Source organism: Paenirhodobacter sp. (assembly GCF_050177655.1).
GTDB lineage: Bacteria > Pseudomonadota > Alphaproteobacteria > Rhodobacterales > Rhodobacteraceae > Rhodobacter.
Map to the genome: position 1 here is coordinate 1 of NZ_JBFXGV010000001.1, position 224672 is coordinate 224672.

Annotated in this window: 211 protein-coding genes, 4 tRNA genes, 1 pseudogene and 2 riboswitches; of the genes and pseudogenes, 100 read left to right on the forward strand and 116 right to left on the reverse strand. The window is 66.4% G+C overall.

Annotated elements, in window-relative coordinates; translation table 11 throughout:
- Together AB7U46_RS00005 and AB7U46_RS00010 are read right to left on the reverse strand one after the other, a co-directional pair.
- A pseudogene (locus AB7U46_RS00005) lies at positions 1-544 on the reverse strand (hypothetical protein); the annotation flags it as partial.
- Between the two features lie 307 nt (positions 545-851).
- Complete coding sequence (locus tag AB7U46_RS00010; RefSeq protein WP_428334869.1) at positions 852-1292, reverse strand: NUDIX hydrolase; 441 nt, start codon at positions 1290-1292, stop codon at positions 852-854.
- Between the two features lie 112 nt (positions 1293-1404).
- On the opposite strand from AB7U46_RS00010, the gene AB7U46_RS00015 reads away from it, so the two are divergent.
- From AB7U46_RS00015 to AB7U46_RS00040, 6 genes are all read left to right on the forward strand, one after another.
- Positions 1405-2418, forward strand: coding sequence for an Hsp33 family molecular chaperone HslO (locus tag AB7U46_RS00015; RefSeq protein ID WP_428334870.1), 1014 nt, complete (start codon positions 1405-1407; stop codon positions 2416-2418).
- A complete protein-coding gene (locus AB7U46_RS00020) occupies positions 2411-3007 on the forward strand; it encodes a CoA pyrophosphatase (RefSeq protein ID WP_428334871.1) in 597 nt (198 codons plus the stop codon). The genes AB7U46_RS00015 and AB7U46_RS00020 overlap by 8 nt, the downstream gene beginning before the upstream one ends.
- Positions 3004-4149, forward strand: coding sequence for a CCA tRNA nucleotidyltransferase (locus tag AB7U46_RS00025; protein WP_428334872.1), 1146 nt, complete (start codon positions 3004-3006; stop codon positions 4147-4149). The genes AB7U46_RS00020 and AB7U46_RS00025 overlap by 4 nt, the downstream gene beginning before the upstream one ends.
- 51 nt (positions 4150-4200) lie before the next feature.
- Positions 4201-6036, forward strand: a complete 1836-nt coding sequence (locus AB7U46_RS00030) for an ABC transporter ATP-binding protein (RefSeq protein WP_428334873.1) — start codon at positions 4201-4203, stop codon at positions 6034-6036.
- A 52-nt stretch (positions 6037-6088) separates the two neighbouring features.
- The gene (locus AB7U46_RS00035) at positions 6089-7312 is read left to right on the forward strand and encodes a class I SAM-dependent RNA methyltransferase (RefSeq protein WP_428334874.1); all 1224 of its coding nucleotides are present in this window, start codon (positions 6089-6091) and stop codon (positions 7310-7312) included.
- A 65-nt stretch (positions 7313-7377) separates the two neighbouring features.
- Positions 7378-7881: a L,D-transpeptidase family protein gene (locus AB7U46_RS00040; RefSeq protein WP_428334875.1), complete on the forward strand. Its 504-nt coding sequence runs from the start codon at positions 7378-7380 to the stop codon at positions 7879-7881.
- Between the two features lie 70 nt (positions 7882-7951).
- Here AB7U46_RS00040 and AB7U46_RS00045 read toward each other — a convergent pair whose 3' ends face one another.
- Positions 7952-8467, reverse strand: a complete 516-nt coding sequence (locus AB7U46_RS00045; protein ID WP_428334876.1) for a CAP domain-containing protein — start codon at positions 8465-8467, stop codon at positions 7952-7954.
- A 167-nt stretch (positions 8468-8634) separates the two neighbouring features.
- Between AB7U46_RS00045 and AB7U46_RS00050 the strand changes: the two genes are divergently transcribed.
- Positions 8635-9243, forward strand: a complete 609-nt coding sequence (locus AB7U46_RS00050) for a L,D-transpeptidase (RefSeq protein ID WP_428334877.1) — start codon at positions 8635-8637, stop codon at positions 9241-9243.
- Positions 9244-9426: 183 nt separating this feature from the next.
- Here AB7U46_RS00050 and hemH read toward each other — a convergent pair whose 3' ends face one another.
- On the reverse strand, positions 9427-10482 hold the full coding sequence (hemH, locus tag AB7U46_RS00055) for a ferrochelatase (protein ID WP_428334878.1): 1056 nt from the start codon (positions 10480-10482) through the stop codon (positions 9427-9429).
- Positions 10483-10584: 102 nt separating this feature from the next.
- Here hemH and otsB point away from each other — a divergent pair, with 102 nt between their 5' ends.
- Both otsB and AB7U46_RS00065 read left to right on the forward strand, forming a co-directional pair.
- Entirely contained in the window at positions 10585-11322 is a 738-nt protein-coding gene (gene otsB, locus AB7U46_RS00060) for a trehalose-phosphatase (protein ID WP_428334879.1), read from the forward strand.
- Between the two features lies 1 nt (position 11323).
- A complete protein-coding gene (locus AB7U46_RS00065; RefSeq protein ID WP_428334880.1) occupies positions 11324-12670 on the forward strand; it encodes an alpha,alpha-trehalose-phosphate synthase (UDP-forming) in 1347 nt (448 codons plus the stop codon).
- A 3-nt stretch (positions 12671-12673) separates the two neighbouring features.
- Here AB7U46_RS00065 and AB7U46_RS00070 read toward each other — a convergent pair whose 3' ends face one another.
- Positions 12674-13510, reverse strand: a complete 837-nt coding sequence (locus AB7U46_RS00070; RefSeq protein ID WP_428334881.1) for a methyltransferase domain-containing protein — start codon at positions 13508-13510, stop codon at positions 12674-12676.
- Positions 13511-13544: 34 nt separating this feature from the next.
- On the opposite strand from AB7U46_RS00070, the gene AB7U46_RS00075 reads away from it, so the two are divergent.
- Genes AB7U46_RS00075 through AB7U46_RS00090 form a run of 4 tightly spaced genes read left to right on the forward strand, consistent with a single transcriptional unit; the run spans position 13545 to position 15863 of the window.
- A complete protein-coding gene (locus AB7U46_RS00075; protein WP_428335075.1) occupies positions 13545-14288 on the forward strand; it encodes a double zinc ribbon domain-containing protein in 744 nt (247 codons plus the stop codon).
- Between the two features lie 34 nt (positions 14289-14322).
- Positions 14323-14580, forward strand: coding sequence for a glutaredoxin 3 (gene grxC, locus AB7U46_RS00080; RefSeq protein WP_428334882.1), 258 nt, complete (start codon positions 14323-14325; stop codon positions 14578-14580).
- A 3-nt stretch (positions 14581-14583) separates the two neighbouring features.
- Positions 14584-15426: a carbon-nitrogen hydrolase family protein gene (locus tag AB7U46_RS00085; RefSeq protein WP_428334883.1), complete on the forward strand. Its 843-nt coding sequence runs from the start codon at positions 14584-14586 to the stop codon at positions 15424-15426.
- Positions 15423-15863 carry a MarR family winged helix-turn-helix transcriptional regulator gene (locus AB7U46_RS00090; protein WP_428334884.1) on the forward strand — a complete coding sequence of 147 codons (441 nt, stop codon included), beginning with the start codon at positions 15423-15425 and terminating at the stop codon, positions 15861-15863. The genes AB7U46_RS00085 and AB7U46_RS00090 overlap by 4 nt, the downstream gene beginning before the upstream one ends.
- A 109-nt stretch (positions 15864-15972) precedes the next feature.
- Here the strand turns inward: AB7U46_RS00090 and AB7U46_RS00095 are convergent, their stop codons facing one another.
- The 3 genes from AB7U46_RS00095 to AB7U46_RS00105 all read right to left on the reverse strand — a co-directional run bounded on the left by AB7U46_RS00095 (position 15973) and on the right by AB7U46_RS00105 (position 18400).
- Positions 15973-17076: a site-specific DNA-methyltransferase gene (locus tag AB7U46_RS00095; RefSeq protein ID WP_428334885.1), complete on the reverse strand. Its 1104-nt coding sequence runs from the start codon at positions 17074-17076 to the stop codon at positions 15973-15975.
- Positions 17077-17195: 119 nt separating this feature from the next.
- Positions 17196-17831, reverse strand: coding sequence for a ribonuclease HII (locus AB7U46_RS00100; RefSeq protein ID WP_428334886.1), 636 nt, complete (start codon positions 17829-17831; stop codon positions 17196-17198).
- 89 nt (positions 17832-17920) lie between these two features.
- Positions 17921-18400: a hypothetical protein gene (locus AB7U46_RS00105; RefSeq protein ID WP_428334887.1), complete on the reverse strand. Its 480-nt coding sequence runs from the start codon at positions 18398-18400 to the stop codon at positions 17921-17923.
- Between the two features lie 171 nt (positions 18401-18571).
- Here AB7U46_RS00105 and AB7U46_RS00110 point away from each other — a divergent pair, with 171 nt between their 5' ends.
- From AB7U46_RS00110 to AB7U46_RS00125, 4 genes are all read left to right on the forward strand, one after another.
- The gene (locus AB7U46_RS00110) at positions 18572-18850 is read left to right on the forward strand and encodes a hypothetical protein (protein WP_428334888.1); all 279 of its coding nucleotides are present in this window, start codon (positions 18572-18574) and stop codon (positions 18848-18850) included.
- Positions 18822-19526 carry a winged helix-turn-helix domain-containing protein gene (locus tag AB7U46_RS00115; protein WP_428334889.1) on the forward strand — a complete coding sequence of 235 codons (705 nt, stop codon included), beginning with the start codon at positions 18822-18824 and terminating at the stop codon, positions 19524-19526. The genes AB7U46_RS00110 and AB7U46_RS00115 overlap by 29 nt, the downstream gene beginning before the upstream one ends.
- 66 nt (positions 19527-19592) lie before the next feature.
- Positions 19593-20687 carry a carboxynorspermidine decarboxylase gene (locus tag AB7U46_RS00120; RefSeq protein WP_428334890.1) on the forward strand — a complete coding sequence of 365 codons (1095 nt, stop codon included), beginning with the start codon at positions 19593-19595 and terminating at the stop codon, positions 20685-20687.
- A gap of 49 nt (positions 20688-20736) precedes the next feature.
- The gene (locus tag AB7U46_RS00125) at positions 20737-21972 is read left to right on the forward strand and encodes a saccharopine dehydrogenase NADP-binding domain-containing protein (protein ID WP_428334891.1); all 1236 of its coding nucleotides are present in this window, start codon (positions 20737-20739) and stop codon (positions 21970-21972) included.
- Between the two features lie 126 nt (positions 21973-22098).
- Here the strand turns inward: AB7U46_RS00125 and lpdA are convergent, their stop codons facing one another.
- The 10 genes from lpdA to AB7U46_RS00175 all read right to left on the reverse strand — a co-directional run bounded on the left by lpdA (position 22099) and on the right by AB7U46_RS00175 (position 35247).
- Positions 22099-23490 carry a dihydrolipoyl dehydrogenase gene (gene lpdA, locus AB7U46_RS00130; RefSeq protein ID WP_428334892.1) on the reverse strand — a complete coding sequence of 464 codons (1392 nt, stop codon included), beginning with the start codon at positions 23488-23490 and terminating at the stop codon, positions 22099-22101.
- A 13-nt stretch (positions 23491-23503) separates the two neighbouring features.
- On the reverse strand, positions 23504-24715 hold the full coding sequence (locus AB7U46_RS00135; protein ID WP_428334893.1) for a dihydrolipoamide acetyltransferase family protein: 1212 nt from the start codon (positions 24713-24715) through the stop codon (positions 23504-23506).
- Positions 24716-24741: 26 nt separating this feature from the next.
- The gene (locus AB7U46_RS00140; RefSeq protein WP_428334894.1) at positions 24742-26931 is read right to left on the reverse strand and encodes an alpha-ketoacid dehydrogenase subunit alpha/beta; all 2190 of its coding nucleotides are present in this window, start codon (positions 26929-26931) and stop codon (positions 24742-24744) included.
- A 50-nt stretch (positions 26932-26981) separates the two neighbouring features.
- The gene (locus AB7U46_RS00145; RefSeq protein WP_428334895.1) at positions 26982-27773 is read right to left on the reverse strand and encodes an SDR family NAD(P)-dependent oxidoreductase; all 792 of its coding nucleotides are present in this window, start codon (positions 27771-27773) and stop codon (positions 26982-26984) included.
- Position 27774: 1 nt separating this feature from the next.
- The gene (locus AB7U46_RS00150) at positions 27775-28320 is read right to left on the reverse strand and encodes a VOC family protein (RefSeq protein WP_428334896.1); all 546 of its coding nucleotides are present in this window, start codon (positions 28318-28320) and stop codon (positions 27775-27777) included.
- Positions 28321-28330: 10 nt separating this feature from the next.
- Positions 28331-29845, reverse strand: a complete 1515-nt coding sequence (locus AB7U46_RS00155) for a sugar ABC transporter ATP-binding protein (protein ID WP_428334897.1) — start codon at positions 29843-29845, stop codon at positions 28331-28333.
- Entirely contained in the window at positions 29842-30966 is a 1125-nt protein-coding gene (locus AB7U46_RS00160; protein ID WP_428334898.1) for an SMP-30/gluconolactonase/LRE family protein, read from the reverse strand. The genes AB7U46_RS00155 and AB7U46_RS00160 overlap by 4 nt, the downstream gene beginning before the upstream one ends.
- A 3-nt stretch (positions 30967-30969) precedes the next feature.
- Positions 30970-33099 (reverse strand): ABC transporter permease, encoded by a 2130-nt coding sequence (locus AB7U46_RS00165; RefSeq protein ID WP_428334899.1) that lies wholly within the window; start codon positions 33097-33099, stop codon positions 30970-30972.
- 101 nt (positions 33100-33200) lie between these two features.
- Positions 33201-34214: a sugar ABC transporter substrate-binding protein gene (locus AB7U46_RS00170; protein ID WP_428334900.1), complete on the reverse strand. Its 1014-nt coding sequence runs from the start codon at positions 34212-34214 to the stop codon at positions 33201-33203.
- Between the two features lie 40 nt (positions 34215-34254).
- Positions 34255-35247 (reverse strand): ABC transporter permease, encoded by a 993-nt coding sequence (locus AB7U46_RS00175; RefSeq protein ID WP_428334901.1) that lies wholly within the window; start codon positions 35245-35247, stop codon positions 34255-34257.
- Positions 35248-35446: 199 nt separating this feature from the next.
- On the opposite strand from AB7U46_RS00175, the gene AB7U46_RS00180 reads away from it, so the two are divergent.
- Both AB7U46_RS00180 and AB7U46_RS00185 read left to right on the forward strand, forming a co-directional pair.
- The gene (locus AB7U46_RS00180; protein ID WP_428334902.1) at positions 35447-36121 is read left to right on the forward strand and encodes a GntR family transcriptional regulator; all 675 of its coding nucleotides are present in this window, start codon (positions 35447-35449) and stop codon (positions 36119-36121) included.
- Position 36122: 1 nt separating this feature from the next.
- Positions 36123-36857, forward strand: coding sequence for an SDR family NAD(P)-dependent oxidoreductase (locus AB7U46_RS00185; protein ID WP_428334903.1), 735 nt, complete (start codon positions 36123-36125; stop codon positions 36855-36857).
- A gap of 17 nt (positions 36858-36874) precedes the next feature.
- Here the strand turns inward: AB7U46_RS00185 and AB7U46_RS00190 are convergent, their stop codons facing one another.
- Genes AB7U46_RS00190 through AB7U46_RS00200 form a run of 3 tightly spaced genes read right to left on the reverse strand, consistent with a single transcriptional unit; the run spans position 36875 to position 42067 of the window.
- Positions 36875-40108 carry an error-prone DNA polymerase gene (locus AB7U46_RS00190; protein WP_428334904.1) on the reverse strand — a complete coding sequence of 1078 codons (3234 nt, stop codon included), beginning with the start codon at positions 40106-40108 and terminating at the stop codon, positions 36875-36877.
- A complete protein-coding gene (locus tag AB7U46_RS00195) occupies positions 40105-41565 on the reverse strand; it encodes a Y-family DNA polymerase (RefSeq protein ID WP_428334905.1) in 1461 nt (486 codons plus the stop codon). Before AB7U46_RS00195 ends, AB7U46_RS00190 begins: the two co-directional genes overlap by 4 nt.
- On the reverse strand, positions 41480-42067 hold the full coding sequence (locus AB7U46_RS00200; protein WP_428334906.1) for an ImuA family protein: 588 nt from the start codon (positions 42065-42067) through the stop codon (positions 41480-41482). Before AB7U46_RS00200 ends, AB7U46_RS00195 begins: the two co-directional genes overlap by 86 nt.
- Positions 42068-42272: 205 nt before the next feature.
- On the opposite strand from AB7U46_RS00200, the gene AB7U46_RS00205 reads away from it, so the two are divergent.
- From AB7U46_RS00205 to AB7U46_RS00230, 6 genes are all read left to right on the forward strand, one after another.
- On the forward strand, positions 42273-45131 hold the full coding sequence (locus AB7U46_RS00205; protein ID WP_428334907.1) for a calcium-binding protein: 2859 nt from the start codon (positions 42273-42275) through the stop codon (positions 45129-45131).
- A gap of 66 nt (positions 45132-45197) precedes the next feature.
- Positions 45198-45761, forward strand: a complete 564-nt coding sequence (gene rfbC / locus AB7U46_RS00210) for a dTDP-4-dehydrorhamnose 3,5-epimerase (protein ID WP_428334908.1) — start codon at positions 45198-45200, stop codon at positions 45759-45761.
- Between the two features lie 76 nt (positions 45762-45837).
- Positions 45838-46884, forward strand: coding sequence for a dTDP-glucose 4,6-dehydratase (gene rfbB, locus AB7U46_RS00215; protein WP_428334909.1), 1047 nt, complete (start codon positions 45838-45840; stop codon positions 46882-46884).
- The gene (gene rfbD / locus AB7U46_RS00220) at positions 46881-47723 is read left to right on the forward strand and encodes a dTDP-4-dehydrorhamnose reductase (protein ID WP_428334910.1); all 843 of its coding nucleotides are present in this window, start codon (positions 46881-46883) and stop codon (positions 47721-47723) included. Before rfbB ends, rfbD begins: the two co-directional genes overlap by 4 nt.
- A 1-nt stretch (position 47724) precedes the next feature.
- Complete coding sequence (gene rfbA / locus AB7U46_RS00225) at positions 47725-48600, forward strand: glucose-1-phosphate thymidylyltransferase RfbA (RefSeq protein ID WP_428334911.1); 876 nt, start codon at positions 47725-47727, stop codon at positions 48598-48600.
- A gap of 5 nt (positions 48601-48605) precedes the next feature.
- Entirely contained in the window at positions 48606-49547 is a 942-nt protein-coding gene (locus AB7U46_RS00230; protein WP_428334912.1) for a glycosyltransferase family 2 protein, read from the forward strand.
- Between the two features lie 6 nt (positions 49548-49553).
- On the opposite strand, the gene AB7U46_RS00235 is transcribed toward AB7U46_RS00230, so the two are convergent.
- The 3 genes from AB7U46_RS00235 to AB7U46_RS00245 all read right to left on the reverse strand — a co-directional run bounded on the left by AB7U46_RS00235 (position 49554) and on the right by AB7U46_RS00245 (position 52591).
- Entirely contained in the window at positions 49554-50669 is a 1116-nt protein-coding gene (locus tag AB7U46_RS00235) for a DUF2793 domain-containing protein (protein ID WP_428334913.1), read from the reverse strand.
- A 108-nt stretch (positions 50670-50777) separates the two neighbouring features.
- Positions 50778-51464 (reverse strand): ABC transporter ATP-binding protein, encoded by a 687-nt coding sequence (locus AB7U46_RS00240; RefSeq protein WP_428334914.1) that lies wholly within the window; start codon positions 51462-51464, stop codon positions 50778-50780.
- Between the two features lie 5 nt (positions 51465-51469).
- Positions 51470-52591, reverse strand: a complete 1122-nt coding sequence (locus AB7U46_RS00245) for a sugar transporter (protein WP_428334915.1) — start codon at positions 52589-52591, stop codon at positions 51470-51472.
- Between the two features lie 222 nt (positions 52592-52813).
- On the opposite strand from AB7U46_RS00245, the gene AB7U46_RS00250 reads away from it, so the two are divergent.
- The 5 genes from AB7U46_RS00250 (at position 52814) to AB7U46_RS00270 (ending at position 58946) form a co-directional block, all read left to right on the forward strand.
- Positions 52814-53620 carry an ABC transporter permease gene (locus AB7U46_RS00250; protein WP_428334916.1) on the forward strand — a complete coding sequence of 269 codons (807 nt, stop codon included), beginning with the start codon at positions 52814-52816 and terminating at the stop codon, positions 53618-53620.
- 342 nt (positions 53621-53962) lie between these two features.
- Entirely contained in the window at positions 53963-55879 is a 1917-nt protein-coding gene (locus AB7U46_RS00255) for a DUF4422 domain-containing protein (protein ID WP_428334917.1), read from the forward strand.
- 10 nt (positions 55880-55889) lie between these two features.
- On the forward strand, positions 55890-57080 hold the full coding sequence (gene glf / locus AB7U46_RS00260; protein WP_428334918.1) for a UDP-galactopyranose mutase: 1191 nt from the start codon (positions 55890-55892) through the stop codon (positions 57078-57080).
- A gap of 11 nt (positions 57081-57091) precedes the next feature.
- On the forward strand, positions 57092-58087 hold the full coding sequence (locus AB7U46_RS00265) for an NAD-dependent epimerase/dehydratase family protein (protein WP_428334919.1): 996 nt from the start codon (positions 57092-57094) through the stop codon (positions 58085-58087).
- 112 nt (positions 58088-58199) lie between these two features.
- A complete protein-coding gene (locus AB7U46_RS00270; protein WP_428334920.1) occupies positions 58200-58946 on the forward strand; it encodes a hypothetical protein in 747 nt (248 codons plus the stop codon).
- Between the two features lie 24 nt (positions 58947-58970).
- Here AB7U46_RS00270 and AB7U46_RS00275 read toward each other — a convergent pair whose 3' ends face one another.
- Together AB7U46_RS00275 and AB7U46_RS00280 are read right to left on the reverse strand one after the other, a co-directional pair.
- Complete coding sequence (locus AB7U46_RS00275; protein WP_428334921.1) at positions 58971-60047, reverse strand: GSCFA domain-containing protein; 1077 nt, start codon at positions 60045-60047, stop codon at positions 58971-58973.
- On the reverse strand, positions 60044-60784 hold the full coding sequence (locus AB7U46_RS00280) for a hypothetical protein (protein WP_428334922.1): 741 nt from the start codon (positions 60782-60784) through the stop codon (positions 60044-60046). Before AB7U46_RS00280 ends, AB7U46_RS00275 begins: the two co-directional genes overlap by 4 nt.
- 341 nt (positions 60785-61125) lie before the next feature.
- On the opposite strand from AB7U46_RS00280, the gene AB7U46_RS00285 reads away from it, so the two are divergent.
- Positions 61126-62163: a hypothetical protein gene (locus AB7U46_RS00285; RefSeq protein ID WP_428334923.1), complete on the forward strand. Its 1038-nt coding sequence runs from the start codon at positions 61126-61128 to the stop codon at positions 62161-62163.
- Between the two features lie 61 nt (positions 62164-62224).
- On the opposite strand, the gene AB7U46_RS00290 is transcribed toward AB7U46_RS00285, so the two are convergent.
- The 10 genes from AB7U46_RS00290 to AB7U46_RS00335 form a co-directional block, all read right to left on the reverse strand.
- Positions 62225-64333, reverse strand: coding sequence for a M10 family metallopeptidase (locus tag AB7U46_RS00290; protein WP_428334924.1), 2109 nt, complete (start codon positions 64331-64333; stop codon positions 62225-62227).
- Between the two features lie 38 nt (positions 64334-64371).
- Positions 64372-64698 carry a hypothetical protein gene (locus tag AB7U46_RS00295; protein WP_428334925.1) on the reverse strand — a complete coding sequence of 109 codons (327 nt, stop codon included), beginning with the start codon at positions 64696-64698 and terminating at the stop codon, positions 64372-64374.
- Between the two features lie 217 nt (positions 64699-64915).
- The gene (mtgA, locus tag AB7U46_RS00300; protein ID WP_428334926.1) at positions 64916-65665 is read right to left on the reverse strand and encodes a monofunctional biosynthetic peptidoglycan transglycosylase; all 750 of its coding nucleotides are present in this window, start codon (positions 65663-65665) and stop codon (positions 64916-64918) included.
- A 16-nt stretch (positions 65666-65681) separates the two neighbouring features.
- Complete coding sequence (locus AB7U46_RS00305; protein ID WP_428334927.1) at positions 65682-66599, reverse strand: Hint domain-containing protein; 918 nt, start codon at positions 66597-66599, stop codon at positions 65682-65684.
- 135 nt (positions 66600-66734) lie between these two features.
- Complete coding sequence (gene gltB, locus AB7U46_RS00310) at positions 66735-71273, reverse strand: glutamate synthase large subunit (RefSeq protein WP_428334928.1); 4539 nt, start codon at positions 71271-71273, stop codon at positions 66735-66737.
- A complete protein-coding gene (locus tag AB7U46_RS00315; RefSeq protein WP_428334929.1) occupies positions 71273-72022 on the reverse strand; it encodes a hypothetical protein in 750 nt (249 codons plus the stop codon). The genes gltB and AB7U46_RS00315 overlap by 1 nt, the downstream gene beginning before the upstream one ends.
- On the reverse strand, positions 72019-72726 hold the full coding sequence (locus AB7U46_RS00320) for a hypothetical protein (RefSeq protein WP_428334930.1): 708 nt from the start codon (positions 72724-72726) through the stop codon (positions 72019-72021). Before AB7U46_RS00320 ends, AB7U46_RS00315 begins: the two co-directional genes overlap by 4 nt.
- A 61-nt stretch (positions 72727-72787) precedes the next feature.
- A complete protein-coding gene (locus AB7U46_RS00325; RefSeq protein WP_428334931.1) occupies positions 72788-74221 on the reverse strand; it encodes an NAD(P)-dependent oxidoreductase in 1434 nt (477 codons plus the stop codon).
- Between the two features lie 220 nt (positions 74222-74441).
- The gene (locus AB7U46_RS00330) at positions 74442-75236 is read right to left on the reverse strand and encodes an undecaprenyl-diphosphate phosphatase (RefSeq protein WP_428334932.1); all 795 of its coding nucleotides are present in this window, start codon (positions 75234-75236) and stop codon (positions 74442-74444) included.
- Positions 75237-75280: 44 nt separating this feature from the next.
- Positions 75281-76264 carry a complex I NDUFA9 subunit family protein gene (locus AB7U46_RS00335; RefSeq protein WP_428334933.1) on the reverse strand — a complete coding sequence of 328 codons (984 nt, stop codon included), beginning with the start codon at positions 76262-76264 and terminating at the stop codon, positions 75281-75283.
- A 159-nt stretch (positions 76265-76423) separates the two neighbouring features.
- On the opposite strand from AB7U46_RS00335, the gene AB7U46_RS00340 reads away from it, so the two are divergent.
- The 9 genes from AB7U46_RS00340 to AB7U46_RS00380 all read left to right on the forward strand — a co-directional run bounded on the left by AB7U46_RS00340 (position 76424) and on the right by AB7U46_RS00380 (position 82417).
- Positions 76424-76508, forward strand: a tRNA-Leu gene (locus tag AB7U46_RS00340).
- Between the two features lie 290 nt (positions 76509-76798).
- Complete coding sequence (locus AB7U46_RS00345; RefSeq protein WP_428334934.1) at positions 76799-77563, forward strand: metallophosphoesterase; 765 nt, start codon at positions 76799-76801, stop codon at positions 77561-77563.
- A gap of 124 nt (positions 77564-77687) precedes the next feature.
- Positions 77688-78302: a ribonuclease D gene (locus AB7U46_RS00350; protein WP_428334935.1), complete on the forward strand. Its 615-nt coding sequence runs from the start codon at positions 77688-77690 to the stop codon at positions 78300-78302.
- On the forward strand, positions 78283-79248 hold the full coding sequence (locus tag AB7U46_RS00355; RefSeq protein WP_428334936.1) for a KpsF/GutQ family sugar-phosphate isomerase: 966 nt from the start codon (positions 78283-78285) through the stop codon (positions 79246-79248). Before AB7U46_RS00350 ends, AB7U46_RS00355 begins: the two co-directional genes overlap by 20 nt.
- Positions 79248-79847: a hypothetical protein gene (locus tag AB7U46_RS00360; RefSeq protein WP_428334937.1), complete on the forward strand. Its 600-nt coding sequence runs from the start codon at positions 79248-79250 to the stop codon at positions 79845-79847. Before AB7U46_RS00355 ends, AB7U46_RS00360 begins: the two co-directional genes overlap by 1 nt.
- A 10-nt stretch (positions 79848-79857) precedes the next feature.
- Positions 79858-80349, forward strand: a complete 492-nt coding sequence (lptA, locus tag AB7U46_RS00365; RefSeq protein ID WP_428334938.1) for a lipopolysaccharide transport periplasmic protein LptA — start codon at positions 79858-79860, stop codon at positions 80347-80349.
- Positions 80346-81122: an LPS export ABC transporter ATP-binding protein gene (gene lptB / locus AB7U46_RS00370; protein ID WP_428334939.1), complete on the forward strand. Its 777-nt coding sequence runs from the start codon at positions 80346-80348 to the stop codon at positions 81120-81122. Before lptA ends, lptB begins: the two co-directional genes overlap by 4 nt.
- Before the next feature lie 227 nt (positions 81123-81349).
- The gene (gene hpf / locus AB7U46_RS00375; RefSeq protein WP_428334940.1) at positions 81350-81919 is read left to right on the forward strand and encodes a ribosome hibernation-promoting factor, HPF/YfiA family; all 570 of its coding nucleotides are present in this window, start codon (positions 81350-81352) and stop codon (positions 81917-81919) included.
- 33 nt (positions 81920-81952) lie between these two features.
- A complete protein-coding gene (locus tag AB7U46_RS00380; protein WP_428334941.1) occupies positions 81953-82417 on the forward strand; it encodes a PTS sugar transporter subunit IIA in 465 nt (154 codons plus the stop codon).
- On the opposite strand, the gene AB7U46_RS00385 is transcribed toward AB7U46_RS00380, so the two are convergent.
- The 8 genes from AB7U46_RS00385 to cysQ form a co-directional block, all read right to left on the reverse strand.
- Complete coding sequence (locus AB7U46_RS00385) at positions 82418-83812, reverse strand: nodulation protein NodH (RefSeq protein ID WP_428334942.1); 1395 nt, start codon at positions 83810-83812, stop codon at positions 82418-82420.
- 4 nt (positions 83813-83816) lie between these two features.
- Positions 83817-85511: a beta-1,6-N-acetylglucosaminyltransferase gene (locus AB7U46_RS00390; protein WP_428334943.1), complete on the reverse strand. Its 1695-nt coding sequence runs from the start codon at positions 85509-85511 to the stop codon at positions 83817-83819.
- A 10-nt stretch (positions 85512-85521) separates the two neighbouring features.
- On the reverse strand, positions 85522-86532 hold the full coding sequence (locus AB7U46_RS00395) for a glycosyltransferase family 2 protein (RefSeq protein WP_428334944.1): 1011 nt from the start codon (positions 86530-86532) through the stop codon (positions 85522-85524).
- Between the two features lie 211 nt (positions 86533-86743).
- Positions 86744-87766, reverse strand: coding sequence for a glycosyltransferase family 2 protein (locus AB7U46_RS00400; protein ID WP_428334945.1), 1023 nt, complete (start codon positions 87764-87766; stop codon positions 86744-86746).
- Between the two features lie 18 nt (positions 87767-87784).
- Positions 87785-88771 (reverse strand): UDP-glucose 4-epimerase GalE, encoded by a 987-nt coding sequence (gene galE, locus AB7U46_RS00405; protein ID WP_428334946.1) that lies wholly within the window; start codon positions 88769-88771, stop codon positions 87785-87787.
- A 4-nt stretch (positions 88772-88775) separates the two neighbouring features.
- The gene (gene galU, locus AB7U46_RS00410) at positions 88776-89669 is read right to left on the reverse strand and encodes a UTP--glucose-1-phosphate uridylyltransferase GalU (protein ID WP_428334947.1); all 894 of its coding nucleotides are present in this window, start codon (positions 89667-89669) and stop codon (positions 88776-88778) included.
- A 212-nt stretch (positions 89670-89881) separates the two neighbouring features.
- Positions 89882-90682, reverse strand: a complete 801-nt coding sequence (locus tag AB7U46_RS00415) for a 3-deoxy-manno-octulosonate cytidylyltransferase (RefSeq protein ID WP_428334948.1) — start codon at positions 90680-90682, stop codon at positions 89882-89884.
- Positions 90682-91479 (reverse strand): 3'(2'),5'-bisphosphate nucleotidase CysQ, encoded by a 798-nt coding sequence (cysQ, locus tag AB7U46_RS00420; protein WP_428334949.1) that lies wholly within the window; start codon positions 91477-91479, stop codon positions 90682-90684. Before cysQ ends, AB7U46_RS00415 begins: the two co-directional genes overlap by 1 nt.
- A 124-nt stretch (positions 91480-91603) precedes the next feature.
- On the opposite strand from cysQ, the gene AB7U46_RS00425 reads away from it, so the two are divergent.
- A complete protein-coding gene (locus AB7U46_RS00425; protein ID WP_428334950.1) occupies positions 91604-92425 on the forward strand; it encodes an ABC transporter permease in 822 nt (273 codons plus the stop codon).
- Between the two features lie 3 nt (positions 92426-92428).
- Here the strand turns inward: AB7U46_RS00425 and AB7U46_RS00430 are convergent, their stop codons facing one another.
- A complete protein-coding gene (locus tag AB7U46_RS00430; protein WP_428334951.1) occupies positions 92429-93460 on the reverse strand; it encodes a LacI family DNA-binding transcriptional regulator in 1032 nt (343 codons plus the stop codon).
- Positions 93461-93723: 263 nt separating this feature from the next.
- On the opposite strand from AB7U46_RS00430, the gene AB7U46_RS00435 reads away from it, so the two are divergent.
- A tRNA-Arg gene (locus AB7U46_RS00435) sits at positions 93724-93800 on the forward strand.
- Positions 93801-93958: 158 nt separating this feature from the next.
- Here the strand turns inward: AB7U46_RS00435 and AB7U46_RS00440 are convergent.
- The 8 genes from AB7U46_RS00440 to leuC form a co-directional block, all read right to left on the reverse strand.
- A tRNA-Pro gene (locus AB7U46_RS00440) sits at positions 93959-94035 on the reverse strand.
- Between the two features lie 65 nt (positions 94036-94100).
- Positions 94101-95078 carry a DMT family transporter gene (locus AB7U46_RS00445; protein ID WP_428334952.1) on the reverse strand — a complete coding sequence of 326 codons (978 nt, stop codon included), beginning with the start codon at positions 95076-95078 and terminating at the stop codon, positions 94101-94103.
- 105 nt (positions 95079-95183) lie between these two features.
- A complete protein-coding gene (leuB, locus tag AB7U46_RS00450) occupies positions 95184-96290 on the reverse strand; it encodes a 3-isopropylmalate dehydrogenase (RefSeq protein WP_428334953.1) in 1107 nt (368 codons plus the stop codon).
- 69 nt (positions 96291-96359) lie between these two features.
- On the reverse strand, positions 96360-97421 hold the full coding sequence (locus tag AB7U46_RS00455) for an endonuclease/exonuclease/phosphatase family protein (RefSeq protein WP_428335076.1): 1062 nt from the start codon (positions 97419-97421) through the stop codon (positions 96360-96362).
- Positions 97418-98254 carry a hypothetical protein gene (locus tag AB7U46_RS00460; RefSeq protein WP_428334954.1) on the reverse strand — a complete coding sequence of 279 codons (837 nt, stop codon included), beginning with the start codon at positions 98252-98254 and terminating at the stop codon, positions 97418-97420. Before AB7U46_RS00460 ends, AB7U46_RS00455 begins: the two co-directional genes overlap by 4 nt.
- A 284-nt stretch (positions 98255-98538) precedes the next feature.
- Positions 98539-99144 carry a 3-isopropylmalate dehydratase small subunit gene (gene leuD / locus AB7U46_RS00465; protein ID WP_428334955.1) on the reverse strand — a complete coding sequence of 202 codons (606 nt, stop codon included), beginning with the start codon at positions 99142-99144 and terminating at the stop codon, positions 98539-98541.
- Between the two features lie 3 nt (positions 99145-99147).
- Positions 99148-99666, reverse strand: a complete 519-nt coding sequence (locus AB7U46_RS00470) for an HdeD family acid-resistance protein (protein ID WP_428334956.1) — start codon at positions 99664-99666, stop codon at positions 99148-99150.
- Between the two features lie 30 nt (positions 99667-99696).
- The gene (leuC, locus tag AB7U46_RS00475; RefSeq protein ID WP_428334957.1) at positions 99697-101103 is read right to left on the reverse strand and encodes a 3-isopropylmalate dehydratase large subunit; all 1407 of its coding nucleotides are present in this window, start codon (positions 101101-101103) and stop codon (positions 99697-99699) included.
- Positions 101104-101530: 427 nt separating this feature from the next.
- On the opposite strand from leuC, the gene rsfS reads away from it, so the two are divergent.
- The 9 genes from rsfS to AB7U46_RS00520 all read left to right on the forward strand — a co-directional run bounded on the left by rsfS (position 101531) and on the right by AB7U46_RS00520 (position 109652).
- A complete protein-coding gene (gene rsfS / locus AB7U46_RS00480; protein ID WP_428334958.1) occupies positions 101531-101893 on the forward strand; it encodes a ribosome silencing factor in 363 nt (120 codons plus the stop codon).
- Positions 101894-101902: 9 nt separating this feature from the next.
- Entirely contained in the window at positions 101903-102370 is a 468-nt protein-coding gene (gene rlmH / locus AB7U46_RS00485; protein ID WP_428334959.1) for a 23S rRNA (pseudouridine(1915)-N(3))-methyltransferase RlmH, read from the forward strand.
- A gap of 55 nt (positions 102371-102425) precedes the next feature.
- Positions 102426-103145: a hypothetical protein gene (locus AB7U46_RS00490; protein ID WP_428334960.1), complete on the forward strand. Its 720-nt coding sequence runs from the start codon at positions 102426-102428 to the stop codon at positions 103143-103145.
- Between the two features lie 69 nt (positions 103146-103214).
- A complete protein-coding gene (gpmI, locus tag AB7U46_RS00495) occupies positions 103215-104738 on the forward strand; it encodes a 2,3-bisphosphoglycerate-independent phosphoglycerate mutase (RefSeq protein WP_428334961.1) in 1524 nt (507 codons plus the stop codon).
- Positions 104735-105868: a murein hydrolase activator EnvC family protein gene (locus tag AB7U46_RS00500; protein ID WP_428334962.1), complete on the forward strand. Its 1134-nt coding sequence runs from the start codon at positions 104735-104737 to the stop codon at positions 105866-105868. The genes gpmI and AB7U46_RS00500 overlap by 4 nt, the downstream gene beginning before the upstream one ends.
- Before the next feature lie 18 nt (positions 105869-105886).
- Positions 105887-107287 (forward strand): S41 family peptidase, encoded by a 1401-nt coding sequence (locus AB7U46_RS00505; protein WP_428334963.1) that lies wholly within the window; start codon positions 105887-105889, stop codon positions 107285-107287.
- A gap of 49 nt (positions 107288-107336) precedes the next feature.
- Positions 107337-107822 (forward strand): RNA pyrophosphohydrolase, encoded by a 486-nt coding sequence (locus tag AB7U46_RS00510; protein ID WP_428334964.1) that lies wholly within the window; start codon positions 107337-107339, stop codon positions 107820-107822.
- An 80-nt stretch (positions 107823-107902) separates the two neighbouring features.
- The gene (locus AB7U46_RS00515; RefSeq protein ID WP_428334965.1) at positions 107903-109000 is read left to right on the forward strand and encodes a GSCFA domain-containing protein; all 1098 of its coding nucleotides are present in this window, start codon (positions 107903-107905) and stop codon (positions 108998-109000) included.
- The gene (locus AB7U46_RS00520) at positions 108990-109652 is read left to right on the forward strand and encodes a hypothetical protein (RefSeq protein WP_428334966.1); all 663 of its coding nucleotides are present in this window, start codon (positions 108990-108992) and stop codon (positions 109650-109652) included. The genes AB7U46_RS00515 and AB7U46_RS00520 overlap by 11 nt, the downstream gene beginning before the upstream one ends.
- Here the strand turns inward: AB7U46_RS00520 and nadC are convergent.
- The 7 genes from nadC to AB7U46_RS00555 form a co-directional block, all read right to left on the reverse strand.
- A complete protein-coding gene (gene nadC / locus AB7U46_RS00525) occupies positions 109649-110494 on the reverse strand; it encodes a carboxylating nicotinate-nucleotide diphosphorylase (protein WP_428334967.1) in 846 nt (281 codons plus the stop codon). The two genes, AB7U46_RS00520 and nadC, sit on opposite strands and share 4 nt — an antisense overlap.
- Positions 110491-112044 carry an L-aspartate oxidase gene (locus AB7U46_RS00530; RefSeq protein WP_428334968.1) on the reverse strand — a complete coding sequence of 518 codons (1554 nt, stop codon included), beginning with the start codon at positions 112042-112044 and terminating at the stop codon, positions 110491-110493. The genes nadC and AB7U46_RS00530 overlap by 4 nt, the downstream gene beginning before the upstream one ends.
- Positions 112041-113093 carry a quinolinate synthase NadA gene (gene nadA / locus AB7U46_RS00535; protein ID WP_428334969.1) on the reverse strand — a complete coding sequence of 351 codons (1053 nt, stop codon included), beginning with the start codon at positions 113091-113093 and terminating at the stop codon, positions 112041-112043. Before nadA ends, AB7U46_RS00530 begins: the two co-directional genes overlap by 4 nt.
- Before the next feature lie 102 nt (positions 113094-113195).
- A complete protein-coding gene (gene dnaQ, locus AB7U46_RS00540) occupies positions 113196-113891 on the reverse strand; it encodes a DNA polymerase III subunit epsilon (RefSeq protein WP_428334970.1) in 696 nt (231 codons plus the stop codon).
- Positions 113884-114480: a dephospho-CoA kinase gene (gene coaE, locus AB7U46_RS00545; protein ID WP_428334971.1), complete on the reverse strand. Its 597-nt coding sequence runs from the start codon at positions 114478-114480 to the stop codon at positions 113884-113886. The genes dnaQ and coaE overlap by 8 nt, the downstream gene beginning before the upstream one ends.
- Positions 114477-115316, reverse strand: a complete 840-nt coding sequence (locus AB7U46_RS00550; RefSeq protein ID WP_428334972.1) for a shikimate dehydrogenase — start codon at positions 115314-115316, stop codon at positions 114477-114479. Before AB7U46_RS00550 ends, coaE begins: the two co-directional genes overlap by 4 nt.
- Positions 115313-115912, reverse strand: a complete 600-nt coding sequence (locus AB7U46_RS00555) for a Maf family protein (protein ID WP_428334973.1) — start codon at positions 115910-115912, stop codon at positions 115313-115315. The genes AB7U46_RS00550 and AB7U46_RS00555 overlap by 4 nt, the downstream gene beginning before the upstream one ends.
- A gap of 395 nt (positions 115913-116307) precedes the next feature.
- Between AB7U46_RS00555 and AB7U46_RS00560 the strand changes: the two genes are divergently transcribed.
- The 7 genes from AB7U46_RS00560 (at position 116308) to AB7U46_RS00590 (ending at position 123699) form a co-directional block, all read left to right on the forward strand.
- Positions 116308-116772 carry a CopD family protein gene (locus AB7U46_RS00560; RefSeq protein WP_428334974.1) on the forward strand — a complete coding sequence of 155 codons (465 nt, stop codon included), beginning with the start codon at positions 116308-116310 and terminating at the stop codon, positions 116770-116772.
- Positions 116773-116906: 134 nt separating this feature from the next.
- Complete coding sequence (gene rho / locus AB7U46_RS00565; protein WP_428334975.1) at positions 116907-118175, forward strand: transcription termination factor Rho; 1269 nt, start codon at positions 116907-116909, stop codon at positions 118173-118175.
- A gap of 18 nt (positions 118176-118193) precedes the next feature.
- Positions 118194-119492 carry a tRNA uridine-5-carboxymethylaminomethyl(34) synthesis GTPase MnmE gene (gene mnmE / locus AB7U46_RS00570; protein ID WP_428334976.1) on the forward strand — a complete coding sequence of 433 codons (1299 nt, stop codon included), beginning with the start codon at positions 118194-118196 and terminating at the stop codon, positions 119490-119492.
- A 12-nt stretch (positions 119493-119504) separates the two neighbouring features.
- Positions 119505-121367, forward strand: a complete 1863-nt coding sequence (gene mnmG, locus AB7U46_RS00575; RefSeq protein WP_428334977.1) for a tRNA uridine-5-carboxymethylaminomethyl(34) synthesis enzyme MnmG — start codon at positions 119505-119507, stop codon at positions 121365-121367.
- A complete protein-coding gene (rsmG, locus tag AB7U46_RS00580) occupies positions 121364-121981 on the forward strand; it encodes a 16S rRNA (guanine(527)-N(7))-methyltransferase RsmG (RefSeq protein WP_428334978.1) in 618 nt (205 codons plus the stop codon). Before mnmG ends, rsmG begins: the two co-directional genes overlap by 4 nt.
- Positions 121974-122789: a ParA family protein gene (locus tag AB7U46_RS00585; protein ID WP_428334979.1), complete on the forward strand. Its 816-nt coding sequence runs from the start codon at positions 121974-121976 to the stop codon at positions 122787-122789. The genes rsmG and AB7U46_RS00585 overlap by 8 nt, the downstream gene beginning before the upstream one ends.
- A gap of 1 nt (position 122790) precedes the next feature.
- Positions 122791-123699: a ParB/RepB/Spo0J family partition protein gene (locus AB7U46_RS00590; RefSeq protein WP_428334980.1), complete on the forward strand. Its 909-nt coding sequence runs from the start codon at positions 122791-122793 to the stop codon at positions 123697-123699.
- Positions 123700-123702: 3 nt separating this feature from the next.
- On the opposite strand, the gene hemW is transcribed toward AB7U46_RS00590, so the two are convergent.
- Genes hemW through rph form a run of 4 tightly spaced genes read right to left on the reverse strand, consistent with a single transcriptional unit; the run spans position 123703 to position 126560 of the window.
- The gene (gene hemW, locus AB7U46_RS00595) at positions 123703-124860 is read right to left on the reverse strand and encodes a radical SAM family heme chaperone HemW (protein WP_428334981.1); all 1158 of its coding nucleotides are present in this window, start codon (positions 124858-124860) and stop codon (positions 123703-123705) included.
- Positions 124857-125240 carry a RidA family protein gene (locus AB7U46_RS00600; protein ID WP_428334982.1) on the reverse strand — a complete coding sequence of 128 codons (384 nt, stop codon included), beginning with the start codon at positions 125238-125240 and terminating at the stop codon, positions 124857-124859. Before AB7U46_RS00600 ends, hemW begins: the two co-directional genes overlap by 4 nt.
- Position 125241: 1 nt before the next feature.
- Entirely contained in the window at positions 125242-125850 is a 609-nt protein-coding gene (rdgB, locus tag AB7U46_RS00605; protein ID WP_428334983.1) for an RdgB/HAM1 family non-canonical purine NTP pyrophosphatase, read from the reverse strand.
- Positions 125847-126560 (reverse strand): ribonuclease PH, encoded by a 714-nt coding sequence (gene rph / locus AB7U46_RS00610; RefSeq protein ID WP_428334984.1) that lies wholly within the window; start codon positions 126558-126560, stop codon positions 125847-125849. The genes rdgB and rph overlap by 4 nt, the downstream gene beginning before the upstream one ends.
- 120 nt (positions 126561-126680) lie before the next feature.
- Here rph and hrcA point away from each other — a divergent pair, with 120 nt between their 5' ends.
- Positions 126681-127742, forward strand: coding sequence for a heat-inducible transcriptional repressor HrcA (gene hrcA / locus AB7U46_RS00615; RefSeq protein ID WP_428334985.1), 1062 nt, complete (start codon positions 126681-126683; stop codon positions 127740-127742).
- A 5-nt stretch (positions 127743-127747) separates the two neighbouring features.
- The gene (locus AB7U46_RS00620; protein ID WP_428334986.1) at positions 127748-128296 is read left to right on the forward strand and encodes a nucleotide exchange factor GrpE; all 549 of its coding nucleotides are present in this window, start codon (positions 127748-127750) and stop codon (positions 128294-128296) included.
- A gap of 53 nt (positions 128297-128349) precedes the next feature.
- On the opposite strand, the gene mutS is transcribed toward AB7U46_RS00620, so the two are convergent.
- A complete protein-coding gene (gene mutS, locus AB7U46_RS00625; RefSeq protein WP_428334987.1) occupies positions 128350-130989 on the reverse strand; it encodes a DNA mismatch repair protein MutS in 2640 nt (879 codons plus the stop codon).
- 105 nt (positions 130990-131094) lie between these two features.
- Here mutS and AB7U46_RS00630 point away from each other — a divergent pair, with 105 nt between their 5' ends.
- The 3 genes from AB7U46_RS00630 to AB7U46_RS00640 all read left to right on the forward strand — a co-directional run bounded on the left by AB7U46_RS00630 (position 131095) and on the right by AB7U46_RS00640 (position 134959).
- Positions 131095-133362 carry an NADP-dependent malic enzyme gene (locus AB7U46_RS00630; RefSeq protein WP_428334988.1) on the forward strand — a complete coding sequence of 756 codons (2268 nt, stop codon included), beginning with the start codon at positions 131095-131097 and terminating at the stop codon, positions 133360-133362.
- A gap of 72 nt (positions 133363-133434) precedes the next feature.
- The gene (locus AB7U46_RS00635) at positions 133435-134376 is read left to right on the forward strand and encodes a ribokinase (RefSeq protein ID WP_428334989.1); all 942 of its coding nucleotides are present in this window, start codon (positions 133435-133437) and stop codon (positions 134374-134376) included.
- On the forward strand, positions 134315-134959 hold the full coding sequence (locus tag AB7U46_RS00640; RefSeq protein WP_428334990.1) for a fumarylacetoacetate hydrolase family protein: 645 nt from the start codon (positions 134315-134317) through the stop codon (positions 134957-134959). Before AB7U46_RS00635 ends, AB7U46_RS00640 begins: the two co-directional genes overlap by 62 nt.
- Here AB7U46_RS00640 and phoB read toward each other — a convergent pair whose 3' ends face one another.
- The 11 genes from phoB to tsaD form a co-directional block, all read right to left on the reverse strand.
- Positions 134960-135652 carry a phosphate regulon transcriptional regulator PhoB gene (gene phoB / locus AB7U46_RS00645; protein ID WP_428334991.1) on the reverse strand — a complete coding sequence of 231 codons (693 nt, stop codon included), beginning with the start codon at positions 135650-135652 and terminating at the stop codon, positions 134960-134962.
- 3 nt (positions 135653-135655) lie between these two features.
- Positions 135656-136366 carry a phosphate signaling complex protein PhoU gene (gene phoU, locus AB7U46_RS00650; protein WP_428334992.1) on the reverse strand — a complete coding sequence of 237 codons (711 nt, stop codon included), beginning with the start codon at positions 136364-136366 and terminating at the stop codon, positions 135656-135658.
- A 13-nt stretch (positions 136367-136379) separates the two neighbouring features.
- Positions 136380-137177 (reverse strand): phosphate ABC transporter ATP-binding protein PstB, encoded by a 798-nt coding sequence (pstB, locus tag AB7U46_RS00655; RefSeq protein ID WP_428334993.1) that lies wholly within the window; start codon positions 137175-137177, stop codon positions 136380-136382.
- Between the two features lie 10 nt (positions 137178-137187).
- Positions 137188-138534, reverse strand: a complete 1347-nt coding sequence (gene pstA / locus AB7U46_RS00660) for a phosphate ABC transporter permease PstA (protein ID WP_428334994.1) — start codon at positions 138532-138534, stop codon at positions 137188-137190.
- The gene (gene pstC, locus AB7U46_RS00665; RefSeq protein ID WP_428334995.1) at positions 138531-139991 is read right to left on the reverse strand and encodes a phosphate ABC transporter permease subunit PstC; all 1461 of its coding nucleotides are present in this window, start codon (positions 139989-139991) and stop codon (positions 138531-138533) included. Before pstC ends, pstA begins: the two co-directional genes overlap by 4 nt.
- A 61-nt stretch (positions 139992-140052) precedes the next feature.
- Positions 140053-141084: a substrate-binding domain-containing protein gene (locus tag AB7U46_RS00670; protein ID WP_428334996.1), complete on the reverse strand. Its 1032-nt coding sequence runs from the start codon at positions 141082-141084 to the stop codon at positions 140053-140055.
- 136 nt (positions 141085-141220) lie between these two features.
- Complete coding sequence (locus AB7U46_RS00675; RefSeq protein ID WP_428334997.1) at positions 141221-141913, reverse strand: CbiX/SirB N-terminal domain-containing protein; 693 nt, start codon at positions 141911-141913, stop codon at positions 141221-141223.
- A 235-nt stretch (positions 141914-142148) separates the two neighbouring features.
- A complete protein-coding gene (locus tag AB7U46_RS00680; protein ID WP_428334998.1) occupies positions 142149-142568 on the reverse strand; it encodes an EVE domain-containing protein in 420 nt (139 codons plus the stop codon).
- Positions 142568-142837, reverse strand: coding sequence for a YciI family protein (locus AB7U46_RS00685; RefSeq protein WP_428334999.1), 270 nt, complete (start codon positions 142835-142837; stop codon positions 142568-142570). The genes AB7U46_RS00680 and AB7U46_RS00685 overlap by 1 nt, the downstream gene beginning before the upstream one ends.
- A gap of 2 nt (positions 142838-142839) precedes the next feature.
- Positions 142840-143796, reverse strand: coding sequence for an NAD(P)H-dependent glycerol-3-phosphate dehydrogenase (locus tag AB7U46_RS00690; protein ID WP_428335000.1), 957 nt, complete (start codon positions 143794-143796; stop codon positions 142840-142842).
- Positions 143793-144887, reverse strand: a complete 1095-nt coding sequence (tsaD, locus tag AB7U46_RS00695) for a tRNA (adenosine(37)-N6)-threonylcarbamoyltransferase complex transferase subunit TsaD (protein WP_428335001.1) — start codon at positions 144885-144887, stop codon at positions 143793-143795. The genes AB7U46_RS00690 and tsaD overlap by 4 nt, the downstream gene beginning before the upstream one ends.
- 71 nt (positions 144888-144958) lie before the next feature.
- On the opposite strand from tsaD, the gene AB7U46_RS00700 reads away from it, so the two are divergent.
- The 4 genes from AB7U46_RS00700 (at position 144959) to AB7U46_RS00715 (ending at position 148665) form a co-directional block, all read left to right on the forward strand.
- Positions 144959-145684 (forward strand): uroporphyrinogen-III synthase, encoded by a 726-nt coding sequence (locus AB7U46_RS00700; protein ID WP_428335002.1) that lies wholly within the window; start codon positions 144959-144961, stop codon positions 145682-145684.
- 78 nt (positions 145685-145762) lie between these two features.
- Entirely contained in the window at positions 145763-147070 is a 1308-nt protein-coding gene (locus AB7U46_RS00705) for a COG4223 family protein (RefSeq protein WP_428335003.1), read from the forward strand.
- A 10-nt stretch (positions 147071-147080) separates the two neighbouring features.
- The gene (locus AB7U46_RS00710) at positions 147081-148547 is read left to right on the forward strand and encodes a heme biosynthesis protein HemY (RefSeq protein WP_428335004.1); all 1467 of its coding nucleotides are present in this window, start codon (positions 147081-147083) and stop codon (positions 148545-148547) included.
- 42 nt (positions 148548-148589) lie between these two features.
- Positions 148590-148665 (forward strand) — tRNA-Thr (locus AB7U46_RS00715).
- Positions 148666-148754: 89 nt separating this feature from the next.
- On the opposite strand, the gene AB7U46_RS00720 is transcribed toward AB7U46_RS00715, so the two are convergent.
- The 3 genes from AB7U46_RS00720 to cobU are packed head-to-tail and all read right to left on the reverse strand — an operon-like array spanning position 148755 to position 151029.
- The gene (locus tag AB7U46_RS00720) at positions 148755-149525 is read right to left on the reverse strand and encodes an adenosylcobinamide-GDP ribazoletransferase (protein WP_428335005.1); all 771 of its coding nucleotides are present in this window, start codon (positions 149523-149525) and stop codon (positions 148755-148757) included.
- Positions 149522-150529, reverse strand: a complete 1008-nt coding sequence (cobT, locus tag AB7U46_RS00725) for a nicotinate-nucleotide--dimethylbenzimidazole phosphoribosyltransferase (protein ID WP_428335006.1) — start codon at positions 150527-150529, stop codon at positions 149522-149524. Before cobT ends, AB7U46_RS00720 begins: the two co-directional genes overlap by 4 nt.
- On the reverse strand, positions 150526-151029 hold the full coding sequence (gene cobU / locus AB7U46_RS00730; protein WP_428335007.1) for a bifunctional adenosylcobinamide kinase/adenosylcobinamide-phosphate guanylyltransferase: 504 nt from the start codon (positions 151027-151029) through the stop codon (positions 150526-150528). The genes cobT and cobU overlap by 4 nt, the downstream gene beginning before the upstream one ends.
- A gap of 88 nt (positions 151030-151117) precedes the next feature.
- On the opposite strand from cobU, the gene AB7U46_RS00735 reads away from it, so the two are divergent.
- From AB7U46_RS00735 to metH, 6 genes are all read left to right on the forward strand, one after another.
- Positions 151118-151693: a histidine phosphatase family protein gene (locus AB7U46_RS00735; protein WP_428335008.1), complete on the forward strand. Its 576-nt coding sequence runs from the start codon at positions 151118-151120 to the stop codon at positions 151691-151693.
- A gap of 233 nt (positions 151694-151926) precedes the next feature.
- The gene (locus AB7U46_RS00740; protein ID WP_428335009.1) at positions 151927-152490 is read left to right on the forward strand and encodes a hypothetical protein; all 564 of its coding nucleotides are present in this window, start codon (positions 151927-151929) and stop codon (positions 152488-152490) included.
- Positions 152487-153434, forward strand: coding sequence for an adenosylcobinamide-phosphate synthase CbiB (gene cbiB, locus AB7U46_RS00745; protein WP_428335010.1), 948 nt, complete (start codon positions 152487-152489; stop codon positions 153432-153434). The genes AB7U46_RS00740 and cbiB overlap by 4 nt, the downstream gene beginning before the upstream one ends.
- On the forward strand, positions 153434-154381 hold the full coding sequence (gene cobD, locus AB7U46_RS00750; protein ID WP_428335011.1) for a threonine-phosphate decarboxylase CobD: 948 nt from the start codon (positions 153434-153436) through the stop codon (positions 154379-154381). The genes cbiB and cobD overlap by 1 nt, the downstream gene beginning before the upstream one ends.
- Before the next feature lie 260 nt (positions 154382-154641).
- Positions 154642-155685, forward strand: a complete 1044-nt coding sequence (locus AB7U46_RS00755; RefSeq protein ID WP_428335012.1) for a homocysteine S-methyltransferase family protein — start codon at positions 154642-154644, stop codon at positions 155683-155685.
- A gap of 9 nt (positions 155686-155694) precedes the next feature.
- Positions 155695-158409, forward strand: coding sequence for a methionine synthase (metH, locus tag AB7U46_RS00760; RefSeq protein ID WP_428335013.1), 2715 nt, complete (start codon positions 155695-155697; stop codon positions 158407-158409).
- 4 nt (positions 158410-158413) lie between these two features.
- Here the strand turns inward: metH and nrdF are convergent, their stop codons facing one another.
- From nrdF to AB7U46_RS00805, 9 genes are all read right to left on the reverse strand, one after another.
- The gene (nrdF, locus tag AB7U46_RS00765; protein ID WP_428335014.1) at positions 158414-159385 is read right to left on the reverse strand and encodes a class 1b ribonucleoside-diphosphate reductase subunit beta; all 972 of its coding nucleotides are present in this window, start codon (positions 159383-159385) and stop codon (positions 158414-158416) included.
- Positions 159386-159417: 32 nt separating this feature from the next.
- The gene (nrdE, locus tag AB7U46_RS00770) at positions 159418-161541 is read right to left on the reverse strand and encodes a class 1b ribonucleoside-diphosphate reductase subunit alpha (protein ID WP_428335015.1); all 2124 of its coding nucleotides are present in this window, start codon (positions 161539-161541) and stop codon (positions 159418-159420) included.
- Positions 161534-161935, reverse strand: coding sequence for a class Ib ribonucleoside-diphosphate reductase assembly flavoprotein NrdI (nrdI, locus tag AB7U46_RS00775; protein WP_428335016.1), 402 nt, complete (start codon positions 161933-161935; stop codon positions 161534-161536). Before nrdI ends, nrdE begins: the two co-directional genes overlap by 8 nt.
- A gap of 4 nt (positions 161936-161939) precedes the next feature.
- On the reverse strand, positions 161940-162161 hold the full coding sequence (gene nrdH, locus AB7U46_RS00780; protein ID WP_428335017.1) for a glutaredoxin-like protein NrdH: 222 nt from the start codon (positions 162159-162161) through the stop codon (positions 161940-161942).
- A gap of 84 nt (positions 162162-162245) precedes the next feature.
- Positions 162246-162435: riboswitch (cobalamin riboswitch) on the reverse strand.
- A 59-nt stretch (positions 162436-162494) separates the two neighbouring features.
- Positions 162495-163175, reverse strand: coding sequence for an adenosylcobinamide amidohydrolase (locus tag AB7U46_RS00785; RefSeq protein ID WP_428335077.1), 681 nt, complete (start codon positions 163173-163175; stop codon positions 162495-162497).
- A 2-nt stretch (positions 163176-163177) separates the two neighbouring features.
- The gene (locus AB7U46_RS00790) at positions 163178-163909 is read right to left on the reverse strand and encodes an ABC transporter ATP-binding protein (RefSeq protein WP_428335018.1); all 732 of its coding nucleotides are present in this window, start codon (positions 163907-163909) and stop codon (positions 163178-163180) included.
- Positions 163906-164892, reverse strand: a complete 987-nt coding sequence (locus AB7U46_RS00795; protein WP_428335019.1) for a FecCD family ABC transporter permease — start codon at positions 164890-164892, stop codon at positions 163906-163908. Before AB7U46_RS00795 ends, AB7U46_RS00790 begins: the two co-directional genes overlap by 4 nt.
- Entirely contained in the window at positions 164889-165722 is an 834-nt protein-coding gene (locus AB7U46_RS00800) for an ABC transporter substrate-binding protein (RefSeq protein ID WP_428335020.1), read from the reverse strand. Before AB7U46_RS00800 ends, AB7U46_RS00795 begins: the two co-directional genes overlap by 4 nt.
- On the reverse strand, positions 165716-167611 hold the full coding sequence (locus tag AB7U46_RS00805) for a TonB-dependent receptor plug domain-containing protein (RefSeq protein ID WP_428335021.1): 1896 nt from the start codon (positions 167609-167611) through the stop codon (positions 165716-165718). Before AB7U46_RS00805 ends, AB7U46_RS00800 begins: the two co-directional genes overlap by 7 nt.
- 115 nt (positions 167612-167726) lie before the next feature.
- A riboswitch (cobalamin riboswitch) is annotated at positions 167727-167932 on the reverse strand.
- 128 nt (positions 167933-168060) lie between these two features.
- Here AB7U46_RS00805 and AB7U46_RS00810 point away from each other — a divergent pair.
- The 13 genes from AB7U46_RS00810 to AB7U46_RS00870 all read left to right on the forward strand — a co-directional run bounded on the left by AB7U46_RS00810 (position 168061) and on the right by AB7U46_RS00870 (position 178302).
- Positions 168061-168723 carry a CerR family C-terminal domain-containing protein gene (locus tag AB7U46_RS00810; protein WP_428335022.1) on the forward strand — a complete coding sequence of 221 codons (663 nt, stop codon included), beginning with the start codon at positions 168061-168063 and terminating at the stop codon, positions 168721-168723.
- Entirely contained in the window at positions 168720-169667 is a 948-nt protein-coding gene (locus AB7U46_RS00815) for an HlyD family secretion protein (RefSeq protein ID WP_428335023.1), read from the forward strand. The genes AB7U46_RS00810 and AB7U46_RS00815 overlap by 4 nt, the downstream gene beginning before the upstream one ends.
- The gene (locus AB7U46_RS00820; protein ID WP_428335024.1) at positions 169664-170584 is read left to right on the forward strand and encodes an ATP-binding cassette domain-containing protein; all 921 of its coding nucleotides are present in this window, start codon (positions 169664-169666) and stop codon (positions 170582-170584) included. Before AB7U46_RS00815 ends, AB7U46_RS00820 begins: the two co-directional genes overlap by 4 nt.
- Complete coding sequence (locus AB7U46_RS00825) at positions 170581-171717, forward strand: ABC transporter permease (protein WP_428335025.1); 1137 nt, start codon at positions 170581-170583, stop codon at positions 171715-171717. Before AB7U46_RS00820 ends, AB7U46_RS00825 begins: the two co-directional genes overlap by 4 nt.
- A 196-nt stretch (positions 171718-171913) precedes the next feature.
- Positions 171914-173323, forward strand: coding sequence for a F0F1 ATP synthase subunit beta (gene atpD, locus AB7U46_RS00830; protein WP_428335026.1), 1410 nt, complete (start codon positions 171914-171916; stop codon positions 173321-173323).
- Entirely contained in the window at positions 173320-173760 is a 441-nt protein-coding gene (locus AB7U46_RS00835; RefSeq protein ID WP_428335027.1) for a F0F1 ATP synthase subunit epsilon, read from the forward strand. Before atpD ends, AB7U46_RS00835 begins: the two co-directional genes overlap by 4 nt.
- The gene (locus AB7U46_RS00840; protein WP_428335028.1) at positions 173757-174050 is read left to right on the forward strand and encodes an AtpZ/AtpI family protein; all 294 of its coding nucleotides are present in this window, start codon (positions 173757-173759) and stop codon (positions 174048-174050) included. Before AB7U46_RS00835 ends, AB7U46_RS00840 begins: the two co-directional genes overlap by 4 nt.
- The gene (locus tag AB7U46_RS00845; RefSeq protein WP_428335029.1) at positions 174047-174316 is read left to right on the forward strand and encodes an ATP synthase subunit I; all 270 of its coding nucleotides are present in this window, start codon (positions 174047-174049) and stop codon (positions 174314-174316) included. Before AB7U46_RS00840 ends, AB7U46_RS00845 begins: the two co-directional genes overlap by 4 nt.
- Positions 174313-174990, forward strand: a complete 678-nt coding sequence (locus AB7U46_RS00850; RefSeq protein ID WP_428335030.1) for a F0F1 ATP synthase subunit A — start codon at positions 174313-174315, stop codon at positions 174988-174990. The genes AB7U46_RS00845 and AB7U46_RS00850 overlap by 4 nt, the downstream gene beginning before the upstream one ends.
- A gap of 4 nt (positions 174991-174994) precedes the next feature.
- On the forward strand, positions 174995-175240 hold the full coding sequence (locus AB7U46_RS00855) for a F0F1 ATP synthase subunit C (protein WP_428335031.1): 246 nt from the start codon (positions 174995-174997) through the stop codon (positions 175238-175240).
- A 1-nt stretch (position 175241) separates the two neighbouring features.
- A complete protein-coding gene (locus tag AB7U46_RS00860) occupies positions 175242-175967 on the forward strand; it encodes an ATPase (RefSeq protein ID WP_428335032.1) in 726 nt (241 codons plus the stop codon).
- Positions 175964-177469, forward strand: a complete 1506-nt coding sequence (locus tag AB7U46_RS00865) for a F0F1 ATP synthase subunit alpha (protein ID WP_428335033.1) — start codon at positions 175964-175966, stop codon at positions 177467-177469. Before AB7U46_RS00860 ends, AB7U46_RS00865 begins: the two co-directional genes overlap by 4 nt.
- The gene (locus AB7U46_RS00870; RefSeq protein WP_428335034.1) at positions 177466-178302 is read left to right on the forward strand and encodes a F0F1 ATP synthase subunit gamma; all 837 of its coding nucleotides are present in this window, start codon (positions 177466-177468) and stop codon (positions 178300-178302) included. The genes AB7U46_RS00865 and AB7U46_RS00870 overlap by 4 nt, the downstream gene beginning before the upstream one ends.
- Before the next feature lie 5 nt (positions 178303-178307).
- On the opposite strand, the gene AB7U46_RS00875 is transcribed toward AB7U46_RS00870, so the two are convergent.
- The gene (locus AB7U46_RS00875; protein WP_428335035.1) at positions 178308-178481 is read right to left on the reverse strand and encodes a DUF1328 domain-containing protein; all 174 of its coding nucleotides are present in this window, start codon (positions 178479-178481) and stop codon (positions 178308-178310) included.
- Positions 178482-178643: 162 nt separating this feature from the next.
- Here AB7U46_RS00875 and AB7U46_RS00880 point away from each other — a divergent pair, with 162 nt between their 5' ends.
- The gene (locus tag AB7U46_RS00880; protein ID WP_428335036.1) at positions 178644-178838 is read left to right on the forward strand and encodes a PLDc N-terminal domain-containing protein; all 195 of its coding nucleotides are present in this window, start codon (positions 178644-178646) and stop codon (positions 178836-178838) included.
- A 75-nt stretch (positions 178839-178913) separates the two neighbouring features.
- Here the strand turns inward: AB7U46_RS00880 and AB7U46_RS00885 are convergent, their stop codons facing one another.
- From AB7U46_RS00885 to AB7U46_RS00895, 3 genes are read right to left on the reverse strand one after another with little or no spacing between them, the layout of a single operon-like run.
- Positions 178914-180692, reverse strand: a complete 1779-nt coding sequence (locus AB7U46_RS00885) for a sensor histidine kinase (protein WP_428335037.1) — start codon at positions 180690-180692, stop codon at positions 178914-178916.
- Positions 180689-181258, reverse strand: a complete 570-nt coding sequence (locus tag AB7U46_RS00890) for an RNA polymerase sigma factor (RefSeq protein WP_428335038.1) — start codon at positions 181256-181258, stop codon at positions 180689-180691. Before AB7U46_RS00890 ends, AB7U46_RS00885 begins: the two co-directional genes overlap by 4 nt.
- The gene (locus AB7U46_RS00895; RefSeq protein WP_428335039.1) at positions 181255-181413 is read right to left on the reverse strand and encodes a NepR family anti-sigma factor; all 159 of its coding nucleotides are present in this window, start codon (positions 181411-181413) and stop codon (positions 181255-181257) included. The genes AB7U46_RS00890 and AB7U46_RS00895 overlap by 4 nt, the downstream gene beginning before the upstream one ends.
- Before the next feature lie 87 nt (positions 181414-181500).
- On the opposite strand from AB7U46_RS00895, the gene AB7U46_RS00900 reads away from it, so the two are divergent.
- Together AB7U46_RS00900 and AB7U46_RS00905 are read left to right on the forward strand one after the other, a co-directional pair.
- Positions 181501-182298 carry a response regulator gene (locus AB7U46_RS00900; protein WP_428335040.1) on the forward strand — a complete coding sequence of 266 codons (798 nt, stop codon included), beginning with the start codon at positions 181501-181503 and terminating at the stop codon, positions 182296-182298.
- 181 nt (positions 182299-182479) lie between these two features.
- Positions 182480-182968, forward strand: coding sequence for a hypothetical protein (locus AB7U46_RS00905; protein WP_428335041.1), 489 nt, complete (start codon positions 182480-182482; stop codon positions 182966-182968).
- Between the two features lie 58 nt (positions 182969-183026).
- Here AB7U46_RS00905 and xylA read toward each other — a convergent pair whose 3' ends face one another.
- The 5 genes from xylA to xylF all read right to left on the reverse strand — a co-directional run bounded on the left by xylA (position 183027) and on the right by xylF (position 188897).
- Positions 183027-184328, reverse strand: coding sequence for a xylose isomerase (xylA, locus tag AB7U46_RS00910; RefSeq protein WP_428335042.1), 1302 nt, complete (start codon positions 184326-184328; stop codon positions 183027-183029).
- The gene (gene xylB, locus AB7U46_RS00915) at positions 184325-185761 is read right to left on the reverse strand and encodes a xylulokinase (RefSeq protein WP_428335043.1); all 1437 of its coding nucleotides are present in this window, start codon (positions 185759-185761) and stop codon (positions 184325-184327) included. The genes xylA and xylB overlap by 4 nt, the downstream gene beginning before the upstream one ends.
- Positions 185761-186522 (reverse strand): ATP-binding cassette domain-containing protein, encoded by a 762-nt coding sequence (locus tag AB7U46_RS00920; protein ID WP_428335044.1) that lies wholly within the window; start codon positions 186520-186522, stop codon positions 185761-185763. The genes xylB and AB7U46_RS00920 overlap by 1 nt, the downstream gene beginning before the upstream one ends.
- Positions 186519-187808: a sugar ABC transporter permease gene (locus AB7U46_RS00925; protein ID WP_428335045.1), complete on the reverse strand. Its 1290-nt coding sequence runs from the start codon at positions 187806-187808 to the stop codon at positions 186519-186521. The genes AB7U46_RS00920 and AB7U46_RS00925 overlap by 4 nt, the downstream gene beginning before the upstream one ends.
- Positions 187809-187877: 69 nt before the next feature.
- Positions 187878-188897 (reverse strand): D-xylose ABC transporter substrate-binding protein, encoded by a 1020-nt coding sequence (gene xylF / locus AB7U46_RS00930; RefSeq protein WP_428335046.1) that lies wholly within the window; start codon positions 188895-188897, stop codon positions 187878-187880.
- Positions 188898-189124: 227 nt separating this feature from the next.
- On the opposite strand from xylF, the gene AB7U46_RS00935 reads away from it, so the two are divergent.
- Together AB7U46_RS00935 and AB7U46_RS00940 are read left to right on the forward strand one after the other, a co-directional pair.
- Positions 189125-190384, forward strand: a complete 1260-nt coding sequence (locus AB7U46_RS00935; RefSeq protein ID WP_428335047.1) for an ROK family protein — start codon at positions 189125-189127, stop codon at positions 190382-190384.
- On the forward strand, positions 190381-191868 hold the full coding sequence (locus tag AB7U46_RS00940; RefSeq protein WP_428335048.1) for a CRTAC1 family protein: 1488 nt from the start codon (positions 190381-190383) through the stop codon (positions 191866-191868). The genes AB7U46_RS00935 and AB7U46_RS00940 overlap by 4 nt, the downstream gene beginning before the upstream one ends.
- Here AB7U46_RS00940 and AB7U46_RS00945 read toward each other — a convergent pair whose 3' ends face one another.
- Together AB7U46_RS00945 and mgrA are read right to left on the reverse strand one after the other, a co-directional pair.
- Positions 191869-193179: a cytochrome-c peroxidase gene (locus AB7U46_RS00945; protein WP_428335049.1), complete on the reverse strand. Its 1311-nt coding sequence runs from the start codon at positions 193177-193179 to the stop codon at positions 191869-191871.
- Between the two features lie 3 nt (positions 193180-193182).
- A complete protein-coding gene (mgrA, locus tag AB7U46_RS00950) occupies positions 193183-194214 on the reverse strand; it encodes an L-glyceraldehyde 3-phosphate reductase (protein ID WP_428335050.1) in 1032 nt (343 codons plus the stop codon).
- 100 nt (positions 194215-194314) lie between these two features.
- Here mgrA and AB7U46_RS00955 point away from each other — a divergent pair, with 100 nt between their 5' ends.
- On the forward strand, positions 194315-195163 hold the full coding sequence (locus AB7U46_RS00955) for a YihY/virulence factor BrkB family protein (protein ID WP_428335078.1): 849 nt from the start codon (positions 194315-194317) through the stop codon (positions 195161-195163).
- A 6-nt stretch (positions 195164-195169) separates the two neighbouring features.
- On the opposite strand, the gene AB7U46_RS00960 is transcribed toward AB7U46_RS00955, so the two are convergent.
- On the reverse strand, positions 195170-196378 hold the full coding sequence (locus AB7U46_RS00960) for an acyl-CoA dehydrogenase (RefSeq protein ID WP_428335051.1): 1209 nt from the start codon (positions 196376-196378) through the stop codon (positions 195170-195172).
- A 90-nt stretch (positions 196379-196468) separates the two neighbouring features.
- Here AB7U46_RS00960 and AB7U46_RS00965 point away from each other — a divergent pair, with 90 nt between their 5' ends.
- A complete protein-coding gene (locus tag AB7U46_RS00965) occupies positions 196469-197359 on the forward strand; it encodes a LysR family transcriptional regulator (RefSeq protein WP_428335052.1) in 891 nt (296 codons plus the stop codon).
- Here the strand turns inward: AB7U46_RS00965 and AB7U46_RS00970 are convergent.
- The 5 genes from AB7U46_RS00970 to AB7U46_RS00990 form a co-directional block, all read right to left on the reverse strand.
- Positions 197353-200883, reverse strand: a complete 3531-nt coding sequence (locus AB7U46_RS00970; protein WP_428335053.1) for a translocation/assembly module TamB domain-containing protein — start codon at positions 200881-200883, stop codon at positions 197353-197355. The genes AB7U46_RS00965 and AB7U46_RS00970 overlap by 7 nt on opposite strands.
- Positions 200883-202673 carry an autotransporter assembly complex protein TamA gene (locus AB7U46_RS00975; RefSeq protein ID WP_428335054.1) on the reverse strand — a complete coding sequence of 597 codons (1791 nt, stop codon included), beginning with the start codon at positions 202671-202673 and terminating at the stop codon, positions 200883-200885. Before AB7U46_RS00975 ends, AB7U46_RS00970 begins: the two co-directional genes overlap by 1 nt.
- Positions 202674-202802: 129 nt before the next feature.
- Complete coding sequence (locus AB7U46_RS00980) at positions 202803-203333, reverse strand: isopentenyl-diphosphate Delta-isomerase (protein ID WP_428335055.1); 531 nt, start codon at positions 203331-203333, stop codon at positions 202803-202805.
- A gap of 123 nt (positions 203334-203456) precedes the next feature.
- Positions 203457-203951, reverse strand: a complete 495-nt coding sequence (gene secB / locus AB7U46_RS00985) for a protein-export chaperone SecB (protein WP_428335056.1) — start codon at positions 203949-203951, stop codon at positions 203457-203459.
- A 74-nt stretch (positions 203952-204025) separates the two neighbouring features.
- Positions 204026-204505 (reverse strand): FxsA family protein, encoded by a 480-nt coding sequence (locus AB7U46_RS00990; RefSeq protein WP_428335057.1) that lies wholly within the window; start codon positions 204503-204505, stop codon positions 204026-204028.
- A 107-nt stretch (positions 204506-204612) separates the two neighbouring features.
- Here AB7U46_RS00990 and AB7U46_RS00995 point away from each other — a divergent pair, with 107 nt between their 5' ends.
- The 3 genes from AB7U46_RS00995 to AB7U46_RS01005 are packed head-to-tail and all read left to right on the forward strand — an operon-like array spanning position 204613 to position 206762.
- Complete coding sequence (locus tag AB7U46_RS00995; RefSeq protein WP_428335058.1) at positions 204613-205272, forward strand: Tim44/TimA family putative adaptor protein; 660 nt, start codon at positions 204613-204615, stop codon at positions 205270-205272.
- A gap of 3 nt (positions 205273-205275) precedes the next feature.
- Positions 205276-206169, forward strand: a complete 894-nt coding sequence (locus tag AB7U46_RS01000) for an MltA domain-containing protein (protein WP_428335059.1) — start codon at positions 205276-205278, stop codon at positions 206167-206169.
- Entirely contained in the window at positions 206166-206762 is a 597-nt protein-coding gene (locus AB7U46_RS01005; RefSeq protein ID WP_428335060.1) for a Smr/MutS family protein, read from the forward strand. The genes AB7U46_RS01000 and AB7U46_RS01005 overlap by 4 nt, the downstream gene beginning before the upstream one ends.
- Here AB7U46_RS01005 and AB7U46_RS01010 read toward each other — a convergent pair.
- The 3 genes from AB7U46_RS01010 to hslV are packed head-to-tail and all read right to left on the reverse strand — an operon-like array spanning position 206759 to position 209764.
- Entirely contained in the window at positions 206759-207850 is a 1092-nt protein-coding gene (locus AB7U46_RS01010) for an alpha/beta hydrolase (RefSeq protein ID WP_428335061.1), read from the reverse strand. The genes AB7U46_RS01005 and AB7U46_RS01010 overlap by 4 nt on opposite strands.
- A gap of 55 nt (positions 207851-207905) precedes the next feature.
- Entirely contained in the window at positions 207906-209210 is a 1305-nt protein-coding gene (hslU, locus tag AB7U46_RS01015) for an ATP-dependent protease ATPase subunit HslU (RefSeq protein WP_428335062.1), read from the reverse strand.
- Complete coding sequence (hslV, locus tag AB7U46_RS01020) at positions 209207-209764, reverse strand: ATP-dependent protease subunit HslV (RefSeq protein ID WP_428335063.1); 558 nt, start codon at positions 209762-209764, stop codon at positions 209207-209209. The genes hslU and hslV overlap by 4 nt, the downstream gene beginning before the upstream one ends.
- Before the next feature lie 86 nt (positions 209765-209850).
- On the opposite strand from hslV, the gene AB7U46_RS01025 reads away from it, so the two are divergent.
- The gene (locus AB7U46_RS01025) at positions 209851-210756 is read left to right on the forward strand and encodes a hypothetical protein (RefSeq protein WP_428335064.1); all 906 of its coding nucleotides are present in this window, start codon (positions 209851-209853) and stop codon (positions 210754-210756) included.
- 41 nt (positions 210757-210797) lie between these two features.
- Here the strand turns inward: AB7U46_RS01025 and trxA are convergent, their stop codons facing one another.
- The 8 genes from trxA to regB form a co-directional block, all read right to left on the reverse strand.
- Positions 210798-211124 carry a thioredoxin gene (gene trxA, locus AB7U46_RS01030; RefSeq protein ID WP_428335065.1) on the reverse strand — a complete coding sequence of 109 codons (327 nt, stop codon included), beginning with the start codon at positions 211122-211124 and terminating at the stop codon, positions 210798-210800.
- 54 nt (positions 211125-211178) lie between these two features.
- Positions 211179-214565, reverse strand: coding sequence for a double-strand break repair helicase AddA (gene addA, locus AB7U46_RS01035; protein ID WP_428335066.1), 3387 nt, complete (start codon positions 214563-214565; stop codon positions 211179-211181).
- Complete coding sequence (addB, locus tag AB7U46_RS01040) at positions 214562-217492, reverse strand: double-strand break repair protein AddB (protein WP_428335067.1); 2931 nt, start codon at positions 217490-217492, stop codon at positions 214562-214564. Before addB ends, addA begins: the two co-directional genes overlap by 4 nt.
- On the reverse strand, positions 217485-218177 hold the full coding sequence (locus AB7U46_RS01045; protein ID WP_428335068.1) for a nucleotidyltransferase family protein: 693 nt from the start codon (positions 218175-218177) through the stop codon (positions 217485-217487). Before AB7U46_RS01045 ends, addB begins: the two co-directional genes overlap by 8 nt.
- The gene (locus AB7U46_RS01050; RefSeq protein ID WP_428335069.1) at positions 218153-219145 is read right to left on the reverse strand and encodes an aminoglycoside phosphotransferase family protein; all 993 of its coding nucleotides are present in this window, start codon (positions 219143-219145) and stop codon (positions 218153-218155) included. Before AB7U46_RS01050 ends, AB7U46_RS01045 begins: the two co-directional genes overlap by 25 nt.
- Complete coding sequence (tsaE, locus tag AB7U46_RS01055; protein WP_428335070.1) at positions 219138-219632, reverse strand: tRNA (adenosine(37)-N6)-threonylcarbamoyltransferase complex ATPase subunit type 1 TsaE; 495 nt, start codon at positions 219630-219632, stop codon at positions 219138-219140. The genes AB7U46_RS01050 and tsaE overlap by 8 nt, the downstream gene beginning before the upstream one ends.
- Before the next feature lie 40 nt (positions 219633-219672).
- Complete coding sequence (locus AB7U46_RS01060; protein WP_428335071.1) at positions 219673-221277, reverse strand: PAS-domain containing protein; 1605 nt, start codon at positions 221275-221277, stop codon at positions 219673-219675.
- A gap of 81 nt (positions 221278-221358) precedes the next feature.
- Positions 221359-222735, reverse strand: coding sequence for a sensor histidine kinase RegB (regB, locus tag AB7U46_RS01065; RefSeq protein WP_428335079.1), 1377 nt, complete (start codon positions 222733-222735; stop codon positions 221359-221361).
- A gap of 137 nt (positions 222736-222872) precedes the next feature.
- Here regB and AB7U46_RS01070 point away from each other — a divergent pair, with 137 nt between their 5' ends.
- From AB7U46_RS01070 to AB7U46_RS01080, 3 genes are all read left to right on the forward strand, one after another.
- Positions 222873-223523 carry an SCO family protein gene (locus AB7U46_RS01070; protein ID WP_428335072.1) on the forward strand — a complete coding sequence of 217 codons (651 nt, stop codon included), beginning with the start codon at positions 222873-222875 and terminating at the stop codon, positions 223521-223523.
- A 78-nt stretch (positions 223524-223601) separates the two neighbouring features.
- Positions 223602-224156 (forward strand): ActR/PrrA/RegA family redox response regulator transcription factor, encoded by a 555-nt coding sequence (locus AB7U46_RS01075; RefSeq protein ID WP_428335073.1) that lies wholly within the window; start codon positions 223602-223604, stop codon positions 224154-224156.
- Between the two features lie 68 nt (positions 224157-224224).
- Positions 224225-224539: an H-NS family nucleoid-associated regulatory protein gene (locus AB7U46_RS01080; protein ID WP_428335074.1), complete on the forward strand. Its 315-nt coding sequence runs from the start codon at positions 224225-224227 to the stop codon at positions 224537-224539.
- Positions 224540-224672 lie beyond the last annotated feature (133 nt).

Consider the following 224672-nt stretch of genomic DNA (forward strand, 5'->3'; position numbering starts at 1 on the left):
CGTCGCCATCGCCACCGGTCACGGTATCGTCGCCGCCACCGCCCGTGGTCGTGTCGTCGCCGTCGCCACCGGTCACGGTATCGTCGCCATCGCCGCCCGTGGTCGTGTCGTCGCCATCGCCACCGGTCACGGTATCGTCGCCATCGCCGCCCGTGGTCGTATCATTGCCGTCGCCCGAGCCGCTGCCCCCAAGACCGAGCAGGCCAAGCCCGGCAACCCCGGCCGCCGCGATGCCAAGACCGCCCATGCCGCCCAGAAGCGCCGGGGCAAAGGCCGCCATGCTCGAGGTGTCGTCGGCCGCCGCCGGCGCGAGAAGCTCTTCGCCATCGAGGAAAGCGAGCTGATCGTTCGGGCTCCATTTCCCGATGACCTCGACATCGCTGTAATCGGCGTAGATCACGCCATCGCTGCCACCGTCGAGCACGACATGGGTCAGCGTTCCATCGGAGGAGATATAGAGATTGGCATGCGCGTCGTAGAACCCGGAAAGGGTGATGGTGCGCCCATCGACAAGCACGATCTCAAGATCGCTGCCTTCACGCATGTATTTGAGAATGCTTGTTTTTCTCAGATTGAGAGAAATGTCGTCGCCCGCTCCGACCTGGATGAAATCACTCGCACCCTCGCCGGAAACAACACCACGCGACACGCCGCCCGCAACATCGCGAACGGCAAAGTCTACCGACTTTACCATATTACTGCTCCGCCTCAAATAATCCCCGGTTCTTTGCGTCCGGAGTTAATACTGCTGGTTCCGAAATAACCGAAAAACCTGCCCAAGGCTAGATGGTTCTTTTACCGCAACGTCAATTTGTGGGGTGGCCCGCAGTATATAGCGGCGGATCTGTGGCCTATTTGCCGCTCAGGATCCGGCTCAGGAAATGCCGGTCCCCCGCATTGGCCAGAAGCGAAAGCGCCGCTTCGGGGCTTGCCCAGACCGCCTCATGCCCGGCCTCGAGCGGCGGGCCGCGGCGCAGCACCGGGCGCGCGACATAGACATGGCAGATCTTCTCCGCCCAGCGGTCGTATTCCGGCATATAGGCAAAGCGGCGATAGGCCCCGATCCGGCGCGCATCGGCGATCTTCCAGCCGGTCTCCTCGAAGGCCTCGCGATAAAGCGCGGTGAGCGGCCCCTCGCCCGGGTCGATGCCACCGCCGGGCAGCTGATATTCGAGCGTCGGAGCCTCCTGATGGGTGAGCAGCACGCGCCCCTCGCGCCAAAGCACCGCATAGGCCCCCGGCCGCGGCCGATACTGCTGCCCCCGCACCACCGCTTCGCCGAACCGTCGCATCCCGTCCCCCTTGCGCAGCGCCTGTGCATCCGCCCCCTTGGGTCTGCGGTTGCCGCGCCTATATAGGCAGGGTATGCCAGCCTCCGGGCTGAAGAAAACCCCCGGGATAGAGATGACCACCCTTTCGCAAATCGCATGGGACGATACCGTCCTTCCGTTTCAGCTCGACCGCTCCGACGTGCGCGGCCGCATCGCGCGGCTCGACGGCGTGCTCGAGGAAGTGCTTGCACAGCACAATTACCCCCCGATCGTCGAGGCGCTGGTCGCCGAGGTGGCGCTGCTCACCGCGATGATCGGGCAGACGATCAAGCTGCGCTGGAAACTGTCGATCCAGGTGCGCGGCAACGGGCCGATCCGGATCCTCGCCACCGATTACTACGCCCCCGCGGCGGAGGGAGAGCCCGCGCGCATCCGCGGCTGGGCCTCCTTCGACCCCGAACGCCTCGACGAAAGCGCCGCCCCGTTCAGCCAGATCGGTGACGGGTATTTCGCGATCCTGATCGACCAGGGCGAGGGGACGCTGCCCTATCAGGGCATCACCCCGCTGGCCGGAGGCGCGCTTTCCGCCTGTGCAGAGACGTATTTCGCGCAATCGGAGCAGCTGCCGACGCGGTTCGAGATCGCCTATGGCCGCTCGATCCTGCCCGGTCAGGGCGAGCGCTGGCGCGCCGGCGGCGTGATGCTGCAGATGATGCCGAAAACCCCCGGCGCCGCGCGCGAGGGCTCGGGCGAGGCCGGTCTGCTGCGCCACAGCGACATCCTCGCCGGCGAGGAGGACGAGAACTGGGTGCGGGCAAATGTGCTCCTCGACACCGTCGAGGATATGGAGCTGATCGGCCCCGGCGTCGAGCTGACCAACCTGCTCGTGCGGCTTTTCCACGAGGAAGCGCCGCGCGTCTTCGATCCGCAGAGGGTCGAGTTCGGCTGCACCTGTTCGGAGGAACGTGTGCGCTCGAGCCTCGCGATCTATTCGGCGAAGGACATCGGCCATATGACCACCGAGGATGGCAAGGTCACCGCCGATTGCCAGTTCTGCGGCGCGCATTACGAGTTCGATCCCGCCTCGCTCGGCTTCGAGGCGACGATCGAACCCGACGGCACGCCGAAAGAGGCCGGCGATGCCTGACCCTTTCGCCCCGGTTCTGGCCGCTCTGGCGCGACCGGGGCGGCCCTCGTCGGATTACGACCTCAACCCCGGCTTTGCGCTGCCCCCCGGGCGGGTGCTGCGCCCGGCCGGGGTGCTCGTCGCGCTCGAGGAAACCGAGGCGGGGCTGCGGCTTTATCTCACGAAGCGCGCCTCGCACTTGCGCAACCACCCCGGGCAGATCGCCCTGCCCGGCGGCAAGGTCGACCCGGAGGACGCAAGCCCCGTCGCCGCCGCCCTGCGCGAGGCGCAGGAGGAAATCGCGCTGCCGCCCGAAAAAGTCGAGATTCTGGGCGTGTTAGAGCCGCATGAGACGGTGACGAGCTTTCTTGTCACCCCGGTTCTCGCGCGTGTCACCCGCCCCTTTGCCCCCCGCGCCGAGGCCGGCGAAGTGGGCGAGATCTTCACCGTGCCCTTCGCCCATCTCGCCGATCCCGCGAATTACCGGATCGAGCGGCGGCGCTGGCGCGGCAGCTGGCGCAGCTTCTATGTCGCGCCCTATGGCCCCTATTACATCTGGGGCGCCACGGCGCGTATCCTGCGCGCGCTGAGCGACCGGATGGCGGGATGAAACTGCAAGGCGCATGGATCGAGGCGGCGCATGTCCAGAAGGTTCTGGCCATGCTGGAGGCGGGCGGCCATCAGGCCCTGCTCGTCGGTGGCTGCGTGCGCAATTCGGCTCTGCACCAGCCGGTTTCCGACATCGACATCGCAACCGATGCCCTGCCGGAGCGTGTGATCGCACTGGCCGAGGCCGCGGGGTTCAAGCCGGTGCCCACCGGGATCGCGCATGGCACAGTGACCGTGGTCGCCGATCATGTCGGGCACGAGATCACCACCTTTCGCCGTGACGTCGAGACGCATGGGCGGCATGCGACGGTCGCCTTCTCGACCGATGTGACCGAGGATGCCGCGCGGCGCGATTTCACGATGAACGCGCTTTATGCGCGCGCCGACGGCACGGTGATCGACCCGCTCGGCAGCGGGCTGGCCGATCTGGCCGCGCGGCATCTGCGCTTTGTCGGCGATCCGGAAAAGCGCATTGCCGAGGATTATCTCCGCATCCTGCGGTTCTTCCGTTTCACCGCCTGGTATGGCGATCCGGAACGCGGAATCGACGCGGATGGGTTGGCCGCCTGCAGCGCCCTTTCCGCTGGAATAGAGACGCTTTCGCGTGAAAGGATCGGGCACGAAATGCTCCGCCTGCTCGCCGCGCCAGATCCCGCCCCCGCCGTGGCGGCGATGGCCGCGGCCGGGATTCTGGCCCTGGTCCTGCCCGGGGCGGAGGCGCGTAGCTTGGCGCCCCTCGTGCATCTCGAGGCCGGGCGCACCCCCGACCCGATCCGCCGTTTGGCGGCTTTGGGCGGGGAGGACGTCGCCGAGCGCCTGCGGCTGTCGAAGGCGGAGGCGAAACGCCTCGGGCGTTTGCGCGAGGCCGCGACCGAGGATCTTTCGCCCGAGGTTCTCGGCTATCGCTACGGGGCGCGCGACGGGGAGGATGCACTCCTCCTCCGCGCCGCACTGATCGGTGAAGAAATCACTGAAAACCGCTGGAACAGGGTCGAATTCGGCGCAGCCCAGCGCTTTCCGATCCACGCGAGCGACCTGATGCCACGCTATTCCGGTGCCGCCCTCGGCGCGCGCCTTGCCGAGCTCGAGGCGCGCTGGATCGCCTCCGGCTTCACCCTCGACCGGGACGCGCTGCTCGGCTGAGGCTTCCCCTTTCCCTCGCGCCGCCTATATCCTGCGCAAGGAGATTTCACGATGATCGACGCCTTCCGCCCCGCCGACGGCCCGCCCCCGCAACGCCTCGGCGCCTTTTTCCTGTGGTGCCTGCGCGGCGCCTGGCCCGCCCTCTGGCTCGCAGGCGTGCTTTCCGCCCTCGCCGGAACGATGGAGGTCGTCTCCGCCTGGCTGCTCGGCAAGGTCGTCGATGCCACGCTTTCCGCCACACCAGAGACTATTTTCAGCGAAAACATGCTGCTGATCGCGGGCTTCGCAAGCTTCTATCTGATCCTGCGGCCGGGGATCTTTGGCCTCTCTTCCGCCGCCTCGAACCTGTTGATCAACCCGAACGTGATGCCGCTCGTGCTTTCGCGGCTGCATCGCTGGACGATGGGCCAGGCGGTGACCTTCTTCGACAATGATTTCGCCGGGCGCATCGCACAAAAGCAGATGCAGACGGCGCGGGCCGTCACCGACACCGCCTCCGAAGTCGTCAATACCGCGATGTTCGCGCTCGCCTCGATCGTCGGCTCGATCGCGCTGCTGATCGGGATCGACCTTTGGGGCGCGGTCGGGCTGACGCTCTGGATGTTGGCCTATTTCTGGTTGATCAGAGCCTTTTTGCCCCACGTCCGCGCGCGATCAGAGGCGCGGGCCGCAGCGCGCGCCATGGTCACCGGGCAGGTCGTGGACACGATCACCAACATCAAGACGGTGAAGCTTTTCGCCCATGCCGAACACGAGGATCGCGCCGCGCTCGGCGCGATGAGCACATTTCGTGAGCGCGCCCTCGATTTCGGCGTGACCTCGACCTGGTATCGCTCGGCGCAGATGGTCTTTTCCGGCCTGCTTCCGGTGATGCTCGTCGGCGGCACCATCCTGATGTGGCGCGCGGGCCACGCCACCGCCGGCGACATCACCGCCTCGGGCGCGATCGCGATCCGCATCGCGCAGATGTCGGGCTGGGTCAGCATGGCACTGATGGGGATCTGGGGTTCGGTCGGCGAGGTCGAGGACGGGATGAAGACGCTCACCCCCATGCATGCGCTGACCGATGCGCTGGATGCGATCACACTCGGCCGGGTGAAGGGGGAGATCGGTTTCGACCATGTCTCCTTCGCCTATGGGCGGCAAAGCGGCGGCATCGACGACATCACCCTGACCATCGCGCCGGGCGAGCGGATCGGCATCGTCGGCGCCTCTGGCGCGGGGAAATCGACCCTCGTCGCGCTGCTTTTAAGACTCTATGACACCGAAAAAGGTGCGGTTCTGATCGACGGCACCGATCTGCGCGCGGTCACCCAAGAGAGCCTGCGCCGGCAGATCGGCATGGTCACGCAGGAGACCGCGATGTTCAACCGCTCCGCACGGGAGAACATTCTCTATGGCCGCCCCGATGCGACCGAGGCGGAGATGATCGCCGCCGCCAAGGCCGCCGAAGCGCATGACTTCATCCTCACGCTGCAGGATCACAAGGGCAACAAGGGCTACGAGGCGACGCTGGGCGAGCGTGGGGTGAAACTTTCCGGCGGGCAACGGCAGCGCATCGCGCTCGCCCGGGCCTTCCTCAAGAACGCGCCGATCCTCGTGCTCGACGAGGCGACCTCCGCACTCGACAGCGAGGTCGAGGCGCAGATCCAGGAGGCGCTCCTGCGGGTGATGGAGGGCAAGACCGTGCTGGCGATCGCGCACCGGCTGAGCACGATCGCCGAGATGGACCGGATCGTCGTGCTCGATCAGGGGCGGATCGTCGAACAGGGAACGCATGCGCAACTTCTGGCGCAACAGGGTCTTTATGCGCGCTATTGGAGCCGGCAATCGGGGGGCTTCCTCGGCACCGAGGAAGAGGCGGAAAGCGGGGCGGCGGCGCAATAGGCTTGGCGCCTGGCCAACCACTTGCTAAGCCGCCCTGAAAAGGAGCCGCGCCATGACGCTGACGATCGAACGCCTCTCACTGCATGCCGACGGGGTCGCCCACGGGCCGGAAGGCACCGTGCATGTCGCCATGGCGCTGCCCGGAGAGGCGGTCGAAGGCGAGATCATCGACGGCCGCATCGCCGCACCGAAGATCGTCACCCCCTCGCCCGACCGGGTGAAACCGCCCTGCCCGCATTACCGCGCCTGCGGTGGCTGCCTGTTGCAGCATGGCTCGGATGATTTCGTCGCGCGCTGGAAGGCGGAGGTGGTGACCAACGCCCTCGCCCAGCGCGGCATCACCACCCCCGTGTCCCGTGTCGAGACCTCGCCCGAACGCGCGCGCCGCCGCGCCACGCTTTCGGGACGGCGCACTAAGAAAGGGGCGCTGGTCGGCTTTCACGCCCGCGCTTCCGACACCGTGGTGGAAGTGCCCGACTGCCGCATTCTGCGCCCCGAGCTTCTCGCCACCGTGCCGGCACTCGAAGAGGCGACGGCACTGGGCGCCTCGCGCAAGGGGGAGATCGCCTTCGCGCTGACGCTTTCGGAGGCCGGGGTCGAGGTCGCCGCGAAGGGCGGAAAAGACACTGATCCGGCCCTTTTCGAGGCGCTTTCCGATCTTGCCCGCCGCCATGACCTCGCGCGGCTGAGCTGGAACGGCGAGATGATCGCCGCGCGCCGCCCCGCAACCCAGGCCTTCGGCGCCGCCCGCGTCACCCCGCCGCCCGGCGCCTTCCTGCAGGCGACGGCGGAGGGCGAGGCGGCGCTCGTGTCCTTCGTGCGTGCCGCGGTGGGCGAGGCCGCCCGCGTCGTCGATCTTTTTGCCGGTTGCGGCACCTTCGCCCTGCCGCTTGCGGCAAAGGCCGAGGTTCATGCCGTCGAGGGCGAGGCGGCGATGCTTGCCGCGCTCGACCAGGGCTGGCGCAACGCGCAGGGGCTCAAGCGCGTCACCCACGAGACGCGCGACCTCTTCCGCCGCCCGCTCCTGCCCGACGAGATCGACCGCTTCGACGCGGTGGTGATCGACCCGCCCCGCGCCGGCGCCGAGGCGCAGATCGCCGAGATCGCCGCCTCGAAAGCGCGGCTCGTCGCCCATGTCTCCTGCAACCCGGTCAGCTTCGCGCGCGACGCCAAGGTGCTGATCGACGCCGGTTTCACCCTCGAGGAGCTGATCGTCGTCGATCAGTTCCGCTGGTCCGCGCATGTCGAGCTTGCAGCGCGCTTCACGCGGCGCTAGGGGGCTTCGCGCGACCAACGATTTCTGGTAGGATCGCGCAAAAAGGCAGTGAACACAGGCAAATCATGCAGCGGCGCTCTCTCATCATGGGGCTTTCGACGCTGTCGCTTCTGGCGGCATGCGGCGACTCGGGCAAGTTCAAGAGTTATTCCGGCGAGCCCGTCTCCCAGGTCCACGTCTACAAGAAGAAACGGCGGATGTACCTCGTCTCCGTCGATGGCAAGATCTTGAAGGAATACAAGATCGCGCTTGGCGGCAACCCGATCGGCAAGAAGCAGTTCGAGGGCGACGGCAAGACGCCCGAGGGGCTTTATTTCATCGACCGCCGCAATCCGAACTCGGCCTATCACCTCTCGCTCGGCATCTCCTATCCGAACCCCAGCGACACGGTTTTTGCCGAATCGCAGGGCAAGCGCCCGGGCGGCGACATCTTCATCCATGGCCGCGCCGGCAAGGACAAGGGCCGCGGCAAGGATTGGACCGCCGGCTGTATCGCGGTGCGCGACGAGGAGATCGAGGTTATCTATGCGATGGTGGCGACAGGCACCCCGGTCTTCATCTACCCCTGACCCGACACCATCGGGAAAGGCAAAGGGCCCCGACGGGGCCCTTTTTGATGCGCTCTGGGTGGAGACCGGCTCAGAACTTGCCGGTGACCATCGTCCACCAGATCTTGCCCGAGGGTTCCTGATACCAGGAGAAGCCCATCTCGGTAGCCCCCGGGTTCAGGATCACGTCGCGCGTATCCGACAGCGCCATCCAGGCGGAGAGCGTCTCGGTCTCGGTCTCGTAGGTCTCGGAGATGTTCTCGCCCAGCACTTCGCCGGTGAAGCCGGAACGTTTCGCGCGGTCGAGCGGCGAGGAACCGTCCGAGCCCCAGTGCCAGGGCCGGTTCTGCGCCGCCATGTCGCGCGAATGCGCCTCGGCCGCCGCGGTCAGCTGCGGGTTGAGCTGCACCGGCGAGGTGCCCCGCGCGGCGCGCAGCGAATTCATCGCCTCGAGCACCCGCGTCGGGATCTCGGCGGTGTCCCGCTTGGTGATCTTGTAGAGCTGCGGCAGCGGCTGACCATCGGGGCCAAGCTGCGGCTCATGCGTGGAGCTGCAGGCGGCCAGGGTCAGGGCAGCAAGCAGCGTCAACACTTTGGAACTGGTCATTTCTGTCCCCCGGAATATCGGGGCGAGCCTTACACGCATGCGTCAAGGCGCGCAAACCCACAGTTACGTGAAAACCCGTGATGACGACGGTTTGATTTGCACCTGCGGCAAAGGCGCAATATTGAGAAGGGTCAGAGACCCGGCTCCGGCCGGAACGGAGACGTGACATGACGGATGCCCGAAAGACCTTCGATCGCCGCAGTTTCCTGAGCGCGGCCACGCTTGCCGGCGCCTCCCTTGCGGCGCCCGCCGTCTTTGCCCAGACGCCCGACGCGGGGCTCGAGACTTTCGAGGAAACCGCGAACACCAATATGCACCGCAATATCTCGAGCTTCCGCGAGCTCGACTGGCGGCCCTATTTCTCGAACACGAAGAACGGCGCGATCCTCGTCGACACCGTGTCGCGCTGCCTGCATTTCTGGTCGGAGGACCAGTCGATCTACAAGCTCTACCCGACCTCGGTTCCGGTCTCGGACGAGCTCACCCGCCGCGGCCGCACCGAGGTGATCCGCAAGGTCAAGGGGCCGACCTGGTCGCCCACGCCCTCGATGAAGAAACGCAACCCCGACTGGCCCGATTTCGTGCCTGCGGGGCCGGACAATCCGCTCGGCACGCGCGCGCTCTACCTCAGCTGGCAATATTACCGGATCCACGGCACCCACGACACGCGCAAGATCGGGCGCAAGTCGTCGAATGGCTGCATCGGCCTGTACAACCAGCATATCGAGCAACTTTTCGATCTGGCGAAGATCGGCACGCAGGTCGTGCTGATCTGACCGGATGCGGTGCGTAGAAATCCGGGGGCCTTCGGGCCCCTTTTCGTTGCCGGGGGCTCTGCCCCCGCTCCTGCGGAGCTCCCCCGGGATATTTTGGCTCTATAGAAACCCGTTTCTACAGAGCGGAAAATATCCTCGGGGGTGAGGCGCGGCCGCGCCGAGGGGGCGGAAGCCCCCTGCCCGTCAGGCAAGCCAGCCGGCGAAGTTTTCCTGCACCAGATCCATCAGCGCGGCGATGTGCAGATCGTCGTCGTTCAGGCAGGGGATATAGGTGAAGCTCTCGCCGCCCGCGTGCTCGAAGGCCTCGCGGATCTCGCCGTTGATCTCTTCCAGCGTCTCGATGCAATCGGCCGAGAAGGCGGGCGAGATCACCGCGATATTCTTCTTGCCGGCCTTCGCCAGTTCGGCGACATGCTCGACGGTATAGGGCTTGAGCCATTCCTCGCGGCCGAAGACCGACTGGAAGGTGGTGTCGATGTCGCCCTTCTGCCAGCCAAGCCGCTCCATCAGCAGGCGCGAGGTCTTCTGGCACTGGCAATGGTAGGGGTCGCCCTCCATCAGGTAGCGTTTCGGCATGCCGTGATAGGAGGCGACGAGCACGTCGGGGCGGCGATTCAAGGTGGAATAGACCCTTTCCACCGAGCTCGCGAGCGCCTCGACATAGCTCGGACGATCGAAATATTCGGGTGCGATCCGGGCCGCGGGCTGGCGCTTCTGCTTCATCAGCGCGCGGAAGAAGGCGTCGTTCGCGGTGGCCGAGGTGGCCCCGGCATATTGCGGATAAAGCGGCAGGAAGAGGATGCGCTCGCAGCCCGCCTTCACCATCCGGTCCACCACCACCTCGGTCGAGGGGTTGCCGTAGCGCATGCAGAACTCGACCATCACCTCCTCGCCGTAGCGCGCGGCGACGGCGTCGCGCAGCTTCGCCACCTGCTGCTTGGTGATCGTCATCAGCGGGCTTTCGTTCGCCTCGGTGTTCCAGATCGTGCGGTAATTGGCGCCCGAGGTGAAGGGCCGCTTCGTCAGGATGATCAGCTGCAGCAGCGGCTGCCATTTCCAGGACGGGATATCGATCACCCGCTTGTCGGAGAGGAACTCGCCCAGATAGCGCCGCATCGACCAGTAATCGGTGGCGTCCGGCGTGCCGAGATTGGCGACGAGCAGCCCGGTCTTGCGCGGCGGCAGGCGCGGGTGATCGGCGGGAGCATGTGCGAGGCGGGTATCGGCTTCGGGGGTCATCGAGTGTCCTGTCGCATCTGAAATCCCCTCCGACTTATCGCGTTTTGGCCCCGGGTCAATGAGGGCGTTGCAATCGCGACCCGATGCCCTACCCTTTGGGCCATGACCGAAGAGACACGCTTCGCGCTCAGCGCCCCGCCCGCTCTCGACCAGTCCAGCGCCGCCCTTTTCCTCGACTTCGACGGCACGCTGGTCGATATCGCGCCACGTCCCGATGCGGTCGAGGTCGCGCCCGGTCTCGGTGCCGCCCTGAGCGGGCTCCGCCACAGTCTCGACAGTGCGCTCGCCCTCGTCTCCGGGCGCTCCCTTGCGATGCTCGAACGGTTCCTGCCCGATTTCGACGGTCTGATGATCGGCAGCCACGGCGCCGAGGCGCGCGGCATGGCGCCGATGATCGCCGCCGCACCCGAGGGGCTTGCCATGCTGCAGGCCATGCTTGCGCAATTTGCGCAGGAACAGGGTCTTTTTTACGAAGAGAAGACCCTCGGCGGCGCGCTGCATTTCCGCGCCCGCCCGGAGGCCGCGCCCACCGCCGAGGCCTTCGTCACCGAGCTTGCCATGCGGCTGCCCGGTTTCACCGTGCAACCCGCGAAGATGTGTTTCGAGCTGAAACCGGAGGGCGCCTCGAAGGATCGCGCACTCGCGCGGATCGTGCAGCTTCCGGCCTTCGCCGGGCGGTTGCCCGTCTATCTCGGCGATGACAGTACCGATGAACCGGCGCTTGCCTGGGCCGCGGCGCAGGGCGGCTTCGGCGTGAAGATCGGGGCGGGCCCCTCGGCCGCGCGGCATCGCCTGGCCGATCCGGTCGCGGTGCGGCGCTGGCTTGGGCTGGAGCGATAGGATGGGGCGTCTGATCTGTCTTTCGAACCGCATCCCCGCCGGGCCAACCCCCTCGGGCGGGCTTGTCGTGGCGCTCGGCGCCGCGCTGGAAGAGCGCGGCGGTCTCTGGATCGGCACCTCGGGCGAGATCGTCGAGGCCCCGGACAACCGCCTGCGCGAGATCGAGGGCGGGCCGTTCCGCCGCCTCTGCTTCGATCTCAGCCCCGAGGAACAGGCGAATTACTACCACGGATTCGCCAATTCTGTGCTCTGGCCGCTGTTTCACGGGCGAACCGATCTGCTCGACATCCGCGGCGAGTATCTGGCGAGCTACAAGGAGGTGAACCGGCGCATCGCGAAGATGCTGGTCGAGGTGATCGCCCCCGACGACCGGATCTGGGTGCATGATTTCCACCTCCTGCCGCTCGCCCATGACCTGCGCCAGCTTGGCGTGCAGAACCGGATGGGGTTCTTCCTGCACACGCCCTTTCCGACGCCGCTCGCGCTGCAGGCGCTGCCGAACGGAGCCGAGCTTTGCCAATGGCTTGCGGCCTATGAGCTGGTGGGGCTGCAGGCCGAGCGCGACGTGAAGAACTGCACCGATGCGATGGTCGAGATCGGCGGCGCGGCGGAGCTTTCGGGCGGTTTCGTGCATCTCGCACCGCATCAGCCGCGCATCGCCGCCTTTCCGATCGCGATCGACGTGGCGGAGTTCGCCCGCATCGCCGCGGTCGAGGTCGAGGCGCTTCCGGCCGGCATCCGCAAACCTGACCGGCGGCTGATGATCGGCGTCGACCGGCTCGATTATACCAAGGGCGTGCCGCAGCGCCTTCGGGCCTTCGGCGAGTTTCTCGGGCGGCACGAAGACTGGCATCGCCATGTCTCGCTGATCCAGATTTCCCCGCCGACGCGCGAGGGGGTGTCCGCCTATGACGACATCCGGCAGGAGACGGAGCATCTCTCGGGCCAGATCAACGGCACCTATGCCGACATCATGTGGACGCCGATCCGCTTCATCAACCGCCCCGTCCCGCGCGAGACGCTCGCCGGCCTTTATCGCGCGGCCGATGTCGCGCTGGTGACGCCGCTGATGGACGGGATGAACCTCGTGGCGAAGGAATTCGTCGCGGCGCAGGATCCCGAGGATCCCGGCGTGCTGATCCTGAGCCAGTTCGCCGGCGCGGCCGAGCAGCTTGCCGATGCGCTGATCGTCAACCCGCATGATGTCGAGCAGATGGCGACGGTGATGATGACCGCGCTCGCGATGCCGCGGGCCGAACGCCAGCGACGGCATCGGGCGATGATGGAAACGCTGCGCCGTCGCGACGTGCACTGGTGGTCACGCGGCTTTCTCACCGCGCTTGGATAGACCCTATTCCTGCACCTTTTGCCCCGCAGAACATTCGCAGGTGCCCAGCGCCTCGGCGAGCGAATGCGTCGCGGAACCGGGGCGAAGGGGTTTCTGCTGGCTCTCGTGCGGCTTCCATCCGGTAAGCCAGACCATGTCGAAAGTCGCCCGCACCCGCCCGTCGGGTTCGGAGAAATTCTCCGCATAGCGCGCCACCGCCTCGGCGAGCACTGCGCGGCGGGTGAAATGACGCGCGCGCGCGGAAAGCGCATTGCCCTCCCCCATCGCGCGCAGATCGGCGAGCAGGCGCAGCGGATCGGCATAGGTCACCTTGCGACTCACCACATCGGCCACCGGCAGCGCGAGCCCCGCGCGCTGCAACAGCGCACCGAGATCACGGATCTCGCCCATCGGCAGCACCCGCGGGCTGAGCCCGCCGGTCACCGCGATCTCCGCCTCGGCGAGCACCGCGCGCAGCTCGGCGAGCGTCTGGCCGCCGAACATCACCGCCACGAAAAGCCCGTCGGGGCGCAGCGCGCGCGCCGCCTGCACGATCTGGCCCACCGGGTCATTCGCCCAATGCAGGCACATCGCATGGACGACGAGATCATGCGCCCCCTCCTCGAGATCGAGGAGATCGTCATCCGCCACCACCCTGGCCCCGGGCAGGACCGGCAGCCACGGATCGGGAAAATTCGTCACGAGGGCGGGGTTCGTAAACCTTCTGTTAACCTCGTTCAGTCTTTCCTCGAGTTCGATCGCCGCATCCTCGTGCAGGAACAGGGCGGGTTCGGTGGCTTTTGCGCGGCTCCGATGGCGGAGCAGCGCGTCTCGGTCGGTCAGGCGGGGTGGAGTGCTCATGATGGGGCTGGACCTTACGGCGCTTCGCGGGGCGATGCTAGCGGGGATCCGCAGCTCGACCGCCGGCCTCGTGCAGACCGTCTTCCCGCCGCGCTGCATCGCCTGCGGCGAGGCGGTGAGCAGCGATTTCGGCCTTTGCGGCGCCTGCTGGCGCGACACCCAGTTCATCGCCGGGCTCGCCTGCGAATGTTGCGGCGCACCGCTGCCGGGCGATGGCGCGGGGGAGGGCGCCCAGCGCTGCGACGACTGCCTTGCGCAACCGCGCAACTGGTCGCGCGGGCGGGCGACCTTCGTCTATGGCGGGGCCGGGCGGCAGATGGTGCTCGCGCTCAAACATGGCGACCGGCTCGATCTCGTCGGGCCGATGGGGCAATGGCTCGCGCAGACCGCCGCGCCCCTGCTCGAACCGGGGATGGTGATCGCGCCGATCCCGTTGCACCGGCTGCGCCTGATCAAGCGCAAGTTCAACCAGTCCGCGCTGCTCTCGCAGCAGGTGGCGAAACGCGCCGGGCTCGCGCATATCCCCGACCTCTTCGAGCGCCCTCGCGCGACGCCGAGCCAGGAGGGCCGCTCGCGCGAGGAGCGCTTTGCCAATCTCGAGGGGGCGATCCGCATCACCCCGCGCCGGGCGGAGGCGCTCCGGGGGCGTGATCTGCTGATCGTCGACGACGTGATGACCTCGGGGGCGACCTTCGCCGCGGCGACGGAGGCGGCGCTGGCCGCCGGGGCGCGCCGCGTCAATGTGCTTGCGCTGGCGCGCGTTGCGAAAGGTGCCTAAATCCCTGTAAAGTCGCCGGACGAAAGGGATCACCATGAAACGCGTCGAGATCTATACCACCCGCACCTGCCCCTATTGCATCGCCGCGAAGGCGCTGCTGTCCCGCAAGGGCGTTGCCTTCGAGGAAACCGACGTCGGTGCCGACCCGGCGCAGCGGCAGGCGATGATGGCGCGCGCGAACGGGCGCCGCACCGTGCCGCAGATCTTCATCGACGGGGTCGGCGTCGGCGGCTGCGACGATATCCACGCGCTCGACGCGGCGGGCAAGCTTGACGCGATGTTGGCTGACTGACCGATGAAAACGGCTCTGGTTCAGCTCAATGTCAGCGACGATCCGGCCCGCAACCTGCCGGTGACCGAGGCCTTCATCCGCGAGGCGGCGGGCGCGGGGGCGGGCTTCGTGCTCACCCCCGAATGCACCAATCTGCTGTCCTCGGACCGGGGCTGGCAGAACGAGGTTCTCTGCCTCGAGGAAGACGATCCGACGCTGGCCGAGCTGCGCGCGCTGACCGACGAGCTTGGCATCTGGCTGCTGATCGGCTCGCTCGGGCTGAAGACGGGCGACGCCGACGGCCGCTTTGCCAACCGTTCCTTCCTGATCGGGCCGAAGGGGCAGATCGTCGCGCGGTATGACAAGATCCACATGTTCGACGTCGACGTGTCGGAGACCGAGAAATACCGCGAATCGGAGGGCTATCGCCCCGGCGCGCGGGCGGTCGTCGCCGACGCCGGTTTCGCGAAGATCGGCATGGCGGTCTGCTACGATCTGCGCTTTCCGCATCTGTTCCGGCGTCTGGCGCAGGGCGGCGCGCAGATCCTGACGCTGCCCGCGGCCTTCAACGACACCACCGGCGCCGCGCATTGGGAAAGCCTGATCCGCGCCCGCGCGATCGAGAACACGAGCTTCGTGCTCGCCCCGGCGCAATGCGGCGCGCATGCCGCGCATGGCGGGCGGCCGCGGCGGACCTGGGGGCACAGCCTCGCCGTTGCGCCCTGGGGCGAGGTGCTTGCCGACGGCGGCTCCGACCCCGGGGTGACGCTCGTCGAGATCGACCTTGCGCGCGTGGCGAAGGCCCGTGCGCGGGTGCCCTCGCTCTTGCATGACCGGGAGTTCACGGGCCCCGGGGAGGCGGAATGAACGACGGGTCCGACGCCATCGCCGCCGCGCTTTTCGCCGAGGTCTTCATGGCCGATCAGCTTGCGCGCAACGTGGTGAGCCGGGCGCTGCCGAAGGGGATGGAGATCTCGCATTTCTCCGTCCTCAACCACCTCGCGCATTTCGGCGAGGAGCGCACCCCGGCGCAGCTTGCCGCGACCTTCCACGTCACCCGCGGCGCGATGACAAACACGCTCTCGAAGCTGGAATGGGCGGGGCATATCCATATCCGCCCCGACTGGGACGACGCGCGGCGCAAATTCGTCTCGATCTCGCCGGCGGGGCGGCAGGCGCGCGATGCGGCGCTGGCGGGCTTCATGCCGGTGATCGCCGATATCGTGCGCACGATCGGGCCGGAAAAGGTGCGCACGGCCCTGCCGATCCTGCGCGAATTACGCGCGCTTCTCGAAACGAGCTGAGCCCCTCACGTCTCCACCAAGGCGAACGGAAAAGACCCCGCCGAGCGAACGGCGGGGCAAGGTCGTGCCCGGGGCGGACCCAGGCACCGGCGGTAACCGTGTTATCGGATCAGTTCATCTCGGCGCGGATCTGCTGGCGCAGGAGGTCGATCGGCACGAGTTTCCCCTCGCGCTTGAAATGCCAGTAGGTCCAGCCGTTGCAGCTCGGCGCGCCTTCGAGATGGGCGCCCACCTGGTGGATCGAGCCCTTCACGTCATTGCCGACGAGCGTGCCATCGGCGCGCACCTTGGCCTTGAAGCGGTTGCCGATGGAGTAAAGCTCCTCGCCCGGGCGCAGCATGCCGCGTTCGACCAGCTGGCCGAAGGGCACGCGCGGCTCGGCGCGTTTCGAGGTGGTCGTCTCGAGCGCTTCCTTGTCGAACTTGCGCACCTTCTCGAGGCGCTTGCGCGCGGCGAGGCGATAGGTCTCCTCGCGCTCGATGCCGATGTAGTCGCGGCCGAGCATCTTGGCCACCGCACCCGTGGTGCCGGTGCCGAAGAACGGGTCGAGCACGACATCGCCCGGGTTCGTCGTGCCAAGGATGATGCGGTGAAGCAGCGCCTCGGGCTTTTGCGTCGGATGCGCCTTTTCGCCGGCGTCGTCCTTCAGCCGCTCATTGCCGGTGCAGATCGGCAGCACCCAGTCGGAGCGCATCTGCACGCCCTCGTTCAGCGCCTTCAGTGCCTCATAGTTGAAGGTGTATTTCGCCCCCTCCCCCTTCGAGGCCCAGATCAGCGTCTCATGCGCGTTGGTCAGCCGCTTGCCGCGGAAGTTCGGCATCGGGTTCGACTTGCGCCAGACCACGTCGTTGAGGATCCAGTAACCCTGGTTCTGCAGCTCGGCGCCGAGGCGGAAGACGTTGTGATAGGAACCGATCACCCAGATCGCGCCATTCGGCTTGAGGATCCGGCGCGCGGCGGCAAGCCAGTCGCGGGTGAACTGGTCGTAATGGTCGAAGGAGCCGAACTGGTCCCACGCGTCGTCGACGGCATCGACCTTGGAATTGTCGGGGCGGTGCAGATCCCCGCGCAGCTGCAGGTTATAGGGCGGGTCGGCAAAGATCAGATCGACGCTTGCCTCCGGCAAGGCGTTCATCACTTCGATGCAGTCGCCTGCAAGTATCTGGTTGAGCGGCAAGGCCGGCTGCGGCCCCCGCGTCGTGGTCTTTGTCATCACTGCCTCGTTCTGCCCGGTTCTGCCCGCTGAGGGGTGCCCGATTGCTGCCGGCTTGTGCCGATCTCGTGAGGTCAAACATGAGTCAAAGGCGATTCGCCGTCAAATTCTTTTTTGAATCAAGCACTTACAGATTTGTCTTGGCACAAGATATTGTGCACGGGCTTGAATGAACGCCTATGAACGGGGGTCACACCAAGATTTAGGAGCGCCTCCAGATGATCCCTTGTCGGGTATCCGGCGTTCTTCTCCCAGCCATAGCCGGGGTATTGTTGCGCCAAATCCACCATCAGCGCATCGCGCGCCTCTTTCGCCAGGATCGAGGCCGCCGCGATCGAGACGGAACGCCCGTCGCCCTTCACCAGCGCCTCCGCCGAAAGGCCGAGATCGCGCGGCAGGCGGTTGCCATCGACAAGCACATGATCGGGCGCAAGCCGCAGCCCGGCCACGGCACGGCACATCGCAAGATGGCTGGCCCGCAGGATATTCAGCGCGTCGATCTCCTCGACCGTGGCATGGGCGACGCACCAGTCGGCGCAGGCCATGATCTCGGCGGCCAGTTCGGCGCGCCGCTTCGCGCTGAGCTTTTTCGAATCGTTCAGCCCGGCGGGGATGCGCGCGGGGTCGAGCACCACTGCCGCCGCCGTGACCGGGCCACAGAGCGGACCGCGGCCGACCTCATCGGTGCCGGCCACGCGCAAAAGGCCGCGCGCCTGCGCCGCCAGCTCGAAGGAATAATCAGGGGACTGTGTCATCCCTTTTCTCTGCCCGCTCCGGCCCCCTGCCGCAATGAAAAAGGGCGGGATTGCCCCCGCCCTTCCCTGCCCGTTCGGGCCTGCCCCCTTCAATAGCGGCTGATCCGATAGCCCCGGTCCTCGAGGCAGTTGCGGCCATAGACGCGCTCGCGCCGACCGTAGTCGGTGATCAGGTCGAAGGCGCAGGCGCGCGGCAGATCGGCGCGGCGCATCTCGCGCTCGGCGCAGCTGGCGGAGACAACCTGCCGACGCCCGTTCGCGGTGCGCACGTCGATCAGGCAGCGGTTCGGCACCTCGAGGCGCGAGTCGCGGCGCCAGTCGTCGCGATGGTCATCGTGGCGCCAGGGATCGCGCGGCGGCACCGGAGTGATCGTCTGCACCTTCTTCTTGCTGTTCTCCTTGTCGAGTTCATGGAGCAGCACGGCGGCGGCACCGATGCCGAGAATCCAGCCGAGCGTCTGATCGTTGCTGCGCGCGGCGGCCGGGGTCGCCCCCAGCGTGAGGCTGCCCAGCGCGAGGGCGGCCGCGGTGGTGGCGGCGGTGAGGCGGGTACGGAGCGAGCCGGTCATGGCGGTTTCCTTTGCTGAGGCGGTGGGCGGGGCCCGATGCATTTCGATGAGGCCACCCTCGCCCCGGCCCCTTCCGCCACGCAATAACAGCCCCCTGTTATCCGATAGCAGGCCCCGCAACTCCTTTTGGCTATTGCATAACATCGCGCGCCCGCGCAGCCTCGGGGCATGATGAAACATGCGCTCCTCGCCCTTGCCCTTCTGGCCGCCGCCCCGGCGCAGGCCCAGTGTTTCGCCGATTACAAGGCGAAGCAGGACAACCCGCTGCGCCTGCATTATGGCGTCGCGCAGATCCCCGACAATGCCTGCACGAAACAGGCGGCTGCCCGCGCATTGGCCCCACGCCTTGCACGCGGTGGCTGGACGCTTCTGAACATCGTCTCCATTTTCGGGCCCGAAGGACTCGACAAAAGGAAAGCCAGTGCCGGACAATTCTTCCTCCGTTACTGAGGGGCTGCGGGCGGGATCGCGCGCGGCGCTCTGGGGCGTTGTCGCGATCACGGCGATCCTCGGGCTGGCGGCGGCGCTTCTGTTCCTGGCGCTGCCCGATGCCGGGGCGTTCAACGACCGGGTCGAGCAGATCTTCGTGCAGAACGACGCACTGACCGATCCGACGCAGCTGCGCCTGCTCGAAGTGCTCGGCCAGTCGGGTACCGCCTTTGCCGAGGTGCTCTCCTCCTATCGGATCATCATCTTCATCCTGCTCGTCTTTGCCACTGCGCTGATGGTGGCGGCGCTGGTGCTTTTGCTCACCGTCGTCGGGCTCAACCGGCGAATGACCGAAATCGTCCGCTCCGGCATCGAGGTGCAAAGCCTGCGGATCCTGCGCGGCGAGAATGCTGTGATGCTGAACGACATGGCCTTCTCCCTCACCCCCGCCGCGATCGAGACGCTCGCCGTGCTGGCCGAGGCGCGGATGGATGACGAGATCCTCACCGGTGCGCAGATCGAGGCGGTGATCTCGGGCAAGGCGGAGGCCGATTGCGACGAGGCCGCCGGCGCCACCCGCATCAAGCGGTTGCGCGATGCGCTTGGCAATGCGCTCGTCTCCGAACTCCTCGTCAGGAATATTTCACGCAAGGGTTACACTCTGGCGGTAGCGAAGGACGCGCTGCGCGTGGACTGAGTTTCCCTTGCGATCAAGGGGCGGGGGGCCTATATCGCGGCTTCACTTTGCCGCTTGGGGGGGCACATGATCCCGACACCCTTCTACCTGATCGACGAAGCGCGTCTCCTCGAGAACATGCGCAAGATCGCCGCCCTGCGCGAGGCCTCCGGGGCGAAGGCGCTTCTGGCGCTGAAATGCTTCGCAACCTGGTCCGCCTTCGACATCATGCGCCCGTATATGGACGGCACGACCTCGTCCTCGCTCTTCGAGCTGCGGCTCGGGCGCGAGAAGTTCGGCAAGGAGACCCACGCCTATTCCGTCGCCTGGTCGGATCGCGAGATCGACGAGGCCTGCGGCTATGCCGACAAGATCATCTTCAACACCGTGGGCCAGCTCACCCGCTTCGAGGCACAATCGGCGGGCATCAAGCGCGGCGTGCGGCTGAACCCGCGGTTCTCGACCTCCGGCTTCGACCTCGCCGACCCGGCGCGGCCGTTCTCGCGGCTGGGCGAATGGGATGTGACCAAACTCCTTGGCATCGCCGATCTGATCTCCGGCGTGATGATCCATTACAATTGCGAGAACCGCGATTTCGATCTCTTCGACATGCAGCTCGGCCGGATCGAGGCGGAATTCGCGCCGCTTCTGGAAAAGCTCGATTGGGTCAGCCTTGGCGGTGGCATCCACTTCACCGGCGCGGAGTACCCGATCGAGGAACTGGCCGCGCGGCTCAAGGCGTTTTCCGAGCGTTTCGGCGTGCAGGTCTATCTCGAACCCGGCGAGGCCTCGATCACCCAATCGACCACGCTCGAGGTTTCTGTTCTCGATCTTCTGGAAAACGAGAAACAGATCGCCATCGTCGACAGCTCGATCGAGGCGCATATGCTCGACCTTCTGATTTATCGGGAATCTGCGAAACTCCCGCAGGACGGCGATTTTCCCTATCAGATCGCGGGGAAAAGCTGCCTTGCCGGCGACATCTTCGGCGAGGCGCGCTTTCCCGCGCCGCTGCAGATCGGCGACCGCATTTCCGTGCGCGACGCCGCCGGCTACACGATGGTCAAGAAGAACTGGTTCAACGGCGTCAATATGCCCTCGATCGCGATCCGCCGCGCCGATGGCACGGTCGAGCTGATCCGCGAATTCACCTATGAGGATTACGCCTCCTCATTGTCCTGAGGGGCCGAGACGCCCCCCTTCCCCTTGCTCGTGAAAGGAGCCAGCTGAAGTGAAAAAGAACGTGCTCATCATCGGTGCCGGCGGTGTGGCGCAAGTGGTCGCCCACAAATGCGCGCAGTCGAACGACATCCTGGGTGACCTGCACATCGCCTCGCGCACGAAGGCGAAATGCGACGCGATCATTGCCTCGGTCCACGCGAAGGGCGCGATGAAAGTGCCGGGCACGTTCGAGGGACATGCCGTCGACGCGATGGACAGCACTGCCGTCGCCGCGCTGATCCGCAAGACCGGCGTCGAGATCGTCATCAACGTCGGCTCCTCCTTCGTCAACATGACGGTGATGGATGCCTGCATCGAGACGGGTGTCGCCTATATCGACACCGCGATCCACGAAGACCCGGCGAAGATCTGCGAGACGCCGCCGTGGTATGGCAATTACGAGTGGAAGAAGCGCGATCTCTGCGCCGAGAAGGGCGTGACCGCGATCCTCGGCGCCGGCTTCGACCCGGGCGTGGTGAACGCCTATGTGCGTTTCGCCGCCGACGAATATCTCGACACCGTCACCGCGATCGACATCGTCGACATCAACGCGGGCTCGCATGGCCGCTATTTCGCGACGAACTTCGACCCGGAGATCAACTTCCGCGAATTCACCGGCACGGTCTATTCCTGGCAGGGCGGCAAATGGCAGGAAAACGCCATGTTCGAGGTGGGCAAGGAATGGGATCTGCCCGTCGTGGGCAAGCAGAAGGCCTACCTTTCGGGTCATGACGAGGTGCATTCGCTCTCGGCCAATTATCCGCAGGCCGACGTGCGCTTCTGGATGGGCTTCGGCGATCACTACATCAACGTCTTCACCGTGCTGAAGAACCTCGGCTTGCTGTCGGAACAGCCGGTGAAAACCGCCGAGGGGCTCGAGGTCGTGCCGCTGAAACTGGTGAAGGCGGTGCTGCCCGATCCCGCGAGCCTTGCCCCGACCTACACCGGCAAGACCTGCATCGGCGATTACGTCAAGGGGCTGAAGGACGGCCAGGAGGTCGAGGTCTTCGTCTACAACGTCGCCGATCACAAGGAGGCCTATGAGGAGGTCGGTTCGCAGGGCATCTCCTACACCGCGGGCGTGCCGGCGGTGGCCGCAGCGATGATGGTGGCCGAGGGCACCTGGGACGTGCGCCGGATGGCCAATGTCGAGGAGCTGCCCGCCCGCCCCTTCCTCGAGCGTCTGGGCAAGATCGGCCTGCCGAGCCGCGTGATCGGCCCCGACGGCATCGACCGCGCGATCTGACCGCAAGCGCCCCGAAAGACCCGCTTCGGCGGGTCTTTTCCTGTGGCTGCATGCCTGTCAACGAAGTCATACCCCCGGAATCGAGCGCCCTTTTCCCGCTTACGGCAGCATGAACAGATGCTGCGGTCACATATGGATGGCCCGCCCGTAAGCGTCGAGCACCGCCTCGTGCATCATCTCGCTCAGCGTCGGATGCGGGAAGACAGTCTGCATCAGGTCTTCCTCGGTCGTCTCGAGCTGGCGCCCGACGACATAGCCCTGAATGAGCTCGGTCACCTCGGCGCCGACCATATGCGCGCCCAAAAGCTCGCCGGTCTTCGCGTCGAACACCGTCTTCACCAGCCCCTCGGGCTCGCCCAAGGCAATCGCCTTGCCATTGCCGATGAAGGGGAAGCGACCGACCTTGACGTCATAGCCCGCCTCCTTCGCCTTCGCCTCGGTCATCCCCACCGAGGCGACCTGCGGATGGCAATAGGTGCAGCCGGCGATCGAGCCCGGCTTGATCGGATGGGCGTGCTTGCCCGCGATCAGCTCGGCCACCATCACCCCCTCGTGCGACGCCTTATGCGCGAGCCAGGGCGCGCCGGCGATGTCGCCGATCGCGTAAAGCCCCGCCACCCCGGTGCGGCAGAATGCGTCGACCACCACATGGGTGCGGTCGATCTTCACGCCAAGCGCCTCGAGGCCCAGCCCCTCGACATTGCCGACGATGCCGACGGCCGAGATCACCGTGTCGAATTCCGCGGTGGTGGTGCCCTTGGCATCCTCGAGATGCGCGACGACCTTGCCCGGCTTGCGGTCAAGTTTCTTCACCGTGGTCTTTTCGAGGATCTTCATCCCCTGCTTCACGAAGGCCTTCTTGGCGAAGGCGGAGATCTCCGCATCCTCGACCGGCAGCACCCGATCCATCACCTCGACGACCGTCGTCTCGGCGCCGAGCGTGTTGAAGAAGCTCGCAAATTCGATGCCGATCGCACCCGAGCCGATCACGAGGAGTTTCTTCGGCATGCGCTTCGGCACCAGCGCGTGCTTGTAGCTCCAGACGAGATCGCCGTCCGCCTCGAGCCCCGGAAGCGTGCGCGCCCGCGCGCCGGTGGCGAGGACGATCGCCTTCGCAGTAAGCTCCTCGCTGCCCTTTTCGGTCTTCACCGAGACGAGGCCGGGTTTCGGCAGCGTGGCCTCGCCCATCACCACGGTGACCTTGTTCTTCTTCAAAAGATGGGCGACGCCGCCGGACAGCTGCTTCGCCACCCCGCGCGAACGCGCCACGACCGCGTCGAGGTCATAGCCGAGGCCCTCGGCCTTCAGCCCGAATTCCTTCGCGCGATGCATCAGGTGGAAGACCTCGGCCGAGCGCAGGAGCGCCTTGGTCGGGATGCAGCCCCAGTTCAGGCAGATGCCCCCCAGATGCTCGCGTTCGACGACGGCGACCTTCAGCCCCAGCTGCGCGCCCCGGATCGCGGCGACATAGCCCCCGGGCCCCGCGCCGATCACGATCATGTCGAAGCTTTGAGACATCCTATGCCCTCCCTCAGAGCAGCAGGCCGAGCGGCTGCTCGATCCCCACCTTGATCGCGGCGAGCAGTTCGGCGCCAAGCGCGCCGTCGACCGAGCGGTGATCGACCGAAAGGGTCAGGCTCATCACCTCGGCCAGCACGATCTGCTCACCCCGCCCGACCGGGCGGCGCTCCGCCGCGCCGACCGCGAGGATGCAGCTTTGCGGCGGGTTGATGATCGCGGAGAAGCTCTTCACCCCATACATGCCGAGATTGGAGACCGAGAAGCCGCCGCCCTGATATTCCTCGGGTTTCAGCCGCCCCGCACGGGCCCGGGCGGCGAGTGCGCGCATCTCGCCCGACAGCGTGCCGAGGCTCATCCGGTCGGCGCCGCGCAGGATCGGCGTCATCAGCCCGCCTTCGGTCGCGACCGCGACCGAGATGTCGACGTCATGAAGCTGCAGGATCTCCGCGCCATTCCAGATCACATTCGCCGCAGGCACTGCGCGCAGGGCCAGCGCGGCCGCCTTGACGATCAGGTCGTTGACCGAGATCCGCGTATCGGCGGCGCGCCCCTCGTTGAGCTGCGCGCGCAGGGCCAGCAGCGCGTCGATCTCGCAATCGGACGAAAGATAGAAATGCGGGATCCGCTGTTTCGCCTCGACGAGGCGGCGCGCGATGGTGCGGCGCATGGTCGAGACCGGCAGCACCTCATGCGCGCCGATCCCCGCGGGGATGTCCTGCACCCCCGCCGGAGCGACGGGCGACGGCGCCACCGCGGGGGAGGCGGCGCGCAGCCGTTCGACGTCGATCTTCACGATACGCCCCTTCGGGCCGCTGCCCTGCGCCCCGGCAAGGTCCAGCCCCGCCTGTGCCGCCATCCGCCGTGCAAGCGGCGAGGCCGGGTGACGCCGCTCGCCCGGCAGGTCCGGCACGGGCGGGTGCGGGGCGGGCGCCTGCTCGGCCGATGCCGGGGCTGCGGGCGGAGCGGCCTCGGGCAGCGCCTCACCCTCGGCCAGAAGGAGCGCCAGCACAGCACCCACATCGGCCCGCTGGCCCGTGGCGACGTTCAGCCGCCCGACGACCCCCGCCTCCGCGGCCTCGAGTTCCATCGTCGCCTTGTCGGTCTCGACTTCCGCCAGCACCTGACCCGGCTCCACCCGGTCCCCCGGATGCACCAGCCATTTCGCGATCACCGCATCTTCCATCCCCGCCGAAAGCGAAGGCAGCACAATCTCGGTCGTCATTCTCTGTCTCCCCGGTTCACCGCGCGTCACTGCGCCAGCGGCAGGCCCTGACCCGCCATCGCCGCCGCGATCCCCGCCGCGACATCTGCCGGGCGCGCGCAGGCCGCCGTCTCGAGCGCCTTCGAGATCGAGGGCGAGGCCTCGCCCCCGGTCACCCGCAGCACCGGCTGGTCGAGCCAGTCGAACAGCCGGCGTTGCACCTCGTCGGCGAGCATCCCGCCATAGGAGGTGCCGAGCGCACCTTGCTCGACGATCAGCACGTTGTTGGTCTTGCGCACCGAGGCCTCGATCGTCTCCCAGTCGAGACCGGCCCGGTCGAGCGAGCGCAGATCCACGATCTCGGCATCGACGCCGAGCTCCTCGACGACCGCGCGGGTCTTTTCCACCATCGCCAGATAGGTGAGGATCGTCAGCTTCGTGCCCGGGCGCACCACTTTCGCCCGGCCGAGCGGAATGCAGTAATCCAGATCGCCGACCGGGGCCGGGCCTTTGGAATTGTAAAGATCGACATGTTCGATCACCAGCACCGGGTCGTCGCACATCAGCGCGGAATTCATCAGCCCGACATAGTCATAAGGCGTCGAGGGGGCGACGATGCGCCAGCCGGGCGCGGTGGCGAAGATCCCCGCCGGGTCCATCGAATGCTGTGAGCCATAGCCCGTACCCATCGCCACCTTGGTGCGCAGCACGAGCGGCATCGGGCTTTCGCCGCCGAACATGTGGCGGAACTTGCCGATCTGGTTGAAGACCTGATCCGCCGCGACCCACATGAAATCGGGATACATGAACTCGATCACCGGGCGCACCCGGCCGTCGGCCGCCATCCCGGCCGCGACGCCGGTGAAGGCGTTCTCCGAGATCGGCGTGCCGAGGCAGCGGTCGGGATAGGCCTGCGACAGCCCCCGGGTCGCGCCATTGGTGCCGCCCTTCAGCCGGTGCACGTCCTCGCCCATCACCACGATACGCTCATCCGTGGCCATCCGGCGTTCCATAACATCCGCGACGAGGTCGATGAATTTCGCGCCCTGGGCGATCTCGCCGGGGAAGGCCTGCTGCTCGAGGTAGCGCGCCCCCGCCATCTCCGACAGATCGCCGCGCAGCCCGTAGTCGCGGAAGCTTTCCTCCGGCCAGAGCGCGGGGATGATCCGCCTGCGCCCCTCGGCGGTCTCGATCAGCTCGGCCGCGACCTCCTCCATCAGCGCCACCGACCGCTCACGCAGCCCGGCGATGCCCGCGTCGCCGAGGATCTGCCGCCCGGCGAGCAGCCGGCCCAGCGCCTCGATCGGGTCGCGAGCGCGCCATTCGGCCTCCTCCTCCTTCGTGCGATAGCCGAAGGCGGAGCCGGGCAACGCGCCATTCTGGTGAAAATAGCGGTAGAGATCGGCCTCGATGATCACCGGCCCCTCGCCCGCGCGCAGGATCCGGTTCGCCTCCTGCGCGGCCAGATAGACCGCGAGCGCATCCATCCCGTCGACCTTGAGCGCGGGAATGCCGAAGGCGAGGCCACGCGCCGAAAGCCGCGTCTCGGCGGTGACCTCCTCGACATGGGTCGAGACGGCATAGCGGTTGTTCTCGATGAAGAAGCAGATCGGCAGTTTCCAGGCGGCGGCGAGGTTCATCGTCTCGAGAACCGAGCCGATATTCGTCGCGCCGTCGCCGAAATAGCTGTAGACGACCGCCCCGCGGCCCGCGCGCCGATGCGCCCAGGCCGCGCCCGCCGCCATCGGCACGCCGCCGCCGACGATCGCATTGGTGCCGAGATTGCCCGCCTCCGCCCAGCGCAGGTGCATCGAACCGCCGCGCCCCTTGCAAAAGCCCTGCGCGAGACCGAGGATCTCGGCGAGGGTCTTCTTCGCGAGATCGCGGATCTGCGGCTCGAAGGGCTGTTCCGGGTCGATCCCCGTCTGCGCGACATGGGCGAGCGCCTTGGCGAGGAACTGGTGATGCGCCCGGTGCGAGCCGTTCACCTCGTCGCCCGGCCGCATCGCGAGGGCCGAGCCGACCGCCCCGCCCTCCTGCCCGATCGCGGAATGCGCCGGGCCATGCACGAGCCCCTGCGCCGCGAGATCGAGCACCTTTTCCTCGAAGGCGCGGATCAGCGCCATCTGGGCAAGCATCGTGCGTCCGGTCTTCGGATCGAGGGCGGCGGCATCCTGCGCGGTGACGCGCAATTCGCGCCAGGGGGCGGCGGGGCTGAGGTCGATGAAGTCAGGCATGATGTCCTCGGAAAACGATCGGGGGCAAACGAACGGGCCGCTGGCGCGGCTCAGAGATAGCCGTAGGCCGACCAGCCGCCGTCGGCGACGAGGGTCTGGCCGGTGATATAGGCGGCGGCGTCGGAGGCGAGGAACAGCGCAGCGGCCGCCATCTCCCCGGGCGTGCCGAGACGTCCGGCGGGCACCCGCGCGCGCAGCGCCTCGAGATCGAGCCGCCCCTCGGCCGCCATCCGGCCGGTCAGCGCGGTCTCGACATAGCCCGGGCCGATCGCGTTCACCCGGATCCCCTGCGCCGCCCATTCGATCGCGAGCACCTTGGTCAGCGCCACCACCCCGGCCTTGGCGGCGCAATAGGCGGCCCGCTCGGGCGCGGCGACCACGCCATACATCGAGGCGGTGTTGACGATCACCCCGCCGCCCTGCTCCGCCATGATCCGCCCCGCGGCCTGCGCCACGAGGAAGACCCCGGTCAGGTTGACGTCGATCGCCCGGCGCCAGAGCGCGGGGGCAAGATCGAGCGAGGGATGGTTCGCCCCGATGCCGGCGTTGTTCATCACGATGTCGAGCCGCCCGGTGAGCGCGCGGGCCGCGGCACAGGCGCGGGCCACGTCGACCTCGTCGGCGACGGAGCCGGCGCAGGCGGCAGCGCGCACGCCATGCGCCGCGGAAAGCTCCTCTGCCAGCGCGCGGCTGCCGGCATCGTCGAGATCGAACAGCACGAGATCGGCACCGGCGCGGGCGAGGGCCTCGGCCATCGCGCGGCCAAGGCCGCTTGCGGCGCCGGTCACGAGCGCGGTGCGTCCGCGGAAGTCCTGGGTCGGAAGATCGGAAGCTCTGGTCATGTCATGCCTCGGGATGGGCCGGATGCCACAGATGGCGCGCGGCGGTTTTTTCGTAGGCCTTGCCGCCCGGGAAGCTGACGAGTTCGCACTGCATTCCCCAGGGGGTCAGGAAATAGATCCAGCTTTGTCCGCCGCTCGGCCCCTCGGTGCGGAAGACCGGCGTGCCGCAGATCGTGACGCCGCTGTCGCGCAGATGCGCGAGGGCCGCGTCGAAATCGTCGACGTAGAAGGCGAGGTGATGGCCGCCGATGTCGCTGTTGCGCGGGGGGCGGGTCACCTGATCGGGGGCCTCGTACTGGAACACCTCGAAATTGCTGCCATGGCCACAGCGCAGCAGCGCGAGCCGGCGCATCACCGTGCGCGGATCGACGTTCAGCTGCACCGCCATCCAGTCGTCGTCGGAGCGGAAGGGGCCAAGCTCGTAGATCTTCTCGCAGCCGATCACCCGGCAGAAGAAATCCACCGCCTGATCGAGGTCGGGCACGGTGAAGCCGATGTGATCGGTGCCGCGCAGCCCGGGCATGCCGGAGGGAACGGGTCTCGTCATCACCGCCCCCTCAGTGGATCGCCGCGAAGAGGATCTTGTCCTCCGTCGCCTCGGCCGCGGACATTTCCTCGACGATGCGCCCCGCGCGGGCGACGAGGATGCGGTCGGACACCGCGAGGATCTCGGGCAGGTAGGAGGAGATCACCACCACCGCCTTTCCCTCGGCCGCCAGCTCGCGGATCGCCGCGTGGATCTGCGGGATCGCGCCGACGTCGACACCGCGCGTCGGCTCGTCGAAGAAGATGATCGAGGGCTCCTGCACCAGCGCCTTGGCGACCACGACCTTCTGCTGATTGCCACCGGAATATTCGATGATCTTCAGGCTGCGGCGCAGTGCGGCGATGTTGAGCTTCTTCACCCAGAGATCGGCGACGCGCTTGCGCTCGGCGCGCGAGAACAGGAAGCTGAAACCCCCGGGCCGCGTCAGCTTGCCGAGATAGATGTTGTCGTCGACATTCATCGTCTCGAAGAAACCGTTCAGCTTGCGGTCCTCGGTGATGTAGACGATGCCGTCGCGGATCGCCTGGCGCGGCACGTCGTAGCGCACCGGCCTGCCGCGCAGATAGACCATGCCGCCGCGCAGGAAGTTGCGCTTGAGCGCGCCCGAGACGATCTTCGCCGCCTCGGTCCGGCCCGAGCCGACGAGCCCCGCGATCCCCACAACCTCGCCCGCGAAGGCCGAGAAGGACATGTTCTTCACGATCGAGCCCATCGTCACATTCTCGACCGAAAGCACCTTTTCGCGCCGGTGCCCCGGGGCGTGATGGGCGATGCGCGCCTCGGCCGCGGCGACCTCGCGCCCGACCATCAGCTTCACCACCCCCTCGCGGTCGAGCTCCTGCGCCGGGCAGGTGCGGATCAGCTTGCCGTCGCGCAACACGGTGATCCGGTCGGCCAGCTGCAGCGCCTCCTCGAGCGCGTGGCTGATGAAGACGATCCCCACCCCGCTCTCGCGCAGCCGCCGCATCAGGTGGAAGAGATACTGGATCTCCTCCGGGGTGAGGCTCGCGGTCGGCTCGTCGAAGATGATGACGCGGGCATCGTGCAGCACGGCGCGCGCGATCTCGACCATCTGCCGTTTCGCGGTGCCGAGCTGTTCGATCAGCGCCAGCGGATCGACGTCGAAGTTGAGCGATTGCAACGCCTGCTGCGCGGCGATGTTGATGCCACGGTAACGGGTGAAGAGCTTCTCCATGCCGAGCTGCATGTTCTGCGCCACGGTCATCGAGGGCACGAGGCTCGTCTCCTGATAGACCATCGCCACCCCGGCGGCGAGCGCATCGCCCGGTGCGGTGAAGTCCACCGGCTTGCCGTCGATCAGGTAGCTGCCCGAGCTGAGCTGAACCGCCCCCGACAGGATCTTCGACAATGTCGACTTGCCCGCGCCGTTCTCGCCGAGCAGGGCGTGGATCTCGCCCGGACGGACGTCGAAATCGACACCGTCGAGCGCATGCACCCCGCCATAGACCTTGGTCGCGCCACGCAGCGCGACGATCGCCTGTTCCGTCCGGTTCTCCTCGGTCATGCGGCGTCCTCCCTCAGCCAGGTTTCGGTTTGCGGCAGCTCGACGATCACGCCCTCGCCCTTCGAGAGCGCGAAGACGCGGCCGCCGGCGCTGCGCAGCGCGGTGATGCCGTGGAACGGCCCGCCGACACGGCTGTGCCAGCTCGCCACCCCTTCGCCCTGCGCGTCGAACAGCGCGGCGAGCCCGTAGGAGCGCGGCGGCGCCCAGGCCTTCTCGATGCCGAGCTTCTTGATGCCGCCAAGCTGCGTCGGCGCCAGATGCGCCATGCGCGAATTCAGCGCCGGACCGATCCAGAGATCGCGCGGCACCTCCGCCATCATCCGCTCGCAAAAGGCGCGTTCGGAGAGGACGAATTCCGTGAGCTCCGTGCGCAGCGCGAAGAAGCTCATCCAGAAGCCCGCGCCCTGCGCCACGATGCGCCCCGGGTAGCCGGTGAAATTGCGCGTGAGGAGCCGCCGCGTGCCGCGCGCGAGATCGAGCGACCAGAGCCGGTGCGTCCAGGCCTCGCTGAACCACAGCTGCCCGCCGTCGGCGCTGACGCAGACCCCCGCGGGCCAGGCGAGACCGGTGACCAGCTCCTCGCCCGTGCCGGTCGCCGGATCAAGCGCGACGATCCGGCCCGAGGGCGCACCCGCCTGCATCAGATCGGTCTTCCAGTCGCTCACGGTGTTCGTCTGCGAGGCGTCGGCGGCATAGAGGCGCCCGTCCGGCCCGGTGGCGAGCGCGGTGACGGCGTGCAGCGGCCGCCCGGCGACCTGCGCCGCCTGCCAGAGCACCCGGCCCGCGGCATCGAGCGCGAGCACCCCGCGCCCCTCGAGCGCGACGAACACCCCGCCTCCCTGGCGCGGGGCCATCGCCCCGGCCGCCGCCTCGGTCGCGGCGAAGAGGCTGCGCTCCCCCTGCGCGAGCCTCACCAGCCCTTCGGGCCCCGAGACGAGGAACCCGGGCGCGCCCTCGGCCGCGAGGACGAGGAAGTCATCCGCCCCCTCCAGCACCGGGCTCACCGGCTGCGCCTGTTCCAGCAGGCGGTTGGGCGAGAACGGACCGTCGAGCACCGGCACCGCATGCGGATCGCGGTTGGGATGAAACAGACGGTCGATGATTTCAGCGATCAGAGACATGGCTTATCCTTTCCGCCCGCTGCGGGCGTCCGTGCCCCAATAGGAGTTCCAGCCGGTCCAGCCCTCGTCGACGCCGTTCAGACGGATCCGGCCGATGCGGTTGTTCTCGAGCCCGCCGATGTAGAGCCAGCCCTTGTGCTCGCGCATCGAGGTGATCGTCGGATGCGCCTCGCTCTTCGGATCCCAGAGCGATTCCAGCACCGCACCGCTGTCGGCGAACTTGATCACCGCGCCATAGTTCAGCCCCGGGATCAGCCATTCGTCGCGCGGGATGCGCTTGACCATGCGGATGCGGAACCCGGGCGAGGCCATCGCGAGATCGTAGACCGGCGAGCGCAGACCGACGAAGGCGAGCCAGTAATTGCCGTCCGAGGAGCGGTTGATGTTGTCGGGGTAGCCCGGCAGATTGTCGATCACCACCTCGGTCCGGCCGGTCTTCGGCCCCGCGATCCAGTAGCGGAAGACCTTGCACAGCCAGGTCGAGCAGAACAGGATCGACTGGCCGTCATGCGCCACGCAGACGCCGTTCGGGAAGGCAATGTCCTTCAGGATCGTGCGCGTGGTGCCGGTGGCCGGATCGTGGCAGATCAGCCGCCCGTTGCCGCGCCCCTCGAACCCGTCGAGCGCCCAGTTCTGCAGGTCGTAGCGGATCGTCGCCTCGGAGAAGTAGATCTTCCCGTCGGGCGCGATGTCGAGGTCGTCGGCGAGCGAGAGCCGCGAGTCGTCCTTGATCGAGAGCCAGCTGCGGTTCGTCTCGTCGGTGACCTTGTAGACCCGGCGCTCGGGGGTGACGCCATAGACCCCCATGCCGGCGACGCAGACGATCAGGTTCTCGTCGCGGTCGAAGGCCATGCCGAGCGGGCGCCCGCCGATCCGGGCGAACTCCTCGCGGGTGCCGAAATCCGGCCCCGAGAAGCGGATGATCGAGCCGTTGCGGGTCACCGCGTAAAGCCGGTCCTGACGGTCGAGGATCACGTCCTCGGGCCCCTCGATCTGGTTCAGGCCGATGGTCTCGACCTCCTGCAGCCGGTCGTTCGCGGCGAAGGGGGTGCCGCTGTCGGCGGCGATCGAGGGCGCGGGGGTGAAATCGACCCAGGTCGGGCTGACATAGACCTTCTGGGTGATCTTGGCCTTGTTCTTGGCCCATTTCACGTTGAAGCCCATCGCGACGAGCAGCACCAGACCGACGGTGGCCGAGGTCAGGCTGCCATGCACGCCCGATTGCACCAGCCCGTTCACGGTGAGGAAGATCGCGATCGCGCCCATCGCGGCCCGCGCGATCGAGCCGCGCCCGCCGTTGAGGCTGATGCCGCCGAGCACCACCGCGGCGAGGGCGGTGATCTCCCATCCCTGGCCGACGCCGGTGCCGACGCTGTTCTGCCGCGCGGCATAGATCACCCCGGCGAAGGACGAGAGCAGGCCCGACATCAGATAGGCGGAGAAGATCGCGCGGCGCACCGGGATGCCGGCATGGCGCGCGGCCTTGCGGCTCGAGCCGACGGCCATCAGATGCAGGCCCGGGCGGATCCGCGAGAGGTAGAAATGCAGCGCCACGCCGATGACGAGCAGGCTGATCGCGGCGAAGGGCAGGCCGAGGATCTTGCCGCCACCCATCATCGTCCAGAGCGGATCCTCGATCATGATCGAGGACAGCTCGACCGTGTAGCCATTGATGAGCTTGTCATAAAGCGCGCGCAGGATGATCAGCATGACCATCGTGGTCAGGAAGGGTCGGGTGCGCAGATAGGCGATCAGCAACCCGTTCACCGTGCCCGCGAATGCGCCGAAGGCCAGGGTGCCGAGGATCGCGGCGGGGATCGGCCATTCCAGCACGCCGGCCAGATAGATCGCAACGAAATTCGCCACCGCGAAAGTCGCCCCGACGGAGAGGTCGATGCCCCCGGACAGGATCGCGAGCGCCATCGCGAAGGTGACGAGCGCGATCGGTGCGAAATCGCGCAGCAGGTATTGCAGGCTGATCCAGCTCAGCTGCGAGGGCAGCGCCAGCGCGAAGGCGCCGATCACCATCAGCATCAGGACGAAGGGGACGAAGGCCTCCATCCAGCGCTTCTCGAGCAGCTCGCCGATGAGGATCTGCGGGGAATATCTGTACCAGAGTCGAGCGACGGACATGTTGGCCTCGGACAATCGGGGAGTGGGGCTCCCGGCGGGGTGCCGGGAGCGTCGTTTCGGTCTTTGCGGGGGGATGCGGGCTCAGGCCCGCGGGGGGGCGATCACTTCGTCGGGTCGTCGTAGCAGAACTTGGCGTCCTGCGGCCCGTTCACCCAATACTGGTTCGAGAAGTAGAAGAGGTTCTTCGAACCGGGGGCGTCGCCGCTTTGCAGCAGGCCGAGCACCGCGTTCACGATCGCCTGCCCCTGGATGTCGGCGCGATAGGAGAGCGCGCGGGAGAACAGCCCCTGTTCGACCAGGTTGCAGTCGCCGCGCTGCCCGTCGGAGGAGGCATAGACCCGGATCTTGCCCTCCATGCCGGCGTTTTTCACCGCCTGCGCGGCGCCCGCCGTCATCGGCCCCCAGAAGCCGTAGACCGCACAGAGATCGGGGTTCTGCTGGATCGCGGTGGTCGCCAGCTGATTGGCCTTGTTCGCGTCCCAGCTCGCCGGCTGCGACATCACCACCTTGATCGAGGGATCGGTGGAAAATACCTCCATCGCGCCCTTGAGCTGATCGACGGAGCCGGCCGCCGTGGCCTCGCCCTGGATCATCGCGACCTTGCCGGAGCCCTGGCCGCCACCACAGTCATGCACGATCTCGGTGGCGATCTGGCGGCCGATGTCGACCCAGTCGACGCCGACATAGGCGTCGCCCACCGTGTTCGAGGCCATGTTGACCTGCACCACGTAGATCCCCTGCTCCATCGCGCGCTTGAGCTCGGAGGCGAGCGCGGTGGTGGAGTTGTTCTGCACGATCAGCACATCGGGCTTTTCGTTGATCAGCGCCGTGACCGCCTGCAGCGCGACGTCGTTGTTGAAGTTCGGGTCGCGCATGGCGAACTCGATGCCGTAGCGCGCGAACTGATCCTTCATCACCGCGGTCCATTCGGATTCGAGCACGCCCATCCAGACCGGCACCCAGGCGACCTTCTTGCCCTTGATCTTCTCGTCGAAGCCCATCCGCCATTTCTCGCGGATGTTCGGCTTGCCCTCGGCGCCCGCCGGGGCGGCCGCGATCACCGCCGCGGCCAGTGCCATCCCGAGCGCGAGGCCCTTCGTCAGTTTCGATCTCATGGTTTCCTCCTCCGTTTCCGAGACCCCCTCCTCCCGGGGGTCATTCACCCTGTTTCGCGGTCTCGTCGTCCTTGCGATGCAGGAAGCTGTCGATCACGATCGCCGCGAGCAACACGACGCCCTTGCAGATGTCCTGCGTCTGGGTGTCGAGATTGAGAATGGTCATGCCGTTGAGCAGCACCCCGATCAGCAGCGCTCCGACCAGCACGCTGCCGACCGAACCGCGCCCGCCGACGAGGCTGATCCCGCCAAGCACCACGACCAGGATCACGTCGAAGATCAGCGTGCTGTCGACGACCTGCAAATGCATCAGACTGGTCGAGCCGAGCATGACGAGCCCGCCGACATAGCCGATCGCCCCCGAGACCGCATATTCGAGCATGGTCAGCGGCCGCACCGAGATCCCGGTCATCCGCGCCGCATCGGCATTGTCGCCATGCGCATAGATGAAGCGCCCGACGGTGGTATGCGACAGGAACAGATGTACGAGGAGCGCCAGCACGGCAAAGACGATCAGCGGCACCGGCAGCCCCCAGGACAGGTTTTCGCCAAGCTTGCCGACGAAGGTCTCGCCATCGTTGAGATAGACGAGCAGCTGCGGCATCACCAGGGCGCGGGTGACGCCCACGACGAGCAGCCCCGAGGCGAGCGTGGCGAACAGCGCGGGGATCTCGACATAGGCGATCATGAAGCCGTTCAGCGCCCCGATCGCGAGCGCCAGGGCAAGCCCCGCGACAAGCGCGGCCACCAGCGGCACGCCGGAGTTGAGCATCACCGCAGTGATCCCCGCCGTCGAGGCCATGATCGCGATCTGCGACAGGTCGACGCCGCGCGCGATCACCACGATCCCCATGCCGAGCGACAGGATGCCGAGGATCGAGATGCTGCGGGCGAGCGCGAAGATATTGCCAAGCGTCAGAAACGTCGGCAGCAGCACGGCGAAGATCGCGGTCGCAATCAGAATGGCGACAAGAACGATCTGTTCCTGACTGGGCGCAGCAAAACGCCGCGCCGCGGATACGGTCCGAGTCATATGTCCTCCCTCGATCCTGCGCCACCCCTCCCGGCAGCTGGATTGGATACACTATTGGCGCGCGCAAAACATATATGTCAACATTAAATGCAAAGTTCCGCGATTTTACCTCGCAAATCCGCGCAAAAGCCTTATCATTGGATACAATTGCATTTCACCTACACATTGATGTAGACAAATTCGAAAGAGGAGGAGCCGAATGTCGACATCGGGCAAAGAGCAGGACAGCGCCACGCTCAGCGCGGCGATCATGGCGGATCTGCGCAGCGCGATTCTGTCGGGCGTCTATGCCCCGGGCACGCGGATCCGGCAGGAGGAACTGGCCGAGCGCTTCGGCACCAGCCGGATCCCGGTGCGCGAGGCGCTGAAGGATCTGGAGACGCAGGGGCTCATCACGCTCGTGCCCAACAGCGGCGCCTGGATCGCGCGGATCGACCCGGCGGAATGCAACGAGATCTACAAGATCCGCGAGCGGATCGAGCCGCTCGCGCTTGGCGAAAGTATCCCGCACCTGTCGGAAGAACAGATCGACCGGCTCGCCGCCCTCGTCGACGCGATCGACGCCACGCGCGAGGTCGAGGATTTCCTCCGCCTCGACCGCGAGTTCCACCTCGAGAGCTACGCCGGCGCACAGATGCCGACGCTGCTCGCGATGATCGAGCGGTTCTGGAACACGACCCAGCACTATCGCCGCGCCTATACCCGGCTGATCGGTGGCGAGGGGCAATGGGTGATCCATTACGAGCACCGGCTGATCCTCGAGGCGATCCGCCGGCGCGATGCCGAGGAAGGCGAGCAGATGCTGCGCAGCCATATCCGCCGCACGCGCCTGCAGATCCAGGACTCGCGCGGGACAGACATCAGGGAGGACTGAGATGACCGACGGATTCGAGGGCAAGACCCTCGTCATCACCGGCGCGACCGGCGCCATCGCCTCGGCCGTCGCGCTGCAGGCCGCGGCGCAGGGGGCAAAGCTCGTGCTGGGCGACATCGGTGCGGAGGCGCTCGACGCGCTTTGCGCGCAGATCGGCGCCGGGCGTTGCGCGACGCTCGCCGGGGACGTGCGCGACCCGGAGAATGCCGCGGCGCTGGTGGCGCTGGCCCGCACGCGCTTTGGCGGCATCGACGCGCTGATCCCGGCGGCAGGCATCTACCGCGACCGCGCCTTTGCCGAGATGAGCGCGCAGGACTGGCGCGAGACGATGGAGATCAATCTCGACGCGATCTTCCATCTCATCCACACCGCCCTGCCCGCGCTGAACCCGGGCGCGGCGATCGTGAACCTGACCTCGATCGCGGCCCATCGCGGCAGCCCGCGCCATGCGCATTACGCGGCGACGAAGGGCGCGCTGCTCAGCCTGACGCGCTCCCTCGCGCAGGAGCTCGCCCCGCAGGTCCGGGTCAACGCCGTCTCCCCCGGCATCATCGAAACGCAGATGACGCGCGATCTGCTCGCCGAACGCGGCGCGGCGCTGCGGGCGGCCACCCCGCTCGCGCGATTCGGAACCGCCGAGGAGGTCGCCCAAGCGATCCTGTTCCTGGCGGGGCCGGCCGCGAGCTTCATCACCGGCGAGGTCATCCATGTGAACGGCGGCCTTTACATGGATTGACGGCGGGCCGGCAGGTCTCAGTGGAAATCCCGGCTGGGGAACAGGCGTTTTGCCTGTTCGCGCGGATGGCGCGCGCGGGGCGGTGCTCGCGGCGGGCGGGGCGCGTCGTCGGCCTGGGGCCGCGTGACGCCGATCGCCTCGTCAAGCGGGTGCCCAAGCTCCGAAAGCCGATGCGAGAGATCCTCGATCCGCTCGGCGATCAGATGCACGACGAGACCCTCGCGCTCGAGCCGCCCGGTGACGCGCAGCAGCCGCCCGCCCATCACTGCACGACGGAACTGCGCATAGACCTTTGGCCAGACGACGATGTTCGAAACGCCGGTCTCGTCCTCGAGGGTCAGGAAGATGACGCCCGAGGCGGTGCCCGGCCGCTGACGGGTGATCACGAGGCCGCAGACGGCGCAGCGCCCGGGCGGCGCCTCGGTCAGCTGCTGATGCGGCGTGAGCCCGGCGATCAGCGGCCGCAGAAGCTCCATCGGATGGGCGCGCAGCGTCAGCCGCAAGGCGACGTAATCCTCGACCACCTCCTCGCCGAGATGCATCGGCGGCAGGGCCACGCGCGGCTCGCGTAGCCCCTCGCCGTCGAGCGGATCGGAGAAGAGCGGCAGCGGCGCGGGCGCCCGGATCGCGCGCACCGCCCAGAGCGCATCGCGCCGCGTCAGCCCCTGACCGGCGAAGGCATCCGCCTCGGCGAGGCGTTCAAGCGCGGGCGGCTGCACCCCGGCGCGCAGCCAGAGGCTTTCCGGATCGGGGTAGCCATTGCCGCGCGCCGCAGCGATCCAGCCCGCCTCCTCGGCGCGAAAGCCGCGGATCTGGCGAAAGCCGAGGCGCAGCGCCAGCCGCCCGTCGGCGCGGCGTTCGAGCGTATTGTCCCATTGCGAATGGTTCACGCAGACCGGCCGCACCTCGACGCCATGCTCGCGCGCGTCGCGCACGATCTGCGCGGGGGCATAAAACCCCATCGGCTGGCTGTTCAGCAGCGCGCAGGCGAAGACCGCCGGATGGTGGCATTTCAGCCAGGAGGAGACATAGGTCAGCATCGCGAAAGCCGCCGCATGGCTTTCGGGAAAGCCGTAATCGGCAAAGCCCTCGATCTGCGAAAAACAGGCCTCAGCCACTTCGCTCGGATAGCCGTTCGTCAGCATCCCGGCGATGAACCGCGCGCGATGCGCGCCGATCGTGCCCATCCGCCGGAAGGAGGCGAGCGAGCGGCGCAGCTGGTCGGCCTCCTCCGCCGAATAGCCCGCACCGACGACGGCGATCTGCATCGCCTGTTCCTGAAAGAGCGGCACGCCGAGCGTCTTCGCCGTCACCGCGGCAAGGGCGGGGCCGAAGGGCTCGGGCGCCTCGAGCCCCTGGCGGCGGCGGATATAGGGTTTCACCATTCCGCCCTGAATCGGCCCGGGGCGCACGATCGCCACCTCGATCACCAGATCGTAGAAGGTGGCGGGCTTCATCCGCGGCAGGAAGTTCATCTGCGCCCGGCTTTCCACCTGGAACACGCCGACCGCATCGGCACGCTGCAGCATCGCATAGGTCGCCGGGTCTTCCTGCGGCACGGTGTCGAGGCGGTGGCGGATGCCTTCATGCGCGGCGAGCAGATCGAAGCTCTTGCGCAGGCAGGTCAGCATGCCGAGGCTGAGGATGTCGACCTTGAGGATGCCCAGCGCGTCGATGTCGTCCTTGTCCCATTCGATGCAGGTGCGCCCCTCCATCGCGGCATTCTCGATCGGGCAAAGCGCATCGAGCCGGCCGCGGGTGATGATGAAACCGCCGACATGCTGGCTCAGGTGGCGCGGGAAACCGATGATCTCGCGGATGAGCTGAATCGTCAGCGCAAGGCGGCGGTCGTCGGGGTTCAGGCCAAGCTCGCGGATCCGCGCGGGATCGGCGCCACCGTTCGACATCCCCCAGATCTGGCCCGAGAGCGCGGCGGTGAGATCGGCCGAAAGCCCCATCACCTTGCCCACCTCGCGGATCGCGGCGCGGGAGCGGAAATGGATCACCGTGGCGCAGAGGCCCGCGCGGTGGCGACCGTAGCGCGCGTAGATCCACTGGATCACCTCCTCGCGCCGCTCATGCTCGAAATCGACGTCGATATCGGGCGGCTCGCCGCGGTGGCGCGAGATGAAGCGCTCGAACACCATGCCGATCATGTCGGGGGAGACATCGGTGATGCCGAGCAGGTAGCACAGGATCGAATTCGCCGCCGAGCCACGGCCCTGGCACAGGATGCCGCGGGCGCGGGCCTCGGCGACGATGTCGTGGACGGTGAGGAAATAGGCGGGGAATTTCAGCTCCCGCACGAGGGCGAGCTCCTTTTCGAGCAGCGCATGCACCCGCGGCGTGGCACCCCCGGGGTAGCGCCGCGCAAGCCCCGCGCGGGCAAGGCGTTCGAGCCGCGCGTCGGGGCTTTCGCCGTCGCTGATCTCGTCGGGGTATTCATAGCTGAGCTCGCAAAGATCGAAACTGCAGCGCGCCGCGATCTCGAGCGTGCGGCGGATCGCGGCGGGGTGGCGGCGGAACAGCCGCGCCATGTCGGGCGCGCCCTTCAGCCGGCGCTCCGCATTGGGCAGGGCGCGGGTGCCGATCGCGTCGATCGTGATCCCCTCGCGCAGGCAGGTGAGCACATCGGCCAGCGGCCGGCGCGCGGCGCGATGCATCAGCACCTCGCCCACCGCCACCATCGGCGTCGAGGCGCGCAGCGCGAGCGCGGCGCAGGTGTCGAACCAGGCCTGATCCGAGCCGTCGTAACGCGGCGCGGCGCCAAGGAAGACATGGCCGGGAAAGCGCCGCGCGAGCCGCTGCAGCGGCGGCGCGAGATCGGCCCCTGGCGGACCGGGCGGCGGCAGCGCGATCAGGATCATCCCCGCGGCCCCCGCCTCGAGATCGGCGAGATCGAGATCGCATTCGGCCTTGCCCGCGCGCCGCTTGCCCAGCGTGAGCAGCTGCGCGAGGCGATGATAGGCGGCGCGATCGCAGGGCAGCGCGAGCCAGTCGAGCGGGCTGTCGCGCAGCACGAGCCGCGCCCCCACGATCAGCCGCGGCAAGGGGGCCTCGGGCGCCTCGGCGCGCAGCGTCTTCAGCGCCGACCAGGCCCGCACCACCCCGGCCAGCGAATTGCGGTCGGTGATCGCGATCGCGGCAAGGCCAAGCTCGGCCGCGCGCGCCACCAGCTCCTCGGGATGCGAGGCGCCGGTGAGGAAGGTGAAATTCGAGGTCACGCAAAGCTCGGCATAGGCGGGGGTCATGCGAATTCCCCCTGCACGAACCAGCCGGGGTTCTGCGGGGTGAAGAAGAGCCAGAGCCGCCGCCCCTCGCGCGTTTCGATCTTCCAGTAATCGCGCAGCCCCCTGCGCCAGGCCTCGTCCGCCATCCACCATTCCGGCGCGATCCGCTCGGGCCCGGTGGCGCGCCCGGTGACAAAGCTCATCCGCCGCCAGCGGAAACGCGCGGGCGGCTCGGAGCCGGTGGCCATGATCGGTTCGGGCGGAAACAGCCGGATCGGGCGCGGCCGCGGCGTGCTCCAGCCGGTTTCGGGGCGGCTGTGGGCAGCGGGGGCGATCAGGAAGCCCTGCTCGGGGATGTGGCTGTCGGCGGGCAGGAAGCGCTGGATGTTCTCGAGCCCGATCCGCGTGCCGATCCGGGTGACGAGATCGGCGATCCGGTCGGGGCTTGCCGCGCTGCGGGGGGCGCCGATCTGCGCCACCGGCAGCGGTTCGACCTGCGTGGCCTCGAGGCGGATCTGGTCGATGCCGAAGCCCGCATCCACCTCCGCCACGCCGCGCGCGAAAAGCGGCAGGATGCGCGCCGGATCGCGCATCGGCGCGGCGAGGCGCAGCTCGACCTCCCGGCTTTCCTGATCGACCCGGCGCAGGGTAAGCGCGAGGCGCCGCGCGCCCATCTCCTGCGCCTTGAGCCGGGCGCAGAGCGGAGCGAGCAGCCGCTCGAGCGCCGCCATGACATCGGCCACCAGCCCGATCGGCTCGGGCAGGGTCATGCGGGTGGCGAAATGCGGCGGCTCGGCCTTGGGGGTGATCGGCTCGGGGCAGCGCCCGAGTGCCTGATCGAGCCGGCTCAGCAGTTCGGGGCCGAACCGGCGGGCAAGGGGCGCGCGGGCGGCACCGGTCAGATCGCCGATGCGGCGCAGACCGAGGCGTTGCAGCCCGGTCACCGTCTCGGCGGGCAGGCGCAGCGCCGCCACCGGCAGCGCGGCAAGATCCGATTCACTGCCGCCGAAATGCGCCAGCGCCCAGGCCGCCCCCCGCGTCGCTGCCACGCCGAGGTGACAGCCGATCCGCATCTGCGCCAGCCGGTCGCGCATGTCGGCCAGCATCCCCGCCTCACCGCCCAGAAGATGGGTGGCCCCGGTGACGTCGAGCACCAGACCGTCATCGCCCTCGATCCCGACCCAGGGGCAATAGCGCCCGGCCCAGCGCCGCAGCCCGGCCAGAAAGCGGGCGTCGAGATCGGGGCGCGCGGGGGCGGTCAGCAGATCGGGGCAGAAGCCGCGGGCATCGGCGAGCCGCATGCCCCGGTGCAGCCCGGCGCGTTCCGCCGCGAGGTTCAGGCAGGCGAGCGTCTCCGCCGTGCCAAGCCGCTGCGCGAGGGCAAAGGGCCCCTCAACCGGGCGCGTGCGGAGAACCCGGTCGCTCGCCAACCGGGGAAACCACATGCAGACGATGCGCCTCCGGTTCCCATCGAACATGCCAGGCTCCAAGAGTTCCTGATTTGTTCTTGATACTTTCCCAGTGCATCAGAGTCGAGTCCTCCCGCCCGGCATCGAGGAGCGGGCGCGCGCGCCAGCGGGTCTCGGCGGCGTTCGACCCCATCCCCTCGGGGATGATGCAGAGCCCCGTCGCACCGCCGGCCTGGGCCGCGAGCTGCAGGCGCCGCCCCTCGCGCAGATCGAGCGGCCGGGTGATCTCGAGCACCACGAAGGGAAGGGCGCCATCCTTCAGTGCCTCCTCGGCGGTGGCGAGACTGTCGGTCTGGGTCGCCGTCTGGGCAAGCAACAGGGTGGAAGGGTCGAGGAAGGGCAGAAACCCCAGGGGGTTCAGCACCTCCGCCTGCCAGCCCTCCCGCACCCAGAGCAGGGGGCCGCCGGAGAGCGCCGCGGCAATCGCCGCGAAGGCCGTCGCGGCGGGGCCGCAGACCTCGTGCACGCGACCGGCGCGCAGCGGGAAGGAGGGCAGAGAGCGAAACGACATGGCCAAGATTTACGGCAATCCCTGGCGGTTTCAAACCGCCCAGATCGTTCCGCCAAGGGCCGGCCGTTTCCGCCCCGGACCGCGCCGCTTGCCTGCACCGCTTGAACTAAATTGCGGATAAACTCCTCATTTCGTCCAGAATCCAAGCGCGATTGCGCCCCCCGCCCCCCGCAGCCTCCTCCGCGGGAAAAGCGGGGTTCAGGACATGCAGATCGATTTCGTTTCCCGATTCGATTCGGGATTTGCACTCCTCGATACGGACATTCGGCAACTCGAGATCGTGACCACGGCGCGAGGAACCTATCTTTATTCGTCGACCGGCAACAACGGGGGCCTCGTCTCCTGGCGGCTGAGCGCGAGCGACGCCGACCCCTCGGTGGTGGATACCACCTATTACACCTCCGCGATGCGGCTGATGGGGGGGCTGCCGCTCGACTTCGTCACCGTCTCGGGCGAGGAGCGGCTGGTGGTCGGCACCAATCTCGCCGGCAATCTGCTCAGCTACAGCCTGTCCTCGACGCAGGCGATCGGTGCGCTGCGCGCCACCTCGCTCGACAGTGCCGTCGCCTCCGGGCCGCAGATGGGCTGCGCCACGATCGACCGGGCGAGCGGCGATCTCGTCTATGTCGCCGATGCCGCGACCGGCTCGATCAATGCCTATCGCGTGCTTTCGGACGGCACCTTCGACCATATCGGCACGACCGCGAGCCCGACCGGAACCGTCGGCTGCGATCCGATCCTGCTCGAACCGGTCACCGTGAACGGCACCCAGTATCTGCTGCGTGCCGATGGCGAGACCCAGGGCGTGACGATCTATTCCGTCACCACCGCCGGCACGCTGCGCGAGGTCACCTCGGTCGGCGCCGACAACGGGCTGGGCGTCAACACCCCCACCGCGCTGAGCACCGTCACCGCCTATGGCGAGACCTTCGTGCTGCTCGGAGCGGCGGAAAGCGGGACGATTTCGGTCCTGCGGATCACCGACAGTGGCGCGCTGGTCCCGACCGACCATCTGCTCGACTCGCTCGACACCCGTTTCGACGGCGTCACCGCGATCGAGACGCTGGTGGTCGACGACCGCGTCTTCATCATCGCGGGCGGGGCGGATGACGGGCTGACGCTGTTCACCCTGCTGCCAGACGGGCGACTCGTCTTCATGCAGACCCTGCCGCAGGAACTCGGCTACGGGCTCGAGAACATCGAGGCGATCACCGCCGAGGTGGTCGGCGACGAGATCCAGATCTATGTCGCCTCGGGGGCCGAGGCCGGCATCTCGCGGCTTTCGATCGACCTCACGCAGCAGGGGCTTACCGTCAATGGCGCCAGCCGCGGCAGCACGGCGATCAATGGCAGCGCGCTCGACGATTTGCTGATCTCGAATTCCACCGGATCGGACACGCTTTACGGCGGCGATGGCAACGACATCCTCGTCTCCGGCCCGGGCACGACCTGGCTGCATGGCGGCCGGGGCGACGACATCTTCGTGATGCGCCCCGAAAGCGGGCGGCAGGTGATCATGGATTTCAGTTCGGGCGACCGGATCGACCTGAGCGGCCTGCCGATGCTGCGTTCGACCGCGCAACTGACCGCGACGCCGACCGCGACCGGCATCCTGATCAGCTATCTCGGCTACGAGATCGAGGTCGTCTCGAAGAACGGTCGCCCGCTCACCCTCGACGATGTCTGGAGCGGCCTCGACCTCGGCTCCCCCGACCGGGTGATGATCCTGAGCAGCTTTCCCGGCGATATCATCACCGGCACGAGCAATTCCGAACGGATCGACGGCACGCTCGGAGGCGACACGATCACCGGCTCGGATGGCAACGATACGCTGGTAGGGGCCGAATCGAACGACTACCTCGATGGCGGCGCTCACGATGACAGGCTGTTCGGGGGGGTCGGCGACGACACGCTGATCGGGCGCACCGGGAACGACTATCTCAACGGCGGCGACGGGCGCGACGTGCTCAAGAGCGGCAATGGCAATGATTCGCTTTATGGCGGGGCCGACAACGACATCCTCGTCGGAGGCGCGGGCGACGACTACCTCGACGGCGGCACCGGCAATGACCGCCTCGATGGCGGCACCGGGCGGGACACGCTCTATGGCGGAGCCGACAACGATACGCTCGAGGGCGGGGCCGACGACGATGTGCTGAACGGCGGCGGTGGCAATGACTGGATGAACGGCTCCTGGGGCAATGACACGATCACCGACGCGGCCGGCGACGACACGCTGATGGGCGGGCTGGGCGACGACGTGCTCACCGATACCGGCGGCAACAACCTGATGAACGGCGGCGCGGGGGCCGATACGCTCACCGGGGGGGCGGGCAACGACACGCTCACCGGGGGCGCCGACAGCCGGACGAGCGGCGATCTCGCCGATCTGCTGATCGGAGGCGACGGCAATGATCGCCTCTGGGGGGGATATGGCAACGACACGCTGCGGGGCGGCACCGGCGACGACACGATCGTCGGCGGCACCGGCAATGACGTGATCGACGCCAGCACCGGCAATGACGTCGTCCTCGGCGGCACCGGGGCGGACCAGATCACGCTTGGCGCGGGGAACGATCTGGTCAGCGGCGGGCGCGACGGCGACGTGATCTCGGGCGGGCTCGGGGCGGACACGATCCGGGGCGATGCCGGCAACGATACGCTCACCGGCGACGGCGGCAACGATCTGATCATCGGCGGCACCGGGGCCGACCGGATCGACGGCGGGGACGGCAATGACACGATCTACGGTTCGGCGGAGAACGACACGCTGACCGGGGGCGCCGGCAACGACCGTTTCTATCACAACGGCGATGCGGCGACCGGCACCGACTGGGTCACCGATTACACCGCGAGCGAGGATGAGCTCGTCTTCAACATGCGCGGGGCGAATGTGAACGATCTCGCCGTCGAATGGCACGAGACCGACGGCTCCTCCGCCAGCGCCGAGGCCTATGTCGTCTACGAGCCGACGGGGCAGGTGCTCTGGGTGCTCGTCGATGCCGAACCGCAGGAGCACATCTGGGTTTCGATCGGCGGGTATGATTACGACCTGCTGTCCTGAACGGGTGACAGGGGCGGCGGCGCTTGCTATGAAACGACAAGGAATTTCAAGGCGAAAGGTCTTGTCGTGCTGGTCGAGGATACACCGCTTCCGGGCGTGAAACTGATTACCCCGCGCCGCTTCGGCGACAGCCGCGGTTTCTTCTGCGAGAGCTACAGCGTGAAGGCGATGGCGGAGCAGGGCATCGACATCCGCTTCGTGCAGGACAATCACTCCCTCTCGACCACACCGGGCACGATCCGGGGGCTGCACTTCCAGAAGCCGCCCCATGCGCAGGCGAAACTCGTGCGCTGCGGGCGCGGCAGCCTCTTCGACGTGGCCGTCGACATCCGCCGCGGCAGCCCGACCTGGGGCAAGTGGTTCGGCGCCGAGCTGAGCTTCGAGAACGGGCGCCAGATGCTGGTCCCCGCGGGCTTCGCGCATGGTTTCGTCACCCGCAGCCCCGACACCGAGATCGTCTACAAATGCTCGGACTATTATTTCCCCGAGACCGAGGGGGCGATCGCCTGGAACGACCCCGATCTCGGCATCGACTGGAGGCTTGGCGATCTCGCCCCGATGCTCTCGGCGAAGGACGCCGTCGCCGGGTCTTTCGCCGATTTCGAGAGCCCCTTCACCTGGCAGGGCTGAGCCCGGCGATTAGGGTGTTTACGTTTCGTCGCCCCGCCGCTAAGCCTTTTGCGACCCGACAGACAGGATGTTTGGCATGAAAATAGTGGTGACAGGCGGTGCGGGCTTCATCGGCTCGGCGGTGGTGCGGCTGGCGATCTCGCGCGGCCACGAAGTGGTCAATCTCGATGCGCTGACCTATGCCGCCTGCCTCGACAACGTCGCCTCGGTGGCGCAAAGCCCGCTCTATCATTTCGAACAGGCGGATATCCGCGATCCCGCCGCGCTCGCCGCGGTCTTCGCGAAGCACCGCCCCGATGCGGTGATGCATCTCGCCGCCGAAAGCCATGTCGACCGCTCGATCGACGGGCCCGGCGTGTTCGTCGAGACCAATGTGATGGGCACCTACAACATGTTGCAGGCGGCGCGCAGCTACTGGGAGGCCGAAGGCCGGCCAGAGAGCTTCCGCTTCCATCACATCTCGACCGACGAGGTCTTCGGCTCGCTGCCGAACGATCCCGCGATCAAGTTCACAGAAGACACGCCCTACGATCCGCGCTCGCCCTATTCGGCGTCGAAGGCCTCGTCCGACCACCTTGTGCGCGCCTGGCACGAGACCTATGGCCTGCCGGTGGTGCTGACGAATTGCTCGAACAATTACGGGCCGTTCCACTTCCCGGAAAAGCTGATCCCGGTGATCATCCTCAACGCGCTCGCGGGCAAGCCGCTGCCGATCTACGGCGACGGCTCGAATATCCGCGACTGGCTCTATGTCGAGGATCACGCCGATGCGCTGCTCCTCGTCGTGGAAAAGGGCGCGGTGGGGCGCAGCTACAACATCGGCGGCGAGAACGAACGCACCAACCTCGAACTGGTGAAGACGCTCTGCGCGATCCTCGACGTGAAACAGCCGAAGGCCGCGGGCAGCTATGCCGACCAGATCACCTTCGTCACCGACCGTCCCGGCCATGACGCGCGCTATGCGATCGACCCGACGCGGATCCGCACCGAGCTTGGCTGGCGGCCGAGCGTGACGGTCGAGGAAGGGCTCGAGAAGACCGTGCAATGGTATCTCGACAACGAACCGTGGTGGCGCGCGTTGCAAAACCGCGAGGGTGTGGGGCAACGGCTGGGCAAGGCATGAAGGTTCTGGTCTTCGGCAAGTCCGGCCAGACCGCGACGGAACTGCGGCGACAGGCCGAGGTGACCGCGCTGGGCCGCGACGAGGCCGATCTGACGGAGCCGGATGCCTGCGCGGCACTGGTGCGCGCCTGCGACGCCGATGTCGTCATCAATGCCGCGGCCTATACCGCGGTGGATCAGGCGGAAAACGACGAGGTCACCGCCGATCTCGTCAATGGCATCGCCCCCGCGGCGATCGCCCGGGCGGCCGCCGATCGCGGCATCCCCTTCGTGCATATCTCCACCGATTACGTGTTTTCCGGCGCGGGCGCGGCGCCCTGGCGCGTCGAGGATCCGATCGGCCCGCTCAACGCCTATGGCCGGTCCAAGCTGCGCGGCGAGCAGGGCGTGATCGCGGCCGGCGGGCGTTCGGCGATCCTGCGCACCTCCTGGATGTTCTCCGCCCATGGCAAGAACTTCGTGAAGACGATGCTGCGGCTCTCGCAGATGCGCGACAAGATCGAGGTGGTCGAGGATCAGATCGGCGGGCCGACCCCGGCGGCCGATCTTGCCGCGGCGCTTTTGCAGGTGGGCGCGGCACTCGCCGATGGCCATGCCGGGGGGATCTATCACTTCTGCGGGCAGCCCGCAGTGAGCTGGGCCGATTTCGCGCGCGAGATCTTTGCCCAGGCCGGGCGCAGGGTCACCGTGACGGGGATCCCGACCTCGGCCTATCCGACGCCCGCGCGCCGGCCGCTTAACAGTCGCATGGACTGTTCGGCGCTGATGCGCGATTTTGGAATCGCGGCGCCCGACTGGAAATCGGGCTTGGCGAAAGTATTGCAAGAATTGGACGTGTGACATGACCAAGCGCAAGGGAATCATTCTCGCGGGCGGCTCGGGGACGCGGCTCTATCCGATCACGCTCGGCGTGTCGAAGCAGCTGCTCCCGGTCTACGACAAGCCGATGATCTATTACCCGCTCTCGGTGCTGATGCTGGCGGGCATCCGCGAGATCGCGGTGATCACCACGCCGGCGGATCAGGCGCAGTTCAAGCGCACCCTCGGCGATGGCAGCCAATGGGGGCTGAGCCTGACCTTCATCGAGCAGCCCTCGCCCGATGGTCTTGCCCAGGCCTATCTGCTGGCCGAGGAATTCCTCGACGGGGCGCCCTCGGCGATGGTGCTGGGCGACAACATCTTCTTCGGCCACGCGCTGTCGCGGCTGCTCGCCGATGCCAATGCGCAGGAGGCGGGGGGCACCGTCTTCGGTTATCGCGTCGCCGATCCGGAGCGCTATGGCGTGGTGGATTTCGACGACGAGGGCCGCGTGCGCTCGATCATCGAGAAGCCGCCGGTGCCGCCGTCGAACTACGCGGTGACCGGGCTCTATTTCCTCGACGGCACCGCGCCCGAGCGCGCGAAACGGGTGAAGCCCTCCGCGCGCGGGGAGCTTGAGATCGTCACCCTGCTCGAGATGTATCTCGTCGAGGGGCTGCTGAAGGTGCAGCAGATGGGCCGCGGCTATGCCTGGCTCGACACCGGCACCCATGGCAGCCTGCTCGACGCCGGCAATTTCGTGCGCACACTGGAGAAGCGGCAGGGCATGCAGACGGGCAGCCCCGACGAGATCGCCTATCAGAACGGCTGGATCGACGCGGCGGCGCTGCGCTCGCGCGCGAGCCTGTTCGGAAAGAACGATTACGGCGACTACCTGCTGCGGCTGATCGAAGACTGACGGCAATGCAGGACAAGGCCGAGGGGCCGGCATCGGTCACCGTGCTGATGGCGAGCTATAACGGGGCGGCGGCGCTGGCCCCGCAGCTTGAAAGCTTTGCGGCCCAGACCCTGCCGCCGACCCGGGTGCTGATCAGCGACGACGGCTCGCGCGATGCGACCCGGGCGATGGTGGCGGAATTCGCCGCGGCGCATCCCGATCTTGGCGTGGAGTTGCTCGAGGGGCCCTGTCGGGGGGCTGCGCGCAATTTCCTGCATCTGCTCGCCCAGCCGGTGGAGACCGATTTCGTCGCGCTCTCGGATCAGGACGACATCTGGCTGCCGGAAAAGCTTGCCGAGGCGGTGCGCCAGCTGCGCGCCCTGCCCGGGGCGGAGCCGGCGCTTTACTGCGGGCGAACCTGGGAGGTGGGCGAAGACCTTGGCAAGCGGCGGCTGTCGCGTGGCGCGCCGAAACCGGCGAGCTTCCGCCACGCGCTGGTGCAGAACATCGCCGGCGGCAATACGATGGTGTTCAACCGCGCCGCCGCCGAAGAGCTTCGGCTTGCGGCGCTGAACACCGAAGATGTCGTGGTGCATGATTGGTGGGCCTACCAGATCATGACAGGCCTTGGCGCGCGCGTCATTTTCGACGACGTGCCGCACATGCTTTACCGTCAGCACGCCGGCAATCTGATCGGCGCGAACCGCGGTGTTGCCGCGACCCTGCGCCGGGCGCGGATGGTTGCCTCGGGGCGGTTCCGGGAATGGTGCGACATCAACATCGCCGCCCTGCACCAAAGCGAGCGCCTGCTCACGCCAGAGGCGCGGCAGCTGCTCGACGCCTTCGAGGCGCTGCGCAAGGCGCCACCCCTTGAGCGGCTGCGCCGGATCCGCAACCTCGGCCTTTATCGGCAGGGGCTGCGCGGCCAGATCTCGCTTTATCTCGCCGCGCTGCTCGGTCGTCTCTGAGCCAGCTCAGAACCAGCGCCCGATCGCCGTCACGCCGATGCCGAAATCATCCGCAGTGCCGTCATCGCCCAGCCGCACCACATGGATCTGCGCCGCGGCGGTGGCGCTGATCGCACCGGTGCAGGCGGCGGCGCGGCGGCGCGCGGCGGCGAGCGACGCGGGCGGGATCGCACTGGCCTGCACCACGGGCGCCACAGAAAAGGCGGCGGGGAAGGTCCAGCCCAGATCGGCGCTGCGATAGGGATCGGCCCAGGTGCCGCTGCCCGAGGCGGTGATCGACCCGCCCGAAAGCACCGCGAAACAGATCTGCGTGCCATCGGCGAGGCGGATATATTCGCCATTCGCCGTGGTGCCGCGCTCGATCACCGCGCCCTGCGGCACGCCGCCACTCTGCGCGACCGTGCCCAGAAGATTGCCCGGCCCATAGCCGTAATCCGCCCGCATCAGACGGCCGGCGGTGGTGTCCGTGGCGCTTTGCTGCACCGCCGCCCCGGCGGGGATGCCGGTCGCGCCATCGAAGGAGAGCGCCTCCGTCCAGCTCGACCCATCTGCGCTCACCTTGATCGCGAAGCGGTCATTGCCCGCGGTGCCCATCTCCGCCCGCCCGAACCAGGAGGTCTGGAACAGCAGGCTCGCGGTGTCGTAGACGGTCGATTTGTTGATCTTCAGCTGATGCCCGCCGCCATCGTGGCTGAGCAGCGTCGCATCGGCAAAGACGGTAAGCCGGTTCGTCGCGTCCGCCGTCGCGTTGATGCCGACACCGGCGAGATTGTCGAGCGCGAGCGGCGGCACGATCCAGTCGCTGCCATCGAACCGCACCGAGGTCTCCTCCGCGATCACCCAGGCCTGCCAGCCCTGCCGCGGCACCGCGAAGGTCCAGGCGCTCGCCTGCCACATCGCGACCTCGCCGTCATGCCCCTGCCATTCCGAGGTGCCCCCCGCGGCGACGATGTAGCGATCGCCATCGACCGGCGCGGACGGCGGCGCGGTGAGCGTGCGGTCGAGCACGGCAAGCTGCACGACGGTGTCGAGCAGGTTCAGCGCCTCGTTATGGGTGACGTGTTTCTGGGCTTGCGAGGGCAGGATATAGGGCAGCCCCAGAAGCGGGGTTTGATCGGCCATGACAGGTCTCCGCGGGTCATCAATTTGCGCCAGAATTCCCGCGGCGGGGTGAAGATACCGCAAGCCGGGCGCACGCTGCCCCCGGCCTTTGCGCAACGGCGCCCGGGATCATTCGTCGGAGAGGATCGCGTCGGGCTGCTTGCCGCGCATCGCGTCGCGGTAATGCTCGATCGCCTTCTCGACCTGCGGATAGTAGTAGAACTGCCCGTCGGCAATGAACACGCCCGAGGTGCAGAGCCGCTGCAACTCGCGCATGTTGTGCGAGACGATCACCGCCCCCGCCTTGGTCAGCCGCTCGCGCAGAAGCGCCTGGCTCTTGCCTTTGAAGGCGGCGTCGCCCACCGCCATGATCTCGTCGATCAGATAGGTGTCGAAGGGCACCGCCATCGAGGTGGCAAAGGCCAGACGCGAGCGCATGCCGGAGGAATAGGTCCGCGTCGGCAGGTAGAAATGTTGCCCGAGCTCGGAGAAATCGCGCACGAAGCGGATCGCCTCGTCGGTGTCGACACCATAGATCCGCGCGACGAAGCGGACGTTCTGCGCGCCCGAAAGCTCGGGGTGGAAACTGCCGGCAAAACCCACCGGCCAGGAGATCGTGCCGGTCGACACGATTTCCCCGCGATCGGGCAGCACCGTTCCCGCGATCATCCGCAGCAGCGTCGACTTGCCCGCGCCGTTGCCGCCGAGCAGCGCGACGGATTCCCCGGTGGGAAAGGTGAAGTCGACGTTCTTCACCACCGTCTTCGTCACGCCGTTCAGACGGAAGCTCTTGCTCAGGTTCCGCAGCTGGATCATCGCGATCAGCGCCGGTCGCGCAGGCTGTAATAGACCAGCACACCGATCGACCAGAACAGCAGCAGGAAGAGCGCGGAGACGAGCACGAGGATCGCACGTTGCGGGTAAAGCGCCGCCTCGGGCAGGCTCGGGGGTTCGTAGGTCGCGAGATAGCGGCTCTGGCGCTGCGCCTCGGCATTGGCGGTGTCGAGCGAGGCCATCGCCGCCAGATAGGCCTTGTTCGCATATTCGACATCGACGCTGAGCCGTTCGAACTCGCCCATCAGCGTGGGATAGTCGACATCGCCCTGCACCCCGTCCTCGGAGCCGCCACCGATGCCGAATTTCGCGCGTTCCTGCTCGATCAGGGTCTGGATCACGTCGATCCGCCGCCGGCCCTGGGTGATGCGCGGGTCATCGCTCTTCGAGGTCTCGAGCGCCGTGTTCAGGTCGATATAGGCACTGGCGAGCTGCGCCTCGAGCGAGCTCAAAAGCCCCATCTGCCCCGCGATATCGGCCGAGGGGTCGACGATGCGCGATGTCGAGCGGAACTTCGTCAGCGCCTCGCGCGCGGCCTTCAGCCGGGTCAGCGCGATGTCGAGCTCTTCCTTCGCGTAGCGCGTGGCGTCGCTGCGCGCGGTGGTCGAGAGATCGTTGATCATCGCCGTCGATTCATCGACGATCGCCTGCGCGATCGCCTGCGAATCCTCGGGCGAGAAGGCGCGCACCTGCACCCCCATCAGCCCCGAACCCGGCGCGTAGGAGATCTTCACCATCCGCTTCCAGTAATCGACGAGATCCTCGATCGTGCCGCTGGAATGATAGGCGAAGACCGGGTCGAAGGTCGGGCGCGAGAACATCTTCGCCAGATCGAGGCGGTGGTTCACCCGCTCCACCATCGGCTGGCTCTGGATGAATTCGTAAAGCACATCGGTGTCCGAGGCGCGCGACTGCGTCAGCAGCGAAAGCCCGCCGAGCAGTTCGCTCGAGGCGCTCATCTCCTCCGATCGCACGGTGAAGCCCATGTTCGAGGCATATTGGTCCGAGGCGATCACGTAGAGATAGAAGGCGGCGCAAAGCACCGGCGCCACCACCATCACGAGGAAGCTGACGAAGATCGCCCGATGCCGCAAGCGTGGCCGCGCCATGCCCGGCGCGTGCATCGTCTTGACGGCGCTTTCCCATGCGGCGGTCGCATTCTCACGGACGCGTGCCCTGACCCGCTTTTCGATTCCGATGCGCTTGTTTATGGCGCTTCTCCCCGGATGCTCGACCAAGTGAAGGGACCAATGCGGATTTATCTCTCGCTTTGCAAGTGAAAACACCGTAATCACGCCAGTCTAGAACCTGCAGCCAAAGCCGGTCGAGCGATGACGGAAACCTCCATTCCCCTGCCCCAGCGCAAACGCCGCCTGCCGATGGCGCGTGCCGTCTTCGCGCTGATGCTGCGGGAAATGTCGACGACCTACGGTCGCTCCCCGGGGGGCTACTTCTGGGCGATCGCCGAACCGGTGGCCGCGATCGGCCTGCTTTCCGTGGCCTTCAGCATGTTCATGCGCCACCCGCAGCTCGGCACCAGCTTCGTGCTGTTCTACGCCTCCGGCTTCCTGCCGCTGGCCGCCTATCAGGCGATCGCGGCCAATGTCGGCAACGCGATCCGCTTCTCGCGCCCGCTGCTCGCCTATCCGACGGTGACCTATGTCGACGCGATCGTCGCCCGCCTCATGCTGACGGTGATCACCCAGGTGGTGATCTTCGTCATCGTGGTCACCGGCGCGATGGTGATCGACGGGGTGCATGTCAATATCGACTACATCGCGCTTCTGCGCGCGCTTGGCATGATCATGGCGCTCGGCACGGCGATGGGGCTGCTCAACTGCTACCTGATGAGCATGTTCCCGATCTGGCAATATATCTGGTCGGTGCTGAACCGCCCGATGTTCCTCGTCTCGGGGGTGCTCTATCTCGTCGACAACCTGCCCGAGCAGGGCCGCAACCTCGCGCTGATGATCCCGCCGACGCATTTCATCATGATGACCCGGGTCGGTTTCTACGACACCTATGGCGGCGCCTATGTGTCGGAGGCCTATGTCTACGGCTTCTCGCTCATCTTCGGTGCGCTCGGCATGCTTTTGCTGCATCGCTACCACCGCAAGATCCTGAGCGAGCCGAACTGATCGCCCCGCTGCCCCCGGCATGAGCGGCGGCTTGCCGTAACCGGCATGCCGTCGGGTAAATGCACTTGCAGAAAAAGCCTCCCCTTTGTATTACGATTTTGCGAGAACGACGTTTACGCGTTAGGGCAAAGTCGGTTCTGCCTGCAGGCGGTGCCGTGTAAGATTTGCGAGTGGCGTCCCGTATTCAGAACCGGTCCAGATGGATGCTCCGTACGCAGACTGTTCTCAGATGACATGCCGATCCCCAGAAGATAGCCGTCCGTCGGCCCCTGCACATGTTTCCGCGGGCGCGATCTGCGCGCCCTTATTCCAGACCTCAGTTGCGGCCATGGACCTCCTCCTATGATTACCATCTACGTGAATTATTTCGCTCCGGCGAAGATCTTCGAAAGCGACGTACTCAAACCGATCCAGGTCGGAGCCGCGGCTTCGAAGACCGATCTCGGGATCCTGCGCGACGACGAGGGCGACAACATCTCCCTGCGTAACCCCGCCTATTGCGAGATGACCGGGATCTACTGGGCCTGGAAGAACGACCACGACTCCGACGTTCTCGGCTTCCTGCATTATCGCCGCTACTTCGACTTCGCGCCGAACACGCCGCGGCAGGTCGACCGCCACGGGCTGATCAACCATCCCGCGCTCGACACCGATCTGATCGACAATTTCGGCCTGACCCCCGAGGCGATCGAACGGGCGATGCAGGGCTATGACATGCTGCTGCCGATCCCCTTCAACGTGCAGAGCGCCGGCCCCGCCTCGGTGCGCGCGCATTACCAGACCGCGCCGCATCACCATATCGAGGATCTCGAACTCGCCGGCCGGATCGTCGCCGAGCTCTCGCCTGAATACGCCCCGCATTTCGAGGCGATGATGTCGGGCCACATGCTCTATCCGAACAACATGTTCCTCTTCACCCGCCCGGTGTTCGAGGAATATTGCGCCTGGCTGTTCCCGATCCTCGAGCGGCTCGACGCCGAGATCGACGTCTCGAACTACACTTGGCAGGAGGCGCGCGCCGTCGGCTACATCGCCGAGCGGCTGTTCACCGTCTTCGTGCTCGGCCAGAAGGCGATGAAGCCCGATCTGAAGATCAAGGAGCTGAACCTCGTCTTCGTCGTCAACACCGCCCCCGATCCCGCGGAGCCGGAGCTGCCGCAGACCGACAAGCCGGTGCTCACCGTCGTCGCCTCCTGCGATGCCGCCTATGTGCCGCATCTGGGCGCGCTGATCGGCTCCGTCTTCGAGACCACCTCGCCCGAGTATTTCGTCGATTTCATCGTGCTCGACGGTGGCATCGCGCCGGGGCAACGCCGGCTGCTGCAAAAGCTGCTGCATGCACGCCCCGATGCGGCGCTCTCCTTCATCGACATGCGCTTCAAGCATCTCAACCTGCCGGTGCACAGCTATTTCTCGCGGGCAACCTTCTTCCGGCTGAGCCTGCCCGACCTGCTGGAAAAGCGCGACCGCATCCTCTTCCTCGACACCGACATGGTGGTGGTGGACGACGTCAGCCCGCTGATCGAGCTCGATCTCGACGGTGCGCTGGTCGCGGCGGCGCCCGACATGGTGATGCGGGCCTTCGCGAAGATGGGCGTGCCCTCGATCCGCGAATCCGGCTCGCTGCCCTCCGCTGACTACGTCGCGAATTACCTTGGGATGAAGACGCCCGAGGGCAAGCCCGCGGTTTCCGAGTATTTCCAGGCCGGCACGCTGGTGATGGACCTCAAGGCGCTGCGCGAGACCGGCCTGCTGCGCGCCGCGATCAAGGATCTCGCGACCAAGACCTACTGGTTCCTCGATCAGGACATCCTGAACAAGTATCTCTTCGGCAAGACGAAATTCATTCCCGGCCGCTGGAACGTGCTGTGGATGGACGATCGCCACGCCGGCGAGCTCGCACCCGAGGATCATCAGATCTACGCCCAGACCTTCGAGAACCCGGCGATCGTGCATTACGCCGGTATCGGCAAGCCCTGGCGCAACACGCTCAACCCGCTGTCGCATTACTACTGGGAGGCGCTGCGCACGACCCCGTGGTACGAGACCATCCTCTTCGGCTTCCTCGATCAGCGCTATCACGGCCTGGTGGCGGCTGCCGCCCATGCCCAGCTCCCCGCGGCACAGCCGGCCGCGACGCCGTCGATGCCGCGCCGCGCGCTTGCGAAGACCGGCTCCGCCGTCTGGCGCGCGCTGCCGCATTCGGTGAAGGCGAAGATCTGGCCCTTTGCCGACCGGCTGAAGCGGGCGATCGGCTGAGGAGGAAAAGATGACCGAGATCCAGGTGACCCCCGATCAGAGCGGCGAGCCCCGCGGCCGTGTCCTCGGCATCGGCGCCGGCCTGACCTGTGCCGTGATCGGCCGCCAGCTCGCGGAGGCGGGCTATCAGGTCGACATCGTCGAAAGCCGCCCCTATGTCGCCGGCAACTGCTATACCGAGGTGGATGCGCAGACCGGGATCACCCTGCACAAGCACGGCCCCCACATCTTCCACACCGACAACGAGCGGGTCTGGGCCTATGTCAACGATTACGCCGACTTCCGCCCCTATATCACCCAGCTGAAGGCCACCACCGGCGGGCGCGTCTTCTCGCTGCCGATCAACCTGCTGACGATCAACCAGTTCTTCGGCAAGACCTTCTCCCCCGCCGAAGCCGAGGCCTTCATCACCGAACGCGCCGACAAGACGATCACCGAGGTCCGCAGCTTCCAGGACCAGGCGCTGCGCTTCCTCGGCCAGGAGCTCTACGAGGCCTTCTTCAAGGGCTATCCGATCAAGCAATGGGGCATGCACCCGAGCGAGCTGCCCGCCTCGGTGCTCAAGCGGCTGCCGGTGCGCTTCAACTACAACGACAACTACTTCAACCACCGCCACCAGGGCATCCCCGCCGAGGGCTACACGGTGATGGTCGCGCGCATCCTCGACCACCCGCGGATCTCCGTCACCCTCGGGCGCAAGATGACGCAGGCCGATTGCGCGGGCTATGACCACGTCTTCTGCTCGGGCCCGATCGACGCCTGGTTCGGCTATGAACTTGGGCAACTCGGCTATCGGACGCTCGATTTCGAGGCAAGCCATCACAAGGGCGATTTCCAGGGTTGCGCCGTGATGAGCTACCCCGACGAGAGCGTGCCCTTCACCCGGATCACCGAGCACAAGCACTTCGCCCCCTGGGAAAGCCATGAAAACACGGTGATCTATCACGAGTTCAGCCGTTTTTGCGGCAAGGACGACACGCCCTATTACCCGATCCGCCTCGTGAACGAGACGACGATGCTCAAACGCTACGTCGAGTATGCCCAAAGCCAAAGTAACATAAGTTTTGTTGGCAGACTCGGCTCCTACAAATATATGGATATGGACGTGACAATCGCGGAGGCGCTCGATGCAGCGGAAGCCTTCCTCGCGTTGCGCGAGAAGGGCCAGCCGATCCCCGCGTTCTTTGCCGCACCAATCTGACGGACGGACGCATGCTGGAGACTGACGTGAACGAGACGAGCTTGTCACCCTGCCTTGTGATTGGCGCATCCGGGTTCATCGGTCGCAACCTCGTGCTCAAGCTGGCCGAGAGCGGCATCGCCGTGCGTGCGCTGACCCGCTCGGGCGAGATCAAGGTCGAACACCCGCTGGTCGAATGGGTCAAGGGCGACATGCTCGACATCGGCACGCTCGACCGGGTGCTCGAGAATGTCGGCTCGGTGGTGCAGCTCGGCACCACGACGAAACCGGCCTCCTCCAACGCCAATATCCCCTTCGACATCTCCTCGAACCTGATCGGCAACATCCGCCTGCTCGAGAAGCTGGCCGCGCGCAAGGGCGTGAAATTCGTCTTCATCTCCTCGGGCGGCACCGTCTATGGCGACCCGGTCTATGTGCCGATCAAGGAGACCCACCCGACCGAGCCGAAATCCTCCTACGGGATCACCAAGCTCGCGATCGAGAAATACATCGCGATGTTCTCGCGGCTCTACGACATCGACTCGACGATCCTGCGGGTGTCGAACCCCTTCGGCGAGTATCAGTCCTATTCCGACGGTCAGGGCGTGGTCGCCACCTTCCTCTGGCGCGCGCTCAACGACATGCCGATCGAGATCTGGGGCGACGGCTCGGCGGTGCGCGATTATCTCTATGTCGGCGACGTCTGCGAGGCGATCCTCGCGGCGCTGCGCTATCGTGGCAAGGAACCGGTGTTCAACATCGGCTACGGCAAGGGGCTGAGCGTGATCGAGATCCTCAAGGGGATCGAGGAGACGATCGGTTTTTCCGCCGATGTGCGCTTCCTTCCCGGTCGCCCGACCGACGTGCGCGTCAGCGTGCTCGACAGCTCGCTCGCCCAGCGGGAACTCGGCTGGAGCGCGAAGACCTCGCTTTACGAGGGGCTGCAGCGCACGGCGCAGTGGATGTCCACGCTGCTCGGCCGCGAACTGGCCCAGCGCGCCGAGGAGAAGCGCAAGAAGAGCAGCTGAATGCCCCTCGCCACGGCCCGGCGCAGAGGCCGACAGGCCCAATCCCCCTCCCGGATTTCATTTGGAACTTTCCAAGAAATTCGATAGGGGTCGGAAAACCAAGAGAATGATCATGTTTACCGAAGCAAACGAACGTCTCCTCCGCCTTGCCGATCGCGGCCCCGCGGCCAACGACCATTACAAGCTCATTCACCTGCATATTCCGAAGACGGCAGGCGTGTCCTTCCTCGCGCTGTTCAAGCGCTGCTTCGAGGATCCGCTGCATCTGCCGTGGAACGCCGGCGGCCCGACCTGGAAGAAGACGATCCAGGGGGGGCGCACCCCGCGCTTCACCACCGGTCACATCCGCTTCCGCGAGATCTTCTTCGGCCCGATCGTCTCGACGAAACCGCTGCTGATCATGTCGATCGTGCGCGATCCGCTCGCCCGGGCGATCTCCGATTACAACTACATGCGGTCGAGCCGTCATCCGCTGAACGCGGAATTCTACGCCTCGGCCCCGGATGTCGACACCTACATCCGCCAGCGCACCGAGCAGCGCAACCTGCAGGCGCAGTGGCTCTGTGGCTTCAACAACGACATCGAGGCGGTGAAGGGCGCGGTCTCGCGGCATTTCGTCGGCCTCGCGCCGCTCGATCGCATCGACCCCTACGTGCTGCAACTGCAGCGCGCCTTCGTCGATCGCGAGCCGGCGGAGCTTGAACGGCGCAACGAGTTGCAGGAGATCCTGCATGGCGAGAAGGTCTCGCCCTCGGATGTCTCGCCCGATGTGCTCAAGGCGTTCCAGGCGGCCAATGATCTCGACCAGATGATCTATGACCAGTCGATGGAATGCTGGGACAAGGTCTTCGGGGGCTGATCCAGCCCCCGACCCCGGTCATTCTCAGCTCTCGTTGTTGATCGCCGCCTCGTCGCAGAGCACGTCGATCTTGCGCTGCATTTCCTGCATGTGCCGACGCGCCTCGTTCACCGGCCGCTTCGGCCGCGGAACCGGAGCGACCTCGCTGTCGGTGAAGTGCTTCTTGAACAGCGTCATCACATGGGTCACGCCGCGCTCGGTGATCTCGCGGCGGTCGGGCGCATAGTAGCGGCCGCGCGCATGCGGGCTGGTGATGATCTCGTAGGAGGGGAAATAGGCGCAATCCTTCAGCGTCTTCGTCGCCTTCTCCGCCGCGATCCGCAGCACCGCTTTCGACCAGGTGGTCGAAACCAGCACATGGCGCGGCTCGTAGGTCGCATTGAGCGGCACCGGCGACACCGTCAGGATGATCTTCACCTTCGGGTTCTTCGCGCGGATGAAGCTCAGCGCGGCATGCAGATCGGCATAGGTCTCCGCCTCGTCGAAATTGACGAATTGCACCGTCTCCGGATCATAGGTGCCGCCCGCGACGCCCGGCGCGATCGGATAGACCGCACCATCGCGGCGATCCGCCCAGCCTTCGGTGAGGCCGAGGGTGAAGACGAAGATGTCCATCTGTTCGATCGCACGGCGCACGGCGCGCAGATGCTGCTCGCGATCCACCTCGAGCTCCGCCGCGCTCAGATAGCCGCCGGGCTGGATCTGCGGGCGGAACGGATCGACGACCCCGGTTCCGCGCGGCGCACGCCAAGACTGCACCATCGGCGTGAACTGGCCATAGGCGCGTTGCAACAGCTGCAGCAGCTGGCGCGCGGTGTAGACATTGCCATAGCGCGCCGAGAACATGCCATAGTTGAGCTTGCGCGCAACCGCGGGGCGGATGATCGGATGGGCCCGCTCCGTGATGAAATGGTTGAAGCCCGATTTCGACATGTGCCGCGCAACATGCTGTGCGAAGCAGCTCCCCGCCGTCACGATCTTGTCGCTCTGCTGGATCTTGAACGGAACGTCGGAGACCGGATCGAGCAGCGCGGGATCCTCGATCCCCGGATCTTTCTTCCAGAACTGTCTGTCCGGCAGACCAGCATAGGGATGTTTCATTTGGCCTCTCCCATCGCAAGCATGTCCTGAGCTTCCATCGTCAGCGCCTTCAGCATGATTGCACCGTATGCGGCATTCGCGTGCGTCGGATCCAGCCCGTAGAATCGCTCGGCGAGGAAGCCCTCTTGATCCAGAGCCTCCGCGACCGGCTCAACGAAGGTCGCCTTGCACCGCGCCGCAATATTCCTGAGCGCCAAGGTCTGGGCACGATATAGTTGCATCCGCAATGCTTTCGGCGCCGGGCCGAGGTGAATGCGCGAGGAAAACAACTCTGGATGTGCGACAATATGCTCCCAGCTCGAAATCGGCGGCGGCGCGTTCAGATACAGCCGTCGTGCCGCGGGGAATGCTGCAAAAACCGCCTCGATATGAGATGGGCTACTCAGCATTTCGAAATTCTCGACCATCGCTCCGAACGGAATGAACGCGCGCTTCCCCTCAAGCGGAGGGATGGCGCCCACCTCCGCATCGCCGAGAGAGAACGGCTTCGGGCTTTCGACAATCCCGAAAATATTGTGCTGATTTCCCTTGATGCACAGGCAGACCACATCCGGCGCCTTCATCGGAGTATTTGCCTCGACAAAGGAAACAACATCGGAATCGGAGGCGTCCTCCCGCTTGTTGACCTGTTTGAGGTTAACAAAGCCGACATTCTCGAAGCCGGGGGTCTTGGCCGCGGCAATCAAACATTCAATGTGACTGTTTCCGATGATGAGAATGGATGGGGTCGAGGGCATGATCGGCTCGTTTCTCTAGGTCTTTGGCATGGGGCACGCCGCAGCCAATGGAAACTGGCTACGAACATTGGCCCCTTTATAGAACGGAATGGACTTACACAGTCGTACACTTGCCCTGACTATTGCCTTCGCATTCTGTCATTGCAAGCGCAGAAATCACTGCCCGTTTCCGCCTCGGCATCGCCCCTCCGACCACCTGTTTCCGTCACAATATCCAGGAGGCCCGGGGATACCCTTTGCGTCACTCCAAGGCATATCGTAGATTGGACGCGCAAAAACAGAGAGCTCGGTCGTCGTCGCCGGCTCTGGAGAGGCGCAATATGAAACCTGTAGCAGAGCGCATGATCGTTCACGTCGGCATGCACAAGTCGGGAACGTCGGCGGTACAGGATTCGCTCGCGGCGAATCTGAAAGACCCGAACTTCAAGTATTTGGCCTTCGAAAAGCCAAATAATTCCAATACGATACGCCATATATTCTGGAACGCGGGCCTGCAGGACGAAAACGCGAAGCAACGGCTCATCGCAGAACGCCAGCGGCGCCGGTCCTTTGTGGCAATGACGCGCTCGCTCAATGCTCTGGGGCGGGCGGTGCCGATCGTTTCCGCGGAAATCATCGGCATTCTTCCGCGGGTCGCTTCCGACAAGCTCTTCGACATGCTCGAGATCTATCGGCGGAACATCCAGATCGTCGCCTATCTGCGCAATATGCCCGATTATGTGGACAGCGCTTTTCAGGAGAAGCTCAAGTCCAGTCTCGTCACCCTGGACAAGCCCACGATCGATGTCCGATACAAGCGTCGCTTCGTACATTTCGAGCGACGCTTCTCGCGTCGCAACGTGCTGTTGAAGCCGTTCAGCCGCAGCGCACTGCACAACGGGTGTGTCGTACAGGACTTTTGTAAAACGTTCGAGATCGACTTCGACCCGGCTGGGGTTGTGCGTTCGAACGAACGCCTGAGCCTCCCGGCGGTCAGACTGCTTTACGCCTACCGGCAGGTGAACCCCGCTGCGCGAAACGGTGACCGCGGGCTTTTTGACAAGCTCTCGACACTGCCGGGAAGCAAGTTCCAGCTAAGCGACGAGATGACACGTTCAGTGGTGATCTGCGAAGAAGAAGATCTTGCCTATGCACAGGATCGCATCGGCCTGGACATGCGTCTGCGCGATTCCTCGCCGGCCGACGAGCTGATTCGATCGGCCGACGATCTGCGCAATCTGAAGCCGGAAGAGCTTGAATGGCTCGCCGCAAATTCCGCGACGCGGCTGTCGGCCCTTAAAGCTGGCGTCGAGCCCATTGCCGCGGCACTGGACAAGCTGAGGGTTCAGTCCCTTACCGCATCAGCGGATGAAGAGGACTTCGCCGACACCCCTGCCTGACAGGAAGATGTCGGCAGCGCCTTCCGCCCCGTGCTCGCGGGGCGGAAGAGGTTCATCTCGACTACAGGGCAAGATCGTAGGTCGTGGATCCGACATTCAGATAAAGATGGTCTTGATCCGCAGCATCCAGAACGCACCAGAGAACATCCCCGGTCGCCCCGTTGACGATGTTTGCATCCAGCACACCGGCATCACCGCCGTTGTTCACCCATTCGACCTGAATATCGTTGATGTTTCCCGTCCGCAGGATCAGGACGTCGTGCTGCGCGCCAGAATAGTCCGTGATCCAATCCGTTCCATCGCTCGCAAGGCCGGAATGAACAAAGCGATCCGCGCCGCTCCCTCCTGTGAGACTGTCGTTGCCGCTTTGCCCATAGATGATGTCATTCCCGGCGCCGCCGTTGATGACATCGGTGTTGGTCCCCCCATAAAGCCGGTCGTTTCCGCTGTCGCCAAAGATTCTGTCTTTGCCGAGCCCACCGTAGATCGTGTCATTGTCGTTGCCGCCACGGATCACATCGTTGCCATAGCCGCCAACGATTGAATCGGAGCCGTCCTCGCCGCTGATCCGGTCGCTGCGATCACCGCTCGTCGCATCGTCGCCGCCGCCGATCATCACGTCGTCGCCGGCGCCGCCGGTCATCGTGTCCGAGCCCGCGCCGCCGTCGAACCTGTTCGAACCGTCGACATCGCTCAGCACATCGCTGCCATTGCCGCCGCGCAGGCTGTCATCGCCATTGCCGCCCACCAGCGTGTCGTCGCCGTTGCCGCCGAGCAATGTGTCACTGCCGTTGCCACCGGCGATGTAGTCGTTGCCCGAACCCGCATTGAGAAGGTTGCGCGCGCCGTTGCCGATGATCCGGTCGTCGCCGCTTCCGGTGATGCCGTTCTCGATCACCGTGCCGCGCGCGATGCCGAGATTGCCGATCAGCCCGTCGATGTCCGAATATCGGGTCGGGTTGAGGTTGAGCACCTGGTTCGCGCTCGAGAAGCTCACGTCGATCGTGTCGCGCCCGCCGCTGTCGTAGATCGTCAGCGCGACGTCATTGCTGCCGATGTCGGAATTCGTCGTCCCGGTGGCGATCGCCGCATAGACCTCGGACATGTAGCCGCTGACGTTGGAATTGCCGAAATAGGTGGTGTTGCCGGCATTGCCGTCCGAGGCGCCATACATCGACTGGATCGCGATGATATCCGCCATCATCGGCGTCACGTCGAAGGCCTCGGAGGCGATGATCGAGGTGTTATCCGTCTGGCTGAAATAGGACATGATCGAGACCTGCCAGCTGTCGTTGGAGAAGGTCTCGTCCACGCCATAGGTGGCGCTGCCGTTGTAATCGCCCTGATGCCCGAGGCCGAGCGCATGGCCGATCTCGTGCACGTAGCTCTGGAAGGAATAGCTGTCGATCGTGGTGCCGTAGCTGTTCAGCCAGTCGAGACCGATATTCACGCTCGAGCTGGTGATGAAGCCGCCGGAATAGCTCGAGGTCGAATAGGCGCCGGTGTCGGCGTCGTCGAATTCGATCATCGCCGTGCCGGTGGTCTCGACGAAGACGACATCGGCGACCGAGGCCCAGGCATCGAGCGCCCAGCGCGCGAGCTGTTGCCCCGCAGCCGTCAGATTGTGGATGTCGACGGTGATGACATTCGAGCTCGAAGTGTCGAACCGACGTGCGGTGGAGCCATTGTCCTGCCAGTACCCATTGACGAGGTAATCGGCGAGCGTATCGAGCGAGGCCGGCGCATCCGGCGCCGCCGCTTCCGTCACGCTGACCAGATAGCTGCCGGTACTCGAACCATAGGCCGAAGCGCCGATGTAGTAATACCCGCTCTCCGAGACGGTGATGGTGATCTGCGATTCGAGACCGTCGCCGCCGTCGTCATTGTAGGCGATCTGGTTGCCCGAGCTGTTGTAGAGATGGAGATAGGGGTCGCTGAGCGTGCCGACGCCGCTCGGGCTGCCCTGCTCGTCGATGACATAGCTGTGCCCGGCCTGGAGATAGACCCGCACCCAATCCTCGTCCCCCGTCGATCCGATCGTGCCCGAGAACGTGTCTCCGACACTCATGCGATAGGAGGTGGAGGTGCTCGCCGGTGCATCCGTGGTTTCGGTCAGGGCGGCATAGACGGTCGTCGTCTCCGCTTCGGAATAAGTAGGGATTCCAGTCATCGCTGAACCTCTCCAATCAGGAAAACATCAAATTTCATTCAGATCTCCGGCGCCGTGCGCTCCCAGAGCTGGCCGAGGAAGCGCGCGACCATCGCATCGTTCAATGTCCTGTCCATGACATCCATCGACAGGCTCTCACCGGTCTGCCAGCCGGCTCCGGGGCGGTGCCATTCGAGATGCGCCGAGATCCCGTCTGCGCGCAGGCTGTCCAGATGCAGCCGCAGCGCCGACACCGCCGCCGAGGGTGCTTCGGTCGCGGGCCGCGCGACGATCTGCAGGCCGGGCGCCTGCTCCGCCAGCACATCCTGAAGCTGCGCGCAGATCCGGGCGCTTTGCGGCGTTTCCGGCAGGCAGGACAGCCACACGGAGGGCTGTGCCTGGGCCGGGCCGCTGCAGGCGGCTGCAATGATCAATGGCGCAATCCCCTTCAACTTCACCGATCCGGTCCTCTGGCGGGCTCCTCACATTGTCGTGTAAATTCCCCGCTGCGTCCAGCCCAAGCGGCGACGCGGCGGTCATCCGCCGCACCGGCGACTCGCTTGTGCCATGCGATTGGTACGAGAATGCGGCGGTCGCGGCGGACTATTCGAAGCAGGCCGCGCGCCCGTCGACGCGGATCGTTTCGGCCCCGTCCGCAATCGCCGTGGCACGGCGCGACACGAAGGCCGAGGGTTTCGAGGCCGAGCGCCCCTTCGGGTCGGGCAGCACCGCGGCGAGCAGCGCCGCCTGCCGCGGCGACAGCTTGTCGGGCGTGGTGCGGAAATAGCGGAAGGCGGCGGCGTTCACGCCGAACACCCCCTCGTCGAATTCCGCCACGTTGAGATAGATCTCGAGGATCCGCCGTTTCGTCCAGAGCGCCTCGACCGCCGGGGTCAGCGCCGCCTCCATCGCCTTGCGCAGCCAGCTTCGCCCCTGCCAGAGGAAGACGTTCTTCACCACCTGCTGGGTGATCGTCGAGGCGCCGCGCTCGCCGCCGGCATCCATCGCCTGGCGGATCGCCTTCATGTCGAACCCCCAGTGGCGGCAGAAATTCGCATCCTCCGCCGCGACGACCGAGCGCATCATCACCGGGGAGATATCCTCGATCGCGGTCCATTCCTGATCGACGCCGCCGAGCCTGCGCCCCTCGGAAAAGATCGTCCAGGTGGTGGGCGGATTGAGGAAATCATAGACCACGATGAGCGCGAGATAGGCCGCGATCACGCCAAGCGCGATCCGCGCCAGCCATCGCCCGACCAGCGCAAAGGGCCAGCGCATCGCGCCGATCAGCGCGTCGCCTGCCCGGGGTTTCTTCGTGGTCTTCTTGCGTGCCGCCATGCCGGTATAAGTCATGCGCGGGCCCCGATGGTCAAGCCGCGACGCAGGACAACTCGGCGCCGCGCGCGACTTTTCGGGCGGTCTGCCAGCGCTGCGGGCAATTGCCGGGGCCAAGCGCGCGGCTCACCGCGGCGATCTCGGCGGCTAGGCGCCGATCCCCCTCGAGAATGGTGTCGCCGGGAAAGAAGCTCTCGCTCGCGGCGCCCTCCGCCGTCAGCAGGTGATGCGCGTCGAGCATCAGGTGATGATAGCTCACCGTCGCGCAGGGCATCAGCCGGATCGTCGTGCCATTCACCAGATGTTTCGCGGCCACCAGCACCTCCGAAGCGCCGCAATGCAGTTCCGCCTGCCAGCCGGTGACCAGCATCCGGTGCTGCTGCGAGACCAGAAGCGCGCGCCGGTTGCCGACCGCCCCGGGCGCAAAACGCACCGGAGCCCCCGCGCCGGTTCCGGCCACACTCCGGCTTCCGACCCAGAGGATCGGCCGCGCGCCGGCGTCCTGCGTCACCACCTCGTCGCCCGGGCGCAGCCACTCCACCGGCCGCTCGCCCGCGGGCGTGAGGATCCGCGTGCCGGCGACGAAACAGGGCGGGCCCAGGCTGCTCACCGGCGTCTGCGTCGCCGAGGTGACATAGCTCGAACTCACGAAGCTCGCGTTATGCAGGATCGAGCCGTCGGTCGGGGTGAACACGGCGCGCCCGTCGGCGAGGTAGAAGGTCACGCCGGTGATCGTATGGGTGACGCCGTTCAGCCCGGTCACGGTGATCGTGTCGTTCACCCAGACCTGGTTGATCTTCTGCCCGTCGATGCGATCGCGCGCGCCGGTGCTGAGCCAGTCGTCATTGTTGCGATCGGTGATCTCGAGCTGCACCGGATCGAGCAACGTCCCGGCGGCCGGCGGGTTCGCCGGATCCATCACATAGAACTGGTCGATATAGGTCGTCGCCATCCCGATCCCCTCGATTGTTTCCAACCTCGCGGGGAAATCAGGTCAAAACCGGGCCATTTCATGCCCAAACATGGGTAAATGACGTAGGGGCAGGATCTTGCGACCCTGCCCCCCTGTTTCATTCGGATGCCGCGCTCACTCGGCGGGCATCGCCTGCGCCTCGTCGCTGAGCGGATGCGGCAGATGCACCAGCATCTCCTTCGGGCACACCTGCAGGAAGTTGGCGCGTTCCGCCTCCCAGTTCTGCAGGATGTCCTCCGCCTTGCGCGAACCGGTTTCCTTCACATGGCGCTCGATCAGACCCTTGAGCTGCGCTTCCCAATGCGGGTGGCTCACCGCACAGGTCACCAGGCTTTCGAGGTTCATGTAATCCTCGGCCACCGCTTCCGGGTCGTAGAGATAGGCCATGCCGCCGGTCATGCCCGCGCCAAAGTTCGCGCCGATCCGGCCAAGGATCACCGCGACGCCGCCGGTCATGTATTCGCAACCGTTCGAGCCGCAGCCCTCGACCACGACCTTCGCGCCGGAGTTGCGCACCGCGAAGCGCTCGCCCGCACGACCCGCCGCGAAGAGATAGCCATCGGTCGCGCCGTAAAGCACGGTGTTGCCGACGATCGTGTTCTCCGAGGCGATGAGCGGCGAGGACATCGGCGGGCGCACCACGATCGTGCCACCCGAGAGCCCCTTGCCCACATAGTCGTTGGCGTCGCCCGCGACCTCGAGCTTCAGCCCCGGGGCCGCGAAGGCGCCGAGCGACTGCCCGCAGGAGCCGGTGAGCCGCACCGTCAGATGATCGGGCTGCAGCGCGTTGCGCATGCCGAAGTTCTTGACGATATGGCTCGACGCCCGCGTGCCGATCGTGCGCAGCGTGTTGCGCACCGCGTAGCTGAGCTGCATCTTCTCGCCGTCCTCGAAGAAGCGGTGCCCGTCCTTGATGATCTCGGCGTCGAGCGTATCGGGGACGTAGTTGCGCGGCTTCGAGCGGTCGTAGACGATCTTGTCCCAGCCATCGACGGTGATGAGCAGCGGGTTCAGGTCGAGGTCATCGAGATGCGCCGAGCCGCGGCTGACCTGGGTCAGCAGATCGGCCCGACCGATGATCTCATCCATCGAGCGCGCGCCGATCGAGGCGAGGATCTCGCGAACTTCCTGCGCGTAGAAGGTGATCAGGTTCACCACCTTGTCCGCCGAGCCGTGGAACTTCGCACGCAGCACCGGATCCTGCGTGCAGACGCCCACCGGGCAGGTGTTCGACTGGCACTGACGCACCATGATGCAGCCCATCGCGATCAGCGCCGCGGTGCCGATGCCGTATTCCTCGGCCCCCATCATCGCCGCCATCACGATGTCGCGGCCGGTGCGCAGACCGCCGTCGGTGCGCAGCGTGACGCGGTCACGCAGCTTGTTCATCGCCAGAACCTGATGCGCCTCGGTCAGGCCCATCTCCCACGGCAGACCGGCATATTTGATCGAGGTCGCGGGCGAAGCGCCCGTGCCGCCGTTGTGGCCCGAGATCAGGATCACGTCGGCCTTCGCCTTCGCCACACCTGCGGCAATCGTGCCGACGCCCGAGGACGCCACCAGCTTCACGGTGATCTTCGCGCGCGGGTTGATCTGCTTGAGGTCGTAGATCAGCTGCGCGAGGTCTTCGATCGAGTAGATGTCGTGATGCGGCGGCGGCGAGATCAGCGTCACGCCCTTGGTCGAGTGCCGCAGACGCGCGATCAGCTCGGTCACCTTCATCCCGGGCAGCTGACCGCCCTCGCCGGGCTTGGCGCCCTGCGCGACCTTGATCTCCAGCTCCTCGCAGTGGTTGAGGTATTCGGCGGTCACACCGAAACGCCCCGAAGCCACCTGCTTGATCTTCGCCGAGGGGTTGTCGCCGTTGGGCTCCGGCACGAAATGCGCCGGATCCTCGCCGCCCTCGCCGCTGTCGGATTTGGCGCCGATGCGGTTCATCGCGACGTTCAGCGTCTTGTGCGCCTCCGGCCCGAGCGCGCCGAGCGACATGCCGGGGGTGACGAAGCGCTTGCGGATCGAGGTGATCGATTCGACCTCCTCGATCGGCACCGGCTTGCCGAGCGACTTGATGTCCAAGAGGTCGCGGATGTGGATCGGCGGATTGGCCCGCATCAGCTGCGAATACTGCTTCCACAGGTCATAGCTCGCCCGGTCGCAGGCCGATTGCAGCAGGTGCATCGTCTGCGCTTCCCAGGCGTGTTTCTCGCCGGTGCGGCGCGCCTTGTAGAAGCCACCGATCGGCAGAACGTCCTGCCCACCCAGCCAGCCCTTGGCATGCACCTGCTCCAGCTTGTGCTGGATGCCGTGCAGGCCGATGCCGGAGATGCGCGAATGCATGCCGGGGAAATATTCCGCCACCATCGCGCGGCTCAGACCGACCGCCTCGAAGTTCAGACCGCCGCGATAGGAGGAGATGATCGAGATCCCCATCTTCGCCATGATCTTGAGCAGACCGGCGTCGATCGCATCGCGATAGCGGCGCATGTTGTCGACGAGCGAGCCGGTAAGCAACCCGCGCTCGATCCGGTCGGCGATGCTGTCCTGGGCGAGATAGGGGTTCACCGTCGTCGCGCCGGCGCCGATCAGCACCGCGAAATAATGGCTGTCGATGCACTCGGCCGAGCGCACGTTGACCGAGGTGAAGGTGCGCAGCCCCTTCTTCGTCAGCCAGCTGTGCACCGCGCTGGTCGCCAGGATCATCGGCATCGCGACCTTCTCGGCGCCCTGCTTCTCATCCGTCAGCACGAGGTGCAGCGCGCCCGAACGCACCGCATCCTCCGCCTCGGCGCGGATCCGTTCCAGCCCCTCGCGCAGCGCCTCGGGCGAGGCCCCGGCCGGGAAGGTGCAGTCGATCAGGGCCACCGAGGCGCCGAAGACCTTCAGCATCTCCTCATATTCCGCATTCGCGATGAACGGGCTTTCGAGGATCAGGATCTCGGTCTGCGAGCTGTCCTCGTCGAGCACGTTCTTGAGGTTGCCGAACCGCGTTTTCAGCGACATCACCCGGCTTTCGCGCAAGGAGTCGATCGGCGGGTTGGTCACCTGGGAGAAGTTCTGCCGGAAGAAATGGCTCAGCGGACGATACTGCTTGGACAGAACCGCGGGCGGCGTGTCGTCGCCCATCGAGGCAATCGCTTCCTTGCCGTCCTCGGCCATCGGCGCCAGGATCTGCTCGAGCTCCTCGACCGAATAGCCCGCAGCGATCTGCCGCTTGCGCAGCTCGGCGCCCGCGAAGAGGTTCTTCTCCGGCACGTCGCGCATGATCGCGTTGAGGTCGACGACCTTCTCCACCCAGTCGCCGAAGGGCTGGCTGTTGGCGAGGCGATCCTTGATCTCCTTGTCGTGGTAGAGCTTGCCCTCGCGCATGTCGACGGCGATCATCTGCCCCGGCCCAAGCGCGCCCTTCTCGCGCACGTTCATCTCGTCGACCGGGACCATGCCGGCCTCCGAGCCCGCGATCAGCATGCCATCGGCGGTGACGACATAGCGCATCGGGCGCAGGCCGTTGCGGTCGAGACCGCCGCAGACCCATTTGCCATCGGTCATGGCCAGCGCCGCCGGGCCGTCCCAGGGCTCCATCACCGAGTTGCAATAGGCATACATGTCCTGCCACTTCTTCGGCATGTCGGTCGTCGCCTTCGACCAGGCCTCGGGCACCAGCATCGTCTTCGTCATCGGCGCCGAACGGCCGCCGCGGACCATCACCTCGAACACCGCGTCAAGCGCGCCCGAGTCGGAGGCGCCCGCCGGGATGATCGGCTTGATGTCTTCCGCCGCCTCGCCGAAGGCGGTCGAGGCCATGCGGATCTCGTGCGACTTCATCCAGTTGACGTTGCCCTTGAGCGTGTTGATCTCGCCGTTGTGGGCGAGCATGCGGAAGGGCTGCGCCAGCCACCACTGCGGGAAGGTGTTGGTGGAATAGCGCTGGTGATAGATCGCGAAGGCCGAGGCGAAGCGCTCGTCCTTCAGGTCGGGATAGAATTCGGCGACCTGCTCGGCGAGCATCATCCCCTTGTAGATGATCGAGCGGCAGCTGAGCGAGCAGATGTAGAGCCCGGAGATCTGCGCCGCGATCGCCGCCTTCTCGATGCGGCGGCGGATGACGTAAAGCTCGCGCTCGAAGGTCTCGTCGTCAATGTCCTTCTCGCAGCGGATCAGGATCTGCTCGATCTCGGGGCGCGTCGCATTGGCCTTTTCGCCCAGCACCTCGGTGTTCACCGGGACATGGCGCCAGCCGTAGATGTAATGGCCCATCCGCAGCACTTCGCTCTCGACGATCGTGCGGCAGCGCTCCTGCGCGCCAAAGTCCGTGCGCGGCAGGAAGACCTGACCCACGGCGATCAGCTTGCCGTGGTCGGGCTCGTGACCGGTGCGGCGCACCTGGTCGTAAAAGAAGGGCACCGGGATCTGCACATGGATGCCCGCGCCGTCGCCGGTCTTGCCGTCGGCATCGACCGCGCCGCGGTGCCAGATCGCCTTCAGCGCCTCGATCCCGTTCTCGACGACCCGGCGCGAGGCCTTGCCATCGAGCGAGACCACGAGGCCGACGCCGCAGGAGGCCTTTTCGTCATCCGCCTTGTAGAGCGAATGCTCCTCCATCCACTTGCGCTTGGCTTCCTCGGCGGCAACCCAGGCTTCGTCGTATTTCGTCATCACAGTGCCTCCTCGGAGAGTGGGATGGTGTGCATTCGGTCGTATTTCCGGCGGCTGATGCCGTCTGCGGCGCGGACGGCACGTCGCGCGCGAAGAGTTCTGCCCAGGATGGACATCGTCACGATCGGGGCGAGAAGCCCGGCCTCGTGCAGACCGCGGGCAAGGGTGTGGCCGTGCCGCGGAAAGATGTAATGCCAGTAGCCCGCATCGTCGGGGAAGCGCCGCGCATGCGCGAGCTCATCGTCGCTGCCACCGTGCAGGATCGTGACCTCGCTGTCAGTGTCACGCAGGTCGGGCACTTCGGGAAAGGGCCAGTCGGTGATCCGCTTGCGGAAATACATCCAGCGGTCTTCCTCGGGCACGACACCGGGTTTCACCGAGAACTGCGGCGCGATCGCGACGACATGGTCGATCGGCATCAGCGCCGCGAGGATCAGCGCCGCGGTCCCGCCCATCGAATTGCCGATGGCGCAGATTTCCTCGGCGCCGATCTCCTGCGCGGTGGCCTTCGCCGCCTCGACGACGAAATCGGCGATGCCGGGCCCGTTCATCCAGCTGCGGCTCTCGTCGGAGACATAGAGGACGTTGTTCTCGCCGTTCCAATGCGCGATGCGGGCGAATTCCACCGGCGGCACCTGCCGGCGATTGGTGCCGACCCCGGCCAGCGAGATCACGAGCCGCTTCGAGCGCCCGGGCGAAAAGCTCAGGTGCAGCGGCGGATCGCAGGTGATGTCGCGCACGTCGATCATCGCGCGCCCTCTTCGAGCTGCGTCATCATCATGTCGCAGTCGTATTGCGGCCGGGTGGCGGCAAAGCCCTTCCCGCCCGGGAAGGAAAAGGTCACCGGCCCCTGCGCGGAGGAGGAGCTGTCGCCATAGGCGTTCTCGTATTCCTCGGTATCGGCGAAGAACACGCGCTGGGTGCGGCTGATATACTGCATCCCCTTGCGGGTGCCGATGTAATTGCCCTCGCCATCCTCGATCCGCATCTCGAAGGCACAGCGTTCGAGCGCGACGCCGTCGATCGTCACCGCCTCGCCGGTGAGCTGGTCATGGCCGATGAAGCGGCGCACCGTGCCCATGTTCGAGCGGGTGACGAAGTCGTAATCGTCGCGTCCGGTGGCAAGCAGATCGCTGAAGGAGGCGTTGTCGACCGAACCGGCGGCGTCGAGCGTGTCGATCTCGCCGTCGCTCAGGCTGACGCTTTCGACCCAGCGCGTCTCGCGGTCGACGCGGCTGAGGAAATATTCCCCCGAACCATCGGCGAGCGAGACCCACTGATCGCCGGCGGGATCCCCGGCGCAGGTGTAGTAGTTCGCCACCTGACATTCGTGCATCTGCACGGTCAGGTTCAGCGTGCAACCCGAAGGCGGGGCGAATACCGGCTCGGCATGCGCGGAGAGGGCAGCGCAGAGCCCCCCGATCGTCACGAAACCTGCCAGATGCCCGCGCATCGCCTGATGTCCCTGATTGCTGGAAGCCGGGCGGGGCGGCGCGCGCCCCGTCCGAACCGTCTTATTCCGCCGCGACGCGCGCGGCCCCGTCGAGATATTTGAGGATCTCGGCCCCTGCCTCGCGGCCGTCGCGGATCGCCCAGACGACGAGCGAGGCGCCGCGCACGATGTCGCCCACGGCATAGACGCCGGGCAGCGAGGTCGCATGGGTGCCGAAATCGGCCTTCACCGTGCCCCAGCGCGTGGTCTCGAGCGCGTCGACGCCCCAGAGCTTCGGCAGATCCTCGGGCTCGAAGCCGAGCGCCTTGATCACCAGATCGGCCTCTTCGTCATAGAGACCGCCCTCGATCGGCTCGGGCGACTGACGGCCCGAGGCATCCGGCGCGCCAAGCTTCATGCGCTGCACCGTCACCTTCGCCACCGGATTGCCGGCAAAGCCCTTCGGCGCCGCCATCCAGACGAATTCGACGCCCTCTTCCTCGGCGTTCTTCACCTCGCGCTGCGAGCCCGGCATGTTCGCCCGGTCGCGGCGGTAGAGGCACTTGACCGAGGCCGCGCCCTGGCGGATCGCGGTGCGCACGCAGTCCATCGCGGTATCGCCGCCGCCGATCACGACGACGCGCTTGCCTTCGGCGTTCAGCGTGCCGTCCTCGAATTCCGGCACGTCGTCGCCGAAGCTCTTCTTGTTCGAGGCGGTGAGATAGTCGATCGAGCGCACGATGCCCGCCGCATCCGCGCCCGGATCGGTCAGCTCGCGCGTCTTGTAGACGCCGGTCGCGATCAGCACCGCGTCATGCTTGCCGCGGATCGCGTCGAAAGTGATGTCGGTGCCGACGTTGCAGTTCAGCACGAAATCGACGCCGCCCTCCTCGAGCTGCTTCACGCGGCTCATCACGATGTCTTTTTCCAGCTTGAAGCCCGGGATGCCATAGGTCAGCAGCCCGCCGGCACGGTCGTGGCGCTCGTAGACCGTGACCTTCACGCCCGCGCGGCGCAGCGCATCGGCCGCGGCAAGGCCGCCGGGGCCGGCGCCGATGATCGCGACGCTTTCCGTCCGCTCCTGGGCGGGTTTCACCGGCTTCACCCAGCCCATGTCCCAGGCGGTGTCGGTGATGTATTTCTCGATCGCGCCGATGGTGACGGTGCCGTGACCCGACTGCTCGATCACGCAGTTCCCCTCGCAGAGACGGTCCTGCGGGCAGATCCGGCCGCAGATCTCGGGGAAGGTGTTCGTCGCCTGGCTGATCTCATAGGCCTCCTGCAGGCGGCCCTCCGCGGTCAGGCGCAGCCAGTCGGGGATGTTGTTGTGCAGCGGGCAATGCGCGTGGCAGTAGGGCACGCCGCATTGCGAGCAGCGGCTCGCCTGTTCGGCGGCCTTGGTCTCGGCGAATTCGCGGTAGATCTCGTGGAAATCCTGCGCGCGCACGGTTGCGTCACGCTTCTCGGGCATCTCCTTCGCCGTGTGGACGAATTTGAGCATGCGTTGCTGAGCCATGGCTGCGCCTCCCAATGGGCAAGATCCGGGTGCGCCTGATTACAACGCCCCGTGAAAAATTAAAAGTCAGTATTGCTGACCAAAAAGGCGGAAAAATAGGCCGAGTGCCGCGCTGATCACGGTAAATTCCCCGAAAAAGCGTCAGCATCTGTTACCTATACCCCGCCAGATCCGGATCAGAGGCGATCTCGCCCTGAAAACGCGGGGTGATTCGTCTGCCTCAGTTCACGATTCCGGCCTGTGCAAGGGCAAGCAGAAAGGCCCCGAAAACGATGCGATAAACGGCAAATGCCGTGAAACGATGCGTTCGGATGAAACCGAGGAGCCATTTGACCGCAACGAAGGCAGTCGCCATCGAGACCACGAAGGCAATGGCGAGCGCGGTCCAGTCCTCGCCCCCGGTGCCGTCCTTGACCTGCTTGAGCAATTCGTAGCCGCTCGCCGCATACATCGTCGGAATCCCGACGAGAAAGGCGAATTCGGTTGCAGCCGCGCGATTCGACGTGCCCAGCAGCATCGCCGCGAAGATCGTCGCGCCGGAACGCGAGGTGCCCGGGAAGATCCCGGCGACGATCTGCGCGAGGCCGACGGCGATCGCGACGCGCAGCGTGATCGTGGCGCTGTCGGGCAGCCGCGCGGCCAGCGCCTCCGCCCCGATGATCCAGAAGCCGCCGATCACCAGCGCCCAGGCGATCGGAGTGACCGTTTCGGGCAGCTCGAAGCCAAGCTTCTTCACGATGAGGCCGAGCACCGCGGTGATGCCGAAGGCGATCGCCAGCTTGATCAGATAGTCGCGATTCTCCGCCTCACGCCAGCCGAGCGCCAGATCCACCAGCCGGCGCCAGTAGATCAGCGTCACGGCGAGGATCGCGCCGGCCTGGATCACGATGTTGTAGGTGTCCGACCGCGCACCGAGCCAGTGCTCGGCAAGCAGCAGGTGCCCGGTGCTGGAGATCGGAAGGAACTCGGTGATCCCCTCGATCACACCGAGGAGCACGTCGTTGAGATAGGACAATCCGTTCTCTCCCCGCAGGGCCGGGCCGCCCCGGCCGGATCAGATCAGATTTTGCGCAGGTTCTTCGCCGAGGCCTGCATCGTCTCGTACTGGCCATGCACGCGGAAGCGCCAGAGATAGTCCGGCAGCACCGCGCCCATCGGCGTCGGGGTGATGCCGAGATCGGCGAAACCCTTCGCATCCGGCGCAACGACATTGTCCTTCGCCAGCATCTTCACCTGATCCCAGGTCAGGATCTTGTTCGCGATCAGGCCACCCGAGAGGAATTGCACGATATCGCCGGCAAGACCGACGAGCAGCGCGGCAAAGCGCGGCAGGCTGACGACGAGACGCCGGCGCCCGATCACCTCGAGCATGCGGCCCATCAGCCCCTTGAAGCTGTCGACATCGGGGCCGCCGAGCTCGTAGACGCCCTGCGCCTCGCCCAGAACACCCTTCACCGCGGCGGCGGCGACGTCATCGACATAGACCGGCTGGAACAGCGTCTTGCCGCCCGAGATCGGCAGCACCCAGCTCAGCTTCGCCATGCCGGCGAACTTGTTGAAGAAGTGGTCCTCGGTGCCGAACAGGATCGAGGGGCGCAGGATCATCGCCTTCGGGAAGGCCTTGAGCACCGCACGCTCGCCCAGCCCCTTGGTGCGGGCATAGGCGCTGTCGCTTTCCGGGTCGGCGCCGATCGCCGAGAGATGGACGAGGGTCTCGACCCCTTCGGCGGCGGCGAGCTTGGCGATCCGGGCCGCGCCCTCGACCTGCACCGCGTCGAAAGTGTTCTTCGACTGTTCGAGCAGGATGCCGACGCAGTTCACCACCGCATCCGCGCCCTTCATCGCCGCACGCACCGAGGCGTCGTCACGGATGTTGCACAGCACCGGTTCGACCTGGCCGACGGCGCCATAGGGCTTGGTGAAGAGAGCCTCGTTCGGGCGCCGCACGGCGATCCGCACGCGCCAGCCTTCCTTCGCCATCCGCCGGGCGATGTAGCGCCCCACGAATCCCGAACCGCCATAGATCGTGACCAGCTTCGACATCGGCTTCGGCTCCTCGCAGCAAAAAGTCGCACCCTGATTAGCGCCGTAAGCGCTTCGGAACAAGGGGCTAGCGCATTTCGGAGGCCGGCGTGAAGATTTTCTCGCAACCCCCGTTGACAGCCCCCGCGCCCCCCTATACATCGCCCCCCACGACACCGTGCCCAGGTGGCGGAATTGGTAGACGCGCACGGTTCAGGTCCGTGTGCCGCAAGGCGTGGAGGTTCGAGTCCTCTTCTGGGCACCATCGCTTCGCGAAAGGCCGCGCAACGCAAGTTGCGCGGCCTTCGTCTTTTTTTTGCCGATGGATCCGCGCCGGGCCAGGCGCATCTGCGCGCGCGGCCCTTGCCGATGACAAAAATGCGCCAGATGATGCATAATGCGGCAAATACCCCGACCGATTGCGCGGCGCGGCCCCGGGAAACCTTTCGGAGCGCGCGCCACGGGATGGCGGCAGAGGCTTTTGCCATGCCACATTGAACCGGCCGCGCCCCTTCGCATGTCGTGATCGGGCCGAGACGAGCGGACAAGGATGCCATGTTGCGATTGAAACTGCTCCAGAGGGGGCGCTCCACCTCCGCCCCTCCCGCGCCCGAGCGGGCCTTTCCGCCCCCCGCGCCGGAACAGCCCCTGGCGGTGATCGGCGACGTGCATGGCATGGCGGAGCCCTTCGTGCGATTGCTCGACCGGCTTGCACAGGAGGCGCCGGGGGCGCGGGTGATCTGTGTCGGCGACCTGATCGACCGCGGCGAACACAGCGCCGAGGTGCTGGCGGCGGTGCGGGAGCGCGAGATCGAGGTGATCCTCGGCAATCACGAGGAGATGCTTTTGCGTTTTCTCGAGGCGCCCGAGCGCGAGGGGACGCGCTGGCTGCGCAATGGCGGGCTGCAGACGCTGGCGAGCTTCGGCATCGGCGGGGTGACGCCATCGGCCGCGCCGGAGCGGCTGGTGGCGGCGCGCGACGCGCTGCGTGCGGCGCTCGGCTCCGAGGGGGAGACCTGGCTGCGCGGGCTGCCGCGGCTGATCGTGTCGGGCAATGTCGCGGTGAGCCATGCCGGGGCCGATCCCTGGCGCCCGATCTCGCAGCAGGTGCCCGCGGCGCTGAGCTGGGGCCATGCCGATTTCGGCCAGCGTGCCCGCACCGACGGGCTCTGGGTCGTGCATGGCCATGTCGTCGTGCCCACCCCCCGCATCCAGAACGGCGTGATCTCGATCGACACCGGCGCCTATGCCGGCGGCCCGCTTTCCGCCGCGCTCATCGCCGGGGGCGAGACCCGGTTTCTGGACATTCCGGGCAGATGATCCCCGCGCCGGGGGCACCGGGCCGCGCCGATCCGCCGGCGCCCGGTGCCTGTGCGTCAAGGGGCGTGGCAATGGCCGGACAAACCGCCTATATCTCCGGCGAAACCTGACGAAAGGGCGCGCCGTGGCCATCCATCTGCATCAGAACGATCTTCCCGAGGGGCTCGATCTTGGCCCGGTCGTGGCGATCGACACCGAAACCATGGGGCTCGATCCGCGGCGCGACCGGCTTTGCCTCGTGCAGCTTTCCTCGGGCGATGGCTCGGCGCATCTGGTGAAGATCGCCAAGGGTCAGACCGAGGCGCCGCGGCTTTGCGCGATGCTCGCTGACCCGAAGGTCGAAAAGCTGTTCCATTTCGCCCGCTTCGACATTGCCGCGCTGTACAACGCTTTCGGCGTGACCACGGCGCCGGTGTTCTGCACCAAGATCGCCTCGAAGATGGTGCGGACCTTCACCGATCGCCACGGGCTGAAATACCTGCTGCAGGAGCTGGTCGGCGTCGACGTCTCGAAGCAGCAGCAGACCTCCGACTGGGGCGCCGCGGAACTGACGCCGGCGCAGCTCGATTATGCCGCCTCCGACGTGCTTTACCTTCATGCGCTGAAGGCGGAACTGGTGAAACGCCTTGCGCGCGAGGATCGCACCGAGCTGGCACAGGCCTGTTTCGATTTCCTGCCGGCGCGGGCGAAGCTCGACCTGATGGGGTGGGAGGAGCCGAATGACATCTTCCACCACTGAGGCGAAGACCTACGTCGAGACCGCCCGCCGGGTCATCACGATCGAGGCGGAGGGACTCGCGGCGCTGGCCGCGGGCCTTGACGCGAGTTTCGCGCAGGCGGTCGAGGCGATCCTTGGCGCTCGCGGCCGCGTCATCGTCTCGGGCATGGGCAAGTCGGGCCATATCGCGCGCAAGATCGCGGCGACACTCGCCTCGACCGGGACGCCCGCGCAATTCGTCCACCCCGCCGAGGCGAGCCACGGCGATCTTGGCATGGTCACCCGTGACGACGTGGCGCTGGTGCTCTCGAATTCCGGCGAGACGCCCGAACTTGCCGATCTCATCGCGCATACCCGCCGCTTTCGCATTCCGCTGATCGGCGTCGCCTCGCGGCCCGAGTCGACGCTTCTGCGGCAGGCGGATGTGGCGCTGGTGCTGCCGCAGGCAGCGGAGGCCTGCGGTTCGGGCGTGGTGCCCACCACCTCGACGACGATGACGCTCGCGCTGGGCGATGCGCTCGCCGTCGCGCTGATGGAACATCGTCAGTTCACCCCCGAGATGTTCCGCACCTTCCACCCGGGCGGCAAGCTCGGCGCGAAGCTCTCGAAGGTCTCCGACCTGATGCACACCGACATGCCGCTCGTGCGCGAGGACACGCCGATGCCCGAGGCGCTGCTCGAGATCTCGCGCAAGGGCTTTGGCGTCGTCGGCGTGACCGATGCGGCGGGCAACCTGACCGGCATCGTCACCGACGGCGACCTGCGGCGCCACATGGACGGGCTGCTCTCGCACAGCGCCGCCGAGGTGATGACGCGCAACCCGCGCACGATCGCGCCCGGCGTGCTGGCCGAGGCCGCCGTCGCCGTGATGAACGAGCGCAAGATCACCTGCCTCTTTGCGGTCGAGGGGGCGAAGCCGGTCGGCATCCTCCATATCCACGACTGCCTGCGCGCCGGGGTGGTCTGATGAGCTATGACAACCGCCATTCGCTGCTGGTGGCCTGGGCGAAGATCGCCCTGCCGCTGGCCGCGCTGGCGCTGTTGTCGACGCTCTTCCTGTTCTCGGGCCGGACCGACCCGACGCAGGCCAGCCTTTATGCCAAGGTCGATGTCGCCACGATGGCGCGCGAACAGCGCCTGACCGCGCCGGAATATTCCGGCGTGACCGATGACGGCTCCTCGCTCACCGTGCGGGCGAAGACGGCGAAACCGGGCACGGACGGGTTGCAGGGCGCGAGCGCCGAGGACGTGATCGGCAAGCTCGAGGCGAAATCGGGGCTCGTCGTCGACATGACGGCGAAGGCCGGCGTGCTCGACCCGACCTCGGGGCTGATCCGGCTGAGCGACGGTGTCGCGCTGCAAACCTCGACCGGCTATCGGATGAAGACCGCCAAGATCGACATGACCACCGATCGCGCGAAGATCACCGCGCCCGGGCAGGTCGATGGCGACGGCCCCTTCGGCACGATCACATCGGGCAGCATGGAGCTCAGCCGCCCTGCCCCCGATGCCGCCTATGATCTGGTTTTCAACGGCGGCGTGAAGCTGATATATCAGCCGCAATGATGAGGAAGTGATGCGCCCGACCCTTGCCGCCCTTGCGATCTGCCTGAGCCTTGCGCCGCTTGCCTCCGTGGCGCAGCAGCAGGTGGCTTTCGGCGGGCTGAAAACCGACACGAAGCTGCCCGTCGAGGTCACCTCCGACAGTCTTTCGGTGAACCAGACCGACGGCACCGCGACCTTCACCGGCAATGTGCTGATCGTGCAGGGCGAGATGCGGCTCAAGGCGGCGCAGGTCGATGTCGCCTATGGCAAGACCGACAAGTCGAAGATCGACACGCTGCACGCAAGCGGGGGGGTGACCCTCGTTTCCGCCACCGAGGCGGCCGAGTCGAAGGTCGCCGATTACGACGTCACCGCGGGCAAGGTGGTGATGACCGGCGACGTGCTGCTCACCCAGGGCAAGAACGTGATGGCCGGGCAGAAGCTCACCGTCGATCTGGCGAGCGGCACCGGCCAGATGGATGGCCGCGTGCGCACCGTGCTGCAGCCGGAGACGCAGAAATGACCGACATCGACCCGGATGTGGCGCTTGGCCTTTCCCCGGCCGGCGCGGGCGGTGGTCTGCGCGTCACCAACCTGCGCAAGAGCTATCGCAAGCGCCTCGTGCTGCGCGACGTCTCGCTGCATCTCGAACGCGGCGAGGTGGTGGCGCTTCTCGGTCCGAACGGTTCGGGCAAGACCACCTGTTTCTACGCGATCGCCGGGCTGATCTCCCCCGACTCGGGCGAGGTCTCGATCGAGGGGCATGATGCGACCGGCCTGCCGATGTATCGCCGCGCGCGTCTCGGCATCGGTTATCTGCCGCAGGAGGCCTCGATCTTCCGCGGCCTCACGGTCGAGCAGAACATCATGGCGGTGCTCGAGATCGCGGTGGTGGAGCCGCATCGCCGGCGCGAACGACTCGAGGAGCTGCTCGGCGATTTCTCGATCGCGCATCTGCGTCAGGCGCCCGCGCTCGCGCTTTCGGGTGGCGAACGGCGGCGCGTCGAAATCGCCCGCTGCCTGGCCGCCGATCCGAAATATCTCTTGCTCGACGAACCCTTTGCGGGCGTCGACCCGATCGCCGTGGGCGAGATCCGCACCCTCGTCGCGCATCTGAAAGAACGCGGCATCGGCGTGCTGATCACCGACCACAACGTGCGCGAGACGCTGGAGATCGTCGATCGCGCCTATATCCTGCACGACGGCAGGGTGCTGATGTCGGGCCGCACCGAGGAGGTCGTGCGCGACGAGAATGTCCGCCGGGTCTATCTCGGCGAGAACTTCCGCATCCAGTGATCCTCTGCACTGCAGCGAAGTTGACCCGTTGACACCCCGGCCGATCCGTTCCCAAATAGACAAAATGCGTGCACACCGCCCCCTAGCCAGAGTGCCAGCGCCGCTTCGTTTTCGGCCCCTCTGCGGCCGTGTGTCCACGCAAGTTTCCCGGCTTGCCCAAGAGTTTAACCAGCCCGAAACCCGGATGTGTCATGCCGGGTGCGGGACACTGAAGTGAAGGAGAAACCATGCGTTACCAGATCAGCGGCAAACAGCTCGACGTTGGGGAAGCGCTGCAGTCCCATGTGAAGGCCGAGCTCGGCGAGGTCGTGGACAAATACATGCAACGCCCGACCGACGCGACCGTCGTGTTTTCCCGCAATGCGCATGAATACCTCTGCGAGGCGACGGTGCATCTGTCGACCGGCCTGACCGCTTCGGCGACCGGCCATGCGACCGAGGTCTATGCCGCCTTCGATTCGTGCCGCGAGAAGATGGACAAGCAGCTGCGCCGCCACAAGCGCCGCCTGAAGGACCACCACTCGGGCCGTTCGCAACCGGTTGAATTCGACGCCGCGGATCTGTATGTGCTCGCCTCGGATGAAGAGGAAGCCGAGGGCGACAGCCTCGCGCCCGTCATCGTTGCCGAGATGGAGACCCGCGTCCCCACGATCTCGGTCGGCGAAGCGGTGATGCAGATGGAGCTGGCCTCGAAGCCGCTGCTCGTCTTCCGCAACGAGAAACACGGCGGGGTCAACGTCGTCTATCGCCGCGACGATGGTCATGTCGGCTGGATCGACCCGCGCCACAGCAAGTGAGAGCGTTCCATGGCGGGCGCGGAAAAAGGACAGATGGATCTTTCCTCCCTGCTCAAGCCGGGCGCCGTGAAGGTGCTGGCCAATGTCACGAGCAAGAAGCGCCTGTTTCAGGATCTCGCTGAAATCGCGCATTCAGCCTACGGGCTGGATGCAACCCAGACCGTCGACGCGCTGCAGGAGCGCGAGACGCTCGGCCCGACCGGTGTCGGCCATGGCGTCGCGCTGCCGCATGCGCGTCTGCACGGGCTGAAATCGGTGGTGGGGGTGTTCCTGCGCCTCGAGAAGCCGCTCGATTTCGATGCGGTCGACCGGCTGCCCGTCGATCTGATCTTCGCGCTTTTCGCGCCGAAGGATTCCGGGGTCGAGCATCTCAAGGCGCTGGCGCTCGTGTCGCGCACGCTGCGCAACCCCGAGATCTGCACCAAGCTGCGCGCCAATACCGATCCGGCGGCGCTGCATGCGGTGCTGACCGTGGGACAGGGCGTTCAGGCGGCCTGATCAGGCCGTCTTCCATTTCGCAAAACCGAACTGCATGTAGTCGCGCGCGTAGGTTTCCTGCGCCGCGCTCTCAAGCTCGGGCACCCAGATCTCGGCCAGTTTCACCGGCGCGGTATCGCCATCGGTCACCGGGAAGGCCGGGGCGGTGACACCCGCCATCGCGGCAAGGCAGGCGAGATCCTCGGCCATCCGATCCTCGCGCACGAGCAGGTCGGGCACCGCGAATTGCGCGAATCCCTGCAAGGTCACCGACTGGCTCGCCCAGATCTGCATCACCGGCAGGCTCGTCTGCGCGTTGAGATTGCTCTTCAGCCAATGCAGGAAGGCGGCAAGCCCCTCGGCCCAGGCGCCCGCCGGCAGGCTCTTGCCCTCGGCCGGGATCGGCAGCTTGTAGCTGCGCCGCAGCACCTCGCGCGTCTCCGCCATGTTCGCCCAGCCAAGCACCGCCGCAAAGGCGAGATGCGCGCGCAGAAGCGGGTGGCGCAGCACGGTGAAACTGCGGTGACCGGGGCGCTTGCGCTTCCACTGGCGCAGGGTCTTTTGCGAGAAATTCTCCTCGAGCGGGCCGATCTGCGCCAGCCACTCACGGATCGGCGCATCGGGGGCCGGCCGCATCGGCATGTAAAGCAGCCCCGCGTCGCAGCCGACGAAACCGGGCACGTTCGGCCCCCGCCGCGGCTCGAAATTCGGCGTTTTCGACAGGTTGAACCGGTCCATCCGCGCGAGCGAGGCTTCCATCGCCGGGAAATTCCCGACCTTCTCCTCGAGCGCCTCGGGGTTCTGCACCACGAGGCTCGAGGGCAGCGCCGCAAGCTCCGCCCCGGCGCCAAGCCATTTCGCCAGCCCGTTCAGCACGGAGAGATCCTGCGCATCCTCGTAGTCGATGTAGAAGGCGCTCTGCCCCGAGACCTGCAGCGCATGCATCAGCGTGATCTGAAAATCCTGCAGCGTGGCGAGATGATCCTCGAACTCGGCGGCATCGAAAAGCGCCACCGCCTCCTTGCGATGTTTCGCGTCGCCCAGCTTCCACTGCCCGGTCGCCCGCGCGATCTGCAGGCTGACATAGCTCTCGATCGGATTGCGAGTGAGCACGATCTTCGCGCAGGCCGGATCGCCGAGCATCGCCTCGAGCACGCGCGGATCATGATCGTGGAAATAGCGGCAGCCGTTCAGCCCCGGCGCCGCCTTGATCTTGCGCCAGAGCTTGAGCGGATCGGCGTCGCGCGCCTCCCGCGTGATGCCGAGCAGTTCCGTCTTCTTCGGATAGCCGATCAGCGCGGGGTTGAAGGCCTCGCCGTGGCAATGCACCCCGGGCAGCTCGTTCAAGGCCGCCTCGAGCAGGTTGGACCCGGTGCGCATCTCGGCGAAGACAACGAAACTGTCAAACTTGGGCATCAAATCACTTCACGAGATAGGGGCGGCCACGGCGCGGCGATTGCGAGGGGCCGTCGCCCCCCATCGGGAAATCTCCCATCAACCGGGGCTTCATGCCCTGGTTCTTGAGGTTCTGCAGGAACTGGCCGAAGCCGGTAAGGTCGACGAGCTGCGGCGCCTCGGTCAGGCGGCGGGTGGCGCGGGGGCTGATCTCGTCGATGATCGTCTGCAGCGGCTCCATCGGGTTCTCGATGAATTCCGCCATGTTCCAGATCCGCACCCGCGCCTTCACATACATCGAGCGCAGAATGTTGATGTGGTCGATCTCGATCTGCTGCAGCCGCGCCGCCTCGCTCCGGATCTCGCCGAAATTGCGGTTCGAGCGGAACAGAGGCACCGCCCAGGCGCCGGTGATGACCGAGATCTGCGCATGCGGATCGGTGGCGGTGAACCAGTTCACGGCCTGGGTGTCGCGCGGGCTGAACATGAAGCATTGCCGCTCGCCCCGCGCGTTCCAGATCACATTGGTCAGGAAGCCCCGGGGGTTGTAGTCGCGCAGCGTCGCATTGTCGATCAGGCAGCCGTTGAACATCGTCTCGCCGCCGGAGAACTCCGCGCGGTCGGGCGCGAAGAGATGCCCGTGCACCCGCGCGCCGACGTGCTTCGCAAGCCATCCCTCGAAATTCTCGAAAAGATCGGAGAAGCCCTGGAAGATCGAATAGGGGGCGGAGGTCTTGCCGTTCTCGTGATCCTGCCGGGGAAAGCGGCTCTGCATGTAGAGGCCGGGGCGCCCCTTGGTGCGCCGCTCCACCGCCTTGGAAAACAGCCGGTCGATCTTGGCCGGGTTCGGTTCGGCCATGCTTTCGGGCGGCCGGTTCGAGAGGAAGGTCGCATAAAGACGATCCGCCTTCGGCCAGATCTTGCGCGCGACGAAACAGTCGGAACGGCGCAAAAGCTGGAGGTGGTCGTCGTAGAAGATATGCGGCTTGCCCTGGTAGTCGAATTTCGACAGCGTCAGCGAGCGGCTCTCGATATTGGCGGAATAGAGCCGGGCGAGCGACTGGAAATAGCTCTCGTCCGGGATCCAGACCTTGGAGAAATAGCGGTCATGCGCGACCCGCTCCGGGTCTTGCAGGATCGCGCTCAGCGTCTGGCGCGTGAGGCACCACCACTGGCTGCCCAGATGCGGCACGATGCCGTCGGGGATCCGGCGGCGGAACTTGATGCGGCGCTGGAATTCGACGTAGCGGTCGAAGAGGCGGCGCTGCTTCTTCCAGGAGAAGGGGAAGCGCAGGGTGAAGCGCTCCATGTCGATGCCGCCCACCGTCCAGCCGACCTCGGCGGTGGTGACGCTCTCGATGAAATCGGTCTGCGGTCGCGCGTCGAGGTAATCGACAAGCTCGCGCAGGGGCCGCAGCGGCAGGCAGGAGCCGGAGGCGAGATAGACATGCCGCACCTCGGCATGGCGCGCGAGCATCTGCTCCGCCCCGGCCTGCGCCGCGGAGACGAGCGACCAGGTGCCCCATTCGCATTTGAAGCGCTTCGAGAAGGAGACATTGCCGAGATCGGCGAGGCTGCGCCCGAGCGCGGTGAAATCCGCGTCGGAGACCCGGGCGTCGACATGGATCACCACCGGCGCATCATTCTCCGCCCAGTAGCGCGCGACCTGCGCGGCCCGGTGCAGCGCCGTGTGGCACATCATGATGAAGCCGACGGTCACTTCCGCGCCCTCATGCCCAGTTCCCCTTCGACATCAGCCCGAGGATCTCGAGCTGACGCCAGTTGATGTATTTCTCCGACCATTTTGTCCACAGATCGGGCTCGGAACTCAAGCGCTCCCGATAGGCGCGATACTCGCGTGAACCGGCGTAATGCTCCTTGCGCTCCATCTCCTCGGCGACCTTGTGCGTCAGCGGCGAGAGGAACTTCGCATGCAGAAGGCAGCCCGAGGCCTTCTCCCCTCCCCATTCGTCATAGACCATGTTCAGCCCCCGCGGCAGGAGCATATGGGTCGAGGAGGTATAGACGAGGCCGCGCTCCCATTTCACCAGCGGGATCTTGTTGAGCGAGGGGGCATCCTTCGGATGGTCGGCAAAGAACATCCGCGCGCGCGGCCCGCCCTGGATCCAGAGATTGTTCATCGCCCGGTTCTTGCGCAGCATGTAATTGCCGCTGTCGAACCAGCTGGCGATCTCGAACGGGTTCTGTCCCTCGCGGTAAGGCACGGCGTCGATCGGCCCCTTCGGATACATGTCGAGCAGCATCGCCGGAAAGGAGCGGATGTCGTAGGTGTCGAGCCAGTCGGTCAGCGCGTCGATCGGGCGGGTGTCGCAGAACGGGTAGACGAAGAACTCGTCGGGGTCGACCGTCAGCGTCCAGTGCCCGGTGCCGTAGATCCGCAGAAGATGGTTCAGCCAGTCCATCCCGAAGGCGGAGGCCTTGTAGGAGCCCGTCGTCGTCCAGACCGAGCAATCCGGCTGCCCGGCGAGATAATCACGCGCGCCGTCGGTGCTGTCGTTGTCGACGAAGAGGAAATGCTTCACCCCGAGGTCGCGGTAGTAGCGCAGGAAATAGGGCAGACGGATGCGCTCGTTGCGCTGGGTGCAGAAGAGAAGCACGTCGCCGCGCCCGATCTTCGCGGTGCGATCGGCCACGACATGCAGCTGCCGGCGCTTGCGAAAGCCGCGCCATTGGCGCAAACGCCGCTCCCTGCGCAGTTTTATGGCCTGCCTCAGCCCCACTCCTGGCCTCTCCTCCGCGCGTCCGCGCCCTGCGTTCCGGTTTGACCGATTTTGCTTGAGACAGGGTTAATTGTCCCATGCAAAGAAACCGGAAAACGGAACGCTGCCTGCCTGCCCTGGCGAAAACGTGACACGATATGATTTTCCGGTCAGAATAGGCATATCACCGCGACAGGTAAATATTTGTATCTCACTGAGATACAATCTTCTTTCATATCCAGCCCCCGCGCGACATCAGCCCCCGCGCCTCGAGCGCGCGCCAGCCCTCGTAGCGGGTGGAGTGCGGGGTCCAGAAATCGGGCGCGGCGATCAGATCGTCGTAATAGGCGTCGAAATTCTCCGGCCGGCCGAAATGTTCGCGCCGCTGCTTCTCTTCGGCGGATTTCCCGACCACCTCGGGCAGGAATTTCGTGTGCAGGAGCAGGCCGGAGATCTTTTCCCCGCCGAGCCGGTCATAGGCCTCGTTGAGGCGGCGCGGCAGCAGCGCATGGGTCGAGTTGAGGTAGATCCAGCGCCGGTTCCAATGCACCAGCGGCAGTTTCGACAGCGTCGGCGCATGCCGCGGCCGGTCGGCAAAGGACATCCGCGCCCGCGGCCCGCCCTGAATCCAGAGCGCGCGCGTCTGATCCTGCCGTGCGATCGTGTAATTGCCGGCGTCATACCAGCCGAGCACCTCGGTCGGATCCTGCCCGGGCAGGTAACGCTGCGCGTCGATCGGCCCCTTCGGATAAAGCTCGAGCATCATCGCGGGAAACACCCGGATCCCGCTGCGGTCGAGCCATTCTGTGAGCGCCGGCAGCGGCCGCGTGTCGTGATAGGGATAGATCAGCAGCTCGTCGGCATCGACGGTCAGGCACCAGTGCCCATGTCCATAGCGGAACAGCAGCCAGCTCACCCAATCGACGCCGAAACGCGAGAGACGATAGCTTTTGCCCGTGCTCCAGAGCGAGACATCGGGCTGGGCCGCAAGCAGCTCGACGGTGCCGTCGTCGCTGCCATTGTCCACGATCAGGAAATGATTGATCCCCATCGCCCGGTAATGCGTGAAGAACCAGGGCAGGCGCGCCGCCTCGTTGCGCATGGTGGCGAAGACGAGCAGGCTGTCGCGACGGATCGCCGCGGTGCGGTCGGCGACACTGCGCAAATGCCGGCGGCGATGGATCGCACGCAACAGCAGGTAGCGGCGCTTGTGCCGCAACCGATAGGCTTCCCAGAGATCGGAAAAAGACGCCATCACACCCCCGTCAGGGGGCTATTTTTCATAATGTCCGCTCTGATGCCAGCGCCACGCGTCGGCGATCATCGTGGTGAGGTCGGTGCGCTTCGGTGCCCAGCCAAGTTCGCGCAGCGCCTTGGTCGAGCCGGAGACGAGTTTTGCGGCATCGCCGGGGCGGCGATCGCCCTCGACGATCGGCACCTCGCGATTGGTCACCGCCCGCGATTGCGCGATCACCTCGCGCACCGAGAAGCCGGTGCCGGAGCCGAGGCAGAACACCTCCGAGGGCTTGCCCGCCTCGAGCCATTGCAACCCGAGAAGATGCGCGTCGACCAGATCGGAGACATGGACATAGTCGCGGATGCAGGTGCCGTCGGGCGTCGGGTAATCCGAGCCGAAAACGGTGAGCGCCGGGCGCCGCCCGTCGATCGCGTCGAGCATCAGCGGGATCAGATGCGTCTCGGGGCGGTGGAATTCGCCCACCTCCGCCTCCGGGTCGCAGCCCGCCACGTTGAAATAGCGGAAGATCACCGAGCGCAGCCCGTGGCTCGCGCCAAAGTCGCGCAGCATGTCCTCGATCGCGCGTTTCGAGCCGCCATAGGCGTTGATCGGCATCTGCCGCGTGCCCTCGTCGAGCACGACCCCGTCCTGATCGCCATAGGTGGCGCAGGTCGAGGAGAAGACGAAATCGAGGCAACCGGCCGCGCAGGCCGCCTCGATCAGGGTGAGCGAGGAGAGCACATTCGCGCGCCAGTATTTCCCCGGATCCTTCATCGACTCGCCGACGAGGCTGAGCGCGGCGAAATGCATCACCGCGACCGGCTTCCACTTGGCGAAAACGGCGTCGAGCCGCGCGCGATCGGAAAGCTCGCCCTCCTCGAGGGGGCCGAACTTCACCGCATCGCGCCAGCCGGTGACGAAGCTGTCATAGGTGACCGGAACATAACCCGCGGCACGCAGCGCCTTGCAGGCGTGCGAGCCGATATAGCCGGCGCCGCCGGTAACCAGAACATGCTTCGTCATGGACTCACTCGGCCGCGGTGCGCATCGCCATGAGGTCGTTCAGATAGTCGCCGAACTCCTCGCGCAGATCGTCGCGCGCAAGGCCGAAGGCCACCGTCGCCTGCAGGAAGCCCGCCTTCGAGCCGCAATCGTAGCGCTGACCACGGAAGCGGAAACCATAGACGGGATTGCCCTTCTCGATCTCCTCGGCGATCGCGTCGGTCAGCTGGATCTCGCCGCCGGCGCCCTCTTTCTTCTTGTTGAGGTTCTGCATGATCTGCGGGGTCAGGATGTAGCGCCCGATCACCGCGAGGTTCGAAGGCGCCTCTTCCGCCTTCGGCTTCTCGACCATGCCCTTCACGCGGACCATCGAGCCCATGTCCTCGGCGATGTCGAGGATACCGTAGGAGGATGTGCGCTCCTGCGGCACTTCCATCGCGGCGACGACGTTGCCGCCGGTCTCGTTATAGGCGTCCATCATCTGCGCAAGGCAGGGCTTTTCGGCGGCGATCACGTCATCGGTGAGAATCACCGCGAAGGGCTCGTTGGCGACCAGCTTGCGCGCGCACCAGACCGCGTGGCCAAGGCCGAGCGGGCGGTTCTGCCGGACATAGGCGATCGCGCCCGAATCCATGTTGGTGGTCTTGAGCATCTCGAGCAGCTCGGTCTTGCCCTTCTTGCGCAGCGAGGCCTCGAGCTCGGGGGCATCGTCAAAATAATCCTCGAGCGCGGACTTGCCGCGCGAGGTGACGAAGATGAATTCCTTGATCCCGGCGGCGCGCGCCTCGTCGATCGCGTATTGGATCAGGGGCTTGTCGACGAGCGTCAGGATTTCCTTCGGGATCGACTTCGTTGCGGGGAGGAAGCGGGTTCCGAGGCCTGCGACCGGAAAGATCGCCTTCGTAACCTTGCGTTTCATGAAGCACCTATCTTTTTGAGCGGTTCCGCTCGAATGCGTTGCGGCCATTCTGGCCCTATTCCGGCCGCTGCTCAAGCATCGCAGCATGGTAAGGTAAAAGTTAAGGGGAAACCGGCGGTTATTGTCTCACTTTGCCTGCCGCCGGGTCAGTCCGCGGGAAAGCGGGCCGGGACGACGCATATCGCGGTTGCGCCCCCGGGCCCGCAGCCGGATCAGGCGATTCCCATTTCCGCCATCATCGCCTCGATCTTCGGCACGTCGGAGGGGTTGTTCAGCTCCCAGAACTGCCGCCCCCGCGCCTCCACCTCGGTGCAGAGCACGGCGCGCCCGTTCTCGAGGAAGCGCAGCTGTTCGAGCCCCTCGAGCGTTTCGAGCGGTCCGACCGTCCATCCGGGATAGGCCATCAGCGTCTCGGGCCGATAGGCATAGACGCCGACATGGTGGAAGACCGGCGTCGGCTCGGTCGCGCCATAGGCCTTGCCGGTATAGGGGATCACTTCCTTCGAGAAATAGAGCGCCCGGTTGCCGGCGCCGAAGACGGCGGTGGTGCCACCGACGCGATCGTTGCGGCGATCCTCGATCAGCCCGGCGAGCATCGCCCCCTCGCAGCGCAGCACCGGGGTGGCGAGTTCGGCCCAGGGGTTGGCGATCAGCCCCTTCACCAAGTCTTCGACGAACCAGGCGGGGGTGAGCGGCGCATCACCCTGCAGGTTGACGACGATGTCATAGCCGCCGCCGAGATTGGCGAGCGCCTCGGCGCAGCGCTCGGTGCCGTTGGCGCAGGAGGTCGAGGTCATCACCACCTCGGCGCCGAAGCTCTCCGCCTCGGTGCGGATTCGGTCATCATCGGTGGCGACGACGACGCGGGAGGCGCCCTCGACCGCCATCGCCGCCTCCCAGCTGCGGCGGATCAGGGTCTTCGCCGCGCCCGTCGCGCCGGTCAGCGCGACGAGCGGTTTCGCCGGATAACGCGTCGAAGCGTAACGCGCCGGGATCACGATCAGGGTCGACATCATTTCACCAGGAGCACGCCCGGCGCATAGGCGATGAAGAAGGGATTGGCGAAACCTTCCTTGCCATAGGTGAAGGGCGCGTGATCCTCGAATCGCACCATCTGCCCGCCGGCGCCGCGCAGCACCGCGTCGCCCGCGGCCGTGTCCCATTCCATCGTGCGCCCGAGCCGCGGGTAGAGATCGGCCTCGCCGGTGGCGACGAGACAGAATTTCAGCGAGGAACCCGCCGAGGTCATGTCCTTCACGGCATATTGAGCGATGTAATCGTCGGTCGCCTGATCGCGGTGCGATTTCGAAGCGACGACCATCAGCCCGCGGTTGTCCGGCATCGACACCGAAAGCGGCTTCTGTTCGCCGATCGCTTCCTTGTGGAAATCAGGGCCGATCTCCTCGACCGAGCGGCCATCGGCAAGGGTGTAGAACAGCCGCCCCTTCGCCGGCGCATAGACGACGCCGCGCAGCGGAACGCCATCCTCGACATAGGCGATATTGACCGTGAAATCGCCGCGGCGCTTGACGAATTCCTTCGTACCATCAAGGGGATCGACAATCAGGAAGGTGCTGACATGCTGATCGTGGCTTGCCGCCTGCTCCTCGGTCACCAGCGCCATCGCCGGGAAGGCCTCGGCGAGGCCCGCGGAGATCAGCGCATCGGCGGCCTCGTCGGCCTCGGTCACCGGGGAGCTGTCGGACTTGGTCTTCACCTCGAAATCGGGCGAATTGTAGATTTCCATGATCCGGTCGCCCGCCTCGAGGGCCAGACGTCGCATCACGCTCACGAGACGGTCAAAATCCATTTTCCACTCCATTCGGCCGTTTTACGGCCAGATTGCCATGTTCTACCCCTCACCTTATGATGCCCCGTCAAGGGAACGGCAAGTTTTCCGCGGTAAAAGGTATCGAGGCCAGCACGGCAGGATCATGTTCAGAACCGAACGCAGCAAAAGCAAGATCGGATCCACCTTCAGCATGCTGGAGCTGATCTACCACGCGACGGTGCGCCATATCCGCAAGTCGCAGGGCAACGCGATCCTCGGCCTGCTGCGCAACATGATGCAGACGATGCTGCTCGTCTTCACCTTCTACATCATGTACGGCGTGCTCGGCCTGCGCGGCAGCCAGGTGCGCGGCGACTTCATGCTCTACATCATGTCGGGGATCTTCCTCTACATGACCCATACCAAGGCGATGGGCGCCGTCTTCGGCTCCGAGGGCTCGACCTCGCAGATGATGAAACACGCGCCGATGACCACCGCGGTCTCGATCGCTTCCTCGGCGCTGAGCGTGCTCTATATCCAGCTTCTGTCGATGACGGTGGTGCTTTACATCTACCACGCCGCCTTCACCCCGATCGAGATCTATGACTGGGTGGGCGCGCTGGCGATGGTGCTTCTGACCTGGTTCGTCGGCGTCGCGCTGGGGATGGTCTTCCTTGCGGCGAAGCCCTGGAACCCCTCGGTCGTCGGCATCATCCAGCAGGTCTATTCCCGCGCGAACATGATCGCCTCGGGCAAGATGTTCCTTGCGAACAACCTGACCCACAAGATGTTGGTGCTGTTCAACTGGAACCCGCTGTTCCACACCATCGACCAGGCGCGCGGCTACACCTTCATCAATTACAATCCGCACAATTCGAACTGGGAATACCCGCTCACGCTCGGCCTCATCTTCCTGGCGATCGGGCTGATGGGCGAATTCTACACGCGGCAATATGCCTCGCTCAGCTGGGGCGCGCGGCGCTAGGGCTCAGCGGCGGCGGATCGTGTCGCCGAGCTGAAGCACCGGTTCGAGTTCGATCACCTCGCCCCCGATCATGCCGCCATGCGGGCGCCCGGCGATGATTTCGGCGGCCTTGCGCCCGATCTCGCGCCGGCAGGCATCCATCGTCGCAAGCTTGCGCGGGAGGCCGTCGAGCAGATCGACCCCGTTGAACCCGGCAAGGCCAAGTTTCTCGGGCACGTCATAGCCATGATCGAGGCACCAAAGCAGCCCGCCCGCCCCGATCATGTCATTGGAATAATAGAGAAAGTCGATATCCGGGCTGCGCGAGAGGATCTCGGCGGTCATCTCCCGCCCCTTCAGCAGCGCCGAACCGCCGGAGTAGAATTCGGTATCGGCAAGATCAAGCCCCGCCGCGGCAAGCCCCTCGCGGAACCCCTCGAGCCGTTTGCGCGCGCGGTGATCCTCCGGCATCTTCGTGCCGAGAAAGCCGATGCGACGGTATCCAGCGGCGACGATCGCCTCGGCCATGTAGCGCCCCGCCCGGCGATGCGAAATGCCGACGACGGAATCGACGCCCTCGCCATCCACATCCATGATCTCGACGACCGGCACGCCGGCGTTCTCCAGCATCGCCCGCGCCGTCGGCGTGTGTTCGAGCCCGGCCAGGATCACGCCGGAAGGGCGCCAGGAGAGCATCTCGTAAAGCACGGCCTCTTCCTTCGCCGCGGAATAGTCCGTCACCCCCACGACCGGTTGCAGCCCGGTATCCTCGAGTTCGGCCGAGATCCCGGTCAGCACCTCGGGAAAGACGAGGTTCGAAAGCGAGGGGATGATCACGCCGACGAGGTTGACGCGTTGCGAGGCGAGCGCGCCGGCGATCTTGTTGGGCACATAGCCAAGCTGCCGCGCCGCCGCGAGCACCTTCGCGCGGGTCGCCTCGGAGACATCGCCCCGGTTGCGCAACACCCGGCTGACCGTCATCTCCGACACGCCCGACGCTTCGGAGACATCGCGCAGGGTCAGGGGGCGGCGGGGATCGGCGGGGGGGCGGGCCAAGGGGCGTCCTTTCGATGGGGATACCCTTTGCTTAACGCCAAACATTTCTCTTGCGCAAGCATTTCACTCGTGTCATGTTAGCGATAACGGAGGCGGCCCAGACACCGAAAAAACCGCCCCCGCACATACCGGATCGCGTGTAGACTCCGATCGCGAACCCGGACCCGAAAGGGGGAGCGGTGGGCCAATACGCTCCCCCTTTTCCTTTGCGCTTTCCGGTGCAGCTTGCTTTCGCGTGAAATTCTCCGCAAAAGGAGGCGCGTGGCCCCGTGGCTCAACTGGATAGAGCAGCCCCCTCCTAAGGGGCAGGTTACAGGTTCAAATCCTGTCGGGGTCACCAAAAAATTCTCTTCATCACCCGCCTCCGAAAGGCCGTTCTGACGAGAACGTGTCGCTGATGCGCGCGCAAAGCCCCGAGGCGAGTTCAACGCCCGGTTCAGCATGGCTCCGGTTCGGAGCAGGCCTTGCATTTTACTTGCTGAATTTTCGGGAAGATATTGGTCGGAGCGAGAGGATTCGAACCTCCGACCCCCTGCTCCCGAAGCAGGTGCGCTACCAGGCTGCGCTACGCTCCGACCGTGAGGGGCGAATTAGCCAACCGGCGCGGCATTTGCAAGGGGGATTCCGAGAAATCTCGCACTCAGCGCGAAGTGCTGCGTCCGGTCAGGTTCAGCGCGCGCTGCAAAAGCGAGGAACGGGGGGTCGAAACCATCTCCACGCGCCCGCGCGTCTCGAGCACCGGCGTATTCTGCGAGGCGTTCGCCGTCGCCTCCCGGAACAGGATGTAGATGCCCGAGGCGATCACCACCGCCGCGCCGATCAGCGTCAGCGCATCGGGGCGCTCGTCAAACAGCACCCAGCCGAAGAGCACCGCCCAGAGGATCTGCGAATATTGCATCGGCGCGACGATCGCCGCCTCGCCCGCGCGATAGGAGAGGATCGAGAGGAAGGCGGCGGTGAGGCCGAACAGCGCCACGATCGCCATGAAGCCGAGATCGACAAGCTGCAGCGGCACCCAGACCAGCGGCAGTGCCGCCCCCATCGCCAGCACATTGCCCAGCAGCGGCGAGAGCAGCAGCACGACGGACCGCTCGTCACTGCCGATCTTGCGCACGCTGATCGCGGCGAAAGCGCCAAGCAGCGCCGAGACGAGCGCGGCGACATGGCCGAGCGTCAGTTCCGCCTGCCCCGGACGCACCACGATCAGCACGCCGATCAGCCCGATCACCACCGCCGCCCAACGATGCCAGCCGACCCTCTCGCCCAGAACCGGGATCGAGAGCACGGTGATGAAGAGCGGCGTCGCAAAAAGAATCGGATAGACCTGCGCCAGCGGCAGATGACCGAAGGCATAGAAGGCGGTGACGCCGTTGATCACCGTGGCCACCGCGCGCCCCGTCACCCACCAGGGGTGGATCGGGCGCAGATGCCCCTCGCGCTTGTCGTTGAGCAGGATCACCGACAGCAGCGGAAAGCTAAGCAGCGCGGCGAAGAACACGATCTGGATCGCCGAATATTGCGCACCTAGGTGTTTCACCACCGCGTCATGCGTGGCGTAGATCGCCATCGCGAGGAGCGCATAGATCGCGCCTTTCACATTCGACTTGCCAGCGCTCATCACCGCCTCCGTTATCGCTGACATAAAGGGCGGCCCGGGCGGCAGGCAAGTGCAAAGCAAAGCGGCGCGAGGTCTCCCCCGCGCCGCCCGTTTCGTGTCGTCAGATCAGAGGCTCGCGTCGAGCGCGGCGATGATCTTGTCGCCCATCTCCGAGGTCGAGACCGCGGTGCCCCCCTCGGGGCCCATCAGGTCGGCGGTGCGCACGCCGTCGGCCAGCACCTTCTCGACCGCCTTCTCGAGGCGCGTCGCCTCCTCGCCCTGATCGAAGCTGTAGCGCAGCGCCATGGCGAAGCTCAGCACGCAGGCGATCGGGTTCGCCTTGCCCTGGCCCGCGATGTCGGGGGCCGAGCCGTGCACGGGCTCGTACATCGCCTTCGGGCGGCCATTCGCCATCGGCGCGCCGAGGCTCGCGGAGGGCAGCATGCCGAGCGAACCGGTCAGCATCGCGGCGCAATCCGAGAGGATGTCGCCGAAGAGGTTGTCGGTGAGGATCACGTCGAACTGCTTCGGCCGGCGGACGAGCTGCATCGCGCAGTTGTCGGCATACATGTGGCTCAGCTCGATCTCCGGGTATTCGGCGGCGTGGATCGCGGTGACGACCTCGCGCCAGAGGATGCCCGATTCCATCACGTTGGCCTTCTCGACCGAGCAGACGCGGCCGTCACGCTTCTTCGCAAGCTCGAAGGCGGCACGCGCGACGCGGGCGATCTCGCTTTCGGTGTAGCGCTGGGTGTTGATGCCCACACGCTCGCCGTTTTCCTCGATGATGCCGCGGGGCTGGCCGAAGTAGACGCCCGAGGTCAGCTCACGCACGATCATGATGTCGAGCCCGGCGACGATGTCCTTCTTGAGCGAGGAGAAATCGGCGAGCGCGTCGAAGCACTGCGCGGGGCGCAGGTTCGCGAAGAGGTCCATCTCCTTGCGCAGACGCAGCAGGCCGCGCTCCGGCTTCACCGAGAAGTCGAGCACGTCGTATTTCGGCCCGCCCACGGCGCCAAGCATGACGGCGTCAACCTCTTGCGCCTTGGCCATGGTTTCGTCCGAAAGCGGCACGCCATGCACATCATAGGCAGCACCGCCGACGAGATCCTCGGTCACGTCGAAGGCAAGACCACGCTTGTCGCCATACCAGGTGATGATCTTTTTCACCTCGGTCATGACTTCGGGGCCGATGCCGTCGCCGGCGAGGATCAGAAGGGAAGGGTTGGCCATGGCAATCTCCAACAAAAGAAGGGTCGGGAGCGGCCTAGCCGAGGGGGGCCGCGGGGTCAAGCGCGGCGCTCAGGGCGCGTCGATATCGACCCAGACGAGGCGATGCCGCGAGGCCTTCGCCGCCGTCGCGGCAAGCGGATCGCCGGGCGCCGGCCAGAGCACCCCCGCCCCGGTCACGCGCAGATCGGCGGAGGGCAGAACGTAGTCGAGCCGCAATCCGCCGGTCTTGCTTTTCGCTCCGAAATCTATCGTGTCGAGGGAAGAATCGCCGCCCTGCTCCGCCCGTTTCACCTGCGCCCCGCCATCCGAGCGCGGCGCCGGATCCTGCAGCCGCGGATCGGCGAGCAAGGCCGCGATCGCCGCGTGCCGGCCGGCGCCGCCCTGCGGATCGAGCTCGGCGTCGCCAAGGAGGACGAAGGGCGCCTGCGCCGGTTTCTCCGGCAGCAGCCCGTCGAGATAGCGTTGCCAGAAGGCGATCTCGTCATGGTTGCGGCGTCCGTTCCGATCCTCCGGCCCATCGAAGAGCGGTGGCGTCGCGGCGAAGGCGAAAAGATGCAGCGCCGCGCCCGAGGGGAGTTGCAGCGGCACGTCCCAATGCCCGGTTGTCGAGAGGCGCTGCACCGCGACCGCCTCGGGCGACATCGCCGCGCCACCGATCAGCGTGCCGGGCAGATCCGCCCAGTGCAGCGCGGAAAAGTCGCGCGCCTGATCGGAGAGGATCGGCAGCCGCGAGAGGATCGCCATGCCGCCGTCGCCCAGAAACCGACCGTAGCCCTGCGCATCGCGCGGGCTGCCCGCGGTGCCGTCGCCATCGAGATCGAGGCCGCTGTCGAGCCCGCTGTTCGGCCGCGGCGCGTAATGGAACGGATAATCGAGCCCCGCCTGCGCCAGCCGCGCGGAAAGGCTGGCGAGCGCCCTGCCCTCGTAATCCCAGTCGAACCCGGTGAGCAAAAGCACATCGGGCCGCGCCGCGGCAATCACCGCGACGACGGCCGCAATCTGCGGATCGTCGCCCTTTTCGAGGTCGCGATAAAGAAGCCCCGGCCCGTCGCGCGAAAGCTCCGCGCCATAGGTCGCGATGCGCAGCGGTTCGGCCGCGGCCGGAAGCGCCAGAAGCGCCGCCGCGATCAGGCCGGCAAGAGGTGATCTTCGGCCGCGTCGGAAGAGGCGCGGCGCTTCGCCTCGATCATGCTCGCGATCCGCCCCATCGCGATGCCGCGCATGAAGAGGCTCGCCGGAAGGAAGGCCCATGCCGTCACCGTCCAGATCAGGGTTTGCGGCGAGCTGAGCGTCACCGGCGAGAAGCTCGCCGAGATCGCCTTGATCACCGCGGGGATGAGGAAGGGCAGAAGGAAGCCCAGCGCGATGTTGAACCAGGCATCCCGCCGCAGCCGCTCGACCACGTCGCCGCCGGCGGTGGGGTCGAAGGTCGGCAGGTTGACCCAGACGTTGAAGCTGCCGTGCCGCGTCGGCCAGCCGGCGGCGCGGATCGCCACCACGAAATAGCCCAGCGTCACCAGCGAGGTCATATAGGCGATGCCGCCCGCGGTGCGCACGATCTCGACCTGCGCGGGTGTCGCCGTCTCGGGCAGCATCAGCACCAGCAGCCGCACCGGGCTGTAGGGGATGTCGATCGAGCGCGCCATCGCCGCGCCGATCACGTCGACGAAACGCGCGAGCGTCGAGCCGTCGGTGCGCGCCAGAACCACGATCGAAAGCATCGTCACGGTGACGAGCAGCGAGGCATAGCGGATGCGGTTGAACGGCGGCGCGTCGCGGAACTCGACGAGGCCGGGATAGACGGAGGCATATTCGAAGAAGGTCAGCGCCGCGGCGAAAAGCCCGATCAGCGCCACGATCTGCCCGGTATCCGCGGAGACCGTCGGAAGAATCAACGACGGCATGGCGATGACGAAAGCCACCAGAATGGCCCGCACCAACGCGCCTGCATAACGTGCAATCACGGTCCTGCCCCTCGCCTCGGTCGCCCCCGATACATTGCCGAGAGCCTGTGCCGAACTGATTTTCTCGCCGATTGTGGCGAACTGCCTCATTGTTGCCATGATTTTGCCCACTTCCACCCGGTCTGGCAATCCGTGCTTAAGGGTTCGTTTCCCAAAGCGGCGAATTGAAGGTGGAACTGGTGCGCAATTGCATCAATCCGAAGGCGAAAAAAGGGCCGCCTCGAAGGCGGCCCTTTATCTTGTGTTTCAATGGGTTGGTCACCACAAGGGCAACGCTCCCGGCATCACACCCAGGGGCGCGACTGCGCGGCCTGCGCCTCGAACGTGTCGATCGCGGCGACCTTTTCCAGCGTCAGGCCGATGTCGTCGAGACCGTTCAGCAGGCAGTGCTTCTTGAAGGCATCGACCTCGAAGGGGATCTTCACGCCATCCGAGGTGGTGATCTCCTGCGCCTCGAGATCGACGGTCATGCGCGCATTGGCACCCTTTTCCGCGTCCTTCATCAGCAGGTCGACCTGCTCCTGCGGCAGCACGATCGGCAGCATGCCGTTCTTGAAGCAGTTGTTGAAGAAGATGTCGGCGAAGGAGGTCGAGACGATCGCCTTGATGCCGAAATCGGCGAGCGCCCAGGGGGCGTGCTCACGCGAGGAGCCACAACCGAAGTTGTCGCCCGCGACGAGGATCGAGGCCTCGCGATACTGCGGCTTGTTCAGCACGAACTCGGGGTTTTCCGAGCCGTCGAGATTGTAACGCATCTCGTCGAAGGCGTGCACGCCAAGGCCGGTGCGCTTGATCGTCTTCAGGAAGCCTTTCGGGATGATCATGTCGGTGTCGATATTGACCAGCGGCATGGGCGCCGCGATCCCGGTGAGTTTTTCGAATTTCTGCATGGGTCACATATCCGATTTCTTGAGGGCAAGGCCCAGGGCAATGAGGGTGGAGCCGATCACGACAAGCTCGATCGCGAGCAGCGTTCCAAGCAGGATCAGGCTCGATTCCGGCACGTTGAACAGGATGTAGAGGCCAAGCGCCGCCGTGATCACGCCCGAGAGCAGCATCATCCAGAAGGTGCGCGTGCCGCTGAAGGCAAGCGCCACCATGGCACGACCGGCCCCGGAAACGAGGAAAATCGCGCCGAGGACGATGGTGAGCGAGACGAGGCCCTTGAGCGGGTTCGCAAGCATCCAGACGCCGACGACGAGTTGCAGCAGCGCGAAGAGCATCAGCCAGCCGCGCGCCGGAATCGTCGTGTCGGAGAACCCGGCCCAGAGGCCGAGCACCCCGCTGAGAAGGAACATCCAGCCCACGAAGACCGCCACGGCGAGCGAGGCGGGCAGCGGGAACAGGATCGCGATCAGCCCGCCCAGAAGGGCGAGGCCGCCGGAGACGAAGAGAGCCGTGGTGCCTTTCATCCTAACCTCCTTGGGGCGTCCGGCCCCGGATCACATCAGTTCGCGCACGTCGGTCAGGTGACCGGTGAGCGCCGCCGCCGCCGCCATCGCCGGGGAGACGAGGTGGGTGCGGCCATTGCGGCCCTGACGGCCCTCGAAGTTGCGGTTCGAGGTCGAGGCGCAGCGCTCGCCCGGGCTCAGCTGATCGGGGTTCATCGCGAGGCACATCGAGCAGCCGGCCAGCCGCCACTCGAAACCGGCGTCGATGAAGATCTGCGCGAGACCCTCTTCCTCCGCCTGCAGGCGCACGAGGCCCGAACCAGGAACGACCATGGCGCGCATGCCGTCCTTGATCTTCTTGCCCTTCACGATCGCGGCCGCGGCGCGCAGATCCTCGATCCGGCCATTGGTGCACGACCCGATGAAGACGGTGTCGATCTTGATGTCGGTGAGGTTCATGCCCGGGGTGAGGCCCATGTAGTCGAGCGAACGCTTCGCCGCCTCGACCTTGCCGCCGGTGAAATCCTCCGGCGCCGGAACCTTGCCCGAGATCGGCAGCACGTCCTCGGGCGAGGTGCCCCAGGTCACGACCGGCTCGATCTCTTCGCCCTTCAGCGTGACGACCTTGTCGAAATGCGCGCCCTCGTCGGTGAAGAGCGTCTTCCACCAATTCAGCGCCGCTTCCCATTGCGCGCCCTTCGGCGCATGGGGACGGCCCATGACATAGGCGAAGGTCTTCTCGTCCGGCGCGATCAGGCCGGCGCGGGCGCCGCCCTCGATCGCCATGTTGCAGACGGTCATGCGGCCTTCCATCGAGAGATCGCGGATCGCCTCGCCGCAATATTCGATCACATAGCCGGTGCCGCCCGCGGTGCCGGTGGCGCCGATCACCGCAAGGGTGATGTCCTTGGCGGTGACACCCGGGCGCAGCTTGCCGGTGATCTCCACCTTCATGTTCTTCGATTTCTTCTGGATCAGCGTCTGGGTGGCGAGCACATGCTCGACCTCCGAGGTGCCGATGCCATGGGCGAGCGCACCGAAGGCGCCATGGGTCGCGGTGTGGCTGTCACCGCAGACGACGGTCATGCCCGGCAGCGTCCAGCCCTGTTCCGGGCCGACGATATGCACGATGCCCTGACGGATGTCGGTCACCGGGTAGTAGTTGATGCCGAAATCCTTCGCATTCTTGTCGAGCGCCTCGACCTGAATGCGGGATTCCTCGTTGTCGATATGCGTTTCACGGCCCTCGGTGGTGGGCACGTTGTGATCCGGCACGGCGATGGTCTTTTCCGGGGCGCGCACCGGGCGGCCCGCCATGCGCAGGCCCTCGAAGGCCTGAGGCGAGGTGACCTCGTGCACGAGGTGGCGGTCGATATAGAGCAGGCAGGTGCCGTCGGCGTCTTCGGAGACGACATGGGCGTCCCAGATCTTGTCGTAGAGGGTCTTCGGAGCGGACATGGCTCTCACTTTCTGGCTTCGAATGGCTGAATGGGATCGCGCGGCGCGGGGCCGCGAAGACAGGGGCATCGCCCCCGCGCCGAGCTCAAAGTCGGGCGAGGATCGAGCGGCTTTCGCCGTAGAAGCGCTCGCGGAGGCGGGCGCGATCGTCCATGTCGAAAATACGGATCATGGCGCGCGATATAGGCCATCGGCCCGAGTCCCGCAAGGAAATCCGCGGCCCGCGGGGCGGTCTCGGGTTGACATTCCCGCGCCATTAAGCGAGCCGGCGGGAAATCGCGCCCTCTCGGTTGAGATTTCACGGGCGCGATGTTACGTTTTTGATATGCCCTGCGCCGGGGCCATTCGGCGCGTGGACCCTCCGGAGGACAATGTCCTGTCTCATCTCTCACCCGCGTCCGTCGCTTCGGACGCAAAGGCGGCCCTGATGACGAGCCCTCTCGCAAGTGCCGAAACGACGAGCGACCAGGTTCTGGCGCGCGTCATCGCCTCCCTCGAAGACGACAAGGCCGAAGATATCGTCACGATCGACCTGCGCGGTCGCTCGTCGATCGCGGATTACATGGTGATCTGCTCGGGCCGGTCGTCGCGTCAGGTCGGCGCCATCGCCGAAAAGCTGACCGAGCGGATGAAGGAAGAATTCGGCCGGATCTGCAAGATCGAAGGCAAGGAGCAGGGCGACTGGGTGCTGATCGACGCCACCGACGTCATCGTCCATGTCTTCCGCCCCGAAGTGCGCGAATTCTACCAGCTCGAGAAGATGTGGATGCCCTCGGGCACGCGCGTCTGATCCCTCGCGATGAAGGTCACGATCTGCGCCGTGGGGCGGCTGCGCAAAAGCCCCGAGCTTGCGCTGATCGAGGACTATCTCGATCGCTTCACCAAGGCGGGGCGGGCGATCGGCCTTGGCCCGGCCTCGGTGATCGAGGTCGAGGACAAGAAGAACCTTGGCATGGAGGCGGAGGCCGCGCTGATCGAGCGCGCGCTGCCTGCCGGTGCCGTGGTCGTCACGCTCGATGAGCGCGGAGACCTAGTGAGTTCCCCCGAATTCGCGACGCGGCTGGGCAACTGGCGTGATGCGGCGCGCGATGTCGCCTTCGTGATCGGCGGGGCGGATGGCATCGCGCCCGGGCTGCGCGCGAAGGCGGACTGGTCGCTCAGCTTCGGGCGAATGGTCTGGCCGCATATGCTGGTGCGGGTGATGCTTTCGGAACAGCTTTACCGTGCCGGGCAAATCCTTGCCGGGACGCCCTATCACCGCGTCTGAGCCGGTTGCAGCCTCAGCTTGCGGCGCTATGCTGCCCCCAACGCAGGAGGCGGCGATGCAGACACTCGAAGAGATGGCGATTTCTCCGGCGGCGATCTCGACCCGCGGGATGATGCTGCTTGGCTATCAGCGCACACATTTCATCAGCGCCTCGTCGCGCACGGCCTGGGAGGCGGGCGATCCCGCCCCGCTCGAGACCGAGGTCGGCGTGCGCGGCAGCGAGATCTTTCGCCTCACCCTCGACGAGGTCTGGAAGGAATATCTGCCGATCCGCACCGCGTTGATCGCCGCCGGGCGCCAGCCGAAAAGCGTGATCGACATCGGCTGCGGGCAGGCGTTGAACGACGTGCTCCTGGTGAAGGATTTCGCGCCGAAGGTGACGCTGATCGACATCGAGGAGACCTTCGCGCAATACCACAGCTGGAACGGCTTTGGGTCTGGCTATGCCTCGCTGAACGATGCGGCGGCCTTCCTGCGCGACAATGGCGCGACCGACGTCACCCCGATCAATCCGCGCCGCGATCCGGCCGCGATCGAGGGGCTCAGCGCCGATCTCGTCACCAGCCTGATCTCCTGCGGGTTCCATTACCCGATCGGCGATTACCTCGAGATCTTCCTCGCCACGCTCGAGGCCGGGGGGGCGGTGATCCTCGACATCCGCAAGCGCTATTTCAAGAAGCCCGACGAGGCCCTGCGCATCCTCATGCAGCGCAGCCGGCGGATCGAGCTCGAAAGCCTCGAACCCAAGGCGATGCGCCTGATGTTTACCGCCTGAGAGCGTCACCATGGTTGCCGTTTCGCCGATGCGGGCTTAAGTATCGGGCGTATTCCAAAGGAGGCCGCCATGTCCCGTCCGAAGCCTGTCGTTCTGTGCATTCTCGATGGTTGGGGCGAGCGGCCCGAGCGTGAGGGCAACGCGCCGCTTCTGGCGAACACGCCCAACCTCGACAAGGTCTGGACCGGCTGCCCGAAATCGACGCTGATCACCTATGGCCCCGATGTCGGCCTGCCGACCGGGCAGATGGGCAACTCGGAAGTCGGCCACACCAATATCGGCGCCGGGCGCGTGGTGGCGATGGATCTGGGCCAGATCGACCTCGCGATCGAGGATGGCAGCTTCTTCAAGAACGAGGCGATCCTCGCCTTCATCGACAAGGTGAAGGCGGCCGGGGGCCGGGCGCATCTGATGGGCGTGATCTCGGATGGTGGCGTGCATGGGCATATCGAGCATGTCCTTGCCGCCTGCAAGATGATCGCCGGGGCAGGGGTGCCGGTCGTCGTGCATGCGATCACCGACGGGCGTGACGTGGCGCCCGACAGCGCCGCGCACTTCATCGACGACTTCGTCGCGCGTCTGCCGGCGGGCTGCACGATTGGCACGGTGATCGGCCGCTATTGGGCGATGGACCGCGACAACCGCTGGGAGCGCGTCGGCCTTGCCTATGAGGCGATGGTGGAGGCGAAGGGTCTGAGCGCCGCGACGCCGGCCGAGGCGGTGGCGCAGAGCTACGCCAAGAAGGAGATGGACGAATTCATCAAGCCGACCGTGATCGGCGATTATGCCGGCACGGCGGATGGCGACGGCTTCTTCTGCCTCAATTTCCGCGCTGACCGGGCGCGCGAGATCCTGCGCGCGCTGGGCGAGCCCGGTTTCGCCGAGATCGACGTCTCGAAGCGGCCGAGCTGGTCGGCGATGCTCGGCATGGTCGAGTATTCGACCGGCCACAACGCCTATATGACCACCGCCTATCCGAAGCGCGACCTCGTCAACACGCTGGGCGAATGGGTTTCGAAACAAGGGCTTACGCAGTTTCACTGCGCCGAGACCGAGAAATATCCGCATGTGACCTTCTTCCTCAACGGCGGCAAGGAAGCGCCCTGGGCGGGCGAGGATCGCTTCATGCCGAAATCGCCCAAGGTCGCAACCTATGACCTGCAGCCCGAAATGAGCGCGCCGGAGGTGACCGCCCATTTCGTCGATGCGATCGAGAAGGGCTATGACCTGATCGTGGTGAACTACGCCAACCCCGACATGGTCGGCCATACCGGGAGCCTGCCCGCCGCGATCGCCGCCTGCGAGGAGATCGACCGCGACATGGGCAAGGTGATCGCCGCGCTGAAGGCCGCCGGTGGCGCGATGATCGTCACCGCCGACCACGGCAACTGCGAGACGATGATCGACCCGGTCACCGGCAAACCGCATACCGCGCATACCACGAACCCGGTGCCTGTCGCCCTTGTCGGCGGGCCCGAGGGGGTGACGCTGCGCGATGGCGGGCGGCTCGCCGATCTTGCGCCGACGCTGCTTGACCTGATGCAGTTGCCGGTGCCGCCCGAAATGACCGGCAAGACGCTGATCGTCCGTTGATGCGGGCTGCGATCGTCGCGCTGATGCTTGGCGCCGGGGCGGCTTCGGCCAGCCCCGCGACCGATGTCGCGCTGAAGGCGGCCGACGATCTGCGCAGCTCGATCGCGGCGCTCGATGCGGCGAAGACGAAGGCGGATCGCGTCGCGGCGCTCACCGCGACGATTTCAGCCTATGAAAAGGGGCTGGGTGCGCTGCGCGACGGGCTGCGCCGCGCGGCGATCCGCGAACGCGAGATCGAGGCGGGGTTCGACGCGAAGCGCGAGGATATCGGCCGGCTGCTCGGCGTGATGAGCACGATGGAGCGCTCCGAGGGGCCGCTTTTGCTGCTGCATCCGGCGGGGCCGCTGGGCTCGGCGCGGTCGGGCATGGTGCTTGGCGCGGTGACGCCCGCGCTGCAGGCTCAGGCGGAGACGATGCGTGGCGATCTTGAGGAGATCAAGGCGCTGCGCGCGGTGCAGGGCAATGCCGAGCAGGTGCTCGAAAGCGGGCTCGCCTCGGTGCAGGAGGCGCGCACCGCGCTGAGCCAGGCGGTTGCCGACCGCACCAACCTGCCGAAACGCTATCTCGAGGAGCCGGAGGATCTGCGCAAGCTGGTCGAAAGCGCCGACACGCTCGAGGGGTTCGCCACCGGGCTTGCCGATCTCGACAGCGACATCGGCGCGCCGATGGAGGATTTCGCCGGGGCGAAGGGCACGTTGCCGATGCCGGTGCTTGGCACCCTGCTGCGCAAGTTCAACGAGGCGGATGCCGCGGGGATCCGCCGCCCCGGCCTGGTGATCGCGACGGCGCCCGCCGCGCTTGTCACCGCGCCCTGGCCGGCGACGGTGCGCTATCGCGGGCCGCTGCTCGACTACGGAAATGTGATGATCCTCGAGCCGGCGGAAGGCTATCTTCTGGTTCTGGCCGGGCTTGGCACCGTCTATGGTGAAACCGGCGACGTGCTCGCCGCCGGGGCGCCCGTCGGGCTGATGGGCGGAACCGAGCCGGGCGCGCAGGAATTCGGGGCGGATTTCGTTCAGGCGGCGCAGAAGGGCGGTAGCGCCGGGCGGACGGAGACGCTTTATATGGAACTGAGGAAGGGCAAGCAGCCCGTGGACCCCGCCGCGTGGTTCACCCAGACGAAAAACTGACAGGATCAAGGGTCGAGAATGAAAAAGTTCGTCATGGCCGCGTTGGGCGGCACTGTCGCCGGGGCGTTGATTTCGGCGCAGGTCGCTCCGCTCCTGGCGCAGGAGACCACGAAGTCGAGCTCGGTCTACGAGCAGCTCGACCTGTTCGGGGACATCTTCGAACGGATCCGCTCGGATTACGTCGAACCGGTCGACGACAAGAAGCTGATCGAGGCCGCGATCAACGGCATGCTCAGCTCGCTCGATCCGCATTCGAGCTACCTGCCGCCGGACGATTACGCCGACATGAAGGTGCAGACGCGCGGCTCCTTCGGCGGGCTCGGCATCGAGGTCACGCAGGAGAACGGCGCGGTCAAGGTCGTCTCCCCGATGGATGGCACGCCGGCCGCCGCCGCCGGGATCCAGACCGGTGACTTCATCACCGCGGTCGATGGCGAGAGCCTGATGGGCCTCTCGCTCGACCAGGCGGTCGACAAGATGCGCGGCCCGGTCGGCAGCGAGATCACCGTGACGATCGTGCGCGACGGGCAGCAGGAGCCCTTCGACGTGACGATGACGCGCGACACGATCAAGCTTACCGCGGTGAAGGGCCGGCTCGAGGGCAAGACCGTCGTGCTGCGGATCACCACCTTCAACGACCAGACCTTCCCCAACCTGCAGGACAGCCTGAAGAAGGCGGTCGCCGACGCCGGCGGCATGGACAAGGTCGACGGCATCGTGATCGACCTGCGCAACAACCCGGGCGGGTTGCTGACCCAGGCGATCGCGGTCTCGGACGCCTTCCTCGACAAGGGCGAGATCGTCTCGACCCGCGGTCGCAAACCCGAGGACAGCGAGCGGTTCAACGCGACGCCGGGCGATCTTGCCGATGGCAAGCCGATCGTCGTGCTGATCAATGGCGGCTCGGCCTCGGCCTCGGAGATCGTGACCGGTGCGCTGCAGGATCATCATCGCGCGATCGTCGTCGGCACCAAGAGTTTCGGCAAGGGCTCGGTGCAGACGGTGATGCCGATCAAGGGCGAGGGCGCGATGCGCCTGACCACGGCGCGTTACTACACGCCCTCGGGCCGCTCGATCCAGTCGCTCGGCATCGCCCCCGACATCGTCGTGCCGCAGCCCGCGGCGCAGCCGGAAAACCCCGATGCGCAGGCCGAGGATCAGCAGAAGACCCGGTCGGAGGCCGATCTGCGCGGCGTGCTTTCGAACGACTCGATGACCGAGGACGAAAAGAAGCAGGCCGAGGAAGAACGCGCCAAGGCGGAAGAGGCGGCGAAGCTGCGGCTCGAGGATTACCAGCTCGCCTATGCGATCGACATTCTCAAGGGGCTGTCGGTGATGGGTGCGGATGTGGGCGCGACCGAGCATGCCGAGGCCGCGGCGCCAGCGGACAAACCCACCGAGGCGAAGCCGGCGAATTGAGATCGGGGGCCTTCGGGCCCCCTTTTCCGGCCCAAACGGGACAAGAAAGATGAAGAAAAAAGAGATCGAAACGCTGCCCTATCGCCGCAACGTCGGCGTCGTGCTGATCAATGCCGAGGGGCAGATCTTTGCCGGGCAGCGGATCGACAACCCCGGCCCCGCCTGGCAGATGCCGCAGGGGGGCATCGACAAGGGCGAGAAGCCGAAGGAAGCCGCGCTGCGCGAGCTTGGCGAGGAAACCGGCATCCGGCCGGATCTTGTCGAGAAGATCGCGAAGACCGAGGATTGGGTCACCTATGACCTGCCCGAGGAGCTGCTCGGCAAGATCTGGGGCGGCAAATATCGCGGGCAGAAGCAGAAATGGTTCCTGTTCCGCTTTCTCGGGCAGGATGGCGACGTCAACATCGCCACCGAACACCCCGAGTTCTCGGTCTGGCAATGGATGGGCCACGAGGAGCTGCTCGCGCAGATCGTGCCCTTCAAGCGCGCCGTCTACGAAGAGGTTTTCACCGCTTTCCGCGAATATCTGCGTTGATCTTCCCCGGATTTGCGACTTGACTGGAGCCGGCGCCGCGAGGGGCCGGTTTTCTGTTTGCAGCAAGGCGTGGCATTTCGATGACGCAGAAGAAATCGGGGGATAACCCCTATCGCCACATTCCGCCCCGGGGCTTCTGGCGCACGGCCGTGGCCGAACCGGGCCTCTTCGGAATGTCCGAGCTCTGGAATTCGGTCTGGACGCTGCCCTCGGATGCGGTCTTTGCCACCTTCGGCTCGTGTTTCGCACAGCATATCAGCCGCGCGCTGCTGGCCCGGGGCAAGAACTGGCTGAACGCCGAGCCCGCCCCCGGCCGCACCCCCGCCGAGATCGCCAAGACCTTCAACTACGGCATCTTCTCGGCGCGCACCGGCAATATCTACACCGCGGCGCAACTCCTGCTCTGGGCGCGGCTCGCGGCGGAGACGATGCCCGCCGAGGAGATCGAGCTCTGGACCGACGGGGCAGGGCGTGTGCATGACATGCTGCGCCCGAAGATCGAACCCGAGGGCTTCGTCTCGGAGGCGGAGGCGCGCGCCTCGCTCGCCTCGACCGCCCGGGCCTTCCGGCGCTGCATCACCGAAGCGGATGTCTTCGTCTTCACGCTGGGGCTCACCGAGGGCTGGATCAACACCCGGACGGGGCAGAGCTATTCGATCTGCCCGGGCACCGGGGTCGGCACTTTCGACGCCGAGGTGCATGCGTTCAAGAATTACACCTATCCCGAGATCCTGCGCGATCTCGAGCTTGCGCTCGAGCTGATGTGGGGGCTGAACCCCGAGCTGAAGGTGCTGCTTACGGTTTCGCCGGTGCCGCTCGTTGCGACCGCCTCGGGGGATCATGTGCTCTCGGCGACGCAATATTCGAAATCGGTGCTGCGTGCGGTGGCGGGCGATGCCGCGCATCGCCATGCGGCGGTGGATTACTTCCCCTCCTATGAGATCATTGCGGCCCCGCCGACGCGCGCCGCCTTCTTCGAGCCGAACATGCGCGGCATCGCGCCTTCGGGCGTCGATTTCGTGATGGGGCATTTCTTCGGCGGGCTCGATCTTTCCGGCCCGGCGCGGGGGCGCGTGGCCGAGAGCGAGGCGGAGAAGGCCGCCGAGAGCGACGCACGTGCCGCGCGGGAAGAGCTCGTCTGTGAGGAAATGATCCTGGAGCGGTTCAATGAAGCCTGATCTGCTGCTTCTCGGCGACAGCCACACGATCGCCCTGGAAGAGGGGGCGCGCAGCCTCGGCCTTGATGCCGCGGCGCTCCGCTATGGCGGAAATGTCTGGCACGAGGGGAAATTCGGCTGGAATGACAACGGGTTCTTCCCGAAAGGGTCGAACCTCGGGCGGCGCGTGCTTGGGCAGATGCAGGAGCGGCTGGGGGTGAAGAACGTCTTCTCCGTCGGCGCGCCGGTGCTGACGACGGTCGGCTTTCACCTCGGCCGGCTGACGCGGCCCTTCAACTGGTTCGATCATGCCGTGATGGGGCCCGGAGATCCGGCGCCGACAAGCGGGCTGCTTGCCTCCGATGCGCTGGCCGAGGCCTATGTCGCCCATTTCCGGGGCGCGCATATCCGCGTGCTCAAGCGCCTCTCGCGCGAGGCGAAGCTGATCGTCGTGCCGCCGCCGGCGATCTCGGAGGAGCCGAACTTCCGGCAACTGCGCGCCATCGTGATCCGGCTGATGCAGCGCGCGGGGCTCGAGGTGTTCGACGCGGCCGAGGCGCTGCACGGCGCCGGCCCGGTTCCCGCGCATCTGATCGAGGCCGATGGCCAGCACATGACCGCCGAATATGGCGCCATGGTGATCGAGCGGCTGCGCGACGAGAAGCGGATCTAGAAGTCGAGACCGAGGTCGAGCGTGCTGGCCGAATGCGTCAGCGCGCCGACCGAGATGTAATCGACGCCGGTCGCCGCCACCTCGGCGATCCGCGCAAGGCGCATATTGCCCGAAGCCTCGAGCACGACGCGCCCGGCGGTGATCTCGACCGCGCGGGTCAGCGTGGGCGTGTCCATGTTGTCGAGCAGGATCACGTCGGCCCCGCCGATCGCGAGCGCCTCCTCGAGCTGGGCGAGGCTGTCGACCTCGAGCTCGACACGCATCATGTGGCTGCGCGCGGCCTTTGCCGCCTCAAGCACGGGGCGGATGCCGCCCGCCGCGGCGATGTGGTTATCCTTGATCAGGATCGCGTCCGAAAGCCCGTAGCGGTGGTTCGAGCCGCCGCCATGCGCGACAGCCGCCTTTTCCACCATGCGCAGGCCTGGCGTCGTCTTGCGGGTGCAGGTGATGCGCGCCTTCGTGCCCGCCGTCTCGGCGACGAAGGCCGCGGTGAGCGTGGCGATGCCGCTCAGCCGGCCTGCGAAATTGAGCGCGACGCGCTCGCCCATCAGGATCGCGGCGGCGTCGCCCTCGATCTCCATCAGGGTCTGACCGGGGGTGATCGGGCTGCCATCGGGGACATGGGTCGTCACCTTCAACGCCGGATCGACGAGGCGAAAGGCGAGGGCGGCGATCTGCATCCCCGAAACGACGCCCGGTTCGCGGGCGTTGAGCCGCGCGGCGTAGCGGGTGCCGGCGGGGATCACCGCGCGGGTGGTGGCGTCGCCCATCGGCGCGAGATCTTCGGTCAGCGCGGCGCGCACGAGCGGTTCGAGCAGGAAGTCGGGCAGGGCGGACGTCATTTTTCCTCCAGCGCCGCGGCGCGGATTGCGCGCGCCTCGGTCAGCGTCATGCGGGTGCGTTTGGCCTTTTCAGGGTCCGGTTTCGGGAAATCGGAGCGGAAATGACCGCCGCGGCTTTCGTGGCGGGCGAATGCGCCGGCGGCGATCAGCGTCGCGGTGGCGAGCATGTTTCGCAGGAGTTCACTTTCCGCCCCGGCCTCAAGCGCGGCGATCACACCAAGCGCCGTTTTCAGCCCCTCGGCATCGCGTACGACGCCGACCCCATCGGTCATCGCGCGACGCAGCTTTGCGACGGCTGCCTCGTCGACGATCTCGCCGCCTTCGGGGAAGTCGATCGAGATCGGGTCCGCCGCGGTGATCGGGCCGAGCGTCTCGCCGATGCCGATCGCACAGATCCGGGCGAAGACGAGGGCCTCGAGCAACCCGTTCGAGGCAAGGCGGTTCGCGCCGTGCAGGCCGGTCGAAGAGGCCTCGCCGCAGACCCAGAGCCGGCCGAGCGAGGCGCGACCGCGGTCGTCCACCGCGATGCCGCCCATGTGGTAATGCGCGGCGGCGGCAACCGGGATCGGCTGTGAAACAGGGTCTATTCCCGCGCGTTTGCAGGCATCGGCCACCGCGGGAAAACGTGTGATCACATCGGCGCCAAGACAGGCGCGGGTGTCGAGCATCGGGTTCCGCCCGGCCTGCCGTTCGAGGTAAACCGCACGCGCCACGATATCGCGCGGCGCAAGTTCGGCATCCTTGTGGATCGGAAGCATGAAGCGCTCACCGGCCGCATTGATCAGCACCGCGCCTTCGCCACGCAGGGCCTCGGTCGCGAGCGGGGCAGGGTCTTCGCCCGAGGCGATCGCGGTCGGATGGAACTGCACGAATTCCGGATCGGCGATCACTGCGCCCGCGCGCGCCGCCATGCCGATCACCTGGCCGCGGATGCGCGGCGGGTTGGTGGTGACGGCAAAGAGCCCGCCGGAGCCGCCGCCCGCCAGCAGAACCGCCGGCGCACGGATCAGCAGGCGCCCCGAGGGGGTCGTCGCGCGTTCGATCCAGACGCCGGTGACGGTGCCGTCCTCGACCTCGAGACCGGAAGCGAGCACGCCTTCGGCGACCTGAACCGAGGGCGTGCGGCGAATTTCGGCGATCAGCGTCTGCATGATCTCGTGGCCGGCCTGATCGCCCTTCACCCGCACGACGCGGGCCATCGAATGCGCCGCCTCGCGCGACATCACATAGCCGCCCTCGGCATTGCGGTCGAAGGGCGTGCCGAGCTCGGTGAGGTCGAGGATATGGTTGCGCGCCTCGGAGGTCACGAGCTGCGCGATATGCGGATCGACCGTGCCGGCGCCGGCAATCTCGGTGTCATGCGCATGCGATTCCGGCGTGTCGGGCGCGCCCATCGCGGCGGCGACACCGCCCTGCGCCCAGGCGGAGGAGGCGCCCTCGCCAAGCACTTCGGGCGAGATCACCAGAACGGGACGCGGCGCCAGTTTCAGCGCGGCATAAAGCGCGCCGAGCCCGGCGCCGACGATGACGATACGCGAGGTTTCGATCACTTCGAGATCTTCCGCGAGAGGTCGATCATCCGTTCGACCGCGACCCGCGCCTTGGCGGCGATCGCGGGATCGACGAAGACTTCCTCGCTGCCGGTATGAAGCGACCAGAGGATTTTCTCGAGAGTGATCTTCTTCATGTAGGGGCACATATTGCAGGGGCCCACAAAATCTACCCCGGGCAGCGCATCGGCGATGTTCGAAGCCATCGAGCATTCGGTGACCAGCATCGCGTGTTCCGGATGCTCGCGCGTGACATAGTCGATGATGCCGGAGGTCGAGCCGGAGAAATCCGCCTCCGCCACGACATCGGGCGGACATTCGGGGTGCGCGATGATCCGGGTGTCGGGATGGAGCGCGCGAAACTCGCGCAGATCCCGGGCAGTGTATTGCTCGTGCACGATGCAGGAGCCGGCCCACCAGACGACCTTCTTCTGCGGCACCTGGTTCGCGACATTCTGCGCGAGATACTGGTCCGGCGTCATGATGATCGTATCCTCGGGCAGCGCCGCGACGATCTGCGCGGCGTTCGAGGAGGTGCAGCAGATGTCGGACGCGGCCTTCACCTCGGCCGTGGTGTTGACGTAGCTCACCACCGGCGCACCCGGATATTTCGCCCGCATCTCGGCGATCCCCGCGGCGGTGATCGACTCGGCGAGCGAACAGCCCGCCTCGACATCTGGGATCAACACGCGCTTCGCGGGGTTCAGGATCTTCGAGGTCTCCGCCATAAAATGCACGCCGCATTGCACGATGGTTTCTGCCTCGACCTTCGTCGCCTCGATCGCGAGCTGAAGGCTGTCGCCCACGACATCGGCGACCCCGTGATAAATCTCGGGGGTCATATAGTTATGCGCGAGGATCACCGCGTTCTTTTCCCGCTTCAGCCGGTTGATCGCGCGGATATAGGGCGCGTAACGGGCGAAATCGGGCAGCGGCACGACGCGATCCATGCGGGCATGGATGTCGCGCATCTCTTCGGCGAGCGTCAGCGAAGGCGCGAGGTCATAGGCCTCCGCCAGGGTGGCGCGCATCGCGGCAAAGTCCAGCATGGGTCCCTCCCCCAAAACCGAGAACGGGATGCATGTAAGGGCAATGTGCGCAGGGTTAAATGGGAAAATCGTCGCGCATGACACAAATATGGCAGGCGTGACCTAGCGGGAGCGATTCCAGATCGCGTTCTCGCCAAGCTTTTTCACGAAGGCGGCGTGGGCCTCGGCCTCGTCTTCGGTCAGACGCGAGGGGAGCGGAACCGGGCGCGGACGTGGGCGCCAATCGTCGGCGATTTGCGCGGTTTTGGCCGGAACAGGGTCGATTGTCAGGCCGAAAACCGGCTGCCGGCCGCCGATCAGCTCGAGATAGACCTCGGCCAGGATCTCGCTGTCGAGGAGTGCCCCGTGCAGCGTGCGCGAGGAATTGTCGATGTTGAAACGGCGGCAGAGCGCATCGAGCGAGGCAGGTGAGCCCGGGAACTTGCGGCGCGCCATCATCAGCGTGTCGATCGCGCGGTCGTTGGCGATCAGCGGCTTTTGCACCCAGCCAAGCTCGGCATTGAGGAATTTCATGTCGAAGGCGGCGTTGTGGATCACCAGCTTCGAATCCGCGCCGATGAAATCGATGAACTCCTGCGCGATCGCGGCGAAGACCGGCTTGTCCTTCAGGAAATCGTCGCCAAGGCCGTGAACCTCGAAGGCCTCGGTCGGCATCGAGCGTTCGGGGTTGATGTATTGGTGATAGGTGCGGCCGGTGGGGACGTGGTTGAAAAGCTCGACCGCACCGATCTCGACGATGCGGTCGCCTTCGAAGGGTTCGAAGCCGGTGGTTTCGGTGTCGAGGACGATCTCACGCATGGCGGCTCCTGATTTCCGCGATCAGGTTTCGCACGGCGGTGCGGGTGTCTTCAAGCGTGTGGGTTTCGATGACGTGATGGGCGCGGGCGCGTTTATGCGCGTCGGGCAACTGACGTTCGAGGATCAGATCGAGCTGTGCCTCGGTCATCTGGCCGCGGGCGAGGACGCGTTCGCGCTGGATATGCGGGGGAACGGAGACGACAAGGACGGCATCGCAGATCGCGTCGGCGCCTGTCTCGAAAAGGAGCGGAATGTCGAGCAGGATCAGATCGGCGTCGGAATGTGCGGCGATGAAGGCCTCGCGCGAGGCGGTGGTGAGCGGATGAACGATGGATTCAAGGCGCGACAGAGCCGATTTGTCGGCGTTAAGGATTTCGCGCAGGCGGGCGCGATCCACCGCGCCCGCGACGACGGCGCCTGGAAAAGCGGCGTCGATCGGGGCCACGGCGGCCCCTCCCGGCGCGTAGAGCGCATGCACCGTCGCATCGGCATCCCAGATCGGAACGCCTTCCTCGGCGAACATCTTCGCCGTGGTCGATTTCCCCATGCCGATCGAACCGGTCAGCCCGAGAAGGAACGGTTTCGTCATGCCGAGAGCACCACATCGCGCAATTCGGGCGTGACCTCCGGGCGTTGACCGAACCAGCGCTCGAACCCGGGCACGGCCTGATGCAGCAGCATGCCGAGCCCATCGACCGTGGTGCAGCCCATCGCCGCCGCCTCCTCAAGCAGGCGCGTGCGCAACGGGGTATAGACGCAATCGGTTACCACTGCCGCGGGTGTCAGCGCGTCGAGCGGCACGCGGAATTCCGCCTTGCCCTGCATGCCGAGGGAGGAAGTGTTCACCACCGTCAGCGCATCTTCGAGCATGTTGCCGGCCTGCACCCAGTCGTAGACGACGACGCGCGCGCCGAATTCGGAGCGCAGCACCTCGGCGCGGGCGCGGGTGCGGTTGGAGATGCGGATCTCGGGGCAACCGACTTCGAGGAGCGAGGCGACGATCGCACGCGCGGCACCGCCGGCGCCGATCACCGCGGCCGGGCCGGCGGTCGGCTGCCAGTTGGGGGCGCCTTCGCGCAGGTTCGCGATGAAGCCGTAACCGTCGGTATTGTCGGCGTGGATCTTGCCATCGGCGCGAAAGATCAGCGTGTTCGCCGCGCCGATCAGCGCCGCGCGATCGGAGATCACATCGGCGATGGCCAGCACCTTTTCCTTGTGCGGGATGGTGATGTTGCAGCCGACGAAACCGGCCTTGGGCAGGGTGCGCAGAACGGTTTCGAGATCGTCCTCGGCGACGTCCATCGGGATGTAATGGCCGCGGATACCGTAATGGCGCAGCCAGTAGCCGTGCAGCGCGGGAGAACGCGAATGCGCGATGGGGGAGCCGATCACACCGGCAAGCGGGATACGGGGGTGATCACTCATGTCGTCAACTCTCCACGCACATGCAACCAGTTCAGGAATTCGATGAGCGGCAGGCCCAGGACCGCAAAGTAATCGCCTTCGACGGCGGAGAAAAGCCGCACGCCTTCCTCCTCGAGCTTGTAGCAGCCGACGGCGTGGCGAATGCTGTCCCAGTTGCGCGCGACGTAATCGGCGATGAAGGGCTCGGAGAGCGGATGCATCGTGAGGCGGACCTCGGCGATGTGGCGCCAGAGCGGAGTGCCGTCGCGCAGCACGACGAGGGCGGAGAGCAGCCGGTGGGTTCGGCCCGACAGCGCGCGCAGGTGATCGGCGGCGTCTTCCGGGGTTTCGGGCTTGGCGAGGATGCGACCGCCGAGGTCGAGGATCTGGTCGGCGCCGAGCACCATCTTGCCCGGATGGCGCGCGGAAAGCTTTGCCGCCTTCATCTCGGCGAGCGTGTCGGCGATGTCGCGGGGCTTCGCCCCCTCGGCCTCGAGCGCAGTGCGGATCATCTCCTCGTCGATCCGGGCGGGCTCGGCGGTCACCTGCAGCCCGGCGGAGCGCAGCAGCTGCGCACGGATTTCGGAGGAGGAGGCGAGGATCAGATCGGGGGGCATGTGGATAACCGCAGGGAGAAGCCCTTGGGCAAGGCTGTGGGGAAAAGTGCTCGGCCGAGTCCTCCCCAATTCGTTCAGGGTTTGTCAAGGAATGACGGCAGGACTCCCACAGCTGGAAAACCGATCACAGCGGATGTGAGCGACTCCGGATCTCCCCCGGTTCGCGGATTTCGTCCGGCTCTTTGTCCACAGATGTCAATTTTATAAAGGATTGCTCAAGAAGGAAAATTTTCCGTTTTCCACGATTTTCTTCAGAGCGGGGTCAGGCCCGATCCTGACTGGGAAGAACCGGTTGAAAAGCCGGTAATCCCCAGTATCCACAGCCCAATCATAATCATCATCTTTTCTTTTCTTTATTTATTTTATTAAGAAGAGGGGCCGAAACGGAGGCTCCCATGACCGATCTGCTTATCGACTACTACCTCTGGATCAAGGCGATGCATGTGATGTCGGTGCTCGCCTGGATGGCGGGGCTGTTCTATCTGCCGCGGCTTTACGTCTACCATGTCGAAGGGCTGAAGAAGCAGGGCGTCGTGCCCGGGTCGGAGATGGATCTGCTGTTCCGGCATCAGGAGCGGCTCCTGATGAAGGCGATCATGCAGCCGGCGATGATCTCGAGCTGGCTTTTCGGGCTGATGCTGGTGTTCACCCCGGGGATCGTCGACTGGGAGATGACCTGGAGCTGGGCGAAGGCGGCGGCGGTGATCGGGATGACCGGCTATCATTTCTACCTCGAGGTGGCGCGTAAGCGCTTTGCCGCGGAAGAGAACCGGCTCACCGGGCGGCAATGGCGAATGCTGAACGAATTGCCGACGCTCTTCATGATCGTGATCGTGATCTCGGTGATCGTGAAATACTGACGCCAGATTGACTCGTTCGCTCTGAAGACCTATTTCGGAGGCAGCCCCGGCCGTCCGGCCGACAGGTTCTGCTTTGACATGAGATGATACTGCGCTGCCCGGGACCGGGTAGGCGCCCTTTGCGGATGGATGCGATGACCGAACGTTTGAACCTTGCCGATCTGAAGGCGAAGAGCCCGAAGGATCTTCTGGCGATGGCCGAGGATTGGGAGATCGAGAACGCCTCGACCATGCGCAAGGGCGAGATGATGTTCTCCATCCTCAAGGAGAATGCCGAGGAAGGCGTCGAGATCGGCGGCGATGGCGTGCTCGAGGTGCTGCAGGACGGGTTCGGCTTCCTGCGCTCGCCCGAGGCGAACTATCTGCCGGGCCCGGACGATATCTACGTTTCGCCCGACATGATCCGGCAATACAGCCTGCGCACCGGTGACACGGTCGAGGGGATCATCCGCGCGCCGGGCGAGAACGAGCGGTATTTCGCGCTGACCTCGGTCGAGAAGATCAACTTCGAGGATCCCGACAAGGCGCGCCACAAGGTCAGCTTCGACAACCTCACGCCGCTTTACCCGGACGAGCGGCTGAAGATGGAGATCGAGGATCCGACGATCAAGGATCGTTCGGCCCGGATCATCGACCTCGTCGCGCCGATCGGGAAGGGGCAACGTTCGCTGATCGTGGCGCCGCCGCGCACGGGTAAGACGGTGCTTTTGCAGAACATCGCGCATTCGATCGAGGTCAATCACCCGGAGTGCTACCTGATCGTTCTGCTGATCGACGAACGCCCGGAGGAAGTGACGGACATGCAGCGCTCGGTGAAGGGGGAGGTGATTTCCTCGACCTTCGACGAACCGGCGACGCGGCACGTTGCGGTGGCGGAAATGGTGATCGAGAAGGCGAAGCGCCTGGTCGAGCACAAGCGGGACGTGGTGATCCTGCTCGACTCGATCACCCGTCTGGGTCGCGCCTATAACACCGTGGTGCCGAGCTCGGGCAAGGTGCTGACCGGCGGTGTCGATGCGAATGCGTTGCAGCGGCCGAAGCGCTTCTTCGGTGCGGCGCGCAATATCGAGGAGGGCGGCTCGCTGACGATCATCGCGACCGCGCTGATCGACACCGGCTCGCGCATGGACGAGGTGATCTTCGAAGAGTTCAAGGGCACCGGCAACTCGGAAATCGTGCTCGACCGCAAGGTCGCGGACAAGCGCGTCTTCCCGGCGATGGACATCCTCAAGTCGGGCACCCGCAAGGAAGACCTGCTCACCGATCAGAAGGATCTGCAGAAGACCTATCTGCTGCGCCGCATCCTGAACCCGATGGGCACGACGGATGCGATCGAGTTCCTGATCTCGAAGCTGAAGCAAACCAAGACCAACTCGGAATTCTTCGATTCGATGAACGGCTGAGGCCGGGAAGGTTCGACGATGGAGACGATCTTTGCGCTGGCCTCCGCGCGCGGTCGCGCGGGGGTTTCCGTGATCCGTGTGTCCGGACCGCAAGCGAAGAACGCGGCGCTGGTCCTTTGCGGGAGCTTGCCGAAGGCGCGGCAGGCCGGGGTTCGACGTATCACCTGGCGGGGGGATGTGATCGACGACGCGCTGGTGCTGTCCTTCGATGCCGGGGCGAGTTTTACCGGCGAGGATGTCGTCGAATTTCAGGTGCATGGGTCGGTCGCGGTCGTGAAGGCGGTGCTTGCGGCGCTGGCAGAACAGCCCGGCTTGCGTGTGGCGGAGGCGGGGGAATTCACCCGGCGGGCGCTGGAGAACGGGCGGCTCGATCTTTCCGAGGTCGAAGGTCTTGGCGATCTGATCGAGGCGGAAACCGAGCTGCAACGGCAGCGCGCGATGGCGCAGATGTCGGGAGGGTTGCGGCGGCTTGCAGACGATCTGCGCGCAAAGCTTGTCCGGGCGGCGGCACTGATCGAGGCGACGATCGATTTTGCGGATGAAGATGTGCCGGTGGATGTGACGCCGGAGGTGCTTGATCTGATCGGTGCGGTTCTGCCGGAGCTGCAGGCGCAGGTTGATGGTTTTGGCGTTGCGGAACGGTTGCGTGACGGGTTCGAGGTTGTGATCGTCGGGCGGCCGAACGCCGGGAAGTCGACCTTGCTCAATGCGCTTGCCGGGCGTGAGGCGGCGATCACCTCGACCATCGCGGGGACGACGCGCGATCTGATCGAAGTGCGGATGGATTTAGCCGGGTTGCCGGTGACAGTCGTCGATACTGCAGGTCTGCGGGAGGCTGGCGACGAGATCGAGCGGATCGGCATTGCGAAGGCGATCGAGCGGGCGCGAATGGCGGATCTTTGTGTGGCCTTGCTGGATGGCGCCGATCCGCTTCCGCTCTTGGCTGAGGTGGAGATCGACATCGCGGTCCAGGCGAAGGCCGATGAGGTGGCGGGGCCGATTCCAGCGGGCCGGATCGCCATTTCCGGAAAGACGGGGCAGGGTATTGCCGCACTGATCGAAGAGATCGGCAGGCGGCTTGAACGGAAGATAATGGGCGCGTCGGCGATCAATCGAATGCGTCATCTCGAGGCCGTGAGCCGTGCTATTATGGCTTTGGAATCGGCGCGAATTGAGGTATTGGGCAGCCCCGATCGGATGGAACTGGTGGCTGAACGGCTGCGCGAAGCTATTCGGGCACTCGAGTCGCTCGTCGGGCGCGTGGATGTCGAGCATCTTCTCGGCGAGATCTTTGCGAATTTCTGCATCGGCAAGTGAGGAGTGTTTCACGTGAAACATCTTGACGTCATTGTTGTCGGAGGTGGGCATGCCGGTACGGAGGCCGCCCATGCCGCAGCCCGCATGGGCGCGCAGACGGCATTGGTGACCCTGCGTCGCGATGCGATCGGGGTCATGTCGTGCAATCCGGCGATCGGTGGGCTGGGCAAGGGTCATCTCGTGCGCGAGGTCGATGCGCTGGATGGGGTGATGGGGAAGGCAGCAGACCGCGCCGGGATCCAGTTTCGACTGTTGAACCGACGGAAGGGGCCGGCAGTTCAAGGGCCGCGGGCGCAGGCCGATCGCAAGCTCTACCGGCAGGCGATGGCGGAATTTACCGACGCGCAGGAAAATTTGGAAGTTGTCGAGGGCGAGGCCGCGGATCTGATCGTAGAGGCTGGACGTGTTTGCGGAGTTCGTCTTGCCGACGGTGCGGAGCTTCGTGCCTCCGCGGTCGTGCTGACCACGGGGACTTTCCTGAACGGGGTGATCCATATCGGGGATCGAAAGCGCCCCGGTGGCCGAATCGGCGATCAGCCGTCCATCGCGCTTGCATCGCGCCTCAAGGATCTTGCCCTTCCGCTTGGTCGGTTGAAAACGGGGACGCCGCCGCGGCTCGACGGGAAGACGATCAACTGGGACATTCTCGAAACGCAGCCGGGTGACGATGACCCGGTGATGTTCAGCTTCCTGAACAAGGTGCCTGCCGTGCGCCAGGTCGCTTGCGGGATTACCCATACCAATGCGCGGACGCATGAGGTGATCCGTAAAAATCTGGGTCGATCCGCGATGTATGGCGGGCATATCGAGGGGGTTGGCCCAAGATATTGCCCGTCGATCGAAGACAAGATCGTGCGATTTGCGGACAAGGATTCGCATCAGGTGTTCCTGGAGCCCGAGGGGCTCGACGATGATACCGTTTACCCGAACGGCATTTCGACCTCGCTGCCGGAAGACGTTCAGGAGGATTATGTCCGCTCGATCCGGGGCCTTGAGGACGTTCGAATTCTGCAACCCGGCTACGCGATCGAATACGATTTCGTCGATCCGCGAGCCCTCAAAGCGACGCTCGAACTGAGGGCACAACCCGGGCTTTTTCTGGCGGGGCAGATCAACGGTACCACCGGGTATGAAGAGGCTGCGGCCCAAGGTCTGGTCGCGGGGCTGAATGCTGCGCTTTTGGCATTTGAGCGCGAGGAAATCGTCTTCAGTCGAACCAGCAGCTATATCGGCGTGATGATCGACGATCTGGTGACGCGCGGTGTTGCGGAGCCCTATCGCATGTTCACCTCGCGCGCCGAGTTCCGCCTTTCGCTGCGGGCTGACAATGCCGACCAGCGCCTGACCGGCCTGGGGGTTCATCTTGGTTGCGTGGGGTCCGTGCGTCGGGAGGCGTTTGAACGGAAGCTCGAAGCGTTGAACTCCGGCCGGACATTGATGTCCCGCCTCACGCTCACACCCTCCCAGGCCGCCGGTCACGGTTTGCGCGTTAATCAGGATGGATCGAAGCGCAATGCTTTCGAACTTTTGTCCTTTCCCGATATTTCTTTCAAACAGCTTTCCGAAGCACTTCCGGAGCTTGAAACGCTTTCGACAGAAATAGCGGAACAACTCTCGCGTGACGCGCTTTACGCGAATTATATCGCGCGCCAGGATCAGGATGTCGCGGCGATGAAGCGCGATGAACATTGGGAGATACCGGAGGGGTTTGATTATGGCGCTCTTCCGGGGCTCTCCACTGAACTCAAGATAAAGTTGACGCGGGTGCAACCGCGGACCCTGGCGCAGGCAGGGCGGGTCGACGGAGTTACGCCCGCGGCGTTGACCCTGATCCTTGCACGCCTTCGCCGCGTGGATGCGGAGCGCCGGGCATGACCGGGGATGATCGCCTCCGCCAAAGTGTTTCACGTGAAACATTGGAGCGCCTTGAAGTTTACGAAGCGCTCCTGATCAAATGGAACGCGGCGATCAATCTCGTTTCGCCTCAGACGCTCTCCCAGGTCTGGTCGCGGCACTTTCTCGATTCGGCGCAGATCTTTGATCTGTCATCGCCGAATACGCGGCATTGGGCTGATCTTGGAAGTGGCGGCGGATTTCCCGGGATGGTCGTTGCGATCCTGTCAAAGGAACACCGCACCGATATGCAGATCTCTCTTGTCGAAAGCGATCAGCGGAAATCTGCCTTTCTCGGAACCGTGGCGCGCACGCTCGATTTGCCCGTGCAGATCCATCCGAAGCGCATCGAGCAGCTTGCGCCGCTTCAGGCCGATGTCCTCAGTGCCCGCGCGCTGGCATCGCTTACCCAGCTTTTAGCATTTTCCGAGCGCCACCTTTCGCCAGAGGGAACCGCAGTTTTTCCGAAGGGGATCCGTTGGCGGGAGGAGCTTGCAGAAGCGCAAAAGACGTGGTCGTTTGGCTATGACGCGGTTCCAAGCCGGACCGACGCCGATGCCGTCATTCTGAAAATCGAGGGGCTGAAACGTGTCTGATCCGACGCGGCCAAAAGGGCCGAGAATCATTGCCGTCGCGAACCAGAAGGGCGGTGTGGGCAAAACGACGACCGCGATCAACCTGGCGGCAGCTCTGGCTGAACAGGGGCAACGCATTCTCCTTGTCGATCTCGATCCGCAGGGAAACGCCTCGACCGGCCTTGGCGTCGAACTCGAGGATCGCAAGTTCTCGACCTATGATCTTCTGCTCGACGATGCGCCGCTGGGCGCGGTCATTCAGCCAAGCACGATCCAGGGGCTCTGGATCTGTCCGGCGACGACCGATCTTTCCTCGGCGGACATGGAGCTCGTTTCCACCGAAAAGCGCAGCTTCCTGCTGCATGACGCGCTGCGCCAGATCGACATCGACGCCTATGAATTTGATTACGTCCTGATCGACTGCCCGCCGTCGCTCAGCCTTCTCACCGTCAATGCGATGGTCGCGGCGCAATCGGTTCTGGTGCCGTTGCAGGCCGAGTTTTTCGCGCTGGAAGGGCTTTCGCAGCTGATGCTCACGATTCGCGAGGTGCGGCAAAGCGCCAATCGCGATCTGCGGATCGAGGGCGTGGTTCTGACCATGTACGACGTGCGCAATAACCTGTCGCAGCAGGTCGAGGCAGATGCACGCGCAACATTGGGAGAGCTCGTGTTCCGAACGATGATCCCGCGCAACGTCCGGATTTCCGAGGCCCCATCCTATGCGCTTCCGGTGCTGAGCTACGACACTGGCTCGCGCGGGGCGGAGGCCTATCGCGCGCTTGCGAAGGAGATGCTCCTGCGGCATGCAGCGGCGAAACAGGGGGCATGAGATGAGCGAGAAAAAACAACCCGAGCGTCGTGGTCTGGGCCGCGGGCTTTCCGCGCTGATGGCCGATGTGCATCTTGGCGAGCCCGAGGCGAACGATCTGCCGCGCCGCGCCGAAAGCATCGTGCCGATCGAGAGGATCTCGCCGAACCCGGATCAGCCGCGCCGCGCTTTCGATCCCGATGCGCTTGAAGAGCTGGCAGCCTCGATCCGCGAGAAAGGCGTGATCCAGCCGCTGATCGTGCGGCGCCATCCGACGCTTGCGGATCACTATGAAATCGTTGCGGGCGAACGTCGCTGGCGCGCCGCGCAGATTGCTCAGTTGCACGAGCTGCCGATCATCCTGCGCGAATTCAGTGACACCGAAGTGCTCGAGGTCGCGATCATCGAGAATATCCAGCGCGCCGACTTGAACCCTCTGGAAGAGGCGCTTGGATATCGTCAGCTGATGGATCGCTTCGGGCATACCCAGGAAAAGGTTGCCGAAGCGCTGTCGAAGAGCCGCAGCTATATCGCCAATTTGCTGCGGCTGCTTCAGCTTCCGGACGAGGTTCAGGGGATGCTGCGCGATGGTCGACTGACCGCGGGTCACGCACGTGCGATGATCACCGCGCCTGATCCGGTGAAACTCGCGCGCGAAACCGTGGCGAAGGGGCTTTCGGTTCGCGAGGTGGAGCGTCTTGCCAAGGATGAAACCTCGCCGAAACCCGTGAGCGCCGAACGCGCGGCTAAATCGCGCTCGAGCGGCGAGAAAGACGCCGATACGCGGGCGCTCGAGGGCGATCTGTCGGCGACGCTCGGCATGAAGGTGTCGATCGACCACAAGGGGCACGACGGTGGCCAGGTTTCGATCAGCTATCGCGATCTCGATCAGCTTGACCGGATCTGCCAGCTGCTCAGCGCAATGCAGTGAGCCCTAGGGCATAAGTTCCCTGATCACGCCATTCAGTACCGCGCGACCCTCCCGGGTGGCGCGGATTCGACCCTGTTCCTGCTGAATCAGGCCAAGCTCCTCGAGCTGCATCAGCTTTTCGGCGGGAAAGTCACCGCCGGAGATCCGCCGATATCGCTCACGCTCGATCCCCTCTGAAAGCCGCAGACCGAAAAGCAGAAATTCGATCGTTTGTTCATCGCGGGGCAGGGCCTCGCGGGGCAATTCGCCCGAGCCCTTGCGTTCCACCATGTCCAGCCAGAGCGCCGGGGCCTTGGGCGTATCGGTTGCATGGCGTTGCCCGCCAAGCGTCAGGCGACCATGTGCCCCAGGGCCGATCCCCGCGTAATCCCCGTAACGCCAATAGATCAGGTTGTGGCGGCTTTCGGCCCCTTCGGCGGCGTGATTCGACACTTCATAGGCCGGAAGTCCGGCTTCCTCGCAGATTTCCTGCGTCATCAGATACATGTCTGCCGAGAGATCATCGTCCGGAAGCCCGCGCAGCATACCGGCCGCCGCGCGTTTGCCAAAGGCGGTGCCATCCTCGATTGTCAGCTGATAGAGCGAGAAATGATCCACCGCCATCGCCAGCGCTTCGCGGAGTTCGCTGCGCCAGGCCTCGAGCGGCTGATCCTGCCGCGCATAGATCAGATCGAAGCTCACCCGTTGAAAATGCCGCCGGGCGATGTCGAAGGCCGCACGCCCCTCGGCGACGCTGTGCATCCGGCCAAGGCGTTTCAGATCCGCGTCGTTCAGCGCCTGCATTCCCATCGAGACCCGGTTCACGCCGGCCTCCGAATAGGCTCTGAACCGCCCGGATTCGATACTCGTCGGGTTCGCCTCGAGCGTGATCTCGACGTCATTCGCCAGTCGCCAGGAGCTGCGGACCTTGTCCAGAATCGACTGAACGAGTTCCGGATCCATCAGAGAGGGGGTTCCGCCACCGAAGAAGACCGAGTTCAGAACACGGTCGCCAGTCTCCCCCGCGAGCCGTTCGATCTCGCTCAAATAGGCTCTATTCCAGCGGTTTTGATCGATTTCTGCCGCGACATGGCTGTTGAAATCGCAATAGGGGCATTTGGCGGCACAGAAGGGCCAATGCAGGTAAAGGCCGAACCCGCCGTGCCGCCAGTCATCGCTCATCCCTTGAAGGCCGTGACTTCGATCTCGATCTTCATCGCCGGATTGACCAGATCGGCGATGATCATCATCGCGGCCGGACGGATCTCTCCGAAGGTCTCGGACAGGGCAGGGATGATCGCTTCGACGCAGGAGGCATCCTGGATGACATAATTCGCGCGCACGACATCCTTCAAACCGAAGCCTGCGTCCTCGAGAACGCCCTTGATCGTCGCAAGTGCGTTGCGTGCCTGGCTCAGCACGTCGTCGGGGAAGGCCTTGGTCTCCGGATCGGCGCCGGTCGTGCCGGCGACGAAACACCAGTCGCCCTGGACGACAGCCCGCGAATAGCCGAGCTTCGGCTCATAGGGCGATCCGCCCGAGATATTCCTGCGTTCGCTCATCTCAATCCTCGAAACATGTGACGAATTTGCGGAAGGCATCGGCGCGATGGCTGATCCGGTTCTTCTCCTCCGGGTCCATCTCGCCAAAGGTGATGTCATAGCCCTCGGGCTGGAACATCGGGTCGTAGCCGTGGCCATGCAGGCCGCGCATCGGCCAGACGAGCTGCCCCTCGACCTTGCCCTCGAAGACCTCGTCGTGCCCGTCGGGCCAGGCGAGAACCAGGGTCGAGCGGAACCGGGCGGTTCGCGGCAGGGGCGCGGAGATCTTCTCGCAGGCGTCCCAGGTCTTCGTCATCGCCAGCACGAAGTCGCGCCCGTTCGGCGTTTCCGCCCAATCGGCGGTATAGACCCCGGGCGCCCCACCGAGCGCGTCGACCTCGATGCCGCTGTCATCAGCCAGCGCGGGCAGGCCGGTCGCCTTCACCGCGGCATGCGCCTTGATCCGCGCATTGCCGACGAAGGTCGTCTCGGTCTCCTCGGGTTCGGGCAGGCCGAAGTCGGCATTGCTGACGACCTCGATCCCATAGGGGGCCAGCATCGCGCGGATCTCGGCCAGCTTGCCCAGATTATGCGTCGCGACCAGAAGTTTCTTTTCGGAAAACTTCCTCATGCCACCGCGGCCTTTTGCGCGGCGACCAGCTGGGCGACGCCGGCCTCGGCGAGGTCGAGCAGCTCGGTCATCTGCGCGCGCGAGAAGGTCGCGCCCTCGGCCGACATCTGCACTTCGACGAGTTTCCCGCCGCCGGTCATGATGAAATTGCCGTCGACGCCGGCCTCGCTGTCCTCGGCATAGTCGAGGTCGCAGACCGGCTGCCCCGCATAGATCCCGCAGGAGATCGCGGCGACGTGGTCGACGAGCGGATCGGAGCTGATCAGACCCGATTTCAGCAGTTTGTTGACGGCAAGGCGCAGCGCGACCCAGCCGCCGGTGATCGAGGCGCAGCGCGTGCCGCCATCGGCCTGGATCACGTCGCAATCGACGACGATCTGGCGTTCGCCCAGTGCCGAACGATCGACGCCGGCGCGCAGGCTGCGCCCGATCAGGCGCTGGATCTCCTGCGTGCGGCCCGACTGCTTGCCCGCCGCCGCCTCGCGCCGGTTGCGCGAATTGGTGGCGCGCGGCAGCATGCCATATTCTGCCGTCACCCAGCCGAGGCCCGTGCCCTTGAGGAAAGAGGGCGCCCGATCCTCGATCGTCGCGGTACAAAGCACATGGGTGTCACCGACCTTGATCAGGCAGGAGCCTTCGGCATGTTTCGTGACGCCGGTTTCGATGGAAATTGCACGGCATTCGCTCAGAGTCCGGCCGGAGGGGCGCATGATTTGTCCTTTCCCAGGGATTTGCCCCATTTGAGGCGCGCCGCGTTGCGATGCAACCCCGAACGCGCGATTGACGCGCGCGCCGGGGCGGCTTTAATGCGCTGAGGGATGAACGAGGCGATGACCAGTCAGACGAAGATGCTCAGTGAGCTCAACGAGCGCTCGCGCGAGGTTTTCCGGCGCGTGGTCGAGGGCTATCTCGAAAGCGGCGATCCGGTCGGCTCGCGCACGCTGACCCGGCAGATGAGCGAGAAGCTTTCGGCGGCGACGATCCGCAACGTGATGCAGGATCTCGAATATATGGGCCTGCTCGGCAGCCCGCATGTCTCCGCAGGCCGTGTGCCGACGCAGCTTGGCCTGCGGATGTTCGTCGACGGGTTCATGGAGGTGGGGGAGCTCGACGCGACCGACCGCCGCGCGCTCGAGGCGACGTTCGGCGCGAACGAGCCCGATGTCGGCTCGCTGCTCGACCGGGTCGGCGCGGCGCTCTCGGGGCTGACGCATGGGGCGAGCCTTGTGCTTGCGCCGAAGAAAGAGGCGCCGATCCGGCATATCGAATTCATTTCGCTGGCCCCGGACCGGGCGCTCGTCGTGCTGGTCTTTGCCGATGGGCAGGTTGAGAACCGGGTTTTCACGCCGCCGCCGGGACAGACGCCCTCCTCGATGCGGGAGGCGGCGAATTTCCTCAATGCCCTGGCCGAGGGGCGCACGCTCAGCGAATTGCGCCGCGAGATCGCTGTGGAGATCTCGGCGCGGCGGCAGGAACTTGACGGGCTCGCCGCGGCGCTGGTCGAAAGCGGCCTCGCGCAATGGGCCGATCACGGCGAACCGAACGAGCGGCTGATCGTACGCGGCCGCGCCAATCTCCTGGGGGAGCAGGCCGATCTCGACCGCATCCGCGACCTCTTCGACGATCTCGAACGCAAGCGCGACATCGCCGAATTCCTCGATCTGGCCGAGGACGGCGATGGTGTGCGCATTTTTATCGGCTCCGAGAACAAGCTTTTTTCACTTTCGGGTTCCTCTTTGGTCGTCTCTCCCTATATGAACGCGGATCGCAAGATCATCGGTGCGGTCGGGGTCATCGGCCCCACGCGGCTCAATTACGGACGCATCGTGCCGATCGTGGACTATACGGCGCAACTGGTCGGGCGCGTGCTCTCCGGCCGGGGCAAAGGGTGAAACGCATGACCGAGAAAAAAGACGAGATGCTGGAAGATCAGGATCAGCTGAGCGATCCGCTGACCGAGGCGCTGAATGGCGATTTCGGTGAGCTGGAGGCGCTGCGGGCCGAGCGCGACGAGTACAAGGACCGTTTCATGCGCGCCCTGGCCGATGCCGAGAATGCGCGCAAACGGGCCGATCGCGACCGGCGCGAGGCCGAGAATTACGGTGGCTCGAAGCTCGCCCGCGACATGCTGCCGGTTTATGACGCGCTGCAACGCGCGCTCGAGACCGTCTCGGAAGAGCTGCGCGCGCAGGCCGGCCCGCTGATCGACGGTGTCGAGCTGACCCAGCGTGAGCTGCTCAACGTGTTTTCGCGCCATGGGATCGTTTCGGTGAAGCCCGCGGTGGGCGACAAGTTCGATCCGCAGCAGCACGAGGCGATGTTCGAGGCGCCGGTGCCGGGCACCAGCGCGGGCGACATCATCCAGGTGATGAGCGAGGGCTTCCTGCTGCACGACCGGCTTTTGCGCCCGGCGAAGGTCGGCGTCAGCTCGATGCCGAAGGCCTGAGGCGGCCGGGGGCTTTGCCCCCGGACCCCCAGAGTATTTTCGCCAGGAAAAGATCAGTCCCTGAGCAGGGCGCGCAATTCGTAAAGCGCGTCCATCGCCTGTTTCGGCGTCATCTCGTCGGGCTGGATCGTCTTCAGCCGCTCCTCGACCACGGATGCCGCCTTGGGCGCGGGGGGCGGCGGCGCGGCGACCGAGAAGAGCGGTAGATCGTCGATCACCATCTGTTTCTTCCCGCCCCCCTCGCGCTCGCCCTTTTCCAGCGCGTCGAGCACCACGCGCGCCCGCGCGACGACGCTGTCGGGCAGGCCGGCGAGGCGCGCGACCTGCACGCCGTAGCTGCGATCGGCAGCGCCGCGATGCACCTCATGCAGGAATATCACCTCGCCATCCCATTCCTTGACCGCGACGGTGGCATTCTCGACCCCGTCGAGCTTTGCCGAGAGCGCGGTCATCTCGTGGTAATGGGTGGCGAAAAGCGCGCGGCAGCGGTTCACGCCGTGCAGATGCTCCATCACCGCCCAGGCGATCGAGAGCCCGTCATAGGTCGCGGTGCCGCGGCCGATCTCGTCGAGGATGACGAGGGCGCGATCGTCGGCCTGATTGAGGATGGCGGCAGTCTCGACCATCTCGACCATGAAGGTCGAGCGCCCGCGCGCAAGGTCATCGGCGGCGCCGACGCGGGAGAAAAGCTGGCTCACGAGGCCAATATGGGCGCGCCGTGCGGGTACGAAGCTGCCGGCCTGCGCGAGAAGGGCGATCAACGCATTCTGCCGCAGGAAGGTCGATTTACCCGCCATGTTCGGGCCGGTGAGCAGCCAGATCGCCGGGGTGTGATCCTCGGTCAGCTGGCAGTCATTCGCGATGAAAGGCTCGCCCGCACGTTTCAGCGAGGCCTCGACGACCGGATGGCGCCCGCCCTCGATCTCGAAGGCGTGGCTTGCGTCCACCGTGGGTTCGACCCAGTCCTCGCCCGCGGCGAGATCGGCGAAGGCGGTGGAAAGGTCGATCTCGGCCAGCGCGCGGGAGGCTTCGCCAATCGGGCCGGCGTGGGAAAGAATGGCCGATTTCAGGCTGTCATAGAGCCGCTTTTCGATCTCGAGCGCGAGGTTCCCGGCGTTCAGGATCCGGGTTTCCAGCTCGCTCAGCTCGAGCGTGGTGAACCGCACCTGGTTCGCCGTGGTCTGGCGATGGATGAAGCGTTCGTTGAGGGGCGGCGAGAGCATCTTTTCCGCATGGGTCGCCGTCGTCTCGATGAAATAGCCGAGCACGTTGTTGTGCTTGATCTTCAGCGAGGAGATCCCGGTCTCCTCGATATATCCCGCCTGCATCCGCGCGATCACGCCGCGGCCTTCGTCGCGCAGCTGGCGGGTCTGGTCGAGTTCGGCCTCATAACCGGTCGCAATGAAACCGCCGTCGCGGGCCAGAAGCGGTGGTTCCGCCACCAAGGCGGCATCGAGCAGCGTGACGAGATCGTCGTGACCGACCAGCGCGGCGGCGGCTTCCGCCAGAAGCGTCGGCGCCTCGACTTCGGCAAGGCGTGCAGAGATCCGGTTCGCCTGTTCGAGCCCGTTGCGAATGGCCGCCATGTCACGCGGGCCACCGCGATCGAGGGAGAGGCGGCTCAGCGCGCGGTCCATGTCGGGGCAACGGCGCAGATCGGCGCGCAGATCCTCTGAAAATCGACCCTGTTCCAGCAGAAAACGCACGGCGTCATGACGCGCGTGGATTTGGTGCAGGTCGCGCGAGGGCGCCGATATCCGGCGTTCGAGCAGGCGCGCGCCGGCGGCGGTGACGGTGCGGTCGATCACCTGCAAGAGCGATCCCTCGCGTCCGCCCGAAAGCGCTTGCGTCAGTTCGAGGTTGCGGCGCGTGGCGGCGTCGATCTGCATCAGGCTGCCGGCCTCCTCGCGCAGCGGGCGGCGCAGGAGCGGCAGTTTCCCGTGCTGGGTGAGGTCGAGGTAATCGACGATCGCCCCCATCGCCGAGATTTCGGCGCGTCCGAAGGCGCCGAAGGATTCGAGCGAGCCGACGGCGTAGAGATCACACAGCCGCTTCTCCGCCCCCTGGCTGTCAAAGCTCGACCGCGCGAGCGGCGTCATGGATGCGCGCAAATCAGAGACTATTTCGGCGCAATCCGCTTCTTTCGCCTCGCTCACCAGCACCTCGCGCGGGGCGAGGCGGGCGAGCTCGGGGCCAAGGCGCGTCAGCGGACAGGGCATCACCCGGAACTCGCCGGTCGAGATATCGACCCAGGCGAGCGCACCCTCGTCGCGCACCTCCGCCCAGGCGGCGAGGAAATTGTGGCGCCGCGCCTCGAGCAGGCTTTCCTCGGTCAGCGTGCCGGGGGTGACGAGGCGCACGACGTCGCGCTTCACCACCGATTTCGCGCCGCGTTTCTTCGCTTCGGCGGGGTCTTCGAGCTGCTCGGCGATGGCGACGCGGAACCCCTTGCGGATCAGCGTCAGCAGATAGCCTTCGGCGGCGTGGATCGGCACGCCGCACATCGGGATCTCCTCGCCCAGATGCAGCCCACGTTTCGTCAGCGCGATGTCGAGCGCCGCCGAGGCCGCGACGGCATCGTCGAAGAACATCTCGTAGAAATCGCCCATGCGATAGAAGAGCAGCGCCCCGGGGTTCGCCTCCTTGATCGCGAGATATTGCGCCATCATCGGCGTGACTGTCGGCTCGGCCATGGTTTCCCCCGTTTGCACGGACCCTACAAAAGGCGGAATCCGGGTGCAAATCCATTGAGACGTGCCCGACAGGGCGCTATGAGGAAGCGCGACCGGAGGAGCACCATGTCAACCAAGAACCGCATCACGCCCGAAGAGGCGCTGGCCTATCATCTCGACCCGACGCCCGGGAAATACGAGATCGTCGCCTCGAAGCCGATGACGACCCAGCGCGATCTCAGCCTCGCCTACAGCCCCGGCGTCGCGGTTCCGGTCGAGGCGATCGCCGAGCGGCCCGAGACCGCCTATGACTACACGGTCAAGGGCAACATGGTTGCGGTGATCTCGAACGGCACGGCGATCCTTGGCATGGGTAACCTCGGCGCGCTCGCCTCGAAGCCGGTGATGGAAGGCAAGGCGGTGCTCTTCAAGCGCTTCGCCGACGTCAACGCGATCGACATCGAGCTCGACACCGAAGACCCGGACGAGATCATCAAGGCGGTCAGCCTGATGGGCCCGACCTTCGGCGGCATCAACCTCGAGGACATCAAGGCGCCCGAGTGTTTCATCATCGAGCAGCGGCTGAAGGAGATCATGGACATCCCGGTGTTCCATGACGACCAGCACGGCACCGCGGTGATCTGCGCGGCGGGTCTGATGAACGCGCTCGAGCTCAGCGGCAAAAAGATCGAGGAGTGCCGCATCGTCCTCAACGGCGCGGGGGCGGCGGGGATCGCCTGTCTCGAACTGATCAAGGCGATGGGCGCGCGGCAGGAAAACTGCCTGATGTGCGACACCAAGGGCGTGATCTATCAGGGCCGCACCGAGGGCATGAACCAGTGGAAATCGGCGCATGCGGTGCCGACCGAGGCGCGCACGCTCGACGATGCGATGCGCGGCGCCGACGTTTTCCTCGGCGTTTCGGCGAAGGGGGCGGTGACGCCCGAGATGGTCTCCTCGATGGCCGACAATCCCGTCATCTTCGCGATGGCGAACCCCGATCCGGAGATCACCCCGGAAGAGGCCCATGCCGTGCGCCCCGATGCGATCGTGGCGACCGGGCGTTCGGATTACCCGAACCAGGTCAACAACGTGCTGGGCTTCCCCTATCTCTTCCGCGGCGCGCTCGACATCCATGCGCGCGCGATCAACGACGAGATGAAGATCGCCTGCGCGAAGGCGCTTGCCGCGCTCGCGCGCGAGGACGTGCCGGATGAGGTGGCGATGGCCTATGGCCGCAAGCTCAGCTTCGGGCGCGACTACATCATCCCGACGCCCTTCGATCCGCGGCTGATCCATGTGATCCCGCCGGCGGTGGCGAAGGCGGGCATGGATACCGGCGTTGCCCGCCGCCCGATCATCGACATGGAGGGCTATGCCCAAAGCCTGCGGGCGCGGATGGATCCGACCGCCTCGATCCTGCAAAGCATCCACGCCCGGGCGCGTCAGGCGCAGGCGACGATGATCTTTGCCGAGGGCGACGATCCGCGCGTTCTGCGTGCTGCGGTGGCCTATCAGCGCGGCGGCATGGGACAGGCGATCGTCGTCGGCCGCGAGCAGGAGGTGCGCGAAAAGCTCGAGGCGGCCGGGCTTGGCGATGCCTATCGTGAGCTGCGTGTGGTGAATTCGAGCAATTGCAAATGCATCGAGGATTACAAGGATTTCCTCTACAAGCGGCTGCAGCGTCAGGGCATCGACCGCGAGGATGCGCATAAGCTCGCCACCCGTGACCGTCACGTCTTTGCGGCGCTGATGCTGGTGCATGGTCATGGTGACGGCATGGTCACCGGTGCCACGCGGAAATCGGCGCATGTGCTCGACATGATCAGCAAGGTGATCGACGCCAAGGCCTCGGATGGGGCCGTCGGCATCACCGCCGTGCTGAACAAGGGGCGCGTCGTGCTGATCGGCGATACGCTGGTGCATGAATGGCCCGACGAGCATGACCTCGCCGATATCGCCGTCGCAGGGGCGCAGGTCGCCCGCGGCCTCGGGCTCGAGCCGCGCGTCGCCTTCTGCTCTTTCTCGACCTTCGGCTATCCGGTTTCCGAACGCGCGACGAAGATGCATATCGCGCCGCAGGTGCTCGATGGTCGCGGCGTCGATTTCGAATACGATGGCGAGATGACCGTCGACGTCGCGCTGAACCGCGAGCAGATGAGGAACTATCCGTTCTGCCGCCTCACCGGCCCGGCCAACATCCTTGTCGTGCCCGCGCGGCATTCGGCCTCGATCTCGGTCAAGCTGATGCAGGAAATGGCGGGGGCGACGGTGATCGGCCCGATCCTCACCGGCACGCGCCATCCGGTGCAGATCTGCTCGAACCGCGCCACGGTGAACGACATCCTGCATATGGCCGCGATCGCCGCCTGCAAGATGGGTCAGATCCGCTGACGCGCGACTGAGCGTCAGGGCTTCACGCGCCCGTGACCCCGTGGCATCGTGCCCGGGATCACGGGGGGAACCATGACGATCTTCAATCTCGGCTCGATCAACGCCGATCTCTTCTATCGCGTGCCGCATTTGCCGGCGCCGGGGGAAACCCTTGCCGCCACCGCCCATGGCCGCGGCCTTGGCGGCAAGGGGGCGAACCAGTCGGTGGCGGCGGCCCATGCCGGGGCGCAGGTGTGCCATATCGGTGCGGTGGGCGAAGACGGCGCCTGGATGCGGGCGGAGCTCGAGGCGCTGGGGGTCGATTGCCGCCATGTGTTGCGCCATGATGGCGCCTCGGGTCATGCGGTGATCGCGGTGGCCGAGGATGGCGAGAATTCGATCCTCCTCTTTGCCGGGGCCAACCGCGAAATCACCCCGGCGCAGGTCGCCGCGGCGCTGGCGACGGCGCGGGCGGGGGACTGGCTCCTGCTGCAAAACGAGACCTCGGCGCAGCTCGAGGCGGCGCGAATTGCGCAGGAACAGGGTCTTTTCGTCGTCTATTCCGCCGCGCCATTCGAGGCCGAGGCGGTGATTGACCTGCTGCCGCATCTGCATGCGCTGATCATGAACGAGATCGAGGCGACGCAGCTTTGCTCGGCGCTCGGCTGCACGCTGGCCGACCTGCCGATGGCGCATGCGATCGTCACGCAGGGCGCGCGCGGCGCGGTCTGGCACGATCTGCGCGCCGGCAACGAATATCGCGTTGCGGCGGTGCCGGTGACCGCGATCGACACCACCGCAGCTGGGGACAGTTTTACGGGTTATCTTGTTGCCGGATTGGCGGAAGGCATGCAGCCTGACGAGGCGATGCGACTCGCGGCGGCGGCTGCCGCGCTCAAGGTCACGCGGGCGGGAACGGCGGAGGCGATCCCGACTCGTGACGAAGTCGACGCGTTTCTGAAGGGGAGGACCGATGAAGCATTACGCCTTTCCGCCCGTCCCGCAGGTCTCGGCGGAGATCTCGGGGAGCGATGAATTCTTTCCGGTGCGGCGCATTTTCTGCGTCGGCTGCAATTACGCCGATCCGGAGGTGGAGGGGGGCGAGCTGCCCTTCTATTTCACCAAATCCGCGGCGGCGCTGATCCCCTCGCGCCAGCGCATCGCCTTTCCTTCGGGCACCGGGGATTTCCGCCACGAGGTCGAACTGGTCGTGGCGCTGGGCGAATATGCCTCGATCTTCGGCTATGCCTGCGGCCTCGACATGGCGCGGCGCGACCTGCATGTCGCCGCCCGCGGCGGGATCCAGGCCTGGGATCTCGGCAAGGATTTCGACAATTCCGCCGTGATCGGCCCGATTTCGCGTGATTTCACGCCCGGGTCACAGGCGATCTCGCTCACCGTCAATGGCGATCCGCGGCAATGTGCCTCGCTCTCCGCGATGGCCTGGAAGGTGCCGCAGATCATCTCCCATCTCGCCACGCTCTACCGGCTGGAGGCGGGGGATCTGATCTTCACCGGCACCCCCGCCGGCACCGGCCCGGTGCATCCGGGCGATGTGATCAAGGGCGAGATCGAAGATCTCGCCCCGGTCTGGCTCACGATCGAGCCGCGGGATTGATCAGCCGAGCGAGTAACCGGTGCCGCGCACGGTGCGCACCGGATCGGTGCCGCCGTTCACCATCAACGCCTTGCGCAGCCGCCCGACATGCACGTCGATCGTGCGGGTGTCGACGTAGATGTCGCGGCCCCAGACCCGATCGAGCAGTTGATCGCGCGTCCAGACCCGGCCGGGTTTCTCCATCAGCGTGGAGAGCAGGCGGAACTCGGTCGGGCCGAGCTTCAGCGGCTGACCGTCGCGGAACACCCGGTGTTCGGCGGCATCGAGGATGATGTCCTCGAAATTCAGCCGCTCCCCCATCGAGGCAGGGCGGGTGCGGCGCAGCTGCGTGCGCAGCCGTGCCATCAGCTCGACCACGGAATAGGGTTTCACGACGTAATCGTCCGCGCCGGTCTCGAGGCCACGGACGCGGTCCGATTCCTCGGAACGCGCCGAAAGCATGATGATCGGGATCGTCCGCGTTTCGGCATTGGCCTTCACGCGGCGGCAGATCTCGATGCCGGAGACATTCGGCAGCATCCAGTCGAGGACGATCAGATCGGGGCGCTCCTCCTTCAGCATGAGAAGCGCCTCGTCACCGTTCACGGCCATGACGACGCGAAAGCCCTCCGCCTCGAGATTGTACTGGAGGACTTCGCGCTGGGCCGATTCATCCTCGACCACCAGCACGCAGGGCTGTTGGGCGGGGCTCATCTATCACGCCTCCGATTCGTCGAAAGCGGTGACGCTCTCGCTTTTCGGGCGAATGTCGTCGGGCATTTCGCCGGTGACGAGGTAGATCACCTGCTCGGAGATCGCGGTGGCGAGGTCGCCCATCCGCTCGATGTTCTTGGCGATGAAATGCAGGTGCATGCAGGGGGTGATGTTGCGCGGATCCTCGAGCATGTAGGTCAGGAATTCGCGGAACAGCGCGTTGTACATCTGGTCCACTTCGATGTCGCGGGCGCGCACGTCGGCGGCCAGCTTCTCGTCGCGCTGGATGTAGCTGTCGATCGCGTCCTTCAGCATCGTCTCGGTGGTCTGCGCCATGCGCCGGATCGCGCCGGTCGAGCCGTTGATCGCGGGCATCGCCATCAGCACCTTGGAGCGCTTGGCGATGTTCTTCGAATAATCGCCGACGCGCTCGAGACTGCCGGCGATCTTGATCACCGAAAGCGCGACGCGCAGATCCGAGGCCGCCGGAGCGCGCAGCGCGATCAGCCGCGCCGCTTCCTCGTTGATCTGCTCCTCGAGCTTGTCGACGGCCTTGTCGCGCTTGCGCACTTCCTCGGCCAGCTCCTCGTCGCGGGTTTCGAGCGCGAGCGCCGCATCGAGCAGCTGCGCCTCGACCAGACCGCCCATCTTCACGACCATCGCCTGAACCGCCTCGAGATCGCGGTCGAAGGCGCTGACAATATGTTGGCTCATTGAATTTCCTCCGTCAGCCGATGCGGCCGGTGATGTAGCTTTCGGTCCGGGGATCGTTCGGATTGGTGAAGATCTGCCCGGTTTCGCCGTATTCCACCAGGTTGCCGAGGTGGAAGAAGGCGGTGCGCTGGCTGACGCGCGCGGCCTGCTGCATCGAGTGGGTCACGATGACGACCGAGAAATTCTCGCGCAGCTCGTCGATCAGCTCCTCGACCTGGGCCGTGGCGATCGGGTCGAGGGCGGAGCAGGGCTCGTCCATCAGGAGCACCTCGGGCGAGGTGGCGACGGCGCGCGCGATGCACAGGCGCTGCTGCTGGCCGCCCGAAAGCCCGGTGCCGGGCGCGTCGAGACGGTCCTTGACCTCGTTCCAGAGCGCGGCCTTGCGCAGCGAGCTTTCGACGATCTCGTCGAGCTCGGCCTTGTTCTTCACCAGGCCGTGGATCTTCGGCCCGTAGGAGACGTTGTCATAGATCGATTTCGGGAAGGGGTTCGGCTTCTGGAACACCATGCCGACACGGGCGCGCAGCTGCACCGGGTCGACCTTCTTGTCGTAGATGTCCTCGCCGTCGAGCAGGATGTCGCCCTCGACCCGGCAGATCGGGATCGTGTCGTTCATCCGGTTGAGGCAGCGCAGGAAGGTCGACTTGCCACAGCCCGAGGGGCCGATGAAAGCGGTCACGGTCTTGTCGAGGATGTCGACATCGACATCCTTGATGGCATGAGTGGCGCCGTAATAGACCTGCACCTTGCGTGCGGCGATCTTGATTTCGGTCGAAGTCACGGCTCTCTCCGTCAGTCGCATATCGTTCATGGTCGTTTCCTTACCAGCGGCGCTCGAAGCGGCGGCGCAAGATGATCGCGAGGATGTTCATCACCAGCAGGAAGACGAGCAGCACGATGATGGCACCGGAGGCGCGTTCGATGAAGGCGGGATCCGCCCGTTGCGTAAAATTGTAGACCTGCACCGGCAGCGCCGAGGCGGGATCGAGGAAGCCCTCCGGCGGGGCGGCGGGGTAGTCGCGCACGAAGGCGACCATGCCGATCAGCAGCAGCGGCGCGGTTTCGCCGAGCGCCTGGGCCAGGCCGATGATCGTGCCGGTCAGGATGCCGGGCATCGCGAGCGGCAGGACGTGGTGGAAGATCGTCTGCGTCTTCGAGGCCCCGATGCCGAGCGCCGCATCCTTGATCGAGGGCGGCACCGCCTTCAGCGCGGCGCGGGTGGCGATGATGATCGTCGGCAGCGTCATCAGCGTCAGCACCAGACCACCGACGAGCGGCGAACTCTGCGGCAGGCCGGCGAAGTTGATGAAGACGGCCAGGCCGAGGATACCGAAGACGATCGAGGGCACCGCCGCGAGGTTGGCGATATTCACCTCGATCAGGTCGGTGAACCAGTTCTTCGCCGCGAATTCCTCGAGATAGATCGAGGCGGCGACGCCGATCGGCAGCGAGAGCACGAGCACCACCAGCATCATATAGGCCGAACCGATGATCGCGACGCCGAGGCCCGCGGCCTCCGGGCGCAGCTCCGAGGCATCGGGCGCGGTGATGAAGCCCCAGTTGAAGCGCAAGCCGATCAGCCCGGCGTCGCGCATCGCCTGCGCGAGCTGGAGCTGCTCGGGCGAGACGTTGCTGTCGAGCTTGGCGCTCTCCATCGTCACGCGGCCCTTGAAGAAACCGTCGATACGGCCGTTCGCCAGCGCCTCGAAAGAGATCGTCCGGCCGATTATCTCGGGGTTCGCAAGCACGGCATTGCGCAGCTGCGCGGCTGCTTCCTTCGAGATCAGCCCGTTGATTTCCTTGGACTTCATGCCCTCGGGCATCAGGCCCTTCTCGGTCAGTTCGGCTTCCAGCGCATCGCTGAGGAACTTGTTGTAGGTGATCGTCGTCAGCTTCGCGAGATCGGCGGGGTTGCGGTTGCCCGTCGGGTCGAGCACGGCGGCATCGAGCGGCACCTGCATCGTCAGGAAGGTCTGGCGGAAGGCGCTGAGGCCGGAGCCGAGCACCGAGCTCAGCAGCACGACGAGCGCCAGCACACCGAAGGAGACCGCGGCGATGCCATAGAGGCGGAAGCGCTTCTCGGCGGCGTTGCGCCGTTTCGTGCGCGGGTCGGTCTTGTAGAGCGACGGGCGGCTTGCGGCGGGGATGTTCGTGGCCTCGGCGGTCATTCGTATTGCTCCCGATATTTGCGCACGATGTAGAGCGCGAGGACGTTCAGGCCGAGCGTGAAGACGAAGAGCGTCAGGCCGAGGGCGAAGGCGACGAGCGTCTCGGGCGAGGCGAATTCGGTGTCACCGGTGAGCTGGCTGACGATCTTGACGGTGACGGTGGTCATCGCCTCGAAGGGGTTGAGCGACATCTTCGCCGCGGCGCCGGCGCCGAGCACCACGATCATCGTTTCACCGATCGCGCGCGAGGCGGCGAGCAGGATCGCACCGACGATGCCGGGCAGAGCGGCGGGCAGGATCACCTGTTTCACCGTTTCCGACTGCGTCGCGCCCAGGCCATAGGAGCCATCGCGCATCGCCTGCGGCACCGCGTTGATGATGTCGTCGGAGAGCGAGGAGACGAAGGGGATCAGCATGATGCCCATCACCAGGCCCGCGGTCATCACCGAGCTCGAGGAGGAACCGAGGCCGAGCGGCTGCGCGAAGTAATCGCGCAGGACCGGGCCGATCGTGATCAGTGCGAAGAGACCGTAGACGATGGTCGGGATGCCGGCGAGCACCTCGAGCAGCGGCTTCGCCACCGCGCGGACCTTCTTCGAGGCGTATTCCGCGAGGAAGATCGCGGCGAAGGTGCCGACCGGAACGGCGACGAGCAGCGCGATGAAGGAGATGTAGAGCGTGCCCCAGATCAGCGGCCAGATGCCGAGTTCCGAGCCGCCGCCGAACTTCGGGCTCCAGGTCAGGTTGAAGAAGAAATCCTTCGCCGGGTAGAGGCGGAAGAAGTGGATCGTCTCGAAGACGAGCGAAAGCACGATGCCGACGGTGGTCAGGATCGCAACGAGCGAGGCGCCGATCAGCAGCACGCGCACGAAGCTTTCGGACACGTTGCGGGCGCGGAACTCGGGGCGGATCCGCGAGAGCGCATAGCCAAAGCCGGCCAGCGCCAGCGCCAGCACTGCGATGGTCATGCCGAGACGCCCGTCGAGGGCGAGCTTGCGGTAGCTCTTGGCGGCCTCGAAGACGCTCGGCTTCACGTCGGAGCCGAGCGCGACACCGACCTCGCCGAGCCGCGAGCGGATGTTCGAGAAGTCGGCGCGCATCGTGGTGATCTCACCCTCGGTGAGCTTGCCCTGCGCAAGCACGAGGTCGAGACCGCCGGCGATGCGGCGCACGTCGGTCATCACCAGGCCGACGGAACTGCCCTGGGGGATGTCGTCGGCGGTGATCATCGCGCCCACGCGCGCCTCGATCACGAGCGGCTGGACGAGCAGCCAGATCGCGAGAAGCACGAGCGCGGGAACGGCGGTGAAGAGGAAGACGGTCTGTCCGTAATAGCCGGGCAAGGAATGCAATTTCCGGATATCTCCGCCGGCCTTCACGAGCGCGAGGCGCCGTCCGACGAGATAGCCAACGACCGCGAGGGCGATCACGATCAGGGAAAGAAGGCCGATGCTCATGGGATCATCCGAAGCAAAAGGATGGTGGCGCCCGAAGGCGCCACCGTAGATCAGAGACGGATCAGTTCAGCGGGCCCATCGCCACGTCGTTCTTCACCATTTCCTGGGTCTTCGCCAGTTCCGGGTCCGACACGAGGCCGTAGGCCGCGAGCGGGCCGTTCGGGCCGGCCATCTCGTCGGAGACGAAGAAGTCGATGTATTCCTGCAGGCCCGGGACGACGCCGATATGCGCCTTCTTCACGTAGAAGAAGAGCGGGCGCGACACCGGGTAGGTGCCGTTCGCGACGGTCTCGGTCGAGGGAACGATGCCGTCCATCGTGGCGACGCGCAGCTTGTCGGTGTTGTTCTCGTAGAACGACAGGCCGAAGACGCCGAAGGCGTTCTTGTTGGCGTCGAGGCGCGAGAGGGTCTCGGTGTAGTCGCCGTCGATGTCGACCGAAACGCCGTCGGTGCGCAGGTTGAGGCACTCTTTCGAGCCGTCTTCGCCCTTGGCGGCGACGAAGGCTTCTTCGGCGCCGGTGGCCTTGCAGCCGGCTTCGATGACCTTGGTGTCGAACACTTCACGGGTGCCGTGCTTGGTGCCCGGGATGAAGGTCAGGATCGCCTGATCCGGGAAGTTCGGGTTCACGTCGTGCCAGGTCTTGTTCGGGTTGGCGACGAGCTTGCCGTCCTTCATCACCTCGGCGGCGATCGCGTTGTACCAGTCGGCGGGGGTGAAGGCGAATTCCGGGCCGTTCACGTCCGAGGCGAAGACGATGCCGTCATAGCCGAAGCGGACTTCCATGATCTCGTCGACGCCGTTCGCCTTGCAGGTGTCGATGTCCGACTGCTTGATGCGCGAGGACGAGTTCGCGATGTCGATGGTGTTTTCGCCCACGCCTTCGCAGAGCTTCTTGCGGCCGGCACCCGAGCCGCCGCCTTCCACGACCGGGGTCGGGAAGTCGAAGTTTTCGCCGAAGGCTTCGGCGACGATGGTGGCGTAGGGCAGCACGGTCGAGGAGCCGGCCGACTGGATCTGGTCGCGGGCGAGCGCGCCCGAAGCCGAAGCGGCGACGATGGCCAGAGCCGAGACGCTGAGTTTGACGGTGTTCATGGAGCACTCCTGAAAGTTCACATGCGGGGCCGGTCGCGGCCTCGGGCTCGTCCTAGGGGCTGCCCGTGACGCTTATGCAAATGTTGTGTGACAGTTGCGTGACAAACCCTGTCATGCGCGGAGGGGGCGATCGCGCTCAGACCTCGGCTCGCTGCAGCGCGCGGGCGATCATCTGCGGCACCTGTGCATGTTCGCCGATCGCCGGAAGCAGAAGCCCCCGGAACCCGGCTTTCGCCAGCGCTTCGGGAATGTCGCCGACGACATGGCCGGCGCGCAGGGCGAAGAAGGGCAGGCATAGCGCCTGCGGGCTTTGCGCGGCGACCTCTTCGAGGAATGGGGGCTCCTCGATCAGGCCGACGCGAATCGTCGCAAAGGGAGTGATCCGGCGGAGTCGTTCGGCCATCGCATGGGCCGAGTCCTTTGAACGATGCGCGCGGCGCGAGCCATGTGCCGCCAGCAGAAGATCAATGGAATCAGGCTCTATTCCTGCGGATTTCGCCGCTGTGGTAGTCACATCGGCGATCAGCGCCGGCAGATCCGGATCGGTTCCGAAAGGCGAAAGGATCGGCGCCGCGACCCCCAGCGCCGCAAGACGCCGCGGAAGTTCCTCGCGGGTGAACCAGCCCTCCGCCATGAAGAACGGATAGATCGTCGGTGCCCGCAGCCCGGTCAGTGCGGCCTCGAGAGAGCCGGGCTTTGCCAGCGTTGCCCCCCTTAGCAGGCAATCGGGCGCGTATGCGCTCACACGTTCGGCCAGCGCCTTGAGCCAGGCATCAGGGGCCTCCGGGTCCGAGGGCGCGCCATGCGCGACGAGAACGAATTCCTTCATGGTCTCATGCGGCTCCGTGCATTCGGTGTGACATGGTTAATGGAAACTTCCATCAACCCATTGAAGTTACGTCATATTGTCCAGAAACACAGGTTGAAGGGAATCACCTGTTCCGCTAGACAGAACTTACCGGCCAGGATGGTCAGGACCCGTTAGACAGTTTCACGTGTGGTGCGTAGGGGAGCACGTGGGGTGAGGAGGGTCCTGGTAGGGGTGCCGGGGCCCTCCTTTTTATTCACGGATCGACGCCGCCAAGTTCGCAAAGGAGCTTCCATTCCTCTTCGGTCACCGGTTGTACCGACAGCCGCATGCTCGTCACCAGCGACATGTTTTCAAGCCGCGGATCGGCCTTCACCTCGGCCAGCGTCACAGGGCGGACAAAGGGCCGCACCGCGCGAATGTCGACGCAATCCCAGCGCGGATCTTCGGTCGTCGAATCATGATGCGCCTCGGCGCAGACCTCGGCGATGCCGACGATCTCCTTGCCGATGTTGGAATGGTAGAAAAAGCCGCGGTCACCGACCTTCATCGCGCGCATGTTGTTGCGCGCGAGGTAGTTGCGCACCCCGTCCCATTCCTCGCCCGCCTCGCCCTTGGCGACCAGCATGTCCCAGGAGAACTTGTTCGGTTCCGACTTGAACAGCCATTTCGCCATCAGCCGATGACCTTCTTCCATTCGCTGACCGAGGCGCTCTCGAACAGACCGGCCTTGGCATAGGGGTCGCTCGCGGCCCAATCCTGCGCGGCGGCAAGGCTGTCGGCCTCGACGATCACCAGCGAGCCGACCATCTGCCCCTCTTCGAGGAAGGGGCCGGCCATCTTCACGATACCGGTCTTCTCGATATAGGCGAGGTGCTCGGCCCGGGTGTCGAGGCGCGTCTGCAACGCACCGGGCTTGTCGCGGCAGATGATGGCGTAAAGCATGGTCATTCCTCCTTGAGCGGGCGGGACATCAGCATTTGGACGGCCTCGCCGATGGTGACTTTCTGCGCGACGAGCGCGGCGATCATGTCGGTGACGGGCATCTCAATTCCGTGCTTTTTCGCCAGAACAGAGACTGCTTTCGCGGTGGCGACCCCCTCGACCGTGGTGTTCGGATCGAAGTCCTCCGCGCGGCCGAGGGCCTGGCCATAGCGGAAGTTGCGCGATTGCGCCGAGGTGCAGGTGAGCACCAGGTCGCCGAAACCGGACAGGCCCGAAAGCGTCTCCGCCCGCGCGCCGAGGCACAGCGCGAGGCGACTCATCTCGGCGAAACCGCGGGTCATCAGCGCGGCGCGGGCCGAATCGCCCAGACCGGCGCCGATCACCACGCCGGCGGCGATGGCGATCACATTCTTCAGCGCGCCGCCAAGTTCGGCCCCGGTAAGGTCGGAGGTGCGATAGAGCCGCAGTACGGGGGTGGAAAGCTGCTCTTGCAGTACTTCGGCCTCTTCGGCGACGGCGAGCGTCAGCGCCGTGGGCAGGCCGCGGGCGATATCGGCGGCAAAGCTTGGCCCGGTGAGCACGGCGGGGCGTGCCTGCGGGCAGGTTTCCGTGATCAGCGCCACGGCTCCGCGCCCGGTCGCGAGATCGACCCCCTTCGAGCAGGAAACAAGCGTCTTGCCTTCGAAGAGGCGCGCGTGATCCCGCAGGAAAGCGCCGAGCTGCTGCATCGGCACCGCGAGAAGCAGCGTCTCACACCCGGAAATATCGGCGATTTCCGCCGTGACAGAGACGTTTTCCGGTAGCGTCACCCCAGGCAGACGCCGCTCGTTGCGCCGCGTCTGCTGCATCTCCGCGGCCTGCGTCGGGTCGCGCGCCCAAAGCGTGACTGCCCCGTTGCGCGCCAATGCGACGGCCAGGGCGGTGCCGAAGGCGCCTGCGCCGAGTATGCCGATGGTCATGCCTTCGCCCCCTTCTTGCCGGAGCCGAGCATGCCGGGCGCCGTCTGGTCAAGCGGCCAGCGCGGGCGGGCGGTCAGGTCCATCCCGTCGCGCGCCCCGGTGCGGAACCGCTCGATCCCGGCGAAGGCGATCATCGCGGCGTTGTCGGTACAAAGGCGCAGCGGCGGGGCCGTGAACTCGGCGCCGAATTCAGCGGCAACCGTCTCCAACCTTGCCCGAATGGCCTTGTTCGCCGCGACGCCACCGGCCACCGCAAAGGCAGGCTTCACCGGGTTCAGGGCGAGATAGTCTCGCAGCGCACGTCGCGATTTCTCCGCCAGAACGTCGGTGACGGCCGCCTGAAACCCGGCGCAGAGATCGCGGCGCGCCTGACGCCGCAACCCGCCATGGGCGGTGACCTCGGCATCGCGGGCGCGCAGCAGCGCCGTCTTCAGCCCGGAAAAGGACATGTCACAGCCCGGACGGTCGAGCAGCGGGCGCGGAAAGGCGAAGGCCTTCGGATCACCGCTGGCGGCCTCGGTCTCGACCGCGGGGCCGCCCGGCTGCGGCAGGCCAAGCAGCTTTGCCGTCTTGTCGAAGGCCTCGCCCGGGGCATCGTCGATCGTACCGCCAAGCCGGGTGAATTTCTCCGGCCCGTGCACGAGCAGGAACTGGCAGTGTCCGCCGGAAACGAGCAGCAGCAGATAGGGGAAATCGAGCCCGTCGGTCAGCCGCGGCGTCAGCGCATGGCCGGCAAGGTGGTTCACCCCGATCAGCGGCAGCCCGGCGCCGGCGGCGATGCCCTTGGCGCACATCACGCCCGACATCACCCCGCCGATCAGCCCGGGGCCGGCGGTCACCGCGACGCCATCGAGCGCCTCGAGCCCGATCCCGGCCTCCGCCAGCGCCGTCTCGACGCAGAGATCCAGCCGCTCGGCATGGGCGCGCGCCGCGATCTCGGGCACCACGCCGCCATAGGCCGCATGCAGCGCGACCTGGCCTGCGACGGTGGAGGAAAGGATCTCCGCCCTCGCATCCGAGACGCGCACCACCGCGGCGGCGGTGTCGTCGCAGCTCGATTCGAGTCCGAGGAAGAGGAGCGGTCTGGTCATGGGCTTCGGTTGCGCGATCATCCCTTCGCAGGTAACACCGGGGGGAAGCTCGCACAATCCCGGGACACGCCGTGATCCGCCTGCCCGAAGACCGCCCCACCCTTCTGCTGACGCGCCCGCGCGCCGGATCGGAACGGTTTGCGCAGCAGTTTCGCGCGCGTTTCGGGGCGGATTGGCCGGTTCTCGTCGCGCCGTTGCTTGAAATCGTGCCGACCGGGGCCGCGCTGCCGGAGGCGGAAAACCTGATCTTCACCTCGGAACAGGCCGTGGCGCCGGTGGCCGCCATATCCGCGCCGAGGGGGCGGCGCGCCTATTGCGTCGGCGCCCGCACGGGCGAGGCGGCGTGTGCGGCGGGGTTTGCAGTGATCGAGGGGCCAGGCGACGGGGCCGCGCTGGCAGAGCTGATCCGCGCGGCGCCGCCCGGGGGAAAGCTCTTGCATGCGCGCGGTGCGGAGGTAGCGTTTTCGATGGCCGAAGCGCTTAATTCCGCCGGAATAGAGACGATCGAGGCCGTGGTCTATCGGCAGGATCCGCAGCCGCCCGGCGCCGAACTTCGGGCGGCATTGGCGGCGGAGGCGCCGCTGCTCGTGCCGGTGTTTTCACCGCGCAGCGGGCGGCTTCTGGCCGAGGCGGCCCGGGGGGCGCGTGCGCCGCTCTGGCTCGCGCCGCTTTCCCCCGCGATCGCGCAAAGTTGTGCAACCCTGCCGATCGAACGGTGCGAGGTTGCCCCGAGGCCGGATGCCGAGGCGCTGCTCGAGGCCTTGCAGCGACTGATCGGCGCGGGTGAGGCGGGTTGAGCGCAGGGGGTTGCCTCACTAGACTGGGGCAAAGCGTTCGAGGCGCGCGGGATTTCGCGCGGAATTGGAGGAGAGACCGTGGAAGAAACGAAAGCCCGCAATTCAGCGTCGGACGATGCCCTCGAGCCCCGGGTGGAAGAGACCCCGACCGATGAGGCCACGGCGGAGGAACAGGCGTCCCCCGCTGCGGAAACCGACGAGCTGGTTCAACCGGAGCCGGAAGAGGCCGAGTCGCTTACGACGGAGACCACCCCGGTGACTTCGCTGCTCGGGGCGGAGGAAATCTCCGAACCCGCCGAGGAGGCCCCTGAGGCGGAGGCGGAAAAACCAGCCGATGAAAAACCGGCGGCTGCGCCGGCTCCCGCGCCGCGTCGGGGTGGTTTTGTCCCGCTTGTCCTTGGTGGGGTGATCGCGGCCGCGCTGGGGGCGGGGGCGACGATTTACGCGCTGCCGAACCTGCCGCCGCAGCTCGCGGCTTTGCTGCCGCTGCCGCAGGCGAGCGTCCCGGATACCGAGGCGAAGCTCACCGATCAGGCGGCGAAGATCGACGCGCTGACCAAGGAATTGGCGGTGCTGAAATCGGCGACGCCGCCCGCGCCGGATCTTTCCGGCGTGCAGACGGCGCTTGATGAGGCCAGCGCAGCGTCTCGGGCGCTCGGCGACCGGATCACTGCGCTCGAGGGGCGGATCACTGCGCTCGAGAACCGGCCGGTGGGCGGCGGGGATCTCGGCGGGGATGCGGCCGCGCTGCAGGGGCAGATCGACGCGCTGAAGGGTGAGCTTGCAAAGGTTGGCCCCGCGGCGGCCTCGCAGGAGGAGATCACGGCGGCCGCGGCCGAGGCGAAGGCGAAGATCGACGCCGCCGAGGCGCAGGCCGCCGAGTTGCGCGCGCAATCCGAGGCGGCGGCGCGGCGCGCGATGGCGCAGGCGGCGGTGGCGCGAATCGGGGCTGCCTTCGACGCCGGGGCGCCGCTCGCGCCGGCTCTGGCCGATGCCGAGGCGGCGGGGCTTGCCCTGCCCGAGGTGCTCAAGGGCGATGTTCCGGGCCTTGCCACGCTGCAGGCGAATTTCCCCGATGCGGCGCGGGCGGCGCTTGCCGCGGCGCGCAAGGCGACGGCGGGGGACAAGCTTACCGACCGGATCGGCGCCTTCCTGATGGCGCAGACCGGGGCGCGCTCGCTCGAGCCGCGTGAGGGCAGCGACCCGGATGCGGTGCTGTCGCGCGCGCAGGCGGCGGTGGATGCCGGCGATCTGTCGAAGGCGGTGACCGAGATCGGCACCCTGCCCGAGGCCGGTCAGGCCCCGCTCGCCGATTGGGTGGCGCAGGCAAAGGCCCGGCTGACGGCGGCGCAGGCCGTCGTCGACCTGGCGCAATCGGTGAAGTGAGGAGGTCACGATGGTCTGGTCTTTCGTGAAGATCGCGGTTTTCCTCGTGGTGGTGGCGGCGCTGACGCTTGGCGCGGCGCATCTGGCCGACAGCGCGGAGGGGATCCGCATCATCGCGCTCGGCAAGGAGTTCACCCTTGGCCCGCTGCAGGCGGTGATCGTCGCGATCCTCGGCTTCCTCGCGGTCTGGCTGGTGATCCGGGTGGTCGGGTTCCTCGTCGCGCTGCTGCGCTTCCTCAATGGCGACGAGACGGCGATCAGCCGCTATTTCGACCGCAACCGCGAGCGCAAGGGCTATGAGGCGCTGGGCGAGGGGATGCTGGCCATCGCCTCCGGCGAGGGGCGGCTCGCGATGTCGAAGGCGGCGCGTGCCGAGCGTTTCCTCGACCGGCCCGACCTGACCAACCTGCTGACTGCGCAGGCGGCCGAGGTCTCGGGCGACACGCGCAAGGCGACGGTGGTCTACAAGCGGCTTCTGGGCGACGATCGCACGCGTTTCGTCGGGATCCGCGGGCTGTTGCGGCAGAAGCTTGCCGAGGGCGACACCGAGACCGCGCTGAAGCTTGCGGAAAAGGCCTATGCGCTGAAGCCGAAACATGGCGAGGTGCAGGACACGCTGCTGAAGCTGCAGGAGGAAAAGGGCGACTGGAAGGGCGCGCGCGAGGTGCTTCAGGCAAAGCTGCGCCAGGGGTTGCTTCCGAAGGACGTGCACAAGCGTCGCGATGCGGTGCTCGCGCTGCAGGAGGCGAAGGACGTGCTCGACGAGGGCGCCAGCATCGAGGCGCGCGAGGCGGCGATCGCGGCGAACAAGGCCTCGCCCGACCTTATCCCCGCCGCGGTGATGGCGGCGCGTGCCTATATCGCCAAGGGCAGCCCGAAGAATGCCGCGCGTGTGGTGCAGAAGGCCTGGGAGGCGCAGCCGCATCCCGATCTGGCGGCCGCCTATGCCGAGATCGTCCCCGACGAGGCGCCTGCCGATCGGCTCAAGCGCTTTGGCAAGCTGCTGACCTTGCGCCCCGATCACGAGGAGACGAAACTCCTGCGCGCCGAGCTCAACATCGCGGCGGAGGATTTCCCCGAGGCGCGTCGCGCGCTTGGCGATCTCGTGGAGACGCATCCGACCTCGCGTGTGCTGACGCTGATGGCGGCGGTGGAACGGGGCGAAGGGGCCGACGACGCCGTGGTGCGCGGCTGGCTGGCGCGGGCGCTGAGCGCGCCGCGGGGGCCGCAATGGTGCTGTGACAAATGTCAGAACATCCAGGCGGACTGGACGCCGGTTTGCGACAATTGCGGCGGGTTCGACACGCTGAGCTGGCGCGAGCCGGCGCAGAACGCGACGCCGCTGCCGCATGGGGCGGAGATGCTGCCGCTGATCGTGGGCAAGCCCGAGGCGGCCCCGGAGCCGGTGGCCGATGCCGAGGTGCTGGATGCCGTCGAAGGGGATGCGGAGGCGGCGAAGCCGGAGAGTGAAAAATAGGGCTACACATCCCGGCGCGGGCATGCTAGTTGCGCCTCCGTTGCCGGTGTAGCTCAGCTGGTAGAGCACGTCATTCGTAATGATGGGGTCGGGGGTTCGAGTCCCTTCACCGGCACCAGTGAAAACTGGAAAGACGCAAAAGGCCGCCCTTCGGGGCGGCCTTTCGTGTTCCGGGTTCCGGCTAACCGTTTTGCTGCATTCGGAAATTCAGCGCGCGATCGTGGCGCAGATCACCAGCCAGCCGCCGATTTCGGCGAGCTGCTGCCCGGCGCCGAGCACATCGCCGGTCTGTCCGCCGAGACGGCGGAGCGCGAGCAGGCCGAGGCCGAGGGTGAGCAGGGCCTGCAGAGCGAGGATGCCGATCGCGGTGCTGCCCTGCAGCGGGATCAGCACGGCGAGGGCGAGCAGCAGCGCGACGAAAAGCCCGCCCGGCGTGACGCCGCTCGCGCGTCGGCCCATGCCGTCACTGCGCGCCGGGGGCAGGGTGGCAAGCAGGAGCGCGGGCGCCAGCCGCGAGCTCGCACCAAGCGCCACGAGCGCGGCGGTGGCCGCACCCGCGCCGGCGCCTGAGGCAAGGCTCAGCGCCTGCCAGCGCAAACCGACGCCAAGCAGCAGCGCCAGCACCCCATAGGAGCCGATGCGCGAATCGCGCATGATCTCGAGCCGCCGCGCCCTGTCGCGCCCGCCCCAGAGCCCGTCGGCGAGATCGGCAAGCCCGTCCTCGTGCAGCGCGCCGCTCGCCATGATCTGCGCGACAAGCGCCAGCCCCGCGGCGAGCGGCAGCGGAAGGCCAAGCGCGAGCCCGGCGGAAAGCACGCCCCCGGCGATCAGGCCGAGCAGCGCCCCCGCCAGCGGAAAGGCCCAGATCGCCGCGGCGATGCCCGGGGCGGGCTCGGGCAGGCGCCCGGCCGGCAGCCGCGACAGCAGCATCAGCGCGAGCTGCGCCTCGGCCAGCCGGTGGCGCAGCCGCGCGATCATGCGTCGCTCACGCCCGCCTCGGCGAAGGTCGCCATGCCGTTGTGGCAAGCGAGCGCCGAGCGCAGGATGCCAAGCGCGACCGCGGCGCCCGAACCCTCGCCAAGCCGCATGTCGAATTCGAGCACGGCGCGCTTGCCGAGTGCCGAGATCAGCCGGCGATGGCCGGGCTCGGCCGAGGCATGGCCGACCAGGCAATGGTCGAGAAGCCGCGGATCGGCGGCGTAAAGCGGCGCGGCACTCGCGGTGCAGATGAACCCGTCGAGGATCACGGGCGTGCGCTGGGCGCGCGCGGCCAGCACCGCGCCACAGATCGCCGCCTGCTCGCGCCCGCCGAGCGCGGCGAGCACCTGCATCGGGTCAAGCCCCGCATGCCGCGCGAGACCCTTGTCGATCGCCGCGATCTTGCGCCGGATCCCGGCGTCGTCCGAGCCGGTGCCAGGCCCGACCCAATCGGCCGGCGTCGCACCGAAAAGCGCCGCCGCCAGCGCCGCGGCGATCGTCGAATTGCCGATCCCCATCTCGCCGAGGATCAGCACATCGGCCGCGGGATCCACCGCCGCGGCGCCCGCGTTCATCGCGGCGAGCGTCTCTGCCTCACTCATCGCCGGGGCTTCGGTGAAATCGGCGGTCGGGCGGTCGAGGTCGAGCGCGATCACCTTCAGATCGGCACCGTTCACCCGGCAGAGCTGGTTGATCGCTGCGCCGCCATGTTCGAAATTCGCCACCATCTGCGCGGTGACTTCCTGCGGATAGGGGTTCACCCCCTGCGCGCAGACGCCGTGATTGCCGGCAAAAACCAGCGCCTGGGCGGTGCCGATCTCGGGCCGGGCGGTGCCGCGCCAGCCCGCCATGAAGAGCGCGAGCTCTTCGAGCCGGCCGAGCGACCCCGGCGGCTTCGTCAGGCTGTCTTCGCGCGCCTGCGCTTCGGCAAGGGCGGCCTCATCGCGCGCGGGAAGCTGATCGGCCAGCGTGGCGATCTCGGCAAGGGATTGGAATTTCATCATTTCACCTTCATCGGCAGGCCCGCGACGGTGAAGATCACCTCATCCGCCGCCGCGGCGACCCATTGGTTGAGAAAACCCGCGGCATCGCGGAACTCGCGGGAGAGGCGGTTGTCGGGCACGATGCCGAGCCCCACCTCGTTGGAGACGAAGACCACCGGCGCGGTAAGCGCGGGCAGGGCGGCGATCATCTCGCGCGCGGCTGCCTCCCAGTCGTGCCCGCCCAGCATCAGGTTGGTGAGCCAGAGCGTGAGGCAATCGACGAGCCGCGGCGCATCATCGGTGGCGCAAAGCGCCGCGCGCAGGGCGAGCGGCTCGGCGTGGGTGCGCCATTCGGGGCCGCGACGCGCGCGGTGAAGGGCGATGCGCGCCTCCATCTCGGCGTCGAAGGCCTGGGCGGTGGCGATGTAATGCGCCGGGCTGCCAAGTTCGAGCGTGCGCGCCTCGGCCAGCGTGCTCTTGCCCGAGCGTGCGCCGCCGGTGATCAAAAGGATGCGTGCCATCTGCTTCGCGCCGCCCGTGTTCCTGCCCCTTGTCCCCCGCGCGCAGACAAAGCAGAAATGGCGCGGCTGCGGAAGGAGAAATGCGACGATGCTGCGGGAGGGGGCGACGGAACTGCTGCTGATCCGACATGCGCCGGCGGTGCATGGCGGGCGGCTTGCGGGGCGGCGCGATGTCGCGGCGGATCTGCCCGGGGAGGCGGAGCTTGCGGCGCTGCGGGCGGCTTGCGGGGCGGTTTCCGTGGTGGCGAGCCCGGCGCTGCGCTGCCGCCAGACCGCGCAGGCGCTCTGGCCCGGGGCGGAGGTTGCCGCTGACGATCGTCTCTGGGAGCAGGATTTCGGCGCCTGGGAAGGGGTGCCTTTCGCCGATCTGCCCGATCTTGGTGCGCTGGAGCCCGAGGCGCTTGCAGCCGAACGCCCGCCCGGGGGCGAGAGCTTTGCCGATCTTTGCGCCCGCGCGGCGCCCGCGCTGGCGGAGATCGGCGCACAGGGCGGGCGTGTTGCCGTGGTGGCCCACGCCGGCACCGTGCGCGCCGCGCTCGCGCTGGCGCTTGGCTCGGTGCCCGCAGCGCTGGCCTTTCAGGTTGCGCCGCTCTCGCTCACCCATCTCGTTGCCTTGCCCGGGGGGCAGTGGTCGATTGCCGGCGTGAACCGGGTCTTCGCATGAGGGCGGCGCTGCATGTGCCTGGCCATTTCGGAGAGTGGCTGCAGGGGCGGATCGGGTCGGAGGGGCCGATTGCCCTGGTCTCGCTGCCGGCTCCCGGTCTGGGGGTGACAGCCTCGATGCGCCCCGGAGGGCCACGGCTGGCACTGTCGGGCGCGGGGCTCTCGCCGTCCCGTGCGAGGCGTTTTCTGCTGGAATCGGGTCTGACTCTGACCGGTCGCGTTCACCTCCGTTCGATGGTGGACCCAGGTCTCGGCACCGGGGTTTCGACGGCGGCACTGGTCGCGCTTGCGCGGCTTGCGAGTTGGGCAGGGCCGCCCGAAGCGCTCGCCCGCGCCTGCATCGCGGTCGAAGGCGCCTCCGATCCGCTGATGTTCCCGTCGCCCGAGCGGTTGCTCTGGGCCTCGCGCCGGGGTGCCGCGCTTGCGGAATTGCCCCCGCTGCCGCGCTACGATCTGCTTGGCGGGTTTTGCGGCGGACCAAGCCGGACCGATCCGCGCGACGCGGATTTCGCCGATATCTCCGATCTCGTCGTCGCGTGGCGCCGGGCGCCGGATCTCGCGACCTGTGCGGCGCTCGCTTCGGAAAGTGCGGCGCGTTGCTCCGCGCGCCGCGGCCCTGCCGAGGAGACGGCGCCGGATCTCGCGCAGGAACTTGGTGCGCTCGGCTGGATCCGGGCGCATACCGGGGCGGCGCGGGGGCTGATCTTTGCCCCCGGAACGATCCCTGCGGGGGCGGCCGCGGCGGTGCGCGCGGCGGGTTGGCGCGGGTTGCGCCGCATCACGGGAGGGGAACGATGAATTTTGCCGCGATGATGCTGGTCGCGATGGCGATCGACCTCGCCATCGGCTGGCCGGCGCCGCTGTTTCGCGGGATCGGCCATCCGGTGACCTGGCTCGGCGCGCTGATCGCGCGGCTCGATGCCAGCTGGAACCGCGAGGGCCCGAACCGGCGCCTGTTGGGCCTGGCCGCGGCGGGGGTGGTGATCGCTGCGGCGGCGGGGATCGGTGGGCTGGTGCAGATCTTCCTGCCGGCGAACTGGATCGGCATCCTGATCGGCGGGTTCCTCGCCTGGCCGCTTGTCGCGCTGCGTTCGATGCACGATCACGTCGCCGCGGTGGCGCGCCCGCTCCTGGCCGGGGATCTTGCCGGGGCGCGGCAGGCGGTGTCGATGATCGTCGGGCGCGATCCGGAGCAGCTCGATCAGGCCGGGGTGGCGCGGGCCGCGCTCGAGAGCCTCGCCGAGAACAGCTCCGACGGCATCGTCGCGCCGCTCTTCTGGGGGACGGTCGCCGGCCTGCCCGGGATTGCCGCCTACAAGGCGATCAACACGCTCGATTCGATGATCGGTCATCGCACGCCGCGGCACGAGGCATTCGGCTGGGCCTCGGCGCGGATCGACGATGTCGTCAACCTGATCCCGGCGCGGCTGACCGGGGTGCTTTTCGGTCTGGCGGCGGGGCGGGGTGCGGGGCGCGCGCTCGACGTGATGGAGCGGGACGCGCGGCATCATCGTTCGCCCAATGCCGGCTGGCCGGAGGCGGCGCTGGCCGGGGCGCTGGGCGTACGGCTTTCGGGGCCGCGGATCTATGGTGATCGCATCGCCGAGGAGCCTTGGCTCAACGCCGACGCCCCCGATCCGCTGCCGCAGGATCTCGCGCGCGGGCTCGGGCTTTATCGGCGGGCGATGGTGCTGGGGGCGGTGCTGATCCTGGCGGTGGCTTTCGCGATCTGGAGGTTCTGATGCGCGATCATGGCGGCAATATCGACACGGCGAAGGAGCGGTTCGGGGGCAGCGACTGGATCGACCTGTCGACGGGGATCAACCGCGCGCCCTATCCGCTCCCCGATCTGCCGCCCGAGGTCTGGACGCAGCTGCCCACCGCCTCGGCCAAGGCGGCGCTGCTTGCGGCGGCCGGCGAGGCCTTTGCGACCGCGGCGCCGGGGGTGGCACTGGCCGGGGCGCAGGCGGCGATCCAGCTCGTGCCGCATCTTCTCCCGCGGGGGCGGGCGCGGGTGCTCGCGCCGACCTACAACGAGCACGGGGCAAGCCTGCGCGCCGCCGGCTGGGCGGTTGAGGAGGTCGCCACGCTCGAGGCCCTCGCCGGGGCGGATCTGGCGGTGGTGGTCAACCCGAACAACCCCGACGGGCAGCGCCACGCGCCTGCGGCGCTGCGGGCGCTGGCGGATCGCGTCGGGCTGCTCGTCGTCGACGAGAGTTTCGGCGATGCCGATCCCGAACTTTCGCTGTTGCGCGATCCGGGGCCAGCGCTGGTGCTGCGTTCCTTTGGCAAGTTCTGGGGGCTTGCCGGGCTGCGCCTCGGCTTTGCCTTTGGCCCCGAGGCGCTGATCGCGCGGCTGGCGGAGATGGCCGGCCCCTGGCCTGTCTCGGGCGCGGCGATCGAGATCGGGCGCCGCGCGCTGGTCGACCGCGCCTGGCATGCGGCGACGGTGGCGCGGCTTGCCGAGGATGTCACGCGGCTCGATGCGCTGGCGGCGGTGGCGGGCTGGCGCCTTGTCGGCGGCACCGCGCTGTTTCGCAGCTACGAGACGCCCGACGCGATCGCGGCGCAGGAGCGCCTTGCAGGGCACCGGATCTGGAGCCGGATCTTCCCCTGGTCTCCGGGCTGGATCCGCCTTGGCCTGCCCGCGCCCGCGGAATGGGCGCGGCTGGAGGCGGCGCTCGGCTGAACAGCGTCGCGCCCGGGGTGGCTGCGGGAGCCTCCGGCGGAGGTATTTCATGCAAGATGAAAGGGGCCGGTCGTGCCAGGACTTCGACGGCTCTCATCTTGCCGAAAATACCTCGGGGGGGCCGCAGGCCGGGGGCAGCGCCCCCTCCACGCTGCAATCCGCATGCGAACATGAATCATTCTCATGATCATCATGTTCATTATGCGTTTGAACTCATCGCCCCGCGCGCCTAGCTAAGCCCCGAACAGCGGAGAAACGCGATGCAAAGCCTCATCCTGCCGAAAACCCCGGCCTATCACGCGCTCGAAGCGCTCGTGCGCGAGCGGATCCTGATCCTCGACGGGGCGATGGGCACGCAGATCCAGGCGCTGGGCCTTGGCGAGGACGATTATTCCGGTTGCGCGCATGGCGCCTGTGCCTGCGCGCATCATTCCGATCACCCGCAGAAGGGCAACAACGATCTGCTCGTGCTGACCCAGCCGCAGGCGATCGAGGAGATCCATTTCCGCTATGCGATGGCGGGCGCCGATATCGTCGAGACGAACACGTTTTCGGGCACCACCATTGCGCAGGCCGATTACGGGATGGAGCAGGCGGTTTTCGACATCAACGCCGAAGGGGCGCGGATCGCGCGGCGCGCGATGGACCGGGCTGAGGCGACCGACGGGCGGCGCCGGTTCGTCGCCGGTGCGGTCGGGCCGACGAACCGCACCGCCTCGCTCAGCCCCGACGTGAACGATCCGGGCTATCGCGCCGTCACCTTCGACGATCTGCGCCGCGCCTATGGCACGCAGATCCGCGGGCTCATTGCCGGGGGCGCCGATCTGATCCTGATCGAGACGATCTTCGACACGCTCAACGCCAAGGCCGCGATCTTTGCCGCGAACGAGGCCTTCGCCGAACATGGCGCGCGGCTGCCGGTGATGATTTCGGGCACGATCACCGATGCCTCGGGGCGCACGCTTTCGGGGCAGACGCCCTCGGCCTTCTGGATCTCGGTCAAACATGCGCAGCCCTTCACCGTGGGGCTCAATTGCGCGCTGGGCGCCAAGGCGATGCGCCCGCATATCGCCGAGCTGGCCGCGATCGCCGATTGCGCGATCTGCGCCTATCCGAACGCGGGGCTGCCGAATGCCTTCGGCCAGTATGACGAGGGGCCCGAGGACACCGCCGCCCAGGTCGCCGAATTCGCGCGCGAGGGCCTCGTCAACATCGTCGGCGGCTGCTGCGGCACCACGCCCGATCATATCCGCGCCATCGCCGAGGCGGTGCGCCCCTTCGCGCCGCGCGCTTTCGGCGCCTGAGGAGCCAAGATGACCGATCACCTGCTGCGGCTTTCGGGCCTCGAACCTTTCACCCTCACCGCCGACATCCCCTTCGTGAACGTGGGCGAGCGCACGAACGTCACGGGCTCGGCCCGGTTTCGCAAGCTGATCACCAATCGCGACTATACGGCTGCGCTGGAAGTGGCGCGCGATCAGGTCGAGAACGGCGCCCAGATCATCGACATCAACATGGACGAGGGGCTGATCGACAGTAAGGCGGTGATGGTCGAGTTCCTGAACCTGCTCGCCGCCGAGCCCGACATCGCGCGCGTGCCGGTGATGATCGACAGCTCGAAATGGGAGGTGATCGAGGCCGGTCTGCAATGTGTGCAGGGCAAGCCGGTGGTGAACTCGATCTCGCTCAAGGAAGGGGAAGAGGCCTTCCGCCATCACGCGGGGCTGTGCCTCGCCTATGGCGCCGCGGTGGTGGTGATGGCCTTCGACGAGGCCGGGCAGGCGGACACCTATGAGCGCAAGACCTCGATCTGCGCGCGCGCCTATCGCATCCTCACCGAAGAGATCGGCTTTCCGCCCGAGGACATCATCTTCGACCCGAATATCTTCGCCGTGGCGACGGGGATCGAGGAGCACGACAATTACGGCGTCGACTTCATCGAGGCGACGCGCTGGATCCGCCAGAACCTGCCCTATGCACATGTCTCGGGTGGCGTCTCGAACCTCTCCTTCAGCTTCCGCGGCAACGAGCCGGTGCGCGAGGCGATGCATGCCGTCTTCCTCTACCACGCGATCGCGGCGGGGATGGACATGGGCATCGTCAACGCCGGTCAGCTGGCCGTCTACGACCAGATCGACCCCGAACTGCGCGAGGCCTGTGAGGATGTGGTGCTGAACCGCACCCCGAAACAGGGTGGTAGTGCGACCGAGCGGCTTCTGGCGATCGCCGAGCGGTTCCGCGGCGGCGCGCGCGAGGAAAAGGCACGCGATCTGAGCTGGCGCGAATGGCCGGTGGAAAAGCGGCTCGAACATGCGCTGGTGAACGGCATCACCGAATTCATCGAGGCCGATACCGAGGAGGCGCGCCTTGCCGCCACCCAGCCGCTCGACGTGATCGAGGGGCCGCTGATGGCCGGGATGAACGTCGTCGGTGATCTTTTCGGCGCCGGCAAGATGTTCCTGCCGCAGGTGGTGAAATCGGCGCGCGTGATGAAACAGGCGGTCGCCGTGCTCTTGCCCTATATGGAGGCGGCAAAGGCCGGGGGCCGCAATTCCGCGGGCAAGGTGCTGATGGCGACGGTGAAGGGCGATGTGCATGACATCGGCAAGAACATCGTCGGCGTCGTGCTCGCCTGCAACAATTACGAGATCATCGACCTCGGCGTGATGGTGCCGCCGCAGAAGATCCTCGAGGTGGCGCAGGCGGAAAAGGTCGATGCGATCGGGCTTTCGGGCCTGATCACGCCGAGCCTCGACGAAATGGTGCATCTGGCCTCGGAGATGGAGCGGGCGGGGTTCGACATTCCGCTCTTGATCGGTGGCGCGACCACCTCGCGCGTGCACACCGCAGTGAAGATCGCGCCGCGCTATGACCGGGGCGCCGCCGTCTATGTCACCGACGCGAGCCGCGCGGTGGGCGTGGTGAGCCAGCTTCTGAGCCCCGCGCATCGCGCCGATTACGCCGCAGGCATCCGCGCCGAATATGCCGATCTCGCCGCGCGCCATGCGCGGGACGAGGCGGCGAAGGTGCGCCTGCCGCTCGCGCAGGCCCGCGCCAATCCGCTCAAGCTCGACTGGGCGAATTACGCCGTTCCCGCGCCGAAGTTCCTCGGGCCGAAGGTGATCGAGGACTGGGATCTCGCCGAGATCGCGCGCTACATCGACTGGACGCCTTTCTTCCAGACCTGGGAGCTGAAAGGGGTCTATCCGCGCATTCTCGACGACGCGAAACAGGGCGAGGCGGCGCGCAGCCTTTTCGCCGACGCGCAGGCGATGCTCGCGCAGATCATCGCCGGGCGCTGGTTCACCCCGCGCGCGGTGGTGGGCTTCTGGCCCGCCGCGGCCGTGGGCGACGACATCCGCCTTTACACCGGCGAGGACCGCGCCGAGACCCGCGCCACGCTGCACACGCTGCGCCAGCAGACCGGCAAGCGCCCGGGCCGCCCGAATGTGGCGCTGTCCGATTTCGTCGCACCCGAGGGCGGGCCGCACGATTATGTCGGCGGTTTCGTCGTGACCTCCGGCCCCGAGGAGCAGGCGCTGGCCGCCGCTTTCGAGGCGAAGCACGACAATTATTCCGCGATCATGGTCAAGGCGCTCTCCGATCGTTTCGCCGAGGCGATGGCCGAGATGCTGCACGAGCGCGTGCGGCGCGAGTATTGGGGTTATGCGGCCGACGAAACCTTCGCGCCGGCGGAGCTGATCGCCGAACCCTATCGCGGCATTCGCCCGGCGCCGGGCTACCCGGCGCAGCCCGATCACACCGAGAAGGTGACGCTTTTCGATCTGCTCGATGCCGAGGTGGCGACCGGGGTCAAGCTTACCGAAAGCATGGCGATGTGGCCGGGCTCTTCGGTTTCCGGCCTCTATATCGGGCATCCCGACGCCTATTATTTCGGGGTCGCCAAGGTCGAGCGCGATCAGGCCGAGGATTACGCCGCGCGCAAGGGCATGGCCCTGGCCGAGGTCGAGCACTGGCTCGCGCCGGTGCTCAACTACATCCCGCGCCCGGAGGCAGGGGCGGCCTGAGCGCTCAGAAATCCCAGTCCTCGTCCTCGGTCGCGACCGCCTTGCCGATGACATAGCTCGACCCCGAGCCGGAAAAGAAATCGTGGTTCTCGCTGTCGGGCGACAGCGCGGCGAGGATCGCGGGGTTCACCTCGCAGGCCGCGGGGGGGAAGAGCGCCTCGTAACCGAGGTTCTGCAGCGCCTTGTTGGCGTTGTAATGCAGGAAGGCCTTCACGTCCTCGGTCAGGCCGAGCCCGTCGTAAAGCTCGGCGGTATAGCGCGCCTCGATCTCGTAAAGATCGAAGGCGAGGGCAAAGGTGAAATCCTTCAGCGCCTGCCGCCCGGCTTCGTCGAGCCGCTCCAGCCCGCGCTGATATTTGTAGCCGATGTAATAGCCGTGCACCGCCTCGTCGCGGATGATCAGACGGATGAGGTCGGCGGTATTGGTCAGCTTCGCCCGGCTCGACCAGTACATCGGCAGATAAAAGCCCGAGTAGAACAGGAAGCTTTCGAGAAAGACCGAGGCGACCTTGCGCTTCAGCGGGTCTTCGCCGGCGCGGTATTTCTCCAGGATCACCCGAGCCTTCGCCTGCAGATGCGGGTTTTCCTCCGACCAGCGGAAGGCGGCGTCGACCTCCTTCGTCGAGCACAGCGTCGAGAAGATCGAGGAATAGGAGCGGGCATGCACCGCCTCCATGAAGGCGATATTGGTCAGCACCGCCTCCTCATGCGGGGTGATCGCATCGGCCAGCATCGCCGGCGCGCCCAGCGTGTTCTGGATCGTGTCGAGCAGCGTCAGCCCGGTGAAGACGCGGATCGTCAGTTCGCGCTCCTCTGGGCGCAGCGTCGCCCAGCTTTGCACGTCATTCGATAGCGGCACCTTCTCCGGCAGCCAGAAATTCACCGTCAGCCGGTTCCAGACCTCGAGATCCTTCTCGTCCTCGACGCGGTTCCAGTTGATCGCCCGCGGCACCGTGATGCCTGCCTGATCCTTCATTCTCTCAGCCTTTCTGTGGCAAAATCCGGTGCTTAGAGCGTGCAGCTCACACAGCCCTGCACCTCTGTCCCCTCGAGCGCGCTCTGGCGCAGCCGGACGTAATAGATCGTCTTGATCCCCGCCTTCCAGGCCCGGATCTGCGCGCGGTTGATGTCGCGCGTCGTCGCCTCGGCCGGGAAGAAGAGCGTGAGCGAAAGCCCCTGATCGACGTGTTCGGTCGCCGCGGCATAGGTGTCGATCACCGCCTCGGGGCCGATCTCATAGGCGTCGCGATAGAATTCGAGGTTCTCGTTCGTCATGAAGGGCGCGGGGTAATAGACGCGGCCGATCTTGCCCTCCTTGCGCACCTCGATCTTCGCAACGATCGGATGGATCGAGGAGGTCGAATTGTTGATGTAGCTGATCGAGCCGGTGGGCGGCACCGCCTGCAGGTTGCGGTTGTAAAGCCCGTGGCGCATCACATCGGCCCGCAGCGCGGCCCAGTCCTCGCGCGTGGGCAAGGTCAGATGCGCGAAAAGCCGCGCCACCTCGGGCCGCGTGGGCAGCCAGTCGCGGGTGAGGTATTTCCCGAAAAAGCTGCCATCGGAATATTTCGAATTTTCGAAATTATGGAAAGCAGTGTTTTTCTCCTGTGCCAGAAGGCAGGAGGCGCGCAGCGCGTGATAGGCGACGGCGGCGAAATAGACCGAGGTGAACTCGATCCCCTCAGGGCTGCCGTAATGGATCCGCTCGCGCGCGAGAAAGCCGTGCAGGTTCATCTGGCCAAGGCCCACCGCATGGCTTTCGTCATTGCCGCGCCGGACCGAGGGCACCGCCGCGATCGCCGACATCTCGCTCACCGCGGTGAGCGCGCGGATCGCCGCCTCGACCGTCGCGCCCAGATCGCCGCCATCCATCGCGGCCGCGATGTTGAGCGAGCCGAGATTGCAGGAGATATCGGTGCCGAGGTGGTCGTAGCTCAGATCCTCGTGGAAGGTGGAGGCCTCGTTCACCTGCAGGATCTCGCTGCAGAGGTTCGACATCGCGATCCGCCCGGCGATCGGATTGGCGCGGTTCACCGTGTCCTCGAAGAGGATATAGGGGTAACCGCTTTCGAACTGGATCTCGGCGAGGGTCTGGAAGAAGTCGCGCGCGTTGATCTTGCGCTTGCGGATGCGCTTGTCGTCGACCATCTCGGCGTATTTCTCGGTGACCGAGATTTCCGAGAAGGCCATGCCATAGACGCGCTCCACGTCATGGGGGGAGAAGAGATACATCTCCTCGTTGCGCTTCGCGAGTTCGAAGGTGATGTCGGGGATCACCACGCCGAGGCTGAGCGTCTTGATCCGGATCTTTTCGTCGGCATTCTCGCGCTTGGTGTCGAGAAAGCGCAGGATGTCGGGGTGATGCGCGTTGAGATAGACCGCCCCCGCGCCCTGCCGCGCGCCGAGCTGGTTGGCGTAGCTGAAACTGTCCTCGAGCAGTTTCATCACCGGAATGACGCCCGAAGACTGGTTCTCGATGCCCTTGATCGGTGCGCCGGCCTCGCGGATGTTGGTCAGCATCAAGGCCACGCCGCCGCCGCGTTTGGACAGCTGCAGCGCCGAATTGATGCCGCGCCCGATGCTTTCCATCGTGTCCTCGAGCCGCAGCAGGAAGCAGGAGATCAGCTCCCCCCGCGCGCGCTTGCCGGCATTGAGGAAGGTGGGCGTCGCCGGCTGGAACCGGCCGGAGATGATCTCCTCCAAGAAGCGCAGCGCGAGCTCCTCGTCGCCGCGCGCAAGCGTCAGCGCGACCATCACCACCCGGTCTTCGTAGCGTTCGAGATAGCGCTGCCCGTCGCGCGTCTTCAGCGTGTAGGAGGTGTAATATTTGAACGCGCCAAGGAAGGTCGGGAAGCGGAACTTCTTCGCATAGGCCTCGGCCCAGATCCGGCGCTGGAAGTTTTTCGAATACTGATCAAGGACTTCGGCCTCGTAGTAGCCTTCCTCCACGAGGTAATCGAGCTTCTCGTCGAGCGAGTGGAAGAACACCGTGTTCTGGTTCACATGGCTGAGGAAATATTGCCGCGCGGCGCTGCGGTCGGCCTCGAAGCGGATCTGCCCGGCGCCGTCGTAAAGGTTCAGCATCGCGTTGAGCGCGTGGTAGTCGAGATCGGGTTTCACGGCGTCAAGCATGGCGGCTCCAGAAGGTTTCCAGCCCGGCGCGAATGCGGGCGATGTCGGTTTCGGTGCCGGCCAGCTCGAAGCGATAGAGCAGCGGCACGGCGCATTTCTCGGCCAGCAGGTCGCCGGCGCAGGCGAAGAGCCGGCCGAAATTGCGGTTGCCCGAGGCGATGACGCCGCGCAGGAGTGCGCGACGCCGGGGGTCGTTGAGAAAGCGGATCACCGGGCGCGCGACGGCGCCGTGGCCGCGCCCGTCGGCATAGCTCGGGCAGATCAGCACGAAGGGGGCCTCGGGCTCGGGCATCGGCGCGTCCTCGATGGGGATGCGCCGCGCCGGCAGGCCAAGCCGCGCGACGAAACGCGCGGTATTGCCCGAGGCCGAGGAGTAATAGAAAAGCCCGCCCATCGGCTCAGGCGAGCCGGCCGATCATGTCGGGACGGAACCCCGCCCAGTGCAGCTCGCCCGCCACAACCACCGGCGCCTGGCGATAGCCCATGGCGGTGACCGCCTCGAGCGCGGCGGCATCTTCGGTCAGGTCGACGAGGTCAAAGGCGAGGCCGCGGGCCTCGAGCGCGCGGGTGGTGGCGGTGCATTGCACGCAGGCCGGCTTGGAATAGACGGTGATGGTCATGGCGTTCCTGTCTTTCATGCGGGAACGCGCGCGGCGACGGCAAAGCCATGGCCTGAACACACGCCCCCGAACCCTCCGTTCGTGGTCATCGTCGTGCGTCCGGCAGGTCTCCTGGCTCGCGGGTCGTCGCCTTTGACCGGCCTTCCCGGGCCGGGGCCCAGTGGCGTGATCGGTCTGGCTCGCCGCTTACAGTTGCGGGGGCAGCGCCGGATTTGAACCGGCTTCCCTCTTGGCCTTCGACCGGGATCGAAGGAACCGAAGCACATGCATATTGCGTCTGATGTTAATGGTTAGTCAATATATGGTGTCGTCTTGCGCGAAATTTTCTCGCGCTCAGGGCGAGAGCCCGCCGTTGCGGGCGATCCAGTCGCTTGCGCCCTCGCGCACCGCGGCATGGACGGCGGCGCCCACTGCCTCGCCAAGTGCCGTGTGCAGGCCGGCGAAGACCTCGCGCCCGGGTGGGGCGGCCAGTGCAAGGCAATCGGTACCGGTGCCGGTGACGCGCCCGCCGGGAAGATCGAGCCCGGCCTCCATCACCGCGGCGGTGCGCGCCTGCGCCGCGATCGTCAACGCTTCGATCTGCGCGACCCGGCTCAGCCCCCAGCGCGGGCCGGGGCCCGCAACCTGCACGGCAATGTTGATCGTGCCGTAGCCGGGGGTATCCTCCGGCACGGCGCGGAAATGGCGTTGCCCGACCCGCTCGGCATTGCCGAGCCCGACCGTTGCCAGCGCGGCGGCGCGGATCCCCTCGACCTCGCGCTCGATGCGGACGAAGCGGCGGATGTCATGCGAGGTCAGCATCGTCACCGCGTCGGAAAGTCCGCGTTCGGCGAGCGTCCCGGCGATCCAGCGCCGCACGTCGAGCTCGGGCGTGAGATCGGCGTTGCGCACCTCGCGCCAGACGATGCGGCGGGTGGTGACGAAGCCCGCGCGCCAGGGCGCAAAGCTCAGCACCCGCTGCGGGCCGCCGAGATCGGCGACGAGCCAGGGCTGCGCGAGGTCGGGGGCGAGCAGCGTCAAACGATGCCTCCGAGCGGCTGCACCACGAGCCCGTCGGCGGTTTCGAGTGCGAAGGCGCGGATGCCGAAGACCTCGGCGAGGAGTTCCGGGGTCAGCACCGCGCGGGGCGTGCCGTCGGCGACGATGCGTCCGCGCGAGAGCACCACGAGGCGCGAGCAATGCCGCGCCGCAAGGCCGAGGTCGTGCAGCGAGGTGACCACCGCGCGCCCCTCGACCGCGAGGCTTTCGAAGACGCGCATGCAGGCGATCTGATGCGCAGGGTCGAGCCCGGCGGTCGGCTCGTCGGCAAGCAAAAGCGGCGTGTCCTGCGCGAGCGCGCGCGCAATCAGCACGCGGGCCTGCTCGCCGCCGGAAAGCGCCGTGGCCGGGCGCGCGGCGAAACGCGCGACATCCATCCGCGCCATTGCCGCAGCGACCTGCGGCGCGGCCTCGTCGCCGTTTTGCGCGAGCGCGACGAGATGCGCGACGCTGACGCCCCAGGCGATCTCGCGCGATTGCGGCAGCCAGGCGGCGGCGCGTGCGCGCGCGGCGGGCGGCAGCGCGGCGAGCGAGCTGTGCCCCGTGGCCGGGATCAGCCCGAGCGCGGCGCGCAAAAGCGTCGATTTGCCGGCGCCATTCGGCCCGATCAGCCCGACGCATTCCCCCGGCGCGACGTTGAGCGTGGCGTTTTCAAGAACGGTTTGCGTGCCGCGGCGAACGGTGAGGGCGTCGATCTCGAGAAGCGTCATGGTTGCCCCCGCAGGCGCCAGATCAGGTGCAGGAAGACCGGCGCGCCGATTAGCGCCATGACGACGCCGAGCTTGAGGTCGCGGTCGGGCAGGATCAGCCGCACCGCGACATCGGCGGCAAGCACCAGCGCCGCGCCACCGAGCGCCGAGGCGGGCAAAAGCCGCGCCGGGCGTGCCCCGACTGCGCGGCGCAGCAGATGCGGCACCACGAGGCCGACGAAGCCCACCGATCCGGCCACCGCCGTCGCCGCGCCGACCGCCGCCGCGACGCCGCCCACCACCTGCAGCCGCAGCCGCGGCAGGCTTACCCCCATCGAGGCGGCCGCGTCCTCGCCGAGCGTCAGCGCCTCGAGCCCACGGCCGGTGCGGGAAAGCACGAGCCAGCCGAGCGCCATCACCGGCGCCGCCATCACGACATGGGTGAAGGAGCGATCGGCGAGCGAGCCCATCATCCAGAACACGATCTCGTTGGCGGCAAAGGGGTTCGGCGCGAGATTGAGCACAAGCGCGGTGAGCGCCGAGGCAAGCGCCGAGAGCGCGATGCCCGCGAGGATCAGCCCGAGCGTGCCGCCGCCGGTTCCCGCCAGCAGCAGGATCAGCGCGACGCCCAGCGCCGCGCCGAGCAGCGCCGCGGCGGGCAGGGCAAGGGTGAAAAGCGCGGCAAAGCCGGTCTGGATCGCGATCACCGCGCCGAGCGCGGCGGAGGCGGAAACGCCGATCACCCCGGGCTCCGCCATCGGGTTGCGCAGCAGCCCCTGCAGCGCGGCGCCCGAAAGCCCAAGGCTCGCCCCCACCATCGCGCCAAGGAGCGCGCGCGGCAGGCGGATCTCGCGCATCACCAGCGGCAGCGGCCCCTCGCCGCCGAAGACCAGGGCGCGCAGGCTGGTGATCGGGTCGACATTTGCGACACCGGTGAGCAGCGAGGCGAAGAATAGCGCCAGCACGAGCAGCGCCAGCAAGGCCAGAAGGCGCGGATAGCTCATGGTTTCGCCTCGATCGCGTGGCGCTGCGCCGTCAGCCGCTCGATCGCGCCGACCACCGAGGGCAGGCCGCAGACCCAGTCGCGATCCTGCATCACCGCGTGATCGCCCTCGAGCGCGAGGAAGGCGGGATGATGCAGCACCTCCTCGGCGCGGGCGGGGCCGGGGTAGTCCTGACCCGAAATCACCAGATCCGGGTCGGACATCACCAGCGCCTCGAGCGGCAGGATGCCGCCATAGGGCAGGCCGAAGCGCTGCGCGAGATTGTCGAAACCGGCGCGCGCGATGATCGCGCCCGAAAGGCTGCGATCGCCGGTGGTATAGCCGTTCACCGCATAGGTCGCGGCGGTCGGGCGCTGCCCCGGCGGCGGTTCGAGCGCGGCCAGCGCGCTGTCGAAGCGCTGGGCAAGCGCCAGCGCCGCGCTTTCGCGGCCAAGCACCTCGCCCATGCGCAGGATATTCGCGCGCACATCGTCGAGCGATTCCCCGGGGCCGAATTCGACCACAGGCACGCCGAGACGACGCAGCATCGAAACCGTCACCCGCGCGGTATATTGCCCGGCGAGCACGAGATCGGGATGCAGCAGATAGACTTCCTCGGCGCGCCCGCCGTTGGACTGATAGGCCTTCGCCGCCTCCGCCATCACCGAGGCGCTCGGATCGGTGGCGAATTCGGTGACCGAGACGAGCTGCCCCGGCGCGGCCAGCATCATCGCAAGCTGATCGGTGCAGAGATTGATCGAAACCACGCGCCCGGGTGCCTCGGCCAAGGCCGGGACACCGAGGCCGCCCGCCAGAAGGCAGGCGGCAAGCAGGGCGCGCGGGCTTACCACCGCGTGTTCACCCCGACATAGAGGGTCCGACGCTGGCCGTAATAGCCCCAGGCCTCGGAATATTTTTCGTCGAAGAGGTTCACGACGCGGCCGGTGATCTCGACGTTGTCGGTCACCGCATAGCGCGCCGAGAGGTTCACCGTGGTGAATTCGGGCAGTTCCTTGGTGGCGTAGCTACCGAACCATTGCTGATCGTAGCTGCCCTGGACATAGCGTAGATCGGCGCTGACCGAGCCGCGCCCGCCGAAAGTGTCCGCCGTCGCCTGCAGGCCGAGCTCATTGCGCGGGCGGCGGGTGAGGGTGCTGCCGTTCGGGCCATGGGCGTCGGTGTAGGTGTAGCTCGCCTTCAGGTTCAGCCAGTCGTTCGCCTGCCATGCACCGCTCAGCTCGACCCCCTTGCGGGTGCTGGTGCCGGGCAGGTTGACCGAGGTGCTGCCGGCGGAGCTGATCATGTCCTTCACGTCGGCCTGGAACAGGGTCAGCCCGAGCGTGCCGCGCCCCTGGGCGAGGTCGTAATCGGCGCCGAGCTCGTAGCTCAGGCTGCGTTCGGGTTTCAGGTTCGGGTTGCCGGAATAGACGCCGGGGGTATAGCCGAACTGCTCGTACATCGTCGGGTAGACCGTGGCCTTGCCGACCGAGCCACGCAGCCGCCAGGCCGCCCCCGGCGCACGCCAGGCGGCCGAGAGGTTCCAGGAGGTCGGATCCTGGAAGACGTCGATCACGTCGTGGCGGATGCCCGCCTGCAGGTCGAGCCCGTTGTCGAAATGGCCCTGATAGTCGAGCGCGATCGAGCGGGTGTTGCGCGAGTCCTTGCCGCTCGACCAGGCGTCGGTGACGTCGAAGGTCTCGCGCTCGGCGCCGAGCTGGAGGTTCAGCTTCTGATTGGCTGTGCGCGCGTCACTGCCGTCGAGCGCGATGCTCGCGGTATATTTGAACGTGCGGCGGGTGGAGCCGTAGTCGGAATTGCCCCACGCCGGGCTGCGGTAGAAGGTGTCCTGATTGCTGCCCGAGATCTCGAACCGGTTCAGCAGCCGCCCGCCCAGCGCATCCGCCTCGAGCCAGAGCGAGCCATAGGTCTCGTCGCGGCTGGCGCTGTCGCCCGCGTTGACGAGGTAATCCTCGGGCCGCGTCGCCGCGCCGTTGGTGCTGAAATAGCTGTAGTCCTGCCAGATCCGGCGCAGGGTGAAGCCGGTCTTCACCGTGTCGCTGATCGCGTAATCGCCGTTGAGCGAGGCGGTATCGACGTCATTGTGCTGGATGTCGCCCTTGACCGAACCGTCGTTGTCGTTGTCGCGCCGGTTGTCGAGCGCGAAGGAAAGCTGGCCGCGCGCGAAGCGCTGGCGCAGGTAGACATTCGCGTCATGGCTGTCGTTGCCGCCGAACTCGAAGCCGCCGCCATAGGAGGTGCCCTCCTTCTCGGCGCGCTTGGTGGTGATCGCGATCACGCCGGCCATCGCCGAGGTGCCGTAAAGCACCGATTGCGGGCCGCGCAGCACTTCGATGCTTTCGATGTCGGCGACGGTGAGCCCGCCGAAGGAATAGGAGCCGTTCGTCGTTCCGTTCGCCTCGACGCCGTCGATCAGCACCTTGGTGTGGTTCGCCTCGCCGCCGCGGATATAGACGGCGGCGGCGGTGCCACCGGTGGCCGCGACCGAGACGCCGGGCAGGGCGCGCAGGGCGTTCTGCACCGTGGTGATGCCGCGCTCTTCGATGTCGCGGGCGGTGACGATGCTGTAGGCGCGGGTGAAATCACTGGTCGCAATGCCGGTGAGGCCGCCCCAGACGACGATCTCGTCGAGGCTGGTCGTGTCCTGCGCGAGCGTGGCGACAGGAACGGACAGGATTGCTGCGGTGAGCAGCAGGTGGCGCAGGGCGCGGGTGGATCGCATGGTTCACTCCCCTTCGCGGGCGGGGCCCGCATGACAAACAGGCCCGGGAGGAACTCCGCGGACCGAGACTGTCACCACTGCGGTTGACGCCGCTTCCTCGCGCCCCTCGCGCGCGGAAAGGGTGATCGTCCGAGCAGGTCTCCTGGCTCGCGGGTCTTTGCTTGGCCGGCCTTCCCGGGCTGTGCCCAGTGGCATCGTCGGCGTCGCTCACCGCTTACAGTTGCGGGGGCAGCCACGGCTTCGGCAGCTCCGGCGGAGCGGTCGTTCCGTGTTCCCTTTCAATCCGACCCTGAGGCCGGAACTCGAACGCTCCGGTGAAAGATCAAATCGGCCTGTGAGTCAAGCCCGCTGCGCCGCGGCACGCCTGCCGGGTGCCAGGCTGTGACTTTGCCGCGCGCCTCCGCAGCCTCACCCATTGATTTAATCAATCGTTTGATTATACTGCCGCCATGAGCGAACGACTCCCAGACCAGATCAAGCCTGCCGAGGGCACCGCGCGCGCGCTGATCGAGGCGGCGATCGAGATCTTCGGCAATGCCGGCTATGCCGCCGCCTCCACCCGCGAGATCGCCGCGAAGGCGGGGACCAATGTCGCCTCGATCGCCTATCATTTCGGCGGCAAGGAGGGGCTGCGCCTCGCCTGCGCGCGGGAATTCGCGGCGCGGATGCAGAGTGTGGTGATGGCAATGCCCGCCGAGGATCCGCCCACACCCGAAGCGGCGCACATCGCGATCCGGGCGCTTGTCTCCCATGTCGCGCCGCAGATGATCGGCAATCCGCAGATGCGGGCGATGATTTCCTTCGTGCTGCGCGAGGTGGCGGAGAACGGCCCGGGCGCGCAGGTGATCTACGACATCCTGATCCATCCGATGCACCGCCGCTTTTGCCGGCTCTGGGGTATCGCGACCGGACAGGCGCCGGAAAGCGCGGCGGTGCGGCTCACCGTCTTCACCGCGATCGGACAGATCCTTTATTTCCGCATCGGCGCGCCGATCGTGAGCCGCCGGATGGGCTGGGAGGCGATCGGGCCCGAGGAGGTCGCACAGATCACCGAAGTGCTGTTGCGCAATATCGAGGCGGTCCTCGCCGTGACGAAAGGAGAGGAAGGATGATCCTCTGTTCCCTGCCGCTGATCGCCTCGCTGCTGCCGGCCTGTGCCGCGCCTGCGCCGCTCGCCACCGGCTATGTCGAGGGGGATTACGTTCTGATCGCCCCGGTAAGTACCGCGCAGATCGACGAAACGCTGGTCACCCGCGGGGAGCGGGTGAAGGCGGGGCAGCTGCTCTCGCAACTCGAGAAGCGCGATGCGCAGATCGCGGTGGATCAGGCACGGGCGGCGGTGATGCAGGCCGAAAGCCAGCTCGAGAACCTGCGCGAGGGCAAGCGGCCGGAGGAGATCCGGGTGATCGAGGCGACGCTCGCCTCGGCGAAGGCGCAGCTTGCGGAATACGAGCGCAACTCCGCGCGCACCGAGGCGCTGGCCGCGAAGGGCACGGCGACGGTGGCGCAGCGCGAGGATGCGCAGACTGCGGTTTCGGTGGCGAAGGCGAATGTCGCCGAGATCGAGGCCAATCTGGTGGTGGCGAAGCTGCCCGCGCGCGCGGCCGAGATCGCCGCGGCGGAGGCGGCGGTGCATGCCGGGCAATCCGATCTCGACAAGGCGCAATGGGTGCTCGACGAACGCAGCCTGAGCGCCCCGGCGGCGGGGGTGATCTCCGACATCATCCGCCTGCCGGGCGAGATCGCAGGCCCCTCGGCGCCGGTGCTCTCGATGCTGCCAGACGATGCGGTGAAGCTGCGGCTATACGTCCCCGAGCGCGATCTGGCGCGGATCGCGGCGGGCACGATGCTTTCGGTGCATTGCGACGGCTGCGCGGGCGATCTGCGCGCCGAGGTGACCTATATCGCCGATGGCCCCGAATTCACCCCGCCGGTGATCTATTCGCTGCAGAACCGCCAGAAGCTTGTCTATCTGATCGAGGCGAAGCCGGCGCCGGGATCGGGGCTGAAACCGGGGCAGATCGTCGATGTCGATCTCGCCGGTAGCGGGAAATGAGCGCAGAGCCCGCCATCACCGTCACCGATCTCGTCAAGCGCTTCGGCGACAAGACGGTGGTCGACCATGTCTCGCTTGCGGTGCAACGCGGCGAGATCGTCGGCTTTCTCGGGCCGAACGGATCGGGCAAGACGACGACGATCCGGATGATGTGCGGGCTGCTCACCCCCGACGGGGGCGACGGGCGCGTGCTTGGCCATGACATCCTCACCGATCAGCGCGCGATCAAGCGCGAGGTCGGCTACATGACGCAGCGCTTCTCCTTCTATGAGGATCTCACGATCGAGGAGAACCTCGCCTTCGTCGCCGGGATCTACGGGCTTGGGAAACAGGCGGTGCGCGACACGCTCGCCGATCTTGGCCTCACCTCGCGGCGCGGCCAGCTTGCCGGCGCGCTCTCGGGTGGCTGGAAGCAGCGCCTGGCGCTCGCCGCCTGTATCATGCATCGGCCGGCGCTCCTGATGCTCGACGAACCCACCGCCGGCGTCGACCCGAAGGCGCGCCGCGATTTCTGGGACGAGATCCATCAGCGCGCTTCCGAGGGGCTCACCGTGCTCGTCTCGACCCATTACATGGACGAGGCCGAGCGTTGCCACCGGATCAACTACATCTCCTATGGACGGCTGATCGCGCAGGGCACGGTGGCGGAGGTGATCCGGGATGCCGCGCTGACGACCGTGGTGCTCGAAGGGGCGCAGATCGCGCAGGCACAGAGACTGTTGCAGGGCGCCGAGGGGGTCGATCAGGTGGCGGCCTATGGCAATACGCTGCATGTGATCGGGCGCGACGGCACCGCCCTGCGGCGCGCGGCGGAGGCGGTTGCCGCGCAGACCGGCTGCGCGCTGGAACCGGCCGAGACCAGCCTCGAGGATGTCTTCATCCAGCTCATGGGCGCATCGCAGGACAACATGCAATGAACCGGATCCTCTCGCCGCGCCGTCTCTTCACGATCATCCGCAAGGAATCGATCCAGATGCGGCGCGACCGCGTCACCTTCGCGATGATGCTCGGCGTGCCCTTGATGCTGCTGATGCTCTTCGGTTTCGCGATCAACAACGATCCGAAGGGCCTGCCCGCCGCGCTCGTCGCCCCGGTCGAGGATCGCTACACCCGCGCCATCGTCTCGGCGCTCGAACTTACCGGCTATTACCGCTTCGCCTATCCGCACGCCTCCGCCGATCAGGCCGAGGCGCTGATCGCGCGCGGCGAGGTGAGCTTCGTCGTCACCGTGCCCTCCGATTTCGGCAAGCGGGTGGCGCGCGGCGATCATCCGCAGATCCTGATCGAGGCGGACGCGACCGATCCGGCGGTGGCCTCGGGGGCGATCGGCACGCTCGGCACCGTCGCGGCGCAGGCGCTTTTGCGCGAGACCGGCAGCGAGGCGGCGGCGGCGCAGGCTGCGGCAAGCCAGCTCGATGTCGTCGTGCACAAGCGCTACAACCCCGAGGGGATCACGCAATACAATATCGTGCCCGGGCTTTTGGGCGTGATCCTGCAGATGACGATGGTGATGATGACGGCGATCGCGCTCACGCGCGAGAGCGAACGGGGCACGATGGAGAACCTGCTCTCGATGCCGGTGACGCCGCTCGAGGTGATGCTGGGCAAGGTGCTGCCCTTCTTCGTCGTGGGCGCGGTGCAGGTGCTGGTGGTGCTGGTTGCGGCGCGCACGATCTTTGGCGTGCCCTTCGTCGGCAATCTGGTGCTGCTGCTGGCCGGGGTGTTCATCTTCGTGATGGCGCTCGTCAATCTCGGCTATGTCTTCTCGACGCTCGCGCGCACGCAGATGCAGGCGATGCAGCTGACCTTCTTTTTCTTCCTGCCCTCGATCCTGCTGTCGGGTTTCATGTTCCCCTTCCGCGGCATGCCGGTCTGGGCGCAATGGGTGGGCGAGGCGCTGCCGCTCACCCATTTCCTGCGGATGATCCGGGCGGTGATGCTCAAGGGCGCCGATCTCGCCGCAGTGGCGCAGCCGATCGCCGCGCTGCTCGGCTTTGCGATTTTCTTCGCGCTTCTCGCACTCAGCCGCTTCCGCCAGACCCTCGACTGAGCGCGGCTTTGCGGCGCCCTTCGCCCGCGGCCTGACTCCGCGGAATTCATCCAGTGCGTGCATCGTGATATGCATGCGGGCGAATTTCGGCGTAAATTCAAGGCGAATCATTCCGTTGCAGCGATAGTGACCGGGAAAGCCGCGTGAAACCGATGTCAGAAAACCCCCTCCGCACCGCCCTTTCGGAGCCGCTCACATGAGCGGCGTGGCGCGGGTGGTGGCGGTGCGCGGGCCGGTGCTCGACCTTCGGGTCGAGGGCGATCTGCCCGCGATCAACGATGTCTTCGAGGTGTCCGGCCCCACGGGCAAGGTGATCTGCGAGGTGCAGGCACATCTCGACGCGAGCCATGTGCGGGGCATCGCGCTGCAGGCGACGCAGGGGATCGCGCGCGGCGCCGAGGTGCTTCTGACGGGCGGGCCCCTGCGGGTGCCGGTGGGGGAGGCGGTGCTCGGCCGGCTGATGAACGTGCTTGGCCAGACCGGCGACAACGGCCCGGCGCTGCCCGCCGATGCGCCGACGAGCCCGATCCACCGCTCCGCGCCTTCGCTCGCCTCGCAGACGGCGCAGACGAAGGTGTTCTCGACCGGGATCAAGGTGCTCGACCTGCTCGCGCCGCTTGCCCAGGGCGGCAAGTCGGCGATGTTCGGCGGCGCCGGCGTCGGCAAGACGGTGCTGGTGATGGAGCTGATCCGGGCGATGGTCTCGGGCTATGACGGCATTTCGGTTTTTGCCGGCGTGGGCGAGCGTTCGCGCGAGGGGCATGAGATGCTGGGCGAGATGCGGGATTCCGGCGTGCTCGACCAGACCGTTCTCGTCTATGGGCAGATGAACGAACCGCCGGGCGCGCGCTGGCGCGTGCCGCTCACCGCGCTCAGCATCGCGGAGCATTTCCGCGACGAGGAGGCGAAAAACGTCCTTCTGCTGATCGACAACGTCTTCCGCTTCGTGCAGGCGGGATCGGAGGTTTCGGGGCTGCTCGGCCGGATGCCCTCGCGCGTCGGCTATCAGCCGACGCTGGAGACGGAAGTGGCCGATCTGCAGGAGCGGATCGCCTCGGTCGGCAAGGCTTCGGTCACCGCGATCGAGGCGGTCTATGTGCCCGCCGACGATTTCACCGACCCGGCCGTCGCCGCGATCTCGGCCCATGTCGACAGCACCGTGGTGCTTTCGCGGCAGCTGGCCTCGGAGGGGATCTACCCCGCGATCGACCCGATCTCGACGACCTCGGTGCTGCTCGACCCCGCCGTGGTGGGCGAGGAGCACGCCCGCATCGCCGGGCAGCTGCGCGAGGTGATCGAGCATTACCAGGAATTGCGCGACGTGATCGCGCTCCTCGGCGTCGAGGAGCTGGGCCGCGAGGAGCGCCTCCTCGTCGGGCGTGCGCGGCGGTTGCAGCGCTTTCTCACCCAGCCTTTCTTCGTCGCCTCCGCCTATACCGGGATGGAGGGGCGCTCGGTGCCGATCGCCGAGACGCTTTCCGGCTGCAAGGCGATCCTTGCCGGCGAATGCGACGATTGGGACGAGGGCTCGCTCTACATGATCGGCACGCTCGAGGAGGCCCGCGCCAAGGAAACGGCGCGCAAGGCCGCGGGGAAGGCGGCATGAGCGCGCTGCATCTGATCGTGACGACGCCGCTCGACCTCGTGCTCGATGTGGCCGATGTCGCCTCGCTGCGGGCGGAGGACGAGAGCGGCGGTTTCGGCGTGCTGCCGGGCCATGCCGACCTGCTCACTGTGCTGCGCCCCTCGGTGCTGCGCTGGCGGCGGGAGGATGGTGTCTGGCATTATGTCGCGCTGCGCGGCGGGGTGCTGACGGTGCAGGGCGAAATGGTGCGCGTGGCCTGCCGCGAGGCGGTCACCGGCGACGATCTCGCCGGGCTCGACAAGCTTGCGCAGGAGACATTCGCCGCGAAGGAGGATGCCGCGCGCCGGGCGCGGGGGGAGCAGATGCGGCTCCATACCGCCGCGATCCGCACGCTGATGCAGCGCCTCGGCCAGGCGCCGGGGCATGACTTCGAGGCGGTCGCGGAGGCGCTGCAATGATCGGGCGCGACGACAGGGATGCGGAAGATCCGAAGCTCGTCACCGCCGTGCGCGAGGCACGCGACCGTGCCGAGGCCGGGCGGCGTGACCCGGAGCCCTCGCTTGCGAAGCGTTTCGGCCAGATCGGGGTGCTCGGCTGGATCATCGTGCTGCCGACGCTTGCGGGCGTCGCGCTCGGCGGCTGGGTCGACGGGGCGCTCGGCTCGGGCATCACCGTCACCGCGGCGCTCACCATGCTCGGCGCGGCGCTGGGCCTCTGGCTCGCCTTCCGCTGGATGCATGCGCAATGATCGGGGCAGGGCAAATCGCGCTTGCGGCGCTCGGGCTTGTGGCGGGAACGGGCGCCGGATGGCTGCATTTCCGCTCGCTCAGGGTCGTTTCGGAGAAACTGATGCGCGGCGAATTCTCGGCAATTGCGCTGCAATTGGCGCGGTTCGCCGGGCTTGGCGCTTTGCTGGTTCTGGCTGCGCTGGGCGGTGGGCCGGTGCTGATCGCCACCGCGATCGGCGTGATGATCGGGCGGCATCTCGTCCTCAGACGGGCGGAGGCGAAATGATCGACAGCCCTCTCACCGGCAAGACGGCCTTCCTGCTTGGTCCGCTCCCCGTCGATCAGGCGGTGGTGACGACCTGGGGTATCATGGCGGTGCTCGGCCTCGGGTCGTTTCTGCTCACGCGCAGGCTCTCGCTCACCCCGGGCAAGGTGCAATCGGTGCTCGAGCTGATCGTCGGCACGATCGACGCGCAGATCACATCGACGATTCCGGGCGAGCCGGCGCGGTTCCGCCCGCTGATCGGCATGCTCGCGATCTACATCCTCACCGCGAACTGGTCCTCGCTGATCCCCGGGGTCGAACCACCCACCGCGCGGCTCGAGACCGACGCGGCGCTCGCGCTGATCGTCTTCGTCGCGACGATCGGCTACGGGCTGCGCGCGCAGGGTCTGGGCGGTTACCTCGCGAGTTTCGCGAAACCGACCTGGGTGATGATCCCGCTCAACCTCGTCGAGCAGGTGACGCGGTCGTTCTCGCTGATGGTGCGTCTGTTCGGCAATGTGATGAGCGGCGTCTTCGTGATCGGCATCGTGCTGAGCCTCGCTGGTCTTCTGGTGCCGATCCCGCTGATGGCGCTCGACCTGCTCACCGGCGCCGTGCAAGCCTATATTTTCGCGATCCTCGCGCTTGTCTTCATCGCCTCGGCGGTCGAGGGCGAGGGCGGAGCAAAGGAGTAAGACCATGGACTATATCCAGATTGCCTCGATCCTCGGCGCGGCGATCGCCGTCTCCTTCGGGGCGCTTGGCCCGGGGCTTGGCGAAGGGCGCGCCGTCGCCGCCGCGATGGATGCGATCGCGCGTCAGCCAGAGGCCGCGGGCACGATTTCGCGCACGCTCTTCGTCGGCCTCGCGATGATCGAGACGATGGCGATCTATTGTCTCGTGATCGCGCTGCTGCTCCTTTTCGCCAATCCGTTCGTCCATTGAAATGAGCTTCGACTGGGTCACATTCGGGTTCCAGCTCGTCAACGTCCTCGTTCTGCTGGCGATCCTGAACCATTTCCTGTTCCGCCCGGTGGCCGCGATCATCGCGAAACGGCAGGCGGAAACGGCGGCGGCGCTGACGCGGGCCGAGGCGGCGCGTGGCGAGGCGGAGGCGGCGGAGAAAGCCGCCGAGGAAGCCAAGGCCGCGACGGAGGCCGCGCGCCACGACGTGCTCGCCAAGGCAAAGGAGGAGGCCGAGGCGCAGCGCAGGGTGCTGGTCGATGCGGCGCGGGCCGAGGCGGCGAAGCTTGCCGAGGAGGCAAAGGGACAGGCGCAATCAGTGGTGAGTGCGGCGCAGGCGCAGACCCTGATGCGCGCGCGAGATCTGGGCGAAACCATTGCGCGCCGCGCGCTCGCCGAATTGCCCGATCCGCCCGATGCCGCGGGCTATGCCGCGCGTCTGAAACAGGTGATCGCGGCGATGGCGGAGGATCAGCGTCAGGCGCTGCTTTCGGGGGCGGGGCTGCGGCTGATCGCGCCGAAACCACTCGCTGACACCGAGCGCAAGGCGGTGTTTTCGACCCTGTCCCTGCCTGAAACCGCGATCGAGCTGGATCCCACGCTGATCGCCGGGCTTGAGATGCGCTCAGACACCGGCCTCGTGCATAACTCGCTCGCGCATGATCTCGACCGGATTGCGCAGGCGCTGAAGACGGAGGCGGGGGCATGAGCGACAGCGATCTCGACACGCTGAAGGCGCGCGTCGCGGGGGCCACGCTTGGCCCCGAGGCCGAGGAAATCGGCACCGTCACCCATATCGCCGACGGGCTCGCCGATGTCGCCGGCCTGCCCGATGCGGAACTCGGCGAGATCCTGACCTTCGCCAGTGGTGCCCGCGGCTTCGTGCTCAGCCTTGCGGTCGACAGCGTGCAGACCGCGTTCCTCGACAGCATGGAGGGGGTCGAGGCCGGCTCGATCGTGCGCCGCACCGGGCAGCTGCTTTCGGTGCCGGTGGGCAAAGGGTTGCTCGGTCGCGTGGTCGATCCGCTCGGCCGCCCGCTCGACGGGCTCGGCCCGATCACGCCCGAGGCGATCTATGAGACCGAGCGCCCCGCCCCCGAGATCATCGAACGCGATTACGTCGCCGAACCGGTCGAGACCGGTCTCCTCGTCGTCGACGCGCTTTTCGCGGTGGGCCGCGGGCAGCGCGAGCTGATCATCGGCGAGCGGCAGACCGGCAAGACCTCGATCGCCGTCGATGCGATCGTGAACCAGAAGCGGAGCGACATCATCTCGGTCTATGTCGCGATCGGTCAGCGCACCACCGCCGTGCGCCGGGTGATTGAGGCGGTGCGCGCCAAGGGCGCCTTCGAACGCACGATCTTCGTCGTCGCCCCCGCGACGGCCGAGCCCGGGCTGCGCTGGCTAGCGCCCTTTGCCGCGACCTCGATGGCGGAATATGTGCGCGACACCGGCGGTCATGCGCTGATCGTCTATGACGACCTGACGAAACATGCTGCGGTGCATCGTGAACTCGCACTGCTTTCGCGGCAGCCGCCGGGGCGCGAGGCCTATCCGGGCGATATTTTCTACCTGCATTCGCGGCTGCTCGAACGTTCGGCGAAACTGTCGAAGGCGAAGGGATCGGGTTCGCTCACCGCGCTGCCGATCGCCGAGATCGAGGCGGGGAACCTCTCGGCCTATATTCCGACCAACCTGATCTCGATCGCGGACGGGCAGATCGTGACCTCCGCCGCGCTGTTCGCCGGCAATCAGCGGCCGGCGGTCGACATCGGCCTCTCGGTGAGCCGGGTCGGCGGCAAGGCGCAATGGGGGGCGCTGAAGGCGGTTTCGGGGCGGATCAGGCTCGATTACGCGCAATATCTCGAGATGAAGATGTTCTCGCGCTTCGGCGGTTTCGGTGACGCGGCGATGAAGGCGCGGCTTGCGCGGGGCGAGCGGATCGGCGCGCTGTTGAACCAGCCGCGGTTCGAGCCGCTCTCGACGCCGGCGCAGGTTGCGTTGCTGGCTGCGCTCGATGCCGGGCTGCTCGACGCCGTGGCGATTGCGGATCTGGCGGCGCTGAAAGCCGCGCTCGAACCGCTGATCGCGGCGGAGCCGAAGCTTGCCGATTTCCGCGCGATGCCGGCGAAGCTCGACGATGACACGCGCGCGGCGCTGATCGCCTGTGCCCGCAGTGCGATCGCCAGGATCCAGGGCAGCACGCCGTGACCCGGCCGGAGGACATCCGCGATCGGATGACCAATGTGCGCCAGATCGGCAGCATCATCTCGACGCTGCGCGCGATCGCGGCGGCGCATCAGAACGAGGCGAAGGGGCATTTGGCGGCGATCCGCGCGCAGGAGGAGGCGGTGGCCGAGGCGCTGGGCGCGGCGTTGCGCCTCGGCGGGGCGATGCCCACGGCGGACCCGGTGGCGCAGGCGATCACCCTGGTGATCGGGGCCGCGCAGGGGTTTTCGGGATCCTTCGGCGAGCGCATGGCGGAGGCGGCCCAGGGCGCCGCGGCGCGGGGCGATACGCTGATCGTGGTCGGCAGCCGCACGATCGGGGCGCTCGAGGACCAAGGCGTGACGCTTGCCGTGCGCGAGGAGATGGCGCCGCATGCGCCCGAGGTGCCACAGCTTGCGATCCGGCTTTCCGACGCGCTGTTCGCCGAGCTTGCGAAACGGCCCGGGGCGGCGGTGCGGATGATCTATGCCGACCCCGAGAACATTGCCGCCGGGCCGATCCTGCGCAGCCTTTTTCCGCTGGATCAGAGCCGTTTTTCGACGAAACCGCGGGTTGCGCCGCTGACCACGCTTTCGCCGGCGGGGCTTACCGCGGCGCTGATCGAGGAATATGTCTTCACCGAAATCTGCGAGGGGCTGATGCTTGGCTTTGCAGCGGAAAACGCCGCCCGTGCCGAGGCGATGGCCCGGGCACAGACGGCGGTGAAGCAGATCTCCGGAGACCTGAAGCAGGAGTTCCAGCGGGCGCGGCAGGAGCAGATGACCACCGAGATCATCGAGCTTGCGAGCGCCGCAGAGGTCTCCGGCGAAGTCTGAGGGGATCAGAGCGGCGACTTGCCGCGCAGCGCGCGCATCAGCATCGACAGCACGAAGAGCGCGAGGAAGATCACGAAGAGAACCTGCGCGATCCCCGAGGCCGTGCCCGCGATTCCGCCGAAGCCAAGCGCCGCGGCGACGAGCGCGATGATCAGGAAGGTAAGCGACCAGCCAAGCATGGGGGACTCCTTTCGTTGACCCGGTGGCAGAGGCCGGACCTCTCGTCCGACGGGAAATCAACGCGGGGGGCGGGACGGGGTTCCCGGGATTATTTCCGGGGTCGGAGGGAACCGGATGTCCCCGCGCGCGTTGATTGCATGTAACGCCGAAGGAGGGCGATCATGGTTGCGATGAGCATGTTTCATCTGTCGGGTTTCGGGGGGCTTCTGCTCCTGATTCTCGATCTCTGGGCGCTGGTCTCGATCCTGAACTCCGCGCGCGACACCGGCACCAAGGTGCTTTGGGTGTTGCTCGTCCTCCTGCTGCCGCTGCTCGGCTTCCTGCTCTGGCTGATCGCCGGCCCCCGCTCGCGCTGACCCTTCTCTTTTTCATCGAAGAGTGACTGCCCCCGCCCCAAGGCGGGGGCCTTTTCCTGCCGTAACAGTCTCTGATCAGCCCTCTTCGGACGGCTCTTCGGGCGCGGAGCGACGCTCCTCCGCCTCGGCGAGGGGGCGCAGCGCGAAATCGACGGTCAGCAGATATTCCCCCGGCACCTGCGCAATCGCGAGCTTGCCGCCGAGCTGCTGCACGAAAGCCTGAAGCAGCTGCGTTCCAAGCCCGGTGCCCTCGCCCGTCTCCTCCGCCGATGTCTCGGGCGCATGGGTGGCCATGGAATTGCTAACCGAGAGCTGCGCCGCGGTGGGGCCTGTCGCGCGGATCGCGATCGCGAGCTGCGGCGGGCCACTGTCGGCCGAGGCATATTTCATCGCGTTCGTCATCGCCTCGGTCAGCAGAAGCGCGAGCGGCACCGCCTGATCCGGAGTGAGGTGGATGTCGTCGACATGGCTGTCGACTGCGATCCGCCGCCCCGGGCCCGTGGCGATGCGGGTGATCTCGCGCACGATCTCGGGGATCAGCTCGTTGGCGCGGATGTCGGTGAGGCCCGAGGTCTGATAAAGGCCGCGGTGGATCGTCGCGAGGCTGATCACGCGCTCCTGCAGGTTGCGCATCAGGCCGCGGGCCTCGGGTGTGCGGGCCTTGCGCTGCTGCATGTTGATGATCGAGGCGATCAGCTGGAGATTGTTCTTCACCCGGTGATGCACCTCGCGCAGCAGCACCTCCTTGTGGTGGATCTCATCTTCGAGCTTGGCCTCGTCATGCAGGATGGTGCCGGTCATACGCTCGAAACTCTCGGCAAGATCGCGGATCTCGCGCGGGGCATCGGCGAAGTCGAGCTCGGTCACATGCCGGCTGCCGGAGGCGAAACTCGTCAGCGCGCGCGAAAGTCGCTTGATATGCCCGATCACCAGTTTCTGCGTCGCGAAATAGGCGACGAAAAGCGAGGCGATCCACATCAGGGAGGGGAAGAGCAGCGGCGGGATCTGGGAAAAGGGGCCGAAGGCGACGACATCGCGCGCGGGCCAGCTGCCAAGCGCGTAAAGCTGATCGGGGACCAGCTCCACGACGGAATAGACCCTTTTCCGCCCCAGGTTCGAGACCGCGGTGAAAGCGGCCGATCTGGTCCCTGCAAGGGCCTTGAGCGCGCGATCCACCGGCAGCCGGTCCTTCGCCGTCTCCATCCCCTCGGAAGAGGTGAGGATATTGCCGTCACCGTCGAAGGTGAGGATGACGAGGGGCTCCTCCTCCTCCGGGCCTTCGCCATCCTCCGCCGCGGCGAGTTCCTTGTGCGGGAGCGAAAGCGAGATCAACCCGACCCTGACCCCCTGCGCATCCCGCACAGGATAGGAGATGCCGAGGATCGAGGTGTGGGAAACGGGGCCCGCGGGATTGACGATGAAACTCGGCGCGTCGGTCTCGGCGATGCGTTCGAAAAGCGGGTTGCCCGAGAAATCATAGACTGTTCCGGTCGAGGAGCACTCCATCCGCCCCGAAAGCGGAATGAAGGCAGCGAGCGAAAGATGCGGATCGGCCTTGGCGACCTTGCGCATATAGGCGCGACAGGTGGCGGTGTTGTCGAGCGCCGGCACGATGGTCTCGGCGATCAGGCGGGCCTCGGACTGCGCCTGCTGGATCAGCCGCGTCTCGCCCGCGACGGCACGCATCGTCTCGCCCATCAGGGCGGCTTCGGAGCGGGCATGAGCCTCGCGCAGCATCGAGAGCGATTGCAGCATCGCGATCAGGAGGAGCGGCAGCAAGGCCATCGCAAGCAGGATCGCGAGCCGCACGCCGAGCCGGTCGAACAGCCGTTTCCGAATGCGCCCACGGCTCATGCGGCGGCGTTCCCCGCGCCGGCGATCACCGCAAGCGATTGCGCATCGGCCTCGCAGAGGATGTCCTCGCCCGCCTCGAGGCCGAGCAGCTCGGCCAGACGCGCCCGCGCCCGGTTCGCGCGGCTTTTCACCGTGCCCACGGCGACGCCCATCATCTCGGCGGCCTCCTCATAGGCAAAGCCCGAGGCACCGACGAGGATCAGCACTTCGCGATGTTCGGGCGAAAGCTGATCGAAGGCGCGCAGGAAGTCGTTCATCGCGAGGCGCCCGTCATGCGCCGGCCGCTCGCAGAGCGTGGCGGCATGGATGCCGTCGGGGTCGGGCAGCTCGCGCTTGTGCTTGCGCCGCTCGGAATAGAAGCTGTTGCGCAGGATCGTGAAGAGCCAGGCGCGCAGGTTCGTTCCGGGCTGGAACTTGTCGATATGGGTCCAGGCTTTGACGATCGTGTCCTGCACGAGATCGTCGGCGGCGGCGGAATTGCGGGTGAGCGAGATCGCGAAGGCGCGCAGCGCCGGCAGGTGATCGGGGATCTCGTCGCGCGGGTTGGCGGCGGAGGGTCCGGTCATTCGGAACCCCCCTTCGCCCGCAGTTGTTCCAGCAGCAGCTTGAACCGATCGGGAACATCCTCCTTGAGCGTCTCTTCATAGACGCGGCGGAGGTTCTCGTTGATCTGGTCCTTCACGCTGGACCTGCTCTTGTCGTCCGACATTTCTTCATACATCTTGGCTGCGATCCTACGCATCTTGCATGGAACCAAACCCCCGCAACAGCGTTTGGTTCCCGCAAGACCGAAAAAAAGGGGAGCTTCATGTCCACCGATCTCGCCGAGGCCATCGGCCCCAACCTTCCCTACCTGCGCCGCTATGCGCGGGCGCTGACCGGCAACCAGGATAGCGGCGATCGCTATGCCGCCGCGACGCTCGAGGCGATCCTGGCCGAGCCGGCGATCTTCGGCGAGGGGGCCGATCCGAAGGTGAGCCTGTTTCGGGCGTTTCACGTCGTCTGGGCCTCGGCCGGGGCGCCGCTCGATGCCGCCGACAGCCGGCTTGGCGCGCGGGCGCAGGCGCATATGGCGCGGCTCACGCCGAACACGCGCGAGGCACTGCTGCTGCACGCGATCGAGGGTTTCCGCGTCGAGGAGATCGGCGAGATCATGCGGGTGCCGACCGACGAGGCCGTGGAGCTGATCGACATCGCGCTGCGCGAGATGGAAAAAACGGTGCTCGGGCGGGTGATGATCATCGAGGACGAGGCGATCATCGCGATGGATATCCGCGCGATCGTCGAGGAGATGGGCCATGGCGTGACCGGCATCGCCCGCACCCGCGCCGAGGCGGTGGCACTTGCCGCGCGCGAAAAGCCCGACCTGATCCTCGCCGATATCCAGCTGGCGGACAATTCCTCGGGCATCGACGCGGTGAACGACATCCTCGCGCAATTCGACGAATTGCCGGTGGTCTTCATCACCGCCTTCCCCGAGCGTCTGCTGACGGGCAAGCGGCCCGAACCCGCCTTCCTCATCACCAAGCCCTATACCGAAAGCCAGGTGCAATCGGCGGTGAGCCAGGCGATGTTCTTCTCCTCGACCGAGACGCTGACGGCCTGAGCGCCCTTGTGATCACAGCTTTCGCGCCCTGGCTCCGGCCGGGGCGTTTTCGTTTCTAACTGGCGGTTTTTCGCTGAAATAGAGACTTATTTCGGGTTTTCGGAACCTTTCCGGCGGCAGGTCGTTGTCCTGTCACACCGGCGGTAAACCCGCCAGGATCCGCCAGAGAAGGAAGACCGACATGAAAACCCTCGTTGTTCTGACGACCTCCGCGCTTGTTCTTGCGAGCGGTGCGATGGCGGCGGAAACGCCGATTCAGGAAGTCGATGTCCAGACCGATCTCACCGCGATCGAGAACCCCGCCGCCGCGCGGCATTTTGCCAGCCTCGGCAGCGATCTTCAGGCCGATATCCTTGCGCGGCTCGACCCCGCGCGCCTGACGACCGAGGGCGGTTCGAAGATCGATGTGAAGATCGACGCGCTCGAGCTCGCCAGCACCTGGGCGAATGTGCACGACATCTCGCAGTCGAAGCTGACCGGTACGGTGAGCATCATCTCGGAGACGGACAATTCGAAATTCGACAATTACACGCTCACCGTCGCCTATCCCGAGGTGATCGCGATCCTGCCGCCGGGCACCGATGTCGCCGCGCTCACCGCGGACAGCAAGCTTTACTACGACGCGATGATCGACACTTTCGCGGAGCATGTGGTCGATCACCTGAAGTGATCGCGTGCCGAGAAACGCAAAAGGCCCCGGGCGTTCCCGGGGCCTTTTCATTGGTGGATCAGACGAAGCGATTCCAGAGGTTTTCGAGCCGCTCTTGGCGCCCGGATTTCGGCTGCGGGTTGATATCTTCCGCCCGCACCCGTGCCTCGATCGTGGCGAGATCGGAGGTCAGCATCGCCTTGTTCTCGGGTTTGTCCCAACCGGCGTAACGCGCCTTGCGATTCGCCTCGAGCCCGCCATCCGCGAGCAGCGCCGCGGCGGATTTGAGCGCACGGGCGCAGACATCCATCGCGCCGACATGGGCGAGGATCAGATCCTCGGGGTCGAGCGACTGACGCCGGATCTTCGCGTCGAAATTGGTGCCGCCATTGGCGAAACCACCCACGCGGAGGATCTCGTAATAGGCGCGCGCCATCTCGGGCACGGAATCGGGGAATTGATCGGTGTCCCAGCCCGACTGGTAGTCGTTGCGGTTCATGTCGATCGAGCCGAAGATGCCGAGGCTCGTCGCAAGGGCGATCTCGTGCTCGAAGCTGTGCCCGGCGAGGATCGCGTGGCCCTGCTCGATGTTCACCTTCACCTCATTCTCGAGGCCGAAGCGTCGCAAGAAGCCATAAACGGTGGCGACGTCGTAGTCATATTGATGCTTCGACGGTTCCTGCGGCTTCGGTTCGATCAGGATCGTGCCCCTGAAGCCGATCTTGTGCTTGTAGTCGACGACCATGCTGAGGAAGCGCCCGGCCTGTTCCGCCTCGCGCCCGAGATCGGTGTTGAGCAGCGTCTCATAGCCCTCGCGCCCGCCCCAGAGGACGTAATTCTGCCCGCCGAGTTTCAGCGTCGCGTCCATGCAGGTCTTCACCGTGGCCGCCGACCAGGCGAAAACCTCCGGGTCGGGGTTGGTCGCCGCGCCCGACATGAAGCGACGGTTCGAGAAGAGGTTCGCCGTGCCCCAAAGCAGTTTCGTCTTCGATCCCTGCATCTTCTCGCCGATGTAATCGACGATTTCCTCGAGGTTGCGGGTGTTTTCTGCGAAATCGCGCCCCTCGGGGCGGATGTCGGCGTCATGGAAGCAGAAGAAGGGCGCTTGCAGGATGTCGAACATCTCGAAGGCGACATCGGCCTTCATCTTGGCGAGCGCGATCGTGTCGCCGAACCAGGGGCGCTCGAAGGTCTGCCCGCCGAAAGGATCGCCGCCGGGCCAGGCGAAGCTGTGCCACCAGGCGACGGCAAAGCGCAGATGCTCGGCCATCGGTTTGCCCAGCACGATCTCCTCCGCGTCGTAGTGGCGGAAGGCGAATTCATTCGTGCTGTCGGACCCCTCGTAGCGGATCTGCGGGATGCCTTTGAAGAAGTCGGTCATGTCAGTCCCCGGATTGCGGCCTGCGCCGCGCGGTAGCGGGCATGGCCTTCGTCGAATGCCGATGAAAGGACCGAAACAGGCTCTATCACGGCAGAAATGGTGGGTTGCGTGACGATCTCGGCGCCCGCGCCGGTGGCGGCCATCAGCGCGAGGCGGGCGGCGCCGAAGGCCCCGCCGAAGTCGCCCGCGATGGGGAGCGAGACCGGCGTGCCGAGTGCAGTCGCGATCGCCTCGAGCCAGTAGCGCGAGCGGGAACCGCCGCCGACGGCGAGCAGGCTCTCGATCCGCGTGCCGGTGGCGGCGAGCGCATCGCGGCAGTCGCGGATTGCGAAGGTGACCCCTTCGAGCACGGCGCGGGTGGCGGCCTCGCGATCGGTTGCATGTTCGAGGCCGATGAAGGCGCCACGGACCGCGGCATCGTTCAGCGGCGTGCGCTCGCCGCCGAGATAGGGCAGGAATCGGGTCTTTCCCGGCGCTTTCAGGGGGCCAAGATCCGCGGCCAGCTCCGCGGCGGAAGTGCCCGCGAGACGCGCGAACCAGTTCAGCGCATCGGTCGCGGCGAGGATCACCCCCATCTGGTGCCAGGTGCCGGGTAGCGCATGGCAGAAAGTATGCACCGCCGTCGCCGGATCGGGCTGATAGCCGTCATTCGCGGCGAAGAGCACGCCCGAGGTGCCGAGGCTGACGAAGGCCTGACCAGCCCGGACCACGCCGACGCCGATACCCGAGGCGGCGTTGTCACCCCCGCCGCCGGCGATGACCACACGCTTCGGCAGGCCGAAGCGCTGGGCCAATTCCGGCCGTAACAGAGCCGAAACCTCCGATCCCTCGACGAGGCGCGGCATCTGTTCGCGGCGCATGCCGCTTGCGGAGAGCAGTTCCTCCGACCAGTCGCGTTTCGCGGTGTCGAGCCAGCTCGTCCCCGCCGCATCGGACATTTCCGCGACATGCTCGCCGGTGAGCCAGAGGCGCAGATAGTCCTTGGGCAGGAGCACCTTTGCTGTGCGTGCGAAAATCTGGGGCTCGTGTCGCGCGACCCAGAGCAGCTTGGGCGCGGTGAAACCGGGAAAGACGATATTGCCCGAGATCGCGCGAAACCGCGGATCGGCGTCGAGCTCGGCGGCCTCGGCTGCCGCGCGCGTGTCGTTCCACAGAATGCAGGGCCGCAGCACGTCATCGGCGGCGTCGAGCAGGGTCGCCCCGTGCATCTGCCCGGAAAGGCCGATGCCGCGCAGCGCGCCGAGGCCAAAACCGGCAAGCTCGCCCAGCACCTTCTCCGCCGCGCGGATCCAGTCTGCCGGAGCCTGCTCCGACCAGCCGTCATGCGGGCGCGATACGGTGAGCGGCGCCACCGCCTCGGCCAGGACCGTCTGGGCATCGTCGATCAGGACGCCCTTGAGCCCCGAGGTGCCCAGATCGAGCCCGAGATACATCAGCAGGCCACCCCTTCGGGCTTCTTGCCGAGAATGATCATTCCGAGGATGTCCTCGTCGGTGACCTCGTTCACGTTCACGGTGCCGACGAGCTGACCGTTCTTCATTACCGAGGCCCGATCGCAAAGCCGCATCACGTTGTGGATGTCATGCTCGATCAGGAAGATGCCGAGGCCCTGGGCCTTCAGCTCCTCGATCAGCTCGGCGACCATCTGGGTCTCGTGCGGGCCGAGCGCGGCGGTCGGCTCGTCCATGATCAGGATTTTCGCGTTGAAGTAGACCGCCCGCGCGATCGCCACCGATTGCCGCTGACCACCGGACAGCGCCTTCACCGGCTCCTTGAACTTGCGGAAGTTGGGGTTGAGACGGCCCATGATCTTGCGCGTCTCCGCCTCCATCTGCGCGTCGTCGACGAAACCGAGGGGGCTGACCAGTTCGCGCCCGAGAAAGAGGTTCGAGGAGGCGTCGAGATTGTCGGCGAGCGCCAGCGTCTGATAGATCGTTTCGATGTTGAACTTGCGGGCGTCGCGCGGATTGCGGATCTCGGCCTTGGTGCCGTTGATGAAGATCTCGCCCGAGTCCATCTGATAGGCGCCCGAGAGGCATTTGATCAGCGTCGACTTGCCGGCGCCATTGTGGCCGAGCAGGCCGACGACTTCGCCCGGGTAAAGGTCGATGGTGACGTGATCGACGGCCTTGATGCCCCCGAAAGCGATCGAGATGTCGCGCAGCTCGACCAGAGGAGTGCCCCGTTCGCTCATTCCTTCGCTCCCGTGCGTTTGCGATACTGGATGTCGATCCAGACGGCGAGGACGAGCACGCCGCCCACGACGATGTTCTGGAACGGCGCATCGACGCCGACCATCGCCATGCCCGATTGCAGCGATTGCATGATGATCGCGCCGAGAACCGCGCCGTAGATCGTGCCGACGCCACCGGCGAGGGCAGTGCCGCCGATCACCGCCGCGGCGATCACGCGCAGCTCGTCGAGCGTGCCGATGTCATTGGTGTGATTGGCCAGACGCGCCTGCGCCACCATCGCCGAGATCGCGCAAAGCACCCCCATCAGGGTGAAGATCTTCACCGTGAGCATGCGCGTGTTGATGCCGGAAAGCTCGGCCGCATCGGGGTTGCCGCCCGCGGCGAAGATATAGCGGCCAAAGCGCGTGCGCTGGGCGACGACGGTCATGATCACGCCGATCACAAGGAGCAGCACGACCGAGATCGGCAGGCCGTAATAATCGGTATAGCCCTCGGGCATCACCTCGCCGCGGGCGGCGAATTCGCGCTGAAGCCGGCCGATCGGCACCGCGTAGCTGTTCAGGATCGCGACGAAACCCATGATCGCGACGAAGGCGGTGACCATCAGCACGCCCTCGGCCCAGAGCGGTTTCACCGGGAATTCATGCTGGATCTTGTTCATCCGCGCGCGCCAGAGCGCCCAGAGCACCGCAATCGCAAAGATCAGCCCGAGCCCCCAGGAGATCGTGGCGCCCACCGTGCCCTCGACGCCGCCGAGCAGCAGGAAATGCCGATCGAGCGGGCCCTGGGTCTGGCCATCGGTCAGATACCAGCCGACGTTGCGCCAGATCAGCAGCCCGCCAAGCGTGACGATGAAGGCCGGAATGCGCTGATAGCCGATGAGCCAACCGTTCAGCGCCCCGATCAGCGCCCCGGTGACGAGGCCGGCGACGATGGTGACCGGCATGATCCAGAAGCTGCCGAGGCCGAGATAGTCGGGCAGGTAGCGCACCTGCAGCACGCCCATCACCGAGGAGCACATCGCCAGCACGGCGCCGACCGAAAGGTCGATGTGGCGCATCACGATGACGAAGACCATCCCCGTCGCCATGATCGCCACCGAGACGGTCTGGATCGACAGGTTGAAGATGTTGCGCGCGGTGAGGAAGCGCCCGTCGGTGAAGAAATTGAAGATCAGGCAGATCGCGAGGAAAGCGCCGATCATGCCCAGAAGCCGCGTGTCGATCTCGAGCGCCTGAAGGAGCGGCCGCTTCTTGCCGGCTTCCGCTGTGACGGTGTTGCTCATGGGAATTTCCGAATTGGGGCCGGAGGCGGCCGCGGAAAGGGGCACCCCGCGGGGGTGCCCCGGTTTCGATCAGTTGCAGGGCGCCGGGCCGTTCGTCACGCCCTGGCAGAGATCGTCCTTGCTGATCCAGCCGGCATCGACGACGGTCGAGAGGTTGTCCTTGGTGATCGGGATCGGCGCGAGGAATTTCGCGACCATCTTCGTGCCCGAGGGCGAGGTCCATTCGACGGCGCCATCGACCGCCTTCATCTCCTGCCCGCCGGCCAGCGCGACGGCCACCTCGGCCGCGGTCTTGCCCAGCTCGCGCGAGTCCTTCCAGACCGAAACCGTCTGCGTGCCCTTGGCGATGCGGTTCAGCGCGGCGTGATCGCCGTCCTGGCCGGAGACCGGAACCACCATGCCCTGCGCCGCCAGCGCCGCGATCGCACCGCCCGCGGTGCCGTCGTTCGAGGCGACCACGGCATCGACCTTGTTGTCGTTTGCGGTCAGGATCTGTTCCATGTTGCGCTGGGCATTCGCCGGCAGCCAGCCGTCGGTATAGGCCTCGCCGACGATCTTGATGTCGCCCGCGTCGATCGCCGGCTGCAGCACTTCCTGCTGCCCGCCGCGCAGGAAGTCGGCGTTGGGATCGGTGGGCGAGCCCTTGATCATCACGTAATTGCCTTTGGGGGCAAGCTTGAGCACCTCGCGCGCCTGCATCCGGCCGACCTCGACATTGTCGAAGGTCAGGTAGAAGGCGCGGGGATCTTCGATCAGGCGGTCATAGGCGATGACCGGGATGCCCTCGTCGGCGGCGGCCTGCACGGCGGGGCCGATCGCGGCGGTGTCCTGGGCGAGCACGATCAGCGCATTCACCCCCTGCGCCATCAGCGATTCGATGTCGGACAGCTGCTTGGCCGAGGACGACTGGGCATCGGTGGAAACGTATTTCGCGCCGGCGGCCTCGAGCGCCGCCTTGATCGCGGCCTCGTCGGTTTTCCAGCGCTCTTCCTGGAAGTTGGACCAAGACACGCCGACGGTCATTTCCGCGAAGGCCGAGGTCGTGAGGCCGGCCGTCAGCGCGACGGCGGCCAGAAGGGTCTTGTGCATGTTCTCCTCCCGAATGGTGGCCCTGGGGCCGGCCCGGCAGATTCGCCAGGATGGAAGGAGGATGCCGCTATTAATTTTAGTTGTCAAAATAAAATTAGCTGCCAAAATCAGCATAAAGAGAAATGCAAGCTGGAGAATGCCGCATTGCAGCGAATATATGACCATATTTGCTCTGCAACTGCATCATTTAGTTAAACATCTGAACGAAAGGTCGCGTCGTGAGGGAAGTGACAGAGATCGGAAAGCTGACGCAGGGGTGCGGGCCGCTGATCCAGCCGCTCTCCGACCCGGCGCGCCCGCTGCGGCAGCAGATCTTCGAGCGGGTGCGGGCGGCAGGACAGATCGCGCGCGTGCAGCTGGCCAAGGAGCTGTGCATCTCGCCCGCCTCGGTGACCACGATCACCTCGGAACTGATCGAGGCCGGTTTCCTCGAGGAGGTGCGCTCCAGCCGGGAGGGAGAGGGCGGTCGGGGTCGGCCGGCGGTGGCGCTTGGCGTGCGCGCAGGCACGCGCCATGTCGTCGGTATCAAGCTCTCCGACCGCGAACATACCGCCGTGCTCGTCGATTTTGCCGGCAACATGATCGCGGGGGAGGCGATCGCGCGCACGCCCGGCGCGATGGAACTCGAAGGCATCCTCGATGCCGCGGAGCGGCTGCTCGACCGCGTCTGCGCCAAGGGGGGCGTGCCGCGCAGCGCCTTGCATGCGGTGGGCCTTGGCGTGCCGGGCTTCGTCGATTGCGAAAGCGGCACGGTGCATTGGTCGCCGGTGCTGTCGGAGCGCCACATCGCGCTTGGCCCGGCGCTGCGGGCGCGACTCGGCGTCACCACCTTCATCGACAACGACGCCAATCTCGTCACCCTCGCCGAGCTCTGGTTCGGGGCCGGGCGGGAGCTTTCGGATTTCGCCGTGGTGACGATCGAACATGGCGTCGGCATGGGATTCGTCATCAACCACCGGATCTATCGCGGCTCGCGCGGGATGGGGATGGAGCTTGGTCATACCAAGGTGCAGCTCGACGGCGCGCTCTGCCGCTGCGGGCAGCGTGGCTGCCTCGAGGCCTATGTCGCCGATTACGCGCTGGTGCGCGAGGCGCAGACCGCGCTGAACCTGACGCATGAGGAGACGCGCTCGGTCAATGTGCTGCTCGAGAGCCTGTATGATCATGCGAAGGCGGGCAACAGCGCAGCGCGTTCGATCTTTCGCCGGGCGGGGCGCTATCTCTCGGTTGGACTCTCGAACATCGTCAATCTCTTCGATCCGCAGCTGATCATCCTTTCGGGGGAGCGGATGCGTTACGACTATCTCTATGCGAAGGACACGCTGGCCGAGATGAAGGAGCTGATCCTCGACACAGGGCGGGCGGTGCCGGAGATCGAGATCCACGCCTGGGGCGATCTGCTTTGGGCGCATGGCGCGGCGGCGCTGGCGCTTCATGAGCTGACCGAGCAATCGCTTGGCTCCGCGCGGGAGATGGCGGCGCAATGAGGTGGCTCGCGGCTCTGTTGATCGCATTTCCTGCTGGTGCAGAGCCTGTTTTCATTGACGATGCCGCGGGATTGCCTGCGCCGCAGGTCTACGCCGGCGGCTGGGAGCATTTCGTCGGTGGCGGGGTTTCGGTCTTCGATTGCAACGAGGACGGGCGGCCGGATCTCTTCGCGGCCGGCGGCGAAAATCCCGCGGCGCTTTTCGTCAACCGCTCCGAAGCCGGCGGGCCGATCCGTTTCGGGGCGGGCGGGATCGCACCAATCACCCATGTGACCGGGGCCTATCCGCTCGACATCGATTCCGATGGCCGGATGGATCTCGCCGTGATGCGCGTCGGACCGAACATGCTGTTGCGTGGTCTTGGCGATTGCCGCTTCGAGGATGCGACTGCCACCTGGGCGCTGCCAGTGCGGGACGACTGGACGACCTCTTTCACCGCAACCTGGGAAAAGGGGCAGGAGTTTCCGACGCTGTTCTTTGGCAATTACGTCGATCGCAGCAATCCGGATGGTCCGTTCGAAGCCTGTGACCGCAGCGCGCTGATGCGGCCAGAAGGCCGAAAATATGGTGAAACAGAGCCTATTTCTCCGGGATATTGCACGCTTTCGGCGCTGATTTCCGACTGGCGGCGGACCGGCACGCCCGAGCTGCGGCTCTCGAACGATCGGCATTATTATGTCCGGGGCGGATACGAGCAGATGTTCCGCCTGAACCCGCTCGAGGAGCGGGCGGACTGGCCGCATGTCTCGCTCTGGGGCATGGGGATCGCCAGTCGCGACATCACCGGCGACGGGCTACCCGAGGTGATGATGACCTCGATGGGTGACCAGCTTTTGCAGATCAATCGCGGCGATCACTTCGAAAATGCGCCCTATGCGACGGGCAGCTATGCGCAGCGCCCGTTCATCGGTGACGACGGGCGTCCCTCGACCGGCTGGCACGCCGAATTCGGCGATGTCGACAATGACGGGCGGCCGGATCTGTTTATCGCGAAGGGCAATGTCGATCAGATGCCCTCGAACGCGATCCATGATCCGAACGATCTGTTGATGCAGGTGGCGGACGGGACATTTCACGAGGCGGCGGACAAGGCGGGGATCGCCACGATGAACCGCTCACGCGGGGCGGCGCTGGTCGATCTGAACGCCGACGGCCGCCTCGATCTCGTGGTGATGAATCGGCGCGCGCCGATGGAGATCTGGCGTAACGAGACGCCGAAAACCGGGAATTGGGCCGATATAGAGCCTGTTCAGGCGGCGCCGAACATTCATGCGGTGGGCGCCTGGGTTGAGCTGCGCACTGCCGAGGGCGTGCAATCGCAAGAGGTGACGATCGGTGGCGGCCATGCCGGGGGCAAGGCGCTGCCCCTGCATTTCGGGCTTGGCACGGCGCGCGAGGCCGAGGTGCGGGTGATCTGGCCCGACGGCCAGATCGGCGACTGGCGCAAGGTGCAGATCGGCTCCTGCAACCGGATCAGCCGCTGATCACCGGTCGACGGGCAGGCCGCTTGGTACAGATTGCGGCACGCCGAGTCGTCCTTGCAGCGCGACCGGGTCGGACAGCGTCGCGAGGAAGGTGACGATTTCCGCAATGTCCCGCGATGAAAGCGCTTCTCCGGGGCCGGAGGCGGCGGCGATCTGCGCAACCTCGTCGGGCGCGTCCATGATCGCCCAGTCCGGCTTCGTTTTGGGCAGCGCGGGCAGTTCGACGTCGCGCGCATAATGGGCGAGCGCCGCGCCCCGTTCGGCGTGATCGGCGATGAAATCCGCGAGATCGCGGTGCCCGCCGGCATGGCCCCAGGGGCCGGTTTGCAGCACGTTGCGCAGGCTGGGCGTGCGGAAGGCGAAGCGGTCGGCCTCGTGGCCCGTCACACGGAAACGGCCCTCGTCGCGGGAATGGGCTTCGAAACGTTCGGCCTTGCCGGGGCCAAGCTGGGGCGCGCCCATGGCGTGAAAGTCGTGATCGGTCAGGAAGGGGCCGGAGTGGCAGGTCGAACACCCGGCCTCGCCATAGAAGAGGGCGGCACCGGCACTGGCCTCGGGGGGCAGATCTTTCTCGCCCCGCAGCGCGGCATCGAAGGGGCTGTCGTCGGAGCGCCATTCGAAAGCGACGAAGGCGGCGATCGCATTCGAAATATCGGTGAAGGCGATCGGACGCCCCGCCGCGATCTCGGGGTAAATGGCCGAAAAACGGCTCTGATACGCCGGAATTTGCGCCACGCGCGTGGCGATTCGATTCCAGGCGCCGTTCTCGCCGGTGATGAAACCGGAGCGCACCGCCTTTGAAACGTCGTTCTCCGCGTAATGGCCGGCCATCTCGTCGGGCGAGAGCACGGGAAACATCGTCTGCGCCGAGAGGACCGAGGCGAAGCCGGTGACCATCTCGTCATCCATCGGCGTGCGCAGGCCGGAGGGGCGTGTCGGATCCGCCTCGATCCGGCCATCGTCGAAGAGGCGGGTGAATTGCTTTGCCCCGAGATTGAAGAGCGCGGGGGCGTTGCGCGGAATGCGTTGTTCGGGGATGTCGGTGTCGGTGATGTGCCGGTCGGGGCCGAGGCCCACGGCGCCCTCGCCAAGGCCAAGGCTCAGCCCGTCGGAGGTGCCGAAGCGCGGATGGTGGCAGGTGGCGCAGGAAATGTTGCGATTACCCGAGAGGATCGGGTCGTAAAAGAGGAGCTGCCCAAGCTCTGCCTCGGCCCGGTTCACCGGCGTGAAATCATTCTCGGTGAGGGGCGGAGGCAGCCCACCCGCAATGGCGGGTTGGGCCAGAAACAGCAGGAACAGAGCCTTTTTCACCGCTCACTCCAGTTCGGACGAGCTCGCCCAGAGATTAATCGCCTCATCCTGCGCGTGGCTGTCGATCTCGGCCAGTTCCGCGGCGGTGAAGTCGAGATTGTCGAGCGCGCCGACGCAATCCACCACCTGCTCGGGGTGCGAGGCACCGATCAGCGCGGAGGTGATGCCGCCATCGCGCAGCACCCAGGCGATCGCCATCTGCGCGAGCGTCTGCCCCCGCCGTTCGGCAATGGCGTTCAGCGCGCGGATCTTCTCGATCGCGGCCGGCGTCAGCGTGTGGGGATCGAGCGATTTGCCCTGCGCCGCCCGCGTGCCTTCGGGAATGCCGCCGAGATATTTCTTCGTCAGCATCCCCTGCGCGAGCGGGGTGAAGGCGATGGAGCCGGTGCCAAGCTCGGCCAGAGTTTCCTTAAGCCCGTCGCGTTCCAGCCAGCGGTTGAGCATGTTGTAGCTCGGCTGATGGATCGTCAGCGGCACGCCCCGGTCGCGGAGGATCGCCGCCGCCTCGCGCGTGCGCGCGGAATTATAGGAAGAAATGCCGATATAAAGCGCCTTGCCAGACCGCCAGATCTGTTCGAGCGCGCCCATCGTCTCCTCGAGCGGGGTGTCGGGGTCGAAACGATGCGAATAGAAGATATCGACGTAATCGAGCCCCATCCGTTTGAGCGACTGATCGCAGGAGGCGATCAGATATTTGCGCGAGCCCCATTCGCCATAGGGACCGGGCCACATCAGGTAACCGGCCTTCGAGCTGATGATCAGCTCGTCGCGGTGATGCGCGAAATCGGTGCGGAGGATCTCGCCGAAGGCCTCTTCGGCGGCGCCCGGTGGCGGGCCGTAATTGTTCGCCAGATCGAAATGGGTGATGCCGAGATCGAAGGCGGTGCGGCAGATCGCGCGCTTCGTCTCATGCGGGGTGTCGTGGCCGAAATTGTGCCACAGGCCAAGCGAGATCGCGGGCAGTTTCAGGCCCGAACGCCCGCAATTGCGATAGAGCATCCGCGCGTAGCGGTCGGTTTCCGGCTGGGTGGTCATGATGTCCTCCGTTGGCGCAAGCAGAGCACAGCGTCACGGCGCAGACAAGTTGCACTCGACGGGCGGCTGCGAGATGCTGCGCCAAAGGAGCCTGATCGTGATGAAGAAATTTGTGCAGCGGCTGTTCCGGCGCCTTGCGGAGACGAACATTACCCTGGTGGCGGCGGGTGTCGCCTTCTATGCGATGCTGGCGGTGTTTCCGGGGCTTTCGGCGACGATCTCGATCTGGAGCACCTTCGCCGATCCCTCGGTGATCGGCTCCTATCTGGGCGTGGCGCAGAAATTCATCCCGCCCGAGGCCTATGAGATCCTCGATGGCCAGATCATGACGCTGCTCGCCGGGCCGCGGGGTACGATCGGGTTGCCGGCGCTGGTCTCGATCGCGGTTGCGCTGTTCTCGGCGCGGGCTGGGGTGGGGGCGCTGGTGCTGGGGCTGAACGTGATCCATGGCACGCGCCCGCGCGACACGATCCTTGCCTATGTCTTCGGCTATGTGCTGACGGTGGCGCTGGTGGGGGTGATGCTGCTCGCGCTTGCGACCGTCGTCGTCGTGCCGCTCGCGGTCAATTTCCTGCCCTTCCATGCGCTGACCGGCTGGCTGCTTTCGGGGCTGCCCTGGGGGGCGATGCTGCTCCTGATGCTCACCGCGCTCGGCATCCTCTATCGCTATGGGCCGAACGTGAAATCGGGGCGGCGCGATCCGATCCTGACGATCGGGGCGGTGGTGGCGGCGCTGGTCTGGGGGGCGGCCTCGCTTGGCCTCACCTATTATCTGGCGAATTTCGGCGCCTACAACAAGGTCTATGGCTCGATCGGGGCGGTGATCGCGCTCCTGATGTGGCTCTATCTCAGCGCTTTGTCGGTGCTTTTCGGGGCTGCGCTGAATGCGGTGATCGACGAGATCCGCAAGGATGCGACGAAGCCCCCGGCGGGTGCGGGGGCTTCGTGAGATCGGTCAGAAGAATGCCTGCAGCCCGGTGATCGCCCGGCCGAGGATCAACGCATGCACGTCATGCGTGCCCTCGTAGGTGTTCACCGTCTCGAGGTTGACCATGTGGCGGATCACCTGGAACTCCTCGGAAATCCCGTTGCCGCCGTGCATGTCGCGCGCCATCCGCGCCGCGTCGAGCGCCTTGCCGCAGTTGTTGCGCTTGATGATCGAGATCATCTCGGGCGCGGCATTGGCCTCGTCCATCAGCCGGCCGGTGCGCAGGCAGGCCTGCAGGCCGAGGCTGATCTCAGTGAGCATATTGGCGAGCTTGAGCTGGTAAAGCTGGGTCTGTGCCAGCGGTTTGCGGAACTGCTTGCGGTCGAGCCCGTATTGCCGCGCGGCATGCAGGCAGAACTCGGCCGCGCCCATCACGCCCCAGGCGATGCCGTAGCGGGCCCGATTGAGGCAGCCGAACGGCCCCTTCAGCCCCTCGACGCCGGGCAGCAGCGCATCTTCGCCGACCTCGACATTGTCCATCACGATCTCGCCGGTGATCGAGGCGCGCAGGCTCAGCTTGCCGCCGATCTTCGGCGCGGAAAGCCCCTTCATCCCCTTCTCGAGGACGAAGCCGCGGATTTTGCCGCCATGCGCTTCCGACTTCGCCCAGACGACGAAGACATCGGCGATCGGGCTGTTCGAGATCCACATCTTGGCGCCGTTGAGCACATAGCCGCCCGCGGTTTTCTTCGCGGTGGTCTTCATGCCGGCGGGATCGGAGCCGGCGTCGGGCTCGGTCAGGCCAAAGCAGCCGATGAACTCGCCCGAGGCGAGCTTCGGCAGGTATTTCATGCGCTGTTCTTCCGAGCCGTAGGCATAGATCGGATACATCACGAGGCTCGATTGCACCGACATCATCGAGCGATAGCCCGAATCGACGCGCTCGATCTCGCGCGCCACGAGGCCATAGGCGACATAGCTCGCGCCGATGCCGCCGTATTCCTCGGGGATCGTCACGCCAAGCAGGCCCATCTCGCCCATCTCGCGGAAGATCGCCGGATCGGTCGTCTCTTCGGCAAAGGCCTTGATCGCGCGGGGTTGCAGTTTTTCCTGCGCATAGGCCCGGGCCGCGTCGCGCAGCATCCGTTCCTCTTCGGTCAGTTGCAGGTCGAGACGGAACGGGTCTTCCCAGTCGAAACCGGCAAGATCGGGGGCGTCCTTCGCTTTCAGGGCCATCAAAGTCCTCCTTGGTTTCATGCTTTATGCGCCTGTATCTCCGGGCGATCTACCGCTATTCTGGCCTGAACTCATGCATGGAGCACATATATGAGCCTGCCGCGCCGCTATATCCCCTCGGTTTCGCTGCTCTCCGCCTTCGAGGCGGTCTGCCGGCTGGGCTCGACCTCGGCGGCGGCGCGCGAACTCAACCTGACGCAGGGCGCGGTGAGTCGTCTCGTGCAGAATCTGGAGGGGCAGCTTGGCGTGACGCTGTTTCAGCGCGAAGGGCGGCGGTTGCAGCCGACGGAGCCGGCGCTCGCCTATGCGCGCGACGTGCGCAAGGCGCTCGAGCTGATCGCGCGCGCCTCGCTCGGGTTGCGCGCCAATCCGGGGAGCGGGGTGCTGAACCTCGCGATCCTGCCGACTTTTGGCACCCGCTGGCTGGCGCCGCGGCTGGGGGAGTTTCTGGCCGAAAACCCCGGGGTGACGCTCAATCTCGGCACAAGGATGCGGCCTTTCGATTTCTCGACCGAGACCTTCGATGCGGCAATCCATTTCGGGATCCGGCCTTGGCCGGGGGCCGAGCATCTGCCGCTTTTCGAGGAGCGGGTGATCGCCGTCTGCTCGCCGGCCTATGCCGCCGAACACCGGATGGAGACGGCTGAGGATGTGGCGAAACAGTCTCTGTTCCAGCTGGAATCGCGCCCCAATGCCTGGGGCGCCTGGTGTGCGCATCACGGCATCGAGGCGCCCCATCGGCAGGGGGTGATGTTCGACCAGTTCGCGCCGATGACGCAGGCGGCGGCCCATGGCGCGGGCGTGGCGCTGCTGCCCGAGTTCCTCGCCCGGCCGGAGATCGCCGAGGGGCGGCTCGTCCCCACGCCCGGCGAAGCGGTTTCGGGTGTGGGGAGCTATTTCCTCGTCTGGCCGGCGGGAGCCACATTGTCGCCCCCGCTGATCGCCTTTCGCGACTGGATCGCGCGCACGGCGGCTCAGTAATCTTTTTCGAAGAACAGGCCGAGGCTGCTCGACCCGGTCGAATCGACCGAGCCGCGGGCGGTCAGGCTTTTTGTCACGTCGAGGTTGAGGTTGATCTCGGTGCTGCCGTCGCCGTTCACCGCCACGTCGGAATAGATGTTCTCCGACAGGTATTTTCCGGCGCGCACCGTGGCGTTTCCGCTCGCATCGGTGCCGACGTCGAGATCGTCGAGCCCGAAGCTCTTGCGCAGTTTCGACACGATCCCGTCGCCGCCCTTGCCGGCGAGCGAGGCCACGGCGGAGGCCAGCTGCGCCGCCTGCAGCGCGGAAAGATTGCTCAGCCCCTTGTTGAAGAGCAGATGCGCGAGCACCTCCTCCTCGGGCAGTTCGGGCGAGGAGCTGATCTTCAGCTCCGGCGCCGAGGCCTGCCCCTCGATCGCGAGGGTGATCGCGGTGTCGTCCTGCGTCGTGGTCGCCTCGAACAGGATCCAGGGCGTCAGCGCGCCCTGCATCGCCACCTGCCCGTCGGTCAGGGTGAAGCGCTTGCCGAGGATGTCGAGGCGGCCGCGGATCAGGTTGAACTGGCCAATCGGCACGATATTCGCGGTCGTGCCGGTCAGCCGCAGCGTGCCGCCAAGCTCGGCATCGAGGCCGCGACCGCGCACGAAGATCTCGCGCGGGGCGGAGACGGTGAGGTCGAGACCGAGCGCGCCGGCGGAGCCGGAGCTGCTTTCCTCCGATTTCGTCTCGATCAGCCCGGCGCGCTGCCGCGTCTGGCGCTCGGCGGCACTCTCGCCGACGTGGTCGATCTCGGGGATCGCCGCGGCACCGCCAAGGCCCGAGGAGGGCACGCGCAGCTCGGTCTTGTCGAGGGTGAGCGCGCCGCTGATGCGCCCGCCGCCGGTCATCGGCCCGGTGAGCGCGATCTGCCCGCTGATGCGCGTATCGTAAAGCTCGGGGTCGCGTTGGCGCGCGTCCTTGAGGGTGATCTTGAGATCGGCGGGACAGGGGGCGGAGAGCGTCACCGGCCCGTTGACCGACAGCGTGCCGCCGCCCTTGATCGCCGCTTCGGTCGCGATCTGCATCCGGCTGCCGGCGAGGGTCGCGTCGAGGCTGATGTTCTCAAGCGTCTGGTTCAGGGTGGGGGCGACGAAACGCGCGCCCCGGGTGGTGATCTTGCCCGAAAGCGCCTCGAGCCCGGGCTTGCCCTTCACCGCGATGTCGAAGCTGAGCGGCCCGGTGACAGAGCGCGGCGCGATGAAGGCATTGGCGAGCGCCGCCTCGGCGCGGCCGGTGATCTTCAGATCGGCGGTGGCGAAATCATCGGCCAGCGTGCCGGTGAGTTTGGCGCTGGTGCCGCCGGGGCCTTCGCCGCTCAGGTCGAGCGCATAGCGCTGCGCGGCCTGCGCCACCGTGCCCTTCACCGTCACCGGCCCGTTGAAGCCGGGCGCCAGAAGCGCGGCATTGGCAAGCCGCAGCGCGACGTCGAGCTTGTCGCTGCTGTCGCCGGTGGCTTTCGCGGTCAGCTGCGGGGTCTGGACGGAGAGCGCGCTCAGCGCAAAGCCTGAGTCACGCAGCGCGCCTTTCAAGGCAACATCTGCGTTTCCGGCAAGGATAGGGTCGATTTGCGGTTGATTGAGCGCGAGATTCGTCCCCTTCGCCGTGAGGTCGATCAGATAGGCGCCGGTCGCGTCATCGGTCAGATGGGCGTCGGCGGAAAGCGCCCCGCGATAGCCGCGGCCGAGCGTGGCGAGATCGGTGAAACGCGCTTTGGCGGTGACGTCGGTCTTGCCCGTCGCGATCAGGCCGGAGGCCTCGGCACTGAGGTTCTGCGCATTGGCGCTGAAGTTCCGCAGGGTAAGCCCGGTTTCGTCGCGTTTCGCGGAAAGGGCGATCTGCGAGGAACCGGCGAGCAGCGCGTCGACCTCCGCCTGACCGATCGTTACGTCCTGGCCGGTGAGATCCGCGCTGGCGTCGAAGGCGCCGCTGAGCACCGTGTAGCTGCCCGAGAGATCGCCCGCGACAGAGCCGCTCAGCGGCCGCCCGGCAAGCTGCGAAAGGCTGGCCAGCGCACGATGGGTCACCTTGCCATTGCCGGAAATGTCGATCCCGCCCGCGAGATCGTCGATGCCGATCTGCGCGAGCAGGTCGAAATCGCGCGCGGTCAGCGCCAAGTTCGACAGGCGCAGCGGCTTGTCCGCCTGCCAGCTGAAGAGGGTCCGGCCCTGCACCGTGGGGCCGATCGCGGCGCCAAGGCCGGGATCCGACATCGCGATGCCGCTTGCCGAGAGGGCGATGGTACCTCCCGCGGTGGGCTTGTCATCCGCGACGCCGATGCGCCCCGACCCGCTCAGTGTGAGGTTTTCGAGCCCGGCGTCCTCCCGGCGCAGCCCGTCGAGTGTGCCGTCGAGCTTCCAGCCATCCGATTGCGCGCTGTCATAGGCGAGGGCGAGATCCCCGCTCCTGAGCCAGGTCTTCGCGCCGGAAAGCGGCAGGAGCACCTCTTCGCCCGAGGCGAGGCCAAGTTTCGCGGTGAGGTCGAAGCGCGCGGGCAGGCCCGAGGGAAGCAGGTCGATCTGCCCGGCGAGGTCGACCGCGTCGCTGTCGAGGGTAAGCTGGGTGAGGCTGAGCACGCCGGTCTTCGCGCGGCTGCCCTCGGCGGCGAAGGAGACCTGCGTGCCGAAGAAGGCGTGGTATTCCGGCGGCAGAAGCGGGGTGACGTCGCCCTGCATCTTCGCGGCGAAGCTCTGTTCGGTCTTGCCCTTCAGCGTGACCTGACCGGTCAGCCGCGGCTGGCCCTCGGTGCTCAGCGCGACATCGGCGGTGAATTCGTCGATCGGTCCGGTGCCCGCGGCCGAAAGCGTCAGCGCGGGGCGCCCGGGCAGGCCCATCAGCGTGGCGGCGATGCCGTCCTTGCCCTCGTCGAGCAGGAGATCGAGCGCAAGCTCGCGGGTGCGGTTCGAATACTGGCCGGTGAAACTCACCTGCCCCTTCGGCCCGTCGATGCGGTTCACCGCAAGCTGCGCTTTGCCGGCGCCATCGGCGAGCGTCATCGTGCCGTCGAGGCTGAGGGTGACGGCCTGGCCGAAGACCGGGGCGCCGATCGCGAGGCGGTTGGCCTTCAGCTTGCCGATGTCGACGGAGACCGGAAGGTCTGGCAGGGCGAAGGGCGTCGCCTCGGGCGCGGGGGTGCCGTCGGCGCTGCTGCCGGGCAGGCGCGCGAGGTCGATCTCCTCGGCGGAAAGTTCCTGGATCTCGATCTTGCCGGCGAGGATGGCGCTGCGGCTCCAGGCGAGGGCGCCCTTGCGGATGGTGATCCAGACGCCGTTCTCGTCGGCGATGGTGAGCTGGTCGAAGGTCGCTCGCGAGGAGAGCGCGCCGGCGAAGCCGTCGAGCACCACCGAACGCCCGGCACCGGAGAGATTGTCCTCGATCAGACCGGTCAGATAGGAGCGGTCGCGCGCCGTCTGCGCGGTGTCCGTGCTGTCCTGCGCCGGGGCGAGGCTGGGCCAGAGGGCGAGGAGAAGAATTGCAAGACGCCGCATCAGAAAGCCTGCCCGATACCGAGATAGATCTGTGCCCCGTCGCCGGTTTTGCCGCTGACCGGGGCCGCGATGTCGAGCCGGATCGGCCCGATCGGGGTCTTGTAGCGCAGGCCGAGGCCGGCGCCCGACTGCCACTCGCCCGAGCTGAAATCCTCGGCGGAGACATAGCCCGCGTCGTAGAAGGCGACGACGCCGATCGAGCTGGTGATACCGGCGCGGAACTCGCCCGAGAAGCCGAGGAAGCGCGTGCCGCCGAGGTCATGGGTGACGCCGGCGCGGGTGACCGAGACGCCGAGCGACTGGTAGGGCTGGCCGCGCACGGTGCCGCCGCCGCCCGAGTAGAACAGGTAATCGCGCGGCGTCTCGAGCAGTTTCGAGCCGAAGACGGCCCCGATCTGCGCGCGCCCGGCCAGCACGAAGCGGTCGTCGGCGCCAAGGCTGCGATAGGTGCGAAAATCGCCCGTCATCTGCGCGCCCGACCCGGTGCCCGCAAGCCCGAGGAAGGGGGTCAGCCCGAGCTTGCCGTAATAGCCCCGCGTCGCGTCGGAGGCATTGTCGCGATTGTCCCAGGTGAGATCGGTCGGCAGCGCGATCTGGCGGAAGATCTGCCGCCCGGTGTCGTCGGTCACCTGCGACCATTCGTAGGCGATGCCCGCCTCGCCGGTCAGCCGCGGGTTGAAGATATGGCTCAGGCCAAAGCCGATGCTGAAGGCCTTCTGGTCGTAATCCTCCTCGTAGAGCTGGCTCAGCGCGCTCTCGAGATAGGCGGAGGTGTCGGGGGTGAAGGTCGCGGGCCGGTCGAGCCGGGCGCCCAGCGTGTAATCGGTGCCGCCGGTCGAGCCGCCGATGCCCGAGGCCTCGGCGTCGATGCGGAAATGCTCGCCGCCGCCGAGGAGGTTGCGGTGCAGCCAGTAGCCGCTCAGCGTCATGCCGTCGGTGCTCGAGAGTTCGCCGCCAAAGCCGATGCGGCGCGTCTTGGCCTCGACCACGGCCAGATCGGCGTCGAGGATATTGCCGTTGCGCAGGGTTTCCGCCTCGGTCAGGGCGGCGGAATCGAAGATGCCGGTGCGGCGCAGGCGGCTGCGCACCTCTTCCATCTTGTCGGGGGAGAAGCTTTGGCCGGTGGGGAAGCCGGCGATCTCGGCCAGGCGCTTGGTGCGCAGCCGCTGATTGCCGCTGATGTGCATCTCGCCGAAGGTGACCTTGGGGCCGGGGTCGAGGGTGATGTCGGCGGAGAGCGTATCGGCACGATGATCGGCGACAATCTTCTGGCCCGAGACGCGCGCCTTGGCGTGGCTGGCCGCGCGCCAGCCCTCGACGCCGGCATCCGCCGCCGAGGCGATCATGCCCGAATGCGCGATCTGACCGTCGCGGAACCCCTCGGGGAGGGTGGTGTTCTTTGCAAGCGGGCCGATCGCGGCATGCGCAAAATGAAAGAGCGGGCCCGGGGTGACGGAAATCTCGATCGTGCCGATGTTTTCGGGGGCATCCATCGGGGAAATATTGTCGGCCTCATGCCCGTCGATGCGGATCGAGATCACCCCGGAATAATAGCCCTGATCGTAGAGCACGCCGATCAGCCGGGCATAATCGGCGCGTGCGGCGGCGAAAAGATCCTGCGCCTCGGGGGATTTCGCGGCGGCGGCCTCCTCCACCAGCGAAGCACCGGTCAGCTGATTGCGCAGCGCCTCATCCGCGCCGGGCGTCAGGAATTGCGTCTCGAGCGCCTGGGCACCCTGAGCCGATCCTGCCGCAAGTAGGACGCCACATAGAAAAGATCGCAATTGCACCGCCGAACACCCCCTACATCTTGTGCGCAGGATGCAGTTTCGGGCGGAGGAAGGCCAGAGGCGGCAGGCGGTTTTTCGCGCCTCTTGCCGACAATCGGCGGAATTCCCGCCGCAGCCTAGGCCGAAAGTTTATCCGCGCAGCAGGTTGCCGAAGATCCGCTCGAGTGGGCCGGAGAGATAGATCGCAAGCCATTTCGAGAAGCGCTCGGGATGGCGGCGCACCTCGGCCGTGAGATCATAGAGCCCGATCCAGCGCGTCTCGGACACTTCGGTCGGATCGGGGGCGATCGTCATCCCGGGCTTCGCATAGGCGAGGTAGATATCGACGACCTCATGCTCGACCAGCCCCTCGCCGACATCGGCGCGATATTCGAGCCGGTCGGCATGGGCGGGGTAAAGCCCGGTGATGCCAAGCTCCTCGCGCAGCCGCCGCACGGCGCATTCCTCGGGCCGCTCTTCCCAGCGCGGATGGGTGCAGCAGGTATTCGCCCAGAGCCCGGCGGAATGGTATTTTCCCGCGGCGCGCCGCTGGATCAGCACGTTTTCGCCATCCAGAACGAAGATCGACACCGCCTTGTGGCGGAGCCCCAGACGGTGCACCTCCATCTTGTCCACAGCGGTCAGCTCATTGCCGACCCAGGCGGGTATCCTTTGATCCATCCGTTCCGATCCAACGCAAACACCGCCGCAAGATGTGCGCGGCGGCGTCCGAAGTCATTGGGGCACCTTGTCCCTGAGGCAGGTTGACGCGCCCGATTGCACCGGGCGCGGCCCTGGCGGCGCTCAGACCAGCGGGGTGTCCGCGGGTTTCTGCGCCTCGGCCCGGCGGGCGATCTCGGCGCGGTAAAGCGCCACGAAATCGACCGGGTCGATGTAGAAGGGCGGGAAGCCACCGTCGCGCGTCACATCCGAGACGATACGCCGCACATAGGGGAAGAGCTGGCGCGGGCATTCGATCAGCAGGAAGGGATGAAGCTGATCCTCGGGGATGCCCTCGATGTGGAAGATCCCGCCGTAGTCGAGTTCGAGCAGATAGAGCGGGGTGTTGTTCACCTTGTTGGTCGCGGTGATCTTGAACTTGGTGAGCACCTCGAACTGGTGTTCCACCGCACGCTTGCGCGCGTCGAGGCTAACCTGCACCTGCATCTCGGGCTGCACGTCGCTGCTTTGCAGCCCCTTGAGCGCGACCGCGTTCTCGAAGGACATGTCGCGCACGAATTGCGCGAGGATGTTCATCTGCACCTGCGGCTGCGCGGCGCCGTTGGGGGTTTCGGTCATCATACTCTCCCGGTTCCGTTTGCGCGGGTGTAGCATCCCGGCCCGCGCGTCTCAATGCCCCTGTCCGGGCGCCCTCAGGGGCGGGTCCAGCCCGAAGGGCCGCGCGGCGGGGCGTTGTCGGGGTCGATCTCGAGGAACTCGCCGTCGATCACCCCGGGGTCGGTGGGGCCGCGTGGGGCAGGGCCCGGGCCGACGGTGAAGCCCTGCACGCGGACGCGCTTGGCAAGGGCGCGCATTGCCGCCTCGCGCACTGGCGGGATCAGCAAAAGCAGACCGCAGGCATCGGTGAAGAAGCCGGGGGTGAGCAGCAGCGCCCCGGCAAAGAGGATCATCGCGCCATGGGCGAGCGGCTTCGTCGGATCGCCGAGCCCGGCGAGGGAGGCGCGCAGATCCTCCATCGCCCGCGCGCCCTGGGTGCGCACGAGGCTGGTGCCGAGCACCGCAGTGGCAAGCACGATCGCCAGCGTCGGCCAGAGGCCGATCACCCCGCCGACCTGGATGAAGAGGCCGATCTCGATCAGCGGCACGGCGATGAAGGCGAGCAGGATCCACATGTCGTTTTCCTCGGGATTGCGGGTGGGGGCGCCGGTGGACTTGAACGCGCCCATCGCCTACATAAGTTGGCATCAGTCAAGAACCAACCTCGCCGTCAGGAAAACCCATGTCGAATGCCGTCATCCAGCTGATCGTTCTCGCGGGGATCGCGATTTTCCTGATCCTGCGCCTGAAGAACGTTCTGGGCACGCGCGACGGCTACGAGGAGCCGCTGCAGCCGGTCGAGCGCCCCGAAACCGTGGCGCGGCGCAGCTTCGACGTGATCGAGGGCGGCCCCGATCGCGACATCATCGACCAGGTGCCGGAGGGCTCCGACGCCGCCGTCGCCCTGGCGAAGATGAAGCGCGTCGAGCCCGATTTCGTCGTCGCGACCTTCCTGCAGGGCGCGCGCTCGGCCTATGAGATGATCCTGATGGCCTTCGAGACCGGCGATCTCGAAAAGGTCAAACCCTTCCTTGCGCAGCCGGTCTACGAGGCCTTCGACGCCGCGGTGCAGGATCGCAAGTCGCGCGGCCTCGAAGTGCAGGCCGAGTTCATGGGCCTGCGCGAGCTGGTCCTCTCGGAGGCGAGCTTCGACGCCCAGAGCCGCGAGGCGGAGATCACCGTGCGCTTTGCGAGCGAGGTGATTTCGGTCGCGCGCGATGCGAGTGGCACCGTGGTCGAGGGCGATGCGCGCAATCCGCGCAAGCAGCGCGATGTCTGGACCTTCTCGCGGGTGATGGGCAGCGACGATCCGAACTGGCAGCTTGTGGCGACGGGCGGCTGAGCCATGTCGCCGCGCTCAGCGCGCGAGATTGCCGGCTGGGCCGAAGACGACCACGCCGCGGCTCTTGCCGCCTTTGCCGTGACTGCCGATCTTTACGGGATGACCGATCTGCCCGGGCCGCAAGAGGCCCGGGCGTTTTTCGAGGAACGCTTCGATCCGGTCGAGATCGTTCCCCCCGGGGCGGCCCATTTCACTGCCTATTACGAGCCGGAACTGGCGGCCTCGCTCACCCCTGATGACCGGTTTTGCCATGCGCTTTACGGGCCCCCGCCGGGGTTTGCCCCGGGGGAGATCTGGCACAGCCGCACTGCGATCCGCGCCGGCGATCTGCTCCGCGGTCAGGAGATCGCCTGGGTCGAAAGCGCGATCGAGGCGTTTCTGGCGCAGGTGCAGGGATCGGTGCGGTTGCGCCTGCCCGACGGGCGTGCCATGCGCCTTGGTTTTGCCGGCAAGAACGGTCATCCCTATCGCTCGATCGGGGCGGAGCTGATCCGTCGAAACGTCTCTGTTCCGGCGGAAATGACGCCGGACCGCATCCGCCGCTGGTGCCGTGAAAACCCGGGGGAGGTCGATGCGCTGCTCGACCACAACCCGTCTTTCGTCTTCTTCCGCGTGCTCGATCTGCCCGAGGGCTCCGGCCCGCTGGGCGCGATGGGGCGGCCGGTGGTGCCGGGGCGCTCGCTCGCCGTCGATCCGGAGGTGATCCCGCTTGGCAGCCCGGTCTGGGTCGACTGCCCCGGTTTTGGCGCGCGGTTGATGGTGGCGCAGGACATCGGGTCCGCGATCAAGGGGGCGGGGCGCGGCGACCTTTTCATCGGATCGGGCGCTGAGGCAGGCCGGATCGCGGGGGCGATCAACGCGCGCGGTGCGATGGTGCTGTTGCGGAGGCGCGGATGAGCCGGAAGCGCAAGCTCACCCCCGAGGAGCGCGAGCTCTGGTCGCGTGTCGCCGCCTCGGCGGAGGCGATGCACAAGCCGAAAAAGGCCGAAACAGAGCCTGAATCGGACAGTCTGCCGGCGCTGAGCGCGCCGAAGAAGCCGCGCTTCGATCTGCGCGATTTCCGCATCGGCGAGAACCGCACGGATCTTTCCTTCCGCCACGATCTCGCCCCCTCGATCGCGGAGCATCTCGCGCGGCAACCGGTGGCGATGGATCGCAAGAAGCATCGCGAGATGACGCGCGGCAAGATCGAGCCGGAGGCGAAGATCGACCTGCATGGCATGACGCTGGCGCAGGCGCATCCCGAGCTGATCCATTTCGTGCTGAGCGCGCAGGATCGCGGTTGTCGCCTCGTGCTTGTGATCACGGGCAAGGGCAAGCGCGGTCTCGACGAGGGGCCGATCCCGCAGCGGCAGGGCGTCTTGCGCCATCAGGTGCCGCATTGGCTGCGGCTGCCGCCGCTGGGGGCCGTGGTGATGCAGGTGAGCGAGGCGCATCTCAAACATGGCGGCTCGGGCGCCTATTACGTCTACCTGCGGCGTACGCGCTAACCGCCGAGTGCCTCGACCGGCGAGAGGATGATCTGCGTCGCGTTCTGCACCGTCAGGATCACGCCGGAGGCCAGGCCGGTGCGCCCGCTCTGATCGCCCTCCAGCACCTTGGCGATGCGGCCGGTGCTGCCGAGCATCTTGATCAGCGAGGGCGAATTGCCGATGTTGAAATGCCCATCCCGCACGCTGAAGGCGCCGGTGTCGATCATCGTCACCTTGAGGTCGGCGACGCGTGCGATGTCCTTCAGATTGCCGAGGCGCGCCTCGTCACCGCTGATGCGCGAGGCGAGGCGCAGCGCCTTGTCCCGTTGCGAGGTGAAGATGACGAAGGGCTGCGGCAGCGTTCCGATGCGTTTCGCCTGTGCGCGGAACACGTCGACGTCGATGTCGGGCGAGATCAGAACGACGCCGGAAATTCGCGAAAGCGTCTCTGAATCGGCGGAAATCGCGATCTGGCGCAGGGTTTCCATGCTCAGCGCCGAGCCCATCGAATGGGCGACGAGGAGGATCTTGCGCGCCCCGGCAAGGCGCAGCTCGCGCAGCAGATCCTGCAACCCGTCGCGGGCGAAAAGCGCGGAATCGCGGTCATAGGCATAGGCGAGCACGTTTCCGCGCGAAGGCCAGGCGTAATAGACGAGCGTGCCGGGAACGTCGAAATCGGTGCCGAGCTGCGCCAGCCGATAAAGGCCCTCGGCGAAATTCGTGTTGAAGCCATGGACGAAGACGATCGCCTCGCCGCCGCTTTGGGCGAGTTGCTGGCGCAGATCGGCGCGGAAGGCCGTGTCCTGCGCGTAGAGCTTTTCATCCGCGACGAGGAAATCCTTTTGCGGATCGGGGCGGTTCCTTCCCGTCGGGTAGCTGAGCTTGCCTGGCGAGCGATCAGGCGGCACGGTGACGTCGAAACGCGCGAGCTCGAGGCTCTCGCGCCGCTCATAGCCGAAATCGGCGTCGGTCTTCGGGTCCATCCCCCGGGTCGAGCCGACATAGATCGTGCGCGCCGGCACCTCGGGCTGCGGCGCGAAGGCAAGCTCCCCGCGCGGCGCGCAGGAGACGAGGGCGATCAGCGTGACGAAGAGGACCAGACGCATGGGGGCTCCTTTGTGCCGAAGATAGCAGGAGCCCCCCTTTGTGCGCCAGTCGCGTTCAGAGAACGTAGCGGCTCAGATCGCTCGATTGTGCGAGGGCGCCGAGATGCGCTTCGACGAAGCCGGCATCGATCGTGACACTCTCGCCGCCCCGGTCGGGGGCGGAGAAGGACAGCTCCTCGAAGACCCGTTCCATGACGGTATAGAGCCTTCTCGCCCCGATATTTTCCACCGAGCTGTTCACCTCGGCCGCGATGCGCGCCAGCGCGGCGATGCCGTCCTCGGTGAAGCCGACGGTGACCTCTTCGGTCGCCATCAGGGCGGTATATTGCCGCGTCAGGGCGTTGTCGGTCTCGGTCAGGATGCGGGTGAAGTCGCCCTCGGTCAGCGCCTGCAACTCGACCCGGATCGGCAGGCGGCCCTGCAATTCCGGCAGCAGATCCGAGGGTTTCGCGATGTGGAAGGCGCCCGAGGCGATGAAGAGGATGTGGTCGGTCTTCACCGGCCCGTATTTGGTGGAGACGGTGGTGCCCTCGATCAGCGGCAGCAGGTCGCGCTGCACCCCCTCGCGGCTGACGTCGGCGCCGCGCGTCTCGGCGCGGGCGGCGACCTTGTCGATCTCGTCGATGAAGACGATGCCCGATTGCTGCACCGTCTCGAGCGCCGCGGTCTTCACCGTCTCGTCGTCGAGCAGCTTGTCCGCCTCCTCGGCGATCAGCACCTCGTAGCTTTCGGCCACGGTCATCTTGCGCCGGCTGCGGCGGGCACCGCCGAAGGCCTTGAACAGATCTTGCAGGCCCTGGACCTGCATTTCCATCCCCGGGCCGCCCATGCCCATCATCGGCGTGGCGGGGGCGGCATCGGCGACCTCGATCTCGATCACCTTGCCGTCGAGCTCGCCGCTGCGCAGCTTGGCCCGGAACATCTCGCGCGTGCCTTCGCGCGCGTCATGACCGGCGAGCACCTCGATCACGCGATCCTCGGCGGCCTTGTGCGCGCGGGCTTTCACCTCCTCGCGCATGCGCTCGCGCGTCTCGGTCACGGCGACATCGGTCAGATCGCGGATGATCTGTTCGACATCGCGGCCGACATAGCCGACTTCGGTGAATTTCGTCGCCTCGACCTTGAGGAAGGGCGCCTTCGCAAGGCGGGCGAGGCGGCGGGAGATTTCCGTCTTGCCGACCCCGGTGGGTCCAATCATCAGGATGTTCTTCGGATAGACCTCCTCGCGCAGATCGGCGTCGAGGCGCTGACGGCGCCAGCGGTTGCGCAGGGCGACGGCGACGGCGCGCTTGGCGTCCGCCTGTCCGATGATGAAGCGATCGAGTTCCGAGACGATCTCGCGCGGCGTCAGGTCGGTCATTTCGAAAGGCTCTCCACCGTCAGGTTTCCGTTGGTATAGACACAGATCTCGGCTGCGATCGCCATCGCCTTGCGGGCGATCGTCTCGGCGTCGAGATCGCCGTCGATCAGCGCCCGCGCCGCGGCGAGGGCGTAATTGCCGCCCGAGCCGATCGCGGCGATGTCATGTTCGGGTTCGAGCACGTCGCCCGCGCCGGTGATGACGTAAAGATCGGCGCCGTCGGTCACGATCAGCATCGCCTCGAGATTGCGCAGATACTTGTCCATCCGCCAGTCTTTCGCGAGCTCGACGCAGGCGCGCGCCAACTGCCCGGGCGCCGCCTCGAGTTTCTTTTCGAGCCGTTCGAGCAGGGTGAAGGCATCGGCGGTCGAACCGGCGAAACCGGCGATCACCTCGCGCCCTCCGGGCGAGAGGCGCCGCACCTTCTTCGCCGTGCCTTTGATCACCGTCTGGCCAAGGCTGACCTGCCCGTCGCCGGCGACGACGACGCGCCCGCCCTTGCGCACGCCGATGATCGTCGTGCCGTGCCAGCCGGGAAATTTGTCTTCCGCCATCTTCACCTCCGTTTGCGCAGATATGTGCGGGCGGGGGCCGCGGTGCAAGCCTTGCCGCGCCGGGCGGCGGCGCATAGCCTGCCGCCATGACCCGCCCGGAGCATCTTCGCATCTATCTCGAGGGGGAGGCGCTGCCGCGTGCCCGCGCGGGCACCCACAATTTCTTTCGTCGTCTGAAGGCGGCGGTCGAAGGGCAGGGATGGCGCGTGACGATCGAGGAAAGCACGCTTGCCAGCCGCCTCGCCGCGCCGGGGCGGGAGGGCTATGCGCTCTACCGGATGGAAGAGCCGACGCATGCGCGGGCGCTGACCTGTCGGCACTGTTACGTGGGGGCGTTCTGGAACATCGAGGCCTCGGCGAAGCGCTGGGAATGGCCGGTGGCGCAGGCACCGTTTTACCCGGAGGAGGTTGACGTCGAAGCGGCGACAAAGTTCGCGAAAAACTGGCGAAAAAGCCTCTATTCCAGCGGAATTTTGTCCTCCGACGAGAGGTTCGTTTTTGTCCCCCTGCAGGGGCGTCTCACCGAGCGGCGCAGTTTTCAGGCGATGAGCCCGCTCGCGATGATCGAGGAGGTTCTCGCGCGGATCGACCTGCCCGTTCTGGCGACGCTGCATCCGAACGAAAGCTATTCCGCGGAGGAACTGGCCGCACTCGATCGCCTTGCCGCAGGCCATCCGCGGCTCACCGTTCAGCGCGGGGGCTCGATGGCGGCCTTGCAGCGATGCAGCCTCGTCGTCACCGAAAACAGCTCGATGGCTTTCGAGGGGTTTTTCCTGGAGAAACCGGCGATCCTCTTTGCCGAGGTCGACTTCCATCACATCGCGGCGAGCGTGCCGCGAGACGGGATCGCGGCGGCCTTCGCACCCCGGCCGCGCCCCGATTTCGCGCGCTATCTTTATTGGTTTCTCAAGGAGAGGGCGATCAACGCCGGGCGCCCTGAGTGCGAGGCGCAGATCCTTGCCGCCTTGCGCCGCCACGGCTGGCCGATATGAAAAAGGCGCCCGAAGGCGCCCCTTTCGTCATGTCGCAACCTTCAGATCGCCGAGTCGATCCAGGCCTGCAGCGCGGCTTTCGGCGCGGCACCGACCTTGTTCGACACGACCTGGCCATCCTTGAAGAGGAACAGCGCCGGGATGCCGCGCACGCCCAGAACGGCGGGGCTGTCGGGGTTCTCGTCGACGTTGACCTTCACGACCTTGACCTTGCCCTTCATCTCGGCCGCGATCTCTTCGAGCGACGGGCCGATCATGCGGCAGGGGCCGCACCACTCGGCCCAGAAGTCGACGACGACGGGGATATCGGACTTGCGAACTTCCTCATCGAAGGTCGCGTCGGTGACTGCAACGGTAGCGGTGCCCATGGGGATCTCCTGAAGCTTTGGTTGGCGGGAAGGTAGGGCGCCCCTCCCGGGCCGTCAAGATGCGGGGGCGGAACGCAATGCCGCATCAAGCTGTGCGGAGGAGAGCGGCATGATCTCACCCGTCACGGTCCAGAGCAGCGCGCATTCGACACTGCGCCCGGGATAGATCTGGCGTAGGGCGGCGCGATAGGCCGCCATCTGCCGCTGCAGGCCAAGCGGAACCGCGCGGGCATGTGCCGGGACCACGGTATTGGATTTGTAGTCGAGCACGCGCACGGTGTTTCCGGTCACCTGAAGACGGTCGATCACGCCGTGGATGCGCTGACCGTCGAGCTCACTCAGTTCCGCGGTGATCTCGACCTCGGCAAGGCTGTCGGGGCCGAGGAACCCGGCCGCGTCGACGCTCCGAAGCACCCGCGTCGCGTCGGCCAGTATCGTCTCTGTTTCGGCGGAATCTGCCCTGTCATCCCCGGAAGAAAGCAGATCCGAGGCCAGATCCGGCCAGGTCTCGGCCGGCCATTGCGGGAGATGTTCGAGCAGCAGGTGGAGCTGCCGCCCCCGGCGTTTTGCGGCCTCTTCGTCCAAGGCATCGCTTTCGCCGGGCAGGGCCTTGGCCCCCCCGAGATCCGAGGGCGAAAGCGCCGCCGTGGCCCGTGAGGGCGCGGCCGCGCGTCGGAATGCCCAGTCCGGCAACGTGACGCGCGGCGCGGTTTCCACGGCCTGCGCGGAGACGGGTTCAGGCCAGTCGCCGTGGCTGAACCGGCGCACCGGACCGAGAGCGGAAATTTCGTCGGAAAGCGCGGAAACAGTCTCTGTTCCAGCCTGTTCCATGCCCTGCTCGATCGTCGCGTACCAGCTCCCGTCATCGGCTTTCACCTCGCCGGCGGCGGCGACGATCAGCCATTTCTCGGCCCGGGTCAACGCAACGTAAAGCAGTCGCCGGCGTTCCTCCTCGATCTGGTGCAGCTCTTCGTCGGCAGCGTCCCGCAGCGCCGGGGGCAGGCTTGCGCTTGGTCCTTTCCAGAACGCGCTGTGGTTTTCTCCGCGCAGGATACTGTTGCTTTGCGTGTTCCGCGGCTTGGTCGTGTCGGGCAGGATCACGATCGGGGCCTCGAGCCCCTTGGCACCGTGTACCGTCATCAGACGGATCGACCGGCCGCCCCCTTCGAGCTGCCGTTTCACTTCGACGTCATCGGCGCCAAGCCAGTTGAGGAAACCGGTCAGGCTTGGCACTTCGCCTTGTTCATAGGCGATCGCCTGGGTCACCAGCTCGTCGATCCCGTCCTCGGCCTCGGGGCCAAGCCGTGCGAGCAGTCTCTCTCGCCCGCCATGGCGACCGAGCAACCGTTCGATCAGGTCATAGGGCCGCAGGAAGTCAGCCTGGTCGAGCAGATCGCGAAGGATTTCGCGTGTCGCGGCATCGGTGGTTTCATCGCTGCGCAGGGCCTGCCAGAGATAGCCGCGCCGCGGCTGCGCGAGGCGATAGAGCGCGTCTTCGCTCCATCCGAAAAGCGGTGATCGCAGCGCCTCGGCAAGCGACAGATCGTCTTCCGGAGTGGCCAAAAAGGCAAGAACAGAGACGATATCGCGAACCGCGAGCTCCGCCCCGAGCTTGAGGCGGTCCGCTCCAGCGACCGCGAGCCCCGCCGCCTTGCAGGCGCGGATGATCTCGACGAAGAGCGTTCCGCGTCGGCGCACCAGAATGAGGAAATCGCCCTCGTGAACCGGCCGCGGCCCCTGCGCCGTGGGCAAGGCGGTGCCGGCGTCGATCATCGCACGGATCTCCTGCGCGATCCCCCGCGCGAGCACCACATTCGCGTCATCTTCCCCGGGAAGGTCGACGGGATTTTCCCAGTCGTCCTCCGCCGGTTTCGCAGGCGGAGGCACGACAGGCCAGAGATCGACGCGCCCGGGCATCGTTTCGTGAAAGGCGAGATGCTCGGGCGCGCCGCCGAGCCCGGTCGCCTGCGCGCCGGAAAAGGTCAGGTCCACAAGCCGCAGGATCGCATAGGAGGAGCGGAAGGAATGCAGGAGCGCGGTGTTTTGAAGGGGGCGGGAGATCGCGGCGAATTTCTCGGAAAACAGTCTCTGCATCGCCTCGAAACGGCTCAGATCAGCGCCCTGGAAGGAGTAGATAGACTGCTTGCGATCCCCGACGATGAAGATCGTGCGCCGGGTTTCGCGCGCCCCGTCGCCGGCGGTGAACTCGTCGGCGAGACGTTCAATCACGTGCCATTGTTCGGGCGACGTGTCCTGCGCTTCGTCGACGAGAATATGGTCGATCCCGCCGTCGAGCCGGAACAGCACCCATTGCGCAACGGAAGGATCCGACAGCAGGGCGCCGGCGCGCGTGATCAGGTCGTCGAAATCGAGCCAGCCGCGCTCGGCCTTGCGCTGGGCGAAAAGCGGCAGGAAGGCGCGGGCAAAGGCGTGCAAAGCCAGAGTGCGCTCGATGGTCGAGAGCGCGAATTCCGCGCCGCGCGCCTCGGCCACGCGTTCGGCGAAACCGCGCAGAGCCTCGGTCAGCTCCTCGCCGAGGGCCGCGACCGCACCCTTCGTCAGAGAACTGGCCTTGGCGCTGGCCAAAGGGGCGCCGTCCTTGCGGTAGAGGAAGAGATCGTAAAGCGCGCGGAGATCTGCCTCACCCGGCGTGCGCCGATCGAGGTTTCGCAAAACCTGGGCCATCGTCTTCATCGTCGGGCTTTGCTGGGCCAGGATCGGACAGGCCTGGTCGATCAGCGCCCAGGCCTCGCTGTCGAGGACACGGCCGGGGAGATCCCGCAAGGTCAGATCGGCAGGAAGCCCGATCGCGCGATGCAGATCTTCGACGGTGATCACGGATAAAAATGCGTCTCTATGTCTGCTGATTTCGGCAATCAGGCGCGAGAAATCCTCGCCGGAAAAATGACGTGCCAGGGCGTCGAAAGCGGGCTGTTCCGCGCCGCTCGCGATCGTTTCGAGAACCTCCTCGCGCAACAGTGCGGCGGAGCGGTCGTCCAGTTCGGCAAAGCCATGCGGCACGCCGGCCTCGAGCGGGAAGCGGCGCAGCAGGGCGCCGCAGAACGAGTGAATCGTCTGGATCTTGAGCCCTCCGGGGGCCTCGATCGCCTGTGCAAAAAGCCGTCGCGCGCGGGCGAGATGTTCGGCGTCGAAGGCGCCCTCTTCGCCGAGAGCACGCAGCTCGGCGCGCAGCGGCGCATCCTCCATCATCGCCCAGGCCCCGAGCCGCTTGAGCAGCCGGTTCTGCATCTCGGCTGCCGCGGCCTTGGTATAGGTCAGGCACAGCACGCGTTGCGGTTCGGTTCCACCAAGCAACAGCCGCGCGACGCGATCGGTGAGCACCTTGGTCTTGCCCGACCCGGCATTCGCGGAAAGCCAGGTCGATTCCTCCGGTGCCGCCGCCCGCACCTGGTTTTCCGTGGCCGGGTCGCGGCGCGTCATCCGACATCCTCCCCCTTGGCCCGGTCGCTCAGCTCCCACTCCCCGAAGCGCGACAGGTGATCGTAGTCGCTCTGCTCGAGCGAGTGTTGCAGCGCGCGCCGCGCCGCATAGCCCTGCGCCCGGTTGCCATAGCGGGCGATCAGTCGCCCGAGCTTGTCCCAGGTTTCACGAATTTCCTCGGCCCCGAAGCCGAGGTCGCGCGTCTCACCGGCCCCGCCAAGGCGCAGATAGGTCATCGCCGAGACCTCGCGCGGGCCGATGTCGGCGAAAGCGCCGCGCAGGATCATCGCCGCCTCGAGCAGAAGCTGCTTGTCGAAATGAAGCACCTCGGCATCGCTTGGCGGTTTGCCGGATTTGTAGTCGAAAAGATGGGCGGTGCCATCTTGCAGAATGTCGATCCGATCGGGCTTTGCATTCAGCGTGAAATCCATGTTTTCCAGCGAAACAGAGCCTGATTTCTCGATCAGTGCTGGCCTGCCCCGGGCGCGTCTCGCGGCTTCGTCCTCGACGAGGCGCATCGCGATCCGGCCGATCCGGGCAAGCCAGAGCCGCTGGGCGCTGGGCCAGGGGATGCGCGTTTCGAGCACCTCCTGCGCCAGAGCCATCAGGCGTGCCACCGCGGCCTCAGGCTCTTCCTCGTGCCATTGCCGCACGAAAAGCTCGACGATCTCGTGTAGTACCTGGCCGCGCAGCCGCGCATCCGGTTCGGGGCGCAGCGGATCGAGCGGGCGCAGCCGCAGAATGCGCCGCGCGTAGATCGCGTAGGGATCGCGGATCAACGTCTTGATCGCGGTCACGGGAAGTTCGCGTGGTCGCACCTCGACGGGAGGGCGCGGCGCGGGACGCGGCTGCGCCGGGAGGAGGGTGTCCGGCCGATCGACCGCCATCGCCATCCGCAGATAACGACTGCCCCGGGCACGCATCGCCTCCAGGGCTTCCGGGCCATGTCCTTTGGCGAGCCCGCCGAGCAGGTTCGTAAACCGGTTGAGCCAGCGCGAGGGCACGGTTTCGGCGTCACTGTCGCGTCGGGCCCGGCTCAGGATCACCTGCCGCGCGGCGATCGCCTGCTGAAAGTCATGCGCGGAAAGACCGATCTGCCGCTCGGGCAGCAAAAGGCCGGAATCGAGCCGCATCTTGCGACTGAGCCAGGGGTCCGGTGCCGGTGCCGCGGGCCAGATTCCCTCGTTCAAGCCGCCGAGAATCACGAGATCATGGCCATGAACGCGCGCTTCCAGCGTGCCGAGGATCGCGATCCCGGGATGCGCGGCTGCCGTAGCGCGCACCTGTTCCTCGCCCAGCATCCCGTCGATCAGGTCGGTGTAATCCGAGGCAGAAACGAGGCCGCCGTGCTCGGCCTCCATTTGCAGATCCGCCATGATCCGGGCACAGGCGCGGCCGGGCTCCTGCAACCAGAGTTCACTCGCCTCCACGGCGCCGGCCGGGCCGGCCGCAAGCGTCTCCGCAAGTGACAGATGCGTCTCTAACCAGGCGGAAATGGAGCGATCGCCCGAGGGCTCGAACCGCATGATGAATGCGCCAAGCCAGCTCGCCCAAAGCGTCTGCTCGGGGTCTTTCCCCTCCGTCCAGGCGGACAGCGTCGCCGCATCGGGGAAGGCCGGGCCTTGACGGCGCAGATGCAGTTCGAGTTCGCGCGTGAACCGGAGATGATGGCCGCGCAGGGTCGATCCGGTCGCGGTAAGCGGATGCTTGAGCAGGACGAGAAGCGCTTCGATCGTCAGCCGTCGCCCCTGCAGCCGCGCGATGTGCCGCAGGAAGCGCCCCGGCGCGGTCTGTTGCAAGGGTTCGCCGGCGCTGTCGTCCGGAATGATCCCCCAACGATCGAGCATCGCGGCAACGCGGCGCGCCAGAAGTCGATCGGGGGTGATCAGCGCGGCCGATTGCCCGGTCTCCGCCGCCTCGCGCAAGGCGAGCGCGAGGGCGGTGGCTTCCTGTCTCGGATCACTCGCCTCGATCAGCGAGACGTCGGCGCAGGCCGGCCCCAGATCGCCAAGCTGCTGCCCTTCCTGCATCCATTGATCCGTTACCGGGGCAGGGCGCAGCGCCAGGGAGATCAGCGCGTTGCGCCCCGCCGAATGGGGCGGCGTCTCGGTCCAGCGCTTCAGGTCTCCCGGGGTGAGCGAGAGTGCCCGGAGCAGATGGAGAAAGCGATATTGCGGGTGGTCCTCCAGCGGGATTTGGCTGGAATAGAGACTGTTCCAGGCGTGATCCGGCATCGAGAAATCGACCCCGGGGAGCACGATCATGCCATTCGGAAGGGTCGCGACCGCCTGCATGAAAAGCGCGGTGGCGCCCCGTGACCCCGTGGAGCCGGCGACGATGATGCGCTCGGTTGTGGGGCTGTGCTGCCATTCCGCGGCCAGGTTCTCGATCGCCAGGCGCTGTCGCGCCTCTGCGTCGGGGTGGGCATCAGCTTCGAAATAGCGGGCGACGATTCGAATGAAATCGAGACTGCGGCGCCAGTGTTCGGCATGGTTTTCCGCGACGTCGAGCCGTTCGAGGGTATCCGGAGTGACGCCTTCGGTCTGCATCTCGGCCATCAATTGTCCGAGGCTCCGAGCAAGGCCGAAGGCCCCTGCGCCGGCCTCGAAACTTGGCAGGCTGCGCATCAGTTCGGCCGTCAGCCGGGCAAGCTCGAGGCGTCGGCGCAGCGGCGGCACCGCGGGGGCGAGGCCGGAGAGCGGCTGCCGCGCGAGATCGCTCACCAGCGCAAGGCGCGGCAGGAAGCGGGCGCCGTGGCGGTCGAATTCTTCGCGCACGCGGCGCTGCATCCGGCCGGAGTTGAGGTAGAGCCGCACCCGGGCCATCGCCTCTGGCGGTTCACCTTGCATCCGCGTGATCAGTCCGACGACGAGTTCGCGCGGGAAATCGACGCCAGGGGGTAGGGCAAAGACATGCGCCTCAGCCATCGGCGCTGCCCAGCATCGCTTCGGCAAGGGTGATGCTTTCGGGGCGACCGACATCGCACCAACCGCCATGATGGATCATCCCGAAGGCCCTACCCTCCAAAATCTGCCGATTCCAAAGCAGGTTGAGGGAGAAGGCCGGCTCGGAAAACGTCTCTATTCCGGCAGGATTCAGGATCTGGGCACCGGTGTAGACGTAGCCTTCGCCCCGCGTGATCCGGCCCTCCGCAGAGAAAGAAAAGTCACCCGTCCCGGGGTGTCCGGTCGCGTGATCACAGGGGATGAGCGCCAGAAGCGACGACATGCGCGCGGGATCCCAGGCGGCAAGTAGTTCCGTGATCACATTTGCCCCGGTCCAGACGGCGTCGGTGTTCAGCGTCAGCACCGGCCCGTGGCCGAGCAGTGGAAGCGCCTTGCGCAGACCGCCGCCGGTTTCGAGGATTTCGCCGCTTTCGTCGGAGATCGTGATCGATCGCCCGGCAAGATGGGCGGCGATCTGTGCCCCCAGGTAATGGGTGTTCACGACGACATGCGCGATACCGGCCGCCGCCGCGATGTCGAGCGCATGGTCGATCAGCGGCTTTCCCGCGACCTCGATCAGGGGCTTGGGGCGATCGCGCGTGAGCTCCCGCATCCGCGTGCCGAAGCCGGCGGCGAAGAGCATCAGGGCGTCGGGTGACTTCCGCATGCGTCCCTCATCCTTTGCAGCATCATTTCGTCGGGCGGGTCATAGGCGGCCTGCACGAGATCGGCGAGCGCCGTCAGTGCGGGCTGCGCGAGATTGCGCTCAAGGTTGCGCCAGACCCGGGGCATCAGCGCGAGGTAGCCGGGTTTGCCGAGGCCGAGGCAGAGCCGGCTGAAGATGCCGAGAATGCGCAATGCGCGCTGGGCGCCGAGCAGCGCATAGACCACCTCGAATTCGACCGGATCGAGACCGCGGGCCGCGACGTAGCGCGCGATCTCCCGCTGTTCGAGCGCGGGTGAAACATCGCGACGGGCGTCCTGCAATGCGGAAACCAGATCATAGGCGGGATGCGCGGCGACGGCGTCCTGGAAGTCAAGGAGGCCAAGGCGCTGCACGCCCTGCCGCTCGGGCAGCCAGAGCACATTTTCGGCGTGGAAGTCACGAAGGCAGGTAACTGGGTCAAGCGTGTCGCGCAGGGCGAATTCCTGGCTGATCAACGCAGGCAGATCGCGCGCGGCTTCGGCATCGCGTACCGGATACCAGGCGGCGGTCAGTGACACCAGATCGCCAAGCGCGGGGCCGTCGAGCGGGGCAAGGAAGGCGGGCGGGGCGATGCGGTGGAGATCGAGGAGAAACGCGGTGATTGCGGCGTAAAGCGGCGCCTCGCGCGCGGGATCCGCGGTGGTGAGCCGCGCGACGAGTGCGTCGCCGAGATCCTCGAGCAGCATGAGGCCGCTCGCCTCGTCCTGCGCGAGGATTTGCGGCGCGGAGAACCCGTTTTGGCGGAGCCAGAGGTCTATTTGCGCGAAACGCGCGATCTCCGGGCCCGGTGGGGCGACCATCAGCACCGCGGTTTCGCGGCCTCGGCGCAACCGTTCGTAGCGGCGGGCGGAGGCGTCGCCGGCGAGCGGGGCGCGTTGCGCTTCGCTCCAGCCCGCGGCCGCAAGGAAGGCTGCAATCTCGTCAGTCATTGGTGGCGCTCTCCAGCGCGGCGAGGCGTGCGGCCCAGGTGGCGGGGCCAAAGGCGCTGACCCGGCGCGCGGCACCGCCTTCGGTTTGCGTGAAGCTGAGGCGCAGGGCATCCGGTGGCGTAAGCGGGCCAAGGCGTTCGGGCCATTCGATCAGGCAGATCGCGGCGTCGAAGGCCTCTTCCAGGCCGAGTTCGATCGCCTCGTCGGGGTGGCCGAGACGGTAGAGATCGGCGTGCCAGATCTCCGGTTCCGCATCATAGACCTGAACGAGGGTGAAGGTCGGAGAGGGGACGTCCTCGTTCCGGCCCAGCCGCGACAGGCGATCCTGGATCAGGGCGCGGGCGAAATGCGTCTTGCCGGCGCCGATCGGCCCTTCGAGCAGCAACACGTCCCCGGCGCGCAGCAGCGCTCCGAGGGCGATCGCGAAGGCGGCGGTGGCATCCGCATCGGGAAGCGCGCGCGTGAAAAGGGGTGTGTCGGACGGCATGCGCGCACTCTACCGTCCCCGGCGGGTGCCGCAAGCCGTATCAGCGCGCCAGGAGCTCGCCGCGCAGCACCGGGCGCCGCGGGGTGCTGAGCTGCGGTTCGGGCGCCGTTTCGCGGGGCAGGAAACTCGCCATCATCGCGCCGCCGTTCATCGGCACGAAGCGGCAGTCGATCGCCTTGCCATCGCTCAGCCGCTGCACCGTGCCGGTGATCTCGGCGCGCTGGCCGATCCGCGTGCTGAAGCCGCGCGCCTGCACCCAGAGCTCGCTTTCCGCGCAATGGTCCTGCCAGAGCCGCACCGCATCGAGCAGGGTCACCCGACCGAGCGTATTACCGGGTTCGACCCCCCAAAGCGTATCATAGGCTGCATTCGAGGCGGTCAGCTCACCCGAGGGCTGGAAGATCGCCACCGCCTCCGTCATCAGGTCGAGCACCTCCTGCCCCTGTTCGAGTTCGGCGCGGAAGCGACGGGTGAGGGAGATTTCCGAAGAAATATCCTCGAACAGGAAGGCGATGGCGCCATCGGGATGCGGCCGGCCGGTGACGCGATAGGTCTGGCCGCTCGGCAGGGTCCAGGTCTCGGCATGGAAGCCCGCCGCTGCCGCCTGCTCGAGCTCGGTCATCTGCAACCGCCAGCTGCGATAGTCCTTCGGTTCCGGCATCATCCGCGCCTCGCGCAGCCGGTCGAGGAAGGCATAGAGCGTGGGGCGCGCGGACAGGAACTCGGGGCCAAGTTGCGTGAGGTCGATCAGCGCCGGGTTGAAGAGCTGCAGCTGACGTTGCCGGTCGAAGATCGCGAGCCCGATCGGCAGATCGGCGAAGGTCTTCGTCAGGGTCTGCACGAAATCGCGCAGGGCCTTTTCGGCGCGCACCGTGGCATCGGCGGGCAGCGCGAAATGCAACGCGCCGCTGTCGAGCGCGAAACTGTGGCAGTCGAACCAGGTGGCCCCGCCATCCGCAGTTTCGAGCCGCATGCGACGGGGGCTCGAGAGCGGGGCATTCTCATCGAGAGGGAAAAGTTTCGGCAGCGGCCAGACAAGGGCATCCTCCGAATCCGCGAAGGCACCGGAGCGCAGCATATAGGCGCGATTCGCCCAGATGATCCCGCCCTCGCCATCCTCGCGCCAGACCAGCGCGGGCGAATGGTCGAGCGTCAGGCGCAGCAGGTCGAGCTCGTCCTCCAGCGCGCGTTGCGACAGCCCGTCGACGATCAGGCCGCGGCCCTCGGCCTCCGGGTCGATGAGGGTGATCCGGGCGAGGCCGTTCACATCCTCCGCCTGCAGGCGCAGCGCCGCATGCCCGCCCTCGCCACGTTTCGAGGTGAGTTCCAGCGTGCCGCGTTCGGCCAGTGTGGTCATGGCGCGGTCGAAATCGTCGAAACGGGGGGCGACGAAGGCGGCGAAGCGCGCCCAGTCGCTCGCCGCCATCGGCGCGGCGTCGAGCAGCGCGCGTGCCGGGCCGGTCGCATCGACGAGATCGTGCTCGTCGAAAAGGAAGACGGTGGGTTCGAGCATCGGATGGGCGCTGGTCCGAAGGGCCGAGCCGCCCCGCGCCGAGAGGATCGCGGTCAGCACCCCCAGCGCCAGAAGCGCGGAGCCGACCGATGTCGTCACGATGATAAGCGCCTGTAACCACTCGATCTGCATGACTGCCGCCTCTTTCTCCGGTGTCGCATCCATGTTTGCCGAAGAAAGGTTAATGCGCCGTTAAGCGCGTTTTGGCGGCGCTCAGCCGGTGATCGGGATGTTTTCCCCCAGCGGTCCGGTCTCCGGCGCAAGCAGGCGATGCGCCGGCCATTCCACCGTGATCACCGCGCCGGAACGCTGCGGCGCCCCGCCTTCGGGCGCCTGCGGGGCGGTGCCATTGGCGAAGCGCAGCTGCGCGCCGGTGCGTTCGAGCAGCGTCTTGGCGATGAAGAGGCCGAGGCCCATCCCCTCGTATTCGCCGCGCGGATTGCGCTCGCCGGGGCGCGAATGCAGGAAGGGGTCGCCGATCCGGCCCAGCACGCCGGGGGCATAGCCCTTGCCATCGTCGGTGATGCGCACGGTGATCGTGCGATCGGTCCATTCCGCATCGACCCAGACGGTGCTCTCGGCGAAATCGACGGCGTTCTGGATCAGGTTGCGCAGCGCGTGGATCAGTTCGGGGAAGCGGAAGATCATCGGCTGACGCTCGCTGCCGCCGGGGCCGGGGGCGGTGTCGAAGCGGATCTCCTTGCCGCGGTCGAGATGCGGTTCGGCCGCCTCGCGCAGCACGGCGAGCAGCGGCGCGGCGCGCAGGTGCAGGTCGTCCTTTCCGGCACGGCCCATCGAGCGCAGGATGTCGCGGCAGCGATCCGCCTGCTCGCGGATCAGCATCGCATCCTCGCAAAGCTCGGGGCGATCGTCGAGCTCGTCGGCAAGCTCGGAGGAGACCAGCTTGATCGTGGCGAGCGGGGTGCCAAGCTCATGCGCGGCGGCGGCGACGACACCGCCAAGATCGGTCAGCTTCTGTTCGCGCGCGAGGGCGAGCTGCGTCGCGAGCAGCGCGTCGGACATCGAGTGGTTCTCGGCCGCGATCCGATGCGCATAGGCACCGAGGAAGGCGACGCCGATCACGATCGCAAGCCAATAGCCGAAGCCGAAGATCGGCGGCACCACCAGCAGCTCGCCCGATTTCAGCACGAGCGGAACATGCCAGCGCGCGATGATCGTGACCAGCACCATGGTGATCACGCCCAGAAGCACCGTGGGGCGCAGCTCGAGCGCGGTGGCTGCGATCGTCACCGGCACCAGGATCAACAGCGCGAAAGGATTGTTCAGCCCGCCGGTCAGCGCCAGCAGCAGCGCGAGCTGCGCGGTGTCGAACAGCAGCGTGGCCGTCGCCTCCGCCTGGCTCAGCCGGCGGCTTTCGGGGAAAAGAAAGATCGCCACGAGATTGGCTGCGACCGAGGCGCCGATCGTCGCGAGGCACAGCGGCAGATCGAGGTCGATGCCATAGAAGAAACAGGCGGCCAGCACCGCGCCCAGCTGCCCGGCCACCGCCGTCCAGCGCAGAAAGATCAGCGTGCGCAGGCGCACCCAGTCCTGGGGGCCGGCGACCGTCGACGCGCCGATCTCGGAGATCTCCTGCAAGGTGCCGCTCCGTTGCCGCTGCGTGATCCGGCCCGAAACATGAGGCCGGTTGTCACATTTTGTCGCTCGGCTCTTGATAGTCGGCTTGTCGGGCGCGATCAATGCGGAGGAGCCGAAAAGGAAGAGACATGCCGATACCCCCGAAAGCCGCCGCCATCGCCGCAGCGCTCGCCGTCGTCGCCGGGCTGGGCGCGGCCTGGTATTTCAGCGCCGGCACGGGGGAGGCGGATGTCTTCGCGCAATGCCGCCGCGGTGTCGTCGGCGGAGGCAGCGGCGCGATCGGCGGCCCCTTCACCCTCGTCGACGAGAACGGCAAGACGGTGACCGACAAGGATGTCATCACCAAACCGAGCCTGATCTATTTCGGCTATACCTATTGCCCCGACGTCTGCCCGATCGACAACGCCCGCAATGCCGAGGCGGTGCGGCTGCTGGACGAGCGGGGCTATGACGTGACGCCGGTGTTCATCTCGGTCGATACCGATCGCGACACGCCGGAACTGCTGCGCGAATTCACCGATATCCTCAGCCCGAAGATGATCGGCCTCACCGGATCGAAGGAACAGATCGCCGCGGCCTCGAAAGCCTATCGCACCTATTTCAAGGTGCAGGATCCGGGCGATCCCTACACGCTCATCGACCATTCGACGCAGACCTACCTCGTGTTTCCCGATATCGGCTTCGTCGAGTTCTTCAATCGGGACACCAGCGCCGAAGACGAGGCCGATCGGGTCGCCTGTTTCGTCGATGCCTGGAAATCGGAACAGAAACAGAATTGACCGCCGGTTACGGCGGAAATTGACCCGCGGGGGCGAAGTCCCTAGAAACAGGCGGACGGATAACCTGGGGGGCATGCGATGGCCGAGGACGAGATCACCGAACTGGGGGCAGACCGGACCCTGCTCCTTGTGGATGACGACCTGCCGTTCCTGACCCGGCTTGCCCGGGCGATGGAGAAGCGCGGCTTTCAGCCGGAGACGGCCGAGACGGTCGCCGCCGGCAAGGTGATCGTGCAGAACCAGGCCCCGGCCTATGCGGTGATCGACCTGCGGCTCGAGGATGGCAACGGGCTCGAGGTGGTCGAGGCGCTGCGCGAGAAACGCCCCGATGCGCGGATCGTGGTGCTGACCGGCTATGGTGCGATCGCCACCGCGGTGGCCGCGGTGAAGATGGGGGCGACCGATTACCTGTCGAAACCCGCCGATGCGAACGACATCACCAATGCGCTTCTGGCGAAGGGGGAAATGCTGCCGCCGCCGCCGGAAAACCCGATGAGCGCCGATCGCGTGCGTTGGGAACATATCCAGCGCGTCTACGAATTGTGCGATCGCAACGTTTCGGAAACCGCGCGCCGGCTGAATATGCACCGCCGCACGCTGCAGCGCATTCTGGCAAAGCGCAGCCCGCGATAAACTCGGGCTCTTGTAATTTTCCTGTGGATAAATAATAAAGTCTCCGGATTTGAATTCCGGAGGCTGGAATGGACATGGATCTCGAAGCGCTCGCGCTTTCCGAACTGAAGACGCTGCGCGCGAAAGTCGATCGCGCGATTGCGACCTACGAAGAGCGCAAGAAAAAAGAGGCGCTCGTCGAACTTGAGGAAACCGCGCGCAAGATGGGATATTCGCTCGCCGAATTGACCGGCGTCAGCGCGGCGAAATCGCGCAAGGCGGTCGCGCCGAAATATGCCAACCCGGAAAACGCCGCGGAGACCTGGACCGGTCGCGGCCGCAAGCCGAAATGGGTCGAGGCGGCGCTTGCTTCGGGCAAGTCTCTGGAAGATCTGGCGATCTGATCAGGCCTCGGCCTTCAGCCAGTCGATGAATATCTTTGCCGCCGGACTCATCGGGCCCGGCGGCCTGACGATGTAATAGCCGAGGCTTTCATCGTTCAACTCGTTGATCTTCACGAGCCAGCCGAGTTTGATG

Excerpts from the sequence above, each read along its gene's own strand:
- AB7U46_RS00010 (WP_428334869.1), bottom strand. The coding sequence starts at position 1,292 with ATGCGACGGTTCGGCGAAGCGGTGGTGCGGGGGCAGCAGTATCGGCCG.
- AB7U46_RS00015 (WP_428334870.1), top strand. The coding sequence starts at position 1,405 with ATGACCACCCTTTCGCAAATCGCATGGGACGATACCGTCCTTCCGTTT.
- AB7U46_RS00020 (WP_428334871.1), top strand. The coding sequence starts at position 2,411 with ATGCCTGACCCTTTCGCCCCGGTTCTGGCCGCTCTGGCGCGACCGGGG.
- AB7U46_RS00025 (WP_428334872.1), top strand. The coding sequence starts at position 3,004 with ATGAAACTGCAAGGCGCATGGATCGAGGCGGCGCATGTCCAGAAGGTT.
- AB7U46_RS00030 (WP_428334873.1), top strand. The coding sequence starts at position 4,201 with ATGATCGACGCCTTCCGCCCCGCCGACGGCCCGCCCCCGCAACGCCTC.
- AB7U46_RS00035 (WP_428334874.1), top strand. The coding sequence starts at position 6,089 with ATGACGCTGACGATCGAACGCCTCTCACTGCATGCCGACGGGGTCGCC.
- AB7U46_RS00040 (WP_428334875.1), top strand. The coding sequence starts at position 7,378 with ATGCAGCGGCGCTCTCTCATCATGGGGCTTTCGACGCTGTCGCTTCTG.
- AB7U46_RS00045 (WP_428334876.1), bottom strand. The coding sequence starts at position 8,467 with ATGACCAGTTCCAAAGTGTTGACGCTGCTTGCTGCCCTGACCCTGGCC.
- AB7U46_RS00050 (WP_428334877.1), top strand. The coding sequence starts at position 8,635 with ATGACGGATGCCCGAAAGACCTTCGATCGCCGCAGTTTCCTGAGCGCG.
- hemH (WP_428334878.1), bottom strand. The coding sequence starts at position 10,482 with ATGACCCCCGAAGCCGATACCCGCCTCGCACATGCTCCCGCCGATCAC.
- otsB (WP_428334879.1), top strand. The coding sequence starts at position 10,585 with ATGACCGAAGAGACACGCTTCGCGCTCAGCGCCCCGCCCGCTCTCGAC.
- AB7U46_RS00065 (WP_428334880.1), top strand. The coding sequence starts at position 11,324 with ATGGGGCGTCTGATCTGTCTTTCGAACCGCATCCCCGCCGGGCCAACC.
- AB7U46_RS00070 (WP_428334881.1), bottom strand. The coding sequence starts at position 13,510 with ATGAGCACTCCACCCCGCCTGACCGACCGAGACGCGCTGCTCCGCCAT.
- AB7U46_RS00075 (WP_428335075.1), top strand. The coding sequence starts at position 13,545 with ATGCTAGCGGGGATCCGCAGCTCGACCGCCGGCCTCGTGCAGACCGTC.
- grxC (WP_428334882.1), top strand. The coding sequence starts at position 14,323 with ATGAAACGCGTCGAGATCTATACCACCCGCACCTGCCCCTATTGCATC.
- AB7U46_RS00085 (WP_428334883.1), top strand. The coding sequence starts at position 14,584 with ATGAAAACGGCTCTGGTTCAGCTCAATGTCAGCGACGATCCGGCCCGC.
- AB7U46_RS00090 (WP_428334884.1), top strand. The coding sequence starts at position 15,423 with ATGAACGACGGGTCCGACGCCATCGCCGCCGCGCTTTTCGCCGAGGTC.
- AB7U46_RS00095 (WP_428334885.1), bottom strand. The coding sequence starts at position 17,076 with ATGACAAAGACCACGACGCGGGGGCCGCAGCCGGCCTTGCCGCTCAAC.
- AB7U46_RS00100 (WP_428334886.1), bottom strand. The coding sequence starts at position 17,831 with ATGACACAGTCCCCTGATTATTCCTTCGAGCTGGCGGCGCAGGCGCGC.
- AB7U46_RS00105 (WP_428334887.1), bottom strand. The coding sequence starts at position 18,400 with ATGACCGGCTCGCTCCGTACCCGCCTCACCGCCGCCACCACCGCGGCC.
- AB7U46_RS00110 (WP_428334888.1), top strand. The coding sequence starts at position 18,572 with ATGAAACATGCGCTCCTCGCCCTTGCCCTTCTGGCCGCCGCCCCGGCG.
- AB7U46_RS00120 (WP_428334890.1), top strand. The coding sequence starts at position 19,593 with ATGATCCCGACACCCTTCTACCTGATCGACGAAGCGCGTCTCCTCGAG.
- lpdA (WP_428334892.1), bottom strand. The coding sequence starts at position 23,490 with ATGTCTCAAAGCTTCGACATGATCGTGATCGGCGCGGGGCCCGGGGGC.
- AB7U46_RS00135 (WP_428334893.1), bottom strand. The coding sequence starts at position 24,715 with ATGACGACCGAGATTGTGCTGCCTTCGCTTTCGGCGGGGATGGAAGAT.
- AB7U46_RS00140 (WP_428334894.1), bottom strand. The coding sequence starts at position 26,931 with ATGCCTGACTTCATCGACCTCAGCCCCGCCGCCCCCTGGCGCGAATTG.
- AB7U46_RS00145 (WP_428334895.1), bottom strand. The coding sequence starts at position 27,773 with ATGACCAGAGCTTCCGATCTTCCGACCCAGGACTTCCGCGGACGCACC.
- AB7U46_RS00150 (WP_428334896.1), bottom strand. The coding sequence starts at position 28,320 with ATGACGAGACCCGTTCCCTCCGGCATGCCCGGGCTGCGCGGCACCGAT.
- AB7U46_RS00155 (WP_428334897.1), bottom strand. The coding sequence starts at position 29,845 with ATGACCGAGGAGAACCGGACGGAACAGGCGATCGTCGCGCTGCGTGGC.
- AB7U46_RS00160 (WP_428334898.1), bottom strand. The coding sequence starts at position 30,966 with ATGTCTCTGATCGCTGAAATCATCGACCGTCTGTTTCATCCCAACCGC.
- AB7U46_RS00165 (WP_428334899.1), bottom strand. The coding sequence starts at position 33,099 with ATGTCCGTCGCTCGACTCTGGTACAGATATTCCCCGCAGATCCTCATC.
- AB7U46_RS00170 (WP_428334900.1), bottom strand. The coding sequence starts at position 34,214 with ATGAGATCGAAACTGACGAAGGGCCTCGCGCTCGGGATGGCACTGGCC.
- AB7U46_RS00175 (WP_428334901.1), bottom strand. The coding sequence starts at position 35,247 with ATGACTCGGACCGTATCCGCGGCGCGGCGTTTTGCTGCGCCCAGTCAG.
- AB7U46_RS00180 (WP_428334902.1), top strand. The coding sequence starts at position 35,447 with ATGTCGACATCGGGCAAAGAGCAGGACAGCGCCACGCTCAGCGCGGCG.
- AB7U46_RS00185 (WP_428334903.1), top strand. The coding sequence starts at position 36,123 with ATGACCGACGGATTCGAGGGCAAGACCCTCGTCATCACCGGCGCGACC.
- AB7U46_RS00190 (WP_428334904.1), bottom strand. The coding sequence starts at position 40,108 with ATGACCCCCGCCTATGCCGAGCTTTGCGTGACCTCGAATTTCACCTTC.
- AB7U46_RS00195 (WP_428334905.1), bottom strand. The coding sequence starts at position 41,565 with ATGTTCGATGGGAACCGGAGGCGCATCGTCTGCATGTGGTTTCCCCGG.
- AB7U46_RS00200 (WP_428334906.1), bottom strand. The coding sequence starts at position 42,067 with ATGTCGTTTCGCTCTCTGCCCTCCTTCCCGCTGCGCGCCGGTCGCGTG.
- AB7U46_RS00205 (WP_428334907.1), top strand. The coding sequence starts at position 42,273 with ATGCAGATCGATTTCGTTTCCCGATTCGATTCGGGATTTGCACTCCTC.
- rfbB (WP_428334909.1), top strand. The coding sequence starts at position 45,838 with ATGAAAATAGTGGTGACAGGCGGTGCGGGCTTCATCGGCTCGGCGGTG.
- rfbD (WP_428334910.1), top strand. The coding sequence starts at position 46,881 with ATGAAGGTTCTGGTCTTCGGCAAGTCCGGCCAGACCGCGACGGAACTG.
- rfbA (WP_428334911.1), top strand. The coding sequence starts at position 47,725 with ATGACCAAGCGCAAGGGAATCATTCTCGCGGGCGGCTCGGGGACGCGG.
- AB7U46_RS00230 (WP_428334912.1), top strand. The coding sequence starts at position 48,606 with ATGCAGGACAAGGCCGAGGGGCCGGCATCGGTCACCGTGCTGATGGCG.
- AB7U46_RS00235 (WP_428334913.1), bottom strand. The coding sequence starts at position 50,669 with ATGGCCGATCAAACCCCGCTTCTGGGGCTGCCCTATATCCTGCCCTCG.
- AB7U46_RS00240 (WP_428334914.1), bottom strand. The coding sequence starts at position 51,464 with ATGATCCAGCTGCGGAACCTGAGCAAGAGCTTCCGTCTGAACGGCGTG.
- AB7U46_RS00245 (WP_428334915.1), bottom strand. The coding sequence starts at position 52,591 with ATGGCGCGGCCACGCTTGCGGCATCGGGCGATCTTCGTCAGCTTCCTC.
- AB7U46_RS00250 (WP_428334916.1), top strand. The coding sequence starts at position 52,814 with ATGACGGAAACCTCCATTCCCCTGCCCCAGCGCAAACGCCGCCTGCCG.
- AB7U46_RS00255 (WP_428334917.1), top strand. The coding sequence starts at position 53,963 with ATGATTACCATCTACGTGAATTATTTCGCTCCGGCGAAGATCTTCGAA.
- glf (WP_428334918.1), top strand. The coding sequence starts at position 55,890 with ATGACCGAGATCCAGGTGACCCCCGATCAGAGCGGCGAGCCCCGCGGC.
- AB7U46_RS00265 (WP_428334919.1), top strand. The coding sequence starts at position 57,092 with ATGCTGGAGACTGACGTGAACGAGACGAGCTTGTCACCCTGCCTTGTG.
- AB7U46_RS00270 (WP_428334920.1), top strand. The coding sequence starts at position 58,200 with ATGTTTACCGAAGCAAACGAACGTCTCCTCCGCCTTGCCGATCGCGGC.
- AB7U46_RS00275 (WP_428334921.1), bottom strand. The coding sequence starts at position 60,047 with ATGAAACATCCCTATGCTGGTCTGCCGGACAGACAGTTCTGGAAGAAA.
- AB7U46_RS00280 (WP_428334922.1), bottom strand. The coding sequence starts at position 60,784 with ATGCCCTCGACCCCATCCATTCTCATCATCGGAAACAGTCACATTGAA.
- AB7U46_RS00285 (WP_428334923.1), top strand. The coding sequence starts at position 61,126 with ATGATCGTTCACGTCGGCATGCACAAGTCGGGAACGTCGGCGGTACAG.
- AB7U46_RS00290 (WP_428334924.1), bottom strand. The coding sequence starts at position 64,333 with ATGACTGGAATCCCTACTTATTCCGAAGCGGAGACGACGACCGTCTAT.
- mtgA (WP_428334926.1), bottom strand. The coding sequence starts at position 65,665 with ATGACTTATACCGGCATGGCGGCACGCAAGAAGACCACGAAGAAACCC.
- AB7U46_RS00305 (WP_428334927.1), bottom strand. The coding sequence starts at position 66,599 with ATGGCGACGACCTATATCGACCAGTTCTATGTGATGGATCCGGCGAAC.
- gltB (WP_428334928.1), bottom strand. The coding sequence starts at position 71,273 with ATGACGAAATACGACGAAGCCTGGGTTGCCGCCGAGGAAGCCAAGCGC.
- AB7U46_RS00315 (WP_428334929.1), bottom strand. The coding sequence starts at position 72,022 with ATGATCGACGTGCGCGACATCACCTGCGATCCGCCGCTGCACCTGAGC.
- AB7U46_RS00320 (WP_428334930.1), bottom strand. The coding sequence starts at position 72,726 with ATGCGCGGGCATCTGGCAGGTTTCGTGACGATCGGGGGGCTCTGCGCT.
- AB7U46_RS00325 (WP_428334931.1), bottom strand. The coding sequence starts at position 74,221 with ATGGCTCAGCAACGCATGCTCAAATTCGTCCACACGGCGAAGGAGATG.
- AB7U46_RS00335 (WP_428334933.1), bottom strand. The coding sequence starts at position 76,264 with ATGTCGAAGCTGGTCACGATCTATGGCGGTTCGGGATTCGTGGGGCGC.
- AB7U46_RS00345 (WP_428334934.1), top strand. The coding sequence starts at position 76,799 with ATGTTGCGATTGAAACTGCTCCAGAGGGGGCGCTCCACCTCCGCCCCT.
- AB7U46_RS00355 (WP_428334936.1), top strand. The coding sequence starts at position 78,283 with ATGACATCTTCCACCACTGAGGCGAAGACCTACGTCGAGACCGCCCGC.
- AB7U46_RS00360 (WP_428334937.1), top strand. The coding sequence starts at position 79,248 with ATGAGCTATGACAACCGCCATTCGCTGCTGGTGGCCTGGGCGAAGATC.
- lptA (WP_428334938.1), top strand. The coding sequence starts at position 79,858 with ATGCGCCCGACCCTTGCCGCCCTTGCGATCTGCCTGAGCCTTGCGCCG.
- lptB (WP_428334939.1), top strand. The coding sequence starts at position 80,346 with ATGACCGACATCGACCCGGATGTGGCGCTTGGCCTTTCCCCGGCCGGC.
- hpf (WP_428334940.1), top strand. The coding sequence starts at position 81,350 with ATGCGTTACCAGATCAGCGGCAAACAGCTCGACGTTGGGGAAGCGCTG.
- AB7U46_RS00380 (WP_428334941.1), top strand. The coding sequence starts at position 81,953 with ATGGATCTTTCCTCCCTGCTCAAGCCGGGCGCCGTGAAGGTGCTGGCC.
- AB7U46_RS00385 (WP_428334942.1), bottom strand. The coding sequence starts at position 83,812 with ATGCCCAAGTTTGACAGTTTCGTTGTCTTCGCCGAGATGCGCACCGGG.
- AB7U46_RS00400 (WP_428334945.1), bottom strand. The coding sequence starts at position 87,766 with ATGGCGTCTTTTTCCGATCTCTGGGAAGCCTATCGGTTGCGGCACAAG.
- galE (WP_428334946.1), bottom strand. The coding sequence starts at position 88,771 with ATGACGAAGCATGTTCTGGTTACCGGCGGCGCCGGCTATATCGGCTCG.
- galU (WP_428334947.1), bottom strand. The coding sequence starts at position 89,669 with ATGAAACGCAAGGTTACGAAGGCGATCTTTCCGGTCGCAGGCCTCGGA.
- AB7U46_RS00415 (WP_428334948.1), bottom strand. The coding sequence starts at position 90,682 with ATGTCGACCCTGATCGTGATCCCGGCGCGTTACGCTTCGACGCGTTAT.
- cysQ (WP_428334949.1), bottom strand. The coding sequence starts at position 91,479 with ATGGATTTTGACCGTCTCGTGAGCGTGATGCGACGTCTGGCCCTCGAG.
- AB7U46_RS00425 (WP_428334950.1), top strand. The coding sequence starts at position 91,604 with ATGTTCAGAACCGAACGCAGCAAAAGCAAGATCGGATCCACCTTCAGC.
- AB7U46_RS00445 (WP_428334952.1), bottom strand. The coding sequence starts at position 95,078 with ATGAGCGCTGGCAAGTCGAATGTGAAAGGCGCGATCTATGCGCTCCTC.
- leuB (WP_428334953.1), bottom strand. The coding sequence starts at position 96,290 with ATGGCCAACCCTTCCCTTCTGATCCTCGCCGGCGACGGCATCGGCCCC.
- leuD (WP_428334955.1), bottom strand. The coding sequence starts at position 99,144 with ATGCAGAAATTCGAAAAACTCACCGGGATCGCGGCGCCCATGCCGCTG.
- AB7U46_RS00470 (WP_428334956.1), bottom strand. The coding sequence starts at position 99,666 with ATGAAAGGCACCACGGCTCTCTTCGTCTCCGGCGGCCTCGCCCTTCTG.
- leuC (WP_428334957.1), bottom strand. The coding sequence starts at position 101,103 with ATGTCCGCTCCGAAGACCCTCTACGACAAGATCTGGGACGCCCATGTC.
- rsfS (WP_428334958.1), top strand. The coding sequence starts at position 101,531 with ATGACGAGCCCTCTCGCAAGTGCCGAAACGACGAGCGACCAGGTTCTG.
- rlmH (WP_428334959.1), top strand. The coding sequence starts at position 101,903 with ATGAAGGTCACGATCTGCGCCGTGGGGCGGCTGCGCAAAAGCCCCGAG.
- AB7U46_RS00490 (WP_428334960.1), top strand. The coding sequence starts at position 102,426 with ATGCAGACACTCGAAGAGATGGCGATTTCTCCGGCGGCGATCTCGACC.
- gpmI (WP_428334961.1), top strand. The coding sequence starts at position 103,215 with ATGTCCCGTCCGAAGCCTGTCGTTCTGTGCATTCTCGATGGTTGGGGC.
- AB7U46_RS00505 (WP_428334963.1), top strand. The coding sequence starts at position 105,887 with ATGAAAAAGTTCGTCATGGCCGCGTTGGGCGGCACTGTCGCCGGGGCG.
- AB7U46_RS00510 (WP_428334964.1), top strand. The coding sequence starts at position 107,337 with ATGAAGAAAAAAGAGATCGAAACGCTGCCCTATCGCCGCAACGTCGGC.
- AB7U46_RS00515 (WP_428334965.1), top strand. The coding sequence starts at position 107,903 with ATGACGCAGAAGAAATCGGGGGATAACCCCTATCGCCACATTCCGCCC.
- AB7U46_RS00520 (WP_428334966.1), top strand. The coding sequence starts at position 108,990 with ATGAAGCCTGATCTGCTGCTTCTCGGCGACAGCCACACGATCGCCCTG.
- nadC (WP_428334967.1), bottom strand. The coding sequence starts at position 110,494 with ATGACGTCCGCCCTGCCCGACTTCCTGCTCGAACCGCTCGTGCGCGCC.
- nadA (WP_428334969.1), bottom strand. The coding sequence starts at position 113,093 with ATGCTGGACTTTGCCGCGATGCGCGCCACCCTGGCGGAGGCCTATGAC.
- dnaQ (WP_428334970.1), bottom strand. The coding sequence starts at position 113,891 with ATGCGTGAGATCGTCCTCGACACCGAAACCACCGGCTTCGAACCCTTC.
- coaE (WP_428334971.1), bottom strand. The coding sequence starts at position 114,480 with ATGACGAAACCGTTCCTTCTCGGGCTGACCGGTTCGATCGGCATGGGG.
- AB7U46_RS00550 (WP_428334972.1), bottom strand. The coding sequence starts at position 115,316 with ATGAGTGATCACCCCCGTATCCCGCTTGCCGGTGTGATCGGCTCCCCC.
- AB7U46_RS00555 (WP_428334973.1), bottom strand. The coding sequence starts at position 115,912 with ATGCCCCCCGATCTGATCCTCGCCTCCTCCTCCGAAATCCGTGCGCAG.
- AB7U46_RS00560 (WP_428334974.1), top strand. The coding sequence starts at position 116,308 with ATGACCGATCTGCTTATCGACTACTACCTCTGGATCAAGGCGATGCAT.
- rho (WP_428334975.1), top strand. The coding sequence starts at position 116,907 with ATGACCGAACGTTTGAACCTTGCCGATCTGAAGGCGAAGAGCCCGAAG.
- mnmE (WP_428334976.1), top strand. The coding sequence starts at position 118,194 with ATGGAGACGATCTTTGCGCTGGCCTCCGCGCGCGGTCGCGCGGGGGTT.
- rsmG (WP_428334978.1), top strand. The coding sequence starts at position 121,364 with ATGACCGGGGATGATCGCCTCCGCCAAAGTGTTTCACGTGAAACATTG.
- AB7U46_RS00590 (WP_428334980.1), top strand. The coding sequence starts at position 122,791 with ATGAGCGAGAAAAAACAACCCGAGCGTCGTGGTCTGGGCCGCGGGCTT.
- hemW (WP_428334981.1), bottom strand. The coding sequence starts at position 124,860 with ATGAGCGATGACTGGCGGCACGGCGGGTTCGGCCTTTACCTGCATTGG.
- AB7U46_RS00600 (WP_428334982.1), bottom strand. The coding sequence starts at position 125,240 with ATGAGCGAACGCAGGAATATCTCGGGCGGATCGCCCTATGAGCCGAAG.
- rdgB (WP_428334983.1), bottom strand. The coding sequence starts at position 125,850 with ATGAGGAAGTTTTCCGAAAAGAAACTTCTGGTCGCGACGCATAATCTG.
- rph (WP_428334984.1), bottom strand. The coding sequence starts at position 126,560 with ATGCGCCCCTCCGGCCGGACTCTGAGCGAATGCCGTGCAATTTCCATC.
- hrcA (WP_428334985.1), top strand. The coding sequence starts at position 126,681 with ATGACCAGTCAGACGAAGATGCTCAGTGAGCTCAACGAGCGCTCGCGC.
- AB7U46_RS00620 (WP_428334986.1), top strand. The coding sequence starts at position 127,748 with ATGACCGAGAAAAAAGACGAGATGCTGGAAGATCAGGATCAGCTGAGC.
- mutS (WP_428334987.1), bottom strand. The coding sequence starts at position 130,989 with ATGGCCGAGCCGACAGTCACGCCGATGATGGCGCAATATCTCGCGATC.
- AB7U46_RS00630 (WP_428334988.1), top strand. The coding sequence starts at position 131,095 with ATGTCAACCAAGAACCGCATCACGCCCGAAGAGGCGCTGGCCTATCAT.
- AB7U46_RS00635 (WP_428334989.1), top strand. The coding sequence starts at position 133,435 with ATGACGATCTTCAATCTCGGCTCGATCAACGCCGATCTCTTCTATCGC.
- AB7U46_RS00640 (WP_428334990.1), top strand. The coding sequence starts at position 134,315 with ATGAAGCATTACGCCTTTCCGCCCGTCCCGCAGGTCTCGGCGGAGATC.
- phoB (WP_428334991.1), bottom strand. The coding sequence starts at position 135,652 with ATGAGCCCCGCCCAACAGCCCTGCGTGCTGGTGGTCGAGGATGAATCG.
- phoU (WP_428334992.1), bottom strand. The coding sequence starts at position 136,366 with ATGAGCCAACATATTGTCAGCGCCTTCGACCGCGATCTCGAGGCGGTT.
- pstB (WP_428334993.1), bottom strand. The coding sequence starts at position 137,177 with ATGAACGATATGCGACTGACGGAGAGAGCCGTGACTTCGACCGAAATC.
- pstA (WP_428334994.1), bottom strand. The coding sequence starts at position 138,534 with ATGACCGCCGAGGCCACGAACATCCCCGCCGCAAGCCGCCCGTCGCTC.
- pstC (WP_428334995.1), bottom strand. The coding sequence starts at position 139,991 with ATGAGCATCGGCCTTCTTTCCCTGATCGTGATCGCCCTCGCGGTCGTT.
- AB7U46_RS00670 (WP_428334996.1), bottom strand. The coding sequence starts at position 141,084 with ATGAACACCGTCAAACTCAGCGTCTCGGCTCTGGCCATCGTCGCCGCT.
- AB7U46_RS00675 (WP_428334997.1), bottom strand. The coding sequence starts at position 141,913 with ATGAAGGAATTCGTTCTCGTCGCGCATGGCGCGCCCTCGGACCCGGAG.
- AB7U46_RS00680 (WP_428334998.1), bottom strand. The coding sequence starts at position 142,568 with ATGGCGAAATGGCTGTTCAAGTCGGAACCGAACAAGTTCTCCTGGGAC.
- AB7U46_RS00685 (WP_428334999.1), bottom strand. The coding sequence starts at position 142,837 with ATGCTTTACGCCATCATCTGCCGCGACAAGCCCGGTGCGTTGCAGACG.
- AB7U46_RS00690 (WP_428335000.1), bottom strand. The coding sequence starts at position 143,796 with ATGACCATCGGCATACTCGGCGCAGGCGCCTTCGGCACCGCCCTGGCC.
- tsaD (WP_428335001.1), bottom strand. The coding sequence starts at position 144,887 with ATGACCAGACCGCTCCTCTTCCTCGGACTCGAATCGAGCTGCGACGAC.
- AB7U46_RS00710 (WP_428335004.1), top strand. The coding sequence starts at position 147,081 with ATGGTCTGGTCTTTCGTGAAGATCGCGGTTTTCCTCGTGGTGGTGGCG.
- AB7U46_RS00720 (WP_428335005.1), bottom strand. The coding sequence starts at position 149,525 with ATGATCGCGCGGCTGCGCCACCGGCTGGCCGAGGCGCAGCTCGCGCTG.
- cobT (WP_428335006.1), bottom strand. The coding sequence starts at position 150,529 with ATGATGAAATTCCAATCCCTTGCCGAGATCGCCACGCTGGCCGATCAG.
- cobU (WP_428335007.1), bottom strand. The coding sequence starts at position 151,029 with ATGGCACGCATCCTTTTGATCACCGGCGGCGCACGCTCGGGCAAGAGC.
- AB7U46_RS00735 (WP_428335008.1), top strand. The coding sequence starts at position 151,118 with ATGCTGCGGGAGGGGGCGACGGAACTGCTGCTGATCCGACATGCGCCG.
- AB7U46_RS00740 (WP_428335009.1), top strand. The coding sequence starts at position 151,927 with ATGGTGGACCCAGGTCTCGGCACCGGGGTTTCGACGGCGGCACTGGTC.
- cbiB (WP_428335010.1), top strand. The coding sequence starts at position 152,487 with ATGAATTTTGCCGCGATGATGCTGGTCGCGATGGCGATCGACCTCGCC.
- cobD (WP_428335011.1), top strand. The coding sequence starts at position 153,434 with ATGCGCGATCATGGCGGCAATATCGACACGGCGAAGGAGCGGTTCGGG.
- AB7U46_RS00755 (WP_428335012.1), top strand. The coding sequence starts at position 154,642 with ATGCAAAGCCTCATCCTGCCGAAAACCCCGGCCTATCACGCGCTCGAA.
- metH (WP_428335013.1), top strand. The coding sequence starts at position 155,695 with ATGACCGATCACCTGCTGCGGCTTTCGGGCCTCGAACCTTTCACCCTC.
- nrdF (WP_428335014.1), bottom strand. The coding sequence starts at position 159,385 with ATGAAGGATCAGGCAGGCATCACGGTGCCGCGGGCGATCAACTGGAAC.
- nrdE (WP_428335015.1), bottom strand. The coding sequence starts at position 161,541 with ATGCTTGACGCCGTGAAACCCGATCTCGACTACCACGCGCTCAACGCG.
- nrdI (WP_428335016.1), bottom strand. The coding sequence starts at position 161,935 with ATGGGCGGGCTTTTCTATTACTCCTCGGCCTCGGGCAATACCGCGCGT.
- nrdH (WP_428335017.1), bottom strand. The coding sequence starts at position 162,161 with ATGACCATCACCGTCTATTCCAAGCCGGCCTGCGTGCAATGCACCGCC.
- AB7U46_RS00790 (WP_428335018.1), bottom strand. The coding sequence starts at position 163,909 with ATGACGCTTCTCGAGATCGACGCCCTCACCGTTCGCCGCGGCACGCAA.
- AB7U46_RS00795 (WP_428335019.1), bottom strand. The coding sequence starts at position 164,892 with ATGAGCTATCCGCGCCTTCTGGCCTTGCTGGCGCTGCTCGTGCTGGCG.
- AB7U46_RS00805 (WP_428335021.1), bottom strand. The coding sequence starts at position 167,611 with ATGCGATCCACCCGCGCCCTGCGCCACCTGCTGCTCACCGCAGCAATC.
- AB7U46_RS00810 (WP_428335022.1), top strand. The coding sequence starts at position 168,061 with ATGAGCGAACGACTCCCAGACCAGATCAAGCCTGCCGAGGGCACCGCG.
- AB7U46_RS00815 (WP_428335023.1), top strand. The coding sequence starts at position 168,720 with ATGATCCTCTGTTCCCTGCCGCTGATCGCCTCGCTGCTGCCGGCCTGT.
- AB7U46_RS00820 (WP_428335024.1), top strand. The coding sequence starts at position 169,664 with ATGAGCGCAGAGCCCGCCATCACCGTCACCGATCTCGTCAAGCGCTTC.
- AB7U46_RS00825 (WP_428335025.1), top strand. The coding sequence starts at position 170,581 with ATGAACCGGATCCTCTCGCCGCGCCGTCTCTTCACGATCATCCGCAAG.
- atpD (WP_428335026.1), top strand. The coding sequence starts at position 171,914 with ATGAGCGGCGTGGCGCGGGTGGTGGCGGTGCGCGGGCCGGTGCTCGAC.
- AB7U46_RS00835 (WP_428335027.1), top strand. The coding sequence starts at position 173,320 with ATGAGCGCGCTGCATCTGATCGTGACGACGCCGCTCGACCTCGTGCTC.
- AB7U46_RS00840 (WP_428335028.1), top strand. The coding sequence starts at position 173,757 with ATGATCGGGCGCGACGACAGGGATGCGGAAGATCCGAAGCTCGTCACC.
- AB7U46_RS00845 (WP_428335029.1), top strand. The coding sequence starts at position 174,047 with ATGATCGGGGCAGGGCAAATCGCGCTTGCGGCGCTCGGGCTTGTGGCG.
- AB7U46_RS00850 (WP_428335030.1), top strand. The coding sequence starts at position 174,313 with ATGATCGACAGCCCTCTCACCGGCAAGACGGCCTTCCTGCTTGGTCCG.
- AB7U46_RS00855 (WP_428335031.1), top strand. The coding sequence starts at position 174,995 with ATGGACTATATCCAGATTGCCTCGATCCTCGGCGCGGCGATCGCCGTC.
- AB7U46_RS00860 (WP_428335032.1), top strand. The coding sequence starts at position 175,242 with ATGAGCTTCGACTGGGTCACATTCGGGTTCCAGCTCGTCAACGTCCTC.
- AB7U46_RS00865 (WP_428335033.1), top strand. The coding sequence starts at position 175,964 with ATGAGCGACAGCGATCTCGACACGCTGAAGGCGCGCGTCGCGGGGGCC.
- AB7U46_RS00875 (WP_428335035.1), bottom strand. The coding sequence starts at position 178,481 with ATGCTTGGCTGGTCGCTTACCTTCCTGATCATCGCGCTCGTCGCCGCG.
- AB7U46_RS00880 (WP_428335036.1), top strand. The coding sequence starts at position 178,644 with ATGGTTGCGATGAGCATGTTTCATCTGTCGGGTTTCGGGGGGCTTCTG.
- AB7U46_RS00885 (WP_428335037.1), bottom strand. The coding sequence starts at position 180,692 with ATGAGCCGTGGGCGCATTCGGAAACGGCTGTTCGACCGGCTCGGCGTG.
- AB7U46_RS00890 (WP_428335038.1), bottom strand. The coding sequence starts at position 181,258 with ATGACCGGACCCTCCGCCGCCAACCCGCGCGACGAGATCCCCGATCAC.
- AB7U46_RS00895 (WP_428335039.1), bottom strand. The coding sequence starts at position 181,413 with ATGTATGAAGAAATGTCGGACGACAAGAGCAGGTCCAGCGTGAAGGAC.
- AB7U46_RS00900 (WP_428335040.1), top strand. The coding sequence starts at position 181,501 with ATGTCCACCGATCTCGCCGAGGCCATCGGCCCCAACCTTCCCTACCTG.
- AB7U46_RS00905 (WP_428335041.1), top strand. The coding sequence starts at position 182,480 with ATGAAAACCCTCGTTGTTCTGACGACCTCCGCGCTTGTTCTTGCGAGC.
- xylA (WP_428335042.1), bottom strand. The coding sequence starts at position 184,328 with ATGACCGACTTCTTCAAAGGCATCCCGCAGATCCGCTACGAGGGGTCC.
- xylB (WP_428335043.1), bottom strand. The coding sequence starts at position 185,761 with ATGTATCTCGGGCTCGATCTGGGCACCTCGGGGCTCAAGGGCGTCCTG.
- AB7U46_RS00920 (WP_428335044.1), bottom strand. The coding sequence starts at position 186,522 with ATGAGCGAACGGGGCACTCCTCTGGTCGAGCTGCGCGACATCTCGATC.
- AB7U46_RS00925 (WP_428335045.1), bottom strand. The coding sequence starts at position 187,808 with ATGAGCAACACCGTCACAGCGGAAGCCGGCAAGAAGCGGCCGCTCCTT.
- xylF (WP_428335046.1), bottom strand. The coding sequence starts at position 188,897 with ATGCACAAGACCCTTCTGGCCGCCGTCGCGCTGACGGCCGGCCTCACG.
- AB7U46_RS00940 (WP_428335048.1), top strand. The coding sequence starts at position 190,381 with ATGAGGTGGCTCGCGGCTCTGTTGATCGCATTTCCTGCTGGTGCAGAG.
- mgrA (WP_428335050.1), bottom strand. The coding sequence starts at position 194,214 with ATGACCACCCAGCCGGAAACCGACCGCTACGCGCGGATGCTCTATCGC.
- AB7U46_RS00955 (WP_428335078.1), top strand. The coding sequence starts at position 194,315 with ATGAAGAAATTTGTGCAGCGGCTGTTCCGGCGCCTTGCGGAGACGAAC.
- AB7U46_RS00960 (WP_428335051.1), bottom strand. The coding sequence starts at position 196,378 with ATGGCCCTGAAAGCGAAGGACGCCCCCGATCTTGCCGGTTTCGACTGG.
- AB7U46_RS00965 (WP_428335052.1), top strand. The coding sequence starts at position 196,469 with ATGAGCCTGCCGCGCCGCTATATCCCCTCGGTTTCGCTGCTCTCCGCC.
- AB7U46_RS00970 (WP_428335053.1), bottom strand. The coding sequence starts at position 200,883 with ATGCGGCGTCTTGCAATTCTTCTCCTCGCCCTCTGGCCCAGCCTCGCC.
- AB7U46_RS00980 (WP_428335055.1), bottom strand. The coding sequence starts at position 203,333 with ATGGATCAAAGGATACCCGCCTGGGTCGGCAATGAGCTGACCGCTGTG.
- secB (WP_428335056.1), bottom strand. The coding sequence starts at position 203,951 with ATGACCGAAACCCCCAACGGCGCCGCGCAGCCGCAGGTGCAGATGAAC.
- AB7U46_RS00990 (WP_428335057.1), bottom strand. The coding sequence starts at position 204,505 with ATGTGGATCCTGCTCGCCTTCATCGCCGTGCCGCTGATCGAGATCGGC.
- AB7U46_RS00995 (WP_428335058.1), top strand. The coding sequence starts at position 204,613 with ATGTCGAATGCCGTCATCCAGCTGATCGTTCTCGCGGGGATCGCGATT.
- AB7U46_RS01000 (WP_428335059.1), top strand. The coding sequence starts at position 205,276 with ATGTCGCCGCGCTCAGCGCGCGAGATTGCCGGCTGGGCCGAAGACGAC.
- AB7U46_RS01005 (WP_428335060.1), top strand. The coding sequence starts at position 206,166 with ATGAGCCGGAAGCGCAAGCTCACCCCCGAGGAGCGCGAGCTCTGGTCG.
- AB7U46_RS01010 (WP_428335061.1), bottom strand. The coding sequence starts at position 207,850 with ATGCGTCTGGTCCTCTTCGTCACGCTGATCGCCCTCGTCTCCTGCGCG.
- hslU (WP_428335062.1), bottom strand. The coding sequence starts at position 209,210 with ATGACCGACCTGACGCCGCGCGAGATCGTCTCGGAACTCGATCGCTTC.
- hslV (WP_428335063.1), bottom strand. The coding sequence starts at position 209,764 with ATGGCGGAAGACAAATTTCCCGGCTGGCACGGCACGACGATCATCGGC.
- AB7U46_RS01025 (WP_428335064.1), top strand. The coding sequence starts at position 209,851 with ATGACCCGCCCGGAGCATCTTCGCATCTATCTCGAGGGGGAGGCGCTG.
- trxA (WP_428335065.1), bottom strand. The coding sequence starts at position 211,124 with ATGGGCACCGCTACCGTTGCAGTCACCGACGCGACCTTCGATGAGGAA.
- addA (WP_428335066.1), bottom strand. The coding sequence starts at position 214,565 with ATGACGCGCCGCGACCCGGCCACGGAAAACCAGGTGCGGGCGGCGGCA.
- addB (WP_428335067.1), bottom strand. The coding sequence starts at position 217,492 with ATGGCTGAGGCGCATGTCTTTGCCCTACCCCCTGGCGTCGATTTCCCG.
- AB7U46_RS01045 (WP_428335068.1), bottom strand. The coding sequence starts at position 218,177 with ATGCGGAAGTCACCCGACGCCCTGATGCTCTTCGCCGCCGGCTTCGGC.
- AB7U46_RS01050 (WP_428335069.1), bottom strand. The coding sequence starts at position 219,145 with ATGACTGACGAGATTGCAGCCTTCCTTGCGGCCGCGGGCTGGAGCGAA.
- tsaE (WP_428335070.1), bottom strand. The coding sequence starts at position 219,632 with ATGCCGTCCGACACACCCCTTTTCACGCGCGCGCTTCCCGATGCGGAT.
- AB7U46_RS01060 (WP_428335071.1), bottom strand. The coding sequence starts at position 221,277 with ATGCAGATCGAGTGGTTACAGGCGCTTATCATCGTGACGACATCGGTC.
- AB7U46_RS01070 (WP_428335072.1), top strand. The coding sequence starts at position 222,873 with ATGCCGATACCCCCGAAAGCCGCCGCCATCGCCGCAGCGCTCGCCGTC.
- AB7U46_RS01075 (WP_428335073.1), top strand. The coding sequence starts at position 223,602 with ATGGCCGAGGACGAGATCACCGAACTGGGGGCAGACCGGACCCTGCTC.
- AB7U46_RS01080 (WP_428335074.1), top strand. The coding sequence starts at position 224,225 with ATGGACATGGATCTCGAAGCGCTCGCGCTTTCCGAACTGAAGACGCTG.